We start from the raw sequence: 226,087 nt of genomic DNA, 5'->3' as shown, positions 1-226,087 counted from the left end.
GCTTTTGGTAGCCAGGCAAGCTTTACGCTGTTTCCGGATTTCGTGGCGTTTTTGTTACAGGCGACTGGGGTCTCTGCTCCGGTGTTATTCATGTGGCTGACTGCTGCTTCCAGCCTGTGCTTTCTGTTGGCCTCTGGTTTGCTGGTGCGTCGCCTTTTTCCTGAGACTTTCCATTTCTGGGTCTTGCTGGCCTTGTTGGTGATGCCAGCCGGCTATGGTGGTCATAAGATATTTGCTTATCTGGAACCATTTTTTACCGCCCGCTCCGTAGCCGAGCCTTTGGTGTTGTTGGCTCTGGCGCTCTGGTTCGGAAATCGGCGGGTATGGGCCTTGATGGCTTGGATGCTGGCGGCGGTTTGTCATCCCTTGCAAGCTTTGCCTGCCGTTTTGCTGGTTTGGCTGGATCTGGTGCTTGCCGACCGGCGCTGGTTGCATCTGCTTTGGCCGGGGGTGTTGTTGTTTGCGCTGGGCTTGATGGGATGGGCGCCGGCGGGGAAGTTGGTACAGGTGTATGACGAACAGTGGTTTAAGTGGATTGTTGTACCCAGTCCCCATCTTTTTGTTTTTTCCTGGCAGCCTGATGCGTATGCTTATTTGCTGCTTGATTTGTTTGTGGCGTTTTTAACTTGGCAGCGAGCCTCATCGGAATTGATGTCGCGTTTTGCCCGTTCCGTCTTGTTGGCGACTGGCGTAGCTTTTGTAGCGTCTGCTGTGTTGGCTGATGGTCTTCACTTGGTCTTGCCAACTAGCCTGCAGTTGTGGCGGATGCATTGGATTCTTCACTGGTTTGCCATGGCGGCAGCGCCTTGGTTGTTGATTAGCTCTGTCCGGCTTGAGGGCGGGCGTTCACTGCGAACCCTGTTGTTATTGGCGTGTCTGGCTTTTGGCGTGCAAACCGGTGGCTTAGGGATTTCGCCCTTTGTTGTTCCGATTTTGATGTTGTTGTATTTGTTCTTGCCCCGCATTGAAGGAAAAATCAGCGCTAGTATCCAGAAACTGCTCTTTGCGGTGGTTGTTGGGGTGATTTTTTTGGGAGTACTCAAGTTTTCTTACGGGATTTTTCTGCTTTCCGAGAAATATGGTGGAGACCGATCACATTTCCGGGAGGAGTTTGTGCTCTTGAGTTTCCCTTTGATCGCGGTGACGTTGATGGCAGGGGGGGTAGCCCTGTGGCGTCATATAGTCAAGATTCGCGCGTTTTTAATTTTTTTTCTAGTCTTGGGTTTGTTGTATGCATTTCAGAGTTGGGATCGGAGAACCGTGTGGACTCAATACATTGAATCCGCTCAAAATTCAGAAAATATTTTTGGCGTGGAAATTGAACCGGGTGCTCAGGTTTTTTGGGATGGGGAGTTGTTGGCTCCGTGGCTTATTTTGAATCGCCCCGTGTATTTTGATGGTCAGCAAACAGCGGGTTTGGCGTTTAGTCGCGGTACGGCTGAGGAAGCATATAAACGAAAAGATGTAATGGAGATTGTCCAAGTTCAGCGGCAAATTTGCAGTGTGGTTAATTCATTGCAAGGGGAGCAATCACATTGCCGGATTGATAATGATGTAGTGGCGGATGCGTGCCGTAAGTCTGAAGGTAAGTTGGGTTATTTGGTTCTGGATGATGCATTGAATGCGCCTGCGATTGGTTCGTGGAAAATCAAAGGCGGAATGGTTAAAGATAAAAACATGACTTATTATCTTTATCGATGTAAAGACTTTGTTGGTAAGTATTGATATTTGCTTCGGTGTTTGGCGTTTGGCTTATAAGAATTGTGAATTTTTTTACGGATTTATATGGAAACCTCTTTGAAGCTTGATGGTTCTGAGTTTCGCTTGCTGCGTGAATTCTTCAGCTACTTGCTGGTCGGCGGTCTGGCTTTTGCCGTCGACTATGGCGTGCTGTGGCTGGCCCTGAATCTGGGCCTGCACTATGCCGTCGCCACACTACTAGGCTTCTGCGCCGGCCTCGCGACCAACTACCTGCTGTGCATCACCTGGGTCTGGCGCGGCACCCGTGCTACCACGCTGCGCGATTTCATCGTGTTCACAGTGATCGGCATCGGCGGCCTGCTGCTGACTCTGCTGCTGATGTGGCTGGCGGTCGATATCGCCCAACTGAGCCCGAAACTCACCAAACCCTTTATCGCCGGCCTGGTGCTGGTGTGGAACTTCGGCCTGCGCCGCTTGTTCGTTTTCTTCCGCTGAGCCTGACATGAAAAAAACCGCCCTCATCATTGGCGCTGGCCCGGCCGGTCTGACCGCCGCCTTCGAATTCCTGTCGCAAGGCAGCGACATCCAGCCCATCATCCTTGAAGCCACCGACCGCATCGGCGGCATCTCCTGCACCATCAACTTCAAGGGCAACCGCATCGATATCGGCGGCCATCGCTTCTTCTCCAAGAATGACGCCGTGATGGACTGGTGGGCCGCCCGCATGCCGTTGCAAGGCGCTCCTTCGCGCGACGATGCCTTGCTCGGCAAGGAAAAACCCTGGGCGAAAGACGGTCCCAATCCGGAAAACGTGGACCGCGTAATGCTGATCCGCGAGCGCATCTCGCGCATCTTCTACCTGCGCAAATTCTTCGATTACCCGATTTCGCTGAAGGCCCAGACCGTGCTGAATCTGGGCATCTTCCGCACCATGGTGGCGGGCTTCGGCTACATCGGCGCACAAATCTTCAAGCGCCCGAAGGAAGACTCGCTCGAAGACTTCCTCATCAACCGCTTCGGCAAGCCGCTCTACCGCATGTTCTTCGAGGACTACACAGAGAAGGTCTGGGGCGTGCATCCGCGCAAGATCTCCTCGGAATGGGGTGCTCAGCGCATCAAGGGGCTCTCGCTCTCGAAGGCCGTGTTTGCCGCACTGAAAAAACTTCTGCCCGGCGGCAAGGATCAGGATCTGCGCCAGAAGAAGACCGAGACTTCGCTAATCGAGCAATTCTTCTACCCCAAGCTCGGCCCGGGCCAGCTGTGGGAATGCGTGGCGGACGACATCCGCAAGATGGGCGGCCAGATCCTGATGCGCTACAAGGTGAGCGGCATCGAGGTTGAAGGCGGCAAGATCATTGCCGTGACCGCCGAGTGCGATGGCGTGAAGCAGCGCTTCGAATGCGACCTGTGTCTCTCCACCATGCCAATCAAGGATCTGGTGGCCAGCCTCAGCGGTGACGCCGTCAGCGCCGATGTGCAGCGCATCGCCCGCGACCTTCCCTACCGCGACTTCATGACCGTCGGCGTGCTGGCCAAGAAGCTGCGGATCCGCAACGAAACCGCGATCAAGACCGTGGGCGACATCGTGCCGGACACCTGGATCTACATCCAGGAGCGCGACGTGAAACTGTGCCGCCTGCAGATCTTCAACAACTGGTCGCCCTACATGGTGGCGGATCCGGAAAATGCCTGGATCGGCCTCGAATACATGTGTTCGGATCAGGATGAAATCTGGAAGATGAGCGATGCGGACTTCATCGAGTACGCCGTGCAGGAACTGATCAAGATCGACATCCTCGATCGTGAAGACATCCTCGACACCTGCCGGATCCACATCGAGAAAGCCTACCCGGCCTACTTCGGCAGCTACGGCGAATTCGACACCTTGCGCGCCCACCTCGATGCAATCAGCAACCTGTATTGCCTCGGTCGCAACGGCCAGCACCGCTACAACAATCAGGACCACTCCATGCTCACCGCCATCGAGGCAGTCCGCAACATCCGCGAGGGCATCACCAGCCGCAAGGCCCTGTGGGAGGTGAATACCGAGCAGGAGTATCACGAGACTAAAAAAACGGCCTGAAGAGTAGAGGCGTTCATCGACAGATTCCGTCAATATGTGCGCAATCGCTGCGATCTGTGCTCTCTATGCCAGCGGGGGACTACACACAGCAGAAACTTGCTGTGGCCTTCGGGCTTCTATTACGCAAGAATTGGTCAGATTGTTGCTGAGGCGGAAAATTTGTTACGCAAGATTTCTGGCTCAGTTTGGTTGGAAGATCACGCCAAGCGATGACTTTGTTACTTTCCAGATTGTAGCTTTGCGTGCCGTCCCAAATAATTCGTCCGGACGCGGCGAGTCCGTGCGCTAATGCGTGCTATTTGTTCGCGCCGCGTAAGCAGTCGCTGGCAAAGGTTACGCCCGGTTTGATTTCGATGCGAAGCCTTGTGCGATTTTCTTGTGAGCGGGTTTCGTGGATGAATTGGATGGGCTTTGATGTGTTGCACAGATTTTCCGGGGCTTTGATTTTTTTTGGTCTGTCCGCGCCGACCTTGTTGAGCCTTCATCACAACCCGCAAACCGTGGCGTATGCGGAGTGGCTTGCCGCGTTGGCTGCAGGTTTGGGTTTCGGTGTCTGGGCGCAGCCTTCAGCGCCAGGCCTGCGGCTGCGGAGCAGCTGGGTGTTTGGCTTGGGTTTGTGTGCGGTGCTGGCGATGGTTTTCTGGCCGGCGGGTCATTCAGCTGGCTATGCGATCTATTGGGCTGTGTTTCTGCTGTGTCTGGTGCTGGGCTTGTCTGGCAGAGCGGAGGCTGAAGGGGCTCTTGGCGATAGGGTGGCGACTGGTCTGCTGGTATGTGCTGTTTTGCAGTCGATTGCGGCGCTGGTCCAACTTGCGAATTGGCCTTCCGCCGGTCTGGTGTTGCCGAAGATGTATCTGCAGGCCTTCGGCAATATCGGCCAGGCCAATCACTATGCGGATCTGGTGTTTCTTGGGCTGGGCTCGCTGTGTTTCCTGCATGCGCGCAAGCTCCTGAACGTTTGGTGGATGATCGGGCTGGCTGCCTGGCTGAGCTTGGCGGCAGCGGCTTCGGCGTCGCGAAGTGTCTGGCTCTATACCTTTGTATTCGCATTTTTGGGCGCTTGGGCGCAATGGCGTGGCGGTGATGAAGCGCGCCGTGTTGGGCGGGCTTTGCTGGTGGTGGTGCTGTGTTCGGTTGTTGCCCAGTTGCTGGTGGCTTACGGCAACATTCTGGATGTGTTCGGGGTGACGTCTTCGCTCGAGCGTGCGGGGGATGCCGGCTCGAACGGGCAACGGCTGTATAACTGGCAGGCAGCCTGGCTGGCGATTCAGGAACATCCTTGGTTGGGGCAGGGGCCGGGCTCGTTCTACAAGGCGTCCATCGATGCGATGTTCCTTACTCCGCCCGAGAAATTTCCGAAGTTTGCCGAGCATGCGCATAACTTGCCGCTGAATCTGGCGGTGGAGTTTGGAGTGCCCGTCGCCTTGCTGGTGACGGGGGCGATTGCCTGGTGGTTCATTCGTCATCTGCGGCGTGCGCCTACGCCGACCAGCGTATGGTGTCTGGCCGTAGTGGGGGTGATTGGTGCGCATAGCATGGTGGAGTACCCGCTCTGGTACACCTATTTCCTGATTCCTTTCGGCTTGTGCATGGGGATTGCGGATGCTGAGGATGAGAGCCTGCGGGTAGTACGGATTCCGCGCTGGGTAGGGGTCTCGGTTTCCGTTGTTGGTTTGGGCGTGCTGACATGGATTGCGCATGATTGGTTTGCAGTGCGTGAAGCCTATGTGCGGCTGGGCTCAGAAGAGCCGAACACTTCAATGGCGACGCGAGAGGCGGCGCGCGCCGAACTCGACAAGGTGTCACGCTTTTCTGTGTTTGCCTTGCATGCGGAGAGCTTGCGTTTGCAGAGCTGGCATCCAGATGAGCCGGGTGCGGCGCAGATTGCTGAGCGTTGTGACGCGCATTGGCACTACAAACCGGGCTGGTACATGATGATGCGCTGCGGCGAGGCTTATGCGGTGACGCAGAAAACTGCTTCGCTGGATCGTTTGGCGGTGGCTTTGTGTGATGGCTTTTCCTATCATCGTCCGGCCTTGCGCGAGTGGGCTCAGGGCTTTGATGCGCAGGACCTGCCCGGACTGAAGCTTGCCGGGCGCAGCTGTCTTTGATCGCCGACTATTTTCCATCGGTTTGACACTCGCGACTTTTCGGGTCGCGCTTGAATACTGTCTGATGCTCGCTTCTCCATATCGCCTTCATTCCGGACTGGAATGAAGGGCGGGGCGCGGGCTGACGGTATACTGCGCGCTTCCCTTCGCGTGGCCGGCTTTTGCCGGAATCTCTTCCGGCATGAAACTCCTGCTTGTAATCCCGACAGTGCATGGCGGTGGCGCAGAGCAGGTGGCTGCAATCCTGGCGCGCGAATGGTCTCGCGTGCACCAGTTGCGGGTCGTGGCCTGGCATGTGGGGGCTGAACGTTTCGATTTCGGGGTTCCGATCGAGGACCTGCGGCTTCCGGCTCAGAACGGCTTGCTGGCGAAGTTGCGAGCCTTTCGGTTGCGCGTGCAGGCGATTGCCGAGATCGAACGCGGCTGGCAAGCGGACGCAGTGCTGGCGTTCATGGATGAGGCCGGATTGGCCTGTACGCTGGCTGCCTTGCAAGGGGGCTGGTGCCAGCGCCTGATCGTGAGCATGCATCACAATCCCTTGTGGCTGGGGCGCGCGCGCCGCGTGCTGATGGCTTGTTGCTATCGGTGGCCGGCTGCGGTGGTCGGCGTGTCGCAAGGCGTCAAAGTCGAGATGGCGCGCAGCATGCGGCTGCCGCTTGAGCGCTTGCACAGCATTCCCAATCCGCTGGCCGTAACAGCGCCTGAATATGTGCTGGCACACAGTACGATGGCGGATAGCTTTGACACGGGATTTACGCTCTTTGCCGGTCGCCTGGATCGTCATACCAAGGGGCTGGATATCCTGTTGGCGGCTCACGCAGCGCTGCCACGTTCGCGGCCGCCATTGCTGATTGTTGGCGATGGACCTGATCGGGACTGGCTGGCGGCGGAGATCATCCGGCAGGGTTTGCAGGATGTGCATTGCATGGGGTGGCAGGCGGACTTGCAGCCCTTCTATCGTCGCGCGGGTTTGCTGGTAGTGAGTTCGCGTTTCGAAGGCTGGTCCAATGTGCTGATGGAAGCCATGGGGGCGGGCTGCCCTGTGGTGTCGACGGATTGCCCTTACGGTCCGGCCGAGATTCTCGGGTCGGCGTTTCACGCTCAGTTGAGCCCGGTTGAGGATGTGCCTGCGTTGTCGGCGAATATGGCGCGCGTGCTGGCCTTACCGGAAGCTGAGCGGAAAGCGCTTGGGGAGGCCCTGCGTGAGCGCGCATTGACGTTTGCCGCGCCACTTGTTGCGCAGCGCTGGATTGAGTTGGTGCGCAGCCTGCCGGGAGTTGTGCGATGAGTCTGCGCGCTTCGGCCGCCTATATCGCGACACGTATCGCGTCAGGCGCTCTGGCGATGCTGACCCTGGCGCTGGTGGTGCGCGGGTTGGGGCCCGAGCGGTATGGGCAGCTGACCCTGGCACTGGCTGCTGCAGCCGCTGTGACGCTGGTGTTGTTCAATCCGATCAACGCGAGCCTGGCACGGTTTTACGCTGAGGCAGATCGACGCGAGGCCTTGCTTCGACTGCTGCGGCGAACAATGCTGGGCTCGGGGCTGTTGCTGATCTGCGTGGCGTGGGGGCTGGACGCGCTTGGCCACTCGCCGTTTGCGCCCTGGCTGCTGTCGCTGGCCGCCTGTATGGCGCTCGCGCAGGGCATGTTCGATTTTTCCGGGCAGTACCTGGCCGCTGCCCAGCGTAGCGCCCGTTACTCGCTGCAGTTTGTGAGCAAGGCCTTGATGGCTTGCGTGTTCTGTGTGCTCGCCTTGCAGATCGCAGGCGGTGCTCAGGCCGTGCTGGTGGCCATGACGATGGCTTTTCTGTTGGCCGCCTTGCTGGCAGGGGAGGTTTGGCGGCCTGCCGCGATCGCGCCCGACATTCCAGGCGATCCCGGCTTGCGAGGCGATTTGCTGGCCTTCGGCGGCCCGCTGCTGCTGACTTCCTTGCTGGGTTACCTGCTGTTGTGGGGGGACCGCTATGTGCTGGAGCGCCTGGTGCCGCTGGCCGAGCTGGGCCGCTACAGCGCGGTGATGGATCTGGCCCAGCAAACGCTGGGGCTGATCTTCAGCGGTTTGTGTACTGCCTGGTATCCGCGTCTGGTACAGGCCTGGGGGCGTGGCGAGGGCAGCGAAGCGCAAAGGCTTTATGAGCGTTACGGTGCGCTCGGTCTGGCGATCAGCCTGCCGGCAGGGCTTGGCTTTGCCTTGATTCTGCCGGATGTGCTGCCGCTCTTGTACGGCGAGGCTTTCGCGAGCCTGCCGCCAGCGCTGCTGGCGCTGGTGAGTGCAGCGGCGGTGATGGCCGGGGTGAAGGCCTACTACTTTGATCAGCCGCTGCTGCTGGCCAAGCGCGTGTGGTGGCACGCCGCTAGCATCGGATTATCGGCAGGAGGCGGGCTTGTGCTGGCCTGGCTGCTGGTGCCCGAAATGGGGACGCCCGGCACTGCACTGGGTTTGCTGCTGGGTCAGTGTGCCGGGGCTGTGGTGAGTTTGTGGGCCGGGCGCGGGGTTTTACGGCCGCGTATTCCTTTTGGACTGTGCTGGCCTCCTGTGTGTGCGGCAATCCTGATGGGAGGGCTGCTGTGGATATGGCCGGCGGCGAGCTGGTTGGCCGTGCTGAGCAAGATCATGGCGGCGGCGGGCGTATATGGTGGCGCGATGCTGATGACTGATTTCGATGGAGTGCGCAGCCGCTGGCGGCGCAGGCTGGCATGAAGATTGTGCTGTTCGCGAATACGGACTGGTTCCTCTACAACTTCAAGCTCTCATTGGCAAAGGCTCTGCGCGCGCGGGGTGATGAGGTCTTGCTGCTGTCGCCCCCCGGGGATTACGGCCCGCGCTTGCGCGAACTCGGTTTTCGCTGGGAGCCGCTGCCTGTTTCGCGTAGTGGCGTGAATCCGCTGGCCGAACTGGCCGTGATCCGCCGGATTGCTCGCCTGTATCGCGAGGAGCAGCCTGATCTGGTTCATCACTTCACGATCAAGTGCGTGATCTATGGCAGTTTCGCTGCGCGTCAGGCAGGGATAGCGGGCATCGTCAATTCGGTGACCGGCCTGGGCTTTGCGCTGTTGGCGGATACGCTCAAGGCGCGCCTGATCAGGCCGGTAGTGCTTGGCCTTTACCGCCTGGCCCTGCGTGGCACGGAGGTGATTTTCCAGAATCGGGACAATCGCGACACCCTCGCCGGCTACGGCGTACTAGCGAAAAGTGGCGTGCAAGTGATTGCTGGTGATGGCATCGATACGGCCCACTTCGAACCTGCCCCGTGCGTGGCGCGACAGACAACGGTGTTGATGATGGCCCGCCTGCTGCATTCCAAAGGGATTGCCGATTTTGTCGCAGCGGCGCAGCGGGTGCGCCAAGTGCGGCCGGATGTTCGCTTTCTGTTGGCGGGGGCTCCGGATCCGGGTAATCCGGAGAGCGTGACGGAAGCCGAGCTGACAAGCTGGCGAGCGAGCAATGCAGTGGAGTTTCTGGGTCAGCGCAGCGATGTGCTGGCCCTGAACCAGTCTGCGAGCATTGTGGTGCTGGCCAGCACGCAGGGCGAAGGCATTCCGCGCGCCTTGCTGGAAGGCGCGGCCTGTGGCGTGCCGATGGTGGCGACCGATGTGCCAGGCTGTCGCGATGTAGTTGTGGACGACGAAACCGGGTATCTAGTCCCTCCCGCCGAAGGCGAGCGGCTGGCTGAGGCCTTGCTCGATTTGCTGCAGGACGAGGCGAAACGTCATCGCATGGGCGAAGCGGCGCGTCGGCATGTGGAAGCGAATTTTTCGGATCAGGTGGTGATCGCCCAGACCCTGGCGGTGTACGCCCGCGCAGCCGGGAGGGCGAGCGCATGAGCCTGGTCGTGATCCTCACCGCCTTTGTACTGACGGCGCTGGGCTGCCGCTGGCTGGCGCAGCATGCCGCACGTTTGCGCCTGATCGATATGCCGGACGCGCGCAAGCAGCATGGCGCGCCGATACCCGTGGTGGGGGGGCTGGCCGTCCTGATCGGTTTTGTGCTGGCTTGCGCGCTGGCGGGGCGGCTGGGCGTCCTGACCGAGGTGGCTGGGCCGCTCTTGCTGATGCTGGTGATCGGGCTGGTGGATGACGCGCGCAATCTCTCGGCGCGTTTCAAGCTCCTGTGCCAGATCGTGGCGGCGGGCTGGCTGGTTTATGCTACGGGGGCCGCGCTTTACGCGATGCCGCTACCCTTCATGGCGGGCCATCTGGATCTGGGTTGGGCGGCCAAGCCGCTGACGGTGCTGATGATCGTGGCCGTGCTCAATGCGATCAACATGATTGATGGACTGGACGGGCTTGCCGGCGGCTGTCTCTCCATCGCCTCCCTGGCTCTGGCGCTTGCCGCCCAGGCGGTCGGGCGACCGGAGCTGGCGCAAGTAGCGGCAATCCTGTGCGCCGCGATGCTGGGTTTTCTGCTGTGGAATGCACGCTGGCCCTGGCAGGCACGCGCCAAGGTTTTCCTGGGCGATGCGGGCGCACTGGCGATCGGCATGCTGCTGTGCTGGCTGATCCTGACGCTCTCGTTGTCCTGGCAGGGCTTTGCGGTGCAGCGCGTGCCCTTGACGGTGGTGCTGGCCCCGGTGGCGGTGCCGGTCATCGACTTGTTTGTGGTGGCTTTCTGGCGCGCGGCCGAGGGCCGCAACCCCATGCAGGCCGATCGTGGTCACTCTCACCACTTGTTGCTGGAAATGGGCCTTTCGACAGTCGGAGCGGTGCGCCTGCTGTGGCTCGCAGCAGCCCTGATTGCGCTGACGACTTTCGCAGCCTGGCGCGCAGGTGTGCAGGAGGGGCGACTGCTTGGGGTCCTGCTGGCCGGTTCGCTGGCCTATCTGGTGTGGTTCAGGTTGAGCTGGTTGAAAGTGCGAAAGAACACCGGCGCCTCTGCCTCTGGTCGCGAGCATTCGTTGCCAGAGGCTACGCCCGCTGCTATGCCGCGACGGGTGTTGTTCGTCACCAGTGGCCTCGGTGTCGGCGGTGCCGAGCGGGCGCTGGAGCGCCTGTTGCCCGGTTTGCAGGCGCAGGGCTTGAGTGTGGCAGTGGTGTCGCTGCGTGAGCCGCAAGCGGTGGGGCAAAGTCTTCGGGCATTGGGCGTCGAAGTATTTGAATTGGGCATGGCGCCTTCGCGCCCGACGCCAATGGGGCTGTGGCGCTTATGGGGTGTCGTGCGCACGTTCCGGCCGGATGTGATCCAGGGCTGGATGTATCACGGCAACCTTGCTGCGCAGGTTGCGCGCCTGGCTGTGCCGCGTGCGGCAGTGGTGCTCGGCATCCATCAGACGCTGGCGCGCCCGGAACTGGAAAGCCGGGCGACACGTGTGGTGATCCGCTGCGATGCGCTGCTGTCACGCTTTGCAGCGAAGATCTTGTACGTTGCGCAGGCTGCCGTGGCGCAGCATGAGGCAGCGGGGTATGCGCAGCGCGCCTTGGTACTGCCGAATGCTCTGGACACTGCCTTGTTTCGGCCAGACGCTGCCGCGCGCGCTGCGAGCCGGGCAATGCTTGGCGTGCAGGATGATGAGTTGCTGATCGCCATGATCGGCCGCCTGCATCCGGCCAAGAATCACGCCGGTTTTCTGCGTGCGGCGGCATGGGTGGCTGAGGCCTGGCCGGCGGCCCGCTTTCTGTGCGCCGGCCTGGGCGTGACGCCAAATAATCCGGCGCTCGCGCCATTGGTGGAGCAAGTCGCTTTGAAGGGCAAGGTTTTCCTGCTTGGGCCGCGCGAGGATGTGCCCGCTTTGCTGGCTGGGTGCGATCTGAGTGTGCTCAGCTCGATCCAGGAGGCGCTTCCGAATGCAGTCGCAGAAGCCATGAGTTGTGGCTTGCCTTGCGTGGTGACGAATGTGGGCGATGCGGGGCGCATGATCGGTGATACCGGCTGGTTGATCGAGCCCGGCGATGATGAGTTGCTTGCGCATGCGATCGAGTTGGCGCTTGGAGAGGGCCTGCCCGCTTTGCAGGCGCGCGGCCAGGCGGCACGCCAGCGAATCGAGCAGAACTTTGCTGTCGAGGCCGTCGCGACAAGGTATGTGCAGATGTACCGCAGCTTGTAAGAAGCAGTCCCCGATCTTGTCGGCTGCGGCTGCGGCTGCGGCAGAGCAGAGCAGGCTCTGCTAACCCCTGCCTCGCCCCTGCTGACGGCCTCTCGCTACAGATCGTGAACAGCTTCTAAGAGCGCTACGGACTTTCTTGAAATGCAAACGGGGCGCCGCAGCGCCCCGTTTTTTCGAACTGGCCGAGTTTATTTCTGTTTCACGCAATCCACGCAGTAGTGGATCTGGCCATCGCGCTGCTCCTTCACGAGCCCGTGGCAATCGCTCTCGAAGCCGGGGAAGCGCTCGTTGAATTCGCGCACGAACTTCAGGTAATCGACGATGGTCTTGTTGAAGACTTCACCCGGAATCAGCAGCGGAATGCCCGGCGGGTAGGGCGTCAGCATGATGGCAGTGACGCGGCCTTCCAGTTTGTCGATGGCCACGCGTTCGATCTCGCGGTGGGCCATCATGGACCAGGCGTCGGTCGGGCGCATCGCTGGCACCATGTCCGAGAGATACATTTCGGTGGTGAGGCGGGCCACGTCGCGCGCCTTGTACACGTCATGGATCTGCTGGCACAGATCACGCAGGCCATGCCGTTCATACCGCGGATTCTTGACGATGAACTCCGGCATCACGCGCCACAGCGGCTGGTTCTGGTCGTAGGCATCCTTGAACTGCTGCAGTTCGGTCACCAGCGTGTTCCAGCGGCCCTTGGTGATGCCGATGGTGAACATGATGAAGAAGCTGTAGAGGCCGCACTTCTCGACGATGATGCCGTGTTCGGCCAGATACTTGGTAAGTACGGCGGCGGGGATGCCAGCTTCTGCGAAGTCGCCATCCACATCGAGCCCGGGGGTGATGATGGTGGCCTTGATCGGGTCAAGCATGTTGAAGCCTTCGGCGAGATTGCCGAAGCCGTGCCAGCGATCATTGGCCTTGAGCATCCAGTCTTCGCGCTCGCCCATGCCTTCTTCGGCGAGGTAGTCCGGGCCCCAGACCTTGAACCACCAGTCCGCACCCCATTCCTCGTCCACCTTGCGCATGGCGCGACGGAATTCCATGGCTTCGGCGATCGATTCTTCAACCAGGGCAGGGCCGCCGGGGGCGTCCATCATCTCGGCCGCGACGTCGCAGGAGGCGATGATCGAGTACTGCGGGCTGGTGGAGGTGTGCATCAGGTAGGCCTCGTTGAAGAGGTCTTTATCCAGCTTGCGGCTCTCTGAGTCCTGCACCAGGATCTGCGAGGCCTGCGAAAGGCCAGCCAGCAGCTTGTGGGTCGACTGAGTGGAGAACACCATCGATTCCTTGCAGCGCGGACGATCTTCGCCGATGGCGTGGTAGTCGCCATAGAAATCATGGAAGGCGGCGTGCGGCAGCCAGGCTTCGTCGAAGTGCAGAGTGTCGATCTTGCCGTCGAGCTCTTCCTTGATTTCCTCGACGTTGTAGAGCACGCCGTCATAGGTGCTCTGGGTGATCGTGAGCACGCGTGGCTTGGCATTTTTATCGAGCGCGAAGGGATTCTTGGCGATCTTCTTCTGGATGTTTTCCCACTTGAACTCGCTCTTCGGGATTGGCCCGATGATGCCGTAGTGGTTGCGCGTGGGCATCAGGAAGACCGGGATCGCCCCGGTCATGATGATGGAATGCAGGATCGACTTGTGGCAGTTGCGGTCCACCACCACCACATCTCCCGGGGCGACGGTTGAATTCCACACGATCTTGTTGGAAGTCGATGTCCCGTTGGTGACGAAGAACAGGTGGTCAGCGTGAAAAATGCGCGCGGCATTGCGTTCCGAGGCGGCTACCGGGCCGGTGTGATCCAGCAGCTGGCCGAGCTCTTCTACGGCGTTGCAGACGTCAGCGCGCAGCATGTTCTCGCCGAAGAACTGGTGGAACATCTGGCCCACCGGGCTCTTCAGGAAGGCCACGCCGCCGGAGTGGCCGGGGCAGTGCCAGGAATAGGAGCCGTCAGCTGCGTAATGAGTCAGGGCGCGGAAGAAGGGCGGGGCCAGCGAATCGAGATAGGCCTTGGCTTCGCGTTGCACGTAGCGCGCGATGAACTCAGGTGTGTCCTCGAACATGTGGATGAAACCGTGCAGCTCGCGCAGCACATCGTTCGGAATGTGGCGCGAGGTTCGCGTCTCGCCGTGCAGGAAGATCGGGATGTCGGCGTTGCGAAAGCGGATTTCTTCGACGAAGGCGCGCAGCTCGGCGATGGTTTCGTCGGCCTCTTCGGAGGTGAATTCCTCATCGTCGATCGACAGGATGAAGCCTGAGGCACGGCTCTGCTGCTGGGCAAAGGAGGAGAGGTCACCATAGCTGGTGACGCCCACGACCTCCATGCCCTCGGCCTCGATGGCCTTGGCGAGTGCTCGGATGCCGAAACCGGAGGTGTTTTCCGAGCGGAAGTCCTCGTCGATGATGATGATCGGGAAGTGGAAGCGCATGGCATTTCCTGTCTGGCTGGTGGCTGCTGAAGGAGCAGCCGCTGCCTTCATGTTAGGGCAGCAGGGTTACGGAATGGGTTTGGCAAGTACAAGGGGCCGCCAAGCATCAGCTTGCGGCCCCGTGAGCGTGTAGTCGGCGCTGGTCGATAGGCGTCAGATTTTCGGCAAGGTCACACCGACCTGTCCCTGGTACTTGCCGCCACGGTCCTTGTACGAGGTTTCGCAGATCTCGTCGGATTCGAAGAACAGCACCTGGGCGCAGCCTTCACCCGCGTAAATCTTGGCGGGCAGGGGCGTGGTGTTGGAGAACTCGAGCGTCACGTAGCCTTCCCATTCCGGCTCGAAAGGGGTGACGTTCACGATGATGCCGCAGCGGGCATAGGTGCTCTTGCCCAGACACACGGTGAGCACCGAGCGCGGGATGCGGAAATATTCAACGGTGCGTGCCAGCGCGAAGGAGTTCGGCGGAATCACGCAGTAACCCTTGCCGGAGACTTCCACGAAGGAATTCAGATCGAAGTTCTTCGGATCAACGATGGTCGAGTTGATGTTGGTGAAGACCTTGAATTCGTCAGCGCAGCGAATGTCGTAACCGTAGCTCGATGCGCCATAGGAGACGATTTTCTCCCCGTTGGCTTCGCGCACCAGTTGCGGCTCGAAGGGCTCGATCATGCCGTGTTGCTCGGCCATGCGGCGGATCCACTTGTCTGACTTGATGCTCACGATGCTTCGTCCGGCTGGATTAAGAGCGCGAATTCTAAGGTCTATCGCAGAAATTGGGTGGATTTTGCTTGACGCAGGCCTGAGGCCGGATGCCCTGGCTATTTCTGCTCTTGCAGCCAGGTCAGCAACTCGGCGATTTCGGCCTGGCCCGGCGTGCTCAAAAGCCGCATCTTGGTGCCGGGGAGATCTTTCTTCGGGTTGGCGAGAAAGCGCGCGAGGCGCTCTGGCGACCATACGATGCCGGCATTGCGCAAGGCTTCCGAATAGTTGTAATTGGGCTGACCCGCTGCGGCCTTGCCGAGGACCCCGGCGAGACTGGGGCCGCGTTTGTTCTTGCCGGGCGTGACGGTGTGGCAGTCCGCACACAGGTCTTCAAATACTGTCCGGCCTTCTGCCGGGCTGGCGGCCTGGGCTGCGCTGCAGCTAGCCAACAGGCCAAGTGTTACAGCAAGCCAGCGCACGCCTCAGTCCTTGTTGATGACGATAGTCGGGAACTTCAGGCGCATGTCGCGCTGTTTCTCGGCAATGCTCACCGCCACCTTGCGGGCAATCGTGCGGTAGGCGTCGGCAATGGCGCTTTCCGGCTCGGCTGCCACGGTGGGGGTGCCTGCATCGGTCTGGCTGCGGATCTTGATATCCAAAGGCAGCGCCCCGAGGAAGGGAACCCCGTAGTCGGCACACATGGCTTCGCCGCCGCCGGCGCCGAAGATGTGCTCGGCGTGGCCGCAGTTCGAACACACATGGATGCTCATGTTTTCGACGATGCCGAGGATCGGGATGCCGACCTTCTCGAACATCTTGAGGCCCTTGCGCGCATCCAGCAGGGCGATGTCCTGCGGGGTGGTGACGATCACCGCGCCGGTGACCGGCACGGTCTGGGCCAGCGTGAGCTGGATGTCGCCGGTGCCCGGGGGCATGTCGATCACGAGATAGTCGAGATCATTCCAGCGGGTATCAAAGAGCAGTTGGCGCAGGGCCTGGGTGACCATCGGGCCGCGCCACACCATGGGCTGCTCGGGGTCAATCAGGAAACCGATGGAGTTGGCTTGCAGGCCATGCGCTTCGAGCGGGCGCATGGTTTTGCCATCGTCTGACTCGGGCTGGGCCTCTGCGATGCCCAGCATCTGCGGCTGGCTCGGGCCATAGATGTCTGCATCCAGAATGCCGACGCGTGCGCCTTCCTGTGCCAGCGCCAGCGCCAGATTGACGGTGGTCGTGCTCTTGCCGACGCCGCCCTTGCCGGAGGACACGGCGATGATGTTCTTTACGCCAGGTAGCAGAGCTACATTGCCCTGCACCTTGTGGGCGATTACCTTCGAGCTGATGCTCACCTTGGCAACATGGATCCCGTTCTGGGCTAGAGCAGTGGCTTCGATCTGGGCGGCGAGGGCTTCGTGCTGACTGGCTGCGGGGTAGCCAAGCTCAACAGTAATTTCGGCTGTGCCGCTGCTGAGTTTCACGGCTTTAATGGCCTTGGCTGCGACAAACGGTTTGTCTGTGTTCGGATCGATCAGGGCGCCAAGGGTGGCTAGAAGCTCTTGCTCGGATAAACTCATGACCAGTTTTGCGAATAGTTGATTGTTTAAGTCAAGTTTAACATGCCGGGCGCCAAAGACGCCGCTCAGATTTGCCATGAGTGACAGTATTAATCCTTGTATCCGTTGTGGCGCCTGCTGTTGCAGTTTTCGGGTGTCTTTTTATTGGGGGGAGTCAGACGATGCTCCCGGAGGTTATGTGCCACATGCATTAACCGTGCAGGTGACATCAACCCTGAGTGCCATGCAGGGTACTCATCCTGTTGTGACGCGTTGTGTAGCCTTGGCGGGGGAGCCTGGGCGTGATGTGGGTTGCACGATTTATCCGAATCGCCCTGCGGTCTGTCGCGAGTTTGCTGCCTGGCAGGATGATGGTTTGCCTGACCCACGTTGTACGGCGGCACGCGAGCGCATTGGGCTGGCAGCTTTACCTGCGCTGTCGCACGACACGAGCGAAGCTGGCTGACTGAGTATTTATTGATCTTTAAGGGAAGGGTGCATGTTGTCTTTAACCTTGGGTCTGTTCAATCTGGTGTTTTCTTCATGCTAATCCGACTCTATCAGGCCTCCGATGAGGCTGCTGTGATCGCCCTGTGGGAAGCTTGTGGCCTGACCCGGCCGTGGAATGACCCTCGGCTGGATATTGCCCGCAAACTCTCTGTGCAGCCGGAACTGTTTCTGGTGGGCGAAATGGACGGAATGGTCGTGGCTAGCGTGATGGCTGGCTATGATGGACATCGAGGTTGGGTGAATTATCTCGGTGTGGCGCCGGCGCAGCGGGGGCGGGGTTTTGCCCGGGTGCTGATGAGTCGGGTGGAGGAGTTACTTATGGCACGTGGCTGCCCAAAGCTCAACTTGCAGGTGCGCCAGGATAACGAGGTGGCTCTAGGTTTTTATGCGGCTATCGGTTATGGCCAGGATGCGGCTTTGAGCCTGGGCAAACGCTTGATCCAAGACTGACTATCTGGAGGGGATTTCATGCACGGAAAATTGTGGACGATCTTGGTTGGACTCGTTGTACTGGCAGGCTGTGCTTCGGTACCGCCAGCGGACCGTTTCGTAGCGTCCGCAGATGGTCAGGAAGTGACCGATATCCACTACAAGCTGGTGTGGCGTCGCTGCGTAGAGGGCATGGTGTGGGATGGCAAGACCTGCAGTGGCAGCGCGCTGGAGTTTGCCTATCCCGATGCGCTTTCGCGGGCGCGCGCGGAGGCCGGCGCGGGCGCCAAGGCCTGGCGGATTCCGACGGTGCAGCAGTTGGGGCATCTGGCCGACCGCCGTTTCAGCAAACCGGCGATCGACAGCAGCATGTTTCCGGCAACTCCGACAAAATGGTTCTGGACCGATAGTGATCTGCATCCCGCCGATTACGATCCTTTCCAGCCGCAGGATATCTGGGTGGTGGATTTTGCGAGCGGGCGCAGTGGCATGACCAAGTCGGATGATCGCCTGCCGCTGCGGCTGGTGCGCGTGATCAAGTAGTACGTGGGGACAAAGCCGGGCGCGCGGCTGTGCGCCCGGGCTACAATTACGGTCTTCCCCTGCAATTTACGTGCATCAGACCAACATGACCCGCAAGATCTTCGTTACCAATGCCCTGCCGTATGCCAACGGCGATATCCACCTCGGCCACCTTGTCGGCTACGTTCAGGCCGATATCTGGGTGCGCTTCCAGCGCATGCTGGGCAACGAAGTGCATTACGTGTGTGCCGACGATACCCACGGTGCGCCGGTGATGCTGCGGGCCGAGAAGGAGGGCATCAGCCCTGAGGCGCTGGTCGAGCGGGTGCGCGGCGAGCATCTGCGCGATTTCACCGATTTCAGCGTGGCCTTCGATAACTATCACTCGACCCACAGCCCGGAAAACCGCGCCTACGCCGAAGACATCTACAAGAAGCTGCGCGCGGCCGGCATGATCGAAACGCGCGCTATTGAGCAGTATTACGATCCGGTCAAGAACATGTTCCTGGCGGATCGCTTCATCAAGGGCGAGTGCCCCAAGTGCGCGGCCAAGGATCAGTACGGTGACAGCTGCGAGGTCTGCGGTGCCGCCTATGCGCCGACCGAACTGAAGAATCCGTATTCGGCCGTCTCTGGCGCGACGCCCGAATTGCGCTCCTCCGAACACTATTTCTTCCGCCTGTCCGACCCGAAGGCGGTCGAGTTCCTGCGCGAGTGGACCCGCGCGACGAACGCCGATGGCTCGCGCCGCATGCCGCCGGAAGCCTCCAACAAGATGCGCGAATGGCTGGGTGAGGCGGGCGAGAACAAGCTTTCCGACTGGGATATTTCGCGCGATGCGCCCTATTTCGGCTTCGAGATTCCGGATGCGCCGGGCAAGTATTTCTACGTCTGGCTGGATGCGCCGATCGGCTATCTGGCCTCGTTCAAGAACTATGCAGACCGCATCGGTCTGGATGTGAGCGATTACATCGATCCGGCCAAGGCGCAAGCGGCCGGAACCGAGATGGTGCACTTCATCGGCAAGGACATCCTCTACTTCCACGCCCTGTTCTGGCCGGCGATGCTGAAGTTTGCCGATTACCGCACGCCGAACTTCCTCAATGTGAACGGTTTCTTGACCGTTGATGGCGCCAAGATGAGCAAGAGCCGCGGCACCTTCATCACCGCGCGTTCCTATCTGGAGCAGAAGCTCAACCCGGAATGGCTGCGCTACTACTACGCCGCCAAGCTGAACTCGAACATCGAGGATCTGGATCTGTCGCTGGACGACTTCGTGGCCAAGGTGAATTCGGATCTGGTCGGCAAGTTCGTGAACATCGCCAGCCGCTGCGCCGGTTTCATCAGCAAGCGCTTTGAGGGCAAACTGGCCGCCAGCGATGCCGCTGCGCTGGAAGCCTTCGTGAATGCCGACACCATCGCTGGCCTGACCCGCGCCTTCAACGATCGCGACTATTCCAGCGCGCTGCGCGAGATCATGCGTCTGGCCGACGTGGCCAACGTCTATGTGAACGACGAGAAGCCCTGGGAACTGGCGAAAGACCCGGCCCAGCTGGAGCGCCTGCATCGCGCCTGCTCCACCGCGCTGAACCAGTTCCGTGCGCTGACCATCCTGCTCAAGCCGGTGCTGCCGGCGCTGGCCGCTCAGGTCGAAACCTTCTTCGGCGTGCAGCCCTTCGCCTGGAGCGATCTGGCGTCACCGCTGCCGGCGGGCCATACGATCAATCCTTACGCCCACCTGATGACCCGTATCGAGCGCAAGCAGATCGATGCGCTGATCGAAGCCAACAAGGAAACCCTCGTGACAGAAGTGAAGCAGCCCGAACCGGCGCAGAAGCATGCCCAGCATCAGGCGCATGCAGCCCAGACCGAAACTGCGCAGGCCGATGAATTCGAGCCCTTCATCAGCATCGATGATTTCGGCAAGGTCGATCTGCGCATTGCCAAGATCGTCTCTGCCGAGCATGTGGAGGGCGCGGCCAAGTTGCTCAAGCTGCAACTGGATATCGGCGAAGAAAAGCCACGTCAGGTTTTCGCTGGCATCAAGAGTGCTTACGACCCGGCTTTGCTGGTTGGACGCCTGACCGTGATGGTGGCCAATCTCGCGCCGCGCAAGATGAAGTTCGGCATGAGCGAGGGCATGGTACTGGCCGCGTCGGACGACAAGGGTGAAGTGCCCGGTCTCTTCATCCTCTCGCCGGATGCGGGCGCCCAGCCAGGCATGCGGGTGAAGTAAGCGATGCAGAGCGCCCTGCGGGGTTTTCGCGTCACGCCGCGTCTCCTGCTGTGGCTGGTGCTGGATCTCGTGGGCATGGCCCTGTTTGCAGGCGGCGCGCTGTATCTGGCGACAGGACAGGTGCTGTTCCTGCGCTTGCCCATGACGCTGATCGAGGCTGCGGTTTTGCTGGTGGCCGGTGGCATTCTGATGCTGGTTGCTGCGGCCAACTTGCTGCGCGAAGGTTTTTCTGGCCGGACGGTTCAAGCGCTGGACAAACCGTTGTGTGACTGACGGGTCGTGGCCTTGCGACGGATCTCGCCAGCCAGGGTTTTTGTCTTGTAGCTGCAACGGCATTGACTTTATTCAGTCCGGTTTTGGGATCGGATTTGCAGAGGAGCGTGGCAGTGATGTCGTTGCACAGGTTCCATCCGAAGCTCCAGGATGCCATCAAGGGCTACACCAGACACCGCTTTGCCCGTGATCTATCGGCAGGTTTTACAGTAGGCGTACTGGCCTTGCCGCTGGCGATGGCATTTGCGATAGCCAGCGGTGTCAGCCCGTCTGCTGGGATCTGGACTGCCATCATTGCCGGTTTCATCATTTCCGCTTTTGGCGGCTCGCTGGTGCAGATCGGTGGCCCCACAGGCGCCTTCATTCCTATTTTGTATGGCATTGTCGCCGCCCATGGGGTGAGCAACATGCTGGCCGCGACTTTCATGGCCGGCCTCCTGCTCGTTGTGATGGGCCTCACGCGGATGGGCAACCTGATCCGTTTCATTCCGATCTCTGTCGTGATCGGTTTTACCAACGGTATCGGGGTGGTGCTGGCGCTGTCGCAGGTCAAGGATTTCTTTGGTCTGGGGGGCGGAGCGCTGCCGGCTGAGTTCTTTGCACGGATGCGGGTGCTGGTCGAACTTGCACCAACCGTCAATCCTTATGCCGCGGCGCTGGCCTTGGCGACCGTGGCACTGAAGGCAGGCTGGGAAATGCTGGCGCGGCGCTATCCTCGTGCTGGAGCCGTACCGGCTTTGCTGATGGCGCTGTTGCTGGGAACTGCGCTTGGAGTCGTGCTGGAATTGCCAGTGGAAACCATTGGCAGCCGTTTTAATGGTATCCCCCAGGGCTTGCCGGCCATTTCATTCCCTTTGCCCGATCTGAGCCGCTTGGGCAGCCTGCTGGCGCCGGCCATCACGATCGCCTTGCTGGGGGCGATCGAGTCTTTGCTCTCGGCGCGTGTGGTCGATTCTCAGGTGGGTGATCGACATGACCCGAACCAGGAATTGATGGCGCAAGGGCTGGCCAATATTGCTTCGCCATTCTTTGGTGGCATCGCTGCTACGGGTGCGATCGCACGCACCTCGACCAATGTACGTGCCGGTGGCCGTACGCCGGTGGCCGGCATCGTACATGCGCTGACCCTGCTGATCATCGTGCTGGTGGCTGCGCCGCTGGCTGTCTGGGTGCCGATTCCTGTATTGGCGGCAATTGTGGTGGTGACTGCCGTGCGCATGGGGGAGTGGCATGAGTTCGCGCGCTTGCGCCATTTTTCGTGGAACTACCGAATTACCCTGTTGGCCACTTTTCTGCTGACGGTGCTTTTTGATCTGACTGTTGCGGTGGAAATCGGCATGCTACTGGCGAGCCTGTTCTTCATCTATCGAATGCAGGATCTGACCGTAGCCGAGCCACTTGGCGTGCAATTGCGTCCTGGCCTGCTGGCTTTTGATTTGCGTGGTTCGCTGTTTTTCGGAGCAGTGGCCAAACTGGACGCCCAGCTCGATCCCGCGCGCCTTGATGTTGAAGTGCTGATTCTGAATCTGCGTGAAATCCTCAATATTGATACCTCTGGGGTCGACTGGCTGGAAGGGCTGCAGGAAGTGCTGGAGAAAAAGGGGGCGACACTGGTGCTGTGTGGTCTGGGCAAGCAGCCCCGCTCCATCCTGCAGCGCTCAGGTCTTGCTGCTCAGTTGGGAGTGCATAACCTGTGTGTCGATATCGAAGCGGCCTTGCTGCGGGCACGCGAGATCCAGAATGAGCGGGAGTGAGGCGGCCTTGAGGGCGGATCAGATCGTGGTGGGGCGCCGCCTGCGGGTCAGTGGAACCGTGCAGGGGGTGGGCTTTCGCTGGTTCGTGTGCAGTGTGGCGCGTGAGCTGGGTTTGCAAGGCTGGGTGCGCAATCTGCGCAGTGGTCAGGTTGAGGTGCTGGTTTGGGGCGCGCAGCCTCAGGTTGTGGCGCTGATTCATCATGTGAGTCTGGGGCCACCGCATGCCCGTGTGGACGCGCTGGAAGTGGAAGACTCGGCAGAGCGCACTGTGGGCTTCGATCAGAGGCCAACTATCTGAGCGATAGGCGGGAGCAATCGAATCCGGGGTTTACCTTCAAGGCAGTGCCAACCATAATCCGCACACCCAAACCCCTCCGGTTTACTCAGGTATGCCGGAGCCATTTTCGAGAGAGGACTCATCATGGCCGTTCTGGTTGCCAAGCAAGCCCCCGATTTCACTGCGACTGCCGTTCTGGGCAACAACGAAATCAAGGACATCACCTTGTCCGCAGTGAACAAGGGCAAGTATGTCGCCTTGTTCTTCTACCCGCTGGACTTCACCTTTGTGTGCCCTTCCGAGCTGATTGCCTTCGATCATCGTCTGGAGGAGTTCAAGAAGCGGAATGTGGAAGTCATCGGTGTCTCGATCGACTCCCAGTTCAGCCATCTGGCCTGGAAGAACACTCCGGTCGACAAGGGCGGCATCGGCCAGGTTGGTTACACTCTGGTTGCTGACGTGAAGCACGAAATTGCCAAGGCCTACGATGTTGAATCCGAAGGCGGCGTGGCTTTCCGTGGCACTTTCCTGATCGATAAGAGCGGTGTGGTGCAGCATCAGGTCGTGAACAACCTGCCGCTGGGCCGTGATATCGATGAGCTGCTGCGCGTGATCGATGCCCTGCAATTCACCGAAGAACATGGTGAAGTCTGCCCGGCAGGCTGGAAGAAGGGTTCCAAGGGGATGAACGCTTCGCCGGAAGGCGTAGCCAAGTACCTGGCTGAAAACGCCAAGGCCTTGTAAGCCGGCTTCTTTCGCAGAAACCAGCCCGGTGGCTCGAGCCCCGGGCTTTTTTGTATCTAAAGCTTCCCCTAAGGGTGCCGTTAGCCCCTTGAGCCGCGCGGACTCTGACGCGCCGGACATTGGGGGAGTGAATAATGAGCATTGCACGCAAGATCACTTTGCTGGTTGTGATTGCCTTGCTGACCTGTGCGGCAGTCATCGCAGTGGCAGTCAGCGGGCTGAGCCGTGTCAAGACCGGTGTGGACGACATCACCGCGACGACTCTGCCGGCCGTGATGGCTGCCGGCGACGTACGGGCCATGTATCTGAGCCTGCACGCTGCGGCCTACGACCGGGCCTTGATCAGTGATGCCGATGCGGCCAAGACGGCGGATGCCCGCATGGCTGAACTGGCCGAGGGTATCGTCAAACAGATCAATTTCTATACCGAAAAGGCCCATGAGGAGAGCGAGAAGAAGCTCCTCCTTGACGCCAAGACAGGTATTGCAGCCTATATGGCACGTATGAACCAGGTGCAGAATCTGGCCAAGATGGGGGAGCAGCAGATGGCATTGGGCATCATGCAAACTCAGGTCGGGCCTATTCACAAGCAGCTGGCTGAGGCTTTCGAGGCCTTGCTCAAGGCCAAGAAAGAGGAGGCCGACGCGGTTTCGCAGGCGGCCAGCGATGCTTTTTCCAGCACTTTGGCTGCGGTCATCCCGGCGGCATTGGTGGGTTTGCTGGTGATTGGCGTGATGGGCTTCTTCCTTGGCCGCTCAATCGTGCAGCCGCTTGCGGCCATGCAGGCCGCCATCGTGCGGACGGCTGAGGCACTGGACTTTCGCGATAGCATCCCGGTGCACTCACAGGACGAGATCGGCCGTACGCTGACCGCCTATAACGCGCTGCTGGCCCGCTTGCGCTCGAGCTTTGCCGACGTGCAGCAGGCTACCCGGCGCATGCAGCAGGTGGCGGAACAGGCCGACAGCACAGCGCAGGACATCGCTCGCAATTCACGCGTCCAGAGTGATGCCTCCTCCAGCATGGCTTCTGCGATAGAGGAACTCACGGTGAGCATCTCGATGGTGGCCGGGCAGGCTCAGGAGGCCAGCCAGCATACCCACGCCTCACGTGCGAGCGCCGATCAGGGGGGCGAAGTGATCCTGGCAACGGTGGGTGGCATCCAGAAGATTGCCAGCAGCGTGCAACTGGCTTCTGAACGCATTGGAACCCTGCGTAACGACAGCGACAGCATCTCCTCGGCGGCCAACATCATCAAGGAAATTGCCGACCAGACCAATCTGCTAGCCCTCAATGCGGCCATCGAAGCTGCCCGCGCCGGTGAGCAAGGGCGCGGTTTTGCGGTGGTGGCTGATGAGGTGCGCAAGCTTGCTGAGCGCACGGCCAATTCCACTCAGGAAATCAGCATTTTGCTGAGCAAGATGAAGGACAGTGCCTTGCTGGCTGTCGACAGTATGGGGCAGGCCGTGCAGGAAGTGGCTGCCGGGGTGGAGAAGGCCCGCATGGCCGGTGAATCCATCCAGACCATTCGAGAGGGCTCAGGAGCGGTCGTTGGCGTAGTCGAGGAAATTACCGAAGCGGTACGTGAGCAAAGCTCAGCCAGTACCGTGATCGCGCAGCAGATCGAGCAGATTGCCCAGATGACCGAGCGTAACTCCACAGCTGCCAACGAAGCGGCAAGTGCCGTGGATCAGATTACCGCCATGAGTCGCGACATTGCCCGCACCTTGGAGGCCTACAAGGTGTGAGCTGCGGGGGGGGGCTTGCCCCCGCCGTGCTCAGTTGGCCAGTGCGGCGCTGACGATCTCCTGCGCCTCTTGCACGATCTGCTGGAGATGCGCGCCGCTGATGAAGCTCTCGGCGTAGATCTTGTAGATGTCTTCGGTGCCTGAGGGGCGGGCAGCGAACCAGCCGTTGGCGGTGCTTACTTTGAGCCCGCCGATGGGGGCTCCGTTGCCGGGCGCGGTAGTGAGGCGGGCGGTGATGACTTCGCCGGCCAGCGTCTGCGCCGCTACCTTCTCGCCAGTGAGCTGTTTGAAGGCTTTCTTCTGGGCCGGCGTGGCGGCGGCATCGATGCGGACATAGTGCGGTGTGCCGTACTGAGCAGTGAGTGCCTGGTAGTGCTGGCCTGGGTCCTTGCCGGTCACCGCAGTGATCTCTGCGGCCAGCAAACCCAGAATAATGCCGTCCTTGTCGGTAGTCCAGGCCGTGCCATCTCGGCGCAGGAAGCTTGCCCCTGCGCTCTCTTCGCCACCAAAACACAGGCTGCCATCGAGCAGACCGGGTGCGAACCATTTAAAACCCACGGGCACTTCCAGCATCTGGCGACCCAAGCCTGCGAGCACGCGATCGATCATGCTCGAGGACACCAGGGTTTTGCCCACCGCCGCCGAGCGCCATTGCGGACGATGAGCCAGGAGGTACTGGATGGCAACTGCGAGGTAATGATTTGGATTCATCAGGCCGGTGGGCGTGACGATTCCGTGGCGGTCAACGTCAGCGTCATTGCCCCAGGCGATATCAAAGCGATCCTTCAGCCCGACCAGACTCGCCATGGCATAGGGGCTGGAGCAGTCCATGCGGATCTTGCCGTCATGGTCCAGCGTCATGAAGCCGAAGGTCGGGTCCACCTTGGGATTGACCACCTCGATGGCGATGCCGTAGCGCTCGGCGATGCGTGACCAGTAGGCCACTGCAGCGCCCCCTAGTGGGTCGACGCCAATTCGGAGCCTGGCTTGGCGGATTGCTTCCATGTCGATCACCTGACCGAGTTCGGCAATATAGCTTTCTGCGAAATCTTCCTGCGTGATGCAGGCGGAGTTGATCGCTGCTGCGTAAGGCTGGCGTTTCACATCCCGATTGCCTGTCGCCATTAGTGCATTGGCGCGCTCTTCAATCCAGCCGGTGACATCTGTGTCGGCTGGGCCGCCATTCGGTGGGTTGTATTTGATGCCGCCGTCCTGGGGCGGATTGTGCGAAGGAGTGATGATCAGGCCATCTGCCAGATCAGTTGTGCAGCCTCTGTTATGAACCAGGATGGCGCGCGAAACCACCGGGGTTGGCGTGAAGCCGTCATCGGCCTGCATGCGGGTGCTGACGCCGTTGGCAGCCAGCACTTCGAGCGCCGAGCGTTGTGCCGGCGCAGAGAGGGCGTGAGTGTCCTTACCGATGAACAGCGGGCCGGTGATGCCTTGCGCCGCGCGGTATTCGCAGACAGCCTGAGTAATGGCGAGAATGTGCGCTTCATTGAAGCTGCGCTTGAAGGCTGTGCCACGATGGCCGCTGGTGCCGAAAGCCACACGCTGCTCGGAGATGCTCACGTCTGGCGCCTCAAAATAGGCCGCCAGCAGGGCCGGAACATCCATCAGCATGTCAGCGGGAACAGGCTTTCCGGCGAGAGGGTGGGCCATCGGGTGCTCCGTAATTGGAAATGAAGAAGAGTTTAGGCGAGGCGTTTCTAGAGCAGAACTTCCTTCGCCTGTGGGTGGCCAAGAAAGTCACGCGGGCTGGCGGAAAAACCGTAAGCGCCGCTCTGGAAAACCACGACCAGATCGCCGGGCAGGGCCAGCGCCAGTTCCATGCGCTCGGCCAGGATGTCCAGCGGCGTGCATAGCGGGCCGACCACCGAGACGGTTTCGGTGCGCTCTGGGGCTGCCTTGTTGCCGATGATGACCGGGTAGTTCTTGCGGATCAGCTGGCCGAAGTTGCCGGAGGCGGCGAGGTGGTGATGCAGGCCCCCGTCGCAGACGAGGAAAGTCTGGCCGCGCGAGACCTTGCGGTCGACCACCCGGCACACATAGACGCCGGCCTCGCCGACCAGATAACGGCCGAGCTCGATGACGAGTTCTGCGTGGGGCAGTTTGGTCTTGGCGAGCTCGGCCAGTGCGGCCAGATTCGCGCCGATGGGTGCCAGATCCAGCGGTGCGTCGCCGGGGAAATAGGGGATCCCGAAGCCGCCGCCGAGGTTCAGCGTGCGTACCGGCGCCGGTGCGTGGGCAGCCAGGCGCACGGCCAGCTCGAAGCTCAGCTGCTGGGCTTCGACGATGGCCTCACTGCGCAGGTTCTGCGAGCCGGCAAACAGGTGAAAGCCCTCGAAAGCCAGTCCCAGATCGCCGATTCGCTGCAGAAGCTCCGGCACGTTTTCGGCATCCACACCGAAGGGCTTCGGCCCGCCGCCCATCTTCATGCCCGAGGATTTGAGTTCGAAATCCGGATTCACGCGCACGGCGACGCGGGCAGGCAGGCCGAGGCGCTGCGAGAGCGTGGCGAGCAGTTCGACTTCGCGGAAGGATTCGACGTTCAGCAGTACGCCGGCACGTACCGCCGCTTCCAGCTCCGGCTCGCGTTTGGCCGGGCCGGCAAAGCTGATTTCGCGAGTGTCCATGCCGCTGGCGAGTGCCACGGCGAGCTCGCCGCCGGAGGCAACATCGAGTCCATCTACCAGCCCGGTCATGTGCGCCACCAGGGACGGCATGGGGTTGGCCTTGATTGCGTAGTGCAGCTTGATCGCAGCGGGCAGCGCGGCACGCAGGTGGGCGATACGGGCGTCGATCACTGCGCGGGCGTAAGCGTAGAAAGGCGTGCCGAGTTCGGTGGCGAGCTGCGAGACTGACTGGCCGCCGATCACCAGTTCGCCATTGACGATGGGGTACTGGGTCATCGGAGCGTGGCGGGGTTTGACTGACATGGGTATGGGGGTGGCAACAATTACAGGGACATCTTCAGCTTGCGTCCGCCGCTGATGGCAAAGCCCTCGCGTTCATAGAAAGCTAGGGTTCTGTCGAACTGAGGGAGTGGTGGCGTTGTAACTTCCAGACGTTTCCAGCCCTGTGCGGCCGCAAACTCTTTTGCCTGTGACAGCAGACGCAGCCCGAGCCCTTGCTCGCGGAAGCCGGGACGGACATAGAACTCGGGGATGCTGCCGAAAACCCCTTCGGTGTAGAGCGCATAGCTCTCACAGAGAGCGATGAAGCCGGCTGGCTGGTCTGCAGCGGTGCGCGCGACAAATACGAAGTAGCGGCCCTTGCCGAGAAAATCTTCGAACTGCGACAGGCTTCTTGTGAAATCAAAATGGAATGCTTGCTGGCCCGTGATCCGCGTGATTTCGGCCAGCAATTCGCCGAGCATGGTTGCAACCTCGGGCGCGTCCCCGGTATGGGCTTCGCGGATCACAAAAGTCGTGTTCATGCCGGGTCGTCCAGCGGTGGATTTGGAAACAGATCGAGGAAGGTCGTTGCCAGCGCCTTGCGATCGATCTTGCCGTTGGCATTGCGCGGAAGGGGTTCATGCCGGAGCGCAATGTAGGCGGGAAGCTGGTAGGCGGGCAGGCGGACCTTCAGCGCGGCGAGCAGGGCGGTGCTATCCAGATCGGCGTGGCTGGGCGTGGCGATCAGTACGATGGCCGCCCCGAGCTGCGGGTGCGGTACACCGACGGCGGCGCACTCGGCGAGCAGACCGGTGGCATAAGCTTCTTCTTCGACTTCGGCCGGGCTGACGCGGTAGCCGGAGGTCTTGATCATCTCGTCCGTGCGACCGATGAAGTAGAGAAAGCCTTCTTCGTCGCGCCGAACCGTGTCGCCGGAATACACCGCCATCTCGGGCAGCATCAGGCCGTGCGGGCGCAAGGCGGAGGGCACAGGGCGGAAGCGTTCTGCGGTTTTCTCCGCGTCGTTCCAGTAGCCCATGGCGACCAGCGGGCCGCGCTGCACCAGCTCGCCCGGCTCGTTGGCTGCGCATTCCGTGCCATTGGGTCTCAGCACCAGCACTTCGTTGTCCGGAATCGCCTTGCCGATGGAGTCCGGCCGGCGGGTGACCTCTTCTGGGTCCAGATAAGTGGCACGGAAGGCTTCGGTGAGACCGTACATGAGGTAGGGCGTTGTTTGCGGTAAGCGCGCCTGCAGGGCTTGCAGAGTGGCGAGCGGCATGTGGCCGCCGGTGTTGGCGATGTAGCGCAGATGGCTGGCGATGGATTCGGGCCAGGCCTGCTGGGCCAGCTGGATCCACAAGGGCGGGACGGCAGTGAGACCGGTGATCTTCTCGCGCGCCAGAGTCTTGATCACGTCGCGCGGCATCAGGTAATTGAGCAGCACAACACGTGCGCCGGCATGGAAGGCGGTGGTGAGCTGTGAGAAGCCGGCGTCGAAAGACAGCGGCAGGGCGGCGAGCAGGCTGTCGTCCGGCCGGTTGCCGAGATAGTTCGCCACGCTCTTGGCGCCGGCCACCAGATTGCGGTGGGAGAGCACCACGCCCTTGGGGCGGCCGGTGCTGCCGGACGTATAGAGAATGGCCGCCATATCCAGTTCGGTGGCGGGCGGCGTGAAGTGACCGCCTGTCTGCAGGAACTCGGCCCATGCATGTACTGCGCAGGGCGGTTGGCTGCTGGCGGGCGCTGTGAGGAGGACGTGGCGCAGATCCGCGCAGTGGGGCAAAACATCCTGCAGCGTAGCCAGGCGCTCGGGCGAGGTGACGAGCATGCGCACATTGCAGTCGCGCAGGATGTAGGCGACCTGCTCGGGTTTGAGCAGCGGATTGACTGGCACGAACACGCCGCCCGCCGCAGTGGTGCCGAAGCTTGCGACGACCGTTTCGATGCGCTTGTCGAGCCAGATCGCGACGCGCTCGTTGCGGCCAAGGCCCAGTGCTGTCAGGCCGCTGGCGAAGGCTGCGGTGGCTTGCCACAGGCTTGCGTAATCCAGCGTATGGCTGCCGGCGGTGAGCGCTGGTGCTGCCGGACTACGCGCAGCGCTGTTTTCGATCAGATGGTGGAGGAGCCAGGAGTCACGCATGGTTTGAGGTTTCTGGACTGGCCGGGGCAGGTTCAGGGCTTATAATGCCGCGCTTTCGTGCTGCAAAACCAAGGAAACGATCTTGTCTTCGCTCGATACTACGCGCCGGGATGTGTTGCAGGTGCTGGAAGAGGTTCTGGGCCTGGGGGGCCGCGCCGCATCCTTTGACGATTCCACCCCGCTGCTGGGCGCTGTCCCCGAACTGGATTCGATGGCGGTGGTAGGCGTGATTGCCGCATTGGAAGAGCATTTCGGTTTTCATCTTGCCGACGATGACATCGACGGCTCGACCTTCGAGACCGTGGGCACGCTGAGCACTTTCGTGGCGAACAAGCTCGGCCACTGATCGTTCCCTGCGGCAGGGCTCTTGGCCGCTGCCGCAGCTCACCCGGCTCTCGCCGGGGTGGTGTCCAAGCCTTATTTGCTCTTGATCATCGTGCCGACACCATGGTCGGTGAGGATCTCAAGCAGCAGGCAGTGTTCCACGCGACCGTCAATGATGTGCACCGAGTGCACGCCACTGCGCGCTGCGTCCAGCGCGGAGCTGATCTTGGGCAGCATGCCGCCGGAGAGCGTGCCGTCAGCGACCAGGTCGTCGATCTGGCGCGGGGTCAGACCCGTGAGCAGATTGCCTTCCTTGTCCAGTACGCCCGGGGTGTTGGTCAGCAGCACCAGTTTCTCGGCCTTGAGTACTTCGGCGAGCTTGCCGGCGACCAGATCGGCATTGATGTTATAGGTTTCACCCGCCGAGCCCACACCGATCGGGGCGATCACCGGGATGAAATCACCTGAATCGAGGAAGGTGATGATCGAAGGGTCGATCGAGGAAATCTCGCCGACCTGGCCGATATCCAGCATCTCCTCGGGGTTGTCCTTGTTGGGCATCATCAGTTTCTTGGCCCGGATGAAAGCGCCATCCGCTCCGGTGAGGCCCACTGCCTTGCCGCCATGTTTGTTGATGAGATTGACGATGTCCTTGTTGACCTGGCCGCCGAGCACCATCTCGACGATGTCCATGGTCTCCGCGTCGGTCACCCGCATGCCCTGGATGAACTGGCCTTGCTTGCCAACCCGCTTGAGCAGGTCGTCAATCTGCGGGCCGCCGCCATGGACCACCACCGGGTTCATGCCGACCAGCTTCAGCAGCACCACATCACGCGCGAAGCAATCCTGTAGTTTGGGATCGGTCATCGCATTGCCGCCGTATTTGATGACGATGGTCTTGTCGAAGAAGCGTTTGATGTAGGGCAGCGCTTCCGCGAGGATTTCGGCCTTCAGGGCGGGGGCGAGCTGCTTGGTGTCTGCGGACATGGCGATACCTTGGAAGGTGGAGCGAAAGGCAGGATTTTAGCGCATGAAAAAGGCAGAGCCCGGCGGCCCTGCCTTGTTTTTCTGCCACTCGTCCATCTCCGCCACAGGAACAGGTCTGGCACCCTGCGGTAACACGACCCGGCAGCGACCAGTGCCGGCCTGTTCCTGCAACGACCCGTTCAGCTGATCATCAGCTTTTTGGCCTGGGTGATGGCCTTGTGCGGCAGCGTGAGCTCCAGCACACCATCGTTGAACTTCGCGCTGGCTTTGCTTTCATCCAGTGCTACTCCCAGATCGAAGCTGCGGGAAACCTTGCCGAAACTGCGCTCGGTGCGCAATACGCGCTCGCCATCCTTCACTTCGCGCTCCAGCTTGCGTTCAGCGCTGATCGACACCGTGCTGCCTTCGATCTGCACATGGATGTCTTCCTTCTTTACGCCGGGGAGTTCGGCGTGCACGGTGTAGGTATCGTCCTTTTCACGAAGGTCGATCTTCATCGACGGCCCATCCATGGCCGTGCCGTATTCAACCGGGCGGACGAAGAAACCACGGAATAGATCCTCGAAAGGATCAGAACGCATGATGTTTGCCATGATGCTCTCCTTTCCTGACTGGTCACAATGTGGGGAATTTCCTTCCCCTCCATTACCAAAATGGGAGTGCCAACGGCGATCATCAAGGGTGCGGAGATCTTTGTGGCGGGAGGTGGCGCTCAGGTTTCCAGACCAGAGGTCTGACGATGGGGAAGCATCAGGATGGCATCCTGGTTGGTCCAGGAGAAACAGGCGCTGGCGGCTTCTTGCCAGGGTAGCCAGCGCTGGGCGCGATGTTCCGCTGGCGCCAGGCGGACCTCGGACGGCTGCGGTACACAGATGCTGAAAACGTGTTCGAGATTGTGGCTCACGCCGGGGGCGTAGCGGTGGCGCCATTGCGCCAGAATTTCGAAACGATTGGCCAGATGCCAATCCTGCAGGGCTGCTGCCTCCACTAGCAAGCCGGTCTCTTCGGCGAGTTCGCGGCGTGCTGTTTCACGCAGGCTTTCCGTGCCTTCGCGGCTGCCTGTGACGGATTGCCAATAGCCCGGATGCAGGGCTCGCTCGATGAGCAATACCTGCAGATCCGGTGTGTGGATGACAACCAAGACCGACTCGGGCTGTTTGTAGCCTTGGCTCAAGCGATTACTTCCAGACGGGGAAGCTCAGGAAAGTCGCCGATGAGGAGCACCCAGAATCTGATTTTCTGCTCATGCCAAACCTGTACTGCGTCTTCAAGAATTTCGACCAGGGTGTTGAAGCTCTCTGGGTCTAGGGCTTGTAGCGGTTCTGCGCGCTGCAGAGCCAGAACGTAAGTGTTTGCCTCGTCCCAGGACATGTCGCTGAGGCAATCGGCCAGCGCATCCCAATTGTGGCCGTACCAGTCCGGGAAATGCAGGGCACGGGCCAGCACATGATGGAGTTTTGTGGTGTCCGTAGCTGTCCCCAGGTCAATTCGATAGGTCTTGCCACCTGCGGTATGTGCGGCCTGGAGCATGGCGCGTGCGGTGTCTGCCGAACAGGCGCTAAGGCTGGCGTCAGCCTTGAAGAGCAGCTCGGAAGGCGTTGGAAGTGAGGATGTGGTTTTCATGGCTGCATGATGCGCTTGAAGCTGCGGTAATGGTCAGCGCTGTAGTAGTACTCGCGTGCTTCGCCGGTCACGATGCGGCGTGCCCCGCGATCACGGGAGCCAGGCGTGGGTACGGTGTATTCGCGGTAGTAAGCGCGTGCCTGGGCAGGCAAGCGGCGTTCGCGGTTCTGGAACACGACGCCATCCTTGCGGTAGGGGAAGGGGCCGCCGCGTTCGATCAGGCGCAGGGTGTCGCGCGCCTCGGGCGGGAGTTCTGACTGGTGGATGCGGGCAATGCTGCCGTCGGCCAGTGTTTCGCGTGCGGCGAGCGGCTGAAGCCCTGAGAGCAGGAGCGCCAGCAGCACGAGGATGAGGTGTTTGATGAACTTCATGGCCCGAGTTTAGCAGGCAGGCTGGGGCGTGCGGCCTTGTTCAGCGTACCTGCTCGGGCTTGATGTCATTCTTGCGTAGCAGGGCGTGGTAGTAATCCACTAGTGCCGCAAGACGCTTGTTGCCTGGATCCTGGCGGCGTACCCGTTCGATGAAGAGTTTGGCATTGCTGGCGAAGTGATCGTTCCAACCGATGTTTTCGATGTGCTTGAGCAGGGCCAGAGAAGCGTTGAAGGCTACGTTGGTGTTGCCAGGCAGCTTTTCGGCTGCCTCCAGCATCTGGCGTACGGCGCCGTCGTAGTCGCCGCTCTGGGCAAGCTGGGCGCCCTCGGTCATGATGTCGCGGACCTCCGTGCGGATACGCTCTGCGAGCTGGGCACCGAGCTCCGGGCGGCCGAGATCGACCAGCATGTTCTTGATGGCTTCGACTGCGGCGTCGTCTGCCGCATGACGCATGACGTCCATGATGACTTCGGCCGCCATCTCGTCTTGCTTGTTCTCGATGCAGATACGCGCCAGATCCTTTTTTATGCTGACCGAGGCGCCCAGGCGCGGATCGTTGAAGCGGATAGCTTCTTCCAACGCCGCGTTGGCCTTCTCGGTATCGCCGGTATGGGTGGCGACCATGGCGTTGGAAAGTGCCTTGCACAGAGCCGTTTTGGGTTGGCCGCCCATGCTGCGTTCCATGTCACGGACGGTGTTGGCAGCCCCCACTGCGTCTCCAGAACCCAGCTGAGCCTTGACGAGCAGGACATGGTCTTCCGGATCGCGAAAATCCGAGTACTTGCCTTTCTCCACCACCGTATTGAGCATCTTGGTGGCGGTAGCCATATCGCCCACCTCGGTGGCTACTTCGCCGAGCTTGCGCAGGCGGCGTACGGTGTGCGGAGAGACTTTTACCGCGTCTTCCAGTACGGCCTTGGCTTCGTGCAGCTTGCCGGTGGCTTCGCGGGTCTTGGCTAGCCAGTCGTAGGCATCGAGATACATCTCGTTCTCGGCAAGCAACTCCTCGAGTTGTTCCTCGGCTTCGTTGTAATGCTTCTGCATGAACAGGGTTTTGGCCAGACCCAGTTTGGCCCATGGGACTGCTTTGGTCTCCAGGACCTTGGTGTAGCAGTCCTGAGCTTCGCTGGCCTGGCCTGCGGAGACATGCAGCTCCGCACGCAGGCGCAGGAAGTCGACAAGATGACCAGGGTGGGCCTCTTCGCCGCGCCGGCAGGAAGCAATGGCCTCGGGAATGTTGCCTGCTTCGATGAGTTTGTAGGTGGGGATGAAAATGTCGCGTTTTTCCAGCGCCTTGGCGATGCGACTGAGCAGCTTCTCGGAGGAGAAGGGTTTCAGGATGTAGTCGTTCGGCGCCAGTTCGGCGGCGCTGATGACGCGCTCGTGCTGGCTTTCGCCCGTGATCATCAGGAACAGCGTGGCGAGCGGGATCAGGTGGTGGTGGCGCAGATCCTCCAGCAGGTGCTGACCATCCTGACCTTCGCCGAGATGGTATTCGCACAGGATGATGTCGAAGTTCTGGTCACGCAGCTTGCGCACGGCGACACCGGCCGACACGGCCAGGGCTACCTGCGTGATGCCGCACAGCGAGAGCATGTTGCGCAACTGGGTGCGCATGCCGGCGTTGGCTTCAACGATCAGGACAGAAATGTCTTCGATTTTCTGGGGCATGTGGGCTCGGCAAGCGGGCAAAGGAATTGCCCGACCTGCCTGAGCAACGGCAGGGTGCCGGTTTTCTTTAGGGCATTGCGCTTTCGGACGAGCCCAGCGTGGCCAGCGCAAAGGCGAGCTGGCGGGCGCGCTCGTGCAGCGAGTCGTAGCGGCCGGAGGCGCCACCGTGGCCGGCGGCCAGGCTGGTCATGAAGAGCAGCGGGTTGTGGTCCGTCTTCAGAGTGCGCAGTTTTGCCACGTATTTGGCGGGCTCCCAGATCATCACCTGATTGTCGTGCAGGCCGGCTTCGACCAGCATCGGCGGGTAGTCGCGAGCCTGCAGATTGTCGTAGGGCGAGTAGGCCAGCATGCGTCGGTAGTCGGCGCGGCGGGCCGGATTGCCCCATTCCTCGTACTCCCCCACGGTGAGTGGCAGGCTGGGGTCGAGCATGGTGGTCACCACATCGAGGAAGGGCACTTCCAGAATGGCTGCTCCGAAGAGTTCGGGGGCCATGTTCAGCACCGCGCCGATCAAGAGGCCGCCCGCACTGCCACCGTTGGCAAGTATTTTTCCTTTGCTGCTGAAGCCTCTGGCGATCAGGGTCTCGGCGCAGGCGATGTAGTCGCTGAAGCTGTTGGGCTTGTCTTCCAGCTTGCCGGCCTCATGCCAGCGCTGGCCGAGGTCGCCGCCGCCTCGCACATGGGCAATGGCAAACACCCAGCCCCGGTCGAGCAGGGAGAGGCGGGTTGCCGAGAACCAGGGATCATTGACGATGCCGTAGGCGCCGTAGCCATCCAGCCAAAGCGGGGCCTGGCCATCGCAGGCGAGGTCCTTGCGATAGACCAGCGAGACCGGGATGGCAGTGCCGTCGGTGGCACGTGCTTCGATCCGCTCGGAGATGTAATGCGCCGGATCGAAGCCACCCAGAACCGGCTGACGCTTGAGCAGCGTGGCCTGGCGTGTGGCCGGGTCGTAGTCGTAGATCGAGCTGGGTGTGGTGAGCGACTCGTAGGTGTAGCGCAGGATGGGGGAGTCCCATTCCGGCAAGTCTTCCAGATCGACGACATAGGCCGGGTCGTCGAAGGCGACCTGATGTGTTTCGCCCGAGTTCAGGCTGGTGATGGCCAGTTGCGGCACGCCATGCTTGCGCTCGCTGGCGATCAGCCAGTCCTTGTAGAGGTCAATGCCTTCGAGCATGACGTCTTCGCGGGGCGGGATGCGCTCGCGCCAGTGGGCGGGCTGCCAGTCAGCCAGTGGGGCTTCGATCAGGCGGAAGTTCGGGTGAGTGTCGTTGCTGCGGATGAAAAGGGTGTCGCCGTGGTGGTCGATCTCGTATTCAACGCCGGCACGGCGGCGGATCACGATACGCCAGCGTCCGCGCGGCTGATCGGCGGGCAGAATGCGGGATTCGCTGGTGGTGTGGCTGGTGGAAGTGAGCACCAGCAGGCCGAGACTACGGGTCTTGGCGATGTAGAGGTTGAAGCGCTCATCCCGTTCCTCGAAGATCGGCGTGGGCTCGGCTTCATCCAGATTCTGGCGCCAGAGCTGGTTGGCGCGCTTGGTCTGGCGGTCTTCGGTGACGAAGAACAGGGTCGGGCGCGGGGCTGTGAGGGCGTCTTCGGCCCAGGACAGGCTGATCACGCCACGGTGCGAAAACCGCAGATTGCGGCCTCGCGTGAGGTCGCGCACGCGCAGCCGGTAGCTGCGCTGGCCGCGGGTGTCTTCGGTCCAGGCGAGATAGCGCCCGCAGGGGCTGACCTCATAGTCGCCGACCTCGTAGAAGCTCTTGCCCTCAGCTTCCTTGTTTTCGTCGAGCAGGATTTCTTCCGGTGACGGTTCCCAGCCTTCCGGCGCGATGCGTTTTCGGGCATGAACGGCGTATTGCGCGCCCGCCAGCGTACGGCTGTAGTACATCCAGGCGCCGAATTTCATCGGCACCGACAGGTCCGCTTCCTGAATACGGTCCAGCATCTCGGCGTAGAGCTTTTCCTGAAGCGGCTTCGTTGGCGCCAGCACCGCTTCCGCATAGCAGTTTTCGGCCTTGAGGTAATCGAGCACCTCGGCCGATTTCACCTTGCGCAGCCAGAAATAGGGGTCGACACGGGTGTGGCCGTGGGCGACGAGCTTTTTCGGGCGCTGTGGGGCGGTGGGCGGGGTGGGCGAGAGGTCGAGTTTCAATGAGGCAATTCCACTGTTGAAAAGCACAAGGGCCGCCAAGGAAAATCCTCGCGGCCCTTGTGGGTCAGACGGGCTGGAACTTAAGCCGCGCCATCAGCTTTCTGCACATTGCGCAGGCGGATGTGCAGTTCGCGCAGTTGCTTCTCGTCGACCGGGCTCGGGGCTTGCGTGAGCAGGCATTGGGCGCGCTGGGTCTTCGGGAAGGCGATCACGTCGCGGATCGATTCGGCGCCGGTCATCATGGTGACGATGCGGTCCAGACCGAAGGCGAGGCCGCCGTGGGGCGGTGCGCCGTACTTGAGCGCGTCGAGCAGGAAGCCGAACTTGAGCTGGGCTTCTTCTTCACCGATACCGAGCGCCGCGAAGACCTTCTCCTGCACGTCAGCACGGTGGATACGCACCGAGCCGCCGCCGAGTTCCCAGCCGTTCAGGGCGAGGTCATAAGCCTTGGCCAGACACTTGCCCGGATCGGTGCTGAGCAGTTCCATGTGCTCATCCTTCGGCGAGGTGAAGGGGTGGTGGCAGGCGACCCAGCGCTTGGCTTCCTCGTCGTAGTCGAACATCGGGAAGTCGACCACCCAAGCCGGCGCCCACTTGCGACCATCGACGTGGCCCTTTTCATGGCCGATCTTGGTGCGCAGCGCGCCGAGTGCGTCAGAGACGATCTTGGCCTTGTCGGCGCCGAAGAAGATCAGGTCGCCGGATTGCGCACCGGTGCGCTCCATCACCGTCTTCAGCGAAGCTTCGGACAGGTTCTTGACGATCGGCGACTGCAGGCCTTCTTCGTTCAGCTTGCTGACGTCATTGACCTTGATGTAGGCCAGACCCTTGGCGCCGTAGATCTTCACGAACTCGGTGTAGCCGTCGATCTCGCCACGGGAGAGCGCAGCGCCACCCGGAATGCGCAGGGCGGTCACGCGGCAGGCCGGGTCGTTGGCCGCGCCGGCGAAGACCTTGAAAGCCACGTCTTTCATGGCGTCGGCGACGTCGACGAGCTCCAGCGTGACGCGCAGGTCCGGCTTGTCCGAACCATAGCGGGCCATGGCTTCCTGATAGGTGATGCGCGGGAAGGGGTTGGGAAGGTCAACGTCGATCGCGTCCTTGAACACGTAGCGGATCAGGTTTTCCATGATCCCGGTGATTTCGTGTTCGTTCAGGAAGGAAGTTTCGATATCGACCTGGGTGAATTCCGGCTGGCGATCAGCGCGCAAATCTTCGTCGCGGAAGCACTTGGTGATCTGGTAGTAGCGGTCGTAGCCAGCCACCATCAGCAGCTGCTTGAAGAGTTGCGGCGATTGCGGCAGGGCGAAGAACTGGCCGTCATGCACGCGGCTCGGCACCAGATAGTCGCGCGCGCCTTCCGGGGTGCTCTTGGTGAGCATCGGGGTTTCGATATCCACGAAGCCGGCATCATCGAGGAAGCGGCGGAACGCCCGGGCCGTCTTGTAACGCAGCATCATGTTGCGTTGCATGGCCGGGCGGCGCAGGTCGATTACGCGGTGGGTCAGACGCACGTTTTCGCTCAGATTTTCGTCATCCAGCGGGAAGGGCGGGGTAACCGAGGCGTTCAGCACTTCGACTTCATGCGCCAGCACTTCGACCTCGCCGGAGATCAGGTTGGCGTTGGTCGTGCCCTCGGGGCGGCGACGCACCTTGCCGGTCACGCGTAGGCAGAACTCGTTGCGCACGCCTTCGGCAATCTTGAAGGTTTCGGCACGATCCGGATCGCAAACAACTTGCACCAGACCTTCTCGGTCACGCAGGTCGATGAAGATCACTCCGCCGTGGTCGCGGCGACGATGGGCCCAGCCGAAGAGGGTAACGGTCTGGTCAAGCAGGGCGGCGGAAACGAGGCCGCTGTAACAGGTACGCATTGAAGATCTCCGTGATCCGGTATTTGTGTGTTGTCTTGATTCGGAAGGGCCATCAGCTATCGCTGACGGCGGATGTTCAGTTTCGAGCTGCGTCCGGGGCAACCGAGCCCATCGAGATGATGAATTTCAGCGCTTCATCGACCGACATTTCAAGCTCTACGACATCTTTTCTGGCCATCATCAAGAAGAACCCAGAGGTCGGATTTGGTGTGGTCGGTACATAAACGCTGACCACCTCGGTCGGAAGGTGCTGCTCTAGCTCGCCGCCAGGGGTGCCGGTCTGAAAACCGATTGTCCAACTGCCCTCGCGTGGATACTGTACCAGTAGCGCCTTGCGAAAAGCCTGACCACCGGGGCCTAGCAGCGTATCCGAGACCTGCTTGACACTGGAGTAAATCTGCTTGACCACTGGGATGCGGTTGAGAACGCTCTCCCAGGTTCTTACCAGGCGCTGACCGAAGAAATTCGAAGCTACTACCCCAGTAGCGATCACCACCAACAGGGTGATCAAGGTGCCCAAGCCCCACAGCTTGAAGCCAATCAGGTTGTTCGGCTGCCAAGCTTGTGGCAACAGCAGAAGAGACTGGTCCAATGTGCTGACAATCGCACGCAACACCCAGACTGTAATGACCAGCGGTATCCAAACCAGAAGGCCTGTAATCAGGTATTTTTTCATTCAGATGGTGCTGCCTTAGTGGCAGGCACAGCTACCCGCGCAGGGCGGGGGAGGTGCATCAGGTGCCGCTGGGCAGGCTGCTTCGGATTTGGCTGAGCTGCTGGCGCTGCCTTTGAAGTCTGTGGCGTACCAGCCGCTTCCTTTGAGCTGAAAACCTGCTGCAGTCAGCTGCTTTGTGTAGCTGGCGCTGCCGCAGGCCGGGCAGGCTGCGATCGGTGCATCGCTATGCTTCTGCAGATGGTCTTTTTGGTGGCCGCAGTCGCCACAACGGTATTCGTAGATGGGCATTTGATTCTCCTGAGCCGCGTATTCTAACGCATTGGCACAACGGGAAAAACCGCCGGCTGATCGTGGTGAGCACGATAGCGGGCGGTTTTTTTGCTGTAAGGGCTGACGATCGGGCTTTCAGGTCGATCAGATCGGCACGAAAAGCGCGCTCAAGGCGTCACCAAAGAAAATGGCAAGAACCCCCGCGCCGGCGAGATAGGGGCCGAAGGGAATGGGCGTTTCACGCCCGTGTCGGGCAAACACCATCAGATAGATTCCGACGCAGGCTCCGACGACCGAGGAAAGCAATATGACCGCAGGCAAGGCCTTCCATCCCAGAAAGGCACCAATGGCGGCGAGTAGTTTGAAATCTCCATAGCCCATGCCTTCTTTTCCTGTCGCCAGCTTGAACAGCCAGTATACAGACCAGAGAGCAAGGTAGCCCGTCATAGCGCCAATTACGGCCGCATCCAGCGTGACGAATGTCTGGTTCAGGTTAAACAGAAGCCCTCCCCACAAAAGTGGCAGAGTGATGTCGTCGGGCAAGAGGAAAGTGTCAAGGTCGATGAAAGTCAAGGCGATCAAAGCCCACACCAGCAGCAGTCCACCTGCAGTTTGCCAGCCATAACCAAACTTCCAGGCGATCGCTGCTGAGAGTGCTGCAGTAAGCGCTTCAATCAATGGGTAGCGCAGACTGATCGCTGCGCGGCAATGGCGACAACGGCCACGCAGCAGGACGTAACTGATGAGCGGGATGTTTTCGAGGGCGCCGATGAGGTGCCCACAATGCGGGCAGCGAGAACGTGGTGTGGCCAAGCCCAGCTGCTCGCTTTTTGGAGCGGCCTCGCCGCGCATTTCTGCGGCATCAGCCAGCCAACTTGCTTCCAGAATTTTGGGCAAGCGATGGATGACAACATTGAGGAAGCTGCCAACACACAAGCCGATCAAGGTGCAGCAGGGGATCAGTATGGCCGGAATAGCCAAGTATTCATTAAGAGGCATGAGTGTATGGGGAAGGGCGGCACTTGGCCGCCCTGTAGATATGAAGGTCAGACAACTTGGCCGAGCTTGAAGATTGGCAGGTACATGGCAACCACCATGCCACCAATGATGGTACCGAGGAATACGATGATGATCGGTTCCAGCAGTTGTGACAGACCGGCAACCATATCATCCACTTCGCGTTCAAAGAAGTCTGCGACCTTTGCGCACATGCTGTCGAGCTGGCCGGATTCCTCACCAATAGAAACCATCTGGACAACCATGGCCGGGAAGACTTGCGCGCCCTGCATGGCAACAGTGAGGCTGGTGCCGGTGGAAACCTCGTTCTGGATGTTTTTTGTTGCGACCTTGTAAATGTGATTACCCGCAGCGCCGGCAACAGAGTCCAGCGCTTCTACCAGTGGAACGCCAGCGGCAAACATTGTGGAAAGCGTACGCGTCCAGCGTGCGATGGTGGCCTTGCGCAGAATGTCACCAATGACTGGAATCTGCAGGCTCATCCTATCCACCCAAGCTTGCATCGCAAGGGATCGCTTGTATGCAGAAGCTATCCCGATGACTGCTGCGATTAATGCCAACAGAATCAAAAAGCCGTTGGCAACAAAGAAATCTGAAAGAGCCATCACAAACAAAGTAGGCGCAGGTAAGTCTGCTCCGAAGCTTGTAAATACTTTTTTGAACTCCGGAATTACGAAGATCATCATGACCGCAGTTACTGCACCGGCAACGACCATCACCGAAATTGGGTAAAAAAGTGCTGCCTTGATTTTGCTCTTGATGGCCAGCATTTTTTCCTGGTAGATCGCTATGCGGTCTAGGAGGTTTTCCAAAGCACCTGACTGTTCGCCTGCCGCCACCAGATTGCAATACAGAGCATCGAAGTGCTGAGGGTGTTTGCGCAGAGAGTTGGCCAGACTCGTGCCCGTTTCGACTTCACTGCGGATGTCATTAAGTAGGCGACCCAGCGCGGCATTGCTGGTGCCCTTGATAGCGATGTCGAAGGACTGAAGAAGTGGCACGCCAGCGCGCATCATGGTTGCGAGCTGGCGAGTGAAGATAGCGATGTCCTTGTCCTTGACCTTGGCGCCACGGCCGAAGGAGCGTTTCTTGACCTTGGTAACCGAGATGCCTTGACGTCTCAGGGTAGCCTGGACCACGTTTGCAGTTTGGGCTCGCAGCTCTCCGCGCACGATTTTTCCGGCCTTGTCCTTGCCTTCCCAAGTAAACAGGTTCTCTTGCTGTGAAGCGCTTGCTGGGCGGCGTACGGTACGGGTTGCTGTGGCCATGGTGTTTTCCGTGGATTACTCGTTGGTTGTGGCGAGCACTTCAGTGAGGGAGGTGAGTCCTTGCTTGACCTTACGCAGACCTGACTGACGCAGGTCGCTTACGCCCTCAACCTGTGCCTGGGCGGCAACATCCATAGAGTTGCCGCCGGTCATGATGATGTGCTGGATTTCTTCAGTGATGGGCATAACTTGATAGATGCCGACGCGCCCCTTGTAGCCAGAGCCTTTGCAGCGGTCACAGCCAACAGGGCCGTAAGGCTGCCAGCTGCCATCTAGATCGGCTTCGCCAAAGCCAGCCTGGACAAGCGCTTCGATGGGAATATCGATCGGTTTTTTGCAAGAGCAGAGGCGGCGTGCGAGGCGCTGGGCGGTGATTAGAATGACTGAAGAAGCGATATTGAAGGGGGCTACGCCCATGTTCCGAAGTCGTTCCAGCGTGGTGGGAGCATCGTTGGTGTGCAGGGTGGATAGCACCATGTGCCCGGTTTGCGCTGCCTTGATCGAAATCTCTGCGGTCTCAAGGTCTCGGATTTCACCGACCATGATGATGTCCGGATCCTGCCGCAGAAAGGCTTTCAGGGATACCGCAAAGGTCAAGCCAGCCTTGTCGTTCATCGAAACCTGATTGATGCCCGGCAGGTTGATTTCAGCAGGATCTTCAGCGGTCGAAATATTGACGCCCGCTTTATTTAGAATGTTGAGACAGGTGTAGAGCGATACAGTTTTGCCCGAACCCGTCGGGCCTGTTACCAAAACCATGCCGTAGGGTCGTTCGATAGCGTCCATCAGGGCCGCTTTCTGATCGGGCTCATAACCCAAGGCATCGATCCCCAGCATGGCGCTGGATGGATCAAGAATACGCATCACGATCTTCTCGCCATGCATGGTAGGTAGCGTAGAAACGCGAAAGTCGATAGCCTTACTCTTCGACAGTACCAGCTTCATGCGACCATCTTGTGGTACGCGTTTTTCCGAGATGTCGAGGCGCGAAATAACCTTGATCCGGGCGGCGATTTTTTCTTTCAGAGCCAGTGGCGGCTGGGAAATCTCACGCAGGATGCCGTCCGTGCGGAAACGGATCCGGTAGTACTTCTCGTAGGGTTCAAAGTGGATGTCGGACGCTCCCTCATTGATAGCATCCACAAGCATTTTCTGGATGAAACGTACGACTGGGGCGTCGTCAACCTCTGCTGCACCAGCCTCGGCGGCTTGAGCATCTTCCTGATTGGAATCATTCAACGCATCGAGATCGAAATCATCGGTAGTTGAAAGGTTTGTGAGGGCTGACGAAACCGACTCGGTCAGTTTGCCTAGCAGGACTGCGAGTTTGTCGACTTCGACAACTACTGGGTCGACGGCTAGTCCTGTCTGAAAACGGATCTCGTCCAGCGCGCGCAAATTGCTGGGGTCGGCTAGTGCCACCGATATGCGGTTGCCGCGCTTGGCCAAGCCTATGACCTGATGCTTGGACATCAGCTTGGTGTCGATTGCATCCTTAGCTACATAGCTTTCGTCGTAAGCCGAAAGATCCATCCACGGACAACCAAAACTGTTTGCGCAAAAGGCTGCGATGTCACTGGCCTTCATCAGGCCGCGCTGCACAACCTCAGCTACAAAGCCGCCTGGATTGCTGCTGGGGGCCGAACACGCTGTGGCATCCGCCTCTTTGAGGCGTTCCTGCTGGACAAGCGCACGCGCCAAGCCATTCAGAGCAGATTGTGGGGTGGATGCCATCGTTATTTGATGTGCCTGTCTATCAACGAGTTAGCGGGCTTACTTGATGTTGCACTGTAATTCCTGCGATTGTAAACCCATCCGGCCGGAGGCGTTGCGCCGGTGGTCGGCCTCGAGTGGCTCGCACAACTGACTGTCTGGCGGTTCTTAAGCACTCAGATGCTGCGTTCAAGTAGTATTTCAAGAACGAAACGAGTGCCGGCATAGGCTAGCAGCAAGCATGCGAAGCCTGCTAACAACCAGCGGATGGCCAGCTTGCCACGCCATCCCTTTAGAAAGCGCCCCAAGATCAGAATAGCAAACAGTACCCATGACGCGATGCCAAACACCGCCTTGTGTGAAAAAACGAAGGGCTTGCCAAAGATTTGCTCAGAGAATAGCAGCCCGGAGCCCACCGTCAGAGTCAGGAATACGAAGGCTGCGTGAATGATGCGGAAAAGAATCCGTTCAAGGCTTAGTAGTGGTGGTAATTCTTCGCTTTCCAAGGCGGCTGCGTGATGGATGTTGCGTTCGGTTGCTGCCAGTACGACTGCATGAAAGACGGCTAGTGTGAATAGGCTATAGGCGAGCATTGCAACGACTATGTGGGTGCGGAAGGCCCAATTTTCAGCATCGATCGACTGCGGGTGGCCTCCACCCAGCGCGGGCAGAAAAGCGCAGATGGCCGCAATGGGGGCCGCATAACCCAACAGTTGGTTGAGCGGAGTAATCAGGCTCTCCAGTGAATAGATCAGCATCGCCAGCCAGAGGCTGAGTGAGAGTGCTATGAAAAGACCGAACTGGAACCCGCCTGTTCCAAACATGGCTTCTGACAGCACGAAGGCGTGGCTCAAGAGTGCCATGGCTTGTAGGCCGCGATTTGCAACCCGCATGCCCGGCAACTGAAGCATGTTTGAGCGGCTGAGGGCCGTAATCCCCAGATAAAACGAGGCTGGAAGCAGATGCAGTAGAATGTTTGCCATTCAGCCAGTTTAACGCCCATCGGCTTGCCTGCGGAACCTCCTGGCGGCCCTTTCCTGACGGTTTTCATCAATGCTAGATAACCTTACCAATCGCCTCGCTCAGGTCGTGAAGACCCTGCGCGGTCAGGCTCGCCTGACTGAAGACAATATTGCCGACATGTTGCGCGAAGTTCGCATGGCTTTGCTCGAGGCTGATGTGGCTTTGCCGGTCGTCAAGGATTTGATGGTCCGGATCAAAGAGAAGGCGCTTGGTCAGGAGGTTGTGGGTTCCCTTACGCCGGGGCAGGCTCTGGTTGGTGTGGTACAGCAAGAGCTGGCTTTGATCATGGGGGGGAGCCAGGCAAGCCTTAATTTTGCAACTCAGCCGCCTGCAATCATCTTGATGGCAGGCCTGCAGGGGGCAGGTAAGACCACGACGGTTGGCAAGCTGGCCAAGTATCTGAAAGAGAAGCAGCGCAAGAAGGTTCTGACGGTCTCTTGTGACGTTTATCGTCCTGCTGCTATTGCTCAGTTGCAGGCGGTTAGCGCGCAGGCGGGGGCCGAGTTCTTTCCGTCGTCAGCTGACCAGAAGCCAGTCGACATCGCGCTTGCCGCGATCGATTACGCCAAGCGGCATTATCTGGACGTTCTGCTGGTGGATACCGCTGGGCGTATCACCATAGACGAGCAGATGATGGATGAGATTCGCCAATTGCACGCAGCAATTAAGCCGATCGAAACGCTCTTCGTTGTCGATGCCATGCTGGGGCAGGATGCCGTCAATACGGCGCGTGCCTTCAATGAAGCTCTGCCTCTGACTGGTGTCGTGCTGACCAAGCTTGATGGTGACTCCCGTGGCGGGGCCGCGCTATCGGTGCGGCACGTTACCGGGGCTCCGATCAAATTTACCGGCGTGGGAGAGAAGCTCGGCGGACTGGATGAGTTTCATCCGGAGCGGATGGCTAGTCGCATCCTTGGGATGGGAGACATCCTTTCTCTGGTTGAAGAGGCTCGTGCCGCTGTTGATGAAAAGGCTGCGCTGGATCTGGCGGAAAAGCTGCGCAAGGGCAAAGGCTTTGATCTGAATGACTTTAAAGAGCAAATGGGGCAGATGCGCAAAATGGGAGGTTTGTCCGGGCTAATGGACAAAATGCCGGCCCAGTTTGCTCAGGCCGCAGCTCAGATGCAGCCCGGTGCGCCGGAGAAGGCGATGGCCCGTGTTGAGGGCATCATTAACTCGATGACGCCGGCGGAGCGATCCAATCCTGATCTCATCAAGGCTGCGCGCAAGCGCCGGATCGCTGCAGGAGCGGGGGTTCAAGTGCAGGAGGTCAATCGTCTGCTTAACCAGTTTGAGCAGATGCAAAAAATGATGAAGCAATTTTCTAAAGGTGGGATAGGGAAGTTGATGCGCGGACTTGGGGGGCTCAAAGGTATGAAGGGCATGATGCCGGGTGGGTGAGTCTGTTGACGCTTAAGCCGTCTGAATGACAGCACCAACCAGCAGAATAAGATGCATCTCTGTTGCTGTTTGTTGTAACAGCTAAATGCCGTCTTTTCGCGACTCTTGCCGTATGACTTTGTTCTGAGGCTGTGTCTCTATCAGTGATAGCCTCTGCAAAGTTCGCGTCGCTTTCTCGTTCGGAGCGCTCACTATCCTGTGAGCCTTGATTTGAGCGTTGAACAAAACGTGTTGAGCGATGAAGGCAAGCCGGGCCTTTGTTTTTTATGTTACCGGTTTCATCCCCGTGGTTTAAGGGTTTTGCTTAATCCCTGAGTGGGGGGGGGCACTAGCCGACCGTCCGAATGTCAGAAAAATGCTTAAGGGATTTCCCCGTCATGGTATTTTTTGGGCTGGCAGCTTGTTAAGCAAGGAGTCGCACGATGTCGCGAAGACGCCCAGAGTCACTGATGCAGCAGGGCTTTACATTGATCGAATTGATGGTCGCCGTTGCTGTGTTGGCTGTCCTGCTCGCTATCGCTGTACCTAGTTTTACCGCCCAGATACAGTCTGGCCGGGCGCAGATGGCGGCCGATGGTCTCAAGAGGGCTGTCGCGAATGCTCGAGCGATCGCTTCCCAGACCGGTAAGCGAACGACACTAACCCTCAAGGGGGGCGTAACTGGGTGTGACCCTGCCGCTTGGGCTATCACGCAAAAAGCCGCAACTGCTAGCAATCCTGATGCGGTTACGGTGGTTGGGTGTCTTACCCAAGTCGACTTTTCCAAGCGCTATGAAGGTACCTCTTTGGCTGGATCTGACTCCCAGTCAGTGGTTTTCTTGCCGACAGGTATTGCGACTAACACAAGCGCGCTGACCTACACATTTACGGCAGGAGGCTCCAGCAAGTCCCTGACGATCAACGCTGGTGGTGCTGTTAATGTGCTCTGATTCTGGAAAGTCCTTGCAGCTTGGCGCCACCTTGATTGAGGTGCTGATAGCCGTTCTTGTACTGTCAATTGGCCTTCTTGGTGCTTTGAAGCTTCAGACCGAAGGAGTGCGTCTGAATGCTGACTCGAAATACACAGTCCTTGCTGCTGCATTTGCGCATGATGCATTGGATGCGCTGACTTTGGATCGGTTCAACGATCGTGCCAGTTGGACTGCGATCGATACCATCACCACACCTTTGAGCTGCAATACGGGCACATCAAGCGCGGCGAGTTCAACAGCAACTGGAGCTACAGGGCGGGCGGGCGAATGGGCTCAAAAGGTCGCTTGTGATCTACCTGATGGCAAGGCCAAAGTCAGTTGTACGAGCGCAGGAGAGCCCAAAACTTGCAACGTAGAGTTGCGCTGGACTCCTTCTGGCCGCGATACGGTCTCCGCTACGTATTCCGTATATGCCGGAGCTGCTTCCTCGGCAGCAGCAAGCTCTGCTGCTTCCAGTTCATGATGCCGGTACCAGCGATGATAGCTATTCAGCCGAAGTACAACACCTTAAATAGGCGACAGCGTGGTTTGACGCTGGTCGAGTTAATGATTGCTTTAGTTCTTGGGCTGATCGTAGTAGGTGGCTCGTTGGCCGTTTTTCTAAGTCAGCGTGTCAGTAGTACTCTTTCTGCACAAATGGCTGATGTGCAATCCGAGGGGCGCATTGCCCTGGATGCAATGGCTCGCGATCTGCGTGCAGCTGGGGATTTTGGTTGCTGGCCAGTAACCAACCCAATTGATGAACGACTGAATAACAAGACTGCACTGGATGCCGATCAAGGCGGGATTTTGGGGTTTGACAAGCTGGCGGATGTGCCCGCTGATGCCTCTGGCCATTACGGATTGGCCAAGGTTAAGGATTCAATGCCCAACGACCTGACCGATCTTGCAAAGAACTCCAGCGTTGTTGCATTTGTGGGTATTTCTGGCTCCCTTTCGGTGCTCAGTACTGCAATGGGCTCGCAAGCTGCAGATCTTGTTATCAAAAAACCACTTGAGCTGTTCAAATCCAATGATCTGGCGGTTGTTACGGATTGCATTAATTGGGCGAAATTTGAAGTAACTTCGGTTACGGTGCCAGATGCCAGTGGGACGACGCAGACGCTCAAGCATGAGGCGGGAGAGACATCCAGTTTCGGCAAGGGAAATCTTGACGGAAATATTGGCGAGTTATTTGGTGTTGGGGCTTCCGTTGGTCGCTTGGACTCTGTTTGGTGGTTCATGGGGAAGGTCAACGGGCAGTCAGGGCTTTTTCGCCTGAGTGCGCGTGACAACGTTCCCGTACTGGTTTCGAGTCGGGTGGCTGCGATCAGTGTGAACTATGACCTCAGCAATAGTGCAAATGGCAGCGTTACCGACGCAGGTAAGACGGCCGCTCAGGTTGAGGCAAGTGCCAATAAATGGACCAGCGTGCGCTCAGCCACAATCAGCATGCTGATGCGTTCCGAGAAGGTCGGGAATGCAGGTCAGCAGACAGTGACATCATTCAATGGACAGAGCGTTTCGAGCGATAGTCATGTCTATCTGCCACTGCAGATGACGATCGCCCTACGCAATCAATAAGGAGCGTGAGCATGCGTCATTCCAGCTCATTTGATCGACAAAGAGGGGCTGCGTTGCTGGTCTCGTTGATCATGCTGATACTGGTTTCTTTGTTGGCAGCTGCCGGCTTTATGCTCTCTACAGGCGAGGCGCGCGGGGCGGCGGGCTGGAGTGACCGGCAGCGGTCGATGTTCACTGCCGAAGGGGCTTTGAAAGAAGCTGAGGTTGCGGTCGCGAGCCTGGTAGCAAGTTCCCAGGATATCGAGACGGCGCTCAACGGGCGCTCAGGCTATTTTCTGCGCAAGAATGGCAATGTGCCGGACTTCGATCCCTGGCCAGTTTCCAGTTCGATCTCGGCCACTCAGCCTAATTCTGGTGCGGATAATGCTTATTACATCGTCGTGTATGAAGGCAAGGCCGTCGGGAGTAATGACGGCATGCTCAGTGGCGGACGCGTGAACCAGACTGCGGCTAAGCCGCGCTTTACGCTTTACGCCAAGGCGGGTGGTATCAAGGAGGGCACTTACGTGGTGCTCTCAACTTCCAAAGAATTTTGAGGCCGGGGGCGATCGATCATGGAGCACACAAAGATTAAGCGTATTGGGGCTGCTTCTCTGGTGGCCCTGCATCTGTTCAGCTTCCCGGCTTGGGCGCAGGTTTGCTCGACTGCGGAGGGTTTGGGCGCTGTTTTTTCGGTTTTAAAAGACGGCAAAATTGAGTTTGCCGGCGGTTCCGGAGATCGCTGCGCCATTACTTTTTATGGTGCCAGTTCAGTAAATACCAAAACGCTTAATACGGCGGGGTCTGGATCGAACGGGATTCCTTGCAAAGCCTTTATGGCTTCGAGTGAGGTTGATGCAAATTCAGCGTCCAAGTCTATCTCAAAGTCGGATAGCGAAAAGGTTGGTCCTGTCTTGCCTGATTTTTTGGCGCCAGTATCCCCTGTGGACGTCAGTGTTGATAAAGATAGGATGATTAATAATGTTCGGGCTCCAGTGACAATCGGCGGTGTACCTGTTGTTTTTGATGCAATAGGCGCAGGAACCTTGAATGGTGTTTCGGCCGAAGTTCGTCGAGTCGGAGTCAATTACGTTTTTTCTGGCGTCAATTTTGGCTCGTTTGAGATTCGAGCTTTGCAAGCCGGTGATGGTGTGGTTTTTTCCAATCCTATTAAGGCTGGTGTTGTTTCATTTGGGAATAATTGTAATTCGGACTCTGGAGTTACCTTTGCCCAAGATGGCTCGGATGCATCTAATCAGACTTATATTCGCGAGTTGGTTTGGAAAGACGGTTGTCGTTTGAATGTAACAGGCCCTGGCAGGACTACTCTGAATATTCTTGGAAAGAACTCTGCCGACACTGTCGTTGGATTAGACCTGCAGCAAGCGAATCCTTGTATTAATTGGATTGGGGCTTGTAGCCAGGCAACGAAAACATGGGCTCAGATGGATGCACAGCACCCTGAACGACTGCAGATCAATCTTTATAACGGCAGCCTTGAGGTCAAGGATCGATTCAGTATTTCGGCTGGGATATATGTACCTAATGGTGATTTAAAAATGACCGGGGCAACTGGTTCATCAGTTGTTGGCGAAGTGTTGGCGAAGAACGTGATCGGTTCTCAGAACAACGATTCGCAATTTTTCTCGAAGTCCACCTCTCAAGCGGCTCCTCGTGTGGGTGCCTATTCTTTGACCCCTCCGGTTACAGAGCTGATCACGAACAAAGATTCTCTGGTCTATCGTGCGCTACAAAAGGATCAACCGGGCACTTCCGGTCATCTGCAGGCTTTCAAGCTTAAGGATGATAGTTCGCAGAACACCACGCCGGAGTGGGACGCGGCGGATGTGTCGACGAGCAAGATGAGTGTCGATAATCGCTTGGCCAAGCTGCGTACAGAAACCGCAAATTGGGCCAGTGCGAGTACGGATTTTGAAGCCTTGAACAACACTGCTGCGGGCAGCACTTTGGCTCAAGCCTGCGCAGTGAATCCCACTCAGACGGCCTGCCGGATCACGGGGGATAAGCGTCTGGCGACCTCGATGGTCGGTGTGCCTTGGCGCGTAGCGCCGTTGCTGCTGGGAGATTCGGTTTTGTTTGCTACCGATGACGGCATCCTGTACTCGGTCGACAAGACTAATGGCAACCTGAACTGGGGCTGGATTCCGCGTGATGTACTGGCCGAGAGCCAGGCTGCGTTGAGTTCCACGCCCATGAAGCTGATGGAAGCGCATCCCTGGGGGCAGATTGCGTCAGTGCAACTCTTGGAGGATGACGCGTCGTCTACAACTGGCGCAAAGGTCACGCGTACTTACGTGACTGGAACGGCTTTGGGTGGCAAGCTGCATTTCTCGATCCGAGTTAGTAACGACGGTAAGTCGCTCGACAAGATCGTGTGGCTGGATTCACGTACGAGCGAGTATTCACCGGGCTCTGCAGGCAACACCAATGATGGCGAGGCGGGTTGGAGCAGCGGCGTGTACGGTCGTCCGTATGGTGGTGCAGCGCCAGTAGGGGCGGTGATGGGCGGCAACAAGGTTGCCTATGTGGTGGGCGGCAAGCTGGTGACGCGTGAGGTGAATACCGATGTCGCTGCTGTGGAACGCAACTTCACTAGCGGTGGTGAGGCGGCGTCGGCTTCCTCTTCGGCGGCAAGCTCCGCTTCTTCCAGTGCAACCAGCTCGGCAGCCTCTTCTGCGGCGAGTTCGGTTGTTAGTGTTTCGCCCAGCAGCAACCTGCTGTATGTAGATGACAACGCGATCTACTTCGGTGCGGACGATGGCAAGGTTTATAAGACCAAGAGTACAGGGGTGATCGAAACAGGTGAGTACAGTGTCGACAAGCTGCGGACTTATCGCACTGGCGGCTCGGCCAGTGCAGTGTGGTACGTGAATGGCAGCAAGATCGCCTCGGCCAGCGGTAATGGCCTGATCCTGCTGGCGCAGACCAAAACTCATGTAACGGCCTTGAAGTACTTCTCGGACAAATGGACTTTTGCCTGGCAGACCGGCATCAATGCTTCGACGAAGCTGGGTGAGTCCGATCCAGCGACCAATCCGAGCATCAGCGTGTTGGCCAGTGACAATGCTTATCTTTCTGCACCGGCCGACATCATCAATGGGGTGGTGGTGTTGTATTACACCAAGAAGCCTAGTGAGTGTGACATCAAGGGCTATACCTTCGGTCCGCTGAAGCTGCTTGATGGAACGGATGCGCGCGGGAATTCTCAATTCCGGATGACGGACATGACCAGCCTCGATAACTATGTGGGTCTTGGTGATGCTACTGGCGGAGCGTTTACGCGCTTTAAGGGCAAGCGTGCGATTCTGGCGGGGACCGGGGGGGATCCTGGCAATTCGGGCGATACGGCGGCAATTACTCCAGCTGAAAACGCTTTCCGCGAGCGCCTGAACTGGCGTGAACTCACTAATTTCTTCTGATGAGAGCAGGCGTCATGAGGAAAAAAAATGGTTTTACTTTGATCGAATTGATGATCACTGTTGCGGTGATTGGTATTCTTGCCGCGATAGCCTATCCGAGCTTCATTGACTATGTGCGAAAAACAAAATTTGCCCATGCCAAGGATGGTGTGATGCAGATTGGTGCTCAACTGGAACGTCTAGTCGCGCAGGCGAGTTCCTATCCTTCAGCGCAGCCAGCGCTTGGTAACGAGTATGCGGATGTGACCTTCAGCTATGGTCGCTCTGACACTAACCGCGATTACTCTCTTGGCGGTGCCATGACGTCCTGGAAGGTGTGGGTGGGTATCAATTCTAAGGGAACGCGTTGCGGCTGTTCGGGTGGATCATGCGCGGCACCGTCTTCATCGTCGTTTGGTGCAACAACGACCTCCTGCCCGTCCGGTACCAGTGCGTTTTGAGGGAGGTCGAGGGCGTCAGCCTGCTTCGCTGATGTAATGAGTTGAGATCAAGAAAAGAGCCGTCGGGCCAAAGCCGGACGGCTCTTTTTTTGATTTTGCGGCAGCCTATTTCCCCGTGACGGGTTTCCAGCCCGGGGCCGGTTCGAAGAGTCGCAAGGCGGGAGCCTTGGAAGCGGTTTCGCTGCCGAGGTCGCGTTCATAGACCATACCGTCCTGATTGATCAAGAAGCTCTTGATTCCACTGATGCCGTAGCGTTCAGGCCATGCCAGTACGGCAAAACCGCCGATCTGGTATTTGCCGGTCTGGTATTGGCGGGCTCCGCCCGGGGCTGATTTTCCCTGGCCTGGCAGCATGCGGTAGCGATAGCCGAAGTAGGCCCCCGGTCCCCGGCTGTGACCGGGCGCTCCCAATTCGGAGGCGCGGGCAAGTAATGGCCCGAGCGGGCTGGCAGGCTTGCCGGGAGCGTCGGGCCAATAGAGGCCATCCTGTTTTCCGGGGCTGCTCTCGAAACGCCGTGCGTATTCACCGGCTCGACCGGGTTCGCGCGCGGCCATCAGGAAATATTCGTCCTGCGCCAGAGCTATCTGCTTGAGCACTTCAATGGTGGTGAGTTCATTCAGGCCGATGCGACGACTGATGAGCTCTTCCTTGCCCGCCTTGGCGTCGAACTGCCAACCTGTGGCGGTTTTTCGCAGCGGAACAGGGAAAGGGTAGCGGGCTTTGCCGACGATCAGGATCTGCAGACCGCTCCGGCCGCGCTCGAGTTCGTGATACGTGTCGTAGGCTTGATTGAAGCGCTCCCAGGTGTTTACGTCTTGATCAATGTTGTCACTCAGGACGAGCTCGTGGCTTCCCGGGCCAAGCACTTCCAGAATCTGGCCCGCATCCTTGGCTTTCAGGGCGGAGGAGAGTGCGGCCGCTGCGGCCTCTGGTGAGGGGTAGCTGTGGGATGGCTGGGCCGTGGCGGCTAGCGGAAGGGCCAGGCCCAACATGAGGACCAGCCTTGCAGGGCGGAAAAGTGCTGCGTGATGCAGCGATCCGAAGGGTTTCATGAGGTCACCTATTGGGCTGGCTGCATATGGGGAGGGTCAGCGGCGTCCGCCACCACGGCGCCCGCCTCCGCTCCCTGCGCTGAGGGAGCGGCTGTTGCTGCCGCGGGCGCTGAAGTCTCGCGCCTGGCTGCCGTGCTCGACTCCGGAGAAGGCGCTGCTGCGGTCTGCAGTGCCTGCACTCGGGCTGCGTTCTCCGCGGTCGCCGCGGCGATCCATGCCCTGGCTGCGACCCTGTACGCCAGCGCTGCGGTCATTGGTCGAAGGGGTGCGGCCAAAATCCTGACCGAGTTCCTGACGGCCTGACTCGGCGCGTCCGCGGAATTCTTCACGGGCGCGGGAGTCGCGCGTCTGGGCGCTCTTGTCGCCGTATTTCTGGCGCGATCCGTCGCTGGCATAGGGTACGCCGCGGCGGTTCTCCACGTTGTGTTGCCAGTTGCCGTTGTTGATCTTGTTGTAATGATTGACCTGGTTGTAGCGATCAATGTTGATGTTGACCGAGCCGCCGCCGTGCCCCCAGTGACAGCCGCCCCATAGCCAGCTTCCGACGATGACGCCGGCGGTGAAGGTGAAGAAAGCGGCGCCGGGAACGTAACCGGGCGGGTACCAGTAGTAGGGGGGCGGTGCGGAATACCACCAGGGACCATAAACCGTTGTCGGGTTGTAGGTCGGCACATAGACCACTTGTGGGTCAGCCGGCTCCACTTTGATGACAGTCTGGCTGCCTTCGGTTGCCGTCGTGACGATCTGTTCTTTGGTTGTTTCCAGCGAGCCAGCTTGCTTGGCCTTTGTGCGCAAGCTTTGTATCGTATCCATGACTTGAGCTTGCTGACCAAGGAAGGCGTCACCCAGCTTCTGGGTCCAGTCGAGCTTGTCATTCATCATTTCAAGCACGTTAGGGAAGGCGCTCAGCGATTTCACGCTGGGGTCCCATCGCTGCTGCTCCATGGCAGTCTCCAGCTTTTTGCCTTCGACTTTAGGGTTGGCTTGTTTCCAGCGTGCCGCTTCAACCACGTCAAGCGGGTAGGTGGACGCCATTAGAATCTGGGCGAGCAGAGCATCCGGATGCAGGGCGATGGGGGCCAACAGTTCATCCAGTTCCTGTTGAGAGTAGATCTTGCTGGAGGATGTCTGGTTGCTGCTCGCTGCGCTTGGTGTGTCTTGTCCGAGCGCTGAGGTAACAGGCAGGCTGCCTGTGAGCACCAGGCTGGCTGAGACCAGCACGGAAACGAAGCGATGCAGGCGAGAGGGCATTGGGCACTCCTCTATGCAGACAGTTCTGGAACTGTATCAGTTCTGCTTGCGCTGAACTTGCGGCCAGAGGGGTGTGTGGCACCCAGCCATCTTGTTGCGTAGCTGGCTTGTTGCCCGCAGAGGGGCGCGTTTGCGCTCTGCGGGTTTGTTGGGTCGGCCAAGGCTCAGGGCATGAATTGCCCGCCATTTACGTCGAGGATCTGCCCAGTGATGTAGCCTGAACAGGCGTGAGAGGCGAAGAACAGGAAGGCCGGGGCGATGTCTTCCGGCTGACCGAAGCGTCCCAGTGGGATGCCGGCGCTGATGCGTTGGCGCACCTCCTCACTCTTGTCGGCATGGAAAGCCGTGTCGAACACGCCCGGTGAAATGATGTTGAAGCGGATGCCGTCTGCAGTGTGGTAATCGACCCAGTTCTTGTGGATGTTGTGCAGCCAGGCCTTGGCCGCACCGTAGAGCGATGCGCCTGGCCCTCCGCCGGTGTGGCCTGCAATCGAGCCGACGCTGATGACTGCGGCTGTTTCTTTCCGTGCGGCGGCAGAGGCTTTCAGATGAGGCAGAGCAGCCTGGGTGCACATCAGTGCCGAGCGCATGTTGAGGTCTCCGACCGCCTTGTAGAAGTCGTCGTCGATTTCCTGGAGTTGTTTGCGTCCGACCAAGCCGCCGGCGTTGTTGATCAACACGTCGATGCCGCCAAAGCGGCTGACGAAATCATTGACCAGTCGGGTGCAAGCGGCACTGTCCGATAAGTCTGCTGCGAAAAACTCTGCTTCGCCGCCATGCTTGCGCATTTCGTCGAGCAAGGCGTTCAGTCCTGAAGGGGAGTGACGAGCATTGATGCCGACTCTGGCGCCGCAACGTGCGAAGGCCTGTGCCGCTCCGAGGCCGATGCCCATGCTGGAGCCGGTAATGAGAACGCGTTTGCCTGTGAGATCCTGAAACATGTCATTTCCTGCTGTAAGAGGGGAGGGGGCAAGGATAAGGCCGGATATGCAGACAAAAAAGCCGCCGGGCTTTCGCCGGGCGGCTTTTTTGTAATGAAATTGCAGGTCAGGCGGGCAGAGCGATGCGGTTGTCTGTGCTGAACTGATAATCCTTGAACACATGCTCGGCGGAGAGCTGACGGTAGGAGCCGTCTTCGTTCTTGGTGGTGGTGTCCTTGAGGCGGTAGGTGTAGTGGCCGCAGGTCCAGCAGTCAAAGTTGCGCATATGGGTGCACAGACAGGTTTTGTCTTTCACTGACAGTTTCTTCACGCCTGGGTTGGCTTCGACTGTCCGGTTATAGGCATCGATATAGGCGCAGCAGCCCTTGGCGTCGAGCAGGTAGCCATAGGCTTCACAGTTCGGACGGATGCCCGCGCCAATAGCCGGGCTGCTCTTGAGCATGCGCATCGGGTAACCGGTGGGCGATTGCTCGTTAACCTCAATGTCTTCTTCGCTGGCCTTGAAGTATTCCTGCTGGACTTTCTCTGGCAGGCCACATTCATGCGTGACCGTAAAACGAGTGGCGACCTGAACACCGGCGGCTCCCATTTCCATGTAGCGCACTGCATCCGAGCCTGTAAAGATTCCACCCGCCGGAATCACCGGAATATCGAGCTTTTCATTCTTCAGCCAGGCCATGACTTCGGCCACGATGCTGGAGAGCTCGTACTTGGCCCAGTCCATGCCGAAGCCGAGGTGGCCGCCAGCCAGCGGACCTTCAACCACGACATAGTCCGGCAGTCGGTTGGTACGCATGTTTTTGCGGATGAAGAGCTGCAGCGCGCGGGCCGAGGACACGATGATGCCCAGCTTGGCGTCGCGGAAGCGCGGGTGATCCTCGATCAGCGAGAAGCTGTTCAGATGCAGGCCCGCAGCGAGCGTGATGCCGTCGATTCCGGCATCCAGCGCCGAACGCAGACGCACGGTCAGCGTCTCCTTTGGCGCGTTCATGGTCAGTTTTTCCATGCAGTTGATGAAGACCATGCCGGCGCCACGCACCGCTTCCATGGTCTTGCCCACATGCAGCTTGGTGGCTTCAGCCAGCTCACCGAGGCGGAACTGGACAACAGATTTGTCCATGTTCGCGACGTTGAACTTGTAGCGCTGAAGCTTTTCCTTAACAAAGGTGGTGTTGAATTTGCTGTCGGACACTACCTTGATCATTGCGTCCGAGATATGGCCAATGCCACCCAGACGAGCCGCTTCGAGCGCCAGGGCGGAGGTCGAAATATCCACGCCCATGCCACCGATCATTATCGGCACCAGTTCGCGATTGCCGAAGGTGAGGCGGAAGTCGTCAAGTTTCTTCATTGCTGTTTCCTGATGGAACCGCAGTACTGCGGGCGCGCTTGCTAGAGCGCTTTTCTCTGTAGGGTCTTGCTGTCGACAGGAAAAGCCCGCCGGGGTTCAAAACCGCGCGATTGTACCGGTCTACGCTCAGGCTGTCCTGAATCTTGTTTGCTCGGGCCGCTTGTGCGGTGCGGGGAAATGTCGGGATCTGGTTTGGCGCAGCTATAATCCGCGCCTCACGCCCCATTCTCATGAAACCGGATTTTCCATGTCTTCCCAGCTCAATACCCTGCTCGCCCTGTCTCCGCTTGATGGCCGCTATTCCGCCAAGCTCGATCCGCTGCGCCCGCATTTTTCGGAATACGGCCTGATCCGCAACCGGGTGCGCGTTGAGATTGAATGGCTCAAGGCGCTGGCAGCGGATGCCCGCGTGCCGGAAGTGCCGGCTTTCTCCGCCGCCACGCTGGCCGAGCTGGATGCGGTTGCTGCCGGTTTCTCGGAAGCCGATGGCGATGCGATCAAGACCATCGAAGCCCGCACCAATCACGACGTGAAGGCCATGGAATACTGGCTGCGTGACCGCTTTGCGAACAACGCCGAAGTCAGCAAGGCCGCCGAGTTCATCCACTTCGCCTGTACCTCGGAAGACATCAATAACACCTCGCACGCACTGATGCTCAAGGAGTCGCGCGACGCAGCCTTCCTGCCGCAATTCGACAGGGTGGTCGCCCGCTTTGTTGAACTTGCCCATCTGCTCGCCGATCTGCCGATGCTCTCGCGTACCCACGGTCAGCCCGCCAGCCCGACCACGTTGGGCAAGGAAATGGCGAACATTGCCTATCGCCTGAAGCGCGCCCGCAAGAGCATCGCTGCAGTGGAGATGACCGCCAAGTTCAATGGCGCGGTCGGTAACTATAACGCCCACCTCTCGGCCTATCCGGAAATCGACTGGGCCGAGCAAAACCAGAAGTTCATCGAGTCGCTGGGTCTGGTGTTCAACCCCTACACCATCCAGATCGAGCCGCATGACTCGATGGCTGAGCTGTTCGACGCGATCGCCCGCGCCAACACCATGCTGATCGACGCCTGCCGTGACATCTGGATGTACATCTCGCTGGGTTTCTTCAAGCAGAAGCTGAAGGATGGCGAAGTCGGCTCCTCGACCATGCCGCACAAGGTCAACCCGATCGACTTCGAGAATGCCGAAGGCAACTTCGGCGTGTCGAACGCCGTGCTGAAGCATTTTTCCGAAAAGCTGCCGATCTCGCGCATGCAGCGCGACCTGACCGACTCCACCGTGCTGCGCAACATGGGCGTGGCGATTGGTCACAGCCTGCTGGGTCTGGATTCCTGCTTGCGTGGCCTGAACAAGCTGGAAGCCAACCCGGCCGCACTCGCCGCTGATATCGACAACGCCTGGGAAGTGCTGGCCGAGCCGATCCAGACCGTGATGCGTCGCTACGGCTTCGACAATCCCTACGATCAGCTCAAGAAGATGACCCGCGGCGCCGGCATCAGCAAGGAAGCCCTGCAGGAATTCGTCGCCACGCTGGATATCCCGGCTGCCGACAAGGCCCGCCTGCTGGCGATGACCCCGGCCAGCTATATCGGTGACGCAGCCAAGCTTGCCAAGAGCATCTAAGCGGGTGCGATGAGCGATCCTCGTCCCATCGGTGTATTTGATTCCGGCCTAGGCGGCCTGTCCGTCCTGCGCGAAATCCGTGCGCTGCTGCCGAACGAGGATCTGCTCTACTGTGCCGATTCCGGCCATGCGCCGTATGGCGAAAAACCGCAACACCTGATAGCCGCACGCTCCCTGGAGTTGTGCGGCTTTTTGTTGGAGCAGGGCGCCAAGGCGCTGGTGATCGCGTGCAATACCGCCACCGCCGCAGCCGCGCAGGCGATCCGCGAGCGCTGGCCGGAGGTGCCGGTGATCGGCATGGAGCCGGCCGTGAAGCCTGCCACCGCCGCGACCAAAAATGGTGTGGTCGGCGTGCTCGCCACCACCGGAACGCTGGAGAGTGCGCGCTTTGCGGCGCTGCTTGATCAGTTCGGGAAGGACGTGCGTGTATTAACGCGTTCCGGTACGGGCCTGGTTGAAGCTGTGGAGCGTGGTGAACAGAGCTCTTCTGCTTTGCTCCGGCTGCTGGCATCGCATCTGGAACCTTTGCTGGCAGGGGGAGCAGACGTGATCGTGCTGGGTTGTACTCATTATGTGTTCCTGCGTGAGCAAGTTGAAGCTCTGGTGGGGGCTGATGTACGGGTGATCGACACCGGCGCGGCGGTGGCCCGTCAGCTACAGCGCAAACTCGTTGCAGAGAGTTTGCTGGTTGACACGCAAATTGCAGGGCACGCGCGTTTCTGGTGCAGTGGTGTGGCCGGGCAAGTTTCGTCAGTGCTTGAACAGCTCTGGCCGGGCGCCGGTGAGGCTCAGTCTCTGCCCGTGTCAGCGTGTCTTTCAGAAAAGAGTGAGGAAGCGTGATGAATGTGGCCTATCTGTGCATCCTGATAGCGGCCTTGCTGCCTATCCTGCTGGCCGGCGCAGCCAAGGCGGGCGGCCGGAAGCTTGGCGTGTCCTACGATAATGCTGCGCCACGTGCTTCGCTTTCGCAGCTATCGGGGTGGCCGCAGCGCGCCAACTGGGCGCAGCAGAACAGTTGGGAAGCTTTTCCTGTATTTGCTGCGGCAGTTCTGATGGCCTTGCAGGCGGGGCTGGATGCACACATGGTTGGTCTATGGGCCAGTGCTTTTGTGTTTGCCCGCTGTGCCTATTCGGTGTGCTATCTGCTGGATCTGGCTGTGGCGCGCTCCCTCTGCTGGATGGCCGGCCTGTTCATCTGCATGCGTTTGATGATGGCCGCGATCTGAACGGCAGCCGCCTTCAGCTTCGCTTCCCGCTGCCGTTAATCCCGGGATGAGCCCGGAAAACCTCCAGACGCTGGCTGAAGTCGATGAAGAAGTGGCGAGGCTGGTCTCGTCCGGCATCCGCATTCCACCCCAGCCGAAAATCGTGCAAGAAGTGCTTGCAATGCTGCAGGCCAACCAGCTTGATTTGCGCGAAATGGCCGAGACGATCTCAGCCGATGCCGGCCTGACCGCCATGCTCTACAAGATCACTCGCTCGGCGGCATTTGCGCGGCGGCGGGCGCCTCAATCGGTCGAGCAGATTCTGGCGCTGGTGGGGATCCGCCAGGCAGCCCAGTTGGTGCAGTGTTACGGCCTGACTACCGCATTGCCGGGCAATGTGAACGTCATGAATCAGTTCTGGGTGCGCTCTGGTGAGATCGCCCAGCTTGCCTCCGTAATTGCCCATGAACGGGTCGCGGTGTGCAATATTTTCCCGGAGCAGGCCTATATGGCCGGCATCTTTCATGATTGCGGCGTGCCGGTCTTGATGCAGCGCTTTCCTGGCTATTGCAATGCTACGGGCGTGGACGGCCGGGCGCAGAAATGGGCCGATGTGCGCGAAGAGGACCGCCACTTCCAGGTTGATCACTGCTCGATCGGTTATCTCCTGGCGCGCCACTGGCGCCTGCCGGATTTTGTTGCCCAGGCTATTCGCAATCATCACGATTTGCAGCGCTTGAATGCCAGTGCCTCACGCTCGATGGCCGCCGTGTTGCAACTGGCCATTCAGCTTTATCTGGCAGGGCAAGGATTGAGCAATCCCGAGTGGGTGGAATGCCACAGTCTGGTGCTTGACGATCTAGGCCTGCATTCCGATGATCTGCAGTTGTTTTGCGATGAAGTTCTGGATCTCTATCACGGTCTGGAGTGAATTATTTCCTGCGCAATGCCAAGCAGGCGGCGCATTGTTGCAGGGCTTTCATTAGAATCAGGCACGCTACAAAATCTAACAGACTGACTGAACGCATGCCTTTCGCCATAGATACCTGCGCCGCCATGCATATTGGCGACCGAACCGACCAGCAGGACCGCGTGGCAATCCTGCCGCACCCAACGCGTTCGGATTGCCTGCTGGCTGTGCTGGCCGATGGCATGGGGGGGCATACGGGGGGCGCGATCGCTGCTCAGCAGGTGATCCTCAAGGCCAAGCAGAACTTCTCCAGCTATCAGCCAGGCAGTGAAAGCACCGCCGAATTCCTGCGCAGCGTGATTGAAGAGGCGCATGTGGTGATCAAGCTCACGCGTTTCACGAGTGAGGCAGATCCGCACAGTACGGCGGTTGTGATGGTGTTGCGTCCCGGTCATGCAGACTGGGCGCACTGTGGTGATTCGCGTCTGTATCACTTCCGGCGTGGCAAGCTGGTGGTGCATACGCCTGATCACTCGCTGGTAGGTGAGTTGATTCGGACCAATCGCATCACGGAAGAGATGGCGTTGCATCATCCGCAGCGCAACCTGCTGCTTTCTTGCCTGGGGGCGGAGAAAGAGCCGCGTATTGACTATGGCGGCGCACCTGTTCTGGAGCCTGGCGACTGCTTCCTGCTGTGCTCCGATGGCTTGTGGGGGCTGATCGGTGATGACGAACTGGGCAAGACGCTCAACGAGCTGGATGCCCGTTCGGCAGCACGCGTGTTGATCAATGCCGCACGCAGTCGCGGTGAGGGCGTGGGGGACAACATCTCGCTGGCCATCGTGAAGATTGTGCCGATCTGATTGTTTCGGGCTGGCGAGAACTTTGTACCTCAATCACCTGTAGCGGACATTCACCCCGAAGTCAGCTCGAAAGGGGCTTCCTGCCGATCAGGGCAAATACCCGATGCGGGATGCGTAGCGGCTCTGCCGGAAAGCGCGTCGTCAGCATGGCTGCGTGCGCCGTATCGAAGTGCTGCACGGCCTCGGGCGACAGACTGGCTGCCACGCCAGCGCTGGCCCGGATGCGCCCGCGCCAGCCAGCCTGCGAGTAGAGGATGTCCTCATCGTAGGTAAAGGATTGCAGGGCGTGAAAGCCGGCGCCCGTGAGGTCGGCGAATTCCTTGTAATGAATGCCGTGGCCGCTGTGGCCGCGCCAGTCCGGGTTGTGTTCAAGGATCAGCTTTTCGGTGGCCTCAACCACCGTGCCGGGCCAGGGCAGCCAGTCGAAATGCGTGCACAGCATCATACCGCCAGGACGCAGCAGGTGCGCGCACATCGCGGCAGCACGCGGGCGGTCGAACCAGTGCCAGCACTGTCCGGCGCTGACGATATCGAAGCTGGCGGCGGGCAGGGTGTTGTCCTCAATGCGCGAGAGCACGTAATCGCTTGTGATGCCGGCCTCGGCATCCAGTTCGCGTGCCTGGGCGATAAGCTCGGCAGACGGATCGAGTCCTGTCACCACGCAGCCACGTTTGGCGAAACCACGCCCCAGGCTGCCGGTGCCCGTGCCGATATCCAGCACGCGCTGCCCGGCCAAGCCGATGCTGTACACGGCCAGGCGGGTGAAGAGCGAATCGGGAAAGCCGGCCCGATGGCGCCGGTAATCCTGTGCAGTCAGACCGAAGTTCACGCTGTTCATGGAGTTACTCCTGAGGGGGAAGGAGTACACATTTCAAGGGGCGGGGCAACGCAGCGTCAATCTTGATTGGCTCAATCAAGCTGTGCGCCATACGGCCTGCATGCCATGATTCAGCATGACCCGCCTTATCGATTCGGTGACTGCCGCTGCTTTGCTCGGCGTCTCACGCCAGACCCTCTACAGCTATGTCAGTCGCGGCTTGCTGCGCGCCCAGCCGGCGCCGGAGGGGCGTGGCAAACGCTATCGGCGCGCCGAGGTCGAGCGTTTGGTGCGTCAGTCTGCGCAGACTCGCAAGCCGCGCGCGGCGGCCGGTGCGACCCTGGATTTCGGTCTGCCGGTGCTGGCCTCCGCGCTCACCCTGATTGCCGGTGGCCAGCTCTGGTATCGCGGCCAGAATGCCATCCAGCTTGCGGCGCAGGCTTCACTCGAAGACGTGGCCTGTCTGCTCTGGCAAGCTGAGGCCACGCTCTTCGCCACGCCGGTAGAAAATTTGTTGGCGGAGCTTCCCGCTGCTTTGGCTTCATTGCAGCCACTGGAGCGCGCGCTGGCTGTTTTCCCGGCGCTGGCCCTGCAAGCGCCGGGCTTGCTGGCGAACGCGGAATCGGCGGATCAACAGGCACGCTGTGTTTTTCTGCTGCGGGCGATGGCCGCGGCCTTGCTTGGCCGCGCCTTGTCGGCTGCGCCGATCCACCAGCAGTGCGCGCAGGTTTGGGGGCTGGACGCCGACGGCGCACAACTTGTCCGCCAGGCCCTGGTGCTCTGCGCCGACCACGAACTGAATGCGTCGAGCTTTACGGCGCGCTGTGTGGCCTCCACCGGCGCACAACTGCATGCCGCGCTGCTCGGGGGGCTGGCCGCCTTGTCCGGCCCGCGCCACGGCATGGCTAGCGAACGCGTCGAGGACTGGCTGGACGAGTTGGCCCCAGTCGCTAGTGCCGCCGAACTGCGGCAAACCCTGGCGCAGAGAAAGTCCCTGCCGGGGTTTGGCCACCGCCTGTACCCCTCTGGCGACCCGCGCGCACGCAGCATCCTCGCGGCACTGCCTGTAGAACCAATGCTGATGCGGCTCTGCGAGCAGATCGAAAAACAGTTCGGCGAGTACCCCAATCTCGATTTCGCGCTGGTGGCTTTGCGCCGCAGCCTGGGTTTGCCGCAGCACAGCGCCAGCGTGCTGTTCGCACTTGGCCGCACGGTCGGCTGGCTGGCACATGCACTGGAACAGATGACGCAGCGCAGTCTGATCCGGCCGCGTGCGCACTATGTCGGCGAGAAAATTCCGGCCCCCACCGAGGCGCAGCCGGCAGGACGCATCGTGCGGATGGGGCGCGGCTGAGGATGTGCTGGGAAGGTGAGGCTGTGGGAGCAACGTGAGTGCTGCTCCCACCGTGTTGTGCGTCTTGGTGAGCGAAGCTCAGCTCGCGTAGTCTTCTGTAGGCACACAAGCGCAGAACAGGTTGCGATCGCCATACACGTCGTCGATGCGATTCACGCTCGGCCAGAACTTGTTCTCGCGCACATAGGGCAGCGGGAAGACGGCTTCGTCGCGGCTGTAGGGGCGCGCCCACTCGTTGCTGATCACGTCGAACTGGGTGTGCGGTGCGTTCTTCAGCGGATTGTCGTCTGCCGGCAGTTCGCCCGCTTCGATGCGGCGGATCTCGCTGCGGATCGCGCGCATCGCGGCGATGAAGCGATCCAGTTCGCCGAGGTCTTCCGACTCGGTCGGCTCCACCATGATCGTGCCGGCCACCGGGAAGCTCATGGTTGGGGCATGGAAGCCGTAGTCCATCAGGCGCTTGGCGATGTCTACTTCGCTGATGCCGGTGGCCGCCTTGATCGGGCGGATATCCAGAATGCATTCATGGGCGACACGCCCCTGGCGGCCCATGTAGAGCACCGGGTAGTCGCTCTTGAGCTGATTCGCCACGTAGTTGGCATTCAGGATCGCAACTTCGGTCGCCTGTTTGAGGCCGCTGCCGCCCATCATGCGGATGTACATCCACGAGATCGGCAGGATGCTGGCCGAGCCGAAGGGCGCGGCCGACACGGCGCCTTGCCCGGCGTGTGCGCGATCGTCCGCTCCGGTGGCCGCGACCACGTGGTCCGCCATGAAGGGCGCCAGATGCGCGGCCAGACCGATAGGGCCCATGCCGGGTCCGCCGCCGCCGTGCGGGATGCAGAAGGTCTTGTGCAGATTGAGGTGGCAGACATCGGCGCCGATGAAGCCGGGCGAGGTGAGGCCAACCTGTGCATTCATGTTGGCGCCGTCCATGTAGACCTGGCCACCGGCTGCATGTACCAGCGTACAGATTTCCTTCACGGCTTCTTCGAACACGCCGTGGGTAGAGGGATAGGTGATCATCAGCGCAGCAAGCTTGGAGCCGTACTCGGCAATTTTCACCTTCAGATCGGCCACATCTACGTTGCCATTGTCATCGCACGCCACAACTACGACTTCCAGCCCGCACATCTGCGCGGTGGCCGGGTTGGTGCCGTGGGCCGATTTCGGGATCAGGCAGATGTTGCGATGTGCTTCGCCACGTGCAGCGTGGTAGCGGCGGATTGCCACGAGACCCGCATATTCGCCCTGCGCGCCGGAGTTGGGCTGCATGCAGATTGCTGGGAAGCCGGTCACTGCGCGCAGATAGTCGGCGAGGCTTTCGATCATTTCCAGATAGCCCGCAGCCTGATCCTGCGGCACGAAGGGGTGCATGCTGCCGAATTCGGGCCAGGTCACCGGAATCATCTCACTGGTGGCATTGAGCTTCATGGTGCAGCTGCCGAGGCTGATCATCGAGTGGTCGAGCGCCAGATCACGGTTCTGCAGGCGCTTCAGGTAGCGCAGCATTTCGTGCTCGGTGTGGTGGGTGTTGAACACCGGGTGGCTGAGAATCGTGTCGCTGCGCAACAGGGTTTCCGGCAGACGGGCGCCAGCGATGGCTGCGTCCAGCGTGTCGATATTGGCACTCACGCCGAAGGCGCTGAACAGGGCGAGCAAATCTGCCCGGGTTTGGGTTTCATCGAAGCTCACGCCCAGTATCGTGTCCGAGACCTGACGCAGGTTATAGCCCGCTTCCAGCGCAGCCCGCAGGATGGCGGCGGTGTCGACGCCGGTGTCGATATCGAAGCTGTCAAAGAAATTGTCGGTGCGTAGTGTGAAGCCCGCTTCAGCCAGGCCCGCGGCGAAGAGCTTGGCCAGGCGGTGGATGCGGCGAGCGATGGTGCGCAGGCCTTCGGGACCGTGATAGACCGCATAGAAACCCGCCATGTTGGCCAGCAGTACTTGCGAGGTACAGATGTTGGAGTTGGCCTTCTCGCGGCGGATATGTTGCTCGCGGGTCTGCAATGCCATGCGGAGTGCCGTTTTGCCGCGTGCGTCTTTCGATACGCCAATGATGCGCCCGGCCATGGCCCGCGAATTGGCTTCGCGTGTGGCGAAGAAGGCAGCATGTGGGCCACCGAAGCCCATCGGTACGCCAAAGCGTTGCGCCGAGCCGAAGGCCATGTCGGCCCCCATTTCGCCCGGGCTCTTGAGCAGCACCAGCGCCATCAAGTCGGTGGCCACCGCCACGCTGGCGCCGCGTGCTTTGGTCGCTGCAATCAAGCTGCTGTAGTCGGCAATGCCACCATTTACATTTGGGTATTGCAGCAGCACGCCGAAGGCATCCTGATCGGCCGCTTGTGTGGCCGGGGCGATGATGAGTTCGTAGCCGAAATACTCGGCGCGGGTCTTCACCACATCGATGGTTTGTGGAAAACAATTTGCATCGATGAAGAACACATTCGATTTCGACTTCGACACGCGGCGTGCCATGGTCATGGCTTCGGCGGCTGCGGTGGCTTCGTCCAGCAGCGAGGCGTTGGCCAGATCCAGCCCGGTCAGGTCGATCACCATCTGCTGCCAGTTCAGCAGTGCTTCGAGACGGCCCTGGGCGATCTCGGCCTGATAGGGCGTGTAAGCCGTGTACCAGCCCGGGTTCTCCATCACGTTGCGCAGGATCACGGTCGGGGTATGGGTGCCGTAGTAGCCCATGCCGATCAGTGACTTTTTCAACACGTTCTTGCCCGCAATGGCTTTCAGATCAGCCAGGGCCTCTTGTTCCGGCGCCGGGCCGGCGATCGGCAGGGGCGCCGTGAGGCGGATCCCGGCGGGTACGGTCTGAGCGATCAGCTCATCCAGCGAGGCAGCACCAAGGGTGGTCAGCATCTCGGCCTGCTCGGCGGGGTTGGGGCCGAGGTGGCGGCTGATGAAGGCGTCGCGGGCTTCGAGGGCGGAGAGGGAGGATGTGGGGTGGGACATGAGCTTCTTTCCGGTGGGGCGGGGAGGTCAGTTCTTTTTGTTACTGGCGCTGCGCTTGAAGCGCAGCAACACGAAGCCGATCCAGACGGCTATCAGCAGCGCGGTAAGCCATTTCCCACGCGTGAGTACGAGCATGGCGAGGCACATGCCTGCCGCCACGATGGCGTACATGAGCACTTCCTTGATCGGATCGCGAGGCGGCTTTTGCATGTATGCAAGTCAGGCCGTTCAGGGGGAGAGGACTCGCCAGGAACGGCCTGCTGGTTGGGAAAGATCAGGCGGCGTCGACGATTTTGGCGTAGCCGGCGGCATCGAGCAGAGCATCGATGTCGTCCAGATTGGCCGGTTTGATCTTGAACAGCCAGGCGCCGTAGGGATCGGTGTTGATCGATTCCGGGGCGTCGACCGCTGCGGTATTGGCTTCGATGATCTCGCCGGCGACCGGCGCGTAGATGTCGGAGGCGGCCTTGACGGATTCAACCACGGCGACTTCCTCGCCGGCTTTCACGACACGGCCGGCTTCCGGCAGTTCGAGAAACACGATGTCGCCGAGCGCGCCTTGGGCGTGATCGGTGATGCCGATGGTGAGGGTGTTGTCCGGTTCCTTGCGGATCCATTCATGGGATTCGGCGTAGCGCAGGTTGCTGGGGATGCTCATGTCTTGCTCCTTGATGAAATTGAAATGAGGGGTGTTCGAAATAGGCTTCAGACCAGTACCTTACCGCGGCGCACGAAGGGCAGCTTCACGACGCGGGCGGCAAGGCGCTTGCCGCGGATCTCGACTTCGACCTTGTCGCCCACCTCCACACCTGCCGGTACGCGGGCAAAGGCGATCGACGCATTCATGCTTGGGGCAAAGCTGCCGCTGGTGGTCTCGCCCTCGCCGTGCGCCGTGAAGACTGGCGTGTGGCTGCGTAATACACCGCGATCTTCAAGCAACAGGCCGACGAGTTGGCGGGCCGGCGCTTTGGCTTCGAGTGCGGCGCGACCGATGAAGGCGCGCTCGCCTGAAAAGTCGACTGTCCAGGCCAGACCCGATTCGAGCGGGCCGACGGACTCGTCCATGTCCTGACCATACAGATTCATGCCGGCTTCAAGCCGCAGCGTATCGCGTGCGCCCAGACCAATCGGGGCCACGCCCTGGGCGGCGAGGGCATTCCAGACTTCGATGGCGCGCCCGGCCGGGAAGATCAGTTCGTAACCCGCCTCGCCGGTGTAGCCGGTGAAGCAGACCATCAGCTCATCCATGCGCGCGGCCTGGAAATACTTGAGATGGCTGGCCGCTGCTTCGGTGCCGGGCAGGGCGGCCCACACCTTGGCCTGGGCGTTCGGGCCTTGTACCGCGATGATGGCGAGATCACGACGCGGATTGATCGTCACGTTGCCGCCGTGCAGCTTGCTGGCCTGCTCGCGCATCCAGGCCACGTCCTTGTCGGCCGTGCCGGCATTCACGACGATGCGGTAATCGTCCTGAGCAAAGAAATAGACGATCAGATCGTCGATGACGCCGCCATCCTCCTGCAGCATGCACGAGTAGAGCGCGCGCCCCTCTTCGCTGAGCTTGGCCACATTGTTGGCGAGCAGGATCGAGAGGAAGGCTTGCGCACCCGCGCCGCAGACATCGATCGGCAGCATGTGGGAGACGTCGAACATGCCGGCGTCCGCGCGCACGGTCTTGTGTTCTTCGAGTTGGGAGCCGTAGTGGATCGGCATGTCCCAGCCGGCGAAATCGACGATCTTGGCGCCGGAGGCTGCATGCACGGGGTAGAGCGGGGTCTGTTTGGCCATGTTTTTCTCGGTACCGAACTGCGGGCAAATGAAAAGGGCTGAGTGCACGACGTGCTTCAGCCCCCATCTGTCCTTGGTACCTGAGAGATTGCGCCTGAGAACTTCATCAGGCGGCTGAACGAACCGGCTACTGCGCTCGCCCACTCGCCGTACTTGCGTACTGCCTGCGCGGACCGCACTGTTGCCGACTTGCTTGCTCACCTTCTGAAGCACCCGATCGATACGACGCGTGCCCCTTCGGTGGATGCCTGTGAGGCATCGCTCTCCAGATTTTTGATCTTCGTTCGGTCCTTTTGCCTGAGCGTTCCCGGGGGGTTGCGCCTTCGGCGGTCCGTGCGGACTCTCTCCCGAACGAGTCGCGACTGTACCTGTTCGCCCGGGGCAACTCAAGCTGTGCGCAGCCGTATGGAGCGCCTATCCCAAGGGGCTCTTCATCAGCAGCAGGATGCCGGTATTGGTCAGAAAGTGGGCTGCGCTACTCAAGGCCAGATTGCGTTGTGGGCCGGCCATCCAGCCATAAAAAAGACCCGCCAGCGCGCTGAGTGCCGCAAAGGGCAGCCCCCAGGGCAGATGGACCAGCCCGAATACCAGGCTGCTGCAACCCAGCGCCAGTGCAAAGGCGTAGCGCTGGGGCGCAAGCAAGGTTTGCAGGCTGCCTTGCAGCCAGCCGCGGAAGAAAGCTTCTTCGGCAAAGACGGTGAGGAACAGATTGCCCAGTAGCCACAGGCTGGCGCCAGGCAGCCAGCGAGGATCTGGTCGCGCCAGGCCAAGCAGCCAGGCTAGAGCCGGGAAAGCGAGACAGCCGGAGAGTAGTGCCCAGTGCCGAAGCTGGATGCGTTCTGGCGGGACGGGTTGAAGTGCCCACAACAGGATCAGGGCTGCCAGTCCCTTGTCGTAATGCCAGCGCAGCAAGCCATTGCCACCTCGGCCAAAGTCCTCCTGCCAGATCAAAGACGAAAAGCCTGGCAGCAGATGCAGGCTGGTGGCAAGCGCCCACATCGCGATCAGGCTCGGTAACCAGGGTTGAAGGCGGGAAGGGAGCTGAGGGCGCGCCAAGATCAGCAGCAGGACGGGGAGCAGGGCAGGCAGGGCCTGAGCTGAAAGAATGTCTCCGATCAGGGCGCAGAGTAGCGAGAAGGCCCCGGCAAACTGACTGGCCCGCCCGCTGCTTGGGTGCAACGCCAGCAGCAAGGCTGCGAAGAGCAGGCCAAAGGCAGCCAGCGAGGGAAAGGGAGGCGTCAGCATGCGGGGCAGGGTGCCGGCCGCGTGCCAACAGGTCAAGTTCCGGCTGCTACACTCGGCGTATGAATACCATCATCAATGCCGATCTGCACTGCCACTCCACCGTTTCCGACGGTTTGCTTGCACCCCGTGAGGTGGTGCGCCGTGCTCATGCCAATGGTGTCACCCTGCTGGCGCTCACCGATCACGATGAACTGGGTGGGCTCGCCGAGGCGCGTGATGAAGCTGCAGCGCTGGGCCTGGGGTTCGTGAACGGGGTGGAGATTTCGGTGTCCTGGCTGGATCAGTCGGTGCATATCGTCGGCTTGGGTGTGGATGTGGCCTCTGCTGAACTCGTCGAGGGCCTGGAGCAGGCGCGCAGCGGGCGAGATTTTCGCGCTCGCCAGATGAGCGATGGGCTGGCGAAAATCGGTATCCGTGGCGTCTATGACGGAGCCCTGAAATATGTGGGCAACCCGGCGCTGATCTCGCGTGCCCACTTTGCACGCTATCTGGTCGAGATCGGCATTGCCCGCGATGTGGCGAAGGTCTTCGATCACTATCTGGTGCGTGGCAAGCCTGGCTTTGTTGAGCATGAGTGGGCGAGTCTCGAGGCCGCACTGGGCTGGATTCATTCGGCCGGCGGCATTGCGGTGATCGCTCATCCCGGGCGTACACGGGTCAGCAAGGCTGGTATGGAGCAGCTCTACAGTCGTTTCAAGGACCTTGGAGGCGAGGCCATCGAGGTTGTGTCCGGCGTGCAGTGTGGGCCGGAAGCGCTGGCGGCCGCCCGCGTGGCGCGGCGTTTCGGCTTTCTCGCCTCGCGGGCCTCGGATTTTCATGGCCCCGGTGAGAGTGCGATCGACATCGGCCGTGCTGAACCGCTACCGCCGGATCTGACGCCGGTATGGGAGCGTTTGGTGTAAGGTGCCGCCTTCCTTTACGCCGCGCCGATCGCTCAGCCATGGCCCAGTTTTTTGAAATTCACCCCGAACATCCCCAGCCGCGTCTGATCCGTCAGGCGGCTGAAATCCTGCGCAAGGGCGGTTTGATTGCGGTGCCGACCGATTGCGCTTATTCGCTGGTGGGGCACGTCGGCGATGCGGCGGTGCTGGATCGTATCCGGCGCATCAGGGGGGTGGATGAGCGCCACCACTTCACCCTGATGTGCCGTGACCTGTCTGAAATCGCGACTTTTGCACGAGTTGATAACGCCCAGTACCGACTGCTCAAGGCCACCACGCCGGGGGCCTACACCTTCATTCTCGAAGGCACCAAGGAGCTGCCACGGCGGGTACTGCATCCCAAGCGCAAGACCATCGGTCTGCGTGTGCCTGATCACCTTGTGCTCAGCGCCTTGCTCGCTGAACTTGGCGAGCCGCTGCTTTCCTCCACGCTGCTACTGCCTGATGAGGAGTTGCCGCCGACGGATGCCGACGAGATCCGTTCGCGCCTGGAGCGTCAGCTGGATCTGGTGATCGAGGCGGGCCCCTGCGGACTGGAAACCACCACCGTGGTCGACCTGAGTGGCGAGGAGCCCGAGTTGCTTCGTACAGGCAAAGGGGCGCTGGCGCCGCTGGGTCTATAAAATAGGCTTGCCATGAACGATTTCATTTATAACGTCGCTGTCTGGGCGATCCCTGTGGTACTCGCCATTACCCTGCACGAAGCTGCGCACGGTTATGTTGCCCGGATGTTCGGTGATCCGACTGCGCACATGATGGGGCGGATCACGCTGAACCCCCTCAAGCATATTGATCCAGTAGGAACCTTGCTTGTGCCGGGTGGCATCGTACTGATGAACGCCATCACGGGTGCGAGCTTTCCGCCATTTGGCTGGGCCAAGCCGGTGCCGGTTGATTTCGGGCGTTTGCGCAAACCCAAGGCGGATATGCTGTGGGTGGCAGCGGCGGGGCCGGCTTCCAATTTCGTACAGGCCATCGTCTGGGCCTTGCTGGTGGGTTTTCTGGTCCGCATGCAGGGCTCGCCGGACTCTTTCTGGTTTGATCTGGCTCAGCGTGGCATGTTGGTCAATGTGGGGCTCATGCTGATCAATCTGGTGCCCGTGCCACCGCTCGATGGTGGGCGCATCGTGGTGAGCTTGCTGCCGCTGCGCCAGGCATTGGCTTGGTCACGATTGGAGCCCTATGGTTTTTTCATCCTGATCGGCCTGCTGTATTTCGGCATCCTCGATTACGTGCTGCGCTACGTTGCGCAGCCGATTCTGTCCTTCCTGATGTTCTTTACCGGGCTGTAAGCGTGGTAACTGTTAAAGCAATGGGCTTGCACGGGCTTGTGAAGGCGTTGCTGCCGGAGTGCTTGAGTCGAGCAGGGTGCGTGTTTGCGATGGACGGGCGCGGGCGGGAGTCCTGCATGGTTGGACGGCTGAGCCCCGGTGGCGCGCGATGAGCGAACTGGCGCAACAGGAGCCGGTGCAAGGGGAGCTGGTGCTCGCCCGCATTCATGGCGAGCCGCTACGCGAGATGCCGAAGGATCTTTACATCCCACCGGATGCGCTGGAAGTCTTTCTGGAAACTTTCGAAGGCCCGCTGGATCTTTTGCTCTACCTGATTCGCCGTGCCAACGTAAATGTGCTCGATATCCCGATGGCGCCGCTGACCGAGCAATATCTGGCCTACGTGGATGCCATGCGCTCCACGAATCTCGAGCTGGCGGCAGACTATCTGCTGATGGCCGCAACTCTGCTCGATATCAAGTCGCGCATGCTCTTGCCCAAACCTCCGCACGAAAAAGCCGACGATAGCGAGGAAGATCCGCGTGCAGAGCTGGTGCGACGCCTTATGGAGTACGAGCGGATCAAGCTTGGCGCCCAGTTGATCAACAGGCAGTCGCGCGCCGAGCGTGACTTCGAATGGGTTGCTGTGCATGTGGCAGAGAAAACGGTCGAACGCCTGCCTGACGTCAGCCTGGCGGATCTGCAGGCGGCTTGGCTGGCTCTGCTTCAGCGCGCGCGCCTGAGTCGTCATCACCAGATTTCTCGCGACGAACTCTCGGTGCGCGAATACATGACATCTATCTTGCGTCGTCTGCGGGAGGCTGGAGATGTACCTTTTGAAGCGCTTTTTGAATGCACGCATGGCGTGGCGAGTGTGGTTGTAGGCTTTCTGGCGGTGCTTGAGCTGGTGAAGGAGCGCTTGGTACACGTCACTCAGAACGCGCCGATGGAGGCGATTTATGTCCGACTCAACGAATCCGGCGCTGCTGACGCCGCCTGAGCTGGAGATGGCCGACGCAGAGATTGTTGCGACGGCCTCAGCCGCCGAGCTGCTGGCGACGGGGATTGACGTCCGTTTTGCCAAGCAGGTGCTCGAGGCGGCCTTGTTGTCTGCGCAGGATCCCTTGCCGCTTGCCGTGCTGCGGCGGGTGTTTGAGCCGGATCTGGGAACACCGGTTTTGCAGCGCCTGCTGGCCGATCTGCAGGCCGATTGGCATGGAAAATCGGTGGAGTTGGTACGTCTGGCCAGCGGTTGGCGGTTCCAGACCCGGGCCGAATTTCAGCCCTGGCTGGAGAGGATGAAAGAGACCCGTGCGCCGCGCTATTCGCGCGCGGTGCTGGAAACCTTGGCGATCATCGTGTATCGTCAGCCCGTCACGCGCGGCGACATTGAAGATATTCGCGGCGTGGCCGTTTCCAGCCAGATCATAAAATCGCTGGAAACCCGTGGCTGGATCGATACGATCGGCCATCGCGACACACCGGGCCGCCCGGCCCTGTATGCGACCACCAAACATTTTTTGGATGATCTCGGCTTGCGCAGCCTGACGGAGCTGCCTCCTCTGGCCGAGCTTGAAGGAGTACTCGATCTTGTCGATACCGCAGAAGCCGCGTCGTCCGCGCTCGCCCAATCAGAAGAAGAACAGCCCGCTGCGCCGTCCGGCTCAGCCAATGCAAGCAGCTCCGGAGATTGACTTCGATTCGCCCGATTTCATCGAGGGCGAGCACGATGGTCAGCTCGCTTTCATGGGGCGCCTCGAGCAAACCCGTGATCTCGACTTGGGCGTGCCCGGTGGTGGTCGCTGGGGGCGTGGCGGCTCAGGGGGGGCTAGTAAAGTTGTCATGCTGCCCGGCGAGCGCATCCAGAAAGTGCTGGCAGAAGCGGGCTACGGTTCCCGGCGCGAAATTGAAGAGTGGGTCGTGGCTGGCCGAGTCAGCGTAAATGGCGAGCCTTCGTTTCTGGGGCAGAAAATTGGTCCGACTGATCGCGTGAAAGTTAATGGCAAGTTGGTCAGTCTGCGCTTTGCGGCCGAGCAGAAAAAGCGTGGCCCGCGTGTGTTGGTCTACCACAAGCCGGAAGGCGAGATTGTTTCCAAGGACGATCCGGAGGGCCGCCCGAGCGTATTTGATCGCTTGCCGACGATCAACAAGGGACGCTGGATCGCCATTGGCCGCTTGGACTTCAACACCTCTGGTCTGCTGCTCTTTACTGATAGCGGCGAGTTGGCCAATCGCATGATGCACCCTCGCTACGAGATCGAACGTGAATACGCCGTGCGCCTCCTGGGAGAGCTGACTGAAGAGCAGATCAAGCAACTTACCGACGGCATCGTGCTTGAAGATGGCCCTGCCAAGTTCGCCACCCTGCGTGATGAAGGGGGTGAAGGTTCGAATCACTGGTATCGCGTGACGCTGTCTGAAGGCCGTAACCGCGAAGTGCGTCGCATGTTTGAAGCCATCGGCCTCACGGTGAGTCGCCTGATGCGTGTGCGCTATGGCAAGGTGGAGCTGCCGAGCCGTCTCAAGCGTGGCATGTACGAAGAGATGCAACCCGAACAGGTTGCTGTGCTCACCGGGCAGCCGGTTGAGAAGCGCCAGCAGCGTCCGGATGAAAAGCGCCGTGCGGAGAAATCCAAAGGCCCGCGCAGCACCCGTCCGCATGTGAAGGAAGCCGCTCCGCGCCCCGAGTTAGCGGAAGGTGGAGAACGCTCCGGATCTGCCCGACGCCGTCCGCGCCGTAACAAGCCGCGTTCGGAAGGGCAAGGGCAGGTTCGCCCCGAAGGGGCGGCACCACAGCAGCAGGTGGCCGTCGTGGTGGATGGGGCTGCACCCGCGGCCCGCAAGCCGCGTCGTTCGCGCGGACCACGGCGTGCGCGTCCGGCGGCTCCTCCCGAGGCTTGATCTGTAAGGGCTTATTACGAGACCGGCATTTACGGATGCCGGTCCGCGTGCTAAACTCCACGCGTTTTGTTGATTCGGGTCGGGCTTCTCGTTCGGCCGGGTAATCGTGATGGGCATTGCGCCCATTTTTTATTTGTGGCGCCGGAATGGATCTTTTTAGTCTTGTAGAACAGACGCTCGCTGGCATGGGTTACGAGCTTGTCGATATCGAGCTGTCGCCCGGTGGGCGTTTGCTGCGTATTTTTATCGACATCGAACGCGGCATCATGGTGGATGACTGTGCAACGGTCAGTCATCAGTTGCAGCACGTGTTCGAAGTAGAGAACGTCAATTACGACCGGCTGGAAGTTTCCTCGCCGGGGCTGGATCGCCCGATCAAGAAGAGTGCTGATTTCGAACGATTTGCAGGGCTGCAGGCGCAAATCCGGATTCGTATTCCGATTGGTAATCAACGCAATTTTGCAGGTGTGCTGGCGGGTATGCGCGATGGTGCCGTGCTGCTGCAGACCGAAAAAGGGGAGCTCGCTCTTCCGCTGGACCAAGTGGAAAAAGCGCGCCTGGTTCCGAAATTTTGATGAATTCGCTTTCAGGGGATTGAAACAATGAGCCGCGAGGTTTTGCTGCTTGTCGATGCACTGGCGCGTGAAAAGAACGTTGCCAAGGATATCGTCTTTACTGCGCTGGAAATGGCGCTGGCTTCTGCCACCAAGAAGCGGATTCATGATGAAGCCGACGTGCGCGTGTCGATCGACCGCGAGTCCGGTGATTACGAATCTTTCCGTCGCTGGGTGGTGTTGCCTGACGCGGAAGTGGAGAACGATGAAGCCCAGATGGGTGTCATCGATGCCCGCGAGCAATTTCCGGATATCGAAGTCGGTGAATTCGTTGAAGAACCGCTGGAGCCGATCGATTTCGGCCGTATCGGTGCTCAGGCCGCAAAGCAGGTCATCCTGCAGAAAATCCGTGATGCTGAGCGCGAGCAGATCCTGAATGACTTTCTGGATCGTGGCGAACATCTGTGTACGGGCAGTATCAAGCGCATGGAGCGCGGCAATGCGATCGTTGAAGTGGGTCGTCTTGAAGCCGTGCTGCCGCGCGACCAGCAGATCCCGAAAGAGAACCTGCGTGTCGGTGACCGAGTGCGTGCTTATCTGCTGCGAATCGATCGTGGCGCCCGTGGCCCGCAATTGATTCTGTCGCGCAGTGCGCCTGATTTCATCACCAAGCTCTTCGAACTCGAAGTGCCGGAAATGGAAGATGGTCTCCTTGAGATCAAGGCGGCGGCCCGCGATGCAGGCTTGCGAGCCAAGATTGCCGTGAAGTCCAACGATCAGCGCATCGACCCGATTGGCACCTGTGTGGGCTTGCGTGGTTCCCGCGTGACGGCTGTTCGGAACGAGTTGGGTGGCGAGAACGTGGATATCGTGCTGTGGTCGCCTGAGCCGGCACAGTTCGTGATCAATGCATTGGCGCCTGCCGAAGTCAGCTCCATCGTGGTGGATGAGGAAACTCACACCATGGAAGTGGTGGTGGATGAAAGCAACCTGGCGATGGCGATTGGCCGTGGTGGTCAGAACGTGAAGCTGGCTTCCGAATTGACTGGCTGGAACATCAATCTGATGACCCAGCAGGCGGCAGCGGAGAAGTCCGAAGCCGAGCAAGGTCAGTTGCGCAGCCTGTTCTGCGAAAAGCTGGATGTGGATGAAGAGGTTGCTGACATCCTGATCGAAGAGGGTTTCTCTTCTCTGGAAGAAGTGGCCTATGTGCCGCTTGCAGAAATGCTGGAAATCGAAGCCTTTGACGAAGAAACCGTCAATGAGCTGCGTCAGCGCGCACGGAATGTGCTGCTGACCGAGGCAATCGTGAACGAAGAACAGCTGGAAGGTGTGGCAGAGGATCTGCTGGCGCTCGAAGGCATGGAAAAGTCTCTGGCTGCGAAGTTGGCCCAGGGTGGTGTGAAGAGCCGCGACGATCTCGCAGATCTGGCGGTGGATGAACTGGTGGAGCTGGGCGGTATCGATGAAGCCAGTGCCAAGGATCTGATTACCAAGGCGCGTGCGCACTGGTTCGAGTAAGCGGGGGAGAAGCACACGATGGCGCAAATGAGTGTGGCGGAGTTTGCCACCGAACTGAAAATGCCGGCTCCGGCCCTTCTCGAGCAATTCGAGAAGGCTGGCGTCGCAAAGTCTGGCCCGACCGATACGGTCAGCGAGCAGGACAAGGCACGACTGCTGGATTATCTGCGCCGTTCGCATGGCGAGACGGCTCCAAAGTCCAAGATCACCCTGACCCGTAAGCAGACCACTGAAATCAAGGCGGCCGACTCGTCGGGCAAATCCCGCACCATTCAGGTTGAGGTGCGTAAGAAGCGCACATTCGTCAAGCGTGACGACATTGACCTCGCTGGTGAGGCTGCGGCTGAATCGCTGGAGACTGAAGTTGAAGAGCTGACGGCTGTGGCTGATGCCATTGAAGCTCCGGTTGCCGAGCTGATTCCGGAGGTCGTTGTTCTAGCTCCGGAGCCCGTTCCCGAGCCTGAACCCGCTCCGGAACCTGAGCCCGAACCCGAACTTGCTCCGGAGCCCGAGCCGGTTCCTGAGCCTGAGCCTGAGCCGACTCCTGAGCCTGAGTCGCTGCCGCCCGAGCCTGTCGCGCAAGTCTCCGTTGCGAGCTCTGCTGCACCTGCGGTGGAGACCTCGCGTCAGCGTGAAGATCGTCGCCAGCGCGAACTGCTGGAGCGCCAGGCGGCTGACAAGCGTGCTCGTGAAGCCGAAACGATTGCTCGCAAGGCTGCTGCTGAAGCGCGTGTCAAGGCCGAAGCGGACGCTGCTGCCGCAGCAGTTGCTGCTGCCGCTGCTGCAAAGGCCAAAGAGACTGCCCGCAAGGACACGGGGCACACCCTCCATAAGCCGAACAAGCCTGCAGGTGCGGATGCCAGTAAAAAGCCGGCACAGCCGGCTAAGGCTGCGCCCTCGCGTGATGATGATTCGCGCAACAAGCGCGGTGGTCTGAAGACCCGTGGCGATACAGCGGGTGGTGCTGCCGGCTGGCGTGGCGGACCGAAGGGCGGTAGCCGTCACGGTGGCGGTCGTCATCAGGATCAGTCGACCAGCTTCCAGGCGCCGACCGAGCCGGTGGTGCGCGAAGTGCACGTGCCTGAAACCATCTCGGTGGCTGATCTGGCCCACAAGATGTCGGTTAAGGCCACGGAAGTCATCAAGAAAATGATGATGCTGGGGCAGATGGTGACCATTAACCAGGTGCTGGACCAGGAAACCGCGATGATCATCGTGGAAGAAATGGGCCACCAGGCACTGGCTGCCAAGCTCGATGATCCAGAAGCCTTCCTGATCGAAGGTGACGAAGCCAAGGATGTGAAGCTCGAGCATCGTGCTCCGGTTGTGACCATCATGGGCCACGTCGACCACGGCAAGACCTCGCTGCTCGACTACATCCGTCGTACCAAGGTGGCTGCAGGCGAAGCTGGCGGCATTACCCAGCATATCGGCGCCTACCACGTGGAAACTCCGCGCGGCATGATCTGCTTCCTGGATACCCCGGGTCACGAAGCCTTTACGGCGATGCGTGCCCGCGGTGCCAAGGCAACCGATATCGTGATTCTGGTGGTGGCGGCGGATGACGGCGTGATGCCGCAAACCAAGGAAGCCATTCACCACGCCAAAGCGGCCGGTGTGCCGATCGTGGTGGCGGTGAACAAGATCGACAAGCCGGAAGCCAATCCTGAGCGTGTCAAGCAGGAGCTGGTCACCGAAGGCGTGGTGCCGGAAGAGTACGGCGGCGATTCACCGTTCTGCCCGGTGTCGGCCAAAACTGGTGTCGGTATCGATGAGCTGCTGGAAAACATCCTGCTGCAAGCTGAAGTGCTGGAGCTGACCGCGCCGATCGAAGCGCCTGCCAAGGGCCTGATCATCGAAGCGCGTCTGGATAAGGGGCGTGGCCCGGTGGCCACCATGCTGGTGCAAAGCGGCACACTGCGTCGTGGTGACGTAGTGCTGGCCGGCGCTGCATTCGGTAAGGTGCGTGCCATGCTGGATGAGAACGGTAAGCCGATCAATTCGGCCGGCCCGTCGATTCCGGTCGAGATTCTCGGTCTGTCCGAAGTTCCGTCGGCCGGTGACGAAGTCATGGGCATGTCTGACGAGCGCAAGGCGCGTGAAATCGCCTTGTTCCGTCAGGGCAAGTATCGTGACGTAAAGCTGGCCAAGCAGCAGGCCGCCAAGCTCGAAACCCTGATGGATCAGATGAAGGAAGGTGAAGTCAAGTCGCTGCACCTGATCGTGAAGGCTGACGTGCAGGGTTCGCAGGAAGCGCTGGTGCAGTCGCTGCAGAAGCTCTCCACCGACGAAGTGCGTGTTAACGTCATTCACGCGGCTGTGGGCGGTATTTCCGAGTCTGACGTCAATTTGGCGCAAGCTTCGCAAGCGGTCATCATCGGCTTCAACACCCGGGCGGATGCCAACTCACGCAAGCTGGCCGAGACTTTCGGCGTCGATCTGCGCTACTACAACATCATTTACGATGCAGTGGATGAGGTTAAGGCAGCGTTGTCCGGCATGCTGGCGCCCGAAAAGCGCGAACAAGTCATCGGCACCGTCGAGATCCGTCAGGTCATTGTCATTTCCAAGGTCGGTACGATTGCGGGTTGTTACGTTCTGGATGGTGTGGTCAAGCGCAATTCGCGCGTCCGCCTGCTGCGCAACAACGTGGTGCACTTCGATGGCGAACTTGAGTCGCTCAAGCGCTTCAAGGACGACGTCAAGGAAGTCAAGTCGAACTACGAGTGCGGTCTATCCTTGAAGAACTTTAATGACATCAAGGAAGGCGACCAGCTGGAAGTGTATGAAATCCAGGAAATCGCCCGTACCCTCTAAGCGGATGAAAGACTGGTTGTAACGCAAGCGGGCCCTGCGGGGCCCGTTTGTGTTGGAGAAAATGATGGCTAAAGAATTTTCCCGTGGGGCCCGTGTGGCCGAGCAGATCAAGCGAGAGTTGGCTGAGCTGATTCGTCTGGAAGTGAAGGATCCGCGTGTGGGCTTCATTTCGCTGACGGATGTTGAACTCACGCCTGACTACGCTCATGCCAAGGTGTTTTTCACCTCCATGAAAGGTGAGGAGGGGCTCGATGAGATCCTTATCGGTTTGCGTCGTGCCAGTGGTTTTCTGCGTCGCGAGTTGGGGCGTCGGGTTCGAATCCACACTACGCCGGAGTTGCATTTCGTGTATGACCGCTCGGTTGAGCATGGCAGTTACATGTCAGTGCTGATCGACCAGGTGGTAACGGCAGATCGTGCGCAGCGCGGTGATGAAGAGCCTGGTGAAGAAGAGTTGAAGGCATGAATCAGCCTCCGCGCAAGCGCTGGCAGATCGTTGATGGAGTGCTGCTGCTCGACAAACCGGGCGGGCTGAGTTCCAACGATGCCCTGCAAAAGGCACGCCGCCTGTTTTCGGCCGCCAAGGCAGGGCATACCGGCACCTTGGACCCGATGGCGACAGGCTTGTTGCCGCTGTGTTTTGGCGAGGCGACCAAGTTTTCCAATCGTCTGCTGGAAGCCGACAAGACTTATGTGGCGACGCTGTATCTAGGCGTGACCACGACGACTGGTGATGCTGAGGGCGAAGTGCTTGTTGAGCGCCCCGTCGTCGTGGACGAAACGGCGGTGTACGCGGCCTGCGCCCACTTTATTGGCGAAATCGAGCAGGTGCCTCCGATGTATTCGGCACTGAAGCATCAGGGTAAGGCGCTCTACGAATACGCACGGCAAGGAATCGAGATCGCGCGCGAAGCGCGTCGCGTGACGATTCATTCGCTTGAGGTGAGACGCATTGCCTTGCCAGAGGTGGATATCGTGGTTCGTTGCAGTAAGGGAACCTATGTCCGCACTCTGGGTGAGGATATCGGTGCCTTGCTCGGTTGCGGTGCGCATCTGACTGTTCTGCGGCGCACTGGAATCGGGCCGCTGGAGATTGATGCGGCGTTGACGCTGGAGCAGATTGCTGCTGTGGAGGAGAGCGCCCGGCGTCCGTTGCTGGCTCCCCCCGATGCATTGCTGGCACATCTGCCGGAAGTGCAGCTGGACTCGCTTGGGCGGGGCAATTTTCTGCATGGACAAGCAGTGAGAATCGCGGCAGGGGAGGGGGAGGTGCGGGTGTACGGCCCGGATTTCCTCGGCCTTGGTATGGCGGAGAGTAATCAGCAGGTAAAGCCAGTGCGTCTGATTGCTTTTGCCGAACAATGAAACACCTTGGCAGACTTGTGCTGGGAGCGCTTGCTCCCGTATAATCACGGGCTTGCTAAAGGACAACCTTAAGAGACTCAAGAATGATTTCTATCGAACAAAAGGCTCAGATCGTTGCTGACTACCAGCGTGCTCCGGGTGATACCGGCTCGCCCGAAGTTCAGGTCGCTCTGCTGACCGCACGTATCAATGGCCTGACCGACCACTTCAAGGCCAACGTCAAGGATCACCATTCCCGCCGCGGTCTGCTCAAAATGGTTAGCCAGCGTCGCAAGCTGCTCGACTACTACAAGAGCAAGAACTTCCAGGGCTATCGCGCTCTGATCGAGCGTCTCGGCCTGCGCAAGTAATGCCATTGCAGGGTCGCTTGTCACGCGGACCCGGTCCGCGTTGAAATCAGCAAAGCCGGCAGGCCGAAGGGGCTTGGCCGGCTTTGTTTCATGTGGCCCGCTATCCTGTTTCATCAGTAGTGTCTGTCATGCCCGCTGCATCTGGCAGCCGGGCGAACCGCTTCATGTGAAGCGCATCCAGAAAGGATAAATCCGTGCCTATCGCAACCAAGAAAAGCTTCCAGTACGGGCAGCATACCGTGACCCTTGAAACCGGCGAGATTGCTCGTCAGGCTCATGGTGCTGTCATCTGTACCATCGACGATACCGTGGTACTGGCGACCGTTGTTGCTGCCAAGGATCCGAAGCCGGGCCAGGACTTCTTCCCCCTTACCGTTGATTACATGGAGAAGTTTTACGCTGCGGGGCGTATCCCCGGCGGCTTCTTCAAGCGTGAAGGTCGTCCGACCGAGAAAGAAACGCTGACTTCGCGTCTGATCGATCGTCCGATCCGTCCGCTTTTCCCAGACGCCTACTACAACGAAGTGCAGGTTGTGGCGACCGTGCTGTCCCAGAATCCGGAAATCGATGGCGATATTCCGGCAATGATCGCGACTTCTGCTGCCTTGGCTATTTCCGGTGTGCCGTTCAATGGCCCGATCGGTGCGGCCCGTGTGGGTTACATCGATGGTCAGTACATTCTGAACCCGACCACGACCCAACTCGCCAGCAGCCAGATGAATCTGGTGGTGGCGGGTACCGAAGCTGGTGTGCTGATGGTGGAGTCCGAAGCTGATCAGCTGTCCGAAGAAATCATGCTCGGTGCTGTGGTTTTCGGTCACCAGCAAATGCAGGCTGCCATCCAGGCTATCCACGAACTGGTAGAAGTGGCCGGTAAGCCGGAGGTCGAGTTCATTGCTCCGGCGAAGAACGAAGCCTTGATCGCCAAGGTCAAGGAAGTTGCCCAGGCTGATCTGGAGGCGGCTTTCGGTACCACTAGCAAGTCTGTGCGCAGCGGTCTGCTGAAGGATGTGACCAAGAAGGCGATCGCCGCTCTGGTGACGGGTGAAGAAGGTGCGCCGAAGGACAAGGACGTCAAGGACATTCTGTTCGAGCTCGAGTCTGCCATTGTGCGTGGCCGCATCCTGGCTGGCGAACCGCGTATCGACGGTCGCGATACCCGCACCGTGCGCCCGATCAGCATCCGTACGGGTGTTCTGCCGCGTACTCACGGTTCTGCTCTGTTTACCCGTGGTGAAACCCAGGCGCTGGTCGTGACCACGCTGGGTACTGGTCGCGATGAACAGATCATCGACGCCATCGCTGGCGAGTACAAGGAGCGTTACATGCTCCATTACAACTTCCCGCCGTACTCCACCGGTGAAACCGGTCGTGTGGGTTCGCCCAAGCGTCGCGAAATCGGCCACGGCCGTTTGGCCAAGCGCGCCTTGGCCGCCGTGCTGCCGGATGCCAAGGAATTTGGTTACACGATCCGTGTAGTTTCCGAAATCATGGAATCCAACGGTTCCTCCTCGATGGCTTCTGTTTGTGGCGGCTCGCTGTCGATGATGGATGCTGGTGTGCCGCTGAAGGCGCCGGTGGCGGGTATTGCCATGGGCCTGATCAAGGATGGCGGCCGTTTCGCCGTGCTGACCGATATCCTGGGTGATGAAGATCACCTCGGTGACATGGATTTCAAGGTGGCAGGCACGACTACTGGCGTGACCGCGCTACAGATGGATCTGAAGATCGACTCCATCTCGCCGGCCATCATGAACAAGGCGCTGGAACAAGCCAAGGAAGGTCGTCTGCACATCCTCGGTCTGATGGATGAGGCCCTGAATGGCAGCAAGGAGCTGTCCGCCTTTGCGCCGCGCATGATGAGCTTCAAGATCAATCCCGAGAAGATCCGTGATGTGATCGGTAAGGGCGGCGCCGTGATTCGCGGTCTGACCGAAGAAACCGGTTGCGTCATTGATATTCAGGATGACGGTACCGTGACCATTTCTTCTGCGGACCAATCCAAGTCTGACGAATGCAAGCGCCGTATCGACCAGATTACTGCTGAAGTTGAAGTTGGCAAGATCTACGAAGGTCCGGTGCTGCGCATTCTGGACTTCGGCGCGATCGTGAACATCATGCCGGGCCGTGATGGTCTGCTGCATGTGTCGCAAATCGCCAAAGAGCGCGTCAATAACGTCTCTGACTACCTCAAGGAAGGTCAGGTCGTGCGCGTGAAGGTGCTCGAGACCGACGAGAAGGGTAAGGTCAAGCTGTCGATGAAGGCTCTGCTGACCGAAGAGGTGCCGGCGGCTGAATAAGCAGGCGCTACCCAAACAAAAAGGACGCCTCGGCGTCCTTTTTGTTTTCTGGTGTTCGGACCTGCTATTGCAGATCCGGAACGTGTGGCGTCGCTTTAGCGCAGGCCGGCGATGTAGTCCGATACCGCCTTGATTTCCGCGTCGGTCAGGCGCGAAGCAAAACCGCGCATCATGCTGTTGGGATCGTTGGCGCGCTCTGCAAGACGGAAGCTCTTGAGTTGAGTTTCAGTGTAATCGGCGAATTGTCCAGCCAAGCGTGGGTACTGGTTCGGAATGCCTTGGCCTGCCGGGCCATGACAGCCTGCACAGGCCGGCACACCGGTCGCTGCATTGCCTGAGCGCCAGAGCTTCTGGCCGAGCTCGACGGTCTTGAGGCTCTTGGCTGCTTCGGGCTTCAGTTTTTGCTGTGAGTAGTAACGCGCGAGCCCTTGCATGTCGGTATCCGACAAGGCTGCAACCATGGGGGCCATGGATGCGTTCACGCGTTCGGCAGGCTTATCGCCGACTGGCTTGAAGTTGCGTAGTTGTTTGAGCAGGTACTGCTCGTGCTGCCCGGCAATCTTCGGGAAAGTGGCTGCTGCACTGTTGCCGTCTGCACCATGGCAGGCCACACAGACGGTCTCTGCCGTCTGCTTGGCACGAGCCAAGTCAGGTTTGTTTGCGGGGGCGGACTGGGCAAAGGCCGTCTGGATAGTCAGGGCAATCGTCAGGATTGAAATGCGCGCGATCATTGTCACCTCTGAGGTGTGGCGTTCTTGAATCCTGATATTCTATACCGCCCTGCGCCCGACGCGGAATTCCGCGTGTGCGCCAGCAAATCCTTCCGGTTGTTTTCCATGTCCCTTTTTCGTGCTGCCCGTTTTGAAATCTCCATCGCCCGCCCTCAGGATCTGCCCCCTTCGATGGGTGCGGAGATAGCCTTTGCAGGGCGTTCGAACGCCGGTAAATCCAGCGCGATCAATACACTCGTTGGTCATACGCGCCTGGCCTTCGTCAGCAAGACGCCGGGGCGTACCCAGCTGATCAATATTTTCCGCATGAACAATGGTGCGGCATTGGTGGATTTGCCTGGTTATGGCTACGCCAAGGTGCCGGAGGCGATCCGCAAGCAGTGGGTGAAGCTGCTGGAGGAGTATCTGACACGTCGTGACAGCCTGATCGGCCTGATCCTGATCATGGATTCGCGTCACCCGCTTACCCCGCTCGATCAGCAGATGCTGGGCTGGTTCGCGCCGACCGGGCGGCCGATCCACGTGTTGCTGACAAAGTCTGACAAGCTGACGCGTGGTCCGGCCATGCAGACGCTTGCCAAGGTGCGCAAGGATCTGGCCGCGTGGGGCCCGAACATCAGCGTGCAGCTTTTCTCAAGCCTCAAGAAAAGCGGTGTCGAGGAAGTTGAAAAAGTCGTAGGGGGATGGCTGGGCACACATTCACCGGAAGAGCTGGGTCTGCCGGAAGATGCTGCCCGTGCTGAATAAAAATAAACCCCGGCGCGAGGGGGCACGCCGGGGCTGGAATGACCTGAATGACCCGGGGGAGTTCATTCAGGTTCCCGCTCAGGGAGGTGAAGCGGGAGGTAGCTCGCGCTACCTATAGCTATGAACGGCGCGAGGTTGAAAAGTTTTAGGTCTTGATTGTAAAAAATCGTAAATTCATCGCGGCGATAGCCGTGTTGTTAGCTCTGTGAGTCAGCCATGACAGCCTTTGCCCGCTTTCCCGCCAATCGCCCACGTCGCATGCGGCGTGATGAGTTCTCCCGTCGCCTGATGCGCGAGTCGCGCTTGAGCAGCGATGATCTGATCTATCCGGTATTTGTTCTCGAGGGGCAGGGGCGTGTTGAGCCGGTGGTTTCAATGCCCGGGGTCAGCCGCGTATCGCTCGACAGACTGTTGGATATCGCAGCAGAGGCTGTGGCTTTGGGGATTCCGGCACTGGCGCTATTCCCGGTGATCGAAGCCGGCAAGAGTGATGCTGCGGAAGAGGCCTGGAATCCCGACGGGCTGGTGCCGCGCGTGGTGCGAGCGTTGAAGGAAACGTTTCCGGCGCTTGGGGTGATCACGGATGTGGCGCTGGATCCCTATACGAGTCATGGTCAGGACGGGTTGATTGATGCGAGCGGCTATGTACTGAATGACGAGACCCTGGCTGCGCTAGAGAGGCAGGCGCTGTGTCACGCAGCCGCCGGGGCTGATGTGGTGGCACCGTCAGACATGATGGATGGGCGAGTGGCGCGCATTCGCAGTGCGCTGGAGGCGGCAGGGCATATCCATACCCGGATCCTTGCCTATTCGGCCAAATACGCATCGAGTTTTTACGGTCCCTTCCGTGATGCGGTGGGCTCTGCGGGCAATCTGGGCAAGGGCAACAAATACAGCTACCAGATGGATCCAGCCAATTCGGATGAGGCGATCCGCGAGGTGGCGCAGGATATTGCTGAGGGCGCGGACATGTTCATGGTCAAACCCGGCATGCCTTATCTGGACATCGTGCGGCGCGTGAAGAGTGAGTTGGCGGTGCCGACCTTTGTATATCAGGTCAGCGGTGAGTACGCGATGCTCAAGGCGGCCGCAGCGAACGGCTGGCTGGACGAGCAGGCGGTGTTCATGGAATCTCTCCTTGCCTTCAAGCGTGCTGGTGCGGATGGCATCTTGACCTACTATGCGCTGGAGGCCGCGCGCTTGCTCAAGCGCGAGGCCTGAGTTGCAGATCCGCCCGATGAGGCCGGCAGACTTGCCGGCCGCTTTTGCTTTGCAGTGCCGGGTTTATCCGGACGCCTATCACGAACCCCAGGAGGCCTTGGCGAGCCGCTTGGAGGCGGGGCCTGCTTTCTGCTGGGTAGTCGAGCAAGGCGGGCAATTGACGGGCTATGTCTTTGCTCATCCCTGGAGTGGTGCGCCGCCACCGTTGCATGAGCCCTTGCCTGCTTGTGTGGCGGAGCATCTGTTCCTGCATGACCTGGCTGTTTGCCCTAATCTCCGGGGAATGGCAGCAGGACGCCAACTGTATGCCTGCGTGGCGGGTGAGGCCCTGCGCGCCGGTCTGGGCAGAATCCGTCTGGTGGCTGTCGGTAGCGCCAGTGCGTTCTGGCAGCGCCAGGGGTTTGCTGAACTGGTGCTGGCCGGGCTGCATCCAGCCTACGGTCAGGCGCAGGTGATGCAGCAGGACTTGCTAGGCTGATGCACAGCCCCGTCTGTTGACCGGGACTTAGCCTCGTGCAACAGCCTCATTGAAGGCCAGGGTCTCGCTCAGGCTCGCAGGAGTGGGTTCGTCACCCACGATTTCCTCTCCGCTGGCGAGCAGGCGGGCATAAGCGCCACCTGCCGTCATCAGGCTTTCGTGGGTGCCGATCTCGACGATGCGGCCGCGCTCCATCACAACGATGCGATTGGCGTCACGGATGGTGGTCAGGCGGTGGGCGACTACCAGCACAGTGCGATCACGGCGTAGCTCGACCAGCGCTTCACGTACAACGCGCTCGGATTCGTTGTCCAGCGCCGAGGTGGCTTCGTCCAGCAGCAGGATCGGGGCGTTCTTGAGGAAGGCTCGGGCGATGGCCAGGCGCTGGCGCTGGCCGCCGGAGAGCTGGTTGCCGTTGCTGCCGATGCGCGAGTTGAAGCCTTGCGGTAGTTTGTTGATGAATTCCAGTGCGTGGGCTTGGCGGGCGGCTTCCTGGATTTCGTCGAAACTGGCCAGCTGTCGGCCGTAGCCAATGTTGTGGGCGACGGTGTCATCAAAGAGAGCCGCATGCTGGCCGACCAGAGCCAGTTGCTGGCGCAGCTCGGCAAGGCTCAGCTCCTGCAGCGGGACGCCGTCGATCAGGATCTGACCGGAGCGGGCTTCGAAGAAGCGTGCGACCAGTGCCATCAATGTAGTTTTGCCGGAACCGGAAGCTCCAACAAAGGCGACGGTTTCGCCGGGCTGGATGCTCAGCGTGAAGTCGCTTACTGCGGGTGCTTCCTGACCCGGGTAGGCAAAGCTCACGTTTTCAAATCTGATTTCGCCACGCGCACGCTCAAGCTTTTGCAGACCGCGATCTTCTTCGGCTTGCAGATCCAGCAATTCGAAAATGCTCTGGGCACCCGCGAGGCCGCGCTGGATCGTGGAGTTGATGTTGGTCAGGCGCCGAATGGGTTCGAAGATCATGGCCATGGTGGCGATGAAGGCCACGAACTGGCCCGGCGTGAGCTGACCACTCTCGACCAGGCTGGAGGCGGCGAAGATCACGATGGCTACTGCAGCGAAGGCCAGCACCTGCACCATTGGCACATTAGCCGAGGAGATGCGTACGACGCGCATGGTTTCCTTGCGCAACTGGGTGGCGATGCGTGCGAAGCGGCTGGCTTCGTGCTGCTGGGTGCCGAAGATCTTGATCTCGCGCAGGCCGGCCAGTTGCTCCTCTACGGCACAGGTCATTTCACCCATGCTGGCCTGTTGCAGGCGATTGGAAGCCCGCATGCCGGTGCTGGCCTTGCGGATGATCCAGGCGACTACCGGGGCGATGGCAAAGATGATCAGGGTCAGATGCCAAGCCTTGTAGAACAGGAAGGCGAGCAGGGCAACGATAGTCAGGCTGTCCTGGATCACCACGATCCAGGCGGTCGACAGCGCAGCGCCGACCTGCGGGATGTCGTAAGTGATGCGCGAGAGCATGCGTCCGGTGGTCTGCGCCTGGTGGGTGGTGACTGGAAGTTCCATCTGGTGGTTGAAGACGAGGCGGCGCAGATCTTCGATGGCTTTGTTGGCCACCCACTGGCTGGAGACGCTGGAGATGTATTCGGCGAGGCTCTTGCCGCAGGCAATCAGCAGAATAGTGAGCGGCACCCGCCACATGGCATCCGGATTGCGGGCGATCAGGCTTTCATCGAGCAGGGGTTCGAACTGCCCCGAGAGCAGCGGGGTGGCCCCGGCAACAGCGGCCATGGCCAGCACGGAGAGGGCCGAAACGCGCCAGTAAGGCTTGATGTAGGCCAGCAGGCGGCGATAGAGGCGGAAGGAATCAGTCATCGGAATGCCGGAGAGGCGGCCTGCGGAGTGAGGCCCGGCGTGATTGTAGCAGTGGCCGGGCTGCTGCCCGGCTACGGCCCTGTTCGCTATTGCGGTGTCAGCCAGCGCTTATAGGGCTGTGGGGGCATCAACGCAGCGATGCGCCCGCAGCCAAACCGGCCAAGATGATCTGGCCGGGGCAATCTGAACAGGCGCTGGTTCAGAAGCCGACGGTGACACCCAGGCTCAGCACCGGGTACCACTTGTACTTGCTGATCTTGTCGTCGAACTTGGTCTTCTCGGCCGCTACGTCGCTTTGCAGTTGGCTGCACTGGGCTGCATTGAGGGCGCTGCCGCAGCTGACGTTGAGAGTCGAGGTGGGGCTGCCCATGTAGTACGCACCGAGGTCGGCATAGAAACCGATGCCGGCACCAGACACGCTGCCGTAGCCCACGCCCAGATAGGGTGCGAGGCTGTTGCCGGATTTGACTTGACCGGTGGCACTACCGATCTGGCTGGCCTGGTATTGGGTGCCATTGAAGTTGTAGGTGCCGTTGGTGGGGCGGCCAGTGAGATCAACCTTGCTGTTCGAGTAATAAAAACCGCCGGTCACGCGAAAGCCCAGGCCCACGCTCACATCGGCGAGCAGCCGCGGTGTGGAGAGTTTGGCGTCAGCGTCGTAGTCGATATCGGTTTCTGTGAAGGACTTCGAATAGCTGTACTGCGAGTAGCCGGCACGTACGCTCACCAGCGGCATGACCTGATAGGCCACGTCGAAGCCGTAGCCGGTACTGCCAACCTGCAGGCCGGCACCGAGATCGGCAGAAGCGGCCGTACTGCAGGCTGCAAGTGCTGCGCAGAGGAGGATTTTCTTGTGCATGGGAGTCCTTTTCCGGGTCTGGGTTGGATGGTTCGGCCTGAATGGCTGGCAGGATTGTGGGGGCTCGGGTTGTGCCCGGCAATGATCGTTAATCTGTATTCGGCGAGCGCGGCCTTGCCTATTCGCGATGCAGCACGCGGTCGACCAGAAAGTCTGCCCAGCCACGCGTGTGGAAGGCCGCCTTGAGTTGATCGCGGTCGTAAACAGTATCTAGCCAGGTGAAGAATTCGATCGGCTCGCGGGCGTTGGCGATCAGATATTCTTCGAAGAAGAAATCGAGGATGCCTGTCTTGGAGCCCTTTAAATGGCCATATTTCCACGATAGCTCGCGCATTGCGTCGGCAATCGGCTCGCCCTGGCGGAACATGCGATAGAGCGCTGCAGCGAAGCCGGCGCGGTCTGCGCCGCTCTTGCAATGGATCAGCACCGGGTATTCGATCTCGCCGAACAGGGTCTGTGCATCCTTGATGATGTGGGCGTAAGGCGCGCTGCGCGAGAGGATGCCTTTAAAGTCGATCAGGCGAATGCCCAGACGGCGGCACTCCTCGGCCTCGAGTGCGTAGCGCCGGGAGTCGTCCGCTCCACGCAGATTGATGATGGTGCGGATGCCCAGCTTGCGCTGATATTTGCGGATCTGGCCGGGGCTGGGCTGACTGCTGCGATAGAGGCCGCCGGGCAGGGCATGCAGGTTGTTGTAGATCACGCGGAAGATGCCGTGATCCACGAAGAGCATGTCCAGATAGGCCAGCAGACGGCCAGAGAAGCTTGTTACGTCACGCGCCACGGATAAGGTCCGATCAGCCCGGTGGGGCAAAGGCGGGGATTATGCTTCAAAAGCGTCTCCGGGCGTCTGGCTGCTCAGCGCCGGCAGCTGGTTGACCTGGTGGCGGATCGCTGCCAGCACTGCTTCGGTGGCCGGCGAGAGCTGGGCATGGGCGCGGGTGGTGATGCCGATCTGGCGCACCGTCTGCCCCAGCTCGACTGGTAATTCGACGAGCTTGCCGGCCTCCAGCTCGAAACAGAGCTGGTGCGGCGAGATGGCGGTGAGCATGTCGCTGGAGAACAGCAGGCTGCGCAGGATGGCCAGATCGCCGGTCTCGACCGAAGCCTGCGGTGGCGCCAGCCCCAGCTCACTGAAGGACGCATCAACGAGGCGCCGGCCCGGCGCATCGGGGCGCGGCAATACCCATTGCTCATCCAGCAGATCGGCGAGCGGGATGCGCGCGCGCGCGGCGAGCGGATGGCCGGCACGCGCGAGGATGCCCAGGCGGTCTTCAAACAGCGGCTCAAGCAGCAGCCCTTGCGTATCGCGATCGGCGCGCAAGGCGCCGAAGATGAAGTCGATGTCACCGCTGCGCAAGCCGGCAAGCAGCACTTCGTAAGGGCTTTCGACCGTGCTCACGCGCAGACGCGGGTGGCGTCCCACCGCCGCCGCGATGCCGGCCGGCACGATCAGGGTGCGCCCGAGCGGTAGCGCGCCTACCGTGACATGGCCGGCCAGGCTGCCGGCGATGGCGGCCAGATCCGACTGCATGTGGCGCAACTCGGCCGCGATCAGTTTGGCATGCACCAGCAGGCGCGCGGCCGCATCGGTCGGCAGCAAGCCCTGCTGCATGCGCTGGAATAGCGGTGCGCTCAGGGCGGTTTCAAAGCGTTTCAGCGCCATGCTGGCGCCGGCCTGAGAGATGCCCAGGCGCGCAGCCACCGCCGTCACATTCCGTTGCTCGGCCATGCTGATCAGCAGGTGCAGCTTGTGACCGGAGAACAGCAGACTGGCCAGACTGTTGCGCTGGCTGCGGCTGCAGCCCAGCTCGTCCAGCACGAGACTGACCTCGCTTTCGATGCGCTCGGCACGCAGTTGCACCGCCTCGCCATAGGCGTTGAGCAGCATGCCGCGCGGGCGGCGCTCGAAGAGCGGCGTGCCCAGCGCCTCTTCCAGCTCCCCGACCGAACGCGTGACCGCCGAAGCCGCCTTGAAGACCAGTTCGGCCGCCCGCGCCACGCTGCCACTGCGGGCCACGGCGAGAAAACTGCGCAAATGCTGAAGCGGCTCCAGCACGCCCGAATCTTGATAAGGGTTTTCACCTAGATGCATCGCACAATCCTTATCTGGCAGGCCATAACGAAAATTTACTTATGCTGACATAACATTTTCAGAACGCAGTATAAGCAGCCGGCAACGAGCCGACAACGCAGTCTGCCTACACTGGATTCACTCGATCAGCCCACCGGAAGGCTTCTCAAGAAAGCCGGGTGTGGCGAGCAACACAGACCGCTCTGGCGCGCACGCAACGCGTCGGGCAGGTGGATCCAACGGAGACAAGATGCAGTCGAACATTGAACAAATGCGCCCGATCGAGCGCTGGCTCGGTCGCCTCTGCGACATCAGCGCCAGCATTGGCGGCACGGTGCTGGTGAGCATGGCCGGCATGACGGTGGCCAGCGTGATCGGCCGAACTTTTTTCGCCAATCCCATCCTCGGCGATGTGGAACTGGTGCAGCTGGGCTCGGCGGTCGTGGTGGCCTCCTTTCTGCCCTATACCCAGTACCGCCGCGCCAACATCATCGTGGACTTCTTTACCACCGGCCTGTCCGCCCGCAAGCAGGAATGGCTCGATGGCCTCGGCAGCCTGCTCTACACCCTGATGCTGGCACTGATTTGTTGGCGCGTGGCGGTGGGCTGCATCGACATCCGCGCGACCGGCGAAGCCTCAATGCTGATGAACTTTCCGCTGTGGATCGCCTATCTGCTGATGCTGCCGGGCCTTGCGCTCGCCGTGGTCATCGGCCTGTATCAGACGCTGTGCCAGCTGCGCGGCGAAGCAGGAGTGGCGGCATGAACACGTTTTCGATTGGCCTCTCGATGTTCGGCGGCATGCTGGTGCTGATGGCACTGCGGGCGCCGATTGCCGTGTCGATGTTCGTGCCCGGCGCGCTGGGTTATCTCGCGCTCTCTGGCTGGTTGCCGCTGCTCTCGCATCTGAAGGGCGCGGTGTATGGCCGGGTGTCGGTGTATGACCTGTCGGTGATTCCGCTCTTCATGCTGATGGGCGCTTTGGCCGTGCAAGGCGGCTTGGCGCGCGCACTCTTCGACTTCGCCAATGCGCTGCTCGGGCGCTTCCGCGGCGGCATGGCGATGGCCGGGGTGCTGGCCTGCGCCGCCTTCGGCTCGATCTCCGGCTCCACCGTGGCCACCACCGCGACGATTGCCCAGGTGGCCTACCCGCAGATGCGCCGCATCGACTACTCCGGCCGGCTGGCCACCGCCGCGCTGGCCTCCGGCGGCACCATGGGTGTGCTGCTGCCGCCTTCGGTGACCCTGATGGTGTATGCCATCCTCACCGAGCAGAACATCACCAAGATGTTCCTCGCCGCCTATGTGCCGGCGCTGCTGGCCGCCATCGGCTACATGCTGGCGATCATGGTCACCGTGCGGATTCACCCCGAGCAGGCGCCGGCAGCCAAGCCGGCCTCGCTGCGTGAAGTCGTGAGCTACGGCAAGCAGGTCTGGCATATCGCGCTGATCTTTGGGATGGTCTTCGGCGGCATCTACGGCGGCTTCTTCACTGCCACCGAAGGCGCCGCGATTGGCGCGTTGCTGACCTTCCTGATCACCCTCGTCACGCGCCAGATGAGCCGCGCCAAGCTGATCAGCGCGGTGCGCACCACGGCCCAGACCAGCGGCATGATCTTCCTGATCTTCCTGGGCGCCGACATGATCAACGCCGCACTGGCGCTCTCCCAGCTGCCGGCCCAGCTGGCTGACATGGTGGGCCACCTGCAGCTGAGCCCGCTGCTGGTGATGGCCGGGCTGATGCTCTTCTACGTGATCCTCGGCTGTGTGATGGACGAGATGTCGATGATCCTCCTCACGGTGCCGACGCTCTTCCCGGTGATCATGGGTCTGGACTTCTTCGGCCTCGGCATGGCGGACAAATCGCTGTGGTTCGGCATCCTGATCCTCACCGTGTGCGAGATCGGCATGATCTTCCCGCCGGTGGGCCTGAACGTCTACATCATGAATGGCCTCGCCAGAGATGTGCCGATGAGCGAGACCTACAAGGGCGTGATCCCCTTCCTGATCACCGATGTCATCCGTCTTGGTCTGCTCATCGCCTTCCCCGGCCTCGCGCTGTGGCTGGTGCATCTGCTGACCTGATCCCGCAGCCCGCCCCACCTCAAGCCCACTGCTTCACCCGACCCGACAAGGAGACAAGACCATGAAGACCCAACAGAAGATGATCGGCAAAGTCTGCAGCCTCGCATTGCTGGCGCTGGCAGCCACCCCGGCGCTGGCTGCCGACCCCGTCGTCACGCTCAAGCTGCACTTTCACCTGCCGATCAGCTCCTTGGCCAACACCCTGTTCATCACGCCCTGGTGCGAGAAGATCGCCAAGGAATCGAACGAACGCATGAAGTGCCAGATCTATCCCTCGATGCAGCTCGGCGGCACTCCGGCCCAGCTCTACGAGCAGGTGCGCGATGGCGTGGCCGACGTCGTGTGGGCCCTGCCGGGCTACACCGCAGGCCGCTTCCCGATGGTGGAAGCCTTCGAGCTGCCTTTCATGATGCAGAGCCCGGAAGCCACCAGCCGCGCGCTGTGGGACTACGTCGATCAATTTGCCCGCGCCGAGTTCAAGGATGTGAAGCCGCTGGCCTTCCATGTGCACGGTGATGGCGTTTTCCACACCACCAGCAAGCAGGTGCGCACCTCAGCCGATCTGAAAGGCATGAAGCTGCGTGCGCCGACCCGCCTCACCAACAAGTTCATCGCCATGCTCGGCGCCACGCCGGTAAGCATGCCGGTGCCGCAGGTGGGCGACGCACTGGCCAAGGGCGTGATCGATGGCGCAGTGGTGCCCTACGAAGTGGTGCCCTCGGTGAAGATCCAGGAGCTCGTGAAGTACCACAGCGAAACCGACCCAGCCGAGCCCGCCTTCTACACCTCGACCTTCATCTTCGCGATGAACAAGGCCAAGTACGACTCGCTGCCGGCCGACCTGAAGAAAGTGATCGACCACAACAGCGGCGTGGAGCTTTCTGGCCAGATCGGCAAGGCCTTCCTGCAGGCCGATGCCGAGGGCAAGAAGCTCACCACCCACAACACCACCTACGTGATCCCGAAGGCCGAGCTGGACAACTGGAAGAAAGTGGCCGAGCCGCTGAAGGCCTCCTGGGTCAGCGAGATGAACGGCAAGGGCTACAACGGGCAGCAACTGCTCAATGGGGCCAAGGCGCTAATCGCCAAGCATTCGGCCGCCATCAAATAAGCCCATGCCGATGAATGCTCAAGAAATGGAGGTGGCATCGTGAGTGCTGAAGTGCCCGGCAAACCCGACGCGCCGGAAGACTCCCCGCTGGAGAGCTTCTCGCACTGCCATGAAGGCATCCTCACGCATCTTGGTGCGCTGGGCGAACTGCCGGCGCTGGCCGCTGCCGCGACCCGCGCCCGGGAGCTCGCCGGGCAAACCCAGCGTTTCTTCGCCGAAGCCATGCTGGCCCATCACGAGGAGGAAGAGCGCGAGCTCTTCACCGCCGTGCAGGCCAGCGCGGTGGCCGGCGAGGAAGCCGCCAGGGTGCAGGCCATGGTGCAACGCCTGACCGAAGAGCACCGCGCCATCGAAGTGCTCTGGTATCGCCTCGCGCCGCAGCTCAAGCGCCTCGCCAATGGCCATGTCGAGCCGCTCGATGGCGCGCTGGCGGGTGAGCTGGTGAGCCGCTACCGCGCCCATGCGGACTTCGAGGAGCGCGAGTTCCTGCCGCTGTGCCAGCGCATCCTCGGCCGCAACGGCAGCCACATGGCGGCCCTCGGGCTGGCCCTGCACATGCGCCATGCGCCGCAGAAACTGCCCTACATCTGAACTGAAGCAAGGAATCCAAGCATCATGATCATCGACTGCCATGGTCACTACACCACCGCACCGGCCGCCCTCGAAGCCTGGCGCCAGCGCCAGATCGCCGGCATCAAGGATCCCTCGGCCATGCCGAAGGCCTCCGAGCTGAAAATCAGCGACGACGAGCTGCGCGAGAGCATCGAGCTCAACCAGCTTGCCAAGATGAACGAGCGCGGCATCGACCTCACGCTGTTCTCGCCGCGCGCCAGCTTCATGGCCCACCACATCGGCGACTTCCAGGTCTCCGCCACCTGGGCAGCGCTGTGCAACGAGCTGTGCCATCGCGTTGCGCAACTCTTCCCGGAGCGCTTCGTGGGCGCGGCAATGCTGCCGCAGTCGCCCGGTGTGGATCCGGCGAGCTGCATTGCCGAGCTGGAAAAATGCGTGAAGGAATACGGCTTTGTCGGCCTCAACCTCAACCCGGATCCCTCCGGCGGGCACTGGAGCAGCCCGCCGCTGACCGACCGCCACTGGTATCCGCTCTACGAAAAAATGGTGGAGCTGGACATCCCGGCGATGATCCACGTCAGCACCAGCTGCAAGGCCTGCTTCCACACCACCGGCGCGCACTACATCAATGCCGACACCACGGCCGTGATGCAGCTGATCCAGGGCGATCTGTTCCGCGATTTCCCGAGCCTGCGCTTCGTAATCCCGCACGGCGGCGGCGCCGCGCCTTATCACTGGGGGCGTTACCGTGGCCTCGCGCAGGAGCTCAAGAAACCCTTGCTCAGCGAACACCTGTTGAAAAACATCTTCTTCGACACCTGTGTCTATCACCAGCCGGGCATCGACCTGCTGACCCGCGTGATCCCGGTCGAGAACGTCTTGTTCGCCTCCGAAATGATCGGCGCAGTGCGCGGTATCGACCCGGAGACGGGCCATCACTTCGATGACACCCGGCGTTACATCAACGCGGCCGCCTTGTCCGACGCCGAGCGCGCGCAGATCTTTGAGGGCAATGCCCGCCGCGTCTATCCGCGCCTCGATGCGCAACTGAAAGCCCGTGGGCGCTGAGGAGAGCAGCATGCAACTGAACAATCTTGGCGTGGTGCGCACGCAGATCGAGCGCGCCGACCCGGCCGCCGTCGAACACCTCTCGCGCTTCGGCGTGGCGACCATTCACGAGGCCATGGGCCGCGTGGGGCTGTTGAAACCCACGATCCGCCCGATCTACGCCGGTGCGCATCTGTGCGGCACGGCCGTGACCGTGCTGCTGCAGCCGGGCGACAACTGGATGCTGCATGTGGCGGCCGAGCAGATCCGCCCGGGCGACGTGGTCATCGCCGCCTGCACCTCCGACAGTACTGATGGCTTCTTCGGCGATCTGCTGGCCACTTCCTACCGTGCCCGTGGCGCGAAAGGTCTGGTCATCGATGGCGGCGTGCGTGACGTGAAGGATCTCACCGCGATGAGCTTCCCGGTCTTCAGCCGGGCAATTCACGCCAAGGGCTGCACCCGCGCCACGCTCGGCTCGGTGAATATCCCGGTGGTGTGTGCCGGCGCGCTGGTCAATCCGGGCGATGTGGTCGTCGCCGATGACGATGGCGTGGTGATCGTGCCGGCCGCGCTGGCCGCCGAGGTCGCCGCCGCCGCTCAGGCCCGCGAAGACAACGAAGGCGCCAAGCGCGCCCGCTTCGCGGCCGGCGAACTGGGGCTGGACATGTACAACCTGCGCGACACCCTCGCGAAAGCCGGCCTGCGCTATGAATAGTGCCCGCTGCATGTGGATGCGCGGCGGCAGCTCCAAGGGCGGCTACTTCCTCGCCGAGGACCTGCCGGCCGACCAGGCCGAGCGCGACGCCTTCCTGCTCGCCGTGATGGGCTCGCCCGATACGCGCCAGATCGACGGCATGGGCGGCGCTGATCCGCTCACTTCCAAGGTCGCGGTCGTGCGCAAGTCGCAGCGCCCCGGTGTGGATGTCGACTACCTGTTCCTGCAGGTATTCGTCGATCAGCCGCTGGTGAGCGATGCACAGAACTGCGGCAACCTGCTCGCCGGCGTCGCCCCCTTCGCCATCGAGCGCGGGCTGGTCGCGCCTCAGGGCGCAGAGACCCTGGTGCGCATCTACATGGAGAACACCGGCCAGATCGCCGAGGCCCGGGTGCAGACGCCTGAGGGGCGCGTCGAGTACGCGGGTGACGCGGCACTCGATGGGGTGCCTGGCACGGCGGCGCCGATCCCGCTGTTCTTCAGCGACACGGCCGGCTCCTCCTGCGGCGCGCTGCTGCCGACCGGCCGGGCCCGCGACAGGATTCAGGGCGTGGACGTCACCTGTATCGACAATGGCATGCCGGTGGTGCTGATTCGCGCCGCAGATCTGGGCTGCCGGGGCGACGAGACGCGTGCCGAGTTGGATGCCGACGAGTCGCTCAAGGCGCGGCTCGAAGCGATCCGCCTGGAAGCTGGGCCGCTCATGAAGCTGGGCGATGTCAGCAAGCAGTCGGTGCCCAAGATGACGCTGATCAGCGCGCCGCAAGACGGCGGGGTTATCAACACCCGCAGTTTTATCCCGCACCGTTGCCATGCCGGCATCGGCGTGTTCGGCGCGCTCAGTGTGGCCACCGCAGCAGCGCTGCCCGGCAGCGTGGCTGAAGGCCTAGCGCAGGTGCCGGCCGGCGCCAGCAAGGCCATGCGCATCGAGCATCCCTCGGGCGCCACGCGGGTGCAGGTAGAAACCGATGGCGCGGGCGCATTTCGCTCGGCAGGATTGATCCTGAGCGCCCGCAAACTTTTCGATGGTGTTGTCTATGCTGCAGCACGCGCCTCCCAGCGCGAAGCCGCAGCCGAATGAAGAAGGAGACAGGAATGGCAAGAATCATTGGCGGCGTGGCGGTTTCGCATACCCCCACCATCGGCTTCGCCTACGACCACAGCAAGCAGAACGATCCGGCCTGGGCGCCGATCTTCACGGCCTTCGAGCCGCTGCGCGCCTGGTTCCGCGAACAGAAACCGGATGTGCTGATCTACGTGTTCAACGATCACGTCACCTCTTTCTTCTTCGATCACTACTCGGCCTTCGCGCTGGGCGTGGGCGAGCAATACGCGGTGGCGGACGAAGGTGGCGGCGCGCGCGACCTGCCGCCCGCGGCCGGCCACCCGGCACTGGCCCGGCACATTGCCACCAGCCTGGTGACCGACGAGTTCGACATGTCCTTCTTCCAGGACAAACCGCTGGACCACGGCTTCTTCTCGCCGATGTCGGTGCTGCTCGACCGGCCGGCCAATCAGTGGCCCACCACCGTGGTGCCATTGCAGGTCGGCGTGCTGCAGTTCCCGATCCCGAGCGCGGCGCGCTGCTACAAGCTGGGCCAGGCCCTGCGCCGCGCCGTGGAGAGCTATCCGGAAGACCTCAAGGTGGCGGTGGTCGCCACCGGCGGCCTCTCGCATCAGGTGCACGGCGAGCGTGCCGGCTTCAACAACACCGAGTGGGATCACCAGTTCCTCGACCTGATCACGCAGGACCCGGCCCAGCTCGCCGGCATGACCCACGCCGAATATGCCGAACTGGGCGGGCTGGAAGGCGCTGAAGTGATCATGTGGCTGATCATGCGCGGCGCGCTCTCGGCCAATGTGAAGCGCCTGCACAGCTCCTACTACCTGCCCTCGATGACCGGCATCGCCACCCTGATCCTCGAAGACGAAGGTCGCCCCGCGAGCGGCGCCCAGCAGGCCCGCCACCGCGCCCGCATGGGCGAGCAGCTGGCAGGCGTCGAAAAGCTGCAGGGCACCTATCCCTTTGATCTGGAACGCAGCGTGCGGGCCTACCGCATCAACCGCTACCTGCACGAGATGATCCGCCCCGAGCACCGCGCGGCCTTCCTCGCCGATCCTGAAGCCTCTTTCGAAGCGGCCGGCTTGAGCGAAACCGAGCGCGACCTGATCCGCCGCCGCGACTGGCGCGGCCTGATCCACTACGGCGTGATCTTCTTCATGCTCGAAAAACTCGGCGCCACGCTGGGCGTGCCCAACCTGCATATCTACGCCGCCATGCGTGGCGAGAGCGTCGAGGACTTCATGAAGACCCGCAACACCCAGGTGAATTATTCGGTCGCGGGTAAGGGCAGGGCATGAGGCCTGGGAGCGTCCGCCTCCGGTGGCAATACCGTTCAGTCAGGCGACAGGTATGTGCAGTGTGTCGTCCCCGTTAAGGCGAGGGTCCAGTGTTTTTCTACGTCTCTGGATTCTCGTCTTCGCGGGAATGACAAGTTTTGGCCTTAGGTGAAGTTTTAGGCGGGCGCTTTTTTAGCGGTGCATCAGGTGCTGGTGGCGAGGCTCTCATCCTGTGCCGGCGGTGCGCTGCGTACGACTTCTTCTAGGCTGGTCAGACCTTTGGCGATCTTCAGGGCGCCCGAAATGCGCAGTGGTTTCATGTCTTCACGCATGGCCTGCTGACGGACGGCAGCGAGTTCGGTGTTGTGCTGGATCTGGCGGGCGATCCCCGGCGACATCAGCAGGGTCTCGTAGATCCCCATCCGGCCGCTGTAGCCGGTGTTGCGACATTCCAGGCAGCCGACTGGGCGATGGAAATGGCGTGGCACGGCGGCCTTGAATGGCGCCACGAGCTGCTCCCAGACCAGGGCTTCTTCCGGCGTGGGTGGCGAGGGTTGCTTGCAGTGCGGGCACAGAGTACGTACCAGGCGTTGGGCCATCACGCCGAGCATGGTGGCATTCAGCAGGTAGGGAGGCACCCCCAGATCCAGCATCCGGGTGATGGCTGACGGCGCGTCGTTGGTGTGCAGGGTGGAGAGCACCAGATGGCCGGTGAGGGCGGCCTGGATAGCCATTTCGGCGGTTTCCAGGTCGCGGATTTCGCCGATCATGATGATGTCCGGGTCCTGCCGCAGTAGTGCCCGTACGCCGTCCGCAAAGCCAAGGTCAATACCCGCCTGGACCTGCATCTGGTTGAAGGCGCCTTCCACCATTTCGATCGGATCTTCGATCGTGCACACATTCACTTCCGGTGTGGCGAGCTGCTTGAGGGTGGAGTAGAGCGTGGTGGTCTTGCCCGAGCCGGTCGGGCCGGTCACCAGGATGATGCCGTTGGGCTGGCGAGTCATGTGGTGCCAGCGCGTGAGATCTTCATCAGTGAAGCCGAGCTCGGCAAAGCTGCGCACCAGCACGTCCGGATCGAAAATCCGCATCACCAGCTTTTCGCCGAAGGCGGTGGGCAGGGTGGACAGGCGCAGCTCGACCTCGGTGCCCTGAGGCGTGCGGGTCTTGATACGGCCATCCTGAGGCCGGCGTTTCTCGACCACGTCCATGCGGCCGAGAATCTTGATGCGGCTGGTCATCGCGTTGATGACCGTCATCGGCAGCTGGTAGACCTGATGCAGCACGCCATCGATGCGAAAGCGCACGATGCCCATCTCGCGGCGGGGCTCGACGTGGATGTCCGACGCACGCTGGTCAAAGGCGTATTGCCACAGCCAGTCGACGATGGAGACGATGTGCTGCTCGTTGGCGTCGAACTGGCGATTGGTTTTCGAGAGCTCGACCAGTTGCTCGAAGTTCGAGATCGCGCTGCCCTTCTGTTGCTCGGCCTGGGAGGCCTTCTTGACCGAGCGCGCGAGGTTGTAGAACTCGATCTGGAAGCGCTCGATATCCACCGGATTGGCGAACACGCGGCGAATCGGCTTGCGCAGCACATGCAGGAGTTCAGCCTCCCACTCGCGCACGAAGGGCTCGGCGCTGGCGATCACCACCTCGTTGCCACTGACCTGCACAGGCAGCACCTGCAGACGCGAGGCGTAGGCGGCGGTCATCACTTCGGTGACGGTTGAGAAATTGATCTTCAGCGGATCAATGTGGAAGTACTCCAGCCCCAGTTTGCCGGCGAGCCATTCGGTGAGGGCATCGATGTGCAGGAGCTTGTGCGGCGGCTGAGCGGATTTCAGCTGGCGTTCGGCAATGACCACCAGTGGATGCGCACCGCCCTTGTGGCTGTAGCGTTCGGCGAAGATCGCCTCGGCATCCTCATGGCTGATCAGGCGATCTTCGCGCATCAGTTTCAGAACCTCCTTGAGCTGGAGGCGGTGTTCACTGGCGGCGTGTTTGGAGCTAGGGCTGTTCATGTCACGGTGAAGGCTGGGCGCGCGAGACTGGAATGTACTCCCGGGGGAGTACGGGCAGGGGCTTGGTTTGGGAGTTTTTCAAGCCCTTTGCAGCTTTTAACGACAGCCGGACCCGCCGCATTGAGCGTGCTAACATCGCGCGGCCTTTGGTCTGCCTGCTCATGATCGACATCACCCCCCACTTTGCTGATGACGGCACGCTTGCCCGCGTGATTCCCGGTTTTCGACCGCGCCCCCAGCAACTGGAGATGGCGGCGGCGATTGCGCGCGCAATCCATGGCAATCGCCTGCTGGTGGCCGAGGCGGGTACCGGTACTGGCAAGACCTTCGCTTATCTCGTGCCGGCTCTCCTCTCGGGTGGCAAGGTGATCGTCTCGACTGGTACCAAGACCCTGCAGGACCAGCTCTTTCACCGCGACCTGCCTGCCGTGCGCAAGGCCTTGAAGGTGCCGGTGGGCGTTGCCTTGCTGAAGGGCCGCCAGAACTATGCCTGCCACTACCATATCGGGCGGGCCCAGCTCGAAGGCCGTTTCCTCAATCGCGAGGATGCGGTCCACATCCGCACGATTGCCAAATGGCTGATGCACACCCAGACCGGCGACAAGGCTGAATGCACCGGCGTGCCCGAGGATTCCACGGTATGGATGGCGGCAACCTCGACGCGCGAGAACTGTCTCGGCCAGGAGTGCCCGAACGCCAAGGAGTGCTTCGTGATGGCGGCGCGGCGCGCGGCGCAGGAGGCGGATGTGGTGGTGGTCAATCATCACCTGTTTTTCGCAGATGTGATGTTGCGCGACGAAGGCATGGGCGAGCTGTTGCCGGCCTGCAATACGGTGATCTTCGACGAAGCGCATCAGTTGCCGGAAACCGCCTCGATGTTCTTTGGCGACTCGGCCTCCACTGGCCAGATGCTCGATCTGGCGCGCGATACCCGGGTCGAGGCGGTCGCGGGGGCACGCGATTTCCTGCCCTTGCAGGATGCCACCCGATCGCTGGAGAAAGCCGCTCGGGATCTGCGTCTGGCGATTCCTGGCGAGAACGCCCGGCTTTCCTTCGAGCAGGTCGGCGACAAGGCGGACTTCCTGGCCGCGCTGGATGTGGTCGAGCATGAGCTGGAAGCCTTTGTCGGTTTAGCCGAATCGCAGGCCGAGCGCTCCGAAGGACTGGAGAAATGCTGGCAGCGCGCCACCGATCTGCACGCGCGGCTCACCAACTGGCGCCGCCTGAATCAGCCGGACACGATCCGCTGGGTCGAGGTATTCAGCCAGTCGGCCTCGCTGAATACCACCCCGCTGCGGGTGGCCGAGATTTTCCGCAAGCAGATCGAGGGCAATGCCAAGAGCTGGATCTTTGCCTCCGCAACGCTCGCTGTCGGGCAGAGCTTCGGCCACTACTGTGGCGAACTGGGCCTCGATGTGCTGGATCCGCCGCCCGATACCGGCATGTGGGGCAGCCCCTTCGAATATCAGGATCAGGCTTTGCTGTACGCACCAGCGAATATGCCCGATCCGAACAGTCCTCTGTATCTGGATGCAGTCATCGAAGCCGCTGTGCCGGTGATCCGTGCAGCCCAAGGGCGCACTTTCGTGCTGTGTACGTCGCTGCGGGCCATGAAGCACATCCACGAGGGGCTGGAGTCGCGCTTTCATCGCCAGGCGCTGGATTTCCCCTTGTTGATCCAGGGCCAAGCCTCGCGCAGTGAGTTGCTGGAGCGCTTCCGTCAGCTCGGCAATGCAGTGCTGGTAGCCAGCCAGAGCTTCTGGGAAGGCGTGGATGTGCCGGGCGATGCGCTATCTGTCGTGATCATCGACAAGCTGCCCTTTGCGCCGCCGGATGACCCGGTGCTGAAAGCCCGCGTCGACTGGATCGAGAAGCAGGGCAAGAACCCGTTCATGGAATATCAGCTGCCGCGCGCGGTGATCAGCATGAAACAGGGGGCAGGGCGGCTGATCCGCTCCGAGCGCGATCGTGGTGTGCTGATGGTGTGCGACCCGCGCATGATCAGCAAACCCTATGGCAAGCGGGTCTGGCAAAGCCTGCCGGCGATGCGCCGCACACGCATCGAGGAGGAAGTGGTGGCTTTCCTCGAAGCCTTGCCGCCGCCCGCCAGCTCGGCAGATTGACAAAAAATTGCAGCTTCGCGTGCTGACAGCTGTCATAGATACAAAGTAATATTTCCCCGCGCGCCTGTAGGAGAAGAACCTACAGCTAATATTCGCCGCTGGAAGCGGTTTCGGGGAACAGATGGACAGGCTGGTTTTTGCCAAGACGAGTGCCGGGCTGGATGAAATCCAGCAGCGCCAGATGCGCCTGCATCCGCGCGTGCGCTCGCTCCTGATTCTTGTGGATGGCAAGCAGCCGGTGTCTGAACTGCGTGGCAAGTTTGCCGTTGATCCCGTGATCCTGCAGGAGCATCTGGAACTGCTGCAGGAAGCCGGCCTGATCCACCCGGTGGTCGAGAGTGTGGAACCCACACCGCATACCGGCCCCGCCTCCAATCTGCCGGAAGTCGTGGAACTGCCCGCGCAAGGCGAAGCTTCATGGATGTCGGAAATGCAGAGCCCGCTGCCCTCTGACGAGAGTTCCCGCCTGATGGCGCTCTACCGCATCTATACCGAGACCATCAGTGCCAGTTTCGCTGCCAAGTCCGCACCTTATCTGAAGGAGCTGGACAAGGCTGCGCGCATTGGCGATTACATCGCCCTCGGGAACAAGATCATCACGGCGCTGAACAAGTCCGCGCGTGTCAATCTGGCGGTCGAGTTCAAGCGCAAGGTCAAGCCGTTGCTCAGATAGCTCAGCGCGGAATGATCGGAATGATCTTGCGCGCTTTCACTTTCTGCTGTGGCCGCCCGGTGGCGAGCTGACGCCGGCGCTCTTCCTCACGCATCCAGGCACGGTAGCCCAGCAGTGTCGCCAGAATCAGGGTGTAGATCAGTGGTTCGGTAATATCCCGCTTCACCAGCCACCAGTAGTGCAGCACAGCGAGGATGCCGATGGCGTATACCGAGCGATGCAGTGCCTGCCAGCGTCGTCCGCCCAGCCAGCGGATGGCGGCGTTGAAGGAAGTCGCGGCAAGCGGGATCAGCAGTACGAAAGCGGCAAAGCCCACCGTGATGAAGGGGCGTTTCAGGATGTCGCGTGCGATGCCTTCCCAATCAAAAAACTGGTCCAGCCAGATGTAGGTGATGAAGTGTTGCAGACCATAGAAAAAGGCATACAGCCCCAGCATGCGGCGGGTGCGCAGCAGCCAGTTCATGCCGCTCAACTTGCGCAGCGGAGTGATGGCAAGTGAGGCCAGCAGGAAACGCAGGGTCCACTCGCCAGTGCCGCGTGTAATCGCCTCCACCGGGTTGGCGCCCAGTTCATCATTGAAAAAGCCCCAGCTCATGTGTGCCAGAGGCAGCAGGCAGGCAAGGAAGAGTACGCATTTGAAGGCCGCGATCGCGCCGCGCCCAGGGTTCTTGATCCAGTCTCGCATCAGTAGTTCTTCTTCAGGTCCATGCCGGTGTAAAGCTGGCCCACCTCGTCGGCATAACCGTTGAAAAGCAGGGTCTTGCGCTTGGTGATTTCACCGATGCGGCGCTCGGTATCCTGCTTCCAGCGTGGATGATGTACGGCCGGATTGACGTTCGAATAGAAACCGTATTCATTGGCGGCAGCCTTGTTCCAGGCCGTGCCCGGCATCTTCTCGACCAGCCTGATCTTCACGATGGATTTTGCGCCCTTGAAACCATACTTCCAGGGCACCACCAGGCGGATCGGGGCGCCATTCTGAGGCAGCAACTCCTCGCCGTAGAGGCCGACCGCCATCAGCGTGAGCGGGTGCATGGCCTCATCGAGACGCAGACCTTCGGTATAAGGCCAGTCCAGCACTGGTTGCCAGGTGCCGAGCATGATCCGCTTGTCGTAGTGAGTCACGAACTCCACGAATTTCGCACTGCCCTGCGGTTCGACCAGCTTGAGCAAACTCGCCAGTGGGAAGCCTACCCAGGGAATCACCATTGACCAGCCCTCGACGCAGCGCATGCGATAGATGCGTTCCTCAAGTGGTGCAAGCTTGAGCAGATCTTCGATGGCAAAGCTGCGTGGCTTGTTGCACAGACCTTCCACTACAACGGTCCACGGCCGTGTCTTCATCACGCCGGCATTTTCCGCAGGTTCATCCTTGTCCAGTCCGAACTCGTAGAAGTTGTTGTAGCTCGTGATGTCCTTCAGGCGCGTCGGTTTGTCATCAATCTTCTGTCGATTGGGCTGCACATTGGCAAGTGCTGCAGCTTCGGCCGCCCCCCAGGGCAACGCCAGTCCTGCCGCAGCGGCCATAACTGCACGACTGCCGCTGTGTATGAACTCGCGACGGGCCTGGTAGAGCTCGGGCGCGGTGATTTCGGAGGGGGGGATGTTGTCGGGGCGTCGGATCAGCATGGGGTCCATCCTTTCAGGGCAGTGGGTCTGCCGGGCTCTCTGGTGTCGGGATCTATCTGTAGTAGACCGCCTTGGCCGCAAAAGCTTACGGGAAAAAGCACAAATTCCTTGGCGAGCGCTTGGCGCGTGGAAAGTTTTTACTCTGGCATTGCCCGAAGGTGCCAAGTCTGGCTATAATCTTGCCTCTTCGCGGAGAGGTGGATGAGTGGTTTAAGTCGCACGCCTGGAAAGCGTGTGTAGGGTAATACTCTACCGCGGGTTCGAATCCCGCCCTCTCCGCCACGAAGACTTGCTAAGGCCCTGAGTTTTCAGGGCCTTTTGTTTTTCTGGTTGCTTTGTACTGCATAAAATTCATACACGTCGCTTGAGGCAAGCGTTCCTTACTGTTCGCGCCAAGCACTCGTTAGCTCGGATAAGCATACGTTGCTTGGAAAGCCCTCCCTGATCAACTTCAGGATGTCACTGTGCCCCCAAGGAACAGACCGAGTGGCCGGTTCTGACTGAGGGTAGTCGCGGCTTTGTTGCAGCAATCGACTGGTTGCCCGGTGAGCACGTGACGGCTCGCGACTTTGATCCGCAGCTCGCTGCGTTGCAGAGTCGCGCAACTCTGCTCAGGTGCTGGCTGCGCAGACAGTTTGTGCGAGAAGCCGGTTTGCTTGGCTGGAGCCTGTCCATTGATCTGACGGACTCGCGATCTAGAAGCTGACGGCGATGCCCAGTGACGTGCCTTCAACGTTCTTGCCAAAACGATAGCGAAAAACAAGGCGGGTACGGGTAATGATGATGTCGTGGGCGCTGGAATCCAGCTCAAGGCCCCAGCCCAGGGAAGTGAGCTGATCAAAGCCGAGCAGGCCCGCCTGATCCCCGAGATAGGTGGTGTGGGCCGCTTCAAGCACATAGCGTACGGGCCGCCCCAGTGCGGTGAGTCCGGTAGGTGCGCGCCAGCGGGTCCACAGGCTGAGCGTTTCGCCGGAAGCGCTGCTCTCGAACGCAGTGTCGTAACTTCTGAGCTGGACATTGGAGTAGCGCCATTCGACGTCGATCTCGCGCTGCGGGGTGTAATCCTCGTAATCGAGCATTACCGAGCCCCCCAGCCCATAGGCATTCATGTGCCCACCCTGCAGGAAGTCGAAATTGGCGTCAGCCTTGTTTTCCACTGCGGTGGAGACTGTTGTAAGCGTGCTGGCGAGCGAACCCACCATGAAGTTGAAGATGGGTCTGAACTTCAAGTTGTTGGCGACCTTGAAATCCCAGCCAACGCCGCCGCTGGCGCTGACGGAGGTCCATTTGGCAGGCAATGGCGTTTCGGCCTGACCGTTGCTGGCGACAAAGGTCGGGTCGTAGCGTGCATAGGCCACGCCACCTTCGAGGTAGAGCGGAAAGCTCTTGCTGATCGAATCGCCGCCGGCAAGCTGCGACATGACTAGGGTTGAGCTGTCCGAGCTGCCGGTACCCGCATCCATGCTCAAGGTGCTGCTGGTCAGATCCGGAACGGCCGAGAAGCTCATCAGCGCCAGCATGCTTTCAGCATTGCGCTTGACCTTGTCGGTCTTGACGGTGAAAAGCGGCGAACCCTGCGCGTAAGCGGGGGCTGGGCACAGGGCTCCAAGGAGGATCCCCCCGATGATTATCGTCAGGCCCCTGCGCCCGAGCGCACTACGCAACGCGAGCGTAAAGTCTGGTTTCCGGCTCTGCTGTCTCTGGTAGTCCATGCTTGCGACCTGGTGTAGTTGCTGGCCGCCTCCCGGTGAGGGCGTCCGATGCACGCCCCTTTTACGGCGGGAGGTTCGTCATTTCGGGAACAGAAGCGTCAGTTGCACGCGCAAACCCCAGCCTTTCTGGGCGTTGTCGGCCGACTCGGCCCAGTATTTGCCAGCCACCGCCAGCTGCATGATTTGCGGGCCAAGCTTGAGGATCTGGCCGGCCTGCACGATCAGCGGCACCGTCCACTGTCTGGCGCGCCAGTCGTAAGCGGATTCGGTATACGCGCCGATGGTGGTGTGGGTCTTGGTGGTGTAGCTCATGAAGGGCTGCAGGCTCGTGAGGTTGACGTCTTCACGTTTGTCATCCCCTGCGACCGACCAGACGTGCGCGCCCAGAAAACCAACCGTCCACGGACCGTTCTGCCTGAGCACCACAGCTGTCGGTCCGAGCCCCAGCTTTTCGGTTCCCAGCGCAGATTCGCTCGCAGTCGGCAGCAGCTCGATGGCGCCAACACCCCAGATCCAGCCGCTCTCGGTAGGCGCTTTGGGCGAAAAGAACTGGCTGGCGGTGATGTCGCTCAAGCCCGACTGGTTGACGGCGGTTGCGGGGAAGCTCTGGCGTTCAATGAAGGGCACAATGGTGCGCGTGATCAGGTTCCAGTCCTGGCTGAATTCAAACGGCACCACTGGCTGGAAGACCATGCTGTCGACCGAGGCCCCTTTGTTCAGGCCGCCATATTCGTCATGGTTGTACTGGATCGGGACGCTGATCAGCGCGGCAACCGGGTTGGACAGTTTCTTGGCCAGCTCGGCAGCCTGATCTTCCTGCGCTAGCGCTGCGCCGCTCGTGGCCATGGCGACTGTCGCCAGGCCAATACCCGCAAGTTTCGTCAGCATCGCATTTTCCGTTTCTGTTGTATCAGGACGTGGCTTAGGTTCTAGCCTGGATCACCACAGGCAACGCCCCCGCGTGGCAGGCAAGCGGGGGCGTACGGACCTTATTCGCCCTTGAGGCGGCGCGAGCCTTCGATGATCGGATGCCAGCCCGAGATGAGCGTGATCATGAAACTGTCCAGGCGCATATCATTTGTGCCGCTGTCATTGGCTGTCGACTTGTAGCCGAAGGTCAGACTGGTGTTTGGATTGATCTGCATGCCAATTGTCAGGCCGTAGGCGATGTCATTGCGCTTGTCGCCGGCTACTCCGTTGATCGTGGCCTTGCCGCCGTTGTACCAGGATGCGTCCAGCGAGCCCCACAGGGTCTCGTTGAAGTCGCGCGTCAGGTGGGCATCGAGCTGGAACAAGGGGTCGGTCTTGAGCGTCTGGCCAACGTAGTTGGTGTTGTCGCCGAAGATCCAGGCCGAGGGCAGCAGTTCGAAGGTGGTACGCCGGCCCGGCACCCAGCTGCCGATCTGCATCACCATGGGGGCACCAATGCGGCCATACCAGCGGTTCTGCCCCAGATTCAGGGCTTGCTTGCTGTCGTATTCGCCGATCGGCAGCGCCAGATCTGCCAGCACGTCCAGCGAGAAACCGGGCTCGTAGCGGACTGCGTCCGGGATGGTCTTCTGCGCTTTGGGCCCGATCAGGTTGATGTCGAACTCCAGCATCGGGTCACCGAATCCGCTGGCGGACTGCTGGGCGGAAGCCACCGAGGCGCCATTGACGACTTTGGTGGCTTCACCGGAAAGACGCCCCATCGGCAGGATCACCGCGGCCATCGCAGAGCGGTCGAAGAGCGAGAAGGTCTGCGCATAGCCGGCCATGGCCATGGTTGCGTCGAACTCGGCGCCGGCACTCACCCGATGCGAGGAGTCAAAGGGGTTGGTGTTGCCGCTTACCGATTCGAAAATCAGCGGTACGGCACTGCCACCGGAGAGCGACTTCCAGTAGAAGCGGCCGGGCACCTGGGCCTGCACCGACTGGCACAGCCCCAGAGCGATGACTGCCGCGGCGGCCACGCGCAGGGCGGCGCGCGGCTGACAGGGGTTTGCGTGGTTTTGATTCATACGAGCCATCCTTCCTGAATGTTTGAGCGGTTCATCATTACTGCGATCAAGGCTTGGGTTCTGCCAGCATGTCCTTGGGCGGCAGGAACTGCTTCTTGTAGATCAGCGGCGGATAGCCGGCGTCGTCCGGCACACGCGGCGGCAACTGGTCTTCCAGCGTTTCGAACATGGTTCGGTTGGGCAGGATCACGTTGTTGTCCTTTGCGTAGCGATCCCACAGTGCGAGCATGCTCTTGAGCTTGTCAGGATTCGAGGCGGCCAGATCCTTGCGTTCCGCGGGGTCCTTCACCACGTTGAACAGTTCCCAGTCGCCCTTGCCGAAAGATTTGTGCTGCCAGCGGATCTTCCATTCGCCCTGGCGGATGGCGTGATTGCCGAAGATTTCCCAGCCAAGGTAATCCTGCTCGGTGCGCGGGGACTCAGCCTGATTGGCCAGCACCTTGCTCCAGGACTTGCCGGTCAGCGGCGGCAGCGTTTTTCCGTCCAGCTTCTCCGGATAGCTGGCGCCCGCCAGCTCCAGCATGGTCGGCATGATGTCGGCGACATGCATCAGGCCGTTGTTGATGCTGCCCTTCGCACGCTTGACGGGTGGCCCGCTGACGATCAGGCCGTTGCGGATGCCACCTTCGGCCATCCAGCCCTTGTACTGACTGAAGGGCGTCATTGAAACCTGGGCCCACATCGGGCCGTAGCCGACGTAGGAGCCGGGGTCGCCCCAGGCATTCGGGTGGGTCTGGGACCAGGCCGTGGCGGCAAACAGGTAGTCCCGCGAGCCCGGTGAGCCGGCAATCATCTTGAACAGGTCAGTGCCCTCGGCGCCGTTGTCACCGAAGGTCACGAAGATCGTGTTCTCGTATTCTCCGATGTCCTTCAGGTGCTGAACCAGGCGCCCGATGTGGTGGTCGAGGTTCTCGACCATGCCGGCGTACAGCTCCATCTTCTTGCCCTGAATGGCACGGGCGGCAGGCGCGAGGACGGTCGGATCGGGCAAGAACCACATGCGCTCGGAGAGCTGCGTGCCCGCCGGCATGATGCCCATCTCGATCTGACGCTTCAGACGTGCCTGGCGAACGGCATCCCAACCCTGGTCGTATTCGCCGACATGGCGGTTGCGCCATTCTTTGGGCAGGTGGAAGGGGTCGTGCGGGGCCTGATGGGCCACATAGGCGAAGAAGGGCTTGCCGTCGCCGCGATTCGCGTCGATGAAGTTGATCAGCTTGTCGGTATAGGTCTTGGTGGCGTAGTAATCCTTGGGCAGTTCGGTCAGATAGCGGCCATCTTCGGTGAACACCGACTTGGGCGCGACAGCGGTGAAGTTGGTCATGTCCCAGTAGCTGGCGGCACCATCGAGCAGGGTAAAGTCGCGCTCGAAGCCGCGCGCCGCCGGGATCAGGTCAGGCGCCTTGCCCAAGTGCCACTTGCCCACCATGTAGGTGTGGTAACCCGCTCCCTTGAGCAATTGCGGCAGCGTCGCCACCTGCTTGCTGAGATAGCCCTCGTAGCCTGGAACCCCCATCTGGTTCGGCGCGGTGTACTCGTCCATATTGCCAAGGCCATTGAGGTGGTTATCCACACCGGTCAGCAGCATCGAGCGCGTCGGCGAACTCGTGGCATGGGTGTAGAAATTGGTGAAGCGCACCCCATCACTGGCGAGGGCATCGATGTTGGGCGTCTTGATCTCGCTGCCAAAGGCGCCGGTGTCGGAGAAGCCCAGATCGTCTCCGAGCAGGATGACGATATTGGGGCGCTTGGCCGGAGTCTGCGCGGGAGCAGATGCCGCGAACAGCGTCGCTAGTGTTGCGGCGATCACGGTCAGGGATGTTCGTTTCTTCATGTTTCCTCCTGTTTTGATACTGGATGCCTGCTTATGACAGGCAGCTTCTGGCTTCACGTGCATAAAGGCTTTTGCAGGTGGTTGTTTACCTCTGGATGCGTTCCAGATAACGGGAAACCTGTTGCAGGATGCGTGGCATGTCGCGCTGGATGTGGCTGTAGAAGTGCTTCAGGCCGGGGCACAGATAGTTCAGACCCGGCTCGCCCGAGGAGGTACGTACCAGCCGGTTTTTCGGGCATTCGCCCCAGCACAGCTTCAGATGCGGGCACTCGCGGCAATCCCGTGGAAGGGTGTCACGCTTGGCGAAGCCGAAGCCTTGCTGGCGTTCGGTGTAGGCCATCTCGCTCCAGTGCGTGTCGGCAATGTTGCCGAGCCGGTACTCGGGATAGACATAGTGGTCGCAGGAGAACACCTCGCCGGAGTGCTCGATGGCCAGACTCTTGCCGCAGAACTCCGCCGTGATGCAACGCTGAGCGGGCATGCCAAGCGACTGGGCCACCACGTTCTCGAACAGGTCGATATGCACCTTGCCGTAATCGTTGGCATACCAGTCATCCCATACCGCACTCAGGAAGTGGCCCCAGTCCTCGGGTGCGACTGACCAGTCGGTCACCACCGAGTCAGGCGTTCCCGGTCTCGCGGCGCGGCTACCCACAAGCGGTTGCGCAGCCGGACTCTGGTGCTGGGGCGCGACGCTGGCGAAGCTTTTCGGCTCGACGCAGGAGATGAACTGCAAGCGGCGGGCACCCAGTTCGCGCGTCAGGAAGCGATAGACCTCCAGTGGCTGCTGTGCGTTATCGCGATTGACCACGCACAGCACGCTGAAGGGCACGTCATGCTGCTGCAGCAGGCGAGCGGCCGCCACGACCTTGGCGTGCGTCGTCGCCCCGCCCTTGGTGAGCCGGTAGCGGTCATGCAAATCCTGCGGACCGTCGCAGCTCAGGCCCACGAGGAAGTCATGCTGTTTCAGGAAGGTGGCCCACTCGGCATCGAGCAGGGTGCCATTGGTCTGCAGGTCATTCTCGATGCGCTGGCCCGGCTTGCGATGGCGCTCCTGCAGGGCGACGACCTTGCGGAAGAAGTCCACGCCGAGGATGGTCGGCTCGCCCCCTTGCCAGCTGAATACCACCTCGTCGCCAGTCTGCGCCTCGATGTACTGGCGGATATGCTCTTCCAGCATTTCATCCGCCATGCGCGGCTGACGTGCTTGCCCCAGCATTTCCTCCTTGTGAAGGTAGTAGCAGTAGGCGCAGTCCAGATTGCACTGCGCGCCAACCGGCTTGACGATCGCATGGAAGCGATGGCACGCTCCCGGCGGCAAGGGCGCCAGTTTCGCGCGTGGCTTTCTGAGTTCGATGGTCTTCTGCGGAAGCGGTGAATTCATGGTGTCTGGTCAGGAGTCGGGGTCACGTCAGGACGCTTTTTCTGCGCGGCTTGAAACGAAGGCCGGCTCAAGTGCAGATTCCGGCATGCCAAATGACTTTTGAGTTCTCACGGTCGCATCCATGCGCTGCCAAAGTTGATGTAAAAGGCATTGCCGTCGGGGCCGCGGGCGATATCCAGCCCCATGTGCAAGCCGTATTTGCGCGCCAGTTCGTACCGGATGCCCAGTCCGCCGGCCAGCACTTCGCGTTTCGATTCGGCGCGACCGGTGTCGAGCCGTGCTGCGCCACCCCCGCCGAAAATCACCAGGCTGTAGCGCTGCCAGAACTGCCAGCGCAGCTCGGCCTCCAGCTGGGCCACCTGCTCACCCTGATAGCGCATGGCGGGCACGCCACGCATCATCACGAAGGGATACATGTAGAAAGGGGCGTCCCCCTGCAGGGCGGAGGCGCTACCGAGCACACCCAGATTCCAGCTCTGGCTCAAGGGGACGTAGTGAATGCCGGTGAGGCTGTAGCGCTTGAAGTCGCTGTCACTGCCGAGAGACTTGTTGAACGCCCCGAGGCCCAGTTCAAGCAGGCTGCCGGCCGTGGGCGTGAAGGGCGAATTGCGGGAGTCGTAGCTCAGCACGGGCAGTAGCCCGCCGATCTTCGAGTTCTTTGAAAAATCCGGCAGGCCTGGCGTTCCGGCGGGGGCGTCGAAGCTCACATCTGCATTGGCACGGGTGTAGCCCAAACCCAGCCACCAGGGTGATTGCCCGAGCCGGTAACGCGCCTGCAGCATGGCCAGCTCAATGCCCAACGTATAGGCCAGTGGCGAGTCCTGCAGTTCCGGCACACGACCGAGCCCGTAGAAATCAAGATTCACCGAGGATTTCATCACGACCGCCACGGTCTTCAGCCGATCATCCAGCCAGTGACGCACGTCCGCCACGAAAGCTCCGCGCGTGCCATTCTCCGTCCCCAGCGCGCCGACCGCCGTGATGTTGGGGCGGCCAAAACCGGCTCGGGTATCCGCAGTGGCGGGTTTATCGATGAATACCGCTGCGCCAACCGCGCCGATGCCTACCGCCGGTTCGGTGATGGGCACCACGAGTGGCACGAAGCCATAGGCCTGGTCAATGAATCCGCTGATATCGAACTGGCCATCCTCGGCGGCGCGAAAACGCGAATCCATCGCCTCTTCGGCCCGTGCCCCGCCGCTCAGAGTCAGCGCAAGCAGGGCACAGAAGAGCAGACTGGCTAGCCCGCGGCGAGGGAGGGCGGACATGTCCGTTTCCGCTATCTGACGGAACGACGTGCCACGGCACGCGTGTTGCCCGCGACGCCGGGCTGGTTGATGCCCGGATCGCCTCCCAGACCACTATTCCCCACCGCGCCCGGCTGATTGACGCCCGGATCGACCTTGCCAACGCCGGGTGCACCGCCTGCCACGCCGCGGTTTCCCGCAGCCCCTGGTTGGTTGACGCCGGGATCGACCTTGCCCACACCGGGGGCTCCGCCTGCTGTGCCACGGTTTCCTGCTGCCCCCGGCTGGTTGATGCCGGGATCCACAGTACCGGCCCCGGGCGCTCCCGGGTCGCGGTTGCCGACAACGCCGGGTTGATTGACGCCGGGGTCGCGCGCGCCCGCGGGCGCTGCGACGCCCAGACTCAGCAAGACCCACGACAGCACGGCAACACAGCTCTTGCTCATGGCTGGCCTCCTTCAGTTAAAACGAAGTGCTCACTGAACCACGTAGACCAGGTTGTTCCCCTGGAAGGCCGCCCGGTAAGAGACCTCACCGCATTTCTGGTATTCCACGCCATCCTTTGTCTCGGCCTTGCAGCCTGGTGGCAGGGTGGTGGCGATCGAGCCGGTGGGCGGTTTTGTGACGGCTGCCTGTTGCTGGGCCACAGCCGCCTGCTGTTGCGCGGTGGCAGTCTGCTGCTGCGCCGTAGCGGCTTGTTGCTGAGCTATCGAGGACTGCTGTTGGGCCGTGGCTTCCTGCTGCTGCTTGGTGCTGCTGGCGGCAGCACCTTGTGTAGCCGCGACGCGCCGCGTGGTGCGACGTGCCACACCTGCGCCGGAAACGGGGGTGAGCGGCGCGCCCACGACGGCTTGCGCCGCAGGTATCCAGCCTACGGCCGGCATGGGCGTGAAGGTGATATCGGAAAATGAAGCAGCAAGCGCGACCGCACTCAACAGAAGTCGCCTTGTGACCTTGGACGTGTTCATGAGCTGTTCCTCGCGGCTGAATCAACGCGGTGCGACAAAGTCGATTTTCTGCGCCCCTTTGGGAGGCGAAATGCGGAAGGTGTCCGCTGTAAAGGCGGGCATGAGATCCCAGCGGCTGACAACTACAGAGAACTGGGGCGCACTGGCCAGATCACGAGTTGTCAGGATCAGCTTGCGGATCAGCGGGCGCTGGCCGTCTTCGATCCATATCTGCCAGTCGACATTCGGTGCGCGGAAGGCCAGGTGATCGCAGCGAGCACCTTCCACCACGCCTTTCCCGACAACAAACCCGCTCTCGACATCTGTCATCAGGATGTCGTAGGCATCCTTGTAGATCAGGTCGCCCGCCGGCGCGATGATGTCCAGCGAGGAGCGAGCGAAGTCCAGCATCGCTTCGAGCGTGTCCGGAGCGGGCACGCGGGCATAGACATGTTGCGACGGGCTGCTGAGGATCAGCGATTTGCCGTCATAGATGAAGAGCTGCTTGACCAGATCGCCACCGCGCTCCACGCGCAACTTGTCCGGGCGCTGCACCGATTGTGCGGTGGTGTGGTCAAACTGGATCTTCTGTCCGGAGTCGAGAACGATTTCGAGTGAGCTGCGGGTGTTGAGACTGAATTTCTGTTGCTTGGCAAGAAAGTCCGTCGCCTTTTTCAGCAAGGCAGAAGCTTCCGGTTCGATCTGAGCCTGCGCATTTTGCAGAGAGAGACAGGCTAGCCCCAGCAACGCCGCCCCCCGGAACATCCGCCTGAATCGGGAAAAAGTGATCATCTTGCGCTCTCCTTGTGGATGCCATATGACTTTTTCCGACCCGCTTGGCCAGCAGGGTCGTGAGTTCCGATTCTGGTTCCGCACTAACGGGTAAGGATCTACATTTCACGACAGCTGCGTTAGATTTGCGGCACATCAACCGTGCCCTTTCGCCCATGCGAACCATTACTTCACCCTTGCCCCCCATGCCCGGCCCCGGTGAGCTTCGGGTTGGTGTCTTCACGCATCTGTGTGCCGAACTGCGCAGGCAAGGGATCGCGCCAGAGCCCATTTTCGAAGCAGCCGGCTTCGACAGAACGCTTCTTGATGACCCAAATGGCATCATCAGTTACCGCTGCGCTGCAGCGCTGACGGATGCTTGCGTCAGGCTTGGAAAGTGCTCGTGTCTAGGCTTACGCCTTGGCATGACCATTGATGATGCTGTGCTTGGCACGCTTGGCACTCTGGTTCGTCACTCCCCGAATGTGGGGACTGCCTTGAACAATCTGATCGAATACCTATCGCTGCACAATCGAGCAGCCATCGCGAGCCTTAAAGTAAATGGGGCCAATGCACACATTGGTTACGCCATTCTGGAAGGGGGACTACCTGGTGGTGATCAGTTCTGTGCCTCGGCGATGGGGAGAGCATTTGTGATTATGCGGAGCCTGTGTGGTGCGGCGTGGCGGCCTATCGAAGTACGCTTCCCGTTTCGAGTGCCTGCTGAAGCGGAAAGCTACCGGGAGGCTTTTCAGGCTCCTGTTTGCTTCGATGCTGAGCACACCGAACTGATTTTTCCGGCCTGCTGGCTTCAGCTTTCATTTCGAGAGACAGATATACATGCCTACGCTTGCGCAGCCTGGCAAGCCGGGATGCTGGAAGCCCGTGGGGGGCGAACCGTTGCTGCAGTGGTAAGGCGGGAAATCTGGGTCGCTCTGATGGGCGGGAAATGCGCTGAGGAGCAGGTTGCGGATGCTCTTGACCTCCATAAGCGAAGTTTGAATCGCCTCCTTCAGAAAGAGGGCACGACTTTCCGGCACTTGCTCGATGAGATTCGCTTCTGTGTCGCCCAGCAGATGCTGCGTGATAGCAATCGCTCAATCGAAGACATAGCCAAATCCCTGGGGTATTCCGAAAGTACGGCTTTCGGGCGCTCCTTCAAACGCATCGGGAGCTATTCCCCACAAGCCTGGCGCAATTCAGTCCGTACGAACTCTTGAGTTGCTGCAGGTGTCAGGATGCACGGAGGATTTCTGCTGAATCCAGGGCCATCCAGGCGTTAAGCTACTTGGTATCGATCGAAGACCGGTGGTCTGGTGCGTGTGCCACCGGGATGTGGTCAGCTCGATTTTGACGACCAGCTCAGCCGGCTAGGCCTTTTGCGTAAGGGTTTACCGATCATCATGGAAGAGACGCCGGCCTCCGCCCGCAAAGATGCATTGAGCTTCCTGAGGCGTTTTGATGATCTGCGCTGAGGTTTGACCACTTGGCCTGGCTCCAATGCAGGCATAGGTGGGCGCTTTGACGTACTGAACCAGAGGCTGTGTCAGACCTCGGTCAGGCTTTGTCAAAAGCCATCGGCGAGCTACGCCGAACGTGAAAAAAACCGCACAGCCTCCAGACTGTGCGGTTTTTTGTAAGGCTCCTTATCAGTGCAGGAGGAGTCAGGCCACTCCTCAGGCGTCGATCTGCCCTGGCATTTCCTTGTGCAGCTTGAGTTTTTGCTCGCCCCGTTTGCGCAGGCGGATGTTGATCAGCTCCACCACGATAGAGAAGGCCATTGCGAAGTAGATATAGCCCTTCGGCACATGGGTGTCGAAACCTTCTGCAATCAGGGTGACACCGACCAGCACCAGGAAGGACAAGGCCAGCATCTTGATTGTGGGGTTGGCATCAACGAACTCGCCGATCGGTTTGGCTGCGAACATCATCACGCCAACCGAGATCAGGATTGCGGCGACCATCACACCGATCTGGTCGACCAGGCCGACGGCGGTGATCACCGAGTCCAGCGAGAACACGATGTCGATGATCGCAATCTGCACCAGCACGGCACCAAAGGCTGCGCGTGCCGCGCTTTCCGTGTGATGGGCTTCTTGTTCCGCCGTGAGCGAGTTGTGAATCTCATGCACGCTCTTCCACAGCAGGAACAGGCCGCCGCCGATCAGGATGATGTCGCGCCCGGAAATCTCCTGGGCCAGCACGGTGAATAGCGGGGCGGTGAGCTTCATGATCCAGGCCAGCGACAGCAGCAGGGCGATGCGACTCAGCATGGCCAGTGACAGGCCCAACCGGCGCGCCAGGTTGCGCCGCGAAGCTTCGACGCGCGAGACCAGGATGGAGATGAAGATGATGTTGTCGATACCCAGTACGATTTCCAGCGCTGTGAGGGTGGCGAGGGCAATCCAGGCATTCGGGTCGGCAAGCCATTCGAACATGATCGGGATCCGTTATTGAAAAGGTGTGATGAGACCGGCGGAACCGGGGGCTGGTTCCTGTGTTGCGTTCATTCGCTCAAGTGTTGCGCATGAAGCCTAGGTTGCTGCTGGCGAAGTTGCCGATGTTGGGCAGGACGACCGGTAGATCCGCTTCTGCCACCCCCATCCAGCGTGCCAGCGTGGCGGCGTATTGATCTACTGCCGTAGTGGGTAGCAGGCGGCCATTGCCGACGTCGGTGGCGGTGTTCAGCGCCACCTCCGGGAACTGGCCGTAGATCTGCCCGCCCTTTACGGCGCCGCCAACGATGAAGTGGTGGCTGCCCCAGCCATGATCGGAGCCGTCGCCGTTGGAGAGCAGTGCGCGGCCGAAGTCCGAGGCCGTGAACAGGGTGACCTTGTCCGCCACGCCGAGTTCTTCCATCGCCTCCTGAAAATATGCGATCGATTGCGCCACGCTGCGCAGCAGCTCGCCTTGCTTGGCGAGCTGGTTGTCGTGGGTGTCGAAGCCGTTCAGCGAGACGAAGAAGATCTGGCGCCGCTGCTGGATGCTTTCGTCATCGCGTACGCCGATCATGCGGGCCACGATGCGCAGCTGCTGGGCGAGCTTGTCCTGTGCGAGCTCGGGTGGCAGATCAATGCGCGCATCATTCTCGGGCAGTCTGGCCAGAGCGGACGAAAGCAGGCCGTGGGCTTCGATCGAGCGATTGACCACGGCTGCGTACTCACTGCCGAAGAGCTCCCCCTGACTCGCCGCAATCTGGGCACGCAAGGCTTCGGCGATCTGGGGTGGATAGCGGTTGCCGCTGGTGACGCGGTTGAAGCCGATCGCACCGCCCGGCGTGATCTGGTACTGGATGGTCTTGTCGCTGGCGAGAAAAACGGCGTTGCCCGCGGCCGAGATGGCGGTGAAGAGTTGCTTGCCATTGTGGCTGGCGAGCAGATCGGCAATTCGCCCGCCCCAGCCGATCTTCGCGCCTTCTGGCGAGAAGGCTTGCCAGATGGCTTGCTGGTCGTTGTGCGAGAAGAGCTTGGGCGGCCGGGCAATATTGGTCCCCTTGAAGCTGGCGGCATCCTTGATCGGCACGATGAGCGGGCCGACGTTGGCGAGCACGGCAGCCCTGCCGCTCTGGTAGAGGCGCTGCAGGGCTTCCAGCTCCGGATGCAGACCCAGCGGGCGGCTGCCTGCGAGCGGCAGCAAGTGCTCGCGCGGCAGGGCCAGTGCCGTGCGGGCGGCGGCATAGCGGCCGTAGTCCTCGACATCGAGCGGGATGACGGTGTTGTGCCCGTCGTTGGCGCCATACATGAAAAGGCACACGATGGCGCGGTAGTCGCTTGGCTGGTTGGCGGCAGCGGCGGCGCCGATGCCGGCCAGTTGCAGCCCCAGCGGGCCGGCCGTGCGCAGCAGCGTGAGGGCGCCGGCACGGCGCAGGAATTCGCGGCGGGAAGCTTGGCTCATGCTTGCATCCTCATTTCTGCACCAGATATTCGGGCGACACCATCACCAGCAGGATGGCGAGCTTCACGCGATTGCGCTGGGCGTTTTCGAGCGCGTTGGCCGGGCTGGCAGGCAGGGGCAGGGCTGCCACGGCCGTGGTGATGCGCTGGCGGGAAGCTTCGGTGAGACGCTGGCCGGTGAGCAGCAGATCCAGCTGCTCGACGAGGCTGGCGGGCTGCGAGGCCAGCGCCATCTGCGCGCTGTAGTCTGGCTGGATGTCGCGGCGCCCGCCTTCGGCGCGGCCGGCGCCGGCATCGATCGTCGTCTGGATGAAATTGGCATAGCCGGCGACGGCGCTCTCGGAGACGATCTGCATTTCTGGCGCCACCATGTTCTTGCGCGCGATTTCGCTGCCCGGCGGCATGAAGCCGGGACGGTAGAAATTGAACACGCTGGGCGAGCGCAGCGGACTCTGGCCGAGCGAGTTGGCGGGGCTGTCGGTGTTCTGCATGCGGAACTCGCCCGAGGCCGAAGTCGCGTGAAAGGCACGCATCCACTGCGACAGGCGCAGGATCGGCTCACGCAGCTTGCCGCTGGAGCTCGCTGCGGGATTGCGGGCTTCCGGGTCCAGCAGCACGGCGCGGATCACGGCCTGCATGTCGCCGCGCACGCCAGCGCCATTGTCATTGAAGGCACGCGCGACGCGTTCGACATAGGCCGGCGAGGGATTGCTGGTCACGAGGCGCTGGATCAGCTGGCGGCCGAAGAAGGGGCCGACGTTGGGGTGATTGAAAAGCCGATCCAGCGCGATTTTCAGGTCGCCCTCCGGGTCGGCCTGCGTCTGCGGCTTGATCGTGACTCCCAGGAAATGCTTTTCACTGGCCGAGTGGAATTTCGGGTAGCCCTTCATTGGCAGGATGTCCCAGTGCGGCTCCTTGCCCTGCTGGAAGAAGTGCTGATCCGTGCTGCCGGGGCCGCCGTAGGAGAAGCCGGTAAAAACCCTGGCCAGCCCGGTGATGTCGTCCATGTCATAGGTTTCGATGGGCTGGCCATTCTTCAGCTTCAAGGAGCCGTCCGGGTTCAGCTCCTGCAGGCCGATGGTGAAGAGCTGCATGATCTCGCGGGCGAAGTTCTCGTCCGGTACGCGGCCCTTTGCCGGGTCTTCCTTCTGGTTCTTCAGGTGCGAGAGATAGATGCCCATCATCGGGTGGCGGGCCACCTCTTCGAGCAGGCTGCGGAAGTCGCCGAAGGCATTGCGCCCGAGCATGTCGTAATAGGAGGCGACGCCGCGGATCTTCACGTCAAGCATGCCTTCAAACGAGATCACGAATATTTCCGAGAGCGCGAAGGCCACACGCTGGCGCAACTGGTCCGGCGCGGTGGCCGCATGCTTCCAGAAGATCTCGAAAAACAGTTGCTGACGCAGGTTCTGGCCCTTGGCGAGCTGTGCGTGATGAGGCTCCACATCGGGAAGGAACAGCGTTTGTGGCAGGGAGAACTGCTGCTTGAGCCAGTTGTGGTAGTCGCTGCGGGCAAGCGCGTCGATTTCGGCCTGATTCGGGCCGAAGCTGGCTTGCTGCAGGAAGCGCGAGGCTTCCACCGGAGAGGGCGCGGGGTAACGGGGGCCGGGCGGCGTGGCAGGGCGCTTGATGGCCGCCGGGCTATCCGGGTAGGCCCACGGATCAGAACGCGGCGGGGTGCTGCCGCAGGCGGCGAGCAGACCCAGGAAAAGAGGCAGGCAAGAACGCAGCAGTTTCATGGTCCTGTTCCGAGAGTGTGCATCTCGCCCGGAGTTTAGGGCGGGCAGGGGCTGGACGGGATCAGGGTAAACAAAAAGGGTTCCCCTTGCGAGGAACCCGAAGTGCTGCGTGAGGAGACGGTTGCTGGCCTGATGCCCTAGGAGCGGGCGCCAAACATGTAGCGATCGGTTTTGCTGCCTTTTTCTGGTGCAGGGGATGATTTGCTTGCGGGCGCGGAGGCGGTCGCGCTTTGTAGGCTGTCGGCCTGGATCCAGCCCAGACGGTTGCGGATTTCGAGCGAGCCAGTGACAAGATCAAGATCTTCGCAATCTTCGGCCGCGTCCAGCACCTGGCAGGCGTAGGCTGGATCAGTGAAAAAACGCTGGGTGTTCACGGCAACGCCCTTTTCCTGGCGCAGGCGGATCTTGATGCGGGCGAGGAGCTGAATTACGACGGGATCCATGGAGTGTTCACGCAGAGTGGTTAAACGATACTTTCGTTTAGCAATACGCGTGCCGGACTTGCTGCCGGGCGGTGCTGCTGGCACAGTGCGGCGGAACTATTTCACGGAGTCCCGGATATGTCGCGTTTCGGTTCGATTGCCCTGATTGTGGTGGGCTGCCTCTTTCTGCTGAGCAATCTCGGTTTGTTCCGCTTCAGTCAGGTGGCTCAGTTGCTACACACCTGGTGGCCGTTGATCCTGATTGCGGTGGGGGTGCTGGGCCTGCTCGGCAAAAAGGGCTGATCAGGTGGCGGGGGGCGCGTCCGGCGCCGGATGGATGGCTGGCTGCAGACGGGCGGTGAACCAGAAGGTGGCGCCGTTCTTGAGCGAGCTATCCACGCCCACTTCACCGCCCATGGCTTCGGCCAACTGCTTGACGATCGAGAGTCCAAGGCCGGTGCCCGAGCGGCGCTGACCATCGGCGTTGGCGACCTGCACGAAGGGCTCGAAGAGCAGGTGAAGCTTGCTCTTGTCGATGCCCACCCCCGTGTCTGTGACCGAAAAGGAAATCCGGTTGTGGAGCGGGGTGATGTCCAGATGCACGCTGCCCTGATCGGTGTACTTGATTGCGTTGCTGATCAGGTTGGTGAGCATCTGCATCAGGCGCGGTGCATCACCGTTGAGATGCCGGGGCAGCTCCGGCGAGATCGCGAAGCTGAGCTCCAGCTTCTTGCTGCTGGCAAAATCTTCCTGCAAGGCAACGGTGTCTTCGACCAGTTGCTGCAGATTGAAATCAGCATGCATCAGTTCCAGCCTGCCAGAGTCGATCTTGGCGAAGGCGAGGATGTCATTGATGATGCCCAGCAGCCATTGCCCGGCCTTATGCACATTGAGTGAGTAACGCTGTTGTTTCTCTGTCAGCGCAGTGCTGCGCAGCAACTCGTTCATGGACAGGATGGCGTGCATCGGGGTGCGCAGATCATGGCTCATGGCGGCGAGGAAGTCGGACTTCATGCGATTGGCCTTGTCCGAGTTGTCGCGCGCTTCGATGAGCTCGCGCTCGCGCTCCTCGATATTGTCCAGCAACTGGTTGAAACCATTCACGAGCAGACCGATTTCGTCATCCTGCTGGGGTGGCACGCGTGGCGAATAGTCACCGGGATGGGCCTGCAGGTGGGCTACGACTTGCATCAGCCGGGAGATCGGGCGGGTGACGAAGTGGCGCAGCATCAGGTAGAGCACCAGCAGTCCGATCACGGCCACACTGCCGCCTGCGCCAAGCCCCAGCAGCAGCATCGAGCGCAGCTTCTGGTCGATATCCGAGCGCGGGAACGCCACGATGACGCTGGCAATCTGTGGGTCATTGCTGCCACGTACAGATTCCAGAACTGCCAGGCTCTGTTCGGCTTCGACCTCGGTGCTGCGGCTGCCTTTCTGCAAGGCTTTGAGCAGCTCCGGTTCGGCCAGCGGCTTGCCGCTCAGTTCCGGGCGGCTGGAAAAAAGCACCGTGCCATCCTGCGCTGCAACCAGCGCGTATGAAACTCCGGGGTAAGCACTGACGGCTTCAGCGCATTGCGCTTCGAATCCGGTGACATCGTGGATGTCCAGCCCCAGCGCAGTGACCCGTTCAAGCTGGATCGCCAGGCCGCGCGCCACGGCCTGCGAACGGGACTGCAACACTTCGGCGTGATGATGAAGATAGACCAGGGTACCGCTCAGCGCGAAGGACGCCGTGACGAAGATGATCACCAGTGCAGCGATGGCGATGATCTTGCTGCGCAGCCCCAGTTTCATTACTTGTCCCAGATGTAGGAAGTCACCACGGTCGATGATAGCAGCTGGGTGGAGGGCGGGATGAGCCCCAGTTGCTTTGCGCGTGCCAGGCTGATAACCGGTACGCCCTTGGTGGTGGGGGCAATCGGCAGACTGGCGGGCTTGCGTTTGTCGACCAGGATGGCACGGGCCAACTTGCCTGCAGCCATGCCTTGTTCGAAGGCGGATACGGTGACGCCGGCGAGCGTGCCATGGAGCATGCGGTCATCCCAGAAGGATAGATCCGGCAGTTTGCTGTGTTCTGCCAGCCAGCGCTGCAAATGCGGGTAGGGTACATCCATTCCCTTGGCATCCTTGAAGTTAAAGTTGCCGAGAATCATGTAGGCGTCGGCCTTGTTCGGATTTTCCAGCACCAGGCGCTGGAAGTCGGCGTAGGCCACGGGCTGGTCCACGCCGACGAGGCTGAACTCCTGATGTTCGCGGGCGAGACTGCGGACACGCCCGATGACTTGTGGCCAATAGGCTGCGCTGTCCGAGAGGATCTGGATGCGCCGGATGCCTGGTTTGATGGCCTGAACCAGATGGATGGATTCGAGGATGTGCTCACGTTCGAGCACGCCGGTGATGTTGGTGGCACCTTTGATGCCGTGATCTTCGGCGCTTTTGTTGACGCCACTGAACACGAAGGGCAGGGGCTTGTTCACGTAGTGGGCTGTCACCAACTGGACGGCGTCGTCATCCGAGGTGTAGACCAGATCAGGTTTCCAGTCGGCGATGATCTTCATCGCGCGCTGGGCGTTGCGCTCCATTTCTTCCTTGCTGCTCTGGCGTTTCGTGTCGAGCTGAAAAACCTGATACTCGGTTTTGACATCGGAACCCAGCCCTGCCTTGAATCCTTCGAGCTGGCCATCGGTCCAGCGATAAGGCGAGTTGAAACTCATGATGTGCAGGATGCGCAGATTGCCGGCCGGGGCAGCATGGGATACCGGAAGTAGGAGTAACAGACTGGCAAGGCTGAGCAACAAGTGTTTGAACACGAAACATCTCCGCAAAGGGCGATTGAAGGTGCGCGGATGATGGGCCGATTCCACGCGGGTGCAAATAGACTCTTCGGGCGGCTCGCCGCCAGGTTTCGCGGGCAGGGATGCTTTGGGGCAAAATGGCGGGCTTTCCCCCAATCCTTCCGGGTGCCTCATGTCCGTAGATTCCAGTTTCGAACTGCCTGCCGATCCTTTTGAAGAACTTGCTGCCCGCGATGTGCAGCTGCAGGCTGCACGCCTGGTCCACGAAGCCTTTGCAGCCGCCCTGCGTTTGTCTGCGGGCGGTGGTGAGAGCAAGCAGCTGGAAGAGGCGCTGGCGAAGCTCGCTGGCCATCTGCGCGAGTGGTCGCGCATGGCGCCGATGGAGGCTGCGCATCTGCGTCTGGCCATGCTGCTGGCTGGGCTCGACCAGTGGGGGCTGGCCTACAGCAAGGCGTTTGGTGCCCCTGCACTGGCGGGTGTGTCGGCTGTGCTGGCCGATCTGCGGGACAGTCTGGCGCCGCAAGAAGAGGCCGCTTGCCAGCGTTTTCTCGATACCCTCTACGAGAAGGAAGAAACCGCGCTGGAGTTCAAGATTGCCTTCCGTCGCGAGTTGCATCTGTCGCTGTGGCATACCTTGATCGCGGCGGAAAACCGTGAGCAAGGCAAGCTTCTGGTGAGCCTGCTTGGGGGCATGCTGCTGGCCTTGACCCGCGCCATGCCGACGCTTGGCTGGCGTCTGGTCGCGGATGCTCTGGCTTCGATCCAGATTCGCTGCCTGCAGCACGGCCTCGCGGCCAGTGGCATGGAGCAGGAACTGACCGAGGAACTCTTTGCCGGATTGCAGGCCGAACTTCCGGAAGGCCCGCGTGAGCTGGTGAATCAGCACTCAGCCGAGGCCGTGCGTGCCTGGCAGGAGGCCCGGCGCGCGACTCAACACTGATCCCTGAGGTGAGCTGAAGATGCAGTCTTCAAGAGTCATAGCATGCTTACTGCTGCTGACACTGGCGTGCGCTGCGTATCCCGCCTCAGCAGAAGACTATTACGACTGCGCACTGTTCGATGACCGGGCGCTGTGCAAGCTGCTCAACAGGCATCCCGCGGTAAAGGATCTGCCGGTATTCGCGGCGAGCCGGGTGCTGGGCCTCTATCGGGAGCGTGAGGATTACGCCGAGGAAGTGCTGGAAGATAAGGCCGTAGTCTTGAGTGGGGCCGTGACTGCGGTGCAGGTACAGAAGGGGCGCGTAATGGTCGGCATGGGTGAAGCGGGTGAAGAGCAGCTGCAGTTGAAGCTGTTTCCCCGCCACCCGCTTGCCAGCGAGGGTGGGCGCATCGCCAGCCGCAGTGCCGAGGCGGTCGCAACGCTGCTCAAACCCGGCGTGAACGCGGTGTTCCAGTGTGTGGGCGATGGGCTTGCTGGGCGCACACCGGTCTTCGTCGATTGCGTCTTCTGGGAGTAAGTCTTAAACGGGCAGACTCAGCTCACGCAGATGCTGGCGCAGCAGCCCTGGCTCTGTGAAGTGAATGGCCTGCATGCCGAGCTGGCGGGCGGTGGCAACATTGGCCACGCTGTCGTCGATGAAGACGGCCTGCTCGGGTTTCACGCTATAGCGTTCAAACAGTAGTTTGTATATCGCCGCATCCGGCTTGATCAGGCCTTCATCACCCGAGACCACGATGCCCTCGAATTCATCGAGGAAATCATAGAGCCGGCGTGCGCGCGGGAAGGTCTCGGCCGAGAAATTGGTCAGGGCCAGCACGCGCAGACCGGCGGTCTTCAGCTCGCGCAAGAGCCGCACCGATTCCTCGAAGGCGGGAGCGACCGACTCTTCCCAGCGGTCGAAATAGGCCTGCAACAGATGGCGATAGTGTGGGAACTGCGCGCCGTGGGATTCGATGCCGACGGCGAAGGGCTGGCCTGCATCGTGAATCGCGTTCCAGCGATTGAAGTCGACGTCCTGCAGGAAGCGCTCGATCTCGGCCTCATCCTGCAGCAGCTTGCGGAACAGCCAGCGCGGCTCCCAGGGGATCAGCACATTGCCGAGGTCGAAAACGACGGTGTCGATACGTGTCATTTGCCGGCCCGTCTCTTCACGTTTTCCACATAGGCCATCGCGTCGAGCGGCTTGCCGCTGCGCTGGGCTTCGAACAGGGTCTCGCCGAGCGCTTCGAGCACCTCGTGCAGGGCGGCGTGGCGATCGTCGCGGTGGCGGCGCAGGCAGGCGTCATAGGCCCCTCGGATGCCCGGCGGCTGGTCGATCGAGAGCTGCTCGTGAATCGCGAGGTGCAGCGAGAGGTGCAGGAAGGGATTGACCTGACCATCCTCCGGGCGGAAGTCCTTGTCGACTGAATCAAGGTTTTCGATCAGGGCGTGATATTCCGGGTGCTGGAAGACGAGCTCGGCGGCAATGTCTTCCATCTGGCTGAGGGTTTCTTTCGCCCGGTGCTTGCGCCAGCTTTCGATGAAGAACTGGCGAACCTGGTCGCGGCTGGGATTGAACATGATGTTTAGTCCGGTCGATCTGTCTTGTCGGGGCTCTGGCAGAGGTCGCGCACCGTGCATTGCCCGCATTTCGGGCTGCGCGCGGTGCACACGTAGCGCCCATGCAGGATCAGCCAGTGGTGGGCATCCACCAGATATGGCTTCGGGATGCGCCGCATCAGAGCGTCTTCTACCGCGCGCACATCCTTGCCCGGAGCCAGCCCCATGCGGTTGCCGACGCGGAAGATGTGCGTGTCGACCGCCATCACCGGCTCGCGCCACAAGGCGTTGAGCACCACGTTGGCGGTCTTTCGGCCCACGCCGGGCAGGGCTTCGAGGGCTTCGCGCGAGCGCGGTACCTCGCCGGCGTGACGCTCCAGTAACTGGCGGCTGAGTTGGGCGACGTTCTTGGCCTTGTTGCGGTAGAGGCCGATGGTCTTGATGTGCTCGGCAATGCCTGCCTCGCCGAGTGTGGCCATGGCTTCGGGCGTGGGCGCGGCAGGGAACAGGCGGCGGGTGGCGAGATTCACGCCCTTGTCGGTGGCCTGAGCTGAGAGCACCACGGCCACCAGCAGCTGGAAGGGCGTTGCATATTCCAGCTCTGTGACTGGCTGAGGATTGGCGGCCTGCCAACGGGAGAACGCCTCCGCGATCTCCGACTTGCTCATCAGCCGGGGCATGGCAGACCTCAGTGAGCGGCCGGCACGCAGCCTGCACCGGTGCTGGTCTGGGCAGCCTTGTTGCGTGCCTCTAGCCAGCTCTTGCCCGCAATCAGGCAGGCCAGGGCGATGAAGGCGCCGGGCGGAAGGATGGCGAACAGGAAGCCAGGATAGTCTGCAGGCAATACCTGAACGGCATGGGCTCCCGGAATGATCATTTCGATGCCGGCGAAGAGCTGCCCGGTACCGATCAACTCGCGCATGCCGCCGAGCACGGCCAGTACCAGCATCAAACCGACACCCATCGCGGCGCCATCGACAGCCGAAGGCAGGGCCGGGTTCTTGGCGGCATAGGCTTCGACGCGGGCCAGCACGATGCAATTGGTGGTGATCAGCGGCACAAAGATCCCTAGCACCATGTAGAGCTCGTGCAGCCAGGCGTTCATGGCGAGATCCAGCACGGTGACCAGTGCGGCGATGATCAGGATGAACACCGGGATGCGGATTTCATACGGAATCAGGTTGCGCAGGGCCGACACCACGGCGTTGGACATGGCCATCACGACAATGGTGGCGATGGCCAGGCTCACGCCATTCACGACACTGGTCGATACGGCGAGGATCGGGCATAGCCCCAGCAACTGGGCAAGGCCGGTGTTCTGGCGCCAGAAGCCGTTCCAGAAAATGTCACGGTAGTTGTAGCTGTTCATGGCTGGGCTCCTTGCTGGTACAGGTGCGCTTGTTCGCTGCGGGCGAAGGCGGCGACGCGGGCCACTGCGTTGGTGACGGCTCGGGCTGAAATAGTGGCGCCGGTGCGATAGGCGATGTCACCGCCGTCTTTCTTCACTTTCCACGCTTGGCCTGTGAGGGCCTTGAATTGCTCGATCCAGGGCGCAGCCTTGTTTTTGTCCTTCTTCGGGTCGATGTAGTCGCCCAGGCCCGGCGTTTCGTGATGTTCCACCACGCGCACGCCGCCGAGGCTGCCATCCTGCATCACGGCCATCACCAGGCGGATCTTGCCCGCGTAACCATCCGGCGCGACGGCTTCCAGCACCAGTGCCACCGGCTGGCCGGCCTTGCGCGCGCGCCACACCGAGGCTCCCTTGGGCAGACCCAACTCGGGTGCGGCAGCGAGCTTCAGTTCGTCGCGCAGCAGGGCGTTGTCGTAACTCGCGGGTGGCAGCACTTCATTGATCAATTGCAGCTTGGCCTCTTCAGCGCTGGCAGCAATGGTGCTCTGGGTGGCTTCATAGGTGCCGGCCATCAGCGCAGTGAACACGATGGTGAAGGCCAGCATGGTCAGCGCCGTGCGCAGTGACAGCCCGAAAGGCGTAGGTTGAGGAATAACGGGTTCCATCGCAGGCTCAGTTCTTGTGGCCGAAGACCGGCGGCTGGGTCTTCATGTCGATCAGCGGGACGAGGATGTTCATCAGCAGGGTGGCGAATGCAACGCCGTCCGGGTAGGCGCCGAACACGCGGATCAGATACACCAGCAGTGCGGCCGCAGCCGCGTAGATCAGCTTGCCGCGAGGCGTGGTGCAGGCCGATACCGGATCGGTGAAGATGAAGAATGCGCCGAGCATTGAGCCACCTGCCGCAAGGTGAAACAGCGGCGAGGCGTAGTGGGTGCTGTCAGCCAACCAGAACGCTCCGGCGATGACGCTCAGTGCGGCAATGAAGCTGGCAGGGATATGCCAGGTGATCACACGCTGCTGGATCAGGAACAAGCCACCCGCTAGGTAGGCCAGGGCGATCCACTCCCAGCCGCGCCCGGCGACCTGACCGAAGCTGGCCGGGTCGGCGCTGACGCTGCTGACCGTGGCACCCGCGGCGCGCAGGCCTGTGCGCAAGGCGTCCAGCGGCGTCGCGCTGGTGATCGCGTCCAGCACCATGGCGGGCCCGTCGGGAAAAACTTGCGCGTGCTCGGCCAGTGCAGCGGCCTGCATGGACAGATCGCCCGGCCATTGGCTCATCAGCGAAGGGAAGGCCACGATCATCACGCAGTAAGCCACCATGGCCGGGTTGAACGTGTTCTGGCCCAGCCCACCATACAAGTGCTTGGCAACCACGATGGCAAAGGCCGTACCCGTGACGACCAGCCACCAGGGTGCGAGCGGGGGGAAGGCCAGCGCGATCAGCCAAGCTGTGACGATGGCCGAAAGATCGCTGAGGTAGAGTGCGAGCGGCTTGCCGCGAAGCTTCAGCATGGCGGCTTCACAGACCAGTGCGGTGGCACTGGCGAGCGCGAGCTGGATCAGGATGGCCGGGCCGAACTGCCACACATAGACGGCTATCGCTGGTACGAGCGCTGCCAGTACCTTGAGCATCACGCGGCTGACGCTGGCGGGCTTGCGAACGTAGGGAGAGTTGTTGAGCATCTGGGGAGGGCGTCCTAGTGGGCCTGCAGGCTGGCGCGGATCAGATCCAGCACTTCCAGGTTGCGGATGGATTCCTTCAGCGGAATCAGCGGCGAGCGCTGCTGCAGAACGGCGGCGGCGAAGTCGCGGACTTGTGCGGTGTAACGATCCGTGGCGCTGACCGGGATGCTGCGGCTGCCCTGGGCGGTGACGAGGGTGAGCTCGCCAGCCTCGCCAAGGAAAGGATCGGGCACCATCAGGCGACCTTTGCTGCCAATGATTTCGGCACCCATCTGGCCAAAGGCATTGAAGCCGCAGTGGAGCGTGGCGAGGAGGCCCGATTCATAGCGCAGCAGCACCGAGGCATTCACGTCCACGCCATTGTCGAACTGAGCTTCAGCGTGCACCCTGACCGGCAAGGCGCCATCGGTAATCAGCCCCAGCAAGCTGACCGGATACACGCCGACGTCGTACAGCGCACCACCACCCAGTTCAGGCTCCATCTTGATGGTGCCGGGGCGGTCGAGCAGGAAGCGGAAGCTCGCATTCACATGGCGGATCTCGCCCAGTACGCCCGAATCGAGCACCGCGCGCAACTGGCGGGTGCGATCAGTGTAGCGATACATGATGGCTTCCATCAGCAGGCGTTCATTGCTGACGGCCGCGGCCTGCATTTCACGCGCTTCACGGGCCGAGAGGGCCAGTGGTTTCTCGCACAGTACATGCTTGCCGGCATCCAGTGCGGCAACAACCCATTGGCGGTGCAGGGCGTTGGGGAGCGGAATGTACACCGCATCAACCTGCGGGTCGGCCAGCAATTCGCTATAGCTCGTGTAGCTGACCAGCTCTGGCACTTGTGCGCATGCTTCTGCCAGCTTGCTTTCGTCGCGCGAGGCCAGGGCCTGGATCCGTCCATTGCCAGAGGCGAGGATGGCCGGAATGAGCTGCAGACGGGCAATGCGGGCGTAGCCGAGGATGCCCCAGCGGATCTGGCGATTCATGACTGTTCCTTGTCTGCCGCCTGAGCGGCCTTCTTTGCCTTGGCACGTTCCAGCGCGGCATCGATCAGGGCTTGCTTCTCTTCCGCCGACAATTCCTTCTTCGCCGGCTTTTCGGGCGGTGTCTCGGTGCCCGCTGCCAGCGCCGCTTTCTTTTCCTTCGCACGGGCGATGGCTGCGTCGATCACGGCCTGCTTGTCCGTCGCTGAGGCGGGGTCGGCTACGGCGGCGGCCTCTTTTTTCGCCTTGGCTTTAGCCAGTGCAGCATCTACCAGAGCCTGCTTTTCCTCGGCTGACAATTCCTTCTTGGCAGGCTTGTCGGCAGACATTTCCGTGCCTGCCGTCTGAGCTGCCTTTTTTTCCTTGGCACGGGCAATCGCTGCGTCGATCAGCGCTTGCTTGTCGTCGGCCGCTGCGGGGGGGCTGGTTTCAGCTGCCGCATCCTTCTTTGCCTTGGCGCGGGCCAGGGCTGCGTCGACGAGCGCCTGTTTTTCCTCTGCGGAGAGTTCTTTCTTCGCGGGCTTGTCTGCTGCCGGAGCTGCTTCCCCGCTGGCGGCGGCTTCCTTCTTGGCCTTGGCACGCGCGAGTGCTGCTTCGATCAGCGCCTTCTTTGCGTCGTCCGTTGCCGGGCTTGCCGGAGCCGCGTCGCTCGCAGCCGGTGTGCCTTCGGCCGAGGCCGTGGCTGCGGCCCGGCTGGCGGCAGTGCGGGCGGCCAGCTTCTCGGCCTTCTCGCGCTTCTCGCGCTCGATGCGTTCATTACGTGCCTCAAAGCGCACGCGGGCTTCGTCGGCCGCCTCCTTCTTGCGTTCGCGATCCCAGATCTCGGTCTTGGCGAAGCGGTAGTAATCGACCAGCGGGATGTGCGAGGGGCAGACGAAGCTACAGCAGCCGCATTCGATGCAGTCGAACAGGTTGTATTCCTGCACCTTGCCGAAATTCTTGGCGCGGGCGTGCCAGTACATTTCGAAGGGCTGCAGATCGGTGGGGCAGGCGCGGGCGCATTCGCCACAGCGGATGCAGTTCATCTCGGGCGGAGGCGGCGCGAAGAGACGCGGACTGGCCGCGATCACGCAGTTTGTGGCCTTGACGACGGGCACATCGAAGGCCGGCATGCGGAAGCCCATCATCGGGCCGCCCATGATGAAAGCGTCGGTATCCTCTTGCCAGCCGGCCTGGCGCACTAGATGATCCATCGGCGTGCCGAAGAGCACTTCGTAATTGCGCGGCGCGCCGACGTTGCCGGCGACGGTGACGATGCGCGAAATCAGCGGGCGGCCCAGTTCGATGGCTTCGTGAATGGCGTAGGCGGTACCAACGTTGAAACACTGCACGCCGTAATCGGTGGAGCGCTGACCGTGTGGCACTTCAATACCGGTGAGCACGCGAATGAGCTGCTTGGCGCCGCCGGCTGGATAGCGTGTCGGTACGGCGATGGCCTGGATCGAGGCATCGCCATGCACCTGGCAGGCTGCCTGCATGGCGGCAACGGCTTCGGGTTTGTTGTCCTCGATACCGATCAGTACCTCGGGCGCGCCCAGCAGTTCGCGCATGATCAGGATGCCGGCCAGCACCTTGTCTGCGCGCTCGCGCATCAGGAGATCATCGCAGGTGATGAAGGGCTCGCATTCGGCGCCGTTGATCACCAGGGTCTTCATTGGCGTCTTGCGGCCTGGGTTCAATTTCACGTGGCTGGGGAAGACCGCACCACCGAGGCCGACCACCCCTGCATCGCGCAGCCAGTCGCGTACTTCATCAGCGCCGAGGCTCTTCCAGCGCAGTGGCTCACACTCGATCCATTCGTCCTTGCCGTCCGGCTCGATGACCACTGACAGCATCGACAGCCCCGAGGTGTGGGCCATCAGGCGAGGTTCAACGGCAACGACGGTGCCGGAGGTGGGGGCATGTACGGCGGCCGAGAAGTTGCCATCGGCTGCGCCGATGCGTTGGCCCTTGAGCACGTGCTCGCCCGCTGCCACCAGCGGCAGCGGTGTGCCGCCGACGCTCTGATGCAGTGGCACTACGAACTGTGCGGGCAGCGGCAACTCGGCTAGCGGCACAATCGGCGCGCGGGTGGATTCGGCCTTGTTTGTGGCGGGCTTTACGCCGCCGTTGAAACTGAAGAGTTTGCGCAGGGCGTTCATGCGGTACGGCCTTCCTGTTGCTTGAGCGGGAAGACCGGGTAGCGCCACTTCCAGGTGTCTACGGTTTCCTTCACCGGTTCCATCGTGATGCAGTCGACCGGGCAGGGGGCAATGCACAACTCGCAGCCGGTGCACAGCGGCGCGATGATGGTATGCATCTGCTTGGCGGCGCCTGAGATGGCATCCACCGGGCAGGCCTGCAGGCACAAGGTACAGCCGATGCAGGTCTGCTCATCAATGAAGGCCACTGCCTTGGGTTTTTCGGCGCCGTTCTCGGCATTCAGCGGTTTGTATTCGCGTCCCAGAAGGTCGGCGAGCTTGTGGATGCCATCATCGCCGCCTGGAGGGCACTGGTTGATGTCTGCCTCGCCATTGGCGATGGCCGTGGCATAGGGTTTGCAGCCGGGGAAACCGCACTGACCGCATTGCGTCTGCGGCAGGATGGCGTCGATTTTCTCGACCAGCGGGTCGCCTTCGACCTTGAATTTCAGGGCTGCGAAGCCCAGTACGGCGCCGATGAGGATGGCGAGGCCCGCCATCACGAGAAGAGCTGACAGCATCAGAACTTGTCCAGTCCGGCAAAGCCCATGAAGGCCAGGCTCATCAGCCCGGCGGTGACCAGCGCGATCGGTGTGCCCTTGAAGTGTTGGGGTACATCGGCGCCATCAAGGCGCTCACGCACACCGGCAAACAGGATCAGCGCCAGAGTGAAACCGGCGGCGCTGCCAAAGCCGAAAATCAGGGCTTCCATGAGGTTGTGCTGGTAGTTCACTGACAGTAGCGGGATGCCCAGCACGGCGCAGTTGGTCGTGATCAGCGGCAGGTAGATCCCCAGTACCTGTTGTAGATCAGGGCTGGTCTTCTGGATCACCAACTCGGTGAATTGCACGATGGCGGCAATCATCACGATGAAGGCCAGAGTGCGCAGGTAGCCAACATCGAAGGGCATCAGCAGGTAATGCTCGATCAGATAGCTGCTGCCGCAGGCCAGCGTGAGTACGAAGGTGGTGGCAGCGCCCATGCCGATCGCGGTTTCCAGCTTCTTGGAAACACCCATGAAGGGGCATAGGCCGAGAATGCGCACGAACACGACGTTGTTGACGAGCACAGCGCCAATGATCAGGAAAAGGTAGTGAGCCATGAATTTTCGCCCGGAGAATGGCCGGGATTATCCGCCTGAGCCCGGTGAATCCAAAGCAGAGGAGTGTTATAGGGGTATGCAGGCGAGGCATATAGGCGTCGCCTGGGATGGCAGGGCTGTGTAACACGGACTGCGTGCGGCCTGCACCGGCCGGGCCGGCGCTGAAGGCAGTCCGCGCTCTTATTTACTCTGTTTCCGCTGCGTCGCGCTGGAACTTGCAGGTGTTTTCCACGCAGTCTGCGATGAGTTTGGGGCCACCGTAGATGAAGCCGGTATAGACCTGGACCAGGGCCGCGCCAGCCTGCAGTTTTTCGAGGGCATGAGCGCCTTCGGTGATGCCGCCGACACCAATGATCGGTAGTTCGCCGGCCAGTTTGGCCGCCAGTGAGCGGACCACTTCGGTGCTGCGCTCGCGCAGCGGCGCGCCAGATAGCCCACCCGCTTCGTTGCTATGGGCGAGCCCTTGCACGGCCTCGCGAGCCAGTGTGGTGTTGGTGGCGATCACGCCGTCGATGCGGTGACGGCGCAGCGCGTCGGCGATGTTGGTGAGCTGGGCTTCATCTACGTCAGGTGCGATTTTCAGGGCAATCGGTACGTAGCGGCCGTGGCTCTGAGCCAGCTCGGTCTGGCGCTGCTTCAATCGAGCAAGCAGGCTGTCGAGCTCGGATTCGCCCTGCAGCTGGCGCAAATTCTGGGTATTGGGCGAGGAGATGTTGGCCGCGATGTAGCTGGCGTGGCCATAGACCTTGTCGAGGCAGGCGAGGTAGTCGTCCGCGGCGTGTTCGATCGGAGTATCGAAATTCTTGCCGATGGAAATGCCCAGCACTCCCTTGAAACGGGCAGCCTTCACATGGGCGATGAGGTTGTCCACGCCTTCATTGTTGAAGCCCATGCGGTTGATGATGGCGCGCTGCTCGGGAATGCGGAACATGCGTGGCTTGGGGTTGCCGGGTTGGGCGCGCGGGGTGACGGTGCCGATTTCGAGATGCCCGAAGCCAAAGGAGGAGAGCGCGTCGATGGCATCGCCATTCTTGTCCAGTCCGGCCGCCAGCCCGACCCGGTTCGGGAAACGGATCCCCATCACCTCGATCGACTCGGCCTGGGCCAGGCTGGCGCTGGGCATCCAGCCGCCGAAGTTGCGCATCCCCCACAGCGAGAAATCGTGGGCGCATTCCGGATCGAGCGAGAAAAGAAAGGGGCGGGCTAGGGCGTAGAGCATCGGTTCAATCCTGACGGCGGTCGCCGGTGGCGGCGTGAAGCGCGCAATATACCGGTTCGAGATGGGTGGTGGTTTGGGTGCCGTGAACTTCGCTGGCAATCCTGGCTTCGATTTCATCGAGCAGGGTGTGAGCAGTCTCCACTGACCAGTCGCCCGGCACGAGGATGTCGACATGCGCGAAACGGCGTGTGCCGGCCCGCCGCGTAAGGAGATGGCGGTAGTGCACATTGCGCGCGGCGTAGCTGCGCAGGATCTGGCGGATCTGCTCGATTTCGGCTTCATCCATTGCGTGATCCATCAGGCCGCTGACTGAAGCCTGCATCAGGCGGGCGCCCTCGGAGAGGATGTGCAGGGCGACCAGGACGGCGATCACCGCATCGAGCCACAGCCAGCCGGTGAGCATGACTCCGATGAGGCCGGCGACCACGCCGACCGAGGTCCATACGTCGGTCATCAGGTGCGCCGAATCTGCTTCCAGGGCGATCGAGTGGAGGCGTTTACCGGCGCGCTTGAGGGTGTGTGCCGTGAAGAAATTGATGGCGGTACTGGCGGCGGAGAACCACAGGCCGATGCCCAGCGATTCGAGTGGCTGCGGTGCGAAGAGGCGCGGGATGGCCGCCCACAGGATGGCGGCAGCGGCGATGAAGATCAGACCTCCCTCGAAGCCACTGGAGAAGTACTCCGCTTTGCTGTGGCCCCAGGGGTGACCTGCGTCTGGCGGCTCGGCAGCCACTTTCAGCATCACCAGCGCGAACACGGCTCCGGCCAGGTTCACGAAGGATTCCATCGCATCCGAGAGCAGGCTCACTGAGCCTGACAGCCACCAGGCGAGGAATTTCAGGACGATGGTGGCTAAGGCCGCTAGCACCGACAGGTAGATATAGCGGAAGGCGTCGGGCGCAGGCTTGTCGGCGGCTGGAGCAGACATGGAGGAGGGGGTCAGGCCCGGTAGTGGTTGCGCTCGCGCTCGGTCTTGAGGATATAGCGCTGGATCAGGTTGGCTTCGGCGGCGCGCAGATGCACGAGCTGGCAGCCCGCTCGCAGCACTTCGCTGCCGCCCCGGGTGCTCATGCGGAATACGTTGCGTACCTGCAGGCTGACGGTGAGAGGCGGGCTGTCCGGCAATTCGAGGCGGCAGTTCTCGAAGATCGTGCCAACCTGCAGATCCTCCCCTCCGGGGGGGGCGACGATGGCTAGGCCACCGCCTGAAATGTCGAGGATGCGGGCGTGGATCTTGTGGCCATCGCGCAGCGGAATCTGGCAGGCCAGTGAATCGAGCGAGGGGGCGCTGAGGCGGTAGTATTCGCGGCGCTGCAGACGCAGGAGGATGTCTGGCAGCGGTGTGCGCAGGGCTGGGAAGCCTTCGTGGGTGCAGCGCTCCAGACGCTCCAGGGGGAACTGGATCTTGACCTTGTCGAGTTGAGTGGCGCAGAGCAGACGGCCTGCGGCCAGGGCGCCGGCAATCGCAGCTTCATCACGGCCGAGATCGAGGATCAGATTGCGATTGTCCGTTGCGACGTCAATGACGCCGGTGGTCAGAAAATCCCCCGCGTGGCCATACCAGGCGGTAACGATGGCGCGGCGAGCGCCGAGCTGGCGCAGCACATAGGCGATTTCGCGCGCTTCGCGCAGGATGTACTGAGCGTGCGCGTCAGGTTGCTGGATTTCGAGGCGGGTGTCTGGCGCGGATGCGGAACCGGGAGTGGGCATGCGGTGGATTCCGGGAATGAAGGGCCGGAATCAGGTCTCGTCCGGCGTGGGGGAGACTATATCATCGGGCAGTGGTGGCGGGGCTTCCGGGGCTTGTCCCTGTTCAAGGCGGTAGAGCCAGGCGAGCAGTTCGGCGACCGCTACATAGAGCTTGGGCGGGATGCGTTCGTCCAGATCTACCTGCATCAGGAGCGCTACGAGCTCGCGCGATTCATGCACATAGACGCCGGCCTCGCGGGCGCGATCGATGATCTGCTGGGCGATGAGGCCATTGCCTTTGGCGATCACGCGCGGGGCAGCCTCACCTTCCTGATAGGCGAGGGCGACGGCCGTGGCGCGCGGGGCGAGATCAGGCGCTGACATGTTCGCTCACCGTGATGTGGCGCGGATCCAGTCCGGCGGCTTCGAGTGAGGCCTGCAGAGCCGGTTGTGCTGCGCGCATTTTTTCGGCGGTATCGGCGCGATCAGTATCGATCAGCAGGCTCAGGCCTTGCGGCCCGAGCAGCAGGCGTGCCTGGATACCGCCGAGGGCTGGCAGATCGACGCGCAGATTGCTGCGCCAGACCTGGCCTTGGTCGGCCTCGCCGCGCTGGGGCGATTCGCTTTCCGGATCGACCAGTGACCATTGCAACTGCATGCCGGGCCAGGCCTGGCCTTGCCAGCTGAGCTGGTTGCTGGCGAGGGCTTCGAGCTGCTGCAGCATTACGGGTGTAATCGGATCGGCGGTGCGTGCTGGAGCCGTGTTGTCTGTCGCATTGGCGGCAGTCGTGCCGGTTGCCACACGCAGAGCCGAGGTTTCGCGTTCACGCTCGGTGTCAGGCGTTGTCTGGGAATTCAGTGCCTGGGCGACACCGGTCGGTGCCTGTGGATTGGCGGAAGCCTGAGCGGGGCTACCTGCGCTGCTGGCGGGGGGGGCAGTCGGTGCGGCGGCGGTACTGCTGGCTGTGCGTGGCAACAGACCACTGGTGGTCGTTTCGCCCCCTTCGCTTTCGGGCATGCCTGCGGCCTGGGGCTCGGCGAGCAGGCTGGCGAGCGATCGCTTGCCTTCCACCCATTGACGCAGATGGGCTTCGTAGAAAACGCCGCTTTGACTCACCGCCTGCTGCAGGACGGGGGCCAGGGTGGCCGCACGGGGTGTCTGGGTGGCCGGTAGCAGGGGCTCACCCCGGTTGAGGGCTTGCGGGCGGGCTTCGCCATGGCGGCCGGTGATCAGCTGAGAAATGAGCTGGCCGGTTTTGCTTAATGCGGTGCGCGGCAACTCGTCGCCATCGGCGGGCGGCGTTTCGGCCGCCGGTGCCAGACGGGCGTGAACCGTGCCGCCACGCTGACCGGTGACAAGCAACTCCAGAGAGTCGCCACTCTTGGCAGACTCGGGCAGCGCGAGGGTGATGGTCTTGCCCGCCACAAGGGCGCGGAAGCTGCCATCGGGCAAGGGACTTTCGATCAGCGCAGTAATTCGCTGGCCTGGCTGCAGACGCGGCAGATCGGGCGCGATTTCATGCGCCACTGAGATGGGCTGGATACTCGCTTCAAGCAGGACGCGCAGTCTGGACGCCAAGTCTCCGGGAATCATGGGCTACTGCGCTCCTGCCGCTGGGATGGCCCTGATTCTAGCCCGGCCGCAGACCGTAAGCATTATTGATCGCCCGTTGCCGGCTGTTGCCGGCCAGCAGGGCACGCACATGTTCCAGCCAGGGATCGGTGTGGCTACGGATCTCGCGATCTTCGGCGAGGATCTGCTGAATGAGGGCCACTTTGCGTGCCCTGCCGCCTTCATCTAGGGGGGCGGGGCTTGCCGGCATCTCGTAGCGGACGAGGCGATCGCGCAGCTCGGCGGCTTCGCGTTCGAGCAGGCAGAACTGGTCCCAGTCATTGGCGCGGGCAGCCACCAGCATTTCGCTGGAAAGATGATGCATGGCTTCGTAGAGGGGGAGGGTCGGATCCATCATGCCTCCTGTGATTCTGCCTGGCTGGCATTAGCAATCTGCGACCAGGCGTCGCGCAGATCGCGCAGCAGGCCGGCTACTTCCACCAGCGGCGCATCCGTGCTGAAGGCGTTGGCGTGCAGGAGGCGTGAGCACATGTAGTCGTAGAGGGCGCCGAGCCGCTCGGCTAGTTCGCCGCCACCTTGCGCGTCCAGACTGGCCTTGAGCCCCATGGTGATGATTTCGATGGCCTTGGTGATGTTCTTGACGCGTGCTTCGATATCGCCACGTTCCATGGCGATTGCGGCGGAGTTGATGGCCAGCAGGGCGCCATCGAAGAGCATGAGAATCAGCTGATGCGGGTCTGCGTTGGTGACATGGGATTCCACACCAACTTTGGCGTAGGCAGCGGCAGCCGAGGGACGTGCAAACATATGGATTGGCTCCTGCTCGGTTAATTGTTGGTGTACTTGGTCAGCAGGCTGGAGAGCTGCGTGGAGAGGTAGTTGCCGGTCGAGTTCCAGCTGGCGACAGCGGTGTCCAGTGCCGTGAATTGCTTGCGGTAGCGTGCTTCGATCACGGTCATACGGGCTTCCAGGGTTTCAATCTGCTTGTCGATGCCAAGCTGGGTCTTCTTGATCCCATCGGTACGGCTGGTCAGCAGGCCATCGGTACCAAGGAAATCCTTGACCCGGTCGGCGATCTGGTCGGCAAAGCCACTGACCGTGCCCTCGGCAAACAGGCTGCCAATGTCCTTGGTCGGGTCAGCCAGCACGTTCTTGAATTTGGTGCTGTCGAGGGTGAGGGTGCCGCTGGTCTCGATCTTGATGCCAATGTCGGAGAGACGGGTCAGCGAACCGCTCGACAGGGAGCCGCTGACAATGCTGCGCAGCTGGCTCTGGATACCACGTACCGCAGCATCGCCGTTGAGGGCTGCAGCCGTCTTGGTGTCGTTGTTCCAGGCCGTCTGGGTCTTGATCGTGTTGACGACGTTGTTATAGGCCGTGATGAAGTCCTCGACCTTTTTCTGGATCGCCGTTCCATCCTGCGTGATGTTGAGTGTAGTCGGCGTGCCGATATTCTTTTTGTTCAGGGTCAGCGTCACGCCGTCCAGCGCGTCACTGATCACGTTGCTGGATCGGGTGACCTGCACACCGTCGAGCGTGAATACGGCGTTGGTGGCTGCCTTCGAAGTGCTTTGATCGACCAGGCTATCCGAGCTGGCAATGTCACTCGGATCGAAACCGAGCCCCAGACCACTCACAGTGAAGCCGTTGTCGGTGCCGGATTGCGAGGCGGTGAGGATCAGCCGGGTGCCATTACCGTCACTGAGCAGGCTGGCGCTCACGCCCGCGCCCGATGCATTGATGGCGTCCCTGACTTTGGCGAGGGTGTTGTTGCCCTTGGCTGCGCTGATGTCGATGTTGGTGACCTTGCCACCTACGTCAAAGCTGAGCGTTCCATCGGCAAAGGTATAGCTGCTGCTTTGTGCCGTCGTGACGACTTTCTGTGATGACGCAAGCGAGCTGACTTCCAACTGATAGCTGCCGGCTGAGGCTGAAGAGCCGGCGCTGACCGTTCCGATCGTGCTGTCGGCAATACTTGCCTGGTAAGCCGAGAATTTTGCCGCCGAACTGATCGCTTCTGCCGCCGTCTGCAGGCTGGAGAGCGAACTCTTGAGCGTGCCGAAGGCGGAGAGCTTGGTGTCAAAACTCTTGTCCTTGGTCTGCAGCTTGGTGATCGGCTGCTGTTCGATGGACATCAGTTTGGTCACCAGGGATTCGATATCGATCCCAGACCCGAGTCCTGCAGAAGTAATTGTGCCTGCCATGATTGCTTACCCTGTTATTTCAAGCGTTTGCCGCAAGCGGCTCAGACTTTCTGCTTGAGGAGCAGGCCGGATAATTTGTCCAGGGCGTGGGCGATGTTCAGCAACTCTTCGCTGGGCAGCTGGCGAATAACTTCGCTCGTGTCTGCATCCACAACCTTGACGACACTCCGACCGGTTTGCTCGTCAATGGAGAATTGCAGGTTTCGTGCCACGGACGGCAGGGCGCGCTGCATTTCCTGCATGGCCTCGTTGACCGCCTCCCGGCTCGGGGGCGGCGCACTGGTGCCTTGCTCGGTCTTGTCTTCGCCGACGACGTTAAGGGTTTCATCAAGCGGGACATCCTTGCCCGCTGAGGGACGGATGTCGCGCGCATGTGAAACTGCGTCGGGCGAGGAAACGGGCGTAATGGGTTGCATCGTCATGATTCAGCCTCCTGTGACTACCGGGGGGCGCGACAAGGAGTGAAGGCGTACAGGCAGACCGGCGGCGGGCGGGATTGCCCGGGAATATTGCTGGCTGCATGCGTCATCTGTGACTCCATCCTGTTGTCTGCGTCCCACTCTGGCTGTGGTCGGGCGGGGGCCCCGGCACAGCTTCTGGCGACGTTCGGAGGGCGGTACTGGCATGCCTTCCGGGGCGTCCGTAGGGGGGATAACGACTACTTTTTCACAGTCCACAGGGTTAGCTGGGCTGCAAGGCTGGATGAAGCTGACGGGCGGACGGGTGGACAAAAAAGAGGAGGCTTGCGCCTCCTCGAAATCACAGCAACTGACCGGTTGTAAGAAGCGCTTAGCCCTGGAGGAGCTGGAGTACTTGTTGTGGCAGTGCGTTGGCCTGCGCCAGCATGGCTGTGCCGGCTTGCTGGAGGATCTGGGTGCGCGAGAGATTGGCGGTTTCCTGCGCAAAGTCCGCATCGACGATCCGGCCGCGGGCAGCTGACTGGTTTTCCACCGCGATCTGCAGCGAGGAAATCACGGCCTGGGCACGGTTCAGCGCGGCGCCAAAACCAGCGCGGGTGGTGGTGATGGTGTTGATCGCCGAATCCAGGTTGGTGATGGCGGCGAGCGCGTTGGAGCCGGTGCTGCCGGCCACGTTGATCACCGAGGAGTCGATGGCCAGTGCGGTAGCGCGCAGATCGGCGGTGGAGACGCTGATCTGGTCATACTGGGTGGTGCCGGCACCGACCTGGAAGGTGAAGGTGGAAACGGCCGAGTTCAGCAGCGGTACGTTGTTGAATTTGGTGGCTTGCGAGAGACGCTGTACCTCGCTGCCCAGGGCGGCGAATTCCACCTGCAGGTTGGCGCGGTCGCCCGAGTTCAGCGTGCCGTTGGCAGCTTGGATGGCCAGCTCGCGCATGCGCTGGATGTTGTCGGCAATCTGCCCGGAGCCGCCGTCGGCGACCTGCATCAGGGAGATCGCATCGTTGGCATTTCGCACCGCCACCGTGAAGCCGCGCACCTGGGCCTGGATTCGCTCGGCGACCGCCAGGCCGGCTGCGTCGTCCTTGGCTGAGTTGATGCGCAGGCCCGAGGACAGGCGCTGCAGCGAGGTGGACAGGGAGGCCTGTGAGCCGCTGAGATTGCGCTGGGCATTCAGCGAAGGAACGTTGGTGTTGATGGTCATTGCCATGATGGTTCTCCAGTTTGCTGTGAATTACTGAACGTCTGCATCAGCCCTGCAGAAGCTGCAGGACTTGTTGGGGAAGCGCATTGGCCTGCGAAAGCATGGCCGTGCCGGCCTGCTGCAGGATCTGGTTGCGCGAAAGCTGGGCGGTTTCGGCGGCGAAGTCGGCATCGACGATGCGTCCGCGTGCCGCGGCTTGGTTCTCGACCGAGATCTGCAGCGAGGAGATCACGGCAGTGGCGCGGTTGAGTGCTGCACCGAAGCCGGCGCGGGTGGTCGTGATGGTGTTGATCGCCGAATCCAGATTGGTGATCGCGGCGAGCGCATTGGAAGCCGTGCTGCCGTTGATGGAAATTGAGCCTGAATCCACCAGGATGGCGCCCGAGGCGCGCAGATCGACGGTCGAGACGCTGATCTGGTCATTGGCTGTGGTACCGGCGCCGACCTGGAAGGTAAAGGTGGAGGAGGCCGAGTTCAGCAGCGGGATATTGTTGAACTTGGTGGCTTCGGAGAGGCGGGTGATTTCCTTGCCGAGGGCCGAGAATTCGACCTGAAGGTTGTCGCGGTCCCCGGAGTTCAGTGTGCCGTTGGCAGCCTGCACGGCGAGTTCGCGCATGCGCTGAATGTTGTCGGCAATCTGACCGGCGCCACCGTCGGCCACCTGCATCAGCGAGATGGCGTCATTGGAGTTGCGGATGGCGACGTTGAAGCCGCGTACCTGGGCCTGGATGCGCTCGGCGACAGCCAGGCCAGCGGCGTCATCCTTGGCGCTGTTGATGCGCAGACCGGAGGACAGGCGCTGCAGCGAGGTAGCCAGCGAGCTCTGGGTGCCAGAGAGATTACGCTGGGCATTCAGCGAAGCTACGTTGGTGTTGATCGTCATTGCCATTTCCGGACTCCTGGATTTCGTGCCGGACCGGTGTGGTTCGGCGGTGGTTCAAACGTCTTGTTCCGTGGAGAGGAACAGGAACACGCTTGCCAACGCCTATGCAAAGCCGATGCCAGTTTTCTGAAATCCCCGTGGGGCAATGGTTTTGGACTGTTTGTCAGTACTCCTTGTGAGGCGCTTGCGGTAATGAAAGCGGAATGACGGGCGAAAAAAATGCCGGTGGATTCTCATCCACCGGCATTTTCTGCCGTTACGGCAAGGGGGCTTTTACTGGAGCAGGCTGAGCACTTGCTGCGGCAGCGCGTTGGCTTGGGCCAGCATCGCGGTACCGGCTTGCTGCAGGATCTGCGAGCGCGAGAGGTTGGCCGTTTCCGAGGCAAAGTCGGCATCGACGATGCGTCCGCGCGCAGCTGACTGGTTCTCGACAGCGATCTGCAGCGAGGAGATTACCGCCGTGGCCCGGTTCAGTGCGGCACCAAAGCCTGCACGAGTGGTCGTGATGGTATTGATGCCGCAGTCGAGGTTAGTAATAGCGGCGAGCGCATTGGAGGCGGTGCTGCCGTCAATCGTGATCGAGCCGGAATCAAGGGCGATCGTAGAGGCCTGCAGATCGACTGTAGAGACGGTGATCTGGTCGTTGGTGGTGGTGCCAGCACCGACCTGGAAGGTGAAGGTCTGAGCGCCAGTCGAGTTGATCAGTTCAATGTTGTTGAACTTGGTGGCGTTCGAGAGACGGGAAATTTCCTTGCCAAGGGCTGAAAACTCCACCTGAAGGTTGGCTCGGTCACCAGAGTTCAGCGTACCGTTGGCGGCTTGCACGGCCAGCTCGCGCATGCGCTGAATATTGTTGGAAATCTGCTCGGCACCGCCGTCGGCCACCTGCATCAGGGAGACCGCATCGTTGGCGTTGCGGGTGGCGACGTTGAAGCCGCGCACCTGTGCCTGAATACGCTCAGCGATGGCCATGCCTGCTGCATCGTCCTTGGCGCTGTTGATGCGCAGACCGGAGGACAGGCGTTGCAGCGAGGTAGACAATGAACTCTGCGTGCCTGTGAGGTTACGTTGGGCGTTCAGCGAAGCCACGTTGGTGTTGATCGTCAGTGCCATTTTGCTACTCCTTGTATATGCGTTTCTCACTTCAGTCTGGCGGCTGTATGGCCTGAGGGGCTGAGCCCCGATTCCTGACTGCTGGCTTTGGTCCTGTGTAGTCCCGTGCCATGAGCCAAATAACGACCGGAATACCCTTCTCTTCAGGGTTATGTAGGCCTTCAGGCAGATATATTTTTGTGGTGTGAAAAACCGCGGCCTGAAAACCCTTTACTGGCGCGGGTTTGCGGGGAGGGTGCCGTGTTGGAGAAAGCGCCCTTCGGATTAAAGTTTTCAGGTATGCGGGCCGATAACCCGGATAAGCCCGTGATTCGTCCGGCCTCCGGAGTTCAGCTTTTTTTTGTAAACAGGTGTGTCAGCACCTGTCTTGCTGGAGCAAACGGAATGGACGATAGCAGTCAAGGGGCACTGGATCAGGAGTGGACGCCTTTACAGGAGGCCTACATCCAGAAGCTGATGGCCACCTATCAGGCCAATCTGCTCTTCTTCCATGAGCGCTTTCCGGATGTTTTCGAAAACATCATGGGCGCTGAGCTGCCAGCCCCCTTCGAGGTGGATGCTGACGGTGGGCTGACCATCTATTCAGCCGGCTACAAGGGGGATCCGAAGGATTACGTGGATCTCTCCCGGATCCTGATGGATGTTTTCAACAATCCCAAGATTCGCCCGCGCATCACGGTGAACCATGGCTACATCAATAATCTTCACGATGTAGCGCCGCACCAGGATTACTCCTTCTTCCACTCCTACATTGAGGTTGAGTACCGCACGAAGCTCGTGCAGAAATTTCTCGACCTCACCTCAGAAGAGGGACGGCGGCTGCCGCTGGCTGATTTTGGTGACAAGAAACTGCCAATCGCGATCGTGTTTGGAAGCGGATTCGGCTGGCATCTGGATAGGCTTGTCGATGATTACGATCTGCGCCATCTGCTGATTGTTGATACCGACATCGCACGTCTGAATCTATCGCTGTATTTCGTCGACTACATCTCACTGGCCCAGCGCTTCTCCCGCAAAGGGTTTTACTTTTCGGTTGCTTATGACGAATCGCCTGAAAAGCTCTCTGACCATCTGCGTGTGCACTTCTACAACCTCTGGCCGCCATACTGTATTCAGGGCGCAGGGATGTTCTTCAATGATTACGACTCGGAGAAAGTTCGCGAACTGTGGGACAAGCTGAAGACTGACCTCTGGACCTTTTATCGTGGTTGGGGTTTTCTGGATGACGAGATCCTGGGTCTTAAGCATGCTCTGGATAATTGCCTCGCACGTTATCCAGCCTATACCCGAGCGCCCGAGCGCCCGATCCCGGAAGACGCGATGGCGTTCATCATCGGCGCGGGGCCCTCGCTCGATCACCTGCTGCCGCTTTTGCGCGAGTATCGTGACCGGGCCGTGGTGTTTAGTTGTGGTACGGCGATCTCAGCATTGGCGCGGGCTGGCATCCGACCGGACTTTCACGTCGAGATCGAGCGCACTGCACTGACTAACCGATTCCTCGCGGCCACGCTGAATGAATCCTGGAAAGGCGAGGTGCCTATTCTGGGTCTTTCCATTTTGCCGCCTGAAGTGTTTGAACTCACCCAGCATCCTTTGATGTTCTTCAAGGAAATGGATGTGGGGGCCATGGTGGGCAATTTCTTTGGTGAAGCTCCGGTTTTCCGCAGCGGCCCCACCTGTACCAATGGTGGGCTGGCGCTGGCTTTGCGCCTGGGCTTTCGCAATATCTACCTGATGGGGGTGGATCTGGGTTTTCGCAGCGAAGCGCACCACCATTCCAAGGCTTCGGTGTACTTCGAAGGCCAGAGCACTGTATCGCCTGATCTCAAGAAGATTGTCGATATCACTCACAAGCGCCACCGTGAAGCCAATGCCCGCGAAGTGGAAGGCAACTTTGGCGGCAAGGTGTTTTCGACCGACACCTTTACTCATTCACGCGATTCGATGGTCATATCCTTGCGCGAGAACCCCGGCGCGAAGGTGTACAACCTCAATGACGGTGCCCTGATCCGAGGTGCTGAGCCTTTGCATGCCGAGGATTTTACGAGTGCTGCGACGCCGGCCACCCGCATGGAGGCCATCGAGGCCATGCTCGGGGCTTTTACCACGAGCTATGACCAAGACCCATTGCACAGTCTGGCGATGATGCAAGAGCAACTCGTGGCAGTGCGCGAAGATGTGGCCCGCATCCTCGCGCCTGAGGTGCACGAGAAGATGGACATCGTCGAGCGCATGTTCGATCTGCACCACTACTTCTTTGCAGACAAGCACCGCAGTACTCAGATCTTCCCACTCATGCGCGGCTCCATGCTGCATATGGGGCGTTTCCTCTACGACTGCATGGCCTTGTGCGCCACCGATGAGCTGGCGGTGGAGTACGCCACCGAAGCCTTCGGGGTGATCCAGAACTTTCTTGCTGCAGCCTCCGACGGGCTACAGGACCTCGCCGACGCCGCGCGGGCCAGACAGGCATCCGACCAGGGAGAACAACAATGATTGACGGGAAATCCATCCTGATCACCGGCGGCACCGGCTCTTTCGGCCGTCAGTTCGTGCGCAACATCCTTGCCCATCACAACCCGCGCCGGGTGGTGGTGTATTCGCGCGACGAACTCAAGCAATACGAAATGCAGCAGGAATTCCGCGACCCGCGCATGCGCTTCTTTCTTGGCGACGTGCGCGACGCCGAGCGCACCCGCCAGGCCTGCCGCGAGATTGACGTGGTGATTCACGCCGCCGCCATCAAGCAGGTGCCCGCCGCCGAGTACAACCCGATGGAGTGCATCAAGACCAATATCCACGGCGCCCAGAACGTGATCGATGCCTGCCTGGACAACGAAGTCGAGCGCGTCATTGCTCTCTCTACCGACAAGGCCGCCAGCCCGATCAACCTGTATGGCGCCACCAAGCTCGCCTCTGACAAGCTGTTTGTCTCGGCCAACAACATCGTCGGTCGTCGTCGCACCCGCTTCGGTGTGGTGCGCTACGGTAATGTGGTCGGCTCGCGTGGCTCGGTGGTGCCGTTCTTCCAGAAATTGATCGCAGAAGGCGCCACGGAAATCCCGATCACCGATGCGCGCATGACGCGTTTCTGGATCACCCTGGAGCAGGGCGTTGAGTTCGTGATCAGGAGTCTTGCGCGCATGCATGGCGGCGAAGTTTTCGTGCCCAAGATTCCGTCCTCGCGCATCACTGATCTGGCGCGAGCCATGGCGCCGGAGCTGCCGACCAAGATCGTGGGAATCCGCCCCGGCGAGAAACTGCATGAAGTCATGGTGCCGGCGGACAACGCCTTCCAGACCGTCGAGTTTCAGGATCACTACGTGATTCGCCCTTCGATCACATTCGTGACCGAGCCGAATTACTTCCTCGATGCCACGGGCGAGAAGGGTGTGCAGGTGACGGATGATTTTGAGTACAACTCCGGCACCAACCCGCACTTCCTGAGCGATGACGAGATCCGCGCGCTGATTGCCGAAAAGAAGTAAGCCGGGCCGTTTCCGGTAGCCCGAGGCCGGCCATGCGCCGGCCTTGTTGCGTGCGTGGCCGGGCGGGGGCAGGGGGCGGCTATGCCGCTAGCCGCAAGATGGCTGCAACTGTGCGTGGCGAAATCCGGATAATGGCGGCCAAACCAGTTCAAACATCCCCGCAGGACTCCCCCATGGAAATCAAGGTTAATTTTCTCGACAAGCTTCGCCAGGAGGCGAAGTTTGACGATTTCACCGTCATCGCCGACCAGCCCATCCGCTATAAGGGCGACGGCTCCGCGCCCGGCCCCTTCGACTACTTTCTGGCCTCCTCGGCCTTGTGCGCGGCCTATTTCGTGAAGGCCTACTGCGACACGCGGGGCATCTCGACCGAGCACATGCGCCTCGCGCACAACAACATCGTCGATCCGGAGAACCGCTACAAGCAGACCTTCAAGATCCAGATCGAACTGCCGCCCGGCATCTCCGAGAAGGATCGCCAGGGCATCCTGCGCTCCATTGACCGCTGCACGGTGAAGCGCGTGGTGCAGAACGGGCCGGAATTCATCATCGAGGAAGTCGAGAGTCTGGATGCCGACGCGCAGGCGCTGCTCACACTGAACTCGGATTCAGACGTGCTGACCTACATCCCCGGCAAGGATCTACCACTCGAAAAAACCATCGCCAACATGTCGGCCACGTTGGCCGCGCTGGGCATCAAGATCGAGATCGCATCCTGGCGCAATCTGGTGCCGAACGTGTGGTCGCTGCATATCCGTGATGCCCACTCGCCGATGTGCTTCACCAACGGCAAGGGATCCAGCAAGGAGAGCGCGCTGGCCTCGGCGCTGGGCGAATACATCGAGCGCGCCAGCTGCAATCATTTCTACAACGACCAGTACTGGGGCGAAGAGTTCGCCAATGCCGAGTACGTGCATTACCCGGACGAGCGCTGGTTCAAGCCGGGCAAGAAAGACGCTTTGCCCGCCGGCATGCTGGATGACTACAGCCTCGCCATTTACAACCCGGAGGGCGAGTTGCGCGCCTCGCATCTCTTCGACACTAACTCCGGCAACACCGAGCGCGGCATCTGCTGCCTGCCCTATGTGCGGCAAAGCGATGGCGAAGTGGTGTATTTCCCGACCAACCTGATCGACAACCTCTACCTGTCCAACGGCATGAGCGCCGGCAACACTTTGGTCGAGGCGCAGGTGCAGTGCCTGTCTGAAATCTTCGAGCGCGCGGTGAAACGCGAGATCCTCGAAGGCGAGATCGCGCTGCCGGACGTGCCGGCCGAGGTGCTGGCCAAGTACCCCGGTATCGTCGCCGGCATTCGTGGGCTGGAAGAGCAAGGTTTCCCGGTACTGGTGAAGGATGCCTCGCTCGGCGGCCAGTTCCCGGTGATGTGCGTGACGCTGATGAACCCGCGCACCGGCGGCGTCTTCGCCTCCTTCGGCGCGCACCCGAGTTTCGAAGTGGCGCTGGAGCGCAGCCTCACCGAACTGCTGCAGGGCCGCAGCTTCGAAGGCCTCAACGATCTACCCAAGCCCACCTTCGAGAGCAATGCGGTGACGGAGCCGAACAACTTCGTCGAGCACTTCATCGATTCCAGCGGCGTGGTCTCCTGGCGCTTCTTCAGCGCCAAGGCCGACCATGAATTCGTCGAGTGGGATTTCTCCGGCCATGGTGAAAACAGCAACGCGGACGAGGCCGCCACGCTCTTCGGCATCCTCGAAGCCATGGGCAAGGAGGTGTATGTCGCGGTCTATGATCAGTTGGGCGCTACCGCTTGCCGCATCCTCGTGCCGGTTTACTCCGAGATCTACCCGGTCGAAGACCTGATCTGGGACAACACCAACAAGGCCCTCGCTTTCCGCGAAGACATCCTGAACCTCCACCGCCTCGATGACGACGCGCTGCAAGCCCTGCTCGAGCGGCTGGAAGACAGCGAGCTCGATGACTACACCGACATCATCAGCCTGATCGGCGTCGAGTTTGATGAGAACACCGTCTGGGGCCAGCTCACCGTTCTGGAGCTCAAGCTTCTGATTTGCCTGGCGATACAGGATCTCGAAACCGCGCACGATCTGGTTGGCGCTTACCTGCAGTACAACGAGAACACACTCGATCGCGGTCTCTTCTATCAGGCCCTGAACGTGGTGCTGGAAGTCACGCTGGACGAAGAACTGGAGCTGGCCGATTTCGAAGCCAACTTCTGCCGCATGTTCGGCAAGGAGCGCATGGATGCAGCGATTGGCTCGGTGGATGGCAGCGTGCGCTTTTACGGCCTCACGCCCACCAGCATGAGGCTCGAAGGGCTGGATCGCCACCAACGCCTGATCGACAGCTACCGCAAACTGCACAAGGCGCGGGCTGCAGTCCTGAAGTCATCCTAGGGGCGTTCGGATTCCGCCGTCATTCCTGCCCTTCGACCAGCTCAGGATAAACCGGGCTTCGCCCGGGCCGGAATTCAGTACTTGAGGCTCTCATTCTGGAATCAGGTCTTTGCGGGCGATGGCGGAAGCGGCGGGCCTTTGGATTGATCGAGGCTCTGATCGATGCAGGCCCAGGTGGGGGCGCTTGCTACCCAGATATTCATGGCCGGCTTGATGGCTGAGGGGGCGTCCAGTGTGCCGGCTCGAACAACCGTGAGGCCCGGGCGACCGCTCGAATCCGAAAAAAAATGGCTGCCGCATTTCGAGCAGAAGCGGCGGGTTACCGTGTTTCCACTGTCGGCAGTCTTTTCGTGTTTCCCCGGCGTACCGGTAATCCTGATCGCATCGCTCGGGAAGATCACATTCACCGTTCCATTGGATGAGATTCGTTGGCAGTCCTTGCACCAGCAGATTCTGGATGGACCAGCATCAGCCTTGATTTCGTATCGAATTTCGCCACAAAGGCATGCACCGGAATACGACTTCATGTGGGCTCCTTGTATCGCTCAAGTGGGGTTGTCGTCATGTTCTACCAGGTTCTGCTTGGAAATGAAGTGTGGTCGTCGGTGTCCCGGGAGTGCCACCACGAAACCCGCCGGCGCTTACAGCCCCTCGATTACATTAGCTTTCACCGGCGTGCAGGCGCTTACGTCGGCCAGCAGGCGTTTGCCAATCACCGCATCGAGATGCTTCGGTGGCAGGCCGAAGCCGGGGCGTACGCTGCGCACATCCTGCGGGCCGATCACATCACCGGCTTTCAGATCCCGTACGAAGTAGAGCGAGCGGCGGAACTTGACGTTGCCTTGCTCGCTGGATTTGCGGCCGTAATCGACGCGACCTAGCGCGCGCCAGGCGGTGCCGGAATCGCGGCACAGGGCGACGAGGCCGTCGGGCTCCAGCGAGAAGCTGTCGTCCGGGCCGCCGCCGGAGCGGTCCAGCGTGAAGTGCTTTTCGAGGATGGCGGCACCCAGTGCCACGCTGGCTATCGCGGTGGTGTTGTCCAGGGTGTGGTCCGAGAGACCCACCACGCAGCCGAAGCGGGCGCGCATGTCGGCAATCGTGGCGAGGTTGTATTCCTCGGCCGGTGCTGGGTAGCCGCTCACGCAGTGGAGCAGGGCCAGCTCGCGGCAACCGGCGCTGCGCGCGGCCTCCACCGCCTCGCCGATTTCTTCGGCGTCCGCCATGCCGGTGGAAATGATCATGGGCTTGCCGGTAGACGCGGCGTAGCGGATCAGGGGCAGGTCGATGGCCTCAAAAGAGGCGATCTTGTAGGCCGGCGCGCCGAGCTCTTCGAGCAGATCGATGGCGCTGTGGTCGAAGGGCGAGCTGAAGATCGTGATGCCGCGCTTCTTGGCGTGGGCGAAGAGCGGGGCGTGCCATTCCCAGGGCATGTGAGCCTGCTGGTAGAGCTGGTAGAGGGTCTGGCCGTCCCACAGGCCGCCGTGGATCTGGAAGTCTTCACTGGCGCAATCGAGCGTGATGGTGTCCGGCCGGTAGGTCTGCAGCTTGACCGCACTGGCGCCAGCCGCAACGGCGGCGTCGATGATGGCGAAGGCGGTATCGAGACTGCCGTTGTGGTTGGCAGACATTTCGGCGATTACATAGGGCGGGTCGTCGCGTGAGATGCGCCGGCCGGCGATGTGGAGGGCGTGTTCAGTCATGGTGGGCATCCTTCATGGCCTGCCATTCGGGGCGCAGCAGGCCGAAGCAGTGCACGTCCAGATAGCTCTGGCCGTCGTGGAAGTGTTCGCGCAATATGCCTTCGGGCTGGAAGCCGAGCTTGCGGTGGAAGGCGAGCGAGCGGGGGTTGTCGGCAATCACCTGCGCGGCAATCTTGTGCAGACCGAGCGAATCAAAAGCCCAGTCGATTGCGGCGCGGCCCATGCGCTGACCACTGCCGGCGGGCGCTTCGGGCGCACGGTAGAAGCCCCATTCGGCGATCTGTGGGCAGGCTTGTAGGCTGAAGTTCACATGACCCAGAGGGATTCCGTTTTCTTCGTAGATCAGCAGATGGCGCCCGGCTTGGGGGTGCTGGGCGGCGAACCAGGCGGCGTGTTCGGTGGCGCTGATCTCGCGGCGGCGGAACATGGCACTGCGCACCGAGGGGTGGTTGCGCCAGGCGAGCAGCAGCGGCAGGTCGCGCGCTTCGAGCGGGCGCAGCAGGCACGCGGGCGCAGCGCTGTTCATGTGAGTTCCTTCATGGCTTGCAGCACGCGCTGGGTGCCGAGGCCGTCGCAGAGCGCGGCGGCGCGGGTGGAGAGCTCGCCGAGGAGGGGCGGGTCGAGCTGGGCCAGCAGCGCGGGCAGTTCGGCTGGGCTGCTGGCGAGCAGGGCAGCGCCGACCTCGACGAGTGCTTGCGTACCGGCGCGCTGGTTCTCGGCTTGGATCAGCAACACGCTAGGCACGCCGAGGCAGCAGCGCTCCCAGGCGCTGCCGCCGGCCGCGCCGATGACGAGGTCGGTGCTGGCGAGGTGGCGGGCCATGTCCGGCACGGCAATCTTCACTTCGGTGCTGCAGGGCATCTGCGTGGCCAGCGCGCGCACTTCGGCCTGCCAGGGATTGGCGGCGCCTAGGATCACCGTCATGCGGCAGTCCGCCGGCAGCGCGGCGCTGTGCAGGGCTTGCAGGATCTCGCCCGTGAGGTTGTCCGCATCGGCGCCGCCGAGGCTGATCATCAACTGCTTCAGTGCGGGCTGCTGGCGGTGGCGCAGGCTGCGCTTGCGTGCAGCGGCGAATTCGTCGCGCAGTAGCGCGTAGTGTGGACCGACCAGCACGCGGCTGGTGGCGGGCAGCAGCGCGGCGTAGTCGCTCGCCACGCGGCCAAGGTTCTGGTCCAGCAGCAGCTCGGCCACATGCAGGCGATTGGCGAGATCATCGATGACGAGCAGGTGCTGGCAGGTATCGCGCAGGGCCTCTTCCCAGATGGCGGTGAGGGCGTAGTGGTCGGTGAAGAGCCAGTCGGGCCGCAGGGCTTCCAGCAGGGTGCGGCAGTCGGCGGCGTCCTGTTCCTGATTGAAGGCTTCGCTGGCCGGCAGTTCGTGCGCGCTGAAGCCGGCGGCGCGGATTGGCGCGAGCAGGTGGCCGGGCTCGGCGCGGCACAGGAAGTGGCATTCGCTGCCCTCGGCCTGCAGGGCCTGCGCCAGCGTGAGGCAGCGCATGACGTGGCCGCTGCCCAAGGTGAGGCTGGCGTCGCAGCGGAAGGCGACGCGGCCGATGCGGCGGGGCAGGACCAGACCTGTCATCGCTCCGCCTGCATGGCCTTGAAGAGCCATTCGGCACGTAGCCAGTCTTCGGGCGTGTCGATGTCCTGCACGCGGTGGCGCGGCACCGGCAGCCCGAGCGAACGCGGCGAGAAGATCGGCGTGCCGGCGAGCCAGGCTTCGCGGCGGCCCCAGTAGAACTGGCCGGCGTCGTGCCAGGCTTCTTCGAGATCCTGTGAGCGGGTGGCGAAATGCTCGGGCTGGAACATGCGCACATGCTGCGCTTCGTCGAGGCGCACCGCGCGCTGGATCGGGAAGGGATAGCGGGTGACCGGGAAGGCATAGTCGGCGTCCGAATCCTGCAGGCGTTCGAGCCCAGCGCACAGGTCGTCGGCACTGGCGAAGGGGGCGGTGGCGTAGAGGCAGCAAACGAGCGTGGGCGGCGTGCCGGCGGCGTCGAAATGGCGGATCGCGTGGGCGATCACGGCGGTGGTGCCGGTGTGGTCGTCGGAGAGCTCGGGCGGGCGCATGAAGGGCGTGCTGGCGCCGAGATTGCGGGCGGTGGCGGCGATTTCCTCGTCGTCGGTCGACACGATGATCTGGTCGAAACAGCCGGCGCGGCGCGCAGCCACCACGGACCAGCCGATGATCGGGCGGCCACAGAAGTCTTTCAGATTTTTGCGCGGGATGCGTTTGCTGCCGCCGCGCGCCGGAATTACGCAGAGCTTCATCGTTGGGCCTCGGTCAGCACTTCGCGCAGTGCGGCGGCTACTTCGTTCTGCTCTTCTTCGCTGAGGCCGGAGTAGAGCGGCAGGCTGATGGCCTCACGGTAATAGGCTTCGGCTTGCGGGAACTGTCCGGGTGCGAAGCCGAGTGTGCGATACCAGGGCTGCAGGTGTACCGGGATGTAATGCAGGTTCACGCCGATGCCGGCGGCGCGCAGCGCTTCAAACACGAAACGATGCTGGGCGGCCTCCTGCAGGCGGATCACATAGAGATGGCGGGCGGATTCGCTCACTGTGGCCTGCACCGGCAGGGTGAGCGGCAGGTTTGCCAGCAACTGGTCGTAGCGCAAGGCGAGTTGTTGCCGGCGCTGTACGAATTCGTCCAGCCGGGAGAGCTGGCTGAGGCCCAACGCGGCCTGCAGCTCGGTCATACGGTAGTTGAAACCGAGCGTGATCTGCTCGTAATACCAGGGGCCGTCCGGGGGCTGACCCATCTCACCGGCTTCGCGGGTGATGCCATGGCTGCGCAAGAGTTCCATCTGGCGGGCCAGCTGTGCATCGTTGGTGAGCGCCATGCCGCCCTCGCCGGTGGTGATGATCTTTACCGGGTGGAAGCTGAAGACGGTGATGTCGCTGTAGCGGCAGTTGCCAACCGGTTCGTTCTGGTAGCGGGCACCGATGGCATGCGAGGCATCCTCGATGATGCGGAACCCGAAGCGCACACTGAGCGCGTGGATGGCGGCCATCTCGCAGGGCTGACCGCACAGATGTACCGGAATCACGATTTTAGGCAGGCGGCCCAGGGCCTCGGCTTCGAGCAGCTTCGCTTCCAACCGCTGGGGGCAGAGGTTGTAACTGACCGGGTCGATGTCGACAAAATCCACGCTGGCGCCGCAGTACAGCGCACAGTTGGCGCTGGCGACGAAGGTCGTCGGGCTGGTCCACAACAGATCGCCCGGACCGAGTCCCAGCGCCAGGCAGGCGATATGCAGCGCCGAGGTGGCGCTATTGACCGCCACCGCATGGGCAGCACCGCTGCGGCCGGCAATGGCTGCTTCGAAACGGGGGACGACTGGCCCTTGGGTCAGCCAGTCCGACCGCAGCACCTCGCTGACGGCGGCGATATCGGCCTCGGAAATATCCTGTCTGCCATACGGAATCATGCGCGATTCTCCTCCTGTACCCGCGTCATTGTGCCCCGCGGCCAGTACTCCAGAGTATGCGATATGGCACCGGTTTACCGCCTGTTTTCGGCGCCTTGCGTTTCCGGTGCGCGCCTTGTTGGCTATACTCCGGGCCTCAACCTGTTGGACTGGAGACCAGCCGTGAAAAAGATCGAAGCCGTCATCAAGCCCTTCAAACTCGACGAAGTGCGCGAAGCCCTCTCCGAAGTAGGCATCACCGGCCTGACCGTGACTGAGGTCAAGGGCTTTGGTCGCCAGAAGGGTCATACCGAGCTGTATCGCGGCGCCGAGTACGTGGTCGATTTCCTGCCCAAGATCAAGGTCGAGGTGGTGGTGGTCGATGAGATCGTCGATCAGGCCATGGAAGCTATCATCAAGGCCGCGCATACCGGCAAGATCGGCGACGGCAAGATATTTGTGTCGAGCGTCGAGCAGGTGGTGCGCATCCGTACCGGTGAAACCAACGAGCAGGCAATCTGAAGCCGGCTCACTCCGTTCGAGGCCCCGCAGTGCGGGGCCTTTGTTTTTTGACTGAAAGGATTTCCGCATGAGCACGCCACTTCCCCCGCGCTATGGGGCCCCGATCACGCTCGAAGAGGCGCAGCGCGTGATGGCCGCTGCGGTGGCCGAATGCCAGCGCCAGGGCGACTGGCCGATGGTCATCGCAATTGTCGATAGCGGCTCGCATCTGAAGCTCTTTCAGGCGCTGGATGGTGCCCAGCACGCGAGTCTCGCGGTGGCGCAGGCCAAGGCAGTGACGGCCAACAATTTCCGCCGCCCGACCAAGCTGCTTGAAGAGGTGGTGGCGGGTGGCGGGATCGGTCTGCGCATGCTGTCGATGGACGGCGTGTGCACTGTGGATGGCGGCCTGCCTTTGTTCCGCAACGGTGAAGTGATCGGTGCCATCGGTGTCTCCGGCATGAATGCGCTGCAGGATGCGGTGATTGCCGCGGCTGCTGTGGCCGCACTGGCCGGGTGATTCGGCAGGGGCGCGTGATAAAATCCGCGTCCTCACAGGATGGATTGGAACGCCCATGTCCGGCAGCACTTTCGGCACGCTCTTCACGGTCACTTCTTTCGGCGAATCGCACGGCGCGGCCATCGGCTGCGTGGTGGACGGCTGCCCTCCGGGGCTGGCGCTGACCGAGGCTGACATCCAGCTGGAGCTGGATCGCCGCAAGCCGGGCACTTCGCGCCATGTGACCCAGCGCAAGGAGCCGGACGCCGTTGAGATCCTCTCCGGCGTGTTCGAAGGCAAGACCACCGGCACTCCGATCGCGCTGCTGATCCGTAATGAGGACCAGCGCAGCGGCGACTACTCCAAGATCATGAACACCTTCCGCCCCGGCCATGCGGACTACGCCTACGAGCACAAGTACGGTGTGCGCGACTACCGTGGCGGTGGCCGTTCCTCTGCGCGCGAAACCGCGGTGCGCGTGGCGGCTGGGGCGATCGCCAAGAAATGGTTGGCCGAGAAGTTCGGCATCGTGATCCGTGGCTTCATGAGCCAACTGGGTGAGATCGAGATTCCGTTCCAGAGCTGGGATGAAGTTGGCAACAACGCCTTCTTTGCACCGAATGCCGGGATCGTGCCGCAGCTCGAGAGCTATATGGACAAGATCCGCGCCGAGCGCGATTCCATCGGAGCCAAGATCGATGTTGTGGCCGCCGGCGTACCGCCAGGCTGGGGCGAGCCGGTGTTCGATCGCCTGGACGCCGATATCGCCTATGCCATGATGAGCATCAACGCCGTCAAGGGCGTGGAAATTGGCGACGGCTTCGGTGTGGTGGCCCAGCGCGGCACCCAGCATTGCGACGAACTCACGCCGGAAGGCTTCCTGTCGAACCACGCCGGCGGCGTGCTGGGTGGCATCTCCTCGGGGCAGGACATTCACGTGTCCATCGCCATCAAGCCGACTTCCTCGCTGCCGCAGGAGCGCCGCTCGATCGACCGAGACGGCAATCCGGTGATGATGATGACTACTGGTCGCCACGACCCCTGCGTGGGCATCCGCGCCACGCCGATCGCCGAGGCCATGCTGGCTCTGGTGCTGATCGATCACGCCTTGCGCCAGCGCGCGCAGAACGCCGACATCACGCCGCCGCTGCCGAAGATCGCTGCGCTGGCGCCGGCCGGGCAGCAGGCCATCCCTTCGCCGCGTGACTGAGGCGGGCCTGCCGGGCGGGGCCGGGCGCGTGCCCTTTGCGCGCCTCTCCGCCTATTACTTTTTTTACTACGCTTTCATCGGCGTATTCATGCCTTACTTTGCGCTCTATCTGCAAGGGCGCGGCTTTCCTTCGGCGCAGATCGGTTTCCTGCTCTCGATCATGCAGTGGATGCGCCTGGCTGCCCCCAATTTGTGGGGCTGGCTGGCCGATCGTGCCGGCCGGCGCATGCCGGTGATGCGTATCGCGGCTTTGTGCTCCTTCTGCGGTTTTCTTGGCATCTGGCTCGGTGAAGGCCTGTGGAGTATTGCCCTGGCGCTGGCCGTGATGGGTTTTTTCTGGACCGCCCAGAGCCCGCTCGCCGAGGCCACCACTTTTGCGCATCTGGCGGGCCGTCATGGCTATGGCAGGGTGCGTGCCTGGGGCTCCTTTGGTTTTGTGGTGGCTGTACTGGGCATGGGCTGGTGGCTGGAGCGTGCCAGCATCGACTGGGTGATCCATGCCGGAATCGTGATGCTGGCGGCCATCGTGCTGACCTCGCTGACCGTGCCGGAGGCACCACCGGCAGACAAGCGCGCGAGTGGTGGCAGCCTTCTGAGCATCTTGCGCCGGCGCGAGGTGCTGGCGCTGCTGGTGTCCTGCATGCTGATGACGGCTGCGCACGGTGCGCTCAACGTGTTCTACTCGATCCATCTGGTCGAGGCGGGTTACGGTAAGAGCGTGGTGGGCCTGCTGTGGACCCTCGGGGTGCTGGCCGAGATTCTGGTCTTCATGTGGGCGCCGCGCCTGATGGGGCGGTTCCGCCTGCGCAGCATGTTGTTGCTGGCGCTACTGGTGGCGGTGGGGCGCTTTGCGCTGATCGGCTGGGGCGTGGAATGGATCGGTTTGCTGCTGGGTTTGCAGCTTCTGCATGGCATCACCTTTGGCCTCAACCATATCTGCGCGATCTCGGCAGTCAGCAAATGGTTCGCCGGGGCACATCAGGCGCAGGGGCAGGCGCTGTATGGCAGCATTTCTTTTGGCGCCGGCGGCATCATCGGCAGTCTGGTGAGCGGGGCCTTGTGGGATGGTGTGGGCGGTGGCTGGACCTTCACGGCCAGCTCGGTGTTTGCGCTGCTGGGGCTCGTGGTTTTGTGGCTGGGTTGGCCGGCCCGCCTTGGTGAGGGAGAGAAACGGGATGCGTGACAAGATAGCTCCTTGGGCCAGCGCCGCCGTGCTGCTGGCCGCGGTGGTCGGCTGCCAGACGGTGCAGACCACTCAGCCTGGCGTAGTGGGCGTTACGCGTGAGCAGCGTGTGTCGTCACTGATCGACCGTGGCCAGTTCAATCAGCAGTCTGCCTTGCAGTACAAGCAGGTACTGGGTGGCGAGCAGAAGAAGGGCGCGCTCAACAAGGATCCGGAGCAGGTGCAGCGCATCCGTACGATTGCTGACCGGCTGATTCCACAGGCCGAGGTCTTCCGCCCCGAAGCCGCCAAGTGGAAGTGGGAAGTGAATGTGATCACGTCCAAGGAGCTCAATGCCTGGTGCATGCCCGGTGGCAAGATCGCCTTCTATACCGGCCTGATCGAAGGCCTGAAAGCCAGTGACGACGAACTGGCCCAGGTGATGGGCCATGAGATCGCCCATGCCTTGCGCGAGCATGCGCTGGAACGGGCTTCAAGCGCGGCCACAGCGGGGCTGGGTCTGTCGATCATCGGCATCGCACTGGGGGCCTCTTCCGGGCAGATGGATCTGGCCGGGCTGGTCTACAACGTCACCTTTGAATTACCGAACTCGCGCGAACACGAAACCGAGGCTGATCGTGTCGGCATCGAGCTGGCGGCACGCGCCGGGTATGATCCGCGTGCGGCGGTCACGCTGTGGCAGAAAATGGGTAAGGCCAGCGAGGGCGCACCGCCCAAGTGGTTGTCCACCCACCCGGCTTCCGCGGATCGCCAGGCCGATCTCAAGGTGTATGGCGACAAGGTCATGCCGCTGTACGAGCAGGCCCGTCGGGGAAATCGATAAATATCGAGGACGCGCCCAGACTCTCCGATCAGGTCGGCTAGCCTGGGCGACTCAGCGCACTGCCACGGCCCCTTGCTCAGGGGCCGTTTTCACCTCTGCCGGCCGGATTTCGTGGTGCTGCCCCTTTAGGCGGCTCACCGGCTTTCAAGCCCGCTCCTGAAGTTGCCGATAAGCCTGCAGGGGGCTGGCGCCTGGACATCCGTCCTGCGCGCAGAGCCGCCAACACGAGGGGAGCTTTCCGCCGCCATGGAAACGATCCAGGGGCCGGGTGATGCGCGCATCGAGATCAAGCCGGCTGTGCTGCTGCTGGTCGATGATGAGGAGAACATCCTCTCCGCCTTGCGTCGCCTCCTGCGCCGGGACAACTACGTCATCCTGACGGCTTCAAGCGGGGAGCAGGGGCTCGAGATCCTGGCCCACGAAAAGGTCGACCTGATCGTGTCGGATCAGCGCATGCCGGGCATGCTGGGCACGGTCTTCCTGCACAAGGCTCAGGCCTCCAGCCCCGATAGCGTCCGCATCATCCTCTCCGGTTACACCGATCTCGATAGTGTGACGGCCGCCATCAACGAGGGGGCGGTCTACAAATTCCTGACCAAACCCTGGGAAGACGAAATTCTGCGTCTCTCGATCAGGGAGGCCCTGCATCACAAGTGGGTCCAGGATGAGAACCGCATGCTCCAGAGCATGCTGGTTACAGTGAATGAGGAGCTTGCAGTGGCCAATCGCAAACTCGCCGAACAGGCCGAATTTGCCGAAGCTTCGCTTGCGGCCACCCAGGAGTTGCTGCATGCCTTGCCGATGCCACTACTTGGCGTAGGGGCGGATGGCCTGCTGATGTTTGCCAATCACGCCGGCCTGATCCTGTTCAGCGAGGCGCTGCAGTTATGTCGCCCAGCGGCGGCCCAGTTGCCCGCCGAACTGGCGGTGCTGATCGCCGATCCGGCACAGAAATCCTGCCGGTTTGCACTCGCCGGGCAGGACTATCAGGCCCAGATCCAAAGCATGCCCCATGCCGAGCGCGGGCTCATCATTGCCATTACCCCGGTGCATTGAATATGGATACGCTGCAGGCAGGGGATTCCCGGCAAAGCTTTCTGCTCCTGGATCTGATCGAGGTCGGAGTGCTGGTCATCGAGGGCGAATCCCTGCTCTTTGCCAACAGTGCCTTCCTGCGTACGGTCGGACTGGAGCGCAGCGCGCTGCAGGGGCATGGTTTGCGCGAGCTGGCGGGAGAGTCCTGGATCGATTTCACGCTCGGGCAAAGCTGGGCGGATGCCTTGCCCTGGCCGATGGCCGATGGCAGCGATCGCTGGTTCGAGGTGAGTCTGCAGCCGAGCCAGTTTGGTGGGCGCCCGGTACAGATCGCCACCTGTACCGATGTTACGACCCGGATGCGTGCAGAAAGTGCCGAGGCATCAATGCTGCAGATGCTTACCGAGATCATCGAGAGTTATCCGGTGGGGACTTTCGTGCTCGATCGCGAGCATCGCATCAGCCACTGCAACCGTGCCTGCGAGATCATCACCGGGCTCTCGGCCAATGACATCATCGGCCGTGACGATGCCGGTCTGGCCCTTGGCGTTGCGCGTGGCGAATGGCTGGCTGACAAGGTGATGGGGTCGGTTGATGAGGCCTCCCTGCGCCAGCGCTACCAGGGGCGCTTCTGGCCTTCGCCGACGGCCGAGGGGGGCTATGAGGCCGAGATGTTCTTTCCTGCCCACGGCAAGCAGTCTGCACGCTGGCTGCACGCGGCCGCCGCGCCGCTGCGCGATGCGACCGGACAGATCGTGGGCGCCATTGAAACCCTCATCGACATTACGGCTCGCAAGGCCGTGGAGGCGGAATTGCAGAACGCGCATCAGGCCGCCGAGAGCCTGGTGGCGGAGCGCACGCGCGAGCTGCAAAGTGCCAAGAGCGAGCTGGAGCGCGACATCGCCCGTCGCGAGGAGCTCGAGCTGACTATGCATGAGCATCTGCGCGAGGTTACGCGCCTGAACTCAGAGCTCCATCTGGCCCAGGATCAGCTCATTCAGAGTCAGCAGCAGCTCGTGCAGAACGAGAAGCTGGCCTCCATTGGTCAGCTGGCGGCGGGTGTGGCGCATGAAATCAACAATCCCATCGGCTATGTATTCTCGAATTTCGGCAGCCTGCAGCTCTATCTGGATGATCTGCTCGGCCTGCTCGATGCCTATGTGGCAGCCGAAGGAATGATCGGTGACGAAGCCCTGCGTGCCTCGCTGGCAGCACTGCGCGAGAAGATCGATCTGGCTTACCTGAAAGAAGATGTGCTCGATCTCATGCGTGAATCGCGTGAAGGGATCGAACGGGTGCGCAAGATTGTGCAGGATCTCAAGGACTTCTCCCACGTTGATGCCAGTGCCGACTGGCAGTGGGTGGATCTGCACCGTGGTCTCGAATCGACGCTCAACGTGGTCAATAACGAGATCAAGTACAAGGCTGACGTGATCCGCGATTACGGTGTGCTGCCGCAGATTCAGTGCCTGCCCTCGCAGCTCAATCAGGTTTTCATGAATCTGCTGGTCAATGCCGCCCATGCCATGCCGGAGGGGCGGCGCGGCAGCATCACGGTGCGGTCGCGGGCCGAGGACGGGCAGGTGCGGGTTGAGATTGAGGATAATGGCAGCGGCATGGCGCCGGAGGTCATGCAGCGCATCTTCGATCCCTTCTTCACCACCAAGCCGGTTGGCAAGGGTACTGGACTGGGCCTCTCGCTCTCCTTCGGGATCATCCGCAAGCATCACGGCCGCATCGAGGTCAGCTCCACACCGGGCGTCGGCACCTGTTTCACGCTGCACCTGCCGGTACAGCAAACCGGGGATGCCGCGGACAGTGACCCCGATATACCGACGGGGGCGGAGGAGCGCCCATGAGCACCGGCTTCAAGACCCTGCTGCTGGCCCACCATACCGGTGACACTTCCGCTGCCGGCCGTGCCATTGCCGATTTTTCCGGTCGCGTGGCCCAGCGCAGCGGAGGTCTGCTGAATATTGCCGACATGCCCGGCAGCACCCTGGGCAATATCCCGGCCTTGCTGCGTCTGGTGATGGACGGGAAGGCTGACATGGCTTTCGCCCCCTTCGATCGCCTGTGCGAGCTGATTCCCAAGTTCGGCTTTGTCGGTATGCCTTTCGTGTTCGACGACCTGGCCCATGCCGATCGTGTGCTCAATGGCCCCTTTGCGGACTGGGCCCTGCCGGATCTTCTGCAACGTGGCCTGCACAGCCTTTCGAGCTGGGAGTGGGGCCGGCGCCAGATCAGCAACCGCGTGCGCCCGCTGCAACAGCCCGCCGATCTGGCCGGGCTGCGCATCCGCGTGCCACCAATCGCCATCAATCTTGACGCCATCCAGGCCCTGGGAGCGATGCCGGTGGTGGTCGAGTTTGCCCGCCTGATCCCGGCCCTGCGGCAGGGCATGGTGGATGGCCAGGAAAACCCGGTGGCGATCATCCACGGCTATCGCCTCTACGAGCAGCAACGCTATCTGAGCCTGCTCGATTACAGCTACGGCGGCATGCTCCACATCATCAACCGGCGCAGTTTCGAAGCCCTCAGCGCCGAGCACCAGAAGATCCTCGCCGAGGAGTCCCGGCAAGCCGGGCAGGCGATGCGCCTCGCCCTGCGGACAGAGGAGCTCAGCCAGATCGAAGCCTTGCGTACTGCCGGCATGCGTATCGAGCGGCCAGATCCGCAGCCTTTCCGAATCGCCCTGCAGCCTGCGCGCGAACGCCTTATCGAGCGCTTCGGGGCTGCGCGCGGGGGCAGCTTCCTCGCCATGGTCGAGCATCTGCGCGCAGGCCCAGCCACGGAGGATGCCGTATGAGCCAGGCTTGCTCGCTGCCCGCTGCACCGACATTTCTCACTTGCCTGCTTGATACCCTGACCGAAGGAGCACTCGGGATCGATGGGCAGCACCTCATTACTTATGCCAACCGTGCCGCCTGCTGCCTGCTCGGCTATCCGGCGCAGGCCTTGTGTGGTGCCAGTCTGCACAGCCTGCTGCAACCCAGGCGCGCCGATGGCAGCGCCTATCCGCCGGAGCAAAGCCCTTTTGCGTGGCTTGAGCGTGGTGGTGCCTTCTGCTTCATCGAAGACGTTTTCTGGCAGGCCAATGGCCAGGCACTGGATGTGGAAATCACGGCTAATCCGCTGCGACCTGGCGAGCCCGGCGCCGGTGCGGTGGTGATCTTTCGCGATATTGCCGAGCGCAAGAGCAATCAGGCGGCCTTGCTGAAGGCCTTTCAGGATCTGGACACGCTCAACGAGCGCCTCGAGCAGGCTCATGGCCAGCTCCTGCAGAACGAGAAGCTCGCTTCGGTGGGCCAGCTCGCGGCCGGCATGGCCCACGAGATCAACAATCCGATCGGCTTTGTATCCTCCAACCTCGGCAGCCTCGACAAGCATATCCAGGCCTTGCTGCGCCTGATCGAGCATTACGAAGTGCTTGAACGCGACGGAGCGCTGGCCGCTCCGCAGCTGGAAAGCCTGGCCCTGCTCAAGCGCTCCATTGATTACGACTACCTGCGTGAGGATGTGCAGGATCTGCTCCAGGAATCCCGCCAGGGTGTTGAGCGGGTGCGCCGCATCGTCAAGAGTCTGAAGGACTTCTCACGCGAGGGCGTGGAATACCAGTGGGGCGAGATCGATCTTCACCACTGCCTGGAGAGCACACTCGATGTGCTGGCGCGCGAGTTCGACGGGCGCTGCGAGCTGCATCGCGAATATGGCGACATCCCGCCTGTGTTCTGCCTGGCCTCCGAGATCAACCAGGTGTTCATGAGCGTGCTGCTCAATGCGGCGCAATCGATTCAGACGCAGGGCCGCATCACGGTGCGCACCACGCTGGAGGGGGAGCGCGTGGTGATCAGCATTGAGGACAGTGGTTGTGGCATTGCGCCCGAGGTGCTGCCGAATATCTTCGACCCCTTCTTTACCACCCGCCCGGTAGGGCAGGGCAGCGGGCTCGGGCTCTCCGTGGCCTACGGCACGGTGCAGCGGCATGGTGGTGATATTGAAGTTCTCAGTACGCCGGGTGCCGGCACCCGGGTGCGCATCCTGTTGCCGCTGCGTGGCGGCGCAGCCCATCTTCAGGGAGGCAAGCCATGAGCGAACTGTTGCCTGCCACTGGCTGGCCACCGGGCTTCACGGCCGCGCCAGTACTGCTGCTGGTCGATGACGAGCCCAATGTGCTCTCGGCCCTGCGTCGCCTGCTGCGGCCCAGCGGTTACCAGCTGCATCTGGCGGGCAGTGGCGCCGAGGCCCTCGAGCTCCTTTCCCGCGAGCCGGTGGATCTGATCGTGTCGGACATGCGCATGCCCGGCCTGAGCGGCGCCGAGTTGCTGGCCCAGGCGCGTGCGCGCTGGCCGGATACCCTGCGCATACTGCTCACCGGTTATGCCGAGGTCAGCTCGGCGATTGCGGCCATCAACGAGGGCGGCATCTACCGCTACATCGCCAAGCCCTGGAATGACGAAGAGCTTCTCAAGACGCTCCAGCAGGCGCTCGAGTTGCGTGGCCTGCAGGCTGAGAAACAGCGCCTGGAAGCCCTTACCGCGCACCAGAACGCCGCGCTGCGCGAGCTCAACGCGACGCTCGAAGACAAGGTGAGAATCCGCACCGAGGAGCTGCGCATCGCCAATCAGGAAATCTCGCTGGCGATGGAGAAGTTGCGTAAAACCTTCTTCACCTCGGTACAGGTGCTCTCCAATCTGATCGAGATGCGCGCCCCGGCGCTGGCCGGGCACAGTCGGCGGGTGGCGGATGTCGCGCGCAAACTGGCCGAGAAAATGGGGCTGGGTGCCGATCTGCAGCACGAAATCCTGCTCGCCGGCCTGCTCCACGATATCGGCAAGATCGGCTACCCGGACGCCCTCTTTGGTACCCCGCTGACACGCATGAACAGCGACGAACTCGGGATTGCCCGCAAGCATCCGATCAATGGGGCGGCAGCCCTGATGTCGATGCCGGACATGCGCGGCGTGGCCGACATCATCCGCAGCCACCACGAGCGCTGGGATGGGCAGGGTTTTCCGGATGCGCTCACGGGCGAAAAGATCCCGCTCGGTGCGCGCATCCTGGCGCTGGCCAATGATTACGACGGCGCCCAGCTTGGCACTCTCAGCGCTAAACGGATGACGCCGGAAGAAGCCAAACAGTGGGTCATCGAAGGGCGCAAGTTCCGCTACGACCCGGATGTGGTCGATGCCTTCGGCCAGCTTATCGGCAAACTGCCACGCCAGACCATCATCGAGCGCCGCCTGAGTGGCGCCGAGCTGGAGGCCGGCATGGTGCTCTCGCGTGATCTGCATAGCCCGGACGGCATGCTGCTGCTCGCAACCGAGTATGTACTCGATGACTTGCTGATCCGCCAGATCCGCGATTTCGAAGAGTCCTTCGGTCGCCGTCTGGTGGTGTGTGTGCGGGTATGAAGCCGGCCATGGACGACACGCTGAAGATTCTGCTGGTCGATAGCGAAGCCGGTCTCCATGAGGCCGTCAGTGCAGCCCTGCAGCGCGGCGGCCTGAGTTTTACGCTGCAGCGAGTCGCCACCCCGCAGGCACTGCCTGATCTGCTCCGCGTCGGGCCAGTCGATTGTCTGCTGTGCTGCATGCGCCCGGCCGACGCACTCCCGGCGGGCGGGCTTCCGGCAGGCCTGCGCCTGCTCGAAGAATGGCTGGCGCTGCCCGAGCTGCCGGCAGTGATCATGCTTTGTGAGGCTGGCGATGAGCAGGAAGGAGCGGGCGGCGGCAAAGGGGGCTATGCGCTGCGCAGCCTGTGGCTGGGGGCGGCGGATTACGTGCTTAGCGACAATCTTGCGCTGCTGCCCCGGCGCGTCCGCTCGGCCGTGCTGCACCAGCGTGCACTGGCCGAAGCGCGGCTGCATGATGCCGAATATGCCCTGGCGCTGCAGATCCTTCGCGGCAGCAGCGATGCGATCTGTGTGACGGATGCCGAGGCGCAGATCGTGCTGGTCAACGACGTGTTCACCCAACTGACTGGCTATTCCTTTGACGCAGTGCGCGGGCGCAATCCGCGCATGCTCCAGTCCGGCGAGCACGATGCAGGCTTCTATGCCGAGATGTGGCGCGCGATCGAGGAGGAGGGCTGCTGGCAGGGCGAAGTCACCAATCGCAAACAGGATGGCGAAACCTATCGCGAGTGGCTGCGGATCTCGTCGGTGCGTAATGATGCTGGCGAGATCACGCATTACGTTGGCCAGTTCGGCTACGTGGCGGCCCAGCGCCAACTGGTGGAACGCATCCACCATCTGAGCCAGTTCGATCCGCTCACCGGCCTGCCCAGCCGTGGCCTGTTCCTCGATCGGCTTGAGCAGGCGCTGGTGGCTGCCAAGCGCAGCCAGCGTTGTGTGGCGGTGATGCTGATCAACCTTGACCGCTTTCGCAGCATCAACGACGCACTGGGTCAGGCCCTGGGCGATCAGGTGCTGATTGAGATGGCCCAGCGCTTCTCCAGCCAGATCCGCCAGGGCGATACCGTGTCGCGCCTGTCCGGTAACGAGTTCTGTTTCCTGCTTGGCGAACTGGCCGATCCTGAACTGGCCCTGCATCTGGCCAGCCGCCTGCAGAGCCTGATCACCCGGCCGGTGGAAAGTGCGGGGCACAGCGTGATCGTGAGCGCCAGCATCGGCATCAGCGTGTCGCCACGCGATGGCCTCAACTCCGATGAGCTCATCAAGGCCGCCGATGCCGCCCTGATGCGCGCCAAGCATGAGGGCGGCAACTGCTTCAGCTTCCACTCGCATGGCATGGATGAGGATGCGCGCCGGCGTCAGCTGATCGAGGCCTGCCTGCGCGAGGCGCTGGGCAAGGGCGAGTTCGAACTGGTGTATCAGCCGCAGAACAGTCTCGACAGCGGCAGCATCATCGGTTGTGAGGCCTTGCTGCGCTGGTACAGCCCGCAACTGGGGATGGTCAGCCCGGGGGAGTTCATCCCGGTGGCCGAAGATACCGGCCTGATCATTCCGATCGGCTCCTGGGTGCTGCGCGAAGCTTGCGAGCGCAACAAGGCCTGGCAGGATCTTGGTCTGCAGCCGCAGCGCGTGGCGGTCAATCTCTCGGCGCGCCAGTTTCGGGGGGACAGCCTGGTTGAGGAAGTACGTAACGTGTTGGCGGATACCGGGCTGGCCGCAGAGTTCCTGGAGCTGGAGATCACCGAGTCCGCGCTGATTCACGATCTGGATGCGGCGATTGGTACTTGCCGCAAGCTCAAGGCATTGGGCGTGAAGCTTTCGCTCGATGATTTCGGCACCGGCTATTCCTCGCTGGCCTATATCGCGCGTTTCCCCTTCGACAAGCTCAAGATAGACCAGGGCTTCGTGCGCGATATCACCCATAACCCTGCCAATGCCGCGATCGCCACGGCGGCCATCGCGATCGCTCACGGCCTCAATCTGGCGGTGCTTGCCGAAGGCGTGGAAACGGAAGCGCAGGCTCTGTTCCTGCGCAGCCGGCGCTGTCATGCCATGCAGGGCTATCTGTTTCATCGGCCGTTGGCGGCGGACGACTACGCCCGCCTGCTCGCCAGCCGTGAGCGCCTGCATCTGGGTGAAGTGCTGGCACAGGGCAACCAGTACCTCCTGATCGTGGATGACGAGCCCTCCATCCTCAGCGCGCTTACCCGCCTGTTCCGCCACGAGAGTTTCCGCGTACTCACCGCAGCGAGCTGCAATGAAGCCTTCGAGCAGCTGGCACGCCACCCAGCACGCGTGATCCTTTCGGACCAGCGCATGGCCGGCATGACCGGCACCGAGTTCTTTGCCCGCGTGCGCCAGCTTTATCCGGATACCGTGCGCATCATCCTGTCGGGCTATACCGAACTTGAATCGGTCATGGATGCGATCAACCGTGGTGCGGTGTACAAATTCCTCACCAAACCCTGGGAGGACGACCAGCTGCGTGAGCAGATTCGCGAAGCCTTTCGCATCGCGGCCAGCAAGGAGCCATCGTGAGCGTCCGCCAGGCCCTGGCCCGCATGCCTTGGCCGCGTCCGGGCAGCCAGGTCATGATGGCCGGCATGGTGCTGCTGGCATTGCTGACCTTCGTGCTGGTGGGCTGGCATTTCACTTACGAAGCGCGCAGCAGTGCAGACAGCAATCTTGCGGCGATCGCCGAACTCAAGGCGCACGAGATCGAGCGTTTGCTGGAGGAGCGCCGCCATGCCGCCATTCTCGCCGCCTCGCGGGATTTGCCCCTGGCCATGAAGGTATGGGTCGGGGAGCGTCAGCAACCCCATGCCGATGAGCTCATGCGCGCCAGCCTGAACAGCAGCCTGCGTCGGCTCAAGGATGCGAGCCGGATTGATCTGTATGACCCGAGTGGCCGATTCCTGATCAGCTCGGCTGAGCGCGCGCCCGATTTTGCGAGCCTGGCCGATGCCGCCACCGGGGAGGCGCCACAGCCGCACTTTGTGGATCTTCACTTGAGTGCCGCCTCGGGTTCTCCCCGCCTGGGCTTTGTCGTGGCACTCGGGCGGGATGATTATCTGCCCGGTTTTGCCTACATCGAATTCGATCCGGAACTTACCCTGTATCCGACCCTGGCCGTCTGGCCTGGCAGTCAGCGCAGTGGTGAGCTGGTCCTGGCGCGGATCGACGGGCGCCAGCTGGATTATCTTGCCCCCCTCGGCGCAGGCCGGATTGCCGCCCTCAGCACGCAGGCCAGGCTTGATGAACTGGGGGTTGAGCTGCCCTGGCCGGGGATGACCTTGCTAACGCCCGGGAGGGATTACCGCCAGATCGAAGTGCGCCGCGCCTTGCACGATATCGAGGATGGCCGATGGTGGCTGGCGGCCAAGATTGATGAACAGGAGATCCTCGCGCCGGCGCGACTGGCCACTCTCTATGCCGGCCTGTTCATCGCGATGACCACCCTTGCCCTGCTGCTGCTGGCTCATCAGAACAATCGTTTCGCTCTGACCCGTGCCCTGCAGCGCGAGCGGGAGCGCCATGCCGGTCTCCTTCAGGCCTTCATGAATGCGGTGCCGGAAACCCTGCTGATGCTCAAGCCGGAGGGGCGTCTGGAACTGATCAACCAGACGGGAGCCCGGCGCCTGGGCGGTACGCCGGAGCAGATGATCGGGCAGGATATTTTCCGTCAGCTCAGCCCTGAGATCGCGGCCAGCCGCCGCGCCGCGCTGGAGCGGGCACGTGATACGGAGGAGCCACAGCGGCTGATCGATCATCGCCAGGGGCGTGAGTTTGAAAGCATGATTTATCCCTTGGGCGATGGTGAGCATGTCGTCGTGATCGGAATTGATGTGACCGAGCGCAACGCCGATGCGCGCCGTGCCCAGCGCCTGCAGGCCACCTTGCAGAGTTTTATCGATCACCTGCCGGGCACGGCTTATGTGAAGGATCATGAGTCCCGCGTGCTGATGGCCAACCGGGGGTTTCAGACACTCCTTGGCATCGATCCGGCCAGCATGATCGGCAAGCTCTCGAGCGAGATTTTCCCGGGCGAATTCGGCGCCAAGATCGTGGCGGATGATCTGCGCGTGCTGGCCAGCGGCGAAACCGAAGCGCTCGAAGAGGAGTTTGCCGGCCGTCACTATGAGTCGATCAAGTTCTGCATCCCGCGCGATGAAGGCCCGCCGGGGCTGGGCGGCGTGACGCTCGATGTGACTGCGCGGTTTGAAGCACTCAAGGCCCTGCGTGAGCGGGAGGCACTGTTCCGCACCGTGGGAGACAACCTGCCCGAGAGCTATCTCTACCAGATCCTGACCGGGCCGGGCGAGGCGCGCAGCTTTACCTACATCAGCTCGGGTGTGGAGCGCATTCACGGCATTACGCCCGAGAGCGTACTGGCCGATGGCCAGCAGCTCTATGCTTGCGTGCATCCAGAAGATGTGGCGGTGCTGGCCGACACCGAAATACGTTGCCAGACCGACTGTAGCGAGTTCTCGATGGAGCTGCGCATGCGTCGCCGCGAGGGGGATTACGGCTGGTTCATCATGCGCTCGCGGCCGCAGGTACTGGACAACGGCCAGCTGCTGTGGAATGGCGTGATTACGGAAATTACCACCCGGCGCCGTTCCCAACTTCTCATTGAGCTTCAGGCCCGGCGTGCGAACGCCTTGCTGTCCATGCCCTTGAAAGCCGAAGTGCTCGATGAGGCAGGCTTTCTTTCCTTCGCCCAGGATCTTGCCGAGGCGCTCACGGCCAGCCAGATCGCGTTCATCCATTTCATCAGTGAGGATGGCCGCTCCATCGAACTCGTGGCCTGGTCGCGCAACACGCTTACGCACTATTGCCAGGCGGTGTTCGACAAGCATTACCCGCTCGAAAAGGCCGGTATCTGGGCCGATGCTGCGCGGCTGCAACGGCCTGTGGTGGTTAATGATTACCCCGGCGAGCCGAACAAACGCGGTCTGCCCGAGGGGCATGCCACGCTTCAGCGCCTGATCACCGTGCCGGTGGTCGAGGAAGGGCGTGTGCGCATGCTTGCCGGGGTGGGCAACAAGGCAAGTGATTACACCGATACCGATGTCGAGAGCCTGCAGCTGATCGCCAACGAGGCCTGGCGCATTTCCCGCAAGCGCCGCATTGAGAGTGCGCTGCGGCAGACTGCGCAGGTGGTTCAGGCGAGCCCTGCGATCTGCTTCCGCTGGCGTCTGGAGGAGGGCTGGCCGGTTGAGTTCGTGTCAGACAACGTTCGCCGCTGGGGCTATGAGCCGGCCGCGCTGGTTGCTGGGGAACCGAGCTTTGCCAGCCTGATCCATGCGGAGGATCTCGCACGCATTGGCGAGGAGGTTGGCGTATATCTGGCTGCCGGGCATGCCGAGTATGTCCAGGAGTATCGCCTGCGTTGCGCCAACGGCGAGTACATCTGGGTCTCGGACTACACCACGGTGGCGCGGGATGTTGATGGGCGGGTCTGCTATGTCGACGGGGTGCTGACCGATATCAGCGAACGCAAGGCTCAGGAGGCGTATCTCGCCGACAACCTGCGGGCCCAGGAAGCCCTCAACCGCCGGCTCGAAGAGGCGCACACGCAGCTCTTGCAGGCCGAGAAACTGGCGGCCATTGGCCAGCTTGCAGCCGGCGTGGCCCATGAGCTGAACAATCCGATCGGTTTCGTACACTCTAACCTGGGCACCCTCAGCGAGTACTGCACTGCACTGATCACCCTGTGCGACGCTTACACCACCCTGATCGACGAGGCTCATCCGGATAATCCGAATCTCGCCGAAATCCGTCGCATCAAGCAGGACCAGGATTACAACTACCTGCGCAGTGACATTTTCCCCTTGCTTGAAGAGTCTCGCGAAGGCCTGCAGCGGGTGCGCAAGATCGTGCTGGACCTGCGCGATTTCTCGCGCACCGGCGAGCAGGACTGGGGCTTTGCCGACCTGCATCGGGGCCTCGACGCCACCCTGAACATCCTTGCCAACGAGCTCAAATACAAGTGCAAGGTGCACAAGGCCTACGGCAGGATTCCGGAAATCGAATGTGTCATCTCGCAGCTCAATCAGGTCTTCATGAACCTGCTCGTGAATGCTGCCCAGGCCATTGAAACCCAGGGCGATATCACCATCACCAGCTGCATGGTGGGCGAGGATCAGGTGTCGATCAGCATCGCCGATACCGGCCAGGGGATTCCGCCCGAACACTTCAAGCACATCTTCGACCCCTTCTTTACCACCAAGCCGATAGGCGTCGGAACCGGTCTTGGCTTGTCCCTGGTGTTCGGCATCGTCAATCGCCACCACGGCCGCATCGAGGTCAGCAGCGAAGTCGGGCAGGGCACTACTTTCCGCATCCTGTTGCCAATACGCCAACCGGCACCGGCCGAGCTTTCCGAATCCAACCCCAGCCAGGAGGCCCCCTATGAGCCAGATCCTGATTCTTGATGATGAGCCTGCCATTCTGCAGTCCTTGCGCCGCATGCTGCGCGTGGCGCCCTGCGTGTATGGAAGCCAGCACTTCGACCTGCAGATCGAAACCTTCGTTTCCGCGCGCGCTGCGCTGGAACGGGCCCGCCATGAGCCTTTTGACTTGTTTCTGACGGATTACCGGATGCCGGAAATGGACGGCGTCAGTTTCCTCAAGGCTGTCAAGGAAGCTCAGCCTGATGCCTGCCGCCTGATCCTCTCGGGCTATGCGGATTTGAATGCGCTGACGCGGGCGGTGAATGAGGTGGGCATCGATCGCTTTATCGGCAAGCCCTGGAACGATTACGAACTGGTCTCGGCAATCGCCCAGGCGCTGGCGCATCGTGAGCTGCTGCTGGAGAACCGGCGTCTGGCCGATCTGATGCGCGTGGATATCGGCGATCTGAGCCCGGCCGATCTCGAAGCCCGCCGCCTCGAAGCCATCGAACCCGGTATTACCCGGGTCAGCTGGGCGGCGGATGGCTCGGTGATTCTTGAGCCAGATCCCGAGTCTGAAGCGCCCGCCGGGCGCGTAATCTGAGCAAGCGCCGCGTCTGGGTGATCTTGTTGAGCGCCAAAACTTTATGGGACTCTTTGGCCATCACCAGCAAGGGGCCTTGGGTCAGCGCGGGCGCTTGAGGCTCACAGCGCACTCCAGATCAGCTTGATGCCGGTGAGTAGCAGAAAAATGTAGCTCAGGCGGTAAAACAGCTTTTCGTCGATACGCTTGTGCAGCCAGATGCCCAGATACACGCCGACCGGTGCCAGCGGGGCGAGCACCAGCGCCGTGCCGAGGTTGCGCGCGTCAAGCAGGCCCAGCTCCGCGAAGGGCACCAGCTTCAGGTAATTCACCATCGCGAAATACAGGGTGAGATTCGCCACCAGCACCGTCTTGTCCAGCTGCTTGGGCAAGAGATAAATCATGATCGGCGGGCCGCCCGCGTGGGCCAGCGTGCTGGTGAAGCCGGAGAGGCTGGTCCACCAGCTGGCGCGCAGCCACTCCGGCAGGCGCGAAGTGTCCTTGAGCTGCAAGCCCGCTAGGCGCTGCAGCGCGAAGAGGATCGCCAATAAGCCGATGATCAGGTTCAGCGCCGTCGGCGAGATGTGGCGGAACAGCAACCAGCCCACGCCGATGCCCAGCACCGCGCCCGGCATCAGGCGGCGCAGCAGCTTGTAATCCCAGTGCGGGTGATACGACCAACTGCCCACCAGGTCCATCAGGCACAGGATCGGCAGCATCACGCTCGCCGCCTGGGGCGCCGGAATCGCCAGCGCCATCAGCGGCACCGCCAGCACGCCCAGTCCGCCGGCGAAGCCACCCTTCGAGATGCCCGCCAGCAGCACCGCCGGCACGGCGGCGAGGTAGAAGTACGGATTGGTGATGAATTCCATGGGGTGACGGGAAGCGAAGCGGGTGGGGAGGGGATTATTCCGTGATTTGCCGGAATTGTAGGGTGCGCATTGCGCACCATTACGCTGGATTGAGTGCGGGATCAGCGTGCGCGATGCGCACCCTACAAGGCTGAGCGCAGCGAACTGCGCCGAATGCATTGGCGCAACATCCGGCGCAATTCCGCTGCGCTTCATTGTTCCCTGCGGCGCCCTACGTTTCCATTGGTTCATCGCAGCCGCATCGGCTGCCTGAAGACCAAGTCTGGGCGCAGCTCTTCAGGCAGGCTGCAGCATCACCAGCTTGATGTGCTCGTGCTCCACCGGCCGCAGGGTGACTTGCTGGTAATGGATCAGACCGCGCTGCGGGTGCTGGAAGCCGCGCTCGCCGCCCTGGCGCTCGAGCACGTCGTGCTGTTTCCAGAACTCGGCGAAATCCGGGCTGGCGGCGGTGAGCTCGTCGACCAGGCGGAGCAGGGCGGGTTCGTCCAGCCGGGTGCGGCAGTCGGCGCGAAATTCGGCGGTGATGCGGCGTGCGCGGATCTCCCAGTCGATCAGGAATGTGCGGGTCTCCGGGCGCAGGAAGACGAAGCGCAGCATGTTGGGCGGCGGGGCGTTGGCATCAACAGGCTGATCCAGCCAGCCGGTGAAGAGTTCGGCGGCGGCGGTGTTCCAGCCGAGGATGTCCCAGTAGCGGCCCATCAGGTAGGCGGGCACGCCGATGTCGGCGAGCAGGGTGCTGAAGATCGGCGCCGCATCATCGTCTTCAGGCAGGCTGGCCTGCGGGTCGCGCCGGTCGGCCATCTCGAAGAGGTAGGCGCGCTCGCTGCGGGTGAGTTTGAGGCTGCGGGCCATGCGGTCCAGCACCTCGGCGGAGACATTCACCTCGCGCCCTTGCTCGATCCAGGTGTACCAGGTGGGGCTGATGCCGACGAGCTGGGCCATCTCCTCGCGGCGCAGGCCTGCCGTGCGGCGCCGGCTGCCGCTGGCAAAGCCGAAGTCGGCGGGCTGGCTGCGCGCACGCAGCGCCTGCATGAAGTCTCCGAGTTCCTTGCGGCGGGCGTCCATGATCAAAGTCCGGTGAAATGAGCTGTGGCGAAATTTTCTGCAAATGCGCGAACCTCTTCGACGGTGCGCAGGCGCAGGCGCTGGCCCGTGAATTGTTCGAAAAGTGCGGCGTGCCCGGCGCGCGAGCAATCGTTGCTTCGCGTTTCGTAGGCGCCGGCCCAGTTCAGCAGGCTTTCGAGGCTTTCTGCAGTCTGCGTGCGACCCATGTGCGGGGCATCGCCCCGCGCTCGCAAGCCTAGCCGCTCGGCGCAGATGCTCCATTCGAGGTCTAGCCAGATCAGCAGGTCTGCGTGAGGCAGAAAATGTTCGGCGAGCCTGCCGAATACACCTTCCGCAATCCAGTCCGGCGCGCTGCGTGCATCCTCCAGTAGTCTGAGAAGCTCAGCCTCGCTGCGCCTTGTCTCGAAACTGCCCGGCATCCAGAACAGGTCGTCCATGTGAATCAGACTTCCTCCCCGGCGTTCGGCCATGCGTGTGGCCAGCCAGGTTTTGCCACTGCCACTGTTGCCGATGATGAGCGCTTTCATTTTCCGGAGCTTGCCTTGATTGCTGCCCGCAGCAGCCTATCTTGAGTGATCAATCCTGTTAGTGTTGATACTAGTATAAGCGCTTGCCTTGTGCGGGTATAGACGCAGGGCTAGTATCCGCCCCACATACCGGGGAGGTTTCTCCGGAACCCAGATCCGCGCTGAGTCTCAATGTGATTCCGGCGCCCAGGCAAGGAGTGATTTGAATGGCCAAGACCCTTTACGACAAGCTGTGGGATTCCCACGTTGTCCGTCAGGAAGAAGACGGTACCTGTCTTCTTTATATCGACCGTCACCTGATGCACGAAGTGACCAGCCCGCAAGCCTTTGAAGGCCTGCGTCTGGCCGGCCGCAAGGCTTGGCGCAACACGTCCATCGTGGCCGTGCCGGATCACAACACGCCGACCAACAACTGGGATCGCGATATCGAAGACCCGATCTCGAAGACTCAGGTCGATACGCTGGACGCGAACATCAAGGAATTCGGCTCGCTGATCTACTTCCCGTTCAAGCACAAGAATCAGGGCATCATCCACGTGATCGCCCCGGAAAACGGCGCAACCCTGCCGGGCATGACGGTGGTGTGCGGCGACAGCCACACCGCGACCCACGGCGCGTTCGGCGCGCTGGCGCACGGCATCGGCACCTCGGAAGTCGAGCACGTGCTGGCGACGCAAACCCTGGTGCAGAAGAAGTCCAAGGCCATGCTGGTGAAGGTGGAAGGCGCGCTTGGCGCGGGCGTGACGGCCAAGGATGTGGCGCTGGCCATCATCGGCAAGATCGGTACCGCCGGCGGTACGGGTTACTGCATCGAGTTCGCGGGCTCTGCGATTCGTGGCCTGTCCATGGAAGGCCGCATGACCGTGTGTAACCTCGCCATCGAAGCGGGCGCGCGCGCCGGCATCATCGGTGTGGATCAGATCACCATCGATTACCTTGAGGGCCGCGAGCATGCGCCGAAGGGCGAGCAGTGGAACCAAGCCGTCGAATACTGGAAGACGCTGCACACCGAAGAAGGTGCTGCGTTTGACGCCGTGGTGGAAATGAATGCCGCCGAGATCGAGCCGCAAGTGACTTGGGGCACCTCGCCCGAGCAGGTGCTGGCCGTGGGCGGCAATGTGCCGAACCCGGCCAACGAAGCTGATCCGGTGAAGCGTGCCGGTATCGAGCGCGCGCTGCAGTACATGGGCTTGCAAGCCGACATGCCGATCACCGATATCCAGATCGACAAGGTGTTCATCGGCTCCTGCACCAACAGCCGCATCGAAGACATGCGCGCTGCTGCGGTCGTCGCCAAGGGCAAGAAGGTGGCTGCCAATGTGAAGCTGGCGCTGGTGGTGCCGGGCTCTGGCATCGTCAAGCGTCAAGCTGAAGCCGAAGGTCTGGACAAGATCTTCATCGAAGCCGGTTTCGAATGGCGTGAGCCGGGTTGCTCGATGTGTCTGGCGATGAATGCCGACCGTCTGAGCCCGGGCGAGCGTTGCGCTTCGACCTCCAACCGCAACTTCGAAGGCCGTCAAGGCCCCGGTGGCCGTACTCACCTGGTGAGCCCGGCCATGGCCGCTGCCGCCGCGATTGCCGGACACTTCGTCGACATCCGCCAGGCTTAAGGATATAAACAATGAAAGCTTTTACCCGTCTCAATGGCCTCGTGTGCCCGATCGACCGCGCCAACGTCGACACCGACGCGATCATCCCGAAGCAGTTCCTGAAATCCATCAAGCGCAGCGGCTTCGGCCCCTACCTGTTCGACGAATGGCGCTACGCCGATTTCGGCGAGCCGGGCATGGACTGCACGAACCGCCCGAAGCGTCCCGAGTTCGCGCTGAACCAAGCGCGCTATCAGGGTGCGCAAGTGCTGCTGGCGCGTGACAATTTTGGCTGCGGCTCCTCGCGCGAACACGCGCCCTGGGCCATCGAGGATTACGGCTTCCGCGTGATGATTGCCCCGTCCTTCGCCGACATCTTCTTCAGCAACAGCTACAAGAACGCGATCCTGCCGATCGTGGCCTCTGCTGAAATCGTCGACCGCCTGTTCAAGGAATGCGAAGCAACCGAAGGCTACAAGCTGGACGTGGATCTGGAAGCCCAGACCGTTACCACGCCGAGCGGCTTCTCTTTTAGCTTCGACATCACTCCGCACCGCAAGCACTGCCTGCTCAACGGTCTGGACGATATCGGCCTGACCCTGGTGCATGCTGAGCAGATCAAGGCTTTTGAAGCCAAGCACAAGGCTCAGCAACCCTGGCTGTTTGCCTGATCAAACCATACGAAATACAAAGCGCCGGCTGATGCCGGCCTTTGTTCATGCAAAGGAAAAGAAATGAAGATCTGTGTTCTGCCGGGCGACGGCATTGGTGTCGAAATCATCGCTGAAGCGGTGCGTGTGCTGGATGCGCTGAAGAGCGACGGCCTGAAGATGGAAATGGAATACGCCGAGCTGGGCGGCTGTGCGGTGGACTCCACCGGCTCGCCTTACCCGGAAGCCACCCAGAAGCTGGCGCGCGCGGCTGACGCCGTGCTGCTCGGCGCCGTGGGCGGCCCGAAGTGGGATGTGCTGCCGCGTCCGCAGCGCCCGGAACGTGGCCTGCTGGGCATCCGCAAGGATCTGAACCTGTTCGCCAACCTGCGCCCGGCCGTGCTGTACCCGGAACTGGCCAACGCTTCTTCGCTGAAGCCGGAAATCGTGTCGGGTCTGGATATCCTGATCGTGCGCGAACTGACCGGTGACATCTATTTCGGTGAGCCGCGTGGCATCGCTGTAGAAGATGGCAAGCGCGTTGGCCGCAACACCATGATCTACAACGAAGACGAAATCCGCCGCATCGGCCATGTCGCCTTCAAGTCCGCTCAGAAGCGCAACAAGAAGCTGTGTTCGGTCGACAAGATGAACGTGCTGGAAACCACCCAGCTGTGGCGCGACGTGATGATCGAAATCTCGTCCGAGTATCCGGATGTCGAGCTCTCCCACATGCTGGTCGACAACTGCGCGATGCAGCTGGTGCGCGCACCGAAGCAGTTCGACGTGGTCGTCACCGGCAACATGTTCGGCGACATCCTTTCCGACGAAGCTTCGATGCTGACCGGCTCCATTGGCATGCTGCCGTCCGCTTCGCTGGATCAGAACAACAAGGGTATGTACGAGCCGTGTCACGGTTCTGCACCGGACATCGCCGGCAAGGGCGTGGCCAATCCGCTGGCAACGATCTTGTCCGCAGCCATGATGCTGCGTTACAGTGGCAATAACGAAGCGGCTGCTGTCCGCATCGAAGCCGCCGTGAAGAAGGTGCTGGCCGCTGGCCTGCGCACCGGCGACATCTGGGAAGAAGGCACGAAGCGCGTCGGTACGCGCGAAATGGGCGACGCGGTCATCGCAGCCCTGTAAGAACGGAAACGTGATGCAACGGACACAAAATACATTCGGGCTGGAAGCTTTCTGCGCTGCAGAGGCTTCCGCTCGCGTGTCCGTTGTCACGACCGTCACCACCACGACCAAAAAAACCACCACGGTTTAGCCCTGTCACGCCGCTATGTGTCTCCGCGGTGGCGGAGACAGGCTAAAGCGAGCGGAGGCAGTTCTGGCAGAGGTAATTCACATGAAGAAAGTTGGTATTGTCGGCTGGCGCGGTATGGTCGGCTCGGTGCTCATGCAACGCATGCGCGAGGAAAACGATTTCGCCCTGATCGAGCCGGTGTTTTTCACCACTTCGAATGCAGGCGGCGCTGGCCCGGCTGAGAGCGGCGGCGCGCCTCTGAAGGATGCCAAGTCCATCGCCGATCTGGCGAAGATGGATGTGATCATCACCTGTCAGGGTGGCGACTACACCAACGAAGTCTTCCCGCAACTGCGCGCGGCTGGCTGGAATGGTTACTGGATTGACGCGGCTTCGAGTCTGCGCATGAAGGATGACGCGATCATCATTCTCGATCCGGTCAACAAGAACGTGATCCAGGATGGTCTCTCGAAGGGCGTCAAGAACTATGTCGGCGGCAACTGTACGGTCAGCCTGATGCTGATGGCGCTGGGCGGCCTGTTCCAGAACGACATGATCGAGTGGGCGACCTCGATGACCTATCAGGCCGCGTCGGGCGCTGGCGCACAGAACATGCGCGAGCTGATTGCGCAGATGGGTTCGATTCACGCTTCTGTCGCTGATCTGCTGGCCGATCCGGCTTCTGCCATCTTGGATATCGATCGCAAGGTTGCTGAAACCATGCGCTCGCCAGCCATGCCGGTGCAGAACTTCCGTGGCGTGCCGCTCGCCGGCAGCCTGATTCCTTGGATCGATGTGCCGTATGAGAACGGCCAGAGCAAGGAAGAGTGGAAGGGCGGAGCCGAGTGCAACAAGATCCTCGGCAAGCCGGCGTTCCGTACGGCGGGCTCGGTGCCCATTGATGGCCTGTGCGTGCGTATCGGTGCGATGCGTTGCCATAGCCAGGCGCTGACCATCAAGCTGCGTCAGGATGTACCGCTGGATGAGATTCATGAAATTCTTGCCGGTGCCAATGACTGGGTGCGCGTGATTCCGAACGAGCGTGAGCGCAGCGAGCGTGAACTGGCCCCGAACGCCGTGACCGGTCATCTGCATGTGCCCGTTGGTCGCCTCCACAAGATGGCGATGGGCGGCGAATACCTTGCAGCCTTCACTGTTGGCGACCAGTTGCTGTGGGGCGCGGCCGAGCCGCTGCGCCGCATGTTGCGCATCCTGCTGGAGGCTTGAGCAGGTTTTTACTGTTCTTGTGAAATAAGTCCTTGTAGTCCAGTGTTTTGATCTATAAGGAATTTGGGATGCGGCGGTTGCGCTTCAGAGCGGGCCGCCGTATTTTTATTCGACCTTCAGATTGATGCCCGTGGCGTATTTTTTCGCCAGACGGAATTGCCGCAATGCCCCTGAAATACGGTGTTGTATTGCTGATACTCAGGTAATAGGTTAGCTTGCGGCGATAACTCGTTGATGTTATTTTGAAGTTTATCTCTAACCCTCAGAGACGGTGGCTTCCTGAATGCACCGCGCGTACTCGATATGAAAACTCCGATGCTTCGTAACACCCTCGTCGCAGCGATGATGTTGGCCTTTTGCGGAAGTGCCGGCGCTGCCGGGCTTGGCCGTATCAATGTCATGAGTGCGCTAGGGCAGCCTCTGCGCGCTGAAGTCGAACTCTCGGCCAGTCCCGAAGAGCTCGATGGAATGATTGCGAAGCTGGCATCAGCCGAAGCGTTCAAACGTGCCAACGTTGAATATCTCGCTGAATTCACCAGCGTAAAAATGGCTATTGAACGTCGGGGTAGCAGATCAGTCGTCAAGATCTCCACAGACCGTGCTTTCAATGAGCCCTTTGTAGAACTACTGCTCGACCTGAACTGGGTGGGCGGTCGTCTGCAGCGTAATTACACTTTCTTGCTGGATCCTTCTGATGTCGGGCCCGCTCGGGTTGCAGCACCGGTTGTTGCGCCAGTCGTGTCTGCACCGGTAGCCAAGGGGGCTACGCCGACTTCCGGACCCGCTACGCCTCGCGAAACGAAATCTGCAGCGGCCGCGTCTCCAGCACCGGCAGCTGATATGACTTCTGGTGAGTACAGCATCAAGCGCGGTGACACGCTCTCCAAGATCGCAGCAGAAACCAAGCCGGCTGAAGTCAGTCAGGAACAGATGCTGGCCGCCCTGTATCGGGCCAATACCGATGCGTTTGTGGGGGGCAATATCAACCGTCTGCGTGCTGGGCGCATTCTTAAGGTGCCGGAGGCAGCTGGCGTCGCGGATATTTCCAAGCGAGAGGCCCGTCAGATCGTCCTTAAGGCCTCGAGTTTCGAGCAGTATCGTCAGTCCGTGGCTTCTGCTGCAACAGCCGCTCCAGCTAAGGAAGGTGGTGCAGCTCAGGGTTCCTCGGGCAAGATTGCTCCCAAGGTTGAGGAAAAAGCTGTTGCTGCGCAACAAGGTAAGGACAAGGTTAAAGTAACTGCGGCCGAAGGCAAAGCTTCGGCGGCGGCAACAGGTGATGCGGCCACCAAGGCACGCATCCAGTCGTTGCAGGATGATGTGGTCGCGCGTGAAAAGGCGCTCAAGGAGGCTAACTCGCGCGTTGCTGACCTTGAGAAGAATGTGCGTGAGTTGCAGAAGCTTGTCGATCTGAAGAACAAGAGCCTGGCGGATGCCCAGGCTGCAGCGAAGGCTGCCGAAAAATCGGACAAGGCCAAAGCTGAGATGAGTAAGGCAGACAAGGCCAAGGCTGAAAAGGCTGAGGCTGCAGCCAAGGCCGAGGAGGCCAAGCGGGCTGACGAGGCCAGGAAGGCTGAGGAGGCGCGCAAGGCAGAAGAGGCTCGTCTGGCTGATGAGGCCAGGAAAACTCAGGAAGCTCTCGCCGCTGAGGAGGCGCGCAAGGTCGCCGAAGCCTCGGCAGTTGCTGCATCGGCGCCTGTTGCAGAAGCGTCTGCACCGGTGCTTGAGCCACCGGCGCCGGTCGCCGAAATATCTGCGCCTGCGGTGGAGCAGTCTGTAGTGGCGGCCCCGAAGCTTGAGCCAGCCCCGTTACCGGTTGAGGAGGAGGGTTTGCTCAGCAATCCCTTGTTGGCCCTGCTTGGACTGGCGGGAGTTGCCGGTGCTGTTGGTTATGTGGTCGTTAAACAGCGTCGAAAAATGGCAGCTGCGGGTAGCGGGAATACTCAGCTGACTGAATCCTCGATTACCAGTCCTAACTCTGTGTTTGGCAGCGCCGGTGGTCAGACGGTGGATACGGGCGGCACTAGCTTGCTGCATACCGACTTCAGCCAGTCTGGTATGTCCGCGATTGATGCTGATGAAGGCGTTGATCCGGTCGCTGAAGCCGATGTGTACATGGCTTATGGCCGTGATGCTCAGGCTGAGGAAATTCTTCTCGATGCACTGAAGAATGATCCTTCGCGTACTGCGGTGTATTTGAAGCTGCTCGAAATCTATTCGCAACGTCGCTCCCTGAAGCAGTTTGAGAACATTGCAACTGATCTCTACACTCAGACGGCAGGTGTGGGTGACGATTGGAGCAAGGCTGCGGCGCTGGGTCTGAAGCTCGATCCCGCCAATCCGCTCTACAAGATGGCTGCTGGTGATGCGGTTCCTGCGGCCGTCGCTGCTTCGGCTGCAGTGAATCTGCCGCCTGAAACTCCGATGGCGGAAGCGCCGGCAGTGAGTTTTGGCACCAATAACATTTCGCAGGTCCGTTCGACGTGGACTGTACCGGGTGAGATCAATCAGTTCACGACGGGTGAAAGTGACATGCCTGTGCTGGCTGAAGCGACTCCCGCAGCGCCGGTCCAGCCGGTCCCTGAGTCCCTGAATCTGGATTTCAATCTGGATCTTGAAACCCCCGCAGGAGTCGATCAGCCAACCGAGATGGAGCCTCGTGAGGACGAGTTCCGGACGATGGATGAAGCGACTTCGACCCAGCCTTCACTGCCGGGCGAAGAAATGCCGCTTGAGTTTGATATCGGACTGGATGATGAACCAGTGACGCAGGCTGTTGTGAAACCTGCTCAGGCTGCGGTAGCGGCTGATGAGGATTTCGATCTGGGTATTGAGACGTCTGGTCGCGGGGAGTCGCTTTCTGAAGTGGATCTGGAGAAAACCAACTTTGAAGGCAGTTTGCTTGATTTCGATTTCGAGTTGGGCGAAGAAACCAATACCAAACCGACCATGCTGGATCTGTCTGCCGTGAATCTCCGTGCCGAGAATGCCGCAAGTCCTGCCGCCTCGCTGACCGCTTCCGTCGTGCATGAGCCTATTCAGGACAATATCGATGTCAATGAAGAGGTCAGCACCAAGCTCGAGCTTGCTAAGGCATACGAGGAAATGGGCGACATGGAAGGCGCGCGTGAGCTGCTCGAAGAGGTGATCTCGGATGGTGCCGACTTTCAGAAGGAACAGGCTCGCACGATGCTCGGGCGCCTAGGCTGATTCATGAGGCTTGCTAGCTGAATACAAATGTTTAGATCTATCCATCCGGCCGTCTGCATGACGGCCGGTTTTTTTTTGATTCTCCTGTTGCAATGCCTGAACGGGCCAGGTTTCTGGTTGCTTGCGCTGCTGGTTGGAGCGATCAGTCTGTTGCTGGCGAAGACGCCTACCTGGCGTACCTGGCGGCGTATGCGCTTCATTCTTCTTGCTCTGTTCATCCTGTTTGCCTGGCAGACGCCTGGAAGTCTCATGTGGCCGCAAGCAGGGGTCTTCAGTCCGAGTCGCGAAGGGGTGTTGCTAGCCCTTGAGCAATCCTTGCGCCTGCTGGCGGCAGCTAGCGTACTGGCTGTTCTGCTCGTGGTGCTTGATAAGTCCGCCTGGATGAATGGTCTGCATAGTTTGATGAAACCCTTGGTAGTACTTGGGGTCAGTGTGGATCGCTTCATCCTGCGCCTGCGTCTGGTGCTCGATCATCTGGCTGTGGGTGCGGGAAACTGGCGCGAAATTCTGATGGCAGCCCCACGGGAGCAGGATTTGTCCCCTCTGCGTTGGGAGCTTAAATCCTTGTCCGGGACGGACCTGGCGCTGATGATGCTCATGCTGCTGATTGCGGGGGGCTGGCTATGGCTCGCATAGTGCTCAGTCTGGAGTATTGCGGCGCCGCTTTTGAGGGCTGGCAGACTCAGCGTCACGGGCGCACGGTGCAGGACTGCCTAACGCTTGCGGTGGATACGATTGCTGGCGAGTCCGTGCAACTGCAGTGCGCCGGGCGGACCGATACCGGGGTGCATGCTGCCGTACAGATCGCGCATTTTGATACCCAGGCCGAGCGCCCGGCGAGTGCCTGGGTGCGGGGTGTGAATGCGCATTTGCCGGATGGAGTGGCCGTCAATTGGGCGCAGGAAGTAGCGGAGGATTTTCACGCGCGCTTCTCCGCTTTGGGGCGACGCTATCGCTACGTGCTGCTTAACAGGCCAGTCCGGAGTGCGCTCCTGCATGGCCGTGTGGGATGGTTTCATGCGCCGCTGGATATCGATGCAATGCAGGCCGCCATGCAGTATCTGCTGGGGGAGCATAATTTCTCGTCTTTTCGAGCGGCGCAATGTCAGGCGAACTCACCGGTGCGGGTTTTGCGCGAAGCCAGCGTGACGCAGGTCGGGCCGTGGTTCGTGTTTGATTTTGCGGCCAATGCCTTTCTTCATCACATGATCCGTAACATGGTGGGGGCACTGGTGTATGTCGGCAAGGGCGCCTGTTCGCCAGAGTGGCTTGGCGAGCTTTTGGCCATGCGCAATCGTCGTCGGGCGCCGCCTACTTTCATGCCGGATGGCCTCTACCTGAGCGGGGTGGAATACCCCGATCGCTGGAATCTGCCGGACGGAGGCCGTATCATCGCGCCCCTGTTCCTGCCTTCTGGGCTCTGAATCATGCGAACCCGCATCAAGATCTGTGGATTGACCCGCGTCGAGGATGTTCGTGCAGCTGTTGCGGCAGGGGCGGATGCCATCGGCTTCGTGTTTTATCCGCCAAGCCCCCGTGCCGTGAGTATCGAACAGGCACGCGAACTGTGTGCGGAGTTGCCGCCTTTCGTGGCGAGTGTGGGCTTGTTTGTGAACGAGGAGGCAGCCCGCGTGCGCGAAGTGCTGGCGGAAGTGCCGCTGTCCTTGTTGCAGTTTCACGGCGAGGAGGATGCTGCTTACTGCGAATCCTTCGGACGAGCCTGGATGAAGGCGGCTCGAGTGAGGGCGGGCTTCGATCTGTTAAACTACGCGGCTCGTTTTCCGGGGGCAGCTGGTTTGCTGGTTGATGCTTGGGTCGAGGGTTATGGTGGTGGTGGCGAAGTCTTTGACTGGAGCCTGTTGCCAGAGACCTTCCCGGTGCCGCTGGTGCTGGCTGGTGGCCTGAATCCGGGCAATGTGGCGCAAGCTGTCAGCACGGTGCAGCCGTGGGCAGTGGATGTGAGCAGTGGTGTCGAAGCGGCCAAAGGAATCAAGGACCGCGCCCTGATAGAAGCTTTTGTTGCTGGAGTGCGTGAAGCAGATGGCCGAAAACAAGTCCTCGTATAACTTTCCCGATCTGTCTGGCCATTTCGGTCAGTTCGGCGGTATCTACGTTGCCGAAACCCTGATTCCTGCGCTGGACGAATTGCGCGCCGAGTACGAGAAGGCCATCAAGGATCCGGCCTTCATGGCCGAGTTCCATTACGAACTGAAGCATTACGTCGGCCGCCCGAGCCCGCTGTACCACGCCAAGCGCTGGTCCGAACTGCTAGGTGGTGCGCAGATCTATCTCAAACGCGAGGATCTGAACCATACCGGCGCCCACAAGGTGAACAACACCATTGGTCAGGCCCTGCTGGCCCGCCGCATGGGCAAGAAGCGCGTGATTGCCGAAACCGGTGCCGGCCAGCATGGTGTGGCTTCGGCCACGGTTGCAGCGCGCTACGGTCTTGAGTGCATCGTCTATATGGGTGCCGAGGATGTGGCCCGGCAGGCGCCGAACGTATTCCGCATGAAGCTTCTGGGGGCGACCGTGGTGCCGGTGGAGAGCGGCTCCAAGACGCTAAAAGACGCCATGAATGAAGCCATGCGCGACTGGGTGACCAACGTCGACTCGACCTATTACATCATCGGCACCTGCGCCGGCCCGCACCCCTATCCGCAACTGGTGCGCGACTTCCAGTCGGTGATTGGTGAGGAATGCAAAGTGCAGTGCGCCGAGCAACTGGGGCGCCAGCCGGATGCGGTGGTGGCCTGCGTGGGTGGGGGGTCCAACGCGATCGGTATTTTCTACCCTTACATTGAAGTGCCGGGCGTGCGCCTGATCGGCGTCGAAGCTGGCGGTCACGGCATCGAAACCGGCAAGCATGCTGCGCCGCTGACGACCAATGCCCGTCCTGGCGTGCTGCATGGTCAGCGCGTCAATCTGATGCAGGACGAGAACGGCCAGATCGTGGATACCCATTCGATCTCGGCTGGTCTGGACTATCCAGGTGTCGGCCCCGAGCACTGCCATCTCAAGGATATCCATCGCGCCGAGTACGTGGCTGCGAATGACGATGAGGCGCTGGCCGCTTTCCATGATCTGTGTCGTTTCGAGGGCATCATTCCGGCACTGGAATCCAGCCATGCCCTGGCCCATGCCGCCAAGATGGCGCCGACCATGGGCCGCGATCAGGTGATCGTGGTCAATCTGTCCGGTCGTGGCGACAAGGACATTCCGACGATCGCCCGTCTCGACGGTATCGTCCTGTAACCCGTCAGCAGATACATCATGTCTCGTATCCAGAATACTTTTTCCCGTCTGCAGGCCGAAGGCCGCAAGGCACTGATTCCCTACGTCACTGCAGGTGATCCGAATCCAGCGGCGACGCTCGGCTTGATGCACGCGTTGGTGGAGGGGGGCGCCGATATCATCGAACTGGGCGTGCCGTTCTCCGATCCGATGGCCGATGGCCCGGTGATCCAGCGCGCCGCAGAGCGTGCGCTGAAGTTCGGTACCAGCCTGCGTCAGGTGATCGCGATGGTGGCGGAGTTCCGCAAGACCAATGCCGATACGCCGGTGGTGCTGATGGGCTACGCCAATCCGCTTGAAGCCATGGGCTATGAAACTTTTGGCGAAGCGGCGTTGGCTGCAGGTGTGGATGGCGTGCTGACCGTCGACTTGCCGCCCGAGGAAGCCGTCGAGCGCGTGGCCGTGCTCAAGCGTTTCGGTATCGCCCCGATTTTCCTGCTGGCTCCGACTACCCCGGTCAGCCGCATGCAGGCCGTGGCCAAGCTGGCCGAAGGCTATGTGTATTACGTCTCCCTGAAGGGGGTGACGGGCGCGGCAAATCTGGATGTGGCCAGTGTGGCCGCCAAGCTTGCCGAATTGCGCGCGCATATTTCCTTGCCGATCGGCGTGGGTTTTGGTATCCGGGATGCCGAGTCCGCCCGTGCCGTGGCAGCCGTGGCCGATGCAGTAGTGATCGGCTCGCGCATCGTGCAGGAAGTGGAGCAGGGCGAAGAAGGGCTGAACGCTCGCGTCCAGGGCTTCCTGGCTGGCATCCGTTCCGCCCTTGATGCGGCCTGAGTAATTCAAGATTGAAGAGGTATTGAAATGAGCTGGCTGACCAAACTTCTGCCCCCGAAGATCAAGCGTGACCAGCCGGTCCGCAAGTCGATCCCGGAAGGCCTGTGGATCAAGTGCGATAGCTGCGAGGCGGTGCTGTATCGCTCCGATCTCGAAGCCAGCGAACATGTGTGCCCTAAATGCGGCCACCACAAGCGCATCCGTGCGCGTGCACGCCTGGATCTGCTGCTCGACCCGGAAGGCCGTTTCGAGATTGGCGCGGAAGTCGTGCCGGTGGATCCGCTGAAGTTCCGTGACAGCAAGAAGTACGTCGACCGTCTGGTGGCCGCTGCCGAAGATACGGGCGAAGCCGACGCGATGGTGGTCATGCAGGGCGCAATCAAGACGGTGCCTGCCGTGGTGGCCGTGTTTGAATTCGACTTCCAGGGTGGCTCAATGGGCTCCGTGGTGGGCGAGCGCTTCGTGCGCGGCGTGAACGCTGCGGTGGAGCAGGGCCTGCCCTTCATCTGCTTTACCGCCACCGGCGGCGCGCGCATGCAGGAAGGCCTCTTCTCCCTGATGCAGATGGCCAAGACGACGGCTGCCATCACCAAGCTGTCGGCCAAAAAGCTGCCCTTCATCACCGTGCTGACCGATCCGACCATGGGCGGTGTGTCGGCCAGCTTCGCTTTCATGGGCGATGTGGTGATGGCCGAGCCGAATGCGCTGATCGGTTTTGCCGGCCCGCGCGTGATTGAGCAGACCGTGCGCGAGAAGCTGCCCGAAGGTTTCCAGCGCTCCGAATTCCTGCTCGAGAAGGGCGCTATCGACATGGTGGTGGATCGCCGCGAACTGCGCGATCGTCTGTCCCAGGTCATCACCCTGCTGTCCCGCCAGCCGGCGGTTACCAACGCCTGATTCATGCCCGTCGCATTCGCCACGCTGGAAGCCTGGCTGGCGCACATCGAAGCGCAGCATAGCCGGCCAATCGATCTGGGGCTGGAGCGGGTCGCACGGGTGCGTGATGCACTCGCTGCAGGCAGCACCGCCCGGGTCATCACGGTGGGTGGCACCAATGGCAAGGGTTCCACCTGCGCCATGCTGGAAGCCATCCTGCATGCTGCCGGCTATCGTGTCGGCCTCTACACGTCGCCGCACCTGCTGCGTTACAACGAGCGGGTGCGTATCGATCTGCAGGAGGCGTCCGATGCGGACCTGTGCGCGGCTTTTGCGGCGGTGGACGCGGCACGCTGCGCGGCTGGTGAGCCGGTTCCCCTGACCTATTTCGAGTACGGCACGCTGGCGGCCTGGTGGCTGTTTTGCCAGAAAAATCTGGATGTGATCATTCTGGAGGTCGGTCTGGGTGGTCGGCTGGATGCCGTGAATGTCATCGAACCCGATTGCAGTATCGTGACCGGTGTAGCCATGGATCACATGGATTATCTCGGCGATACGCGCGAGAAGATCGGCTTCGAGAAGGCCGGAATTTTCCGGGCGGGCAAGCCCGCCGTGTGCGGTGACCCCCAACCGCCAGAGAGTCTTGTCGCCCATGCGCGCGCCATCGGTGCCGATCTGCGCCTGCAGGGCAAGGATTATGGTTTCGCGGGTGACAAGACACAGTGGAGTTTTCAGGGGCGTGCCCAGCGCCGCAACAGCCTGGCCTATCCGGCGCTGCGTGGTGCCAATCAGTTGCTGAACGCATCGACCGTGCTGGCTGCACTAGAGTGCCTTCAGGAGCAGCTTCCGGTTCCGATGCAGGCTGTGCGCCAGGGGTTGATGACGGTCGAACTGCCTGCACGCTTCCAGGTCTTGCCGGGGCGACCCGCCGTGGTGCTGGATGTAGCGCACAATCCACAGGCTGCTGCGGTGCTGGCCGACAATCTATCCAATATGGGCTTCTTCCCGGATACCTGGGCGGTATGCGGGATGCTGGCTGACAAGGATATTGTGGGGAGCCTGCAGCATATGCTTCCGCGGGTCGATCACTGGTTGCTGTGTGACCTGCCGGGGCCGCGTGCGGCCAGTGCCGCGCAACTGGCTGAGGTTTTGGAAGCGTCTGGCACCAAGGCCAGTCTTGCCTGTTTTGCTAGCCCGGCCGAAGCTTTTGCCGCAGCGCGGAAGCAGGCTGCCGAGGGTGATAGAATCGTGGCCTTTGGTTCCTTCCTGACCGTGGCCGACGTGATGCGTGCGGCTGCTTCCCGGTGAGTTTTCATGGCTGAAAACGACGTCCAGCTCGATCTCAAGAAACGCGCCCGACGCCGTCTGGTAGGGGCCATTGCATTGGCTCTGGTGGCGGCCATCGTGCTGCCGATGGTGATGGACAGCGAGCCCGCACCCGGTTCTCAAGAGCTCTCGATCCGTATCCCCAGCCAGGAGGGAGGTAACTACGCCTCCCGTTTGATCGCCGGAGCGGCTCCGCCACCTGCGTCACCGGTTTTGCCTGCCCAGTCAGTGCCTGCCGCCAAGCCTGCGGAGCTCGCCCCGGCCGTTGCGCAAAGTACTGTAGTCCCTCCTCCTGTTCCTGAAATGCCTGCCCAGAGTGCGCCCAAGCCGGCTGCCAAGCCGCCTGTGGAGGCGCAGCGTGCACGTGACATTCTTGAAGGGCGCAGTGATAGCAGCGCTGCTGTCCGGTCTGCCGAGGCCAAGCCTGCCGAGCCTAAACCCGCTGAGTCCAAGCCTGCCGCGACGGGGAGGTTCTTCGTGCAGTTGGGGGTTTATCGCGAGGAAGCCAATGCCCGCGAGGTGGCGACTCGGGCTTCATCCAGCGGTGTTAAGGCGAGTCTGGAAAAGCAGGCGGATCGGACCCGCGTGCGAGCCGGCCCTTATGCTGATCGCGCGAGTGCCGATAAAGTCGTGGAGAAGCTCAAGAAAGCGGGTCTGAACGGAATCGTGACAAGCAAGTGAGCGTCGGATCGTGACGCTGTTTGATCACATCTTTCTGGTCTTGCTGGCGCTGAGCGCGTTGCTGGGCTTATGGCGTGGGCTGGTTGGCGAAGTATTTGCGCTGCTGGGTTGGATCTTGGCGCTGGCCATCGCCTGGTACTGCGCGCCCTTGGGCGTGCCGATGCTGGCTGGCGCGGTGGAGACGGAGTGGGCTCGCTGGCCGCTGGTTTTTGTGGCGGTGTTCATTACGGTCTTGCTGCTGCTGGCCTTGCTGAGATTCCTCTTGCGGGAGCTATTGAGTGTGGCAGGCCTCGGTGTGCTGGATCGTATGGCAGGGGCCGGTTTCGGTGTGCTGCGCGCGGTGGTTCTGGCCTTGCTGCTAGTGGGGGCTGCGGGCATGAGCAGCCTGCCGAAAGAACAATGGTGGCGCGGATCAACTTTCGCACCGCCGCTGGAAGTTGCTGTACTGGCTGTCAAACCCTGGCTCCCCCAGGATCTGGCAGATCGAATCAAGTATTGAATACAGGTGAAGAAGGTATGTGCGGAATCATCGGCGTAATGGCCAAAGGCCCGGTCAACCAGTTGCTTTACGATGGTCTGCTGGTTTTGCAGCATCGCGGTCAGGATGCCGCCGGTATCGCCACCACGGAGTCCGGTCGTTTCCACATGCACAAGGGCTCCGGCCTGGTGAGCGAAGTCTTCCGCACTCGCAACATGCGCAATCTGGAAGGTAACTGGGGGATTGGTCACTGTCGCTATCCGACCGCTGGTTCGGCCTTTAATGCGGCAGAAGCCCAGCCTTTCTACGTGAATTCGCCCTTCGGTCTGATGCTGGCACACAACGGCAACCTGACTAACTCGGATGAGCTCAAGCGCGAGATGTATCTGGGCGATCTGCGTCACATGAACACCAACTCTGATTCGGAGGTGCTGCTCAATGTGCTCGCGCATGAGTTGCAGGTGGCTTCGAACGGTGCATTCCGCCTCGACGAGGACACCATCTTTACCGCTGTGGCGGGTACTCACAAGCGTGCCAAGGGTGCTTACGCTGCGGTAGTGATGATTGCAGGTTATGGCCTGCTGGCTTTCCGTGATCCGCATGGGATTCGGCCGCTGATTCTCGGCGCGCATGAAACGCCTGAGGGCACCGAGTACATGGTGGCTTCCGAATCGGTCGCGATGGATGTGTTGGGCTTCAAAACTGTGCGCGACATCGCGCCGGGTGAAGCGGTGCTGATCGATACCCATGGCAAGCTGTCCACACGTCAGTGCGCGGATATGCGCAGTTTCGCACCCTGCATGTTCGAGTATGTGTATCTGGCTCGTCCTGATTCGATCATCGACGGTATTTCGGTCTACGAGAGCCGCGTGAAAATGGGCGTGTATCTGGCGGAGAAGATCAAGCGCGAGTACAGCCATCTCAAGATTGACGTGGTGATCCCGATTCCGGACTCCAGTCGTTCGGCGGCGATGGAGTTGGCGAGCCATCTCGGCGTGTCGTATCGCGAAGGCTTTGTGAAGAATCGCTACATCGGCCGAACCTTCATCATGCCGGGCCAGGCGGTGCGCAAGAAGTCGGTGCGCCAGAAGCTCAATGCCATGCATCAGGAGTTTGTCGGCAAAAACGTGCTGTTGGTGGATGACTCCATTGTGCGCGGCACGACCAGCCGCGAGATCATCAACATGGCGCGCGAAGCCGGAGCAACCAAAGTCTTTATGGCCTCCGCTGCGCCGCCGGTACGCCATGCCAACGTGTACGGGATCGATATGCCCAGCAAGAACGAGCTGATCGCTGCTTTCCGCGATGCCGATCAGGTGGGCAAGGAAATCGGGGCCGATGCGATGATCTATCAGGATCTGGAAGACCTGAAGAAGGCTGTCGGTGATTTGAATCCGGCCATTGAGCAGTTCGAGTGTTCCTGTTTTGATGGTGTGTATGTCACCGGCGATGTAACTTCCGCTTACCTCGATAGCGTTGAGGGTGGGCGTGGTGCGGCCAGCAAGGCGGCTGACGATGATGCTGAGCAGCTCGATCTGAATCTGATGGCAGGCGCCAGCAACTGAGTCTGGCTTTGCTGCTGAAACGACAAGCCCCGGCTGATGACCGGGGCTTGTCGTTTCAGCTGGCCGAATTCAGCCGCCGCGTGCAATGAGTCCCTCCGGTCCGGCTTCCAGCCAGGTGGCCTTGCCGTGCCAGTCAGCGAGCACCCAGCGCTGGCATTCGCGTTCGTCCACTGCCAGCGTGTGGCAGGCCGGCTGGTGTGTATGGCCGTGAATCATGATATCTGCGCCGGTTGCGCGGAAGACTTCGGCGATCGCGTCTGCATTCAAGTCGGAGATTTTTCTTTCGCCGTACTTTTGCCTGTTCATGACGCTGCGTTGGCGAATGCGGCGCACGATGGCACGCCTTACAAAGTAGGGCAGATTGCGTTGCAAGGCCTGAATGAAGGGCGAGCGGATGCGGCGGCGATAACGCTGGTAGGCCACATCGTCCGTGCATTGCGCATCGCCGTGCAGCAGCACCAGACGCTTGCCTTCAAATTCGAGTAGCGCGGGTTCAGGCACGATGCGGGCGCCGCTGCGCGCTTCGAAAACCTTGCCGAGCATGAAGTCGCGATTGCCTACCACGATGCGGATGGCAACGCCGCTGCGGCAAAGATCGGCCAGCGCATCGGCGATGCTGGCCGGAAAGGCTTCGCGCAAATCGTCGTCGGCTGTCCACAGTTCAAACAGATCGCCCAGGATCCATAGTTCGCGCGCCTGGCGGGCTGGGCCAGCGAGAAACTCCAGAAAAGCCTGTGCTGTTTCCGGTTCTGCGGCTTGTAGATGCAGGTCGGAGATGAAGAGGATCAAGGTGTGAAGTCCGGTAGATGAAAGAACGCCGGCTCGAAGCCGGCGTTGCTCAAATCGGGTGGTGAGGAATCAGACCACTTCCGCTTTGGTGATGACAACTGCTTCCACCGGCACATCCGAGTGATAGCCGCTGCGACCGGTCTTGACTGCGCGGATCAGGTCGACGACATCCATCCCTTCCACAACCTTGCCGAATACGGTGTAACCCCAGCCCTGCACGGATTCGTTGCGGAAGTTGAGGAAGTCGTTATCGACGGTATTGATGAAGAACTGGGCGGTAGCTGAGTGCGGGTCCGAGGTGCGGGCCATGGCGATCGTGCCGCGTTCGTTCTTGAGGCCGTTGTTGGCTTCGTTCTTGATCGGTGCTTGAGTCGGTTTCTGGCTCATGTCCGGCAGCATGCCACCACCCTGGATCATGAAGTCCTTGATAACGCGGTGGAAGATGGTGCCGTCATAGTGGCCGGCTTCCACGTAAGCAATGAAATTTTTGGTGGATTCGGGGGCTTTTTCGGCGTCGAGTTCGAGGGCGATGATGCCGTGGCTGGTGTGCAGCTTGATCATGGAGGGCTCCGGGGGAAAAGCGGCCCCGGATGGGGCCGGATGGTGAAAGTTATTTGGCGGCAGGTGCCGGCAGTAGCTTCATGCTCTGGATGGTGACGGGCTTGACCGGGACGTTCTGATGCATGCCGGCATTGGTGGTCGGTACGCTGCGGATCCTGTCGATCACGTCCATCCCTGCCACAACCTTGCCGAATACGGCGTAGCCCCAGCCGTCCTGGCCCGGGTAGTCGAGGAAGTTGTTATCCACTGTATTGATGAAGAACTGGGCGGTAGCGGAATGCGGGTCGCCGGTGCGGGCCATGGCAATGCTGCCGCGTGCATTCTTGAGGCCGTTGGCGGCTTCGTTCTGGATCGGCGCCTGCACGGATTTCTGGCTCATGTCGGCGCTAAAGCCGCCCCCCTGGATCATGAAATCCTTGATTACACGGTGGAAGATGGTGCCTGCGTAATGGCCGCTTTCAACGTACTTCAGGAAATTGGCAACGCTCTTCGGCGCACGCTCGGCGTTCAACTCGAGGGTGAATTCGCCTGCGCTGGTGACGACCTGAACGCGGGGTGCAGCAGACTGGGCAGCAACGGGCAGAGCCAGGCAACTCAGCAACAGCATGGTGCAGCGCATCAGTCGGATGATCGTTGTGCTCATGTTCAGGCAACTCCTTCGTAGATGATTTTCCAGCGCCCGTTTTCCTTGCGCCAGTATTGGCGCTTCTTGGCGACATTGTTGAGATTGCTGCTGCGGTAGTCCTGCTCGAAACTGACCATGACCATCTCATCCTGGCTGCCCGGGTTGCGTAGCACGCTCAGATTGCGCAGCTCGACTTTGACCCAGGTTTTTCCAGCAGTGACTTCACGTTTCTGACGTGCCCAGGCTTCAAAATTCTGATCATTGGTCTTGAAGCGGGTGGAGTAGTGGGACAGGTAGCGCGAGACATCGCGGCTCTCCCAGTCGCGCCGCCAGTCGTCGATAGCCTGATTCAGTGCGCTGCGCTCGTTCTGCCAGTCATCCAGCGACAGCCATTCGATGCCGTTGCTGATGATCACTGGAGTGACACCGATTTGTAGATAGGTGGAAAGAGCGTCTAGGTCTTGGTTGGCTAGTACTACGCAGCCTTCCGAGGCCTTGGGCGGGCGGGCGAATGTATCGCGTGGTACCCCGTGTAGCCAGATGCCGTGACCGTTGCGCCCCTGCATCTTGTCCCATTCATTGGGATAGTTGAGCGGGAAGGCACGCTTGCCGTAGAAGTCGGTGAGCTTTTCTGGCGGCATCACGCTGGTGACCTGGTAGAGGCCAACCGGGGTTTTGTTGTCACCCTCGCGCTGCTTCTCCGCGCCAGCTTTACCCTGACTGATATACCAATCCGCGACGAAGACCGGACGGCCTTTTTCGTTGCGATAAAGATAGAGGCGGGACTGCTTGGTATCGACCACGACCGCATGGTTCTGATCTTCGCGCATCTGCAGCAGATAGCGGGGCACTTGATTCTGTGCTGGGCGATTGCGATAGCCCTGCAAGCGCGCAATGGCTTCTTCACGCAGATCACGCAGCTTGTCGGCGGGCGCGCCTGCAGCATTGCCAAAGGTTGCCAGTGGCTGGGTGCGCGCAAGTAGCAGATCGCCACGGATCAGGTGAGCGAGCCGGAAATTCGGATAAAGCCCGAGCAGGTTTTCGGTGCGTGCCAGCGCGACATCGAGCTTGTTCTGCTCAATGTCACGAATGATCAGAGTGATCGTGGCATCCGGACCAGCATCCGATACGCCGGCGTAGAGTCCGGTGGGTGCCCAGGCGGCCGAGGAGACGATGAGCGCCGCACAGGCGGCGATGCGGTGCAGCTTGCTGCTGAACAGGTGCTTGAGTGTGCGGGTCAACGTCCGATCCGTTCCTGTTGAATCTGCCAGCGACCATTGCGCAGGATCATTTCAAGGGTTTTGCCACTGGCAGACTTGAAGCTTGCAGACTGGTAGTTCTGCTTGAAGCGGACGATGGCACGGTCGCCATTGAGCTTGATGTCTAGTTCGCTGAGCGTGACCTTGATGGCGCCTGGCTTGCCTACCCGATCGATACGCTCTGCTTCCCAGGCGCTACGGGTCTTGCCATCCGGCACGTCAAAATCCCTGGCGTAGTAGCCTAGATACTCCTTGGTGTTTTTCTTCGACCAGGCCTCCGCCCAGGACAGAACGGCGCTGCGTACGGCGCGCTGATCGTTGTCTGCCGTAGCTGGTTTGGCCGGCGGTTCGGCTACGGCGCTGGAACTCGCTGCGGAAGCTGCAGGCTTGCTGCTGGCTGCAACGGCTGCCGTACTGCTCGCGGCCTGCACCGGTTTGACGGCAGGAACTTCAGGTGCGGCGGTAGGAGCTGGCGTGGTGACGGCAACGGTGACTGGCTTGGTCGGCGTGGCAGGGCGGGCGCCGGCCGTACTGATATCGCGCAGCAGGTTCAGCTTGGCCTGTGCATTACTGTTGTTCGAATCGATCTGCAGGGCGCGGTCATAGGCCTGGCGGGCCATCTTTGCGTAGAGATCGCCCAGATTCTCGTGCGCCACGGCATACGAGGGATGGGTGCGGATAGCCATTTCGAGCGCGGCCTTGGCCTTGTCAAACTGCTTCTGCTGGGCGTAGATGACGGCCAGGTTGTTATAGGGCTCGGGGAGTTCCGGGGCTTCTTCAGTGAGCTTCACGAACACCACGGCAGCGTCATCAAGACGATTCATCTCGGCGAGAATCACACCTTTCAGAAAGCGTGCCTGACGATCTTTGGGGTTACTGGCCAGCACGCGGTCGATCTTGTCGAGGGCCTGGCTGCGCTGACCTTGAGCGAGCAGGGCCTGGGCTTCGCTTAGGGTGGCCTGGGCAGCAGCAGGAACGGAGAGCGCAGCAGTCGAAAGAGCCAGCAGTGCAGTGATGCAGATGCGGGAGCAACGGGAGATCGAGTGGCGCATTATGGTAGAGTCGGTCCGGTTGTGCGTGGGTCGGCAGAGTGCGAGCGCGATTTTACTATGCTCTGCCCCCAATCCCAACGCATTCAAGGAGGATGTCCTTCCGGACGCGCCCGGAGACCCTCATTCCCACAGACTGTCTTCGTCGAATCATGCTCAGGATCCACAATTCGCTCGCCCGCGAGAAGCAGGCCTTTACGCCCATTGAACCCGGCAAGGTACGCATGTATGTGTGCGGCCTCACGGTTTACGACTATTTCCACATCGGTAACGCCCGCACCCTGACCGTGTTTGACATGGTCTATCGCTGGCTCACGGCTGCGGGTTATCAGGTCAAGTATGTGCGCAACATCACTGATGTTGACGACAAGATCATTGATCGCGCGAACAAGAATGGCGAGCCGATCGAGGCCTTGACCTCCCGCATGGTGGCGGCCATGCATGAAGACTGCGATCGCCTGCTGATGCTGCGGCCCTCGGCCGAACCGCGTGCCACCCAGCACATCGACAACATGCTGGGGCTGATCGGCGATCTGGTGACCAATGGAAAGGCCTACCCAGCCAGTAATGGCGATGTTTACTACGCTGTGCGCGAGTTCCCGGGTTACGGCAAGCTTTCCGGCAAGTCGATTGACGATTTGCGTGCTGGCGAGCGTGTGGCGGTGGATGGTCACAAGCGCGATCCGCTCGACTTCGTGTTGTGGAAGGCGGCCAAGCCACAGGAGCCGCATTGGTGTTCGCATTACGGCGAAGGCCGGCCGGGCTGGCATATCGAATGCTCGGCGATGAGCCGGGCCGAGCTCGGTGAAACCCTGGATATCCATGGCGGTGGTTGGGACTTGCAGTTCCCGCACCACGAGAACGAGATCGCCCAGAGCGAGGGGGCTTCCGGCAAGCCTTTCGTGAATTACTGGATGCACGCGGCTTTCCTCAACATGGACAACGAGAAGATGTCCAAGTCGCTGGGTAACGTGTTCACGACGCGTGCCGTACTTGACAAGCTCGATCCAGTGCAGGGCGGCGAGGCCGTACGTTTTTTCCTGCTGCGCGGCCATTACCGTTCCGAGATCAACTACACCTGGGACATCCTGCAGGATGCGCGTGGGGCACTGGTTTCGTTGTACACCGCCTTGCGCGACGTTCCGCCAGCTGAGTTTGAGCTTGACTGGACTGAGCCCTACGCCAAACGTTTCTTCGACGCGATGTGCGATGACTTCAACACGCCGATGGCTTTTGCGGTGCTCTTCGAGTTGCGCAACGAGATCAACCGCACGCGTGACGCGAAACTCTCCGCGCTGTTGTGCGCGCTGGGCGGCACGCTGGGGTTCTTGCAGGCGGATCCTGCCGCTTTCGTGCAGGGTGAAGCGGCGGGAGACGAGGCCGCCGAGATCGATGCCCTGATTGCGGCGCGCAATGAAGCGAAGAAAGCGAAGAATTTTGCTGAAGCCGATCGCATCCGCGATGAAATCAAGGCACGTGGCATCGTGCTTGAGGATGGTGCCGGCGGTACCACCTGGCGCCGCGCCTGATGTAAATCTGCTGCGCGGGGCAATCCCGAAACTGTAGTGCTCAGCCTACCCCTGTACGCTGGCGCTCCTTCTTCCGGCCTTGTCCTCGCGCGTTACGATTTCCATTTAGGCGCGGATCGACTGCGGTTGAAATCTGGAGATTAGTCATGCAGGTCTATCTCGTCGCCAATCCCAAGGGTGGGGCCGGTAAAAGCACACTGGCCACGAATCTGGCCGGCTTGCTGGCCTGGCGCGGCGGGGTGACGGGGGCTGCGCAGGTGATGCTCGGCGATGTGGATCGCCAGCAGTCCTCGCGTCTGTGGCTCGCACGGCGCCCCGCCGTGTTGCCGTTGATCCGGTCGTGGGACTTGAAGCCGGATCGCGCCGCGCGCCCGCCCGCAGGGACGACGCATGTGGTGCTCGATACTCCAGCGGCCTTTCATGGCGACAAACTCAAGGAGTGCCTGAAGCTGGCTACGCGCGTGCTGGTACCGGTGCAGCCTTCGATGTTCGATATTCTCGCTACGCGTTCATTCTTCGATGAGCTTGCCGAGCTCAAGGCGGCACGCGGTGTGCAGGTAGCATTGATTGGTATGCGCGTGAATGAGCGCTCCCGCGCTGCCGCCGAATTCCTGCGTTTCGTGGAAGGCAGTGGCCTGCCATTGGTGGCCTGCCTGCGCGATACGCAGAACTATGTGCAGCTGGCTGCCCACGGCATGAGTCTGTTTGACGTCGCGCCCACGCGGGTCGCGCGCGATCTGGAGCAGTGGCAGGCGATCGCGGCGTGGCTGGGCGTGCACTGCCTGCCGCCAACGCTGGATTGATCAGCTGAGCCGCTGCTCGATCGCCTCCCACAGCCCAACCGGGTCATTACTACCCAGCATGAACTGCTTGCCGTTCTTCAGGGTGATGGCCACTGCATCCCGTCCGGACACGTTGTAGAGCCAGCCACGCTTCGTGTAGTGGATACCGACGCCGTCCCATAACCGGGTGCGGACGATTTCCGCACGGGCAACATCGGCCATGGGAACCTCTTTGCGGATCAGACCGGGACCAAAGTGCCAGTGCAGCTCATCGTTCGACACGCGGATCGTCAACGACGAAAACAGCATGAAGGCGATAAGAAAAATCGAACTGATGATCCAGAGGCTGAAACCATATTCCTTGCGGCTGATGGCTGCGAGCAGGCAGATCAGCAATGGGATGCCAACCATTACCGCCAGGGTGCGGGCTGGTTGGCGATTGGAGTAAGTCTGCAGATCGTGTTTCGGGCGGTTCTGGCGTCGCGGGCGACGGCTGGGTTTGCTCATGAGTGTTCCGAGTGCTTGAGGATGCTGGCTGCGAGCTGTTCGATGCCGGCCGTGGAAAGATCGTTTGTCTTGCAGCGCTGTGCTTGCGGGAAACGGGTGAAATTACGATTCTGTGAGCGCGCGTAGAGCGGATCGTAGTGTAGGTCGATGAGCTCAGCGTAGAGCTCAGGCAGTGCCCGTGCCAGTGCCCAGTCTTGCCAGCGGCTGAGTGTTTCGTTGGCTTGCAAACCCTTGAGAAAACCCAGTTTCTGCGCCAGTTCGGCAGGCCGCTCGCCGAGCCAAGCATAGTCACGCAACAGATATTCGACACGCGCCTCGCGGCTAGCTTCGATTTCGATGCAAAGGGCTGCACGCATCCGCTCGATGAGAACTTCAGGTATGAACAGCGCACCGATCTTGCGGCTCTCCGCTTCGACAAAAACCGGGCGGGCCGGATCAAAGCACTTCAAGGCCTGCTCAATCAGGTTTTCGAACCATTTCTGAGCGGGCTGGGGCTGGCCTGGCAGGCCACCAAGCACAGAGCCCTTGTGTGCCGCCAAGCCTTCCAGATCAAGCACCTGAGCACCTTGAGCGGCGAGCGCTTGCAGCACGGCGGTCTTGGCACTGCCGGTGGGGCCGCAGATCACGCGCAGATCGAGGGCAGCGGGCAGGCGCACAAGTTCGTCGATGACATGTTGGCGCCAGGTTTTGTAGCCGCCCTCAAGCTGGCAGGCTTGCCAGCCGACGAGCCGCATCCAGGTTGCGAAGGAGCCGCTGCGCATGCCGCCACGCCAGCAGTAGAGCAGGGGGCGCCAGTTTTTCGGGCGATCGCAGAGGGTTTCCTTCAGGTGGTGCGCAATGTTCTCGGCGACCAGAGCGCCGCCGAGGCGGCGCGCTTCGAAGGGCGAGTGTTGCTTGTAAAGCGTGCCGATCAGGGCGCGTTGTTCGTTGTCCAGCACCGGGCAGTTGATGGCGCCGGGGATGCGGTCTTCCTGGTATTCGGCAGGAGAGCGCACATCGATGATCTCGTCGAAATCACCGAGTTCTGCTAGCGTCACCGTTGTTCTGGACATGAAGGATGGTAATGGAAGAAGTTCGTCTGACCCGATTTTCCCATGGCGGCGGCTGCGGCTGCAAAATTGCGCCGGGAATTCTCGCCGATATTCTGGCGCGTGCGCCGCAAGGCCTGATTCCGCCAGAGCTGATGGTAGGCATCGAAACCTCGGACGATGCTGCGGTGTATCGCCTGAATGAGACGCAGGCGTTGATCGCCACCACTGACTTTTTCACACCGATCGTTGATGACCCCTACGATTTCGGCCGCATCGCAGCGACCAATGCAATTTCGGACGTGTATGCAATGGGTGGCACACCGATCATGGCCCTGGCCATTGTCGGCATGCCACTGGACAAGTTGCCGCCCGAAGTGATCGGTAAGGTGCTCGAGGGCGGTGCCAGCATCTGCCGCGAGGCGGGCATTCCGATCGCTGGTGGGCATTCGATTGATGTGCTGGAGCCGATCTATGGCCTGGTTGCGCTGGGGCTGGTGGATCCCGGCAAAGTGCGCCGCAATGCCGATGCTCAAGCGGGGGATGCACTCATCCTGGGCAAACCGCTCGGAGTGGGGGTGCTCTCTGCCGCACTCAAGAAGGAGCGGCTGGACGCGGCTGGCTATGCCGAGATGATCCGCTACACGACCCAGCTCAATCGGGTTGGCCCCTTGCTGGCAGCCCTCGATGGTGTACATGCGATCACCGATGTGACCGGCTTTGGTCTGGCCGGCCACCTGCTCGAAATCTGTCGCGGTTCGCAGTTGGCAGCAATGATCGAGTTTCCCCGTATCCCCCGGATTGCTGCGGCTGAAGTCTTTGCCCGTGAAGGCTTGCGTACTGGAGCCAGTCCGCGCAACTGGAAGGCCTATGGTCAGGATGTGCGCTTGCCGGTGGACTGTCCGGACTGGCAGCAGACCTTGCTGACGGACCCGCAGACCAGTGGCGGTTTGTTGGTGAGTTGTGCTCCGTCTGTCGCCGATGCGGCCTTGCGGGTATTCCATGACAACGGATTTGAAGTGGCGAGCGTTATTGGGCACTTGGTCAATGGCGCGCCAGAGTTGTCGGTGAGCTGATTGTCAGTTTCGAATTTTTTAATCGTGAGCGTCCGTAGAAGGCGCCAGAGCCGGGAGTTGATGCATGAGAAAAACGACGATTGTGCTGTGCCTGCTCGGCCTGTGCACCTTCGGGACACAGGCCGAGGTTTATAAATGGCTGGATGCGGACGGCAAAATTCAGTACGGCGATACGCCACCCAAGGATGTCAAGGCTAGCAAGGTGTCCGGCGGCGTTACGGTGATGCCGGCTTTTACGCCGCCGCCTGCTGCGCCGTCACCGGAAGCTGCCAAGGCCGCGTCGAAAGCGGTGGGGCCGGCGGCTGGGGGTATCACCACCAAGCCAGAGCAGGAGAGCGCCAGCAGCGCCGCACCGGTGTCGGATGTCGAGGCGGCTCGTCTGCGGATGATCGAAGCCTGCAAGCGCAATCGTGGGGTTGATTGCGAAGACAATGTTGATGCCCAGCTCTACGGCCAGGGCGGCAGTTCAACGGTGTATGTACCGATTCCGGGCTGGAGTCAGCCGCCGATTCGTCCGACACCCAAACCCAAACCTCCGGCACAGTCCAGTTCGTCTTCAAAAACGGCAAAAATGGCCAAGGAGCCCGCAAAAAAAACTAGCAGCACCAAGGCTGACGGCTTGTGAGTACGGCTACTTGCGCAGCAGCGGTTTGAGCGCTGACCACACGTTGGCGAGGATCAGAGGCTGGGCCTCTGCGGTGGGGTGAAGGTTGTCGCCCTGGAATAGCTCGCTGCGCTCGGCGAAGCCTTCCATCATGAAGGGCAGAAGGGCCGTCTTGTACTGCTGCGCGAGCTCACTGTAGGTCTGCTGGAACTTTTGGGTGTAGACCGGGCCGAAGTTGGGCGGCATGCGCATGCCGATCAGCATCACCCGGGCGCCGCTGGCCTGGGCGCTGCGGATCATGGCATCAAGGTTCTTGCGCATGGCCGGCACCGGCAGGCCGCGCAGGCCGTCGTTGGCTCCCAGTTCGATGATTACGATGGACGGCTTGTCGCGGGTCAGGGCTGCGGGCAGGCGGGTCAGTCCGCCGGCACTGGTCTCGCCGCTGATACTGGCGTTGATTACCGTGTGGCGGTAGCCTTCGGTGACCAGCTTGCGGCTCAGCAGTTGCGGCCAGGCCTGTTCCTGGGCAATGCCGTAGCCGGCTGAGAGGCTGTCGCCCCATACCAGGATGTTTGCGGCCAGGGCATTTTGAATCGAGCAGATTGCAAACAGGATGATGATGAAACGAGACATGCCTAAGGGCTCCGGGCCAGTGCTGGAAGTGAAAGGGCTGGCCAAGACGGTTGCCTTGGCCGATGGCGGCAAGCTGGACATCTTGCAGCAGATCGAATTTTCGGTCGAGGCCGGAGAGACGCTGGCCATTGTTGGCGCTTCGGGTTCGGGGAAATCCACCTTGCTCGGACTGCTGGCCGGCCTCGATGTTCCCAGTTCGGGGGATGTAAAGCTTGGCGGGCAGAGTCTCTATGCCCTCGATGAGGACGGGCGAGCAGCCTTGCGCGGGCGCATGATCGGTTTCGTGTTCCAGTCCTTTCAGCTCTTGCCGGCGCTGACGGCACTGGAGAACGTCATGATGCCGTTGGAGCTGGCCGGGCGCAGCGGTGCGAGGGAGCTTGCGCGACAATGGCTGGACCGGGTCGGGCTCGCTGCACGGGCCGGGCATTATCCGAAGCATCTTTCCGGTGGTGAGCAACAACGGGTGGCGCTGGCGCGTGCTTTTGCTATGCAGCCGGCCTTGCTGCTGGCTGACGAACCGACAGGAAATCTGGACGGCACCACCGGCCGGCACATCATTGATCTGCTTTTCGAGCTCAATCGGGAGTCCGGTACTACGCTCTTGCTGGTGACGCATGATGATGGCCTGGCCCATGCCTGTGGCCGCAGCATCCGCCTGCGCAGCGGCTGCATGATCGAGGCGGAGGCTTTGCTGGCGGATTGACCGCTAGGGTGGCTGTCATGCCGCCGTCAGCCGGGCGTGGGAGAATGCGGGCCTGTTTGTGCTTGTGCCTAGTTCGATCCATGATTACCCGCGAAAAATTGCTTGCCTTTGTCCCCCGCCTGCGTCAGCTGGCAGCACGCCGTAGCGTGAAAATTGCTGCCGCCAGCGTGTTGGGCTTGCTGGTGCTGGCCTGGCTGGGTATGCCGCCCTTGCTGCGCTGGGCCTTGGAGACTCAAGGCAGTGCAGCGCTCGGGCGCAAGCTCAGCGTGGAGCGGGTGAGCTTCAATCCGCTGCGTTTGTCGGCGCGCCTGGAAGGGCTGCGAATCGCTGAGGCGGATGGGCAGAGTGATTTTGTGGCTCTCGCTGCCGTCCAGGCGAACGTTTCTACCGCATCGCTCTGGCATCGTGCCCTGGTGCTTGATGCCTTGCGCGTGGAGCAGCCGCGGCTGAAGTTGGTGCGGCTTGAGGCGCAACGCTTCAACTTCAGTGACATCCTTGAGCGCTTTGCTAAGCCCTCTGCCGAGCCCGCCCCAGACGCTGCGCGCTTTTCGCTCAACAACATCGAGCTTGAGGGGGGCGAAATCGAGTTCGACGATCGCCCGCTCGGCAAGCAACACCATGTCCGCGCGCTGGCCCTGGGCCTGCCTTTTCTTTCCAACTTGCCGGCCCGCGTCGAAAACTTCGTCAAGCCGAGACTGGCCTTCGATCTCGAAGAAAGCTCCTTTGAGTTGCTTGGCGAGCTCAAGCCTTTTGCCGATCGTCGTGTGGCTACGCTGGATGTGGACATCGAAGATCTGGATCTCACCGCCTACCTCGCCTATGTGCCGGTGAAGCTGCCGGTGCGCATCGAGCAGGCTCATTTCGGCTCCGCCCTGCGTTTGCACTGGGAGGAGGCATTGGGCGACAAACCTGCTGCGTTGGCGGTGAGCGGTCGTTTCGGTCTCAAGGACTTGAAGATCAAGGAACACACCGGCGCCGATCTGCTCGCAGTGCAGAGCCTGCAGGTGGAGCTTGAGCGAGTGGAGCCGCTTGCCAGCCAGCCCTTGCTGCATGTGCGTGCGCTGAATGTCGAAGCGCCGCAGATCGAATTGTTGCGCGAGAAGGACCGTCGCTTCCGTCTGGAGCGCCTGGTCGGGGAGTTCGCCGTACCGGCAGGCAAGGCAAAGTCGGATCTGTCCGCGAAGCGGGCGCTGCCGCGCGTGCTGATCGACAAATTGAGCGTGAGCCATGGGCGCCTCAATTGGCACGACGAAGCCGTGCCCGGCGGTTTTGCACTCAAGCTCGATCCTTTTGAGGTGCAACTGAGCCAGTTTGATCTTGGCACCAGCAAACCCGCCAGTTTTACCTTGCAGGCGGCCAGCGAAAAGAGCTTGCGCATCGATCTGCAGGCCCAACTGAACGTACTAGCCGAAACCTACAGCGGCCGTTTTGCGTTTGCCGGCATGCAGCTTGAACCCTTGCGCCCCTACTATCAGGCCGCCTTGCCGCGCGCCTTATTCAAGGGGGAAACGGCGCTGGCGGGCGAGTTCAGCGTGGCACCCGGCAAGGCCGGTCCTGCAGTCAGGCTCGACAAAATGGCGCTGGATCTGCGGGATTTCAGCCTTGCAGATGCGGCCGCAAAGCCGGACAAGGCTGGTCAGCGCAGCATTCTGCTGAAGGTGCCGCAGACTCGTGCGGAAGAAATGCGCATGGATCTGGAACTGCGCGAACTCCATATCGGCCGTTTCAGCAATCGTGGCCTGCAAGCCTTGCTGCAGCGTGATGCTGACGGCGTGCTGAACCTGGCAGACATGTTCCAGAGCCATTCGAATGCTGATTCGAAGGCCCGCAAGGTGCTCAAGGATCGCCTGGAGCGCGCGGCTGAAGCAGTGCTGGAGGCTGCTCCGGCGGCCGAACCCGAGCAGCCCTGGCAATTCAGTGTGGGTAGGGCCGAGATCAATGAGGGCGGCGTGCGCATTGAGGATCGCAGCAGCAGTGTGCCGGTAGTCGTTGATGTGCGCGAACTGGGGCTGAGCCTGCAGGACTGGAGCTCTCGGCGCAATGCACAGGCCAAGGCAAGCCTGAGCGCGCGCATCAATCGCAACGGGCGCATGAATGCGGACGCTGCTTTTTCTACCGAGCCGCTGCGTGGGCGCGTAAATCTCGACCTGAGTGCGGTGGAGCTACTGCCGGCCCAAGCTTATCTTGAAGATCAATTCCGCGTGCTGCTCACCCGAGGTACGCTGACTGCAAAAGGCAAGCTTGATTTCGATCTCGCCAAAAGCCAGCCGGACATCCGTTTTGCCGGCGCGCTGGCGGTAGATGATTTCAACATGCTGGACCGGGTGAATGAAGAGGACTTCCTGCGCTGGAGGCGCCTCGCGCTGCAGGACATGAGCGTGCAGACCGAGCCGCTGGGCTTCAGCAGTCGCGAAATTCGTCTGAGTGACTTCTATACCCGCCTGATTCTGGATGCGCAGGGGCGTCTGAACCTGCGCGAGATCACAGCCCACGAAGCTGCTCAGATGGCCGCTGCGCCGCAAGCTGCACCGTCGGCTGCGGCAAGTGCTGTGAAGAAACCACTGCCTAGGGTCAGGGTCGAGCGCATTGTGCTGGAGAAGGGCCAGGTGCGTTTCAGCGATCGTTTCGTGAAGCCCAATTACGACGCCAATCTGCTGGCGCTGAACGGCAGTCTGGGAGGGCTATCCTCAGATGAAAGCTCGGTGGCGCTGCTCGATCTCGGCGCCAGTCTGGATGGCTCTGCGCCGGTGAAGCTCTATGGCAGCCTCAACCCGTTCCGGCAGGACGGCTTTCTCGATATCCAGGCCCAGGTGCGGGATGTGGATCTCACCTCCGCTTCGACCTATGCCGGGCGCTACGTGGGCTACGGCATCGACAAGGGCAAGCTGTCGATGGACGTGCAGTACCAGATCCGTGATCGCCAGCTCACGGCAAAGAACAGTGTCAAGCTGGATCAGCTGAGCTTTGGCGACAAGGTGGACAGCCCGGACGCGACGAAATTGCCGGTGCTGTTTGCCGTCTCCCTGCTGAAAGATCGCAACGGCATGATCGACATCAACCTGCCGATCAGCGGTTCGCTCGATGACCCTGAATTTTCGGTCGGAGGCGTGATCATCAGAGTCATTAGCAATCTGATCGGCAAGGCAGTAACAGCGCCCTTCGCCTTATTGGGCTCGATCTTCGGCGAAGAGGCGGAGGCTCTGGCTTGGGTGGATTTCGAGCCAGGTTCGGCGACGCTCAACAAGGCGGCATCCGACAAGCTGGGGGGGCTGGCCAAGGGTCTGACGAGCCGGCCGGTGCTGAAGCTGGAGATCGCTGGTAGTGCCGATCCGGCATCCGACACGACGGGCCTCAAGCGTGCCCGCCTTGATGCCCGGGTGCGCGCCCTTAAAGCTGAGCAACTGGTTCGGCGCGGCGACAGTGTTGATCAGGTGGATGCCTTGCAGATCGAGGCTGCGGAATATCCTGCACTACTCAAGCGTGTGTATGAAAGCGAGAAAATTGATGCCCGGCCGCGTAACGCGCTGGGCATTCTGAAGGATCAGTCACCTGCCGAGATGGAGCGCATCCTGCAGGGCAGCTTCGCGATTACCCCGGCCGACCTGCAGACTTTGGCCAGAACGCGGGCACAGACTGTGCGGGCGCATCTGCTCGAGAAAAATGGCGTGGATCCGGCGCGGGTTTTTCTCGTAGCCAACCGGGAGGCGGAAGAGGGGAAGCCTCTGCAAGCCCGCGTCGAATTCATGTTGCGCTGAAGCAGAAAAAAGCCGGCTCCAGGACACAAGTTTTCGCTTTCCCTGCCGATACTGAAAGAGATGGTTACGGATAGGCAGGAGCGGGGCATGGGGGCAGTGGACAGGGACGCCACGTTATCAGGTGGAGCATTCCGGGAGGACGTACGGTGAGTTCGACCATCGAGCAGGGGGATGCGATAGCGCAGGCGGGCGACATGCTGGAGTTCGTCGACGAAGCGCTGGCTCATCCGGTGAAAGAGGGGCCCGCACCCTGGAAAATCCTGATCACTGACGACGATGACGAGGTGCACCGCGCTACCGCTTTCGCACTGCGCGGTTTTCACATTGACGAGCGTCCGCTCGAATTGCTGCATGCCTACAGCGCGCGCGAGGCCGAAGCAATGCTGCGTGAACATCCAGGCGTGGCAGTGGCGATGCTGGATGTGGTGATGGAAACGCCGGACGCCGGTTTGCGCCTGGTCGATACCGTCCGCAACGAGCTCGGCATGCATTCTGTGCGCATCGTGCTGCGCACTGGCCAGCCTGGCTATGCGCCGGAACTGGAAGTGATCCGGCGCTACGACATCAATGACTACCGTACCAAGTCAGAGCTTTCGCAAACCCGCCTGATCACGACGCTTACCGCCGCCGTGCGCGCTTACGAGCAGATCGAAACCGTGCGTGCGGCCAATCGCGGCATGGATGCCGTCTCGCGTGCGGCCAATACGGTTTTCCGCCTGCGCAGCTCACTCGAGTTCTCGCGGGTACTGCTTGAGCGCATCGAAGAAATCCTGGGGGGGCCTGCCGATGCGCTGGTAGCCATGGAGCACAGCTCGGCTACGCCGGGTGAGGCCGGGCTGCACGTGGTGTGTGGCCGTGGGCGCTACGCCAACCTGGCCGGCTGCGCGATCGAGCGCAGCGTGGATGTGGAGATGCAGCGCGGTATCCGGCGTTGCCTGGCAGCGCATACCTGTGTTTTCGAAGCCGGGCGTTTCTTGCTCTGGCTCGGCAATGGCGGGCGTGACGCGGTAGTGGTGGTGGACCATCCACATCCCCTGCGTAGCTTGCAGCAACGACTGGTGGAAATGTTCGCGGCCAGTCTTGGAGTGGGGTTCGAGAACGTTGATCTGATCGAGCGCCTCGATTTCTTCGCTTTCTATGATCCGCTGACCCATCTTCCAAACCGCACACGCTTCATCAATGAAGTCGATCAGGATCTGCTGGTGCGTCAGGGTGGTTCGCGTTGCCTGGCTCTGGCGGATGTGGTGCGGTTTTCCGAAATCAATGATGCGCTGGGCTATCGCTGTGGCGACACCTTGCTGGTGGCTGTAGCCAAGCGCCTGCGCAGCGCACTGGGTCCGGGTGTCACGCTGGCGCGGGTGTCTGGTGACATCTTCGGTATTTTCGGTCCGGAAAATGCGCTCGATCCGGCGCTCATCAACAAGGCTTTCGAGCAGGCTTTCTTTGTTCATGGCCACGCGCTCACGGTACAGTTGCGTATCGGACTGGTGCGCCTTGCGGAGTGCAAGGGCAATGCGGTGGAGCTCATGCGCAACGCCAGTCTGGCGCTGAATCAGGCCCGGCAAGCCGGGGGGAGCGCTTTCAGCGTCTTTTCGGCGATGATGTCGGACGACGTACAGACCCGGGTGGCGATGTTGCACAGTCTGCGCGCCGCCATTGATTTCAAGCGTGGTCTGAGCCTGTGCTGGCAGCCCATTGTGCAGGCTGGCAGCGGTGAGTTGCAGGGGCTTGAGGTGTTGCTGCGCTGGCGCAACGATTTTGGAGAGCTGGTGTCGCCCGCCCGTTTTATTCCGCTCGCGGAGCGTACCGGCATGGTTCATGAGCTGGGCCAGTGGGTGCTGGGTCAGGCGCTGGAGCGCTTCGGTATCTGGCGGCGCCAGGGCTGGCGTGGTCTCGAACTAACGCTGAACATCTCCTCGGTGCAACTGCGCGACGAGCGCTTCGTGCAGCGCTTGCGGGCCCAGCTTGAATACAGTGATGTGGAAGCAGATCGGCTAGTGCTGGATCTTGATGAAAGCATCGCTTTCGAAGAGCCTGGGCTGTTGCAGCATCAGTTGCGCGGCTTGCGCGAGCTGGGCGTACGCTTGGCACTCGACAACTTTGGTTGTGGCCGGGCGTCCCTGAGCCAGCTCGGTACTTTTCCGGTCGATCGGATCAAGCTTGATCGGAACCTGTTGGCCAACTTCGGTGAAACACCTGAGGCTACAGCGCTGCCTGCAGCCATCGCTGAGCTGGCGTGCAAGCGTAAGCTGGCGCTGATGGGGGAGGGGGTGGAGAGCGCAGCCCAGGCCTCCATGCTGGAGACTCTGGGGTGCAGCCTGCTGCAGGGTTTTCATTTCGCCCGGCCGATGGCTGCCGAGCAGATGGATGCCTGGTTGCGCGAACGACGCAGCAATTTCGACGCGATCTGAGGCTTTTCCTGTGCCGCGAGCAGCGGCGCAGATGCCACTCAAGTTGCCTGCGTGACTTCTATCAGGCCACGCAAGGCGTTGCCCAGCCAGATACGGTTGGCGCGCGCCAGATCCTCGCGTTGCAGTACGGCTTCACGGGCCTTGCCACTGGCCAGCAGGCTGGCACGCAGTACGCCTGGCAGCAGGCCGCAGTGGCTGGCGGGGGTGAGCATCTCCCCCTCAATCTCGAGAAAAAGGTTGCTACGCGCGCCTTCGCACAATTCGCCACGCGTGTTGCAGAACACGAGGTCGAAGAGGCCGCGTTGTAGTGCGCTCTGCAAGGCGCTGTCGTAGAACTGGCGTGCGGTGGTCTTGTGCGACAGGCGTGGGTCTTGCGGATCGAGTGCCCAGTCTGCCAACGCGAAGCGGGCTGTGGCTGGAGTCTCGGCGTGTGCAGCGTTTTGCAGGCTGAACTGTCCGTTGCGTGACAGCAGCAGACGCACGCGCTGTGCGCTACCAGGCAGGATATCGGCCAGCGCTTGCAGTGCTGCGCGGATCTCAGTCAGAGGGCAACTGAAGGCCAGTGTGCGGGCCGAGGCCTGCAGGCGTTCGAGGTGGCCGTTCAAGAATGGATAGCCCTCTGAGGGCGTCCAGCGCAGGGTTTCAATGAGTTGCAGGGGCGGTTCAAGCTGGGTGAGGAAGTGGCCTTTAGTGAGGCACTCGCGATACTCGGCGGCCGGCTCTGAATCGGCTACGACCCCACTGCCCACATCCAGACGGCAAGTGCCCTCGGAATCCACCAACAGGGTACGGATCGGCACATTGAGGCTGAACTCGCCCTCCGGTGCGAGCCAGCCCAGCGCGCCGCAGTAAATGCCGCGCGGGCCGTCTTCAAGCTCGTTGATGATCTGCATGGCACGTATCTTTGGCGCGCCGGTGATCGAACCGCAGGGGAACAGTGCGTGGAGGATGGTTTCCAGGGGGGCGCTGACGGGCTCTGCGCTGACCGTGGAGGTGAGCTGATGCACGCTGGGATAGGTTTCCAGCGAGAACATCTGTTCGACGCGCACCCCTCCGGCGGGGGCAAGACGGCCAAGGTCGTTGCGGATCAGATCTACGATCATCAGGTTCTCGGCGCGATCCTTGTCCGAATGCACGAGGCGGCTGGCGGCTGCGGCATCCGCCTGCGGATCTTCGCTGCGTGTGGCAGTGCCCTTCATCGGGCGGCAGGTGAGGGTACTCGCGTGACGCTCGACGAAGAGTTCCGGTGAGCGCGAAATGATCCAGTCTTTGCCGTCGTGGATCAGCACGCCGTGAGCCACGGGTTGTGCCTCGCGCAGCCGAGCGGCGAGCGCCAGCGGATGGCCATAGATCTGGCCCCGCAGGGGAAAAGTCAGGTTGACCTGATAGCAATCGCCGGCGTGGATGTAATCAAGGATGCGCTGGCAGGCAATGGCATGGCGCGCTTCGTCCCAATCGGCTTCAAGGCGCAGCAAGCCGGCTTCACGCGCTTGCGGGCTGAGTGCGGCAGCCTGCATCTGCCACCAGCGGGCGAGCGCATCGCCGCTGAGCTCACTTCGGTGGGCGAACACCCAGGCCTGTAGCAGAGGCTGGGAACTGTGGCGGTGTGGCAGATGGGGTTCGAAGGCGCTGCCGAGCTCATAGCGGGCCGCGAGGGCAATCCAGCGGCCGCTTGCTTGGGTAGCCTCCAGACGCTCGAAAAATTCCGCCAGTTCGCTGGGGTGGTGCGCAAGCAGGCGCTGTTCAAGTCCTTCAAGCAGACAGGCGCGCGGCGCTTGGGCGAGATTGTCCTCAAACAGCGCGAAGGCGCTGGCCCCCAACTGTTGCATGTCAGCCGCGCCGAGTCGGTGTTTTCTTGGCTGGTGCGCGTGCCGCAGCCTTGTTCAGGGCCGGCGATGGAGCACGACTGGAGCTCTTGTTTTGAACGCCAGGCTTGCTGGTTTCTGCCGTTTCGATCGGCGCTGTGATGTCGGTGGCGTGCGGCACAAGCAAGGTATAGCCGGCTGCCAGTTTGGCGCGTGGGGGCAGGCCATTGGCACTGCGCAGAGCGTCCGGGCTCAGCTTGAGGCTTTGGGCGACCTGCTCGACGCGCGCCCCGCGTGGCAGTGAATAGGTCTTCCAGCTCAGCAGCGGGCCACCGTGGGCGGCAAAGTTCTCGCTGAACTTGCGTGCGTTGTCGACTGGCAAGATCAGGTCTGCATCATGGTTGCCGGGAATGATCGGGCGGTTATAGGCAGGGTTTAGGGCCAGGAATTCGTTCAGCGGCATTTCGGCGAATTTCGCTGCGAGTGCCACATCCATGCCTTGATCACGCTCCACCGTCACGAAATAGGGTTCGTCCGGGATGGGGGGGAGGCGCAGGCCATAGCGCTCCGGGTTGGCCACGATCATTTTCACGGCTTGCAGCTTGGGCACGTATTGGGCCGTTTCCTTGGGCATGCGCAGGCTGTTGTAGTCGGTCGGCCGGCCGGCATTGCGGTTGGAGTTCACTGCGCGCAGCACCGCGTTTTCACCCCAGTTGTAAGAGGCCAGCGCGAGGTGCCAGTCGCCTTGAAGTTCGTATACGGCCTGCAGGTAGGTCAGTGCGGCGGCGGTGGAGGCCAGCACGTCGCGACGCTCATCCACCCACCAGTTCTGCTGCAGACGGAAGTCTCGCCCAGTTGAGGGAATGAACTGCCACAAGCCGGCGGCCTTGGCTGGCGAGAAGGCCATCGGGTTGTAGGCCGACTCCACCAGTGGCAGCAAGGCCAACTCGGTCGGCATGCCACGCGCTTCGAGTTCGCTGACGATGTGATAGAGATACTTGCTGCCACGCTCCATCAGATTGGTGATGGCTTGCGGGCGGGCCTGGAAAGCGGCGATGTGGCGGTCAACATTCGGGTTGTCCACCAGATTGGGGATGCCGAAGCCTTTGCGGATACGGTCCCACAGGTCGGAACTGGCTTTGGCATGGGCACCGGTATTGATAGGGGTGCGCTGCGGCAGTTCGGTTGTGACCGGCGTGCTGGCGCCTTCACTGTTTGCTGTTGTGCCCGCCGCGGGCGCCGGGGCAGTCAGGGCGTTGGCGAACTGAAGGCTGACCGTTTCAGGCTCGGCGGCGTGCAGGAAGGGGCTGCCGCAAAGGCAGAGCAGGCTGAGGCTGGCAGTCAGCAGGCGCGAAATCAAGGCGGGCGCTCCTTGGGCTAGGGTGGCGGGATTGTAATGGCTGCAGCACGAAAGCGGCTTTGATGTTTTTTATGCGCCGCCGAAACGAAAAAGGCCATCCCGCAGGATGGCCTCTGGTGATACTTTGCCGTGTTCAGGCTTCGTCGCTGCGGAAGGCACGCTTGCGTTCGTGTTCCTTCAGGTAGCGCTTGCGCAGGCGGATCGACTTTGGCGTGATTTCGACCAACTCGTCATCAGCGATGAACTCGATGGCGGATTCGAGCGTCAGTGCGATCGGCGGTACCAGACGCACGGCTTCATCGGTACCCGAGGCGCGCACGTTGGTGAGTTGCTTGCCCTTGATCGGGTTGACCACGAGGTCGTTGTCACGCGAGTGGATGCCGATGATCATGCCTTCGTACACCGGGTCGTTGTGGCTCACGAACATGCGGCCGCGATCTTGCAGCTTCCACAGGGAGTAAGCCACGGCGGCGCCGTCGTCCTGCGAGATCAGCACACCGTTGCGGCGCTCGCTCATGTTGCCAGCCACCGGGGCGTAGTCGTCGAACACATGGCTGGCCAGACCCGTGCCGCGGGTCAGGGTCATGAATTCGCCCTGGAAGCCGATCAGGCCACGCGCCGGAATGCGGTATTCGAGGCGCACGCGGCCCTTGCCGTCCGGCGCCATGTCTTGCAGTTCGCCACGGCGGCGGCCGAGCTCTTCCATCACGCCGCCCTGGTTGTCTTCTTCCACATCCACGGTGAGCATTTCGTAGGGCTCGCACTTCACCCCGTCGATTTCCTTGAACACCACGCGCGGGCGGCCCACGGCCAGCTCGAAACCTTCGCGGCGCATGGATTCGAGCAGGATGGTCAGGTGCAGTTCGCCACGACCGGAAACTTCAAACACGTCAGCGTCGTCGGTATAGACCACACGCAGGGCAACGTTCTTGAGGAGTTCTTTTTCCAGGCGCTCGCGGATCTGGCGGCTGGTCACGAACTTGCCTTCACGGCCGGCCAGCGGGGAGCTGTTCACGATGAAGTTCATGGTCAGGGTCGGCTCATCCACGGCGATGGGCTTCATGCCGTCGAGTTGGTCCGGGTCACAGATGGTCACGCCGATGCCGACCTGGTTGATGCCGGACACCAGCACGATGTCGCCGGCTTCGGCCAGCTCTGAGGATTTGCGCTCAAGGCCTTCAAAGGTCAGGATCTGGCCGATCTTGGCCTTGCCCTTATTCTCGTCGCCGTACATCACGACCACTTCCTGGTTCGGGCGGATGCGACCGCGCTTGATGCGGCCGATGCCGAGCTGACCGATATAGGTGGAGTAATCGAGCGAGCAGATCTGCAGTTGCAGCGGGCCGTCCGAATCCACTTCCGGTTGCGGCACGTGCTTGAGAATGGCTTCGAACAGCGGCTTCATGTCGGTGCCCGGTTGGTCAGCGTCGAGCATGGCAAAGCCATTCAGTGCCGAGGCGTAGACAATCGGGAAATCCAGCTGTTCTTCGGTGGCGCCGAGCTTGTCGAAAAGATCGAAGGTCTGGTCGATGACCCAGTTCGGGCGTGCGCCCGGACGGTCGATCTTGTTGACCACGACGATGGGCTTCAGGCCCATGGCCAGTGCCTTGCGGGTCACGAAACGGGTTTGCGGCATCGGGCCTTCAACGGCATCCACCAGCAGCAGCACGGAATCGACCATCGACAGCACGCGCTCGACTTCGCCGCCGAAGTCAGCGTGCCCCGGGGTGTCGACGATGTTGATATGGGTGTCGCCGTACTTGATCGCGCAGTTCTTGGCCAGAATCGTGATGCCGCGCTCTTTTTCAAGATCGTTGCTGTCCATCACGCGTTCGGTCACGGCCTGGTGGGCAGCAAAGGTGCCGGACTGGCGAAGAAGTTGGTCGACCAGTGTGGTTTTGCCGTGGTCGACGTGGGCAATGATGGCGATGTTGCGGATGGCACGGCTCATGATATTTTCGGTCTGCGGGGGAAGTGGTTAGACGCGTCAACCCTGAGGGCTTGATCGCAAAGCCCTCTATTCTATCATGCTGAAGTGGACAAACCGTGACAGTTTGTCAGCCGTGCCTTCAGCCCCGTGAGCCGCCCGCTGTCGCCATGGCCGCCAGCTGCGGCGAGCCTGCAGCACCTGCGTGCTAAGATCCATCGACTATTTTTCAGCCCGGTACGGACATGATCGCAATCATCGGTGGCAGTGGCCTGAGCCAGCTTTCCAATCTCGACATCACGCGCCGTGAAGTGGTGCGTACGCCTTATGGCGAGCCTTCCGGTGCCTTGCTCTTCGGTCATCTGTGTGACCAGCAGACGGTGTTCATTGCCCGTCATGGCTATGGCCACACGATCCCGCCGCATGGCGTGAATTACCGTGCCAACCTCTGGGCTCTGAAGGAAGCAGGTGCCAAGGAGATCATCTCGGTGGCGTCGGTGGGCGGTATTCAGGACCACCTTGGGCCGGGCGTGCTGATGGTGCCGGATCAGATCATCGATTACACCTGGGGCCGCAAGGCGACATATTTTGACGGTGTGGATGGCCCGGTCGTGCATGTGGATTTCACCGATCCCTACGATGCCTCCTTGCGCGCGCGCATCCTCGCCGCTGCCCGGAATGCAGGTGAGGCGATCGTGGATGGTGGTACCTATGCGGCTACCCAAGGGCCGCGTCTTGAAACGGCGGCCGAGGTCACCCGTCTGGAGCGAGATGGCGCGCACGTGATCGGCATGACCGGCATGCCCGAAGCTGTGCTGGCTCGCGAATTGGGAATCCCCTATGCAGCGATCGTGGTGGTGGTGAACCAGGCTGCTGGGCGTGGCAGTAGTGCCCATGGCATCCAGATGGCCGATATCGAGGCCACCGCCAAGACGGCGATGGTGCGCGTGCATAACGTGTTGCAGCATTTCTGCACCAATTGCTGAGGCGCCGATGATTCGCGAGATCCTGCGGATGGGTGATGAACGCCTGTTGCGCCATGCGCAACAGGTGGAGGCTTTCGACACGCCGGAGCTGCACGCGTTGATCGCTGACATGTTCGATACCATGCGCGAAGCCGGTGGTGTGGGCCTCGCCGCACCGCAGGTCGGGGTGGATCTGCGGGTGGTGATTTTCGGTTTCGAGGCCAGTGAGCGCTATCCGGAAGCCCCTGCCGTGCCGCTCACGGTGCTCGTCAATCCGGTGCTGGAATTCATTGGGGATGAGCTGGAAGAAGGCTGGGAGGGTTGCCTCTCGGTGCCGGGATTGCGCGGCATGGTGCCGCGCCATGTGCGCTTGCGCTATAGCGGCTTCGATCAGTTCGGCACGCCGATTCTTCGCGAGGTGGAGGGTTTTCATGCCCGCGTGGTGCAGCATGAGTGCGACCATCTGGATGGCACACTGTATCCGATGCGGGTACAGGACTTCACCCGCTTCGGTTTTACCGAGGTCTTGTTCCCGGCCTGAATTCGGCAGCAGTGCAAGGGGTTTTAAGTCCCTTGTGGCTTGAACATCTCGGTTGGCGTCAGTCCGAAGTTTCGCCGGAAGGCTGCGATGAAGGCCGAAGGTGAGGCGTAGCCGGCATCCAGCGCCACGCGTGTGACGCGTTCGCCGCGCTCCAGTCCGTTCAGGGCCAAGAGCAGACGCAGGCGCTGGCGCCAGTCGCCGAAACTCATACCGCTCTGCTGCACGAAAAGCCGGGCCAGACTGCGCTCGGAGAGGCCTACCAGTTCCCCCCAGGCTGCCATGGTCCGGGTGTCGTCGGGCCGGTTCTGCAGTTCGCTGCAGATCCGGCGCAGGCGCGAATCGGTTGGCATCGGAAGGTTGAAGGCCACCTCGGGCAGGCGCTTGAGCTGATCGATGAGGACCTGGATCAGTCGTTCGGCTTCGCCGGACGGTTCGTAATCTTCCGGCAGCGTCGTCACGGCCAGCATCAGCTCCCGCACCAGGGGCGTGATGCGTACGACCCGGCAGTGTGGCCCGGCCCATTCCATCAGGCTGTGATCCACATACAGATTGCGCATTTCGGTGAGCGGAGCGTTGGTGGCTTGATGCTCGATGTCTGGCGGAATCCAGATCATCCGTTCCGGTGGGGCCATGAAACTGCCATCTTGAGTTTCGATGGCCAGTACGCCACTCATGGCCCAGGTCAGCTGCCACCAGCGATGGCTGTGCCACGGGGTCAGCGAGCCGGGAAGGCGATCGCCTATGCGGGCAACGACAGGCCGTGGGAGTGTCTGGTAGCTGGGCAGGCGCAAAATGATGTTGTGGCTGTTTTGCGACATATTCTGGCTTTTTGTGGTTAGACGGAATTTTCACCCTCACCTATATTCTTTCGCAAGCCCTGCGTAGAGGCAGGTGGCATCCATTCCACAGGGAGACGTGATTTGAGCGCGCAGTCAGCAGGGCAGACAACCTCGTTCCGTGTGCTGGGCGCGATCAGCGCCTCGCATTTCCTCAATGACATGATGCAGTCGCTGATCCTGGCGTTGTATCCCTTGCTCAAGGGCGGTTTCAATCTGAGTTTCGGGCAGATCGGCCTGATCACCTTCACTTTCCAGGCTACGGCTTCCTTGTTGCAGCCACTGGTCGGGCTGTATACCGATCGCCATCCCAAGCCTTACTCGCTGATGTTCGGCATGTGCAGCACGCTGGTGGGGCTGCTCTTGCTGGCCACGGCCACGACTTATCCGGCCTTGCTGATCGCAGCCGCGATGGTCGGCACCGGTTCCTCGATCTTCCATCCTGAGTCTTCGCGGGTGGCGCGCATGGCCTCGGGCGGCCGTTTGGGAATGGCGCAGTCCGTGTTCCAGGTCGGCGGCAATGCCGGCACGGCGTTGGGCCCCTTGCTGGCGGCGCTGATCGTGATTCCGAACGGGCAGGGCAGTGTGGCCTGGTTTGCGCTGGCTGCCTTGCTGGCGATCACGTTGTTGTGGAAGGTGGGGCAGTGGTATGCGCATCAGCAGGCGCAAGGGGCGCTTAAAGCCAGGATTCGCCAGGGGGCGGCCGAAACCGGCCTGTCGCGTGGCAGGGTGGTGGGCTCCGTTGCCGTGCTGCTGAGCCTGATTTTTTCGAAGTATTTTTATCTCGCCAGTCTGTCGAGCTACTTCACTTTCTATCTGATGGAGAAGTTCGGGCTCGGCGCGCAATCGGCCCAGTTGCACCTCTTTGTTTTCCTGTTTGCGGTGGCTGCGGGGACCGTGATCGGTGGGCCACTGGGCGATCGCATCGGTCGCAAGCGGGTGATCTGGTTCTCGATCCTCGGCGTGGCGCCGTTCACCCTGATCCTGCCGCATGTGGGGCTCACTGCCACCACGGTTCTGAGCTTCATCATCGGCCTGATCCTGGCTTCGGCTTTCTCGGCGATCATCGTTTATGCGCAGGAGTTGTTGCCGGGCCGGGTGGGGCTGGTGGCGGGCCTGTTCTTTGGTTTTTCCTTTGGCATGGGAGCGATCGGTGCTGCGTTGCTGGGCATGCTGGCGGATCTGCGCGGCATCGAGTTCGTCTATCAGGTCTGCGCCTTTCTGCCCTTGCTGGGACTGCTGACAGTCTTCCTGCCTGACCTGCGGAAAAAAGCGGCCTGAACAGTGTGCATTGCAACATGCCTGCGGCACACTGCAGGCTGTTGCACACCCGGATTGCGCACATGTTTGCCAAGGTCAGCCCGAGCTCGTTCTCCCTCAATCTTGCCTTGCAAGGCGGTGGTGCGCACGGGGCCTTTACCTGGGGTGTGCTGGATGCCTTGCTGGAAGACGGCCGCTTCGGCTTCGAGGGCATCAGCGGCACCAGCGCCGGAGCCATGAATGCGGTGGCTTTGGCGCATGGCTGGCTGCTCGGTGGTGCGGAGGGCGCGCGTGAGGCGCTGAGCAATTTCTGGGAGGGAGTGGCCTTGAGCGGGCCCCGTGAGGTGGTGCCGCCGATCATCGACCCGACCACCCCCATGCCCGGCATGAACTGGATGCTGCAGCTTACGCGCTGGTTCTCGCCCTACCAGCTCAATCCGCTGGATCTGAATCCCTTGCGGGATCTGGTTGAAGCTCAATTCGATTTCGAGCGTCTGCGTCATGCCTCGCCGTTCAAGCTCTTCATCGCGGCCACTCACGCCAACAGCGGGCATCTGAAACTCTTCCGGAATGCCGATCTCAGTGCCGACGCGCTGCTGGCCTCGGCCTGCCTGCCGACCCTGCATCACGCCATCATCATCGAGGGCGAGCCCTACTGGGACGGAGCCTATGCAGCGAACCCGGCGGTTTTTCCTCTGTTCCGTTTCTGCGATTCACGCGACATTCTGATCGTGATGCTAGCGCCGCTCCATCACGAGCGCACCCCGCGTGGTGCCGATGAGATTCAGGAGCGCGCTGCGCAACTGGCTTTCACCAATGCCTTCATGCGTGAAATGCGTTTGCTGGCGGCCATGCGCGAGATGGCGAGCGAGAGTGGCTGGCTTTCCGGCTCGTTGGAAGCACGTCTGCGCAGCACGCGTTTCCATCTGATCGAAGCCGAAGCGGTGCTCGGCGGGCTCACCGCAGCGAGCAAGAGCGTTGCCAATCAAGCCTTCCTGCACCGCCTGCGTGATGCCGGCCGCAGCCATGCCCGGCGCTGGCTGGCAGAGCACGCCGAGGCCGTGGGGCATCGAGCCAGCCTGGATCTGCAGGCGACTTTTCTTCCCGCGTAAGAAGCACCGGAAAGAGCCTTGAGCTTCCTTGCAGCCCTTGGACGTGGCGGCGCATGGGTCAGCAATGCCTGAATAAGCCCGCTTTCTCGCCCCTGTTCGGCCCGGCAAGGCTTGCCGTTGCGGCAAATAATGCCTCTATTGCGCAGAGGCAGTGGACATGGCGGAAGGCAGCGACCTCGAAAAGACCGAACCAGCGTCAGGCCGGCGCATTGAGCAGGCTCGTGCCGATGGGCAGGTGCCGCAGTCGCGTGAGCTGGCCAGCTTCCTGACCATGATTTCGGCTGTGCTGACCTTGCTGGTAGTTTCCCGCTGGATGGTGGCGCATGCCTCGGCATTGATGCGAGGCGGGCTCAGCTTTGGTCGTGAGCAGAGTTTCAACAGCGAATACATGTACGAGCAGCTCTTGCGCCTGAGCATCGATGCGCTTACGGCACTGCTGCCCTTTTTTGTGGTGATGCTGGTGGCCGCTGTGGCCGCGCCGGTGATGATGGGGGGGCTGATTTTCTCCTTCAAGGCCTTCCAGCTGGACCTGAACCGGCTGGATCCCATGAACGGGCTGAGCCGTATGGTGTCGATGCACGGCGTAGCTGAGCTGGTGAAAGGGCTGCTCAAGTCCGGTCTGATCGGCAGCATCGGCGGCTGGGTGCTGTGGTCGCAGCGGGGCGAGATCGTGGCTTTGATGAGCATGCCGCTGGAGTCCGGCATGAGCATGTTCGGCGACATGCTGCTGATGTCCCTGTTGTGGGTCGTAGCGAGCTTGGCACTGGTGGCGGCGCTGGATGTGCCCTTCCAACTCTGGCGTTACTACGACGGGCTCAAGATGACCAAGGAAGAGCTCAAGCAGGAATACAAGGAAATGGAAGGCGATCCGCAGCTCAAGGCGCGGATCCGCGCCCGCCAGCGCGACATGGCGCGTCGCCGCATGATGGCAGCGGTGCCCAAGGCCGACGTGGTGGTGACCAACCCGACCCACTATGCCGTGGCGCTGAAATACGAAGCCGGGGCGATGGGCGCCCCCACCGTGGTGGCCAAGGGGGCGGATCTGGTGGCGCAGGCGATCCGCGAACTGGCCCAGGAGCACAAGGTGCCGCTGCTCGAAGCACCGCCCTTGGCGCGTGCCCTGTTTCGTCATTCCGAGGTCGGCGATCAGGTGCCGGCCGCGCTGTACACCGCCGTGGCCGAGGTGATGGCCTATGTGTATCAGCTCAATCATTTTCTCGCTCAGGGCGGCTTGCCGCCTGAGCGACCGCACGATCTTGATGTTCCGCCAGAGCTGGATCCGGGGGCAACCACCGCGCCCGAGGCTGCTGGTGCGAATCGATATTGAAGAGGGTTTGAGTCATGGCGAGTAACGCAAACACGGTCAATCTGAAGACGCTCTTTGCGCCGAGCAACATCCGCCAGCTGGCGGCGCCGATCCTGCTGCTGGCGATGCTCGCAATGATGGTGTTGCCGCTGCCGGCGTTTGCGCTGGACGTGTTCTTCACCTTCAACATCGCGATCTCGATGATGGTGCTGCTGGTGGCGATGTACACCAAGAAGCCGCTGGATTTCTCGGTCTTCCCCACCGTGCTGCTGATCACCACCTTGCTGCGCCTGTCGCTGAACGTGGCTTCCACCCGGGTGGTGCTGCTGCACGGCCATACCGGCCCGGACGCGGCAGGCAAGGTGATCGAGGCCTTTGGTCACTTTCTGGTAGGCGGCAACACGGCGGTGGGCGTGGTGGTATTCGTGATCCTCACCGTGATCAACTTCGTGGTAATCACCAAGGGCGCCGGGCGGATCGCCGAAGTGGGGGCACGCTTTACCCTGGATGCGATGCCCGGCAAGCAGATGGCCATCGATGCCGACCTGAATGCTGGCCTGATTGACGACAAGGAAGCCAAGAGGCGGCGTATCGAGGTGGCCCAGGAAGCGGATTTCTATGGCGCCATGGATGGTGCTTCGAAGTTTGTGCGCGGCGACGCGGTGGCCGGCATCCTGATTCTGTTCATCAACGTGATTGGCGGGCTGATCGTCGGCGTGCTGCAGCACCATATGGAGCTTGATCGCGCGACCAACCAGTATGTGATGCTGGCCATCGGTGACGGCCTGGTGGCCCAGCTGCCGTCCCTGATCATCTCGGTGGCCGCTGGCATGGTGGTTTCCCGCGTGGGCGACGAAGGCGATGTGGGCGGGCTGCTCATCAACCAGCTCTTCGGCAATGTGAATGTGAGCATCCTGGCCGCAGCGATCCTCGGCGTGCTGGGCATGATCCCGGGCATGCCGAACTTCATCTTCCTGACCCTGGCGGCGGGCCTCGCGGCAGTGGCCTGGAATACCGGCAAGAAGCAGGCGGCCGAGGCAGAGGCCGAAGCGCAGCCCCTGCCGGCGCAGACGCCGGGGCAAGCGCCAGAATCGCTGGATGCGACCTGGAACGATGTGACGCCGGTGGATGTGCTGGGCCTCGAGGTGGGCTATCGCCTGATCCCGATGGTGGACAAGAGTCAGGATGGCGAGCTGCTCAAGCGCATTCGTGGCCTGCGTAAGAAGTTTGCGCAGGACATCGGTTTTCTCTCTTCGCCGGTGCATATCCGCGACAACCTGGAACTCAAGCCGAACGCTTACCGGATCACCCTCAAGGGGGTGGAGATCGGCAAGGGGGAGGCCTATCCCGGGCAGTTTCTCGCCATCAATCCGGGGCGTGTTGGCGGCACCTTGCCCGGCACCGCCACGACCGATCCGGCCTTTGGCCTGCCTGCGGTATGGGTGGACAATGCCCGCCGCGAGCAGGCGCATGCCCTAGGCTACACCGTGGTGGACGCCAGCACCGTGGTGGCTACCCATCTCAATCACCTGCTCATGAGTCATGCGGCGGACCTGCTCGGGCGCCAGGAAACCCAGGCCTTGCTGGATCACATTCAGCGCGAGTCGCCCAAGCTGGTCGAGGATCTGGTGCCCAAGGTATTGCCGCTGCATGTGCTGCAGCGCGTGCTGCAATACCTGCTGGAAGAAGGCATCAATATCCGCGACATGCGTACCATCGTCGAATCGCTGGCCGAGCATGCTCCGCGCAGTCAGGATCCGGTGGAGCTCGCCTCCCGGGTGCGTATTTCGCTGGGCCGGGCCATCGTGCAGCAGCTCTTCCCGGGCAGCAACGAAGTGTCGGTCATCGCGCTGGAACCGGGGCTGGAGCGTCTGCTGCATCAGGCCCTGGCCTCAGGCGGCGAAGGTGGCGCAATCGAACCCGGCCTGGCCGATACCCTCATGCGCGAAACCGCGGCGGCGGCGCAACGTCAGGAAGAAGTCGGCCTGCCGGCGGTGCTGCTGGTGCCCAACAGCCTGCGCTGGCTGCTGGCGCGTTTCCTGCGGCGTGCCGTGCCTTCGCTCAAGGTCATTGCCCACTCCGAGGTGCCGGAGAGCCGCAGCATCCGCGTGGCGAGCATGGTGGGTAGCTAAGCACTCCGCCGCCCCGCGCAGGAGGCGGCCTTGCCTGATCAGGTGCGGGCTTCGTGGCTCATGATCTGGCACACCCAGGCCCGCTGCTTGTTCTGCTTGCGGGTGATCAGCATCTGCTCGCGGATGCGATCGCGTACCTGGGTCAGGGGCACCTTGCCGGCCGGCTGGATGTTTTCGCAGCGCAGCAGGTGAAAGCCCATGGGGGATTCCAGCGCTTCCGACAGGCTGCCGGCACGCATTGTGAAGGCGGCCGCATCCAGCGCCGGGAACAGCTGGCCTCGCGGCACCTGGCCGAGCAGGCCACCCTGCATCGCCGTGGGGCATTCGGAATGACGTAGGGCCTGTTCACCGAAACGATCCGGATGGCGCAGCAGTAGTTCGCGGATGACTTCGATGCGCTGACGGCTCGTTGCGCGGCCCGCTTCGCTGTCGTCATGGGTCAGCAGGATGTGGCGCAGGGTACGGCGCTCCGGGGTTTCAAAGCGGGCGTGGTGCAGGTGGTAGAAGAGTTCCACTTCCATGTTGCTGACCGGAGCAACTTTTGCCGAAACCATTTCCAGTACGGCTTCGACGCGTAATTCGCGCTCTACTTCGGCGCGTAGCGATTGTTCGCTGAGTCCGAAACGGGCCAGATCGCACACGAACTCGGCCTCATTGCTGAAGTTTGCGGCAATCTCGGCAATGCTGTGGGTGACAGCTTCCGGACTGATCACGACGTGCGTGGCCTGGCGGCTGCCGAGGATGCGCGTTTCGATCGCGCGCTGGCGATTGACGACGGCCTCAAGCTTGTGGTGTTGCTCGGCGTCGAGGCGCTCGGGCGTGGTCTTGAAGAGGGCCTGAGCCTGCTTGAGCGCCAGATAACCCGAGGCGGCAGAGCTGGCGGGCGTGGCGGAAGCCGGTGTGGCGGTGACTACGGGGGAGGGGGAGGCGATTTCAGACATTGCAGCAGGCTTCCGGCAACGGGGTTGAAACAGGGGCAAGCGCAGCTTCGCGCACGATCAGCGGGTGGCCCGCCCAGCACTCGAAATGCACGTGGTAAGCCGGGCCTTCCGGCAGATCGCGGAGTACCTTGAGGATTTCGCCGCGCGCACCGGCTGGCACGCGCACTTCGCCGCCAATGGCCAGATCGCGTGCGCTGAGCACGCGTTCGCGCGATTCGAAACGGGTGTCGATCCAGGCTTCGTCCAGACCGAGCAGCTCTTCTTCGCGGCAACCGACGATGCGGTTCTGCTCGAGAAAGTGCAGTGAGTAGATCACCTGATCCATCAGGAAGCTGCCGATGTCGACCACTGTGCCGATGCTGCCGCGGCGCACCAGCAGCTCGCCACGGGTGGCGCCGGGAAAGGTGCCGTCGTCGCGCACATTGCGCGTCACGCGCAGGCTTTCACCAAGCTCCCAGCGCGGTCTCATGGCTGCCTCCGGCCAATGGCGGTGATCGGCACGGTCTGGATGCCGCGGGCACGTTTGAAAACGCTGAAGACACCTTCGGTGAGCGCATCGGAATGAACGAAATCCTGATAGGCGCGGGCCAGCAGATGTTTCCAGGTTTCGTACTCCGGCGCCTTGCCCGCCCCGTTCAGATAGTTGTGGAAGCGCTGCAGGATGTGCAGGTGATTGATCCGCACAACCTTGGGATCAAATGCTATGCCGAAGTAGGTGAGGAAGTCCTCGGCCGATTCGAGCTCGGCCAGATCGTCCGTAAAGTCAGGGTGCTCGGTGCTCATGATGACCTCTCTCTTTCAGCAGCATTCCTGATGCAGGCCCTTGAAGAGCAGCATCAGTTCGGATTCGTCCGGGGTACGTTTTTCGAGGGCGACGAAACGTCGCACCATCTCCAGCAGCAGGTGTGCCTCCAGATCGCCGAGTTGGCGCCCGAGGGCGGCGAAGACCGATTTCACGGCACGGGTGCCGGAGTGTTTGCCCAGCACCACGCGATGCTCCCGCCCGACGATGGCCGGATCGAAACCCTGGTAGTTGTGAGGGTCCTTGAGCAGGCCATCAACATGGATGCCTGCTTCATGCGTGAACACGTTCGACCCGGTCAGGCTTTTCTGGGCCGGAATCGGTCGCCCCGAAGCCTTGGCTACGCACTGGGCGAGTACCGGAAAATTGCACAGTTCAACGCCGGTTTCGAGCTTGTA

206 protein-coding genes, 1 tRNA gene, 1 pseudogene and 2 riboswitches (2 of these 210 running past the window's edge) are annotated in these 226,087 nt (G+C 61.2%); of the genes and pseudogenes, 106 read left to right on the top strand and 102 right to left on the bottom strand.

What is annotated here, in order from left to right:
• The 8 genes from HJ583_RS09785 to HJ583_RS09750 all read left to right on the top strand — a co-directional run.
• Positions 1-1,725, top strand: the 3' portion of a protein-coding gene (locus tag HJ583_RS09785) for a hypothetical protein (RefSeq protein ID WP_170021742.1). The gene continues 165 nt to the left of window position 1, outside the view; 1,725 of the gene's 1,890 nt are visible here — the last part of the coding sequence; its start codon lies off the left edge, out of view; its stop codon occupies positions 1,723-1,725.
• Positions 1,726-1,785: 60 nt separating this feature from the next.
• On the top strand, positions 1,786-2,196 hold the full coding sequence (locus tag HJ583_RS09780) for a GtrA family protein (protein ID WP_170021741.1): 411 nt from the start codon (positions 1,786-1,788) through the stop codon (positions 2,194-2,196).
• A gap of 7 nt (positions 2,197-2,203) precedes the next feature.
• Positions 2,204-3,784 (top strand): NAD(P)/FAD-dependent oxidoreductase, encoded by a 1,581-nt coding sequence (locus HJ583_RS09775; RefSeq protein WP_170021740.1) that lies wholly within the window; start codon positions 2,204-2,206, stop codon positions 3,782-3,784.
• Positions 3,785-4,383: 599 nt separating this feature from the next.
• The gene (locus HJ583_RS09770; RefSeq protein WP_170021739.1) at positions 4,384-5,895 is read left to right on the top strand and encodes an O-antigen ligase family protein; all 1,512 of its coding nucleotides are present in this window, start codon (positions 4,384-4,386) and stop codon (positions 5,893-5,895) included.
• A 181-nt stretch (positions 5,896-6,076) separates the two neighbouring features.
• Entirely contained in the window at positions 6,077-7,183 is a 1,107-nt protein-coding gene (locus HJ583_RS09765; RefSeq protein ID WP_170021738.1) for a glycosyltransferase, read from the top strand.
• Complete coding sequence (locus HJ583_RS09760) at positions 7,180-8,595, top strand: oligosaccharide flippase family protein (RefSeq protein WP_170021737.1); 1,416 nt, start codon at positions 7,180-7,182, stop codon at positions 8,593-8,595. Before HJ583_RS09765 ends, HJ583_RS09760 begins: the two co-directional genes overlap by 4 nt.
• A complete protein-coding gene (locus HJ583_RS09755; protein ID WP_170021736.1) occupies positions 8,592-9,719 on the top strand; it encodes a glycosyltransferase family 4 protein in 1,128 nt (375 codons plus the stop codon). The genes HJ583_RS09760 and HJ583_RS09755 overlap by 4 nt, the downstream gene beginning before the upstream one ends.
• Complete coding sequence (locus HJ583_RS09750) at positions 9,716-11,935, top strand: glycosyltransferase (RefSeq protein ID WP_170021735.1); 2,220 nt, start codon at positions 9,716-9,718, stop codon at positions 11,933-11,935. The genes HJ583_RS09755 and HJ583_RS09750 overlap by 4 nt, the downstream gene beginning before the upstream one ends.
• Before the next feature lie 188 nt (positions 11,936-12,123).
• Here the strand turns inward: HJ583_RS09750 and HJ583_RS09745 are convergent, their stop codons facing one another.
• The 4 genes from HJ583_RS09745 to apbC all read right to left on the bottom strand — a co-directional run bounded on the left by HJ583_RS09745 (position 12,124) and on the right by apbC (position 16,646).
• Positions 12,124-14,367, bottom strand: a complete 2,244-nt coding sequence (locus HJ583_RS09745; protein ID WP_170021734.1) for an arginine/lysine/ornithine decarboxylase — start codon at positions 14,365-14,367, stop codon at positions 12,124-12,126.
• A 153-nt stretch (positions 14,368-14,520) separates the two neighbouring features.
• Entirely contained in the window at positions 14,521-15,090 is a 570-nt protein-coding gene (gene dcd, locus HJ583_RS09740) for a dCTP deaminase (RefSeq protein WP_101942547.1), read from the bottom strand.
• A gap of 98 nt (positions 15,091-15,188) precedes the next feature.
• Positions 15,189-15,551, bottom strand: coding sequence for a c-type cytochrome (locus tag HJ583_RS09735; protein ID WP_170021733.1), 363 nt, complete (start codon positions 15,549-15,551; stop codon positions 15,189-15,191).
• Between the two features lie 3 nt (positions 15,552-15,554).
• Positions 15,555-16,646 (bottom strand): iron-sulfur cluster carrier protein ApbC, encoded by a 1,092-nt coding sequence (gene apbC / locus HJ583_RS09730; RefSeq protein WP_170021732.1) that lies wholly within the window; start codon positions 16,644-16,646, stop codon positions 15,555-15,557.
• A 76-nt stretch (positions 16,647-16,722) separates the two neighbouring features.
• On the opposite strand from apbC, the gene HJ583_RS09725 reads away from it, so the two are divergent.
• From HJ583_RS09725 to HJ583_RS09685, 9 genes are all read left to right on the top strand, one after another.
• Complete coding sequence (locus tag HJ583_RS09725) at positions 16,723-17,091, top strand: YkgJ family cysteine cluster protein (protein ID WP_170021731.1); 369 nt, start codon at positions 16,723-16,725, stop codon at positions 17,089-17,091.
• A gap of 77 nt (positions 17,092-17,168) precedes the next feature.
• Positions 17,169-17,585, top strand: a complete 417-nt coding sequence (locus tag HJ583_RS09720; protein ID WP_170021730.1) for a GNAT family acetyltransferase — start codon at positions 17,169-17,171, stop codon at positions 17,583-17,585.
• 18 nt (positions 17,586-17,603) lie between these two features.
• Positions 17,604-18,107, top strand: a complete 504-nt coding sequence (locus HJ583_RS09715) for an Lcl C-terminal domain-containing protein (RefSeq protein ID WP_170021729.1) — start codon at positions 17,604-17,606, stop codon at positions 18,105-18,107.
• Between the two features lie 85 nt (positions 18,108-18,192).
• Positions 18,193-20,322, top strand: a complete 2,130-nt coding sequence (gene metG, locus HJ583_RS09710) for a methionine--tRNA ligase (protein WP_170021728.1) — start codon at positions 18,193-18,195, stop codon at positions 20,320-20,322.
• A 3-nt stretch (positions 20,323-20,325) separates the two neighbouring features.
• A complete protein-coding gene (locus HJ583_RS09705; protein ID WP_170021727.1) occupies positions 20,326-20,595 on the top strand; it encodes a hypothetical protein in 270 nt (89 codons plus the stop codon).
• Between the two features lie 116 nt (positions 20,596-20,711).
• Positions 20,712-22,349, top strand: a complete 1,638-nt coding sequence (locus HJ583_RS09700; protein ID WP_170021726.1) for a SulP family inorganic anion transporter — start codon at positions 20,712-20,714, stop codon at positions 22,347-22,349.
• Entirely contained in the window at positions 22,336-22,647 is a 312-nt protein-coding gene (locus HJ583_RS09695) for an acylphosphatase (RefSeq protein WP_170021725.1), read from the top strand. Before HJ583_RS09700 ends, HJ583_RS09695 begins: the two co-directional genes overlap by 14 nt.
• A gap of 123 nt (positions 22,648-22,770) precedes the next feature.
• Positions 22,771-23,370, top strand: coding sequence for a peroxiredoxin (locus HJ583_RS09690; protein WP_170021724.1), 600 nt, complete (start codon positions 22,771-22,773; stop codon positions 23,368-23,370).
• Positions 23,371-23,504: 134 nt separating this feature from the next.
• The gene (locus HJ583_RS09685) at positions 23,505-25,118 is read left to right on the top strand and encodes a methyl-accepting chemotaxis protein (RefSeq protein WP_170021723.1); all 1,614 of its coding nucleotides are present in this window, start codon (positions 23,505-23,507) and stop codon (positions 25,116-25,118) included.
• Positions 25,119-25,148: 30 nt separating this feature from the next.
• Here HJ583_RS09685 and pgm read toward each other — a convergent pair whose 3' ends face one another.
• The 4 genes from pgm to HJ583_RS09665 are packed head-to-tail and all read right to left on the bottom strand — an operon-like array spanning position 25,149 to position 30,155.
• The gene (gene pgm / locus HJ583_RS09680; RefSeq protein WP_170021722.1) at positions 25,149-26,780 is read right to left on the bottom strand and encodes a phosphoglucomutase (alpha-D-glucose-1,6-bisphosphate-dependent); all 1,632 of its coding nucleotides are present in this window, start codon (positions 26,778-26,780) and stop codon (positions 25,149-25,151) included.
• Between the two features lie 47 nt (positions 26,781-26,827).
• The gene (locus HJ583_RS09675) at positions 26,828-28,057 is read right to left on the bottom strand and encodes a pyridoxal-dependent decarboxylase, exosortase A system-associated (RefSeq protein ID WP_235943796.1); all 1,230 of its coding nucleotides are present in this window, start codon (positions 28,055-28,057) and stop codon (positions 26,828-26,830) included.
• 20 nt (positions 28,058-28,077) lie between these two features.
• Positions 28,078-28,497 (bottom strand): GNAT family N-acetyltransferase, encoded by a 420-nt coding sequence (locus tag HJ583_RS09670; RefSeq protein ID WP_217423362.1) that lies wholly within the window; start codon positions 28,495-28,497, stop codon positions 28,078-28,080.
• A 56-nt stretch (positions 28,498-28,553) separates the two neighbouring features.
• Positions 28,554-30,155: an acyl-CoA ligase (AMP-forming), exosortase A system-associated gene (locus HJ583_RS09665; RefSeq protein ID WP_170021720.1), complete on the bottom strand. Its 1,602-nt coding sequence runs from the start codon at positions 30,153-30,155 to the stop codon at positions 28,554-28,556.
• Between the two features lie 82 nt (positions 30,156-30,237).
• Between HJ583_RS09665 and HJ583_RS09660 the strand changes: the two genes are divergently transcribed.
• Complete coding sequence (locus HJ583_RS09660) at positions 30,238-30,501, top strand: acyl carrier protein (RefSeq protein WP_170021719.1); 264 nt, start codon at positions 30,238-30,240, stop codon at positions 30,499-30,501.
• Positions 30,502-30,572: 71 nt separating this feature from the next.
• Here the strand turns inward: HJ583_RS09660 and argB are convergent, their stop codons facing one another.
• The 14 genes from argB to HJ583_RS09590 all read right to left on the bottom strand — a co-directional run bounded on the left by argB (position 30,573) and on the right by HJ583_RS09590 (position 45,091).
• Positions 30,573-31,466 carry an acetylglutamate kinase gene (gene argB, locus HJ583_RS09655; RefSeq protein ID WP_101942561.1) on the bottom strand — a complete coding sequence of 298 codons (894 nt, stop codon included), beginning with the start codon at positions 31,464-31,466 and terminating at the stop codon, positions 30,573-30,575.
• 179 nt (positions 31,467-31,645) lie between these two features.
• A complete protein-coding gene (locus HJ583_RS09650; protein ID WP_170021718.1) occupies positions 31,646-32,059 on the bottom strand; it encodes an Hsp20/alpha crystallin family protein in 414 nt (137 codons plus the stop codon).
• Positions 32,060-32,178: 119 nt separating this feature from the next.
• Positions 32,179-32,640, bottom strand: a complete 462-nt coding sequence (nudB, locus tag HJ583_RS09645; RefSeq protein WP_170021717.1) for a dihydroneopterin triphosphate diphosphatase — start codon at positions 32,638-32,640, stop codon at positions 32,179-32,181.
• Positions 32,637-33,089 (bottom strand): barstar family protein, encoded by a 453-nt coding sequence (locus HJ583_RS09640; protein ID WP_235943795.1) that lies wholly within the window; start codon positions 33,087-33,089, stop codon positions 32,637-32,639. Before HJ583_RS09640 ends, nudB begins: the two co-directional genes overlap by 4 nt.
• Positions 33,086-33,460 carry a ribonuclease domain-containing protein gene (locus HJ583_RS09635; protein WP_170021716.1) on the bottom strand — a complete coding sequence of 125 codons (375 nt, stop codon included), beginning with the start codon at positions 33,458-33,460 and terminating at the stop codon, positions 33,086-33,088. Before HJ583_RS09635 ends, HJ583_RS09640 begins: the two co-directional genes overlap by 4 nt.
• Positions 33,461-33,500: 40 nt before the next feature.
• A complete protein-coding gene (locus tag HJ583_RS09630; protein WP_170021715.1) occupies positions 33,501-35,132 on the bottom strand; it encodes a tetratricopeptide repeat-containing response regulator in 1,632 nt (543 codons plus the stop codon).
• 67 nt (positions 35,133-35,199) lie between these two features.
• A complete protein-coding gene (locus HJ583_RS09625) occupies positions 35,200-37,290 on the bottom strand; it encodes a S9 family peptidase (protein WP_170021714.1) in 2,091 nt (696 codons plus the stop codon).
• Positions 37,291-37,370: 80 nt separating this feature from the next.
• On the bottom strand, positions 37,371-39,164 hold the full coding sequence (gene aspS, locus HJ583_RS09620) for an aspartate--tRNA ligase (RefSeq protein WP_170021713.1): 1,794 nt from the start codon (positions 39,162-39,164) through the stop codon (positions 37,371-37,373).
• Positions 39,165-39,240: 76 nt separating this feature from the next.
• A complete protein-coding gene (locus HJ583_RS09615) occupies positions 39,241-39,840 on the bottom strand; it encodes a DUF502 domain-containing protein (RefSeq protein ID WP_170021712.1) in 600 nt (199 codons plus the stop codon).
• Between the two features lie 15 nt (positions 39,841-39,855).
• Positions 39,856-40,128: an FmdB family zinc ribbon protein gene (locus HJ583_RS09610; RefSeq protein WP_101942569.1), complete on the bottom strand. Its 273-nt coding sequence runs from the start codon at positions 40,126-40,128 to the stop codon at positions 39,856-39,858.
• A 126-nt stretch (positions 40,129-40,254) separates the two neighbouring features.
• Positions 40,255-41,109: a prepilin peptidase gene (locus HJ583_RS09605; protein ID WP_170021711.1), complete on the bottom strand. Its 855-nt coding sequence runs from the start codon at positions 41,107-41,109 to the stop codon at positions 40,255-40,257.
• Between the two features lie 47 nt (positions 41,110-41,156).
• Entirely contained in the window at positions 41,157-42,395 is a 1,239-nt protein-coding gene (locus HJ583_RS09600) for a type II secretion system F family protein (RefSeq protein ID WP_170021710.1), read from the bottom strand.
• A 15-nt stretch (positions 42,396-42,410) separates the two neighbouring features.
• Positions 42,411-44,129, bottom strand: a complete 1,719-nt coding sequence (gene pilB / locus HJ583_RS09595) for a type IV-A pilus assembly ATPase PilB (protein ID WP_170021709.1) — start codon at positions 44,127-44,129, stop codon at positions 42,411-42,413.
• A gap of 155 nt (positions 44,130-44,284) precedes the next feature.
• Positions 44,285-45,091 carry a cytochrome C assembly family protein gene (locus tag HJ583_RS09590; protein WP_170021708.1) on the bottom strand — a complete coding sequence of 269 codons (807 nt, stop codon included), beginning with the start codon at positions 45,089-45,091 and terminating at the stop codon, positions 44,285-44,287.
• Positions 45,092-45,161: 70 nt separating this feature from the next.
• On the opposite strand from HJ583_RS09590, the gene ffh reads away from it, so the two are divergent.
• From ffh to HJ583_RS19330, 7 genes are all read left to right on the top strand, one after another.
• On the top strand, positions 45,162-46,532 hold the full coding sequence (ffh, locus tag HJ583_RS09585) for a signal recognition particle protein (protein WP_170021707.1): 1,371 nt from the start codon (positions 45,162-45,164) through the stop codon (positions 46,530-46,532).
• A gap of 422 nt (positions 46,533-46,954) precedes the next feature.
• The gene (locus tag HJ583_RS09580; RefSeq protein WP_170022008.1) at positions 46,955-47,461 is read left to right on the top strand and encodes a GspH/FimT family pseudopilin; all 507 of its coding nucleotides are present in this window, start codon (positions 46,955-46,957) and stop codon (positions 47,459-47,461) included.
• A 13-nt stretch (positions 47,462-47,474) separates the two neighbouring features.
• The gene (gene pilV / locus HJ583_RS09575; protein WP_170021706.1) at positions 47,475-47,966 is read left to right on the top strand and encodes a type IV pilus modification protein PilV; all 492 of its coding nucleotides are present in this window, start codon (positions 47,475-47,477) and stop codon (positions 47,964-47,966) included.
• Positions 47,967-47,980: 14 nt separating this feature from the next.
• Entirely contained in the window at positions 47,981-49,066 is a 1,086-nt protein-coding gene (locus tag HJ583_RS09570; RefSeq protein ID WP_170021705.1) for a PilW family protein, read from the top strand.
• 11 nt (positions 49,067-49,077) lie between these two features.
• The gene (locus HJ583_RS09565) at positions 49,078-49,602 is read left to right on the top strand and encodes a pilus assembly PilX family protein (RefSeq protein WP_170021704.1); all 525 of its coding nucleotides are present in this window, start codon (positions 49,078-49,080) and stop codon (positions 49,600-49,602) included.
• Between the two features lie 18 nt (positions 49,603-49,620).
• Positions 49,621-52,485 carry a hypothetical protein gene (locus HJ583_RS09560; protein ID WP_170021703.1) on the top strand — a complete coding sequence of 955 codons (2,865 nt, stop codon included), beginning with the start codon at positions 49,621-49,623 and terminating at the stop codon, positions 52,483-52,485.
• Positions 52,486-52,499: 14 nt separating this feature from the next.
• A complete protein-coding gene (locus tag HJ583_RS19330; RefSeq protein ID WP_217423361.1) occupies positions 52,500-52,925 on the top strand; it encodes a type IV pilin protein in 426 nt (141 codons plus the stop codon).
• 105 nt (positions 52,926-53,030) lie between these two features.
• On the opposite strand, the gene HJ583_RS09550 is transcribed toward HJ583_RS19330, so the two are convergent.
• The 4 genes from HJ583_RS09550 to HJ583_RS09535 all read right to left on the bottom strand — a co-directional run bounded on the left by HJ583_RS09550 (position 53,031) and on the right by HJ583_RS09535 (position 57,521).
• On the bottom strand, positions 53,031-53,978 hold the full coding sequence (locus HJ583_RS09550) for a DUF2950 family protein (RefSeq protein WP_170021701.1): 948 nt from the start codon (positions 53,976-53,978) through the stop codon (positions 53,031-53,033).
• 36 nt (positions 53,979-54,014) lie between these two features.
• Complete coding sequence (locus tag HJ583_RS09545; RefSeq protein ID WP_170021700.1) at positions 54,015-55,229, bottom strand: DUF3300 domain-containing protein; 1,215 nt, start codon at positions 55,227-55,229, stop codon at positions 54,015-54,017.
• A gap of 164 nt (positions 55,230-55,393) precedes the next feature.
• A complete protein-coding gene (locus tag HJ583_RS09540) occupies positions 55,394-56,170 on the bottom strand; it encodes an SDR family NAD(P)-dependent oxidoreductase (protein WP_170021699.1) in 777 nt (258 codons plus the stop codon).
• A 106-nt stretch (positions 56,171-56,276) separates the two neighbouring features.
• On the bottom strand, positions 56,277-57,521 hold the full coding sequence (locus HJ583_RS09535) for a nitronate monooxygenase (RefSeq protein ID WP_170021698.1): 1,245 nt from the start codon (positions 57,519-57,521) through the stop codon (positions 56,277-56,279).
• 247 nt (positions 57,522-57,768) lie between these two features.
• Between HJ583_RS09535 and purB the strand changes: the two genes are divergently transcribed.
• The 5 genes from purB (at position 57,769) to HJ583_RS09510 (ending at position 62,120) form a co-directional block, all read left to right on the top strand.
• On the top strand, positions 57,769-59,142 hold the full coding sequence (gene purB, locus HJ583_RS09530) for an adenylosuccinate lyase (protein ID WP_170021697.1): 1,374 nt from the start codon (positions 57,769-57,771) through the stop codon (positions 59,140-59,142).
• Positions 59,143-59,151: 9 nt separating this feature from the next.
• On the top strand, positions 59,152-59,982 hold the full coding sequence (gene murI / locus HJ583_RS09525) for a glutamate racemase (RefSeq protein ID WP_170021696.1): 831 nt from the start codon (positions 59,152-59,154) through the stop codon (positions 59,980-59,982).
• Entirely contained in the window at positions 59,982-60,368 is a 387-nt protein-coding gene (locus HJ583_RS09520; RefSeq protein WP_170021695.1) for an MAPEG family protein, read from the top strand. The genes murI and HJ583_RS09520 overlap by 1 nt, the downstream gene beginning before the upstream one ends.
• A 46-nt stretch (positions 60,369-60,414) precedes the next feature.
• Positions 60,415-61,278, top strand: coding sequence for an HDOD domain-containing protein (locus HJ583_RS09515; RefSeq protein ID WP_170021694.1), 864 nt, complete (start codon positions 60,415-60,417; stop codon positions 61,276-61,278).
• A gap of 95 nt (positions 61,279-61,373) precedes the next feature.
• Positions 61,374-62,120 carry a PP2C family protein-serine/threonine phosphatase gene (locus HJ583_RS09510; protein WP_170021693.1) on the top strand — a complete coding sequence of 249 codons (747 nt, stop codon included), beginning with the start codon at positions 61,374-61,376 and terminating at the stop codon, positions 62,118-62,120.
• Positions 62,121-62,181: 61 nt separating this feature from the next.
• Here the strand turns inward: HJ583_RS09510 and HJ583_RS09505 are convergent, their stop codons facing one another.
• On the bottom strand, positions 62,182-62,958 hold the full coding sequence (locus tag HJ583_RS09505) for a class I SAM-dependent methyltransferase (protein ID WP_170021692.1): 777 nt from the start codon (positions 62,956-62,958) through the stop codon (positions 62,182-62,184).
• A gap of 115 nt (positions 62,959-63,073) precedes the next feature.
• Here HJ583_RS09505 and HJ583_RS09500 point away from each other — a divergent pair, with 115 nt between their 5' ends.
• Positions 63,074-64,291: a citrate synthase family protein gene (locus HJ583_RS09500; RefSeq protein WP_170021691.1), complete on the top strand. Its 1,218-nt coding sequence runs from the start codon at positions 63,074-63,076 to the stop codon at positions 64,289-64,291.
• Between the two features lie 78 nt (positions 64,292-64,369).
• On the opposite strand, the gene gcvP is transcribed toward HJ583_RS09500, so the two are convergent.
• The 5 genes from gcvP to HJ583_RS09475 form a co-directional block, all read right to left on the bottom strand.
• Complete coding sequence (gene gcvP, locus HJ583_RS09495; protein WP_170021690.1) at positions 64,370-67,255, bottom strand: aminomethyl-transferring glycine dehydrogenase; 2,886 nt, start codon at positions 67,253-67,255, stop codon at positions 64,370-64,372.
• A gap of 27 nt (positions 67,256-67,282) precedes the next feature.
• On the bottom strand, positions 67,283-67,465 hold the full coding sequence (locus HJ583_RS09490; protein ID WP_101942592.1) for a hypothetical protein: 183 nt from the start codon (positions 67,463-67,465) through the stop codon (positions 67,283-67,285).
• Between the two features lie 64 nt (positions 67,466-67,529).
• Positions 67,530-67,913 carry a glycine cleavage system protein GcvH gene (gcvH, locus tag HJ583_RS09485; RefSeq protein WP_170021689.1) on the bottom strand — a complete coding sequence of 128 codons (384 nt, stop codon included), beginning with the start codon at positions 67,911-67,913 and terminating at the stop codon, positions 67,530-67,532.
• Between the two features lie 47 nt (positions 67,914-67,960).
• Complete coding sequence (gene gcvT / locus HJ583_RS09480) at positions 67,961-69,043, bottom strand: glycine cleavage system aminomethyltransferase GcvT (protein ID WP_170021688.1); 1,083 nt, start codon at positions 69,041-69,043, stop codon at positions 67,961-67,963.
• A gap of 57 nt (positions 69,044-69,100) precedes the next feature.
• A riboswitch (glycine riboswitch) is annotated at positions 69,101-69,318 on the bottom strand.
• Positions 69,319-69,403: riboswitch (glycine riboswitch) on the bottom strand.
• Positions 69,404-69,457: 54 nt separating this feature from the next.
• Complete coding sequence (locus HJ583_RS09475; protein ID WP_170021687.1) at positions 69,458-70,324, bottom strand: CPBP family intramembrane glutamic endopeptidase; 867 nt, start codon at positions 70,322-70,324, stop codon at positions 69,458-69,460.
• Positions 70,325-70,347: 23 nt separating this feature from the next.
• Between HJ583_RS09475 and HJ583_RS09470 the strand changes: the two genes are divergently transcribed.
• The 13 genes from HJ583_RS09470 (at position 70,348) to pnp (ending at position 84,308) form a co-directional block, all read left to right on the top strand.
• The gene (locus HJ583_RS09470; RefSeq protein ID WP_170021686.1) at positions 70,348-71,190 is read left to right on the top strand and encodes a 3',5'-nucleoside bisphosphate phosphatase; all 843 of its coding nucleotides are present in this window, start codon (positions 70,348-70,350) and stop codon (positions 71,188-71,190) included.
• A 38-nt stretch (positions 71,191-71,228) separates the two neighbouring features.
• A complete protein-coding gene (locus tag HJ583_RS09465; RefSeq protein WP_170021685.1) occupies positions 71,229-71,852 on the top strand; it encodes an L-threonylcarbamoyladenylate synthase in 624 nt (207 codons plus the stop codon).
• Between the two features lie 12 nt (positions 71,853-71,864).
• Positions 71,865-72,521 carry a site-2 protease family protein gene (locus tag HJ583_RS09460; RefSeq protein ID WP_143707417.1) on the top strand — a complete coding sequence of 219 codons (657 nt, stop codon included), beginning with the start codon at positions 71,865-71,867 and terminating at the stop codon, positions 72,519-72,521.
• 148 nt (positions 72,522-72,669) lie between these two features.
• Complete coding sequence (locus HJ583_RS09455; RefSeq protein WP_170021684.1) at positions 72,670-73,500, top strand: segregation and condensation protein A; 831 nt, start codon at positions 72,670-72,672, stop codon at positions 73,498-73,500.
• Positions 73,460-74,194: an SMC-Scp complex subunit ScpB gene (gene scpB / locus HJ583_RS09450; protein WP_235943794.1), complete on the top strand. Its 735-nt coding sequence runs from the start codon at positions 73,460-73,462 to the stop codon at positions 74,192-74,194. The genes HJ583_RS09455 and scpB overlap by 41 nt, the downstream gene beginning before the upstream one ends.
• Positions 74,172-75,401 carry a 23S rRNA pseudouridine(2605) synthase RluB gene (rluB, locus tag HJ583_RS09445; RefSeq protein ID WP_408058187.1) on the top strand — a complete coding sequence of 410 codons (1,230 nt, stop codon included), beginning with the start codon at positions 74,172-74,174 and terminating at the stop codon, positions 75,399-75,401. The genes scpB and rluB overlap by 23 nt, the downstream gene beginning before the upstream one ends.
• 146 nt (positions 75,402-75,547) lie before the next feature.
• Entirely contained in the window at positions 75,548-75,976 is a 429-nt protein-coding gene (gene rimP / locus HJ583_RS09440; protein ID WP_170021683.1) for a ribosome maturation factor RimP, read from the top strand.
• A 27-nt stretch (positions 75,977-76,003) separates the two neighbouring features.
• Entirely contained in the window at positions 76,004-77,476 is a 1,473-nt protein-coding gene (gene nusA, locus HJ583_RS09435; protein ID WP_170021682.1) for a transcription termination factor NusA, read from the top strand.
• A gap of 18 nt (positions 77,477-77,494) precedes the next feature.
• On the top strand, positions 77,495-80,293 hold the full coding sequence (gene infB, locus HJ583_RS09430) for a translation initiation factor IF-2 (protein ID WP_170021681.1): 2,799 nt from the start codon (positions 77,495-77,497) through the stop codon (positions 80,291-80,293).
• A 64-nt stretch (positions 80,294-80,357) separates the two neighbouring features.
• Entirely contained in the window at positions 80,358-80,759 is a 402-nt protein-coding gene (gene rbfA / locus HJ583_RS09425; RefSeq protein WP_170021680.1) for a 30S ribosome-binding factor RbfA, read from the top strand.
• Complete coding sequence (truB, locus tag HJ583_RS09420) at positions 80,756-81,658, top strand: tRNA pseudouridine(55) synthase TruB (RefSeq protein WP_170021679.1); 903 nt, start codon at positions 80,756-80,758, stop codon at positions 81,656-81,658. Before rbfA ends, truB begins: the two co-directional genes overlap by 4 nt.
• Positions 81,659-81,741: 83 nt before the next feature.
• Positions 81,742-82,008 carry a 30S ribosomal protein S15 gene (gene rpsO, locus HJ583_RS09415; protein ID WP_101942606.1) on the top strand — a complete coding sequence of 89 codons (267 nt, stop codon included), beginning with the start codon at positions 81,742-81,744 and terminating at the stop codon, positions 82,006-82,008.
• A 194-nt stretch (positions 82,009-82,202) separates the two neighbouring features.
• Positions 82,203-84,308, top strand: coding sequence for a polyribonucleotide nucleotidyltransferase (gene pnp, locus HJ583_RS09410; RefSeq protein WP_101942607.1), 2,106 nt, complete (start codon positions 82,203-82,205; stop codon positions 84,306-84,308).
• Between the two features lie 95 nt (positions 84,309-84,403).
• Here the strand turns inward: pnp and HJ583_RS09405 are convergent, their stop codons facing one another.
• Positions 84,404-85,039, bottom strand: a complete 636-nt coding sequence (locus tag HJ583_RS09405; protein WP_170021678.1) for a c-type cytochrome — start codon at positions 85,037-85,039, stop codon at positions 84,404-84,406.
• A 105-nt stretch (positions 85,040-85,144) separates the two neighbouring features.
• Between HJ583_RS09405 and yihA the strand changes: the two genes are divergently transcribed.
• The 3 genes from yihA (at position 85,145) to HJ583_RS09390 (ending at position 87,485) form a co-directional block, all read left to right on the top strand.
• The gene (gene yihA / locus HJ583_RS09400) at positions 85,145-85,786 is read left to right on the top strand and encodes a ribosome biogenesis GTP-binding protein YihA/YsxC (protein WP_101942792.1); all 642 of its coding nucleotides are present in this window, start codon (positions 85,145-85,147) and stop codon (positions 85,784-85,786) included.
• 216 nt (positions 85,787-86,002) lie between these two features.
• Entirely contained in the window at positions 86,003-87,007 is a 1,005-nt protein-coding gene (gene hemB, locus HJ583_RS09395) for a porphobilinogen synthase (RefSeq protein WP_170021677.1), read from the top strand.
• Positions 86,967-87,485 carry a GNAT family N-acetyltransferase gene (locus HJ583_RS09390; RefSeq protein ID WP_328824867.1) on the top strand — a complete coding sequence of 173 codons (519 nt, stop codon included), beginning with the start codon at positions 86,967-86,969 and terminating at the stop codon, positions 87,483-87,485. Before hemB ends, HJ583_RS09390 begins: the two co-directional genes overlap by 41 nt.
• A gap of 27 nt (positions 87,486-87,512) precedes the next feature.
• On the opposite strand, the gene msbA is transcribed toward HJ583_RS09390, so the two are convergent.
• The 4 genes from msbA to HJ583_RS09370 form a co-directional block, all read right to left on the bottom strand.
• Positions 87,513-89,312: a lipid A export permease/ATP-binding protein MsbA gene (msbA, locus tag HJ583_RS09385; RefSeq protein ID WP_170021675.1), complete on the bottom strand. Its 1,800-nt coding sequence runs from the start codon at positions 89,310-89,312 to the stop codon at positions 87,513-87,515.
• A gap of 199 nt (positions 89,313-89,511) precedes the next feature.
• Positions 89,512-90,171 carry a hypothetical protein gene (locus HJ583_RS09380; protein ID WP_101942612.1) on the bottom strand — a complete coding sequence of 220 codons (660 nt, stop codon included), beginning with the start codon at positions 90,169-90,171 and terminating at the stop codon, positions 89,512-89,514.
• 118 nt (positions 90,172-90,289) lie between these two features.
• Positions 90,290-90,955: a tyrosine-protein phosphatase gene (locus HJ583_RS09375; protein WP_328824866.1), complete on the bottom strand. Its 666-nt coding sequence runs from the start codon at positions 90,953-90,955 to the stop codon at positions 90,290-90,292.
• A 39-nt stretch (positions 90,956-90,994) separates the two neighbouring features.
• Positions 90,995-92,266, bottom strand: a complete 1,272-nt coding sequence (locus HJ583_RS09370) for a LysR family transcriptional regulator (RefSeq protein WP_170021674.1) — start codon at positions 92,264-92,266, stop codon at positions 90,995-90,997.
• A gap of 229 nt (positions 92,267-92,495) precedes the next feature.
• Between HJ583_RS09370 and HJ583_RS09365 the strand changes: the two genes are divergently transcribed.
• The 8 genes from HJ583_RS09365 (at position 92,496) to HJ583_RS09330 (ending at position 100,140) form a co-directional block, all read left to right on the top strand.
• Positions 92,496-93,011: a TRAP transporter small permease gene (locus HJ583_RS09365; RefSeq protein WP_170021673.1), complete on the top strand. Its 516-nt coding sequence runs from the start codon at positions 92,496-92,498 to the stop codon at positions 93,009-93,011.
• Positions 93,008-94,330 (top strand): TRAP transporter large permease, encoded by a 1,323-nt coding sequence (locus HJ583_RS09360; RefSeq protein WP_170021672.1) that lies wholly within the window; start codon positions 93,008-93,010, stop codon positions 94,328-94,330. The genes HJ583_RS09365 and HJ583_RS09360 overlap by 4 nt, the downstream gene beginning before the upstream one ends.
• Before the next feature lie 61 nt (positions 94,331-94,391).
• Positions 94,392-95,441, top strand: a complete 1,050-nt coding sequence (locus HJ583_RS09355; protein ID WP_170021671.1) for a TRAP transporter substrate-binding protein — start codon at positions 94,392-94,394, stop codon at positions 95,439-95,441.
• 39 nt (positions 95,442-95,480) lie between these two features.
• Positions 95,481-96,032, top strand: a complete 552-nt coding sequence (locus tag HJ583_RS09350; RefSeq protein ID WP_328824865.1) for a hemerythrin domain-containing protein — start codon at positions 95,481-95,483, stop codon at positions 96,030-96,032.
• Between the two features lie 24 nt (positions 96,033-96,056).
• Positions 96,057-97,082 (top strand): amidohydrolase family protein, encoded by a 1,026-nt coding sequence (locus HJ583_RS09345; RefSeq protein WP_170021670.1) that lies wholly within the window; start codon positions 96,057-96,059, stop codon positions 97,080-97,082.
• A gap of 10 nt (positions 97,083-97,092) precedes the next feature.
• A complete protein-coding gene (gene ligK / locus HJ583_RS09340) occupies positions 97,093-97,779 on the top strand; it encodes a 4-carboxy-4-hydroxy-2-oxoadipate aldolase/oxaloacetate decarboxylase (RefSeq protein WP_170021669.1) in 687 nt (228 codons plus the stop codon).
• Entirely contained in the window at positions 97,772-98,860 is a 1,089-nt protein-coding gene (locus tag HJ583_RS09335) for a 4-oxalomesaconate tautomerase (RefSeq protein WP_217423360.1), read from the top strand. Before ligK ends, HJ583_RS09335 begins: the two co-directional genes overlap by 8 nt.
• Positions 98,861-98,874: 14 nt before the next feature.
• A complete protein-coding gene (locus HJ583_RS09330; protein ID WP_170021668.1) occupies positions 98,875-100,140 on the top strand; it encodes a gallate dioxygenase in 1,266 nt (421 codons plus the stop codon).
• Positions 100,141-100,322: 182 nt separating this feature from the next.
• Here HJ583_RS09330 and HJ583_RS09325 read toward each other — a convergent pair whose 3' ends face one another.
• Positions 100,323-102,140 (bottom strand): GspE/PulE family protein, encoded by a 1,818-nt coding sequence (locus tag HJ583_RS09325; RefSeq protein WP_170021667.1) that lies wholly within the window; start codon positions 102,138-102,140, stop codon positions 100,323-100,325.
• A gap of 161 nt (positions 102,141-102,301) precedes the next feature.
• Between HJ583_RS09325 and HJ583_RS09320 the strand changes: the two genes are divergently transcribed.
• Entirely contained in the window at positions 102,302-104,263 is a 1,962-nt protein-coding gene (locus tag HJ583_RS09320; protein ID WP_170021666.1) for an ATP-dependent DNA helicase, read from the top strand.
• Between the two features lie 121 nt (positions 104,264-104,384).
• The gene (locus tag HJ583_RS09315; RefSeq protein ID WP_170021665.1) at positions 104,385-104,936 is read left to right on the top strand and encodes a helix-turn-helix domain-containing protein; all 552 of its coding nucleotides are present in this window, start codon (positions 104,385-104,387) and stop codon (positions 104,934-104,936) included.
• A 1-nt stretch (position 104,937) separates the two neighbouring features.
• On the opposite strand, the gene HJ583_RS09310 is transcribed toward HJ583_RS09315, so the two are convergent.
• Both HJ583_RS09310 and msrP read right to left on the bottom strand, forming a co-directional pair.
• On the bottom strand, positions 104,938-105,621 hold the full coding sequence (locus tag HJ583_RS09310; protein WP_170021664.1) for a protein-methionine-sulfoxide reductase heme-binding subunit MsrQ: 684 nt from the start codon (positions 105,619-105,621) through the stop codon (positions 104,938-104,940).
• On the bottom strand, positions 105,621-106,565 hold the full coding sequence (gene msrP / locus HJ583_RS09305) for a protein-methionine-sulfoxide reductase catalytic subunit MsrP (protein ID WP_170021663.1): 945 nt from the start codon (positions 106,563-106,565) through the stop codon (positions 105,621-105,623). The genes HJ583_RS09310 and msrP overlap by 1 nt, the downstream gene beginning before the upstream one ends.
• 191 nt (positions 106,566-106,756) lie before the next feature.
• Here msrP and HJ583_RS09300 point away from each other — a divergent pair.
• A tRNA-Ser gene (locus HJ583_RS09300) sits at positions 106,757-106,847 on the top strand.
• Positions 106,848-107,260: 413 nt separating this feature from the next.
• Here HJ583_RS09300 and HJ583_RS09295 read toward each other — a convergent pair.
• The 9 genes from HJ583_RS09295 to HJ583_RS09255 form a co-directional block, all read right to left on the bottom strand.
• Positions 107,261-108,277: a hypothetical protein gene (locus HJ583_RS09295; RefSeq protein WP_217423359.1), complete on the bottom strand. Its 1,017-nt coding sequence runs from the start codon at positions 108,275-108,277 to the stop codon at positions 107,261-107,263.
• A 78-nt stretch (positions 108,278-108,355) separates the two neighbouring features.
• Positions 108,356-109,165: a transporter gene (locus HJ583_RS09290; protein WP_170021662.1), complete on the bottom strand. Its 810-nt coding sequence runs from the start codon at positions 109,163-109,165 to the stop codon at positions 108,356-108,358.
• Positions 109,166-109,266: 101 nt separating this feature from the next.
• The gene (locus HJ583_RS09285; RefSeq protein ID WP_170021661.1) at positions 109,267-110,277 is read right to left on the bottom strand and encodes a transporter; all 1,011 of its coding nucleotides are present in this window, start codon (positions 110,275-110,277) and stop codon (positions 109,267-109,269) included.
• Positions 110,278-110,323: 46 nt separating this feature from the next.
• Positions 110,324-112,111: an arylsulfatase gene (locus tag HJ583_RS09280; RefSeq protein ID WP_170021660.1), complete on the bottom strand. Its 1,788-nt coding sequence runs from the start codon at positions 112,109-112,111 to the stop codon at positions 110,324-110,326.
• Between the two features lie 85 nt (positions 112,112-112,196).
• Positions 112,197-113,495, bottom strand: a complete 1,299-nt coding sequence (locus HJ583_RS09275; protein ID WP_170021659.1) for an anaerobic sulfatase maturase — start codon at positions 113,493-113,495, stop codon at positions 112,197-112,199.
• Between the two features lie 107 nt (positions 113,496-113,602).
• The gene (locus tag HJ583_RS09270; RefSeq protein WP_170021658.1) at positions 113,603-114,763 is read right to left on the bottom strand and encodes a BamA/TamA family outer membrane protein; all 1,161 of its coding nucleotides are present in this window, start codon (positions 114,761-114,763) and stop codon (positions 113,603-113,605) included.
• 11 nt (positions 114,764-114,774) lie between these two features.
• Entirely contained in the window at positions 114,775-115,188 is a 414-nt protein-coding gene (locus tag HJ583_RS09265; RefSeq protein ID WP_170021657.1) for a hypothetical protein, read from the bottom strand.
• A gap of 30 nt (positions 115,189-115,218) precedes the next feature.
• Positions 115,219-115,710 carry a hypothetical protein gene (locus HJ583_RS18960; protein WP_217423358.1) on the bottom strand — a complete coding sequence of 164 codons (492 nt, stop codon included), beginning with the start codon at positions 115,708-115,710 and terminating at the stop codon, positions 115,219-115,221.
• Between the two features lie 21 nt (positions 115,711-115,731).
• The gene (locus tag HJ583_RS09255) at positions 115,732-116,481 is read right to left on the bottom strand and encodes a DUF2092 domain-containing protein (protein WP_170021656.1); all 750 of its coding nucleotides are present in this window, start codon (positions 116,479-116,481) and stop codon (positions 115,732-115,734) included.
• Positions 116,482-116,636: 155 nt separating this feature from the next.
• On the opposite strand from HJ583_RS09255, the gene HJ583_RS09250 reads away from it, so the two are divergent.
• A complete protein-coding gene (locus HJ583_RS09250; protein WP_170021655.1) occupies positions 116,637-117,680 on the top strand; it encodes an AraC family transcriptional regulator in 1,044 nt (347 codons plus the stop codon).
• Positions 117,681-118,136: 456 nt separating this feature from the next.
• Here the strand turns inward: HJ583_RS09250 and HJ583_RS09245 are convergent, their stop codons facing one another.
• From HJ583_RS09245 to HJ583_RS09230, 4 genes are all read right to left on the bottom strand, one after another.
• Entirely contained in the window at positions 118,137-118,898 is a 762-nt protein-coding gene (locus HJ583_RS09245; protein ID WP_170021654.1) for a TerC family protein, read from the bottom strand.
• A 76-nt stretch (positions 118,899-118,974) separates the two neighbouring features.
• Complete coding sequence (locus tag HJ583_RS09240) at positions 118,975-120,354, bottom strand: DUF1501 domain-containing protein (protein ID WP_170021653.1); 1,380 nt, start codon at positions 120,352-120,354, stop codon at positions 118,975-118,977.
• Positions 120,355-120,364: 10 nt separating this feature from the next.
• Positions 120,365-122,092, bottom strand: coding sequence for a DUF1800 domain-containing protein (locus tag HJ583_RS09235; protein WP_170021652.1), 1,728 nt, complete (start codon positions 122,090-122,092; stop codon positions 120,365-120,367).
• A 137-nt stretch (positions 122,093-122,229) separates the two neighbouring features.
• Positions 122,230-122,535: a hypothetical protein gene (locus HJ583_RS09230; RefSeq protein WP_170021651.1), complete on the bottom strand. Its 306-nt coding sequence runs from the start codon at positions 122,533-122,535 to the stop codon at positions 122,230-122,232.
• 117 nt (positions 122,536-122,652) lie between these two features.
• Between HJ583_RS09230 and HJ583_RS09225 the strand changes: the two genes are divergently transcribed.
• Positions 122,653-122,817, top strand: a complete 165-nt coding sequence (locus HJ583_RS09225; RefSeq protein ID WP_170021650.1) for a LiaI-LiaF-like domain-containing protein — start codon at positions 122,653-122,655, stop codon at positions 122,815-122,817.
• Here the strand turns inward: HJ583_RS09225 and HJ583_RS09220 are convergent, their stop codons facing one another.
• Positions 122,818-124,308: a sensor histidine kinase gene (locus tag HJ583_RS09220; RefSeq protein WP_170021649.1), complete on the bottom strand. Its 1,491-nt coding sequence runs from the start codon at positions 124,306-124,308 to the stop codon at positions 122,818-122,820.
• Positions 124,308-125,324 carry an ABC transporter substrate-binding protein gene (locus HJ583_RS09215; RefSeq protein WP_170021648.1) on the bottom strand — a complete coding sequence of 339 codons (1,017 nt, stop codon included), beginning with the start codon at positions 125,322-125,324 and terminating at the stop codon, positions 124,308-124,310. Before HJ583_RS09215 ends, HJ583_RS09220 begins: the two co-directional genes overlap by 1 nt.
• A 157-nt stretch (positions 125,325-125,481) precedes the next feature.
• On the opposite strand from HJ583_RS09215, the gene HJ583_RS09210 reads away from it, so the two are divergent.
• Both HJ583_RS09210 and HJ583_RS09205 read left to right on the top strand, forming a co-directional pair.
• On the top strand, positions 125,482-126,249 hold the full coding sequence (locus HJ583_RS09210; RefSeq protein ID WP_170021647.1) for a hypothetical protein: 768 nt from the start codon (positions 125,482-125,484) through the stop codon (positions 126,247-126,249).
• A 19-nt stretch (positions 126,250-126,268) separates the two neighbouring features.
• Complete coding sequence (locus HJ583_RS09205) at positions 126,269-126,766, top strand: hypothetical protein (protein WP_170021646.1); 498 nt, start codon at positions 126,269-126,271, stop codon at positions 126,764-126,766.
• A gap of 3 nt (positions 126,767-126,769) precedes the next feature.
• Here HJ583_RS09205 and HJ583_RS09200 read toward each other — a convergent pair whose 3' ends face one another.
• The 22 genes and pseudogenes from HJ583_RS09200 to HJ583_RS09095 all read right to left on the bottom strand — a co-directional run bounded on the left by HJ583_RS09200 (position 126,770) and on the right by HJ583_RS09095 (position 145,388).
• Positions 126,770-127,381, bottom strand: coding sequence for an HAD family hydrolase (locus HJ583_RS09200; protein WP_101942634.1), 612 nt, complete (start codon positions 127,379-127,381; stop codon positions 126,770-126,772).
• Positions 127,378-127,809 carry a DUF1841 family protein gene (locus tag HJ583_RS09195; protein WP_170021645.1) on the bottom strand — a complete coding sequence of 144 codons (432 nt, stop codon included), beginning with the start codon at positions 127,807-127,809 and terminating at the stop codon, positions 127,378-127,380. Before HJ583_RS09195 ends, HJ583_RS09200 begins: the two co-directional genes overlap by 4 nt.
• A gap of 5 nt (positions 127,810-127,814) precedes the next feature.
• Positions 127,815-128,456 carry an endonuclease III gene (nth, locus tag HJ583_RS09190; RefSeq protein ID WP_170022001.1) on the bottom strand — a complete coding sequence of 214 codons (642 nt, stop codon included), beginning with the start codon at positions 128,454-128,456 and terminating at the stop codon, positions 127,815-127,817.
• Between the two features lie 20 nt (positions 128,457-128,476).
• Positions 128,477-129,157 carry an electron transport complex subunit E gene (locus HJ583_RS09185; RefSeq protein WP_170021644.1) on the bottom strand — a complete coding sequence of 227 codons (681 nt, stop codon included), beginning with the start codon at positions 129,155-129,157 and terminating at the stop codon, positions 128,477-128,479.
• Complete coding sequence (locus tag HJ583_RS09180; protein WP_101942637.1) at positions 129,154-129,804, bottom strand: RnfABCDGE type electron transport complex subunit G; 651 nt, start codon at positions 129,802-129,804, stop codon at positions 129,154-129,156. Before HJ583_RS09180 ends, HJ583_RS09185 begins: the two co-directional genes overlap by 4 nt.
• Positions 129,805-129,811: 7 nt before the next feature.
• The gene (locus tag HJ583_RS09175; RefSeq protein WP_170021643.1) at positions 129,812-130,825 is read right to left on the bottom strand and encodes an RnfABCDGE type electron transport complex subunit D; all 1,014 of its coding nucleotides are present in this window, start codon (positions 130,823-130,825) and stop codon (positions 129,812-129,814) included.
• A 14-nt stretch (positions 130,826-130,839) separates the two neighbouring features.
• Complete coding sequence (locus HJ583_RS09170; protein WP_101942639.1) at positions 130,840-131,805, bottom strand: Gfo/Idh/MocA family protein; 966 nt, start codon at positions 131,803-131,805, stop codon at positions 130,840-130,842.
• 401 nt (positions 131,806-132,206) lie between these two features.
• Positions 132,207-133,943, bottom strand: a pseudogene (gene rsxC / locus HJ583_RS09165) (electron transport complex subunit RsxC); the annotation flags it as partial.
• A complete protein-coding gene (rsxB, locus tag HJ583_RS09160) occupies positions 133,940-134,503 on the bottom strand; it encodes an electron transport complex subunit RsxB (RefSeq protein ID WP_101942641.1) in 564 nt (187 codons plus the stop codon). The gene rsxB and the pseudogene rsxC, both read right to left, overlap by 4 nt.
• Positions 134,503-135,084 (bottom strand): electron transport complex subunit RsxA, encoded by a 582-nt coding sequence (gene rsxA, locus HJ583_RS09155; protein ID WP_170021641.1) that lies wholly within the window; start codon positions 135,082-135,084, stop codon positions 134,503-134,505. The genes rsxB and rsxA overlap by 1 nt, the downstream gene beginning before the upstream one ends.
• Positions 135,085-135,268: 184 nt before the next feature.
• Positions 135,269-136,303, bottom strand: coding sequence for a quinone-dependent dihydroorotate dehydrogenase (locus HJ583_RS09150; RefSeq protein WP_170021640.1), 1,035 nt, complete (start codon positions 136,301-136,303; stop codon positions 135,269-135,271).
• A gap of 4 nt (positions 136,304-136,307) precedes the next feature.
• Positions 136,308-137,231, bottom strand: a complete 924-nt coding sequence (locus HJ583_RS09145) for a cation diffusion facilitator family transporter (RefSeq protein WP_170021639.1) — start codon at positions 137,229-137,231, stop codon at positions 136,308-136,310.
• Between the two features lie 11 nt (positions 137,232-137,242).
• Positions 137,243-138,013: a flagellar brake protein gene (locus tag HJ583_RS09140; RefSeq protein ID WP_170021638.1), complete on the bottom strand. Its 771-nt coding sequence runs from the start codon at positions 138,011-138,013 to the stop codon at positions 137,243-137,245.
• A gap of 30 nt (positions 138,014-138,043) precedes the next feature.
• On the bottom strand, positions 138,044-138,376 hold the full coding sequence (locus HJ583_RS09135) for an EscU/YscU/HrcU family type III secretion system export apparatus switch protein (protein WP_170021637.1): 333 nt from the start codon (positions 138,374-138,376) through the stop codon (positions 138,044-138,046).
• A complete protein-coding gene (gene fliK, locus HJ583_RS09130; RefSeq protein ID WP_170021636.1) occupies positions 138,363-139,586 on the bottom strand; it encodes a flagellar hook-length control protein FliK in 1,224 nt (407 codons plus the stop codon). The genes HJ583_RS09135 and fliK overlap by 14 nt, the downstream gene beginning before the upstream one ends.
• A 37-nt stretch (positions 139,587-139,623) precedes the next feature.
• Positions 139,624-139,959: a flagellar protein FliT gene (locus HJ583_RS09125; protein ID WP_170021635.1), complete on the bottom strand. Its 336-nt coding sequence runs from the start codon at positions 139,957-139,959 to the stop codon at positions 139,624-139,626.
• On the bottom strand, positions 139,959-140,372 hold the full coding sequence (fliS, locus tag HJ583_RS09120; RefSeq protein ID WP_101942649.1) for a flagellar export chaperone FliS: 414 nt from the start codon (positions 140,370-140,372) through the stop codon (positions 139,959-139,961). The genes HJ583_RS09125 and fliS overlap by 1 nt, the downstream gene beginning before the upstream one ends.
• Positions 140,373-140,392: 20 nt before the next feature.
• Complete coding sequence (gene fliD / locus HJ583_RS09115; RefSeq protein ID WP_170021634.1) at positions 140,393-141,769, bottom strand: flagellar filament capping protein FliD; 1,377 nt, start codon at positions 141,767-141,769, stop codon at positions 140,393-140,395.
• 41 nt (positions 141,770-141,810) lie between these two features.
• Complete coding sequence (locus HJ583_RS09110; protein ID WP_101942651.1) at positions 141,811-142,191, bottom strand: flagellar protein FlaG; 381 nt, start codon at positions 142,189-142,191, stop codon at positions 141,811-141,813.
• A 367-nt stretch (positions 142,192-142,558) separates the two neighbouring features.
• The gene (locus HJ583_RS09105; protein WP_170021633.1) at positions 142,559-143,398 is read right to left on the bottom strand and encodes a flagellin N-terminal helical domain-containing protein; all 840 of its coding nucleotides are present in this window, start codon (positions 143,396-143,398) and stop codon (positions 142,559-142,561) included.
• 40 nt (positions 143,399-143,438) lie between these two features.
• A complete protein-coding gene (locus HJ583_RS09100) occupies positions 143,439-144,281 on the bottom strand; it encodes a flagellin N-terminal helical domain-containing protein (protein WP_170021632.1) in 843 nt (280 codons plus the stop codon).
• Between the two features lie 267 nt (positions 144,282-144,548).
• Positions 144,549-145,388: a flagellin N-terminal helical domain-containing protein gene (locus tag HJ583_RS09095; protein ID WP_170021631.1), complete on the bottom strand. Its 840-nt coding sequence runs from the start codon at positions 145,386-145,388 to the stop codon at positions 144,549-144,551.
• A 384-nt stretch (positions 145,389-145,772) separates the two neighbouring features.
• On the opposite strand from HJ583_RS09095, the gene HJ583_RS09090 reads away from it, so the two are divergent.
• The 3 genes from HJ583_RS09090 to HJ583_RS09080 all read left to right on the top strand — a co-directional run bounded on the left by HJ583_RS09090 (position 145,773) and on the right by HJ583_RS09080 (position 151,251).
• Positions 145,773-147,884, top strand: coding sequence for a motility associated factor glycosyltransferase family protein (locus HJ583_RS09090; protein ID WP_158239233.1), 2,112 nt, complete (start codon positions 145,773-145,775; stop codon positions 147,882-147,884).
• The gene (gene pseB / locus HJ583_RS09085) at positions 147,881-148,876 is read left to right on the top strand and encodes a UDP-N-acetylglucosamine 4,6-dehydratase (inverting) (RefSeq protein WP_170021630.1); all 996 of its coding nucleotides are present in this window, start codon (positions 147,881-147,883) and stop codon (positions 148,874-148,876) included. The genes HJ583_RS09090 and pseB overlap by 4 nt, the downstream gene beginning before the upstream one ends.
• A gap of 173 nt (positions 148,877-149,049) precedes the next feature.
• The gene (locus HJ583_RS09080) at positions 149,050-151,251 is read left to right on the top strand and encodes an OsmC domain/YcaO domain-containing protein (protein WP_170021629.1); all 2,202 of its coding nucleotides are present in this window, start codon (positions 149,050-149,052) and stop codon (positions 151,249-151,251) included.
• 101 nt (positions 151,252-151,352) lie between these two features.
• Here HJ583_RS09080 and HJ583_RS09075 read toward each other — a convergent pair whose 3' ends face one another.
• The 6 genes from HJ583_RS09075 to pseC form a co-directional block, all read right to left on the bottom strand.
• The gene (locus tag HJ583_RS09075) at positions 151,353-151,778 is read right to left on the bottom strand and encodes a GFA family protein (RefSeq protein ID WP_170021628.1); all 426 of its coding nucleotides are present in this window, start codon (positions 151,776-151,778) and stop codon (positions 151,353-151,355) included.
• Between the two features lie 114 nt (positions 151,779-151,892).
• On the bottom strand, positions 151,893-152,951 hold the full coding sequence (gene pseI / locus HJ583_RS09070) for a pseudaminic acid synthase (protein ID WP_170021627.1): 1,059 nt from the start codon (positions 152,949-152,951) through the stop codon (positions 151,893-151,895).
• Positions 152,944-153,477, bottom strand: coding sequence for a UDP-4-amino-4,6-dideoxy-N-acetyl-beta-L-altrosamine N-acetyltransferase (gene pseH / locus HJ583_RS09065; RefSeq protein ID WP_170021626.1), 534 nt, complete (start codon positions 153,475-153,477; stop codon positions 152,944-152,946). The genes pseI and pseH overlap by 8 nt, the downstream gene beginning before the upstream one ends.
• Positions 153,474-154,532 carry a UDP-2,4-diacetamido-2,4,6-trideoxy-beta-L-altropyranose hydrolase gene (gene pseG / locus HJ583_RS09060; RefSeq protein WP_170021625.1) on the bottom strand — a complete coding sequence of 353 codons (1,059 nt, stop codon included), beginning with the start codon at positions 154,530-154,532 and terminating at the stop codon, positions 153,474-153,476. The genes pseH and pseG overlap by 4 nt, the downstream gene beginning before the upstream one ends.
• Entirely contained in the window at positions 154,529-155,221 is a 693-nt protein-coding gene (pseF, locus tag HJ583_RS09055) for a pseudaminic acid cytidylyltransferase (RefSeq protein ID WP_170021624.1), read from the bottom strand. Before pseF ends, pseG begins: the two co-directional genes overlap by 4 nt.
• Entirely contained in the window at positions 155,218-156,378 is a 1,161-nt protein-coding gene (gene pseC / locus HJ583_RS09050; protein ID WP_170021623.1) for a UDP-4-amino-4,6-dideoxy-N-acetyl-beta-L-altrosamine transaminase, read from the bottom strand. Before pseC ends, pseF begins: the two co-directional genes overlap by 4 nt.
• A 162-nt stretch (positions 156,379-156,540) precedes the next feature.
• Between pseC and HJ583_RS09045 the strand changes: the two genes are divergently transcribed.
• The 13 genes from HJ583_RS09045 to HJ583_RS08985 all read left to right on the top strand — a co-directional run bounded on the left by HJ583_RS09045 (position 156,541) and on the right by HJ583_RS08985 (position 174,023).
• Positions 156,541-156,879: a P-II family nitrogen regulator gene (locus tag HJ583_RS09045; RefSeq protein WP_101942798.1), complete on the top strand. Its 339-nt coding sequence runs from the start codon at positions 156,541-156,543 to the stop codon at positions 156,877-156,879.
• A gap of 67 nt (positions 156,880-156,946) precedes the next feature.
• Complete coding sequence (locus HJ583_RS09040) at positions 156,947-157,378, top strand: GlcG/HbpS family heme-binding protein (protein WP_101942662.1); 432 nt, start codon at positions 156,947-156,949, stop codon at positions 157,376-157,378.
• A gap of 55 nt (positions 157,379-157,433) precedes the next feature.
• Positions 157,434-158,567, top strand: coding sequence for a chorismate synthase (gene aroC, locus HJ583_RS09035; protein ID WP_170021622.1), 1,134 nt, complete (start codon positions 157,434-157,436; stop codon positions 158,565-158,567).
• Positions 158,568-158,595: 28 nt separating this feature from the next.
• Positions 158,596-159,750 (top strand): MFS transporter, encoded by a 1,155-nt coding sequence (locus tag HJ583_RS09030; protein ID WP_170021621.1) that lies wholly within the window; start codon positions 158,596-158,598, stop codon positions 159,748-159,750.
• Positions 159,743-160,573, top strand: coding sequence for a M48 family metallopeptidase (locus tag HJ583_RS09025; protein WP_170021620.1), 831 nt, complete (start codon positions 159,743-159,745; stop codon positions 160,571-160,573). Before HJ583_RS09030 ends, HJ583_RS09025 begins: the two co-directional genes overlap by 8 nt.
• A 246-nt stretch (positions 160,574-160,819) precedes the next feature.
• Positions 160,820-161,629 (top strand): response regulator, encoded by an 810-nt coding sequence (locus tag HJ583_RS09020; RefSeq protein WP_170021619.1) that lies wholly within the window; start codon positions 160,820-160,822, stop codon positions 161,627-161,629.
• A 2-nt stretch (positions 161,630-161,631) separates the two neighbouring features.
• Entirely contained in the window at positions 161,632-163,467 is a 1,836-nt protein-coding gene (locus HJ583_RS09015) for an ATP-binding protein (protein ID WP_170021618.1), read from the top strand.
• Complete coding sequence (locus tag HJ583_RS09010; RefSeq protein ID WP_170021617.1) at positions 163,464-164,417, top strand: TRAP transporter substrate-binding protein; 954 nt, start codon at positions 163,464-163,466, stop codon at positions 164,415-164,417. Before HJ583_RS09015 ends, HJ583_RS09010 begins: the two co-directional genes overlap by 4 nt.
• Positions 164,414-165,700, top strand: coding sequence for an ATP-binding protein (locus HJ583_RS09005; protein ID WP_170021616.1), 1,287 nt, complete (start codon positions 164,414-164,416; stop codon positions 165,698-165,700). The genes HJ583_RS09010 and HJ583_RS09005 overlap by 4 nt, the downstream gene beginning before the upstream one ends.
• On the top strand, positions 165,697-167,022 hold the full coding sequence (locus tag HJ583_RS09000) for an HD domain-containing phosphohydrolase (RefSeq protein ID WP_101942669.1): 1,326 nt from the start codon (positions 165,697-165,699) through the stop codon (positions 167,020-167,022). The genes HJ583_RS09005 and HJ583_RS09000 overlap by 4 nt, the downstream gene beginning before the upstream one ends.
• An 8-nt stretch (positions 167,023-167,030) precedes the next feature.
• Positions 167,031-169,562 (top strand): EAL domain-containing protein, encoded by a 2,532-nt coding sequence (locus tag HJ583_RS08995; protein ID WP_170021615.1) that lies wholly within the window; start codon positions 167,031-167,033, stop codon positions 169,560-169,562.
• Positions 169,559-173,461: a PAS domain-containing protein gene (locus HJ583_RS08990; RefSeq protein WP_170021614.1), complete on the top strand. Its 3,903-nt coding sequence runs from the start codon at positions 169,559-169,561 to the stop codon at positions 173,459-173,461. Before HJ583_RS08995 ends, HJ583_RS08990 begins: the two co-directional genes overlap by 4 nt.
• Positions 173,439-174,023, top strand: a complete 585-nt coding sequence (locus HJ583_RS08985; protein WP_170021613.1) for a response regulator — start codon at positions 173,439-173,441, stop codon at positions 174,021-174,023. The genes HJ583_RS08990 and HJ583_RS08985 overlap by 23 nt, the downstream gene beginning before the upstream one ends.
• Before the next feature lie 101 nt (positions 174,024-174,124).
• On the opposite strand, the gene HJ583_RS08980 is transcribed toward HJ583_RS08985, so the two are convergent.
• The 3 genes from HJ583_RS08980 to HJ583_RS08970 form a co-directional block, all read right to left on the bottom strand.
• On the bottom strand, positions 174,125-174,874 hold the full coding sequence (locus HJ583_RS08980) for a sulfite exporter TauE/SafE family protein (protein WP_170021612.1): 750 nt from the start codon (positions 174,872-174,874) through the stop codon (positions 174,125-174,127).
• Between the two features lie 276 nt (positions 174,875-175,150).
• On the bottom strand, positions 175,151-175,939 hold the full coding sequence (locus HJ583_RS08975) for a helix-turn-helix transcriptional regulator (protein WP_170021611.1): 789 nt from the start codon (positions 175,937-175,939) through the stop codon (positions 175,151-175,153).
• Between the two features lie 2 nt (positions 175,940-175,941).
• Positions 175,942-176,376, bottom strand: a complete 435-nt coding sequence (locus tag HJ583_RS08970; protein WP_170021610.1) for a P-loop NTPase family protein — start codon at positions 176,374-176,376, stop codon at positions 175,942-175,944.
• 296 nt (positions 176,377-176,672) lie between these two features.
• On the opposite strand from HJ583_RS08970, the gene leuC reads away from it, so the two are divergent.
• The 15 genes from leuC to purF all read left to right on the top strand — a co-directional run bounded on the left by leuC (position 176,673) and on the right by purF (position 193,391).
• Positions 176,673-178,076 (top strand): 3-isopropylmalate dehydratase large subunit, encoded by a 1,404-nt coding sequence (gene leuC, locus HJ583_RS08965; protein WP_170021609.1) that lies wholly within the window; start codon positions 176,673-176,675, stop codon positions 178,074-178,076.
• 11 nt (positions 178,077-178,087) lie between these two features.
• A complete protein-coding gene (gene leuD / locus HJ583_RS08960) occupies positions 178,088-178,726 on the top strand; it encodes a 3-isopropylmalate dehydratase small subunit (protein WP_170021608.1) in 639 nt (212 codons plus the stop codon).
• 63 nt (positions 178,727-178,789) lie between these two features.
• On the top strand, positions 178,790-179,851 hold the full coding sequence (gene leuB / locus HJ583_RS08955) for a 3-isopropylmalate dehydrogenase (protein ID WP_170021607.1): 1,062 nt from the start codon (positions 178,790-178,792) through the stop codon (positions 179,849-179,851).
• A 211-nt stretch (positions 179,852-180,062) separates the two neighbouring features.
• Positions 180,063-181,187, top strand: a complete 1,125-nt coding sequence (gene asd, locus HJ583_RS08950; protein WP_170021606.1) for an aspartate-semialdehyde dehydrogenase — start codon at positions 180,063-180,065, stop codon at positions 181,185-181,187.
• Positions 181,188-181,490: 303 nt separating this feature from the next.
• A complete protein-coding gene (locus HJ583_RS08945; RefSeq protein WP_456243325.1) occupies positions 181,491-184,394 on the top strand; it encodes a FimV/HubP family polar landmark protein in 2,904 nt (967 codons plus the stop codon).
• Between the two features lie 27 nt (positions 184,395-184,421).
• On the top strand, positions 184,422-185,030 hold the full coding sequence (locus tag HJ583_RS08940) for a CbiQ family ECF transporter T component (protein WP_268968152.1): 609 nt from the start codon (positions 184,422-184,424) through the stop codon (positions 185,028-185,030).
• Complete coding sequence (truA, locus tag HJ583_RS08935) at positions 185,018-185,818, top strand: tRNA pseudouridine(38-40) synthase TruA (protein ID WP_170021603.1); 801 nt, start codon at positions 185,018-185,020, stop codon at positions 185,816-185,818. The genes HJ583_RS08940 and truA overlap by 13 nt, the downstream gene beginning before the upstream one ends.
• Entirely contained in the window at positions 185,819-186,460 is a 642-nt protein-coding gene (locus tag HJ583_RS08930; RefSeq protein WP_170022000.1) for a phosphoribosylanthranilate isomerase, read from the top strand.
• Positions 186,435-187,649, top strand: coding sequence for a tryptophan synthase subunit beta (gene trpB, locus HJ583_RS08925; protein WP_170021602.1), 1,215 nt, complete (start codon positions 186,435-186,437; stop codon positions 187,647-187,649). Before HJ583_RS08930 ends, trpB begins: the two co-directional genes overlap by 26 nt.
• Positions 187,650-187,667: 18 nt before the next feature.
• On the top strand, positions 187,668-188,465 hold the full coding sequence (gene trpA / locus HJ583_RS08920; protein ID WP_170021601.1) for a tryptophan synthase subunit alpha: 798 nt from the start codon (positions 187,668-187,670) through the stop codon (positions 188,463-188,465).
• Between the two features lie 27 nt (positions 188,466-188,492).
• Entirely contained in the window at positions 188,493-189,362 is an 870-nt protein-coding gene (accD, locus tag HJ583_RS08915; protein WP_170021600.1) for an acetyl-CoA carboxylase, carboxyltransferase subunit beta, read from the top strand.
• Positions 189,363-189,365: 3 nt separating this feature from the next.
• Positions 189,366-190,649: a bifunctional tetrahydrofolate synthase/dihydrofolate synthase gene (gene folC, locus HJ583_RS08910; protein WP_170021599.1), complete on the top strand. Its 1,284-nt coding sequence runs from the start codon at positions 189,366-189,368 to the stop codon at positions 190,647-190,649.
• A gap of 6 nt (positions 190,650-190,655) precedes the next feature.
• The gene (locus HJ583_RS08905; RefSeq protein WP_170021598.1) at positions 190,656-191,348 is read left to right on the top strand and encodes an SPOR domain-containing protein; all 693 of its coding nucleotides are present in this window, start codon (positions 190,656-190,658) and stop codon (positions 191,346-191,348) included.
• 10 nt (positions 191,349-191,358) lie between these two features.
• Positions 191,359-191,847 (top strand): CvpA family protein, encoded by a 489-nt coding sequence (locus tag HJ583_RS08900; protein WP_170021597.1) that lies wholly within the window; start codon positions 191,359-191,361, stop codon positions 191,845-191,847.
• A 17-nt stretch (positions 191,848-191,864) separates the two neighbouring features.
• Positions 191,865-193,391 (top strand): amidophosphoribosyltransferase, encoded by a 1,527-nt coding sequence (gene purF / locus HJ583_RS08895; protein WP_101942691.1) that lies wholly within the window; start codon positions 191,865-191,867, stop codon positions 193,389-193,391.
• Positions 193,392-193,460: 69 nt separating this feature from the next.
• Here purF and HJ583_RS08890 read toward each other — a convergent pair whose 3' ends face one another.
• The 5 genes from HJ583_RS08890 to HJ583_RS08870 all read right to left on the bottom strand — a co-directional run bounded on the left by HJ583_RS08890 (position 193,461) and on the right by HJ583_RS08870 (position 197,677).
• Positions 193,461-194,180 carry a UDP-2,3-diacylglucosamine diphosphatase gene (locus HJ583_RS08890; RefSeq protein ID WP_170021596.1) on the bottom strand — a complete coding sequence of 240 codons (720 nt, stop codon included), beginning with the start codon at positions 194,178-194,180 and terminating at the stop codon, positions 193,461-193,463.
• Positions 194,181-194,249: 69 nt separating this feature from the next.
• The gene (locus HJ583_RS08885; RefSeq protein WP_101942693.1) at positions 194,250-194,741 is read right to left on the bottom strand and encodes a peptidylprolyl isomerase; all 492 of its coding nucleotides are present in this window, start codon (positions 194,739-194,741) and stop codon (positions 194,250-194,252) included.
• A 49-nt stretch (positions 194,742-194,790) separates the two neighbouring features.
• Positions 194,791-195,384 carry a peptidylprolyl isomerase gene (locus tag HJ583_RS08880; RefSeq protein ID WP_408058184.1) on the bottom strand — a complete coding sequence of 198 codons (594 nt, stop codon included), beginning with the start codon at positions 195,382-195,384 and terminating at the stop codon, positions 194,791-194,793.
• 2 nt (positions 195,385-195,386) lie between these two features.
• Entirely contained in the window at positions 195,387-196,607 is a 1,221-nt protein-coding gene (locus HJ583_RS08875) for a L,D-transpeptidase family protein (protein WP_235943793.1), read from the bottom strand.
• Positions 196,604-197,677, bottom strand: a complete 1,074-nt coding sequence (locus HJ583_RS08870; protein ID WP_170021595.1) for a nuclear transport factor 2 family protein — start codon at positions 197,675-197,677, stop codon at positions 196,604-196,606. Before HJ583_RS08870 ends, HJ583_RS08875 begins: the two co-directional genes overlap by 4 nt.
• Before the next feature lie 149 nt (positions 197,678-197,826).
• Here HJ583_RS08870 and cysS point away from each other — a divergent pair, with 149 nt between their 5' ends.
• Positions 197,827-199,203, top strand: coding sequence for a cysteine--tRNA ligase (gene cysS, locus HJ583_RS08865; RefSeq protein ID WP_170021594.1), 1,377 nt, complete (start codon positions 197,827-197,829; stop codon positions 199,201-199,203).
• Between the two features lie 146 nt (positions 199,204-199,349).
• A complete protein-coding gene (locus HJ583_RS08860; RefSeq protein WP_170021593.1) occupies positions 199,350-200,006 on the top strand; it encodes a ParA family protein in 657 nt (218 codons plus the stop codon).
• On the opposite strand, the gene HJ583_RS08855 is transcribed toward HJ583_RS08860, so the two are convergent.
• Positions 200,007-200,492, bottom strand: a complete 486-nt coding sequence (locus tag HJ583_RS08855) for a hypothetical protein (protein WP_170021592.1) — start codon at positions 200,490-200,492, stop codon at positions 200,007-200,009.
• Positions 200,489-201,544: a tRNA 2-selenouridine(34) synthase MnmH gene (gene mnmH / locus HJ583_RS08850; RefSeq protein WP_170021591.1), complete on the bottom strand. Its 1,056-nt coding sequence runs from the start codon at positions 201,542-201,544 to the stop codon at positions 200,489-200,491. Before mnmH ends, HJ583_RS08855 begins: the two co-directional genes overlap by 4 nt.
• An 11-nt stretch (positions 201,545-201,555) precedes the next feature.
• Between mnmH and selD the strand changes: the two genes are divergently transcribed.
• Together selD and HJ583_RS08840 are read left to right on the top strand one after the other, a co-directional pair.
• Entirely contained in the window at positions 201,556-202,596 is a 1,041-nt protein-coding gene (gene selD, locus HJ583_RS08845) for a selenide, water dikinase SelD (protein WP_170021590.1), read from the top strand.
• 64 nt (positions 202,597-202,660) lie between these two features.
• Positions 202,661-203,221 (top strand): DUF4124 domain-containing protein, encoded by a 561-nt coding sequence (locus tag HJ583_RS08840; RefSeq protein ID WP_170021589.1) that lies wholly within the window; start codon positions 202,661-202,663, stop codon positions 203,219-203,221.
• 6 nt (positions 203,222-203,227) lie between these two features.
• Here HJ583_RS08840 and HJ583_RS08835 read toward each other — a convergent pair whose 3' ends face one another.
• The gene (locus HJ583_RS08835; RefSeq protein WP_170021588.1) at positions 203,228-203,833 is read right to left on the bottom strand and encodes an arylesterase; all 606 of its coding nucleotides are present in this window, start codon (positions 203,831-203,833) and stop codon (positions 203,228-203,230) included.
• On the opposite strand from HJ583_RS08835, the gene HJ583_RS08830 reads away from it, so the two are divergent.
• From HJ583_RS08830 to HJ583_RS08820, 3 genes are all read left to right on the top strand, one after another.
• Positions 203,820-204,536: an ABC transporter ATP-binding protein gene (locus tag HJ583_RS08830; protein ID WP_101942803.1), complete on the top strand. Its 717-nt coding sequence runs from the start codon at positions 203,820-203,822 to the stop codon at positions 204,534-204,536. The genes HJ583_RS08835 and HJ583_RS08830 overlap by 14 nt on opposite strands.
• Positions 204,537-204,616: 80 nt before the next feature.
• Positions 204,617-208,291 (top strand): DUF748 domain-containing protein, encoded by a 3,675-nt coding sequence (locus HJ583_RS08825; RefSeq protein ID WP_170021587.1) that lies wholly within the window; start codon positions 204,617-204,619, stop codon positions 208,289-208,291.
• A gap of 146 nt (positions 208,292-208,437) precedes the next feature.
• The gene (locus tag HJ583_RS08820) at positions 208,438-210,702 is read left to right on the top strand and encodes an EAL domain-containing protein (RefSeq protein WP_170021586.1); all 2,265 of its coding nucleotides are present in this window, start codon (positions 208,438-208,440) and stop codon (positions 210,700-210,702) included.
• A 38-nt stretch (positions 210,703-210,740) separates the two neighbouring features.
• Here the strand turns inward: HJ583_RS08820 and pabB are convergent, their stop codons facing one another.
• From pabB to typA, 3 genes are all read right to left on the bottom strand, one after another.
• Positions 210,741-212,531, bottom strand: a complete 1,791-nt coding sequence (pabB, locus tag HJ583_RS08815; protein ID WP_170021585.1) for an aminodeoxychorismate synthase component I — start codon at positions 212,529-212,531, stop codon at positions 210,741-210,743.
• Position 212,532: 1 nt separating this feature from the next.
• A complete protein-coding gene (locus HJ583_RS08810) occupies positions 212,533-213,867 on the bottom strand; it encodes a transglycosylase SLT domain-containing protein (protein ID WP_101942705.1) in 1,335 nt (444 codons plus the stop codon).
• 133 nt (positions 213,868-214,000) lie between these two features.
• Positions 214,001-215,818 (bottom strand): translational GTPase TypA, encoded by a 1,818-nt coding sequence (gene typA, locus HJ583_RS08805; RefSeq protein ID WP_170021584.1) that lies wholly within the window; start codon positions 215,816-215,818, stop codon positions 214,001-214,003.
• A gap of 221 nt (positions 215,819-216,039) precedes the next feature.
• On the opposite strand from typA, the gene HJ583_RS08800 reads away from it, so the two are divergent.
• Both HJ583_RS08800 and def read left to right on the top strand, forming a co-directional pair.
• Positions 216,040-216,780 (top strand): S-methyl-5'-thioinosine phosphorylase, encoded by a 741-nt coding sequence (locus HJ583_RS08800; protein WP_170021583.1) that lies wholly within the window; start codon positions 216,040-216,042, stop codon positions 216,778-216,780.
• Positions 216,781-216,787: 7 nt separating this feature from the next.
• Positions 216,788-217,300: a peptide deformylase gene (gene def / locus HJ583_RS08795; RefSeq protein WP_170021582.1), complete on the top strand. Its 513-nt coding sequence runs from the start codon at positions 216,788-216,790 to the stop codon at positions 217,298-217,300.
• 23 nt (positions 217,301-217,323) lie between these two features.
• Here def and HJ583_RS08790 read toward each other — a convergent pair whose 3' ends face one another.
• The gene (locus tag HJ583_RS08790; RefSeq protein ID WP_170021581.1) at positions 217,324-218,118 is read right to left on the bottom strand and encodes an AraC family transcriptional regulator; all 795 of its coding nucleotides are present in this window, start codon (positions 218,116-218,118) and stop codon (positions 217,324-217,326) included.
• A 102-nt stretch (positions 218,119-218,220) separates the two neighbouring features.
• Between HJ583_RS08790 and HJ583_RS08785 the strand changes: the two genes are divergently transcribed.
• From HJ583_RS08785 to flhA, 4 genes are all read left to right on the top strand, one after another.
• A complete protein-coding gene (locus HJ583_RS08785) occupies positions 218,221-219,417 on the top strand; it encodes an MFS transporter (protein ID WP_303559967.1) in 1,197 nt (398 codons plus the stop codon).
• A 62-nt stretch (positions 219,418-219,479) separates the two neighbouring features.
• Positions 219,480-220,508, top strand: coding sequence for a patatin-like phospholipase family protein (locus HJ583_RS08780; RefSeq protein ID WP_170021580.1), 1,029 nt, complete (start codon positions 219,480-219,482; stop codon positions 220,506-220,508).
• A gap of 157 nt (positions 220,509-220,665) precedes the next feature.
• Entirely contained in the window at positions 220,666-221,835 is a 1,170-nt protein-coding gene (flhB, locus tag HJ583_RS08775; RefSeq protein WP_170021579.1) for a flagellar biosynthesis protein FlhB, read from the top strand.
• A gap of 14 nt (positions 221,836-221,849) precedes the next feature.
• A complete protein-coding gene (gene flhA / locus HJ583_RS08770; protein ID WP_170021578.1) occupies positions 221,850-223,946 on the top strand; it encodes a flagellar biosynthesis protein FlhA in 2,097 nt (698 codons plus the stop codon).
• Positions 223,947-223,984: 38 nt separating this feature from the next.
• Here flhA and nifM read toward each other — a convergent pair whose 3' ends face one another.
• The 4 genes in view from nifM to nifV are tightly spaced (at most 15 nt apart) and all read right to left on the bottom strand, a layout consistent with a single transcriptional unit that may run on beyond the window.
• Positions 223,985-224,887, bottom strand: coding sequence for a nitrogen fixation protein NifM (gene nifM / locus HJ583_RS08765; RefSeq protein WP_170021577.1), 903 nt, complete (start codon positions 224,885-224,887; stop codon positions 223,985-223,987).
• Entirely contained in the window at positions 224,880-225,356 is a 477-nt protein-coding gene (locus HJ583_RS08760; RefSeq protein ID WP_101942714.1) for a nitrogen fixation protein NifZ, read from the bottom strand. Before HJ583_RS08760 ends, nifM begins: the two co-directional genes overlap by 8 nt.
• Entirely contained in the window at positions 225,353-225,670 is a 318-nt protein-coding gene (gene nifW, locus HJ583_RS08755) for a nitrogenase-stabilizing/protective protein NifW (RefSeq protein ID WP_170021576.1), read from the bottom strand. The genes HJ583_RS08760 and nifW overlap by 4 nt, the downstream gene beginning before the upstream one ends.
• Before the next feature lie 15 nt (positions 225,671-225,685).
• Positions 225,686-226,087: the final stretch of a homocitrate synthase gene (gene nifV, locus HJ583_RS08750; RefSeq protein ID WP_170021575.1), read on the bottom strand. The gene runs 729 nt beyond the window's last position; the window shows 402 of its 1,131 coding nt (coding positions 730-1,131); its start codon lies off the right edge, out of view; it ends in the stop codon at positions 225,686-225,688.

It is taken from the genome of Uliginosibacterium aquaticum (genome assembly GCF_012972705.2).
GTDB classification, from domain to species: Bacteria; Pseudomonadota; Gammaproteobacteria; order Burkholderiales; family Rhodocyclaceae; genus Uliginosibacterium; species Uliginosibacterium aquaticum.
Note: the sequence above shows the minus strand (reverse complement) of the source record. Positions and strands in the feature narration are given on the sequence as shown.

Excerpts from the sequence above, each read along its gene's own strand:
- HJ583_RS09780 (WP_170021741.1), top strand. The coding sequence starts at position 1,786 with ATGGAAACCTCTTTGAAGCTTGATGGTTCTGAGTTTCGCTTGCTGCGT.
- HJ583_RS09775 (WP_170021740.1), top strand. The coding sequence starts at position 2,204 with ATGAAAAAAACCGCCCTCATCATTGGCGCTGGCCCGGCCGGTCTGACC.
- HJ583_RS09765 (WP_170021738.1), top strand. The coding sequence starts at position 6,077 with ATGAAACTCCTGCTTGTAATCCCGACAGTGCATGGCGGTGGCGCAGAG.
- HJ583_RS09760 (WP_170021737.1), top strand. The coding sequence starts at position 7,180 with ATGAGTCTGCGCGCTTCGGCCGCCTATATCGCGACACGTATCGCGTCA.
- HJ583_RS09755 (WP_170021736.1), top strand. The coding sequence starts at position 8,592 with ATGAAGATTGTGCTGTTCGCGAATACGGACTGGTTCCTCTACAACTTC.
- HJ583_RS09750 (WP_170021735.1), top strand. The coding sequence starts at position 9,716 with ATGAGCCTGGTCGTGATCCTCACCGCCTTTGTACTGACGGCGCTGGGC.
- HJ583_RS09745 (WP_170021734.1), bottom strand. The coding sequence starts at position 14,367 with ATGCGCTTCCACTTCCCGATCATCATCATCGACGAGGACTTCCGCTCG.
- apbC (WP_170021732.1), bottom strand. The coding sequence starts at position 16,646 with ATGAGTTTATCCGAGCAAGAGCTTCTAGCCACCCTTGGCGCCCTGATC.
- HJ583_RS09725 (WP_170021731.1), top strand. The coding sequence starts at position 16,723 with ATGAGTGACAGTATTAATCCTTGTATCCGTTGTGGCGCCTGCTGTTGC.
- HJ583_RS09720 (WP_170021730.1), top strand. The coding sequence starts at position 17,169 with ATGCTAATCCGACTCTATCAGGCCTCCGATGAGGCTGCTGTGATCGCC.
- HJ583_RS09715 (WP_170021729.1), top strand. The coding sequence starts at position 17,604 with ATGCACGGAAAATTGTGGACGATCTTGGTTGGACTCGTTGTACTGGCA.
- metG (WP_170021728.1), top strand. The coding sequence starts at position 18,193 with ATGACCCGCAAGATCTTCGTTACCAATGCCCTGCCGTATGCCAACGGC.
- HJ583_RS09705 (WP_170021727.1), top strand. The coding sequence starts at position 20,326 with ATGCAGAGCGCCCTGCGGGGTTTTCGCGTCACGCCGCGTCTCCTGCTG.
- HJ583_RS09700 (WP_170021726.1), top strand. The coding sequence starts at position 20,712 with ATGTCGTTGCACAGGTTCCATCCGAAGCTCCAGGATGCCATCAAGGGC.
- HJ583_RS09695 (WP_170021725.1), top strand. The coding sequence starts at position 22,336 with ATGAGCGGGAGTGAGGCGGCCTTGAGGGCGGATCAGATCGTGGTGGGG.
- HJ583_RS09690 (WP_170021724.1), top strand. The coding sequence starts at position 22,771 with ATGGCCGTTCTGGTTGCCAAGCAAGCCCCCGATTTCACTGCGACTGCC.
- HJ583_RS09685 (WP_170021723.1), top strand. The coding sequence starts at position 23,505 with ATGAGCATTGCACGCAAGATCACTTTGCTGGTTGTGATTGCCTTGCTG.
- pgm (WP_170021722.1), bottom strand. The coding sequence starts at position 26,780 with ATGGCCCACCCTCTCGCCGGAAAGCCTGTTCCCGCTGACATGCTGATG.
- HJ583_RS09675 (WP_235943796.1), bottom strand. The coding sequence starts at position 28,057 with ATGTCAGTCAAACCCCGCCACGCTCCGATGACCCAGTACCCCATCGTC.
- HJ583_RS09670 (WP_217423362.1), bottom strand. The coding sequence starts at position 28,497 with ATGCTCGGCGAATTGCTGGCCGAAATCACGCGGATCACGGGCCAGCAA.
- HJ583_RS09665 (WP_170021720.1), bottom strand. The coding sequence starts at position 30,155 with ATGCGTGACTCCTGGCTCCTCCACCATCTGATCGAAAACAGCGCTGCG.
- argB (WP_101942561.1), bottom strand. The coding sequence starts at position 31,466 with ATGTCCGCAGACACCAAGCAGCTCGCCCCCGCCCTGAAGGCCGAAATC.
- HJ583_RS09650 (WP_170021718.1), bottom strand. The coding sequence starts at position 32,059 with ATGGCAAACATCATGCGTTCTGATCCTTTCGAGGATCTATTCCGTGGT.
- HJ583_RS09640 (WP_235943795.1), bottom strand. The coding sequence starts at position 33,089 with ATGAAAACCACATCCTCACTTCCAACGCCTTCCGAGCTGCTCTTCAAG.
- HJ583_RS09635 (WP_170021716.1), bottom strand. The coding sequence starts at position 33,460 with ATGAAGTTCATCAAACACCTCATCCTCGTGCTGCTGGCGCTCCTGCTC.
- HJ583_RS09630 (WP_170021715.1), bottom strand. The coding sequence starts at position 35,132 with ATGCCCCAGAAAATCGAAGACATTTCTGTCCTGATCGTTGAAGCCAAC.
- aspS (WP_170021713.1), bottom strand. The coding sequence starts at position 39,164 with ATGCGTACCTGTTACAGCGGCCTCGTTTCCGCCGCCCTGCTTGACCAG.
- HJ583_RS09615 (WP_170021712.1), bottom strand. The coding sequence starts at position 39,840 with ATGAAAAAATACCTGATTACAGGCCTTCTGGTTTGGATACCGCTGGTC.
- HJ583_RS09610 (WP_101942569.1), bottom strand. The coding sequence starts at position 40,128 with ATGCCCATCTACGAATACCGTTGTGGCGACTGCGGCCACCAAAAAGAC.
- HJ583_RS09605 (WP_170021711.1), bottom strand. The coding sequence starts at position 41,109 with ATGCCTCTTAATGAATACTTGGCTATTCCGGCCATACTGATCCCCTGC.
- HJ583_RS09600 (WP_170021710.1), bottom strand. The coding sequence starts at position 42,395 with ATGGCCACAGCAACCCGTACCGTACGCCGCCCAGCAAGCGCTTCACAG.
- pilB (WP_170021709.1), bottom strand. The coding sequence starts at position 44,129 with ATGGCATCCACCCCACAATCTGCTCTGAATGGCTTGGCGCGTGCGCTT.
- HJ583_RS09590 (WP_170021708.1), bottom strand. The coding sequence starts at position 45,091 with ATGGCAAACATTCTACTGCATCTGCTTCCAGCCTCGTTTTATCTGGGG.
- ffh (WP_170021707.1), top strand. The coding sequence starts at position 45,162 with ATGCTAGATAACCTTACCAATCGCCTCGCTCAGGTCGTGAAGACCCTG.
- HJ583_RS09580 (WP_170022008.1), top strand. The coding sequence starts at position 46,955 with ATGTCGCGAAGACGCCCAGAGTCACTGATGCAGCAGGGCTTTACATTG.
- HJ583_RS09570 (WP_170021705.1), top strand. The coding sequence starts at position 47,981 with ATGATAGCTATTCAGCCGAAGTACAACACCTTAAATAGGCGACAGCGT.
- HJ583_RS09565 (WP_170021704.1), top strand. The coding sequence starts at position 49,078 with ATGCGTCATTCCAGCTCATTTGATCGACAAAGAGGGGCTGCGTTGCTG.
- HJ583_RS09560 (WP_170021703.1), top strand. The coding sequence starts at position 49,621 with ATGGAGCACACAAAGATTAAGCGTATTGGGGCTGCTTCTCTGGTGGCC.
- HJ583_RS19330 (WP_217423361.1), top strand. The coding sequence starts at position 52,500 with ATGAGGAAAAAAAATGGTTTTACTTTGATCGAATTGATGATCACTGTT.
- HJ583_RS09550 (WP_170021701.1), bottom strand. The coding sequence starts at position 53,978 with ATGAAACCCTTCGGATCGCTGCATCACGCAGCACTTTTCCGCCCTGCA.
- HJ583_RS09545 (WP_170021700.1), bottom strand. The coding sequence starts at position 55,229 with ATGCCCTCTCGCCTGCATCGCTTCGTTTCCGTGCTGGTCTCAGCCAGC.
- HJ583_RS09540 (WP_170021699.1), bottom strand. The coding sequence starts at position 56,170 with ATGTTTCAGGATCTCACAGGCAAACGCGTTCTCATTACCGGCTCCAGC.
- HJ583_RS09535 (WP_170021698.1), bottom strand. The coding sequence starts at position 57,521 with ATGAAGAAACTTGACGACTTCCGCCTCACCTTCGGCAATCGCGAACTG.
- purB (WP_170021697.1), top strand. The coding sequence starts at position 57,769 with ATGTCTTCCCAGCTCAATACCCTGCTCGCCCTGTCTCCGCTTGATGGC.
- murI (WP_170021696.1), top strand. The coding sequence starts at position 59,152 with ATGAGCGATCCTCGTCCCATCGGTGTATTTGATTCCGGCCTAGGCGGC.
- HJ583_RS09520 (WP_170021695.1), top strand. The coding sequence starts at position 59,982 with ATGAATGTGGCCTATCTGTGCATCCTGATAGCGGCCTTGCTGCCTATC.
- HJ583_RS09515 (WP_170021694.1), top strand. The coding sequence starts at position 60,415 with ATGAGCCCGGAAAACCTCCAGACGCTGGCTGAAGTCGATGAAGAAGTG.
- HJ583_RS09510 (WP_170021693.1), top strand. The coding sequence starts at position 61,374 with ATGCCTTTCGCCATAGATACCTGCGCCGCCATGCATATTGGCGACCGA.
- HJ583_RS09505 (WP_170021692.1), bottom strand. The coding sequence starts at position 62,958 with ATGAACAGCGTGAACTTCGGTCTGACTGCACAGGATTACCGGCGCCAT.
- HJ583_RS09500 (WP_170021691.1), top strand. The coding sequence starts at position 63,074 with ATGACCCGCCTTATCGATTCGGTGACTGCCGCTGCTTTGCTCGGCGTC.
- gcvP (WP_170021690.1), bottom strand. The coding sequence starts at position 67,255 with ATGTCCCACCCCACATCCTCCCTCTCCGCCCTCGAAGCCCGCGACGCC.
- HJ583_RS09490 (WP_101942592.1), bottom strand. The coding sequence starts at position 67,465 with ATGCAAAAGCCGCCTCGCGATCCGATCAAGGAAGTGCTCATGTACGCC.
- gcvH (WP_170021689.1), bottom strand. The coding sequence starts at position 67,913 with ATGAGCATCCCCAGCAACCTGCGCTACGCCGAATCCCATGAATGGATC.
- gcvT (WP_170021688.1), bottom strand. The coding sequence starts at position 69,043 with ATGGCCAAACAGACCCCGCTCTACCCCGTGCATGCAGCCTCCGGCGCC.
- HJ583_RS09470 (WP_170021686.1), top strand. The coding sequence starts at position 70,348 with ATGAATACCATCATCAATGCCGATCTGCACTGCCACTCCACCGTTTCC.
- HJ583_RS09465 (WP_170021685.1), top strand. The coding sequence starts at position 71,229 with ATGGCCCAGTTTTTTGAAATTCACCCCGAACATCCCCAGCCGCGTCTG.
- HJ583_RS09460 (WP_143707417.1), top strand. The coding sequence starts at position 71,865 with ATGAACGATTTCATTTATAACGTCGCTGTCTGGGCGATCCCTGTGGTA.
- HJ583_RS09455 (WP_170021684.1), top strand. The coding sequence starts at position 72,670 with ATGAGCGAACTGGCGCAACAGGAGCCGGTGCAAGGGGAGCTGGTGCTC.
- scpB (WP_235943794.1), top strand. The coding sequence starts at position 73,460 with ATGTCCGACTCAACGAATCCGGCGCTGCTGACGCCGCCTGAGCTGGAG.
- rluB (WP_408058187.1), top strand. The coding sequence starts at position 74,172 with ATGCAAGCAGCTCCGGAGATTGACTTCGATTCGCCCGATTTCATCGAG.
- rimP (WP_170021683.1), top strand. The coding sequence starts at position 75,548 with ATGGATCTTTTTAGTCTTGTAGAACAGACGCTCGCTGGCATGGGTTAC.
- nusA (WP_170021682.1), top strand. The coding sequence starts at position 76,004 with ATGAGCCGCGAGGTTTTGCTGCTTGTCGATGCACTGGCGCGTGAAAAG.
- infB (WP_170021681.1), top strand. The coding sequence starts at position 77,495 with ATGGCGCAAATGAGTGTGGCGGAGTTTGCCACCGAACTGAAAATGCCG.
- rbfA (WP_170021680.1), top strand. The coding sequence starts at position 80,358 with ATGGCTAAAGAATTTTCCCGTGGGGCCCGTGTGGCCGAGCAGATCAAG.
- truB (WP_170021679.1), top strand. The coding sequence starts at position 80,756 with ATGAATCAGCCTCCGCGCAAGCGCTGGCAGATCGTTGATGGAGTGCTG.
- rpsO (WP_101942606.1), top strand. The coding sequence starts at position 81,742 with ATGATTTCTATCGAACAAAAGGCTCAGATCGTTGCTGACTACCAGCGT.
- HJ583_RS09405 (WP_170021678.1), bottom strand. The coding sequence starts at position 85,039 with ATGATCGCGCGCATTTCAATCCTGACGATTGCCCTGACTATCCAGACG.
- yihA (WP_101942792.1), top strand. The coding sequence starts at position 85,145 with ATGTCCCTTTTTCGTGCTGCCCGTTTTGAAATCTCCATCGCCCGCCCT.
- hemB (WP_170021677.1), top strand. The coding sequence starts at position 86,003 with ATGACAGCCTTTGCCCGCTTTCCCGCCAATCGCCCACGTCGCATGCGG.
- HJ583_RS09390 (WP_328824867.1), top strand. The coding sequence starts at position 86,967 with ATGCGCTGGAGGCCGCGCGCTTGCTCAAGCGCGAGGCCTGAGTTGCAG.
- msbA (WP_170021675.1), bottom strand. The coding sequence starts at position 89,312 with ATGACTGATTCCTTCCGCCTCTATCGCCGCCTGCTGGCCTACATCAAG.
- HJ583_RS09380 (WP_101942612.1), bottom strand. The coding sequence starts at position 90,171 with ATGCACAAGAAAATCCTCCTCTGCGCAGCACTTGCAGCCTGCAGTACG.
- HJ583_RS09370 (WP_170021674.1), bottom strand. The coding sequence starts at position 92,266 with ATGCATCTAGGTGAAAACCCTTATCAAGATTCGGGCGTGCTGGAGCCG.
- HJ583_RS09365 (WP_170021673.1), top strand. The coding sequence starts at position 92,496 with ATGCAGTCGAACATTGAACAAATGCGCCCGATCGAGCGCTGGCTCGGT.
- HJ583_RS09360 (WP_170021672.1), top strand. The coding sequence starts at position 93,008 with ATGAACACGTTTTCGATTGGCCTCTCGATGTTCGGCGGCATGCTGGTG.
- HJ583_RS09355 (WP_170021671.1), top strand. The coding sequence starts at position 94,392 with ATGAAGACCCAACAGAAGATGATCGGCAAAGTCTGCAGCCTCGCATTG.
- HJ583_RS09345 (WP_170021670.1), top strand. The coding sequence starts at position 96,057 with ATGATCATCGACTGCCATGGTCACTACACCACCGCACCGGCCGCCCTC.
- ligK (WP_170021669.1), top strand. The coding sequence starts at position 97,093 with ATGCAACTGAACAATCTTGGCGTGGTGCGCACGCAGATCGAGCGCGCC.
- HJ583_RS09335 (WP_217423360.1), top strand. The coding sequence starts at position 97,772 with ATGAATAGTGCCCGCTGCATGTGGATGCGCGGCGGCAGCTCCAAGGGC.
- HJ583_RS09330 (WP_170021668.1), top strand. The coding sequence starts at position 98,875 with ATGGCAAGAATCATTGGCGGCGTGGCGGTTTCGCATACCCCCACCATC.
- HJ583_RS09325 (WP_170021667.1), bottom strand. The coding sequence starts at position 102,140 with ATGAACAGCCCTAGCTCCAAACACGCCGCCAGTGAACACCGCCTCCAG.
- HJ583_RS09320 (WP_170021666.1), top strand. The coding sequence starts at position 102,302 with ATGATCGACATCACCCCCCACTTTGCTGATGACGGCACGCTTGCCCGC.
- HJ583_RS09315 (WP_170021665.1), top strand. The coding sequence starts at position 104,385 with ATGGACAGGCTGGTTTTTGCCAAGACGAGTGCCGGGCTGGATGAAATC.
- HJ583_RS09310 (WP_170021664.1), bottom strand. The coding sequence starts at position 105,621 with ATGCGAGACTGGATCAAGAACCCTGGGCGCGGCGCGATCGCGGCCTTC.
- msrP (WP_170021663.1), bottom strand. The coding sequence starts at position 106,565 with ATGCTGATCCGACGCCCCGACAACATCCCCCCCTCCGAAATCACCGCG.
- HJ583_RS09295 (WP_217423359.1), bottom strand. The coding sequence starts at position 108,277 with ATGGACTACCAGAGACAGCAGAGCCGGAAACCAGACTTTACGCTCGCG.
- HJ583_RS09290 (WP_170021662.1), bottom strand. The coding sequence starts at position 109,165 with ATGCTGACGAAACTTGCGGGTATTGGCCTGGCGACAGTCGCCATGGCC.
- HJ583_RS09285 (WP_170021661.1), bottom strand. The coding sequence starts at position 110,277 with ATGAATCAAAACCACGCAAACCCCTGTCAGCCGCGCGCCGCCCTGCGC.
- HJ583_RS09280 (WP_170021660.1), bottom strand. The coding sequence starts at position 112,111 with ATGAAGAAACGAACATCCCTGACCGTGATCGCCGCAACACTAGCGACG.
- HJ583_RS09275 (WP_170021659.1), bottom strand. The coding sequence starts at position 113,495 with ATGAATTCACCGCTTCCGCAGAAGACCATCGAACTCAGAAAGCCACGC.
- HJ583_RS09270 (WP_170021658.1), bottom strand. The coding sequence starts at position 114,763 with ATGTCCGCCCTCCCTCGCCGCGGGCTAGCCAGTCTGCTCTTCTGTGCC.
- HJ583_RS09265 (WP_170021657.1), bottom strand. The coding sequence starts at position 115,188 with ATGAGCAAGAGCTGTGTTGCCGTGCTGTCGTGGGTCTTGCTGAGTCTG.
- HJ583_RS18960 (WP_217423358.1), bottom strand. The coding sequence starts at position 115,710 with ATGAACACGTCCAAGGTCACAAGGCGACTTCTGTTGAGTGCGGTCGCG.
- HJ583_RS09255 (WP_170021656.1), bottom strand. The coding sequence starts at position 116,481 with ATGATCACTTTTTCCCGATTCAGGCGGATGTTCCGGGGGGCGGCGTTG.
- HJ583_RS09250 (WP_170021655.1), top strand. The coding sequence starts at position 116,637 with ATGCGAACCATTACTTCACCCTTGCCCCCCATGCCCGGCCCCGGTGAG.
- HJ583_RS09245 (WP_170021654.1), bottom strand. The coding sequence starts at position 118,898 with ATGTTCGAATGGCTTGCCGACCCGAATGCCTGGATTGCCCTCGCCACC.
- HJ583_RS09240 (WP_170021653.1), bottom strand. The coding sequence starts at position 120,354 with ATGAGCCAAGCTTCCCGCCGCGAATTCCTGCGCCGTGCCGGCGCCCTC.
- HJ583_RS09235 (WP_170021652.1), bottom strand. The coding sequence starts at position 122,092 with ATGAAACTGCTGCGTTCTTGCCTGCCTCTTTTCCTGGGTCTGCTCGCC.
- HJ583_RS09230 (WP_170021651.1), bottom strand. The coding sequence starts at position 122,535 with ATGGATCCCGTCGTAATTCAGCTCCTCGCCCGCATCAAGATCCGCCTG.
- HJ583_RS09225 (WP_170021650.1), top strand. The coding sequence starts at position 122,653 with ATGTCGCGTTTCGGTTCGATTGCCCTGATTGTGGTGGGCTGCCTCTTT.
- HJ583_RS09220 (WP_170021649.1), bottom strand. The coding sequence starts at position 124,308 with ATGAAACTGGGGCTGCGCAGCAAGATCATCGCCATCGCTGCACTGGTG.
- HJ583_RS09210 (WP_170021647.1), top strand. The coding sequence starts at position 125,482 with ATGTCCGTAGATTCCAGTTTCGAACTGCCTGCCGATCCTTTTGAAGAA.
- HJ583_RS09205 (WP_170021646.1), top strand. The coding sequence starts at position 126,269 with ATGCAGTCTTCAAGAGTCATAGCATGCTTACTGCTGCTGACACTGGCG.
- HJ583_RS09200 (WP_101942634.1), bottom strand. The coding sequence starts at position 127,381 with ATGACACGTATCGACACCGTCGTTTTCGACCTCGGCAATGTGCTGATC.
- HJ583_RS09195 (WP_170021645.1), bottom strand. The coding sequence starts at position 127,809 with ATGTTCAATCCCAGCCGCGACCAGGTTCGCCAGTTCTTCATCGAAAGC.
- nth (WP_170022001.1), bottom strand. The coding sequence starts at position 128,456 with ATGAGCAAGTCGGAGATCGCGGAGGCGTTCTCCCGTTGGCAGGCCGCC.
- HJ583_RS09185 (WP_170021644.1), bottom strand. The coding sequence starts at position 129,157 with ATGAACAGCTACAACTACCGTGACATTTTCTGGAACGGCTTCTGGCGC.
- HJ583_RS09180 (WP_101942637.1), bottom strand. The coding sequence starts at position 129,804 with ATGGAACCCGTTATTCCTCAACCTACGCCTTTCGGGCTGTCACTGCGC.
- HJ583_RS09175 (WP_170021643.1), bottom strand. The coding sequence starts at position 130,825 with ATGCTCAACAACTCTCCCTACGTTCGCAAGCCCGCCAGCGTCAGCCGC.
- HJ583_RS09170 (WP_101942639.1), bottom strand. The coding sequence starts at position 131,805 with ATGAATCGCCAGATCCGCTGGGGCATCCTCGGCTACGCCCGCATTGCC.
- rsxB (WP_101942641.1), bottom strand. The coding sequence starts at position 134,503 with ATGCTGTCAGCTCTTCTCGTGATGGCGGGCCTCGCCATCCTCATCGGC.
- rsxA (WP_170021641.1), bottom strand. The coding sequence starts at position 135,084 with ATGGCTCACTACCTTTTCCTGATCATTGGCGCTGTGCTCGTCAACAAC.
- HJ583_RS09150 (WP_170021640.1), bottom strand. The coding sequence starts at position 136,303 with ATGCTCTACGCCCTAGCCCGCCCCTTTCTTTTCTCGCTCGATCCGGAA.
- HJ583_RS09145 (WP_170021639.1), bottom strand. The coding sequence starts at position 137,231 with ATGTCTGCTCCAGCCGCCGACAAGCCTGCGCCCGACGCCTTCCGCTAT.
- HJ583_RS09140 (WP_170021638.1), bottom strand. The coding sequence starts at position 138,013 with ATGCCCACTCCCGGTTCCGCATCCGCGCCAGACACCCGCCTCGAAATC.
- HJ583_RS09135 (WP_170021637.1), bottom strand. The coding sequence starts at position 138,376 with ATGTCAGCGCCTGATCTCGCCCCGCGCGCCACGGCCGTCGCCCTCGCC.
- fliK (WP_170021636.1), bottom strand. The coding sequence starts at position 139,586 with ATGATTCCCGGAGACTTGGCGTCCAGACTGCGCGTCCTGCTTGAAGCG.
- HJ583_RS09125 (WP_170021635.1), bottom strand. The coding sequence starts at position 139,959 with ATGGATCCGACCCTCCCCCTCTACGAAGCCATGCATCATCTTTCCAGC.
- fliS (WP_101942649.1), bottom strand. The coding sequence starts at position 140,372 with ATGTTTGCACGTCCCTCGGCTGCCGCTGCCTACGCCAAAGTTGGTGTG.
- fliD (WP_170021634.1), bottom strand. The coding sequence starts at position 141,769 with ATGGCAGGCACAATTACTTCTGCAGGACTCGGGTCTGGGATCGATATC.
- HJ583_RS09110 (WP_101942651.1), bottom strand. The coding sequence starts at position 142,191 with ATGACGATGCAACCCATTACGCCCGTTTCCTCGCCCGACGCAGTTTCA.
- HJ583_RS09105 (WP_170021633.1), bottom strand. The coding sequence starts at position 143,398 with ATGGCAATGACCATCAACACCAACGTTCCTTCGCTGAATGCCCAGCGC.
- HJ583_RS09100 (WP_170021632.1), bottom strand. The coding sequence starts at position 144,281 with ATGGCAATGACGATCAACACCAACGTAGCTTCGCTGAATGCCCAGCGT.
- HJ583_RS09095 (WP_170021631.1), bottom strand. The coding sequence starts at position 145,388 with ATGGCACTGACGATCAACACCAACGTGGCTTCGCTGAACGCCCAACGT.
- HJ583_RS09090 (WP_158239233.1), top strand. The coding sequence starts at position 145,773 with ATGGACGATAGCAGTCAAGGGGCACTGGATCAGGAGTGGACGCCTTTA.
- pseB (WP_170021630.1), top strand. The coding sequence starts at position 147,881 with ATGATTGACGGGAAATCCATCCTGATCACCGGCGGCACCGGCTCTTTC.
- HJ583_RS09080 (WP_170021629.1), top strand. The coding sequence starts at position 149,050 with ATGGAAATCAAGGTTAATTTTCTCGACAAGCTTCGCCAGGAGGCGAAG.
- HJ583_RS09075 (WP_170021628.1), bottom strand. The coding sequence starts at position 151,778 with ATGAAGTCGTATTCCGGTGCATGCCTTTGTGGCGAAATTCGATACGAA.
- pseI (WP_170021627.1), bottom strand. The coding sequence starts at position 152,951 with ATGACTGAACACGCCCTCCACATCGCCGGCCGGCGCATCTCACGCGAC.
- pseH (WP_170021626.1), bottom strand. The coding sequence starts at position 153,477 with ATGAACAGCGCTGCGCCCGCGTGCCTGCTGCGCCCGCTCGAAGCGCGC.
- pseG (WP_170021625.1), bottom strand. The coding sequence starts at position 154,532 with ATGACAGGTCTGGTCCTGCCCCGCCGCATCGGCCGCGTCGCCTTCCGC.
- pseF (WP_170021624.1), bottom strand. The coding sequence starts at position 155,221 with ATGAAGCTCTGCGTAATTCCGGCGCGCGGCGGCAGCAAACGCATCCCG.
- pseC (WP_170021623.1), bottom strand. The coding sequence starts at position 156,378 with ATGATTCCGTATGGCAGACAGGATATTTCCGAGGCCGATATCGCCGCC.
- HJ583_RS09040 (WP_101942662.1), top strand. The coding sequence starts at position 156,947 with ATGAGCACGCCACTTCCCCCGCGCTATGGGGCCCCGATCACGCTCGAA.
- aroC (WP_170021622.1), top strand. The coding sequence starts at position 157,434 with ATGTCCGGCAGCACTTTCGGCACGCTCTTCACGGTCACTTCTTTCGGC.
- HJ583_RS09025 (WP_170021620.1), top strand. The coding sequence starts at position 159,743 with ATGCGTGACAAGATAGCTCCTTGGGCCAGCGCCGCCGTGCTGCTGGCC.
- HJ583_RS09020 (WP_170021619.1), top strand. The coding sequence starts at position 160,820 with ATGGAAACGATCCAGGGGCCGGGTGATGCGCGCATCGAGATCAAGCCG.
- HJ583_RS09015 (WP_170021618.1), top strand. The coding sequence starts at position 161,632 with ATGGATACGCTGCAGGCAGGGGATTCCCGGCAAAGCTTTCTGCTCCTG.
- HJ583_RS09010 (WP_170021617.1), top strand. The coding sequence starts at position 163,464 with ATGAGCACCGGCTTCAAGACCCTGCTGCTGGCCCACCATACCGGTGAC.
- HJ583_RS09005 (WP_170021616.1), top strand. The coding sequence starts at position 164,414 with ATGAGCCAGGCTTGCTCGCTGCCCGCTGCACCGACATTTCTCACTTGC.
- HJ583_RS09000 (WP_101942669.1), top strand. The coding sequence starts at position 165,697 with ATGAGCGAACTGTTGCCTGCCACTGGCTGGCCACCGGGCTTCACGGCC.
- HJ583_RS08995 (WP_170021615.1), top strand. The coding sequence starts at position 167,031 with ATGGACGACACGCTGAAGATTCTGCTGGTCGATAGCGAAGCCGGTCTC.
- HJ583_RS08985 (WP_170021613.1), top strand. The coding sequence starts at position 173,439 with ATGAGCCAGATCCTGATTCTTGATGATGAGCCTGCCATTCTGCAGTCC.
- HJ583_RS08980 (WP_170021612.1), bottom strand. The coding sequence starts at position 174,874 with ATGGAATTCATCACCAATCCGTACTTCTACCTCGCCGCCGTGCCGGCG.
- HJ583_RS08975 (WP_170021611.1), bottom strand. The coding sequence starts at position 175,939 with ATGGACGCCCGCCGCAAGGAACTCGGAGACTTCATGCAGGCGCTGCGT.
- HJ583_RS08970 (WP_170021610.1), bottom strand. The coding sequence starts at position 176,376 with ATGGACGACCTGTTCTGGATGCCGGGCAGTTTCGAGACAAGGCGCAGC.
- leuC (WP_170021609.1), top strand. The coding sequence starts at position 176,673 with ATGGCCAAGACCCTTTACGACAAGCTGTGGGATTCCCACGTTGTCCGT.
- leuD (WP_170021608.1), top strand. The coding sequence starts at position 178,088 with ATGAAAGCTTTTACCCGTCTCAATGGCCTCGTGTGCCCGATCGACCGC.
- leuB (WP_170021607.1), top strand. The coding sequence starts at position 178,790 with ATGAAGATCTGTGTTCTGCCGGGCGACGGCATTGGTGTCGAAATCATC.
- asd (WP_170021606.1), top strand. The coding sequence starts at position 180,063 with ATGAAGAAAGTTGGTATTGTCGGCTGGCGCGGTATGGTCGGCTCGGTG.
- HJ583_RS08945 (WP_456243325.1), top strand. The coding sequence starts at position 181,491 with ATGAAAACTCCGATGCTTCGTAACACCCTCGTCGCAGCGATGATGTTG.
- HJ583_RS08940 (WP_268968152.1), top strand. The coding sequence starts at position 184,422 with ATGTTTAGATCTATCCATCCGGCCGTCTGCATGACGGCCGGTTTTTTT.
- truA (WP_170021603.1), top strand. The coding sequence starts at position 185,018 with ATGGCTCGCATAGTGCTCAGTCTGGAGTATTGCGGCGCCGCTTTTGAG.
- trpB (WP_170021602.1), top strand. The coding sequence starts at position 186,435 with ATGGCCGAAAACAAGTCCTCGTATAACTTTCCCGATCTGTCTGGCCAT.
- trpA (WP_170021601.1), top strand. The coding sequence starts at position 187,668 with ATGTCTCGTATCCAGAATACTTTTTCCCGTCTGCAGGCCGAAGGCCGC.
- accD (WP_170021600.1), top strand. The coding sequence starts at position 188,493 with ATGAGCTGGCTGACCAAACTTCTGCCCCCGAAGATCAAGCGTGACCAG.
- folC (WP_170021599.1), top strand. The coding sequence starts at position 189,366 with ATGCCCGTCGCATTCGCCACGCTGGAAGCCTGGCTGGCGCACATCGAA.
- HJ583_RS08905 (WP_170021598.1), top strand. The coding sequence starts at position 190,656 with ATGGCTGAAAACGACGTCCAGCTCGATCTCAAGAAACGCGCCCGACGC.
- purF (WP_101942691.1), top strand. The coding sequence starts at position 191,865 with ATGTGCGGAATCATCGGCGTAATGGCCAAAGGCCCGGTCAACCAGTTG.
- HJ583_RS08885 (WP_101942693.1), bottom strand. The coding sequence starts at position 194,741 with ATGATCAAGCTGCACACCAGCCACGGCATCATCGCCCTCGAACTCGAC.
- HJ583_RS08880 (WP_408058184.1), bottom strand. The coding sequence starts at position 195,384 with ATGAGCACAACGATCATCCGACTGATGCGCTGCACCATGCTGTTGCTG.
- HJ583_RS08870 (WP_170021595.1), bottom strand. The coding sequence starts at position 197,677 with ATGCGCCACTCGATCTCCCGTTGCTCCCGCATCTGCATCACTGCACTG.
- cysS (WP_170021594.1), top strand. The coding sequence starts at position 197,827 with ATGCTCAGGATCCACAATTCGCTCGCCCGCGAGAAGCAGGCCTTTACG.
- HJ583_RS08860 (WP_170021593.1), top strand. The coding sequence starts at position 199,350 with ATGCAGGTCTATCTCGTCGCCAATCCCAAGGGTGGGGCCGGTAAAAGC.
- HJ583_RS08855 (WP_170021592.1), bottom strand. The coding sequence starts at position 200,492 with ATGAGCAAACCCAGCCGTCGCCCGCGACGCCAGAACCGCCCGAAACAC.
- mnmH (WP_170021591.1), bottom strand. The coding sequence starts at position 201,544 with ATGTCCAGAACAACGGTGACGCTAGCAGAACTCGGTGATTTCGACGAG.
- selD (WP_170021590.1), top strand. The coding sequence starts at position 201,556 with ATGGAAGAAGTTCGTCTGACCCGATTTTCCCATGGCGGCGGCTGCGGC.
- HJ583_RS08840 (WP_170021589.1), top strand. The coding sequence starts at position 202,661 with ATGAGAAAAACGACGATTGTGCTGTGCCTGCTCGGCCTGTGCACCTTC.
- HJ583_RS08830 (WP_101942803.1), top strand. The coding sequence starts at position 203,820 with ATGAAACGAGACATGCCTAAGGGCTCCGGGCCAGTGCTGGAAGTGAAA.
- HJ583_RS08835 (WP_170021588.1), bottom strand. The coding sequence starts at position 203,833 with ATGTCTCGTTTCATCATCATCCTGTTTGCAATCTGCTCGATTCAAAAT.
- HJ583_RS08825 (WP_170021587.1), top strand. The coding sequence starts at position 204,617 with ATGATTACCCGCGAAAAATTGCTTGCCTTTGTCCCCCGCCTGCGTCAG.
- pabB (WP_170021585.1), bottom strand. The coding sequence starts at position 212,531 with ATGCAACAGTTGGGGGCCAGCGCCTTCGCGCTGTTTGAGGACAATCTC.
- typA (WP_170021584.1), bottom strand. The coding sequence starts at position 215,818 with ATGAGCCGTGCCATCCGCAACATCGCCATCATTGCCCACGTCGACCAC.
- HJ583_RS08800 (WP_170021583.1), top strand. The coding sequence starts at position 216,040 with ATGATCGCAATCATCGGTGGCAGTGGCCTGAGCCAGCTTTCCAATCTC.
- def (WP_170021582.1), top strand. The coding sequence starts at position 216,788 with ATGATTCGCGAGATCCTGCGGATGGGTGATGAACGCCTGTTGCGCCAT.
- HJ583_RS08790 (WP_170021581.1), bottom strand. The coding sequence starts at position 218,118 with ATGTCGCAAAACAGCCACAACATCATTTTGCGCCTGCCCAGCTACCAG.
- HJ583_RS08780 (WP_170021580.1), top strand. The coding sequence starts at position 219,480 with ATGTTTGCCAAGGTCAGCCCGAGCTCGTTCTCCCTCAATCTTGCCTTG.
- flhB (WP_170021579.1), top strand. The coding sequence starts at position 220,666 with ATGGCGGAAGGCAGCGACCTCGAAAAGACCGAACCAGCGTCAGGCCGG.
- flhA (WP_170021578.1), top strand. The coding sequence starts at position 221,850 with ATGGCGAGTAACGCAAACACGGTCAATCTGAAGACGCTCTTTGCGCCG.
- nifM (WP_170021577.1), bottom strand. The coding sequence starts at position 224,887 with ATGTCTGAAATCGCCTCCCCCTCCCCCGTAGTCACCGCCACACCGGCT.
- HJ583_RS08760 (WP_101942714.1), bottom strand. The coding sequence starts at position 225,356 with ATGAGACCGCGCTGGGAGCTTGGTGAAAGCCTGCGCGTGACGCGCAAT.
- nifW (WP_170021576.1), bottom strand. The coding sequence starts at position 225,670 with ATGAGCACCGAGCACCCTGACTTTACGGACGATCTGGCCGAGCTCGAA.